This window comes from Aquimarina algicola (assembly GCF_006443095.1).
Lineage (GTDB): Bacteria > Bacteroidota > Bacteroidia > Flavobacteriales > Flavobacteriaceae > Aquimarina > Aquimarina algicola.
The window spans coordinates 57,672-288,357 of the sequence record NZ_VFWZ01000001.1; the positions used below are offsets into that span (position 1 = coordinate 57,672).

Here is a 230,686-nt window from a genome sequence, read left to right on the forward strand (position 1 = left end):
TATTGTACCAATTGGATGCGTTGTGATCACTTAATAGCTGCTATACAGTATGATAAAAATGATAGTAGCAATAATCAAGCTATCACAATTGTTGATATGAATACAGGAGGAGCAATAATTAAGAATATACCTTATGCTGGAAAGGCTTATCGCTCCCCTTTTGTTGATGAGGAGTTTAAATACATCTGTTTCCCCATAAACAACAGATATTACTATATCTATGACCTTAATATAGGCGATTTTATACAAGAAGACGCCATTGATTTAGATCCAGGGTCAAAATACAGTGAAGAAGTGTGTTACAAAGGAAATATTTACTTCGCCAGTTATGATAAAAATTGGCATATCTATGATATAGCTTCTGGTAGCAAAAGCACGCACAGCTTCGATACCAGTCATGATATCAAAAGAATTGTTAAACCAATTGTGTATGACAGTGTCATCTTTGCAGCTATGTACACTGAGCACAACGGAACCTACACAGAAATTATTGCTTCAACTATCAATGCAGATGGTTCGCTCAGTAATAAATGGCATAAAAAACCACACGAATCAAGTAACACTCAAATTTGGAGTAAGTACATTTCATACGATGGCTTGCATCTTTATTATTGGGATGCAAACATTGATCTTTTTGCAATTAATTTGTCTGATGGTAGTGAGGCATGGATAAACACAGACTATCACAGTACGTGCAATGAAAAAGGGTATTATTTTGCTCCTACTACAAATCAGTTAGGAGCTTTGTACATTATAAAAGATAATGGAGAAATCATTTCTTTATCTCCAGATAACGGTAAAACCACAGGAACTTCAGACAAACCTTTCCATGGTAAAACCTATAACATCAATGAGTGTTGCCTAAGTGCATACATTGCAATATATCCCAATGATGATCACACACCTTACTCGTTGTATAGTATACCAAAAATTGTTAATGGTCACTACACTTGCCAAGGTAACGACAGTAAGACGTTGTATTCTGTTAACTTAGATACGAGTATCATTCAAAGCGCTGCACTTGATTCAAATTGTTACGTTTCTAATTTTTCTCCGAATATCGTAACAAGTTCTTATGACAGTCAGGGACTTAATTTAATTCAGGTGCAACAATATGATAAGAATTTTTATTTTGACTCTGCTCTGCTGGCAGAGGAGTATGAGCGTGATGCAAAATCTGATACCATTCGGCCAAAAACAACCGATAATTCTTTCTATGCGGTAACCGTTAGTCTTCAAAGTAATGATGGTGTGCCCATTAACAATGTAGTGTACATAAAAAATATGGGAGAGCAGGTCACCATTATTTCCTCTTTGTTTGAGGGAGGACAAGGCGAGGTTACACTTGCTCCAAAAGAACAGGTGGCAATAAAACCAGAATTTGATGGTAAGTTTACATTTAAAATTCCTGCCACGAGTTTGTATTGCCCGGCATTACACTTTTGGTCAGACTTTATGTTGCCCAATGTTCGTGTGGCCTTTTTTGCTAACCAAAGCAATGTGGATGTGTTGAGAAACCAAACAACAGAAGATGTCTTAAACGCAAAATCGTATGTTGGCTTAGACGGAGATGCAGAACAGTGCTACGTGTTCGAGGATGACTTCCGTAATCAGGATGATGCTGATCTCATTACCCAAATGATAGCGAATAGCGTGGGTGGCAGTATTCTGGATGACGATGCTCAGGTAAGCGCTTTAAACAAAAAAGAATTCTCAGTAAAATCAATAAGCGAAAAAGCGCAACAAAAAAACGTAAAGGAAGAAAGAATAAGAAGAAGGGCCGCTATCAAACAAGATGTGTTAAGCGCGGGTACTTACACACCCAACCTTACCATGGATTATTGTGCTTTTGCTGATGACAACACAGATAACTGTCTCTGTACAAACGATCCTGGTTCTCTGATAATTGATCAACCGTACCTATCTGATGAAAGTACGTATACCTCTGGGGAGTTTGTTATTGTAAATGATGATTTGAGGGGGCCATCTCAGAACATTCTCTATGATGCTGATCGTGATAAAATAAAATGGCGGAAGGCTAATCAGCTCTTTGAGGAACAGATCAATGACTACTTGGTTGAAACCCCAACGCTTACACGTGAAGATGTTGAAGAGGACATATATGGTTTTAGGGCCTTTGTAAATGACTGCATTAAATCAGACGAACAAGTTCAAAGCTTTCATTGGGAACCCCAAGATGAAGGAGTCCAAAAAGGAATTAAAAAAGTATTCCACGTAGTGATTACAGCAGGTGAAAAAATCTTTCGCTTTATTGTTAATACCATGGAGCAAGGGCTCATGGTACTTGAATCTTTCTTTAAACAAGTGGCAAAAAGTATTATCGATGTTGTGCAATGGCTGTCTTGGGTTTTGAACTGGCAAGATATTTTAAACTGTCAGAAAAACTTGAGCACTAGCATGAGCAATAATTTTAAAAAAGGACTTGACTACTTTTCTTTTAATCAAGAAGCATGGATTGGCAAAGTCAATAGCTTTATTGATAATGTTGAAGAAAGCGTTGACCAAGCATTCAATACAGCAGAAAGTGCTATAGGTGGTTACAATATGGACGACATTACACAAGAGTATAATAATCCAAGAACATTGACCGGAGAAGGTGGCGATAATGTAACCAACCAAATGAATTACTTTAATGATCAACTAGGCGTACCCACAGGTCAGGCTGAGTATGCCCAATATAAACGATCTTACTTAAAGTATAAAAGGCTAAAACGATTTGGGGGAAATGAAGTAGCGTATCTTGAAAATCTCCACCCCAAGATTTCCAGAATGATTCAATTACAAGAGGATAGTGCAGGAAATGATAGTTTACAGGATTTCTTCGAAGCAATTGCCAGTGAAATAGATAAATATATTCACATCTTCGAGAATTTGTTCACTCAACTAAAAGATCAAATTGATGATGAAATCTTTCAAGCGGCCAGTGAAAAAGCTTCTGCTATTATGTATGCCTTCAGAACTAAGGTGAATACCCCACAAGAATTCTTACAAACATGTATGGTGGTATTACTGGATTTGCTTAAGTCGTTTATTGACTTTGCCCTGGAAGCTTGCCGTTTACTGATTACCGACCTCATTCGATTGATTCCCCAATTTATTGATAGCATAATTACCATTATAGAGAAGCCTATCAATGCTCCCGGAATTACAGATCTTTGGAATTTTATTGTAGGAGACGATGAAGATTTAACGGTATTGAACTTTACTTCACTACTTATTGCTTTACCCATGACACTAAGTATGCAGACGCTCGGGTATGGAGATAATATCTTTTTCAGAGAAAATGGTATTGTTCCCTTGGTACAAGAAAAATTGACAGAAAGTGATGAAAGAGAAATAATAATTGGCGTCTCTTCTGGAGCTGCCGTTGCTGCACTTTTTTATGCAGGATTTGATTTTATTATTGATGAACTCATAATTTTACAAGAACCAGAAGAACTAATCACACCTACACCGCTTGTAGTTTCAATTCTATTCTTCGATATCTCAGTGGTAGGTTTAACGTTCCCAACGTATACGGATACTTCTTCAGTTTACCCCGCAGACTATACAGCGTGGAGCTTAGGTGCAGCTCATTGGATCATGGAGCTGGTATTTGCTGTTAAGCCAAATTACAGCTCTGACTGGGCAGAGACAGGATATGCTGTGGCTTTTGAAATTACTAGCCTTGTATCTATGATCGGTAAACTAACTTCTGATGATGATTACGGAAGTAATGGTGATATTATTTTCTTATTTTTTCATAATACGGCTTATATGCTACCAGAATTGTTTAAACCCCTAAGATTAATTTCTGCAAATCCTTACGCAAAGGGTATATTGTTGGGTACTGATTTTCTATGTGGTGGTGCAAACGCTTTCATGTTTATCTATTATATTGTAAATGCAGAGGAAACATTGGTAATAGAAGAGACCAAAGTTTAATAATAAGTCTCTGAAATATACTATTGGCAGTGTTTTATCATAATTTGTTTGAAAGTTGTGCATATATATTATAGTATGGTAACTGCTTTTAATTTATAAAAATCAAATCTAAAGGAACTCGATTCAGTATCGCATAAGAATTAAAAACATAATTAGTGAGATGCTGAATCGAGTTCAGCATGACGAAATGAAGTGTCAGTCTGAGCTTGTCGAAGACATTGTGAGTAGTTGAGTAGGTGAGAATATGAAGTGTGAGGATGTTAAAATATGATATGTACGTCACCCTGAACTCGATTCAGGGTCGCACAAGAAGCTAAAACATAACTAGTAAGATGCCGAATCAAGTTCAGCATGACGAAATGAAAAGCAAAGAAATAGGAAAAACAAAATACATCTTATTCTTACGCAAACGTTATAGTTATTTGTTGTGATTTATATTGAATACATTAATTTTTGTTGAACATTTGATAATTCTATTTGACTCTAGGCACTATTATGATTCTTTTGTAGAGATTCTTTTATATTTGAGTACTTTCAATACAAATAAAATCAGTCTCAACCATGAGAAAAAAATCTACGTCTTATTATATCCTCATTCTATTATTTTTTATTGTAACATGTATTTCTTGCAAAAAAGAATATGAAGGCCCATATCAAGGATATAAGGTAGAGGATAATTCTGTCGAAATTTTTAAAGATACAGGTAAATACCTGATTAGATACTATAGTGATAAGATTGTTGAAACTTCATTTATACCCAATGGAGAACAATTTAATCCAGAATCTCATGCAGTAGTAAAAGAACCTGTCAAAACTAAACTGTTTGTTTTAGAGAGTGATAGTACATTGACAATACAGACTAACGGTATTGATATATCTGTAACACAAAATCCTTTTCATATCTCTTATAGCTATAAAGGCAAAGAATTAATTTCTGAACATAAAGGATATATAAAAACAGATTCGACAGAGGTTTTAAATTTTAATCTTGATAAAGATGAGGTCATTTATGGAGCAGGTGCAAGGGTAGTTGGGATGAATAGAAGGGGAAAAAGGCTACAATTATACAATAAGGCGCATTATGGTTACGAGACGTATTCTGAGTTAATGAATTTTACGATGCCGCTGGTATTATCTTCAAAGGTATATGCAGTACATTTTGATAATGCGCCTATTGGGTATCTTGATATTGATAGTAAAGATGATAATACGTTAAGTTATGAAACCATAAATGGCCGTAAGACCTATCAAGTTTTAGCGGGTGATGATTGGCGAGACCTTATGGATCAATATACAGAGCTTACAGGAAAACAACCTTTACCACCAAGATGGGCTTTAGGGAATTTTGCCAGTCGGTTTGGGTATCATTCTGAAGAAGAAACACGCGAAACGATATCAAAATTTAAAAAAGACAGTATCCCACTTGATGCTGTAGTGTTGGATATTTATTGGTTTGGTAAAGATATAAAGGGACATATGGGAAATTTAGAGTTTTTAAAAGATTCTTTTCCTAATCCTAAGCAAATGATCAATGATTTTAAGAGTCAAGGAATAAAAACAGTTTTGATTACAGAGCCTTTTGTTTTGAAGACCTCAAAAAAATGGGAAGAGGCTGTACAAAAGGGAATTTTGGGCAAAACTGCTCAAGGCGAACCTTTTACGTATGAATTTTATTTTGGAAATACGGGTATAATAGATATTTACAATCCCAAAGGAGCAGAGTGGTTCTGGAATATTTATAGAGATTTTACAAAAGAGTATGGTGTTGCCGGTTGGTGGGGAGATCTAGGAGAGCCAGAAGTGCACCCTTCAGACCTGCACCATGCTACAGGTACAGCAGATCAGGTACATAATATTTATGGACATGATTGGGCAAAATTAATTAATGAAGGGTATAAAAAAGATTTTGCTGATCAGAGGCCTTTTATTTTGATGCGAGCAGGATATTCCGGTTCACAACGATTTGGTATGATTCCCTGGTCGGGAGATGTAAGTAGAAGTTGGAAAGGATTACAACCACAAACAGAGATTGCACTACAAATGGGGATGCAAGGGCTTGGATATATGCATTCTGACCTAGGAGGTTTTGCAGGAGGAGAAGAGTTTGATCCTGAGTTATATTCTCGTTGGTTACAATATGGGGTTTTTCAACCTGTATTCAGACCTCATGCACAAGAACATATAGCTCCGGAGCCTGTTTTCCATGATCAAAAAACGAAAGCGTTAGCCAAAAAGAGTATAGCATTGCGATATAGTCTTTTACCTTATAATTATACACTTGCTTTTGATAACCATACGCAAGGGATGCCCCTTATGCGACCTTTGTTTTTTGATAAAAAAGAAAATAAAGAGTTGTATGATATCAGTTTTACCTATATGTGGGGCGATGATTTGCTTGTAACTCCGGTAGTAAAACCAGGAGTGGTTTCTATGGATATTCCTTTTCCAGAAGGAAATAATTGGTATGACTTTTTTACAGATAAAAAAATAGAAGGAGGTAGTTATAAAACAGTAACAGTCACAGAAGAGCATATTCCTGTTTTTGTAAAAGCAGGGGGATTTATACCTACTATAAACCCTATTCAAAATACAGAAGAATATACTATCAAAACATTTAATTTACATTTCTATTATGATGAAACGACCAAAGAAAGTTCCGGTACATTGTATGATGATGATGGTAAAACACCCGATGCGTATCATAAAGGAGCATTCGAATTATTAAAATTTGATAGTAAGATTCTGGATAATAAGATTGTCATTACATTATCTGCTACAACAGGAAAATCTTACATAGCACAACAACGAAATGTAAATTTGATAATACATAATATTTCTGTTCAGCCTAAATCAATACAAATTGAAGAAAAACCTATATCCTTTGATTGGAATGAAGAAAATAATACTGTAGTCTTTGATATTGATTGGAATTCTTCAAAAACAAAACAAATTTATATTGAACTCTAATTGTCTACGATATTATTTAAAATCAGATAACTTTAAGAAGTTTTCAAATTAATTTCTATAGAACACTACTCAATTTTATTGATTTCTATTATGCGATGTGTGTTACTGGTATCCCCATAAGACTCTCCATTGGTGGCTATAAAAACACGTCCGTCGCGAGCAATGGCAATATCTCGTATACGTCCAAATTGCTGATCAAAGAATACTTCTTCGTTGGTAATTTGACTCCCGTCTGCATTAAGGGTAAGTGCAATAATTCTCTTATCTTTTAAGACTGTAAGAAGCAACTTATTTGACCATTCGGGGATTTTATCTTTATCATAATACGTAATATCAGAAGGAGCAATTGTGGGTGTCCAACTGAAGATAGGAGGGATGATTTCTGTTTTTTGCGCAAAAACTTCTTCATCGATATCATCTATAATGCCTTTTACATTAGGCCACCCATAGTTTTTGCCAGATGCGATGATATTGATCTCATCGTCTGTATCAGGACCGTGTTCAGAACTATAAATGTTGCCATTTGGATGTAACACAAGACCTTGTGGGTTTCTGTGTCCTAAGCTATAAATATAACTATTGGTAAAAGGATTATCAGAAGGGATAGTGCCATCGAGATTGATTCTTAAAATTTTACCGGCCAGAGAATTCATGTCTTGGGATAACGAGATATTTCCGGCATCACCGGTAGACATAAACAATTTTAAATCTTCAGAAATAAAAATACGAGACCCATTATGAATTCTATTTGCAGGAATATTATCAAGCAAAATAGTTTCGTCTGATAGCGAATCATTCGTATATGTAAATCGAACTAATCGTTCTAATAATTGATTTCCATTTTCGTAAGTGTATACAGCATATAAATAAGGGTTGGTTTCAAAATCAGGGTGTAAAACCATACCCAATAAACCACTTTCTTGAATACTAGTTACGGCATTGATAGTAAGTAACTCTTGTTGTGTTCCAGTATCTGGATTGATCCTGCTTATTTTTCCATTACGTTCTGTAACCCATAAAAAGTTGTCAGGCCCCCAAATAATTTCCCATGGTACACTTAGAGTTTCTATCACAGTTCTGGTAGCTTCTACAGGTGTTTCATTTCCATCTTCACCATTACTATTTGTATTAGAGTCATCATCTGAACAAAAGAACAATGTTGTTGATGCTAAAATAAAACTAACGATTATAATTGCTCGTTTCATAATTAATGGTTTAAAATAACAAAATACTACATTTTGATAACCAGCAGATTACTTATTTATTTTTCTTTAAGTATTAAAATATTAATAAAAAATATTTATTTATATAATAAAAGTTAATTTTGTCTAATCGATAATAGAAAATTATTGGACGTTTTGTACCTTTAAATTAAAAAATTATAGTTATGGAGTTAATAGAAAAAGCTTTAGAATTTGAAAGTCGTAAAATGACTAACATGAGTCTGAGTGATAGAGTAGAAGCTTCTAGAGAAGCTAAATCTCTCGTACTTGCTCTAAATGAGGTTTATAAAGAAACCAAAGATCCTAAGATTATGGATGTTATGAAATTAGTAACAGAAAAAAAACGTAAAATAGAAAAACGTTTAAAGGGAGCTCCTATAGATTAAGTAGGGTTTTGAAAATTGTTATATAAAGTAATAATTTGATATTCTATTTTCTTATGGTCTTAGAAACTACATATACAAATAAGGATAATAAGAAACTCATTGATGATACTGTTGGGAAGCCTTTTTCTTTCTTCCAAAGCCTAAAGATGAAAGGAATAGGATCAAAGCGAATGATCATTGATGAGGTGAGTCCCAATTTGGTTAAATACCTCAATCGAGTATCTGATGTGAGTTATAGTAACATCGAACTGCGCCCCAGAGGAATTCTTGTTGGAATAACTAAAGGATTACAAAGGTTCACCTGGGTGATCCCTTACTACCAGTTTTATATGTATAAAACAAACGGAGTAAGCATTCATGCGCAAGGAAGATTTATTCATTATAAGAATAATATAACTCACAAAGAAAATACCTCATTCTTCGCGAAGTTGACCAGACTCAAAGTTGAGTACGATCAACAATACCCACATGTAGATTCTATATAAATTATGGAAGAAACGCTGAACGTGTTAGGGAAACCTTTGCAACCGTGTTGCTATGACCCTCTAACAGGGTATTTTAGGGATGGATACTGTAAAACAAGAAAAGATGATGTTGGTACACATGTAATTTGTGCGATCATGACACAAGAGTTTTTGGAATATACAAAATCTATGGGAAATGATCTTTCTACACCAGTACCATATTGGAATTTTCCCGGGTTGCATGCTGGAGACAAATGGTGTCTCTGTGTTTCCAGATGGTTACAAGCTGAAAAAGAAGGAAAAGCTCCTCCTGTTATTCTTGAAAGTTGTCATCAAAAATCTATAGAGTTTGTTGATATAGAATTGCTGAAAAAATATCAATATGAGGTAATTTAATTAAATTCTGAAGTAAATTCTTCTACAACTAATCCATCTTCTAGCGTTTCTACTATTCCTAAAGCGGCACTCTCTCCAGAAAGCATCGCAGCATTCAGAGAACCATTAAGTAATACATCACCGGCTAGAAAAATTGTAGTGGTTATTTTTGTTTCTGATGGCATGATGTATCCTTGTATGTTTTCAAGTTTTGGCAGTGCTTTTGGAATGTTATAATGTTTTAAAAACTTTGAAACATTGATATCACAATATTCAGATAATTCTTGTTTTACTTTTTCTATCAGTTTTTCTTGTGTTAGTTGATGAGGTTTTACAATAGTTACCGATAGGAGTTGTTTTTTGTGAGTATTGGTATCAAAGCTAGTATGATAAAATATATTATTGATCAAAGCGTCAGAAGTTGCAATTAAACCAATTAATGGTTTTTGTATACTTCTATGATCACATTCAAAATATAAAGTATCACAGCTTTGCCATTCCTCTTTTTGATTTTTTAAGTTTTGTAATAGAGGACTGGCTTCTGTTGCTATGATAGTAAAATGAGCCTCTATTTGCTCTCCGTTGTCTAGAGTTATCTTTTTGTCTTCGACTTTTTGAACACGATTATTATATCTAAAATCTGTTTTTTTCAGATTACTAACAAGTTGATTAGTGATAGCATTAATTCCATCTTTTGGGAGAGCTGCATAGCCTTCTCCAAACATTTTATATACAAACTCAAACATTCTACTCGATGTATCTAGTTTGGATTCTAAAAAAATACCACTAAAAAATGGTTTAAAGAAATCTTCAATAATTTGTGTAGAAAATCCAAAATCTTCTAGATATGCTAGAGTGCTGGTCTCCTTTTCTTTAAAGATCGCATCTATCGATTTCTTTTTAAGTTTTTTATTAAGTTTTAAGATCTTGATTTTGTCAGAGAAAGAACCAATATTAGCAAATAAAGTAGGTAATAATAAAGACAAGTTACGAGTAGGGTCTCCTATGGTTTTTTGTTGCTTATTTTTGAATATAGTAGCACCGGGAAGAAATTTTTGTAATGAAAGTGTAGAGAAATCCAGATACTTTTGAGCAGCCGGATAAGCGGTTAATAATACTTGAAAACCATGATCTAGAGCGTAATTTTCAATATTATCTGTCTGAACTCTTCCGCCTGCACGATCAGAAGCTTCAAGAATAGTGGGTGAATATCCATAATTTTCGAGAACTTTTGCTGCAATAAGACCACTGATGCCTGCACCAATGATGTAGATTTTGTATTCTTCTTTTTTCATTATTCAATTTTCTTTTTTTGGTATGAAGATATGAATATTTTAGCTCAGTTTTTACGATTGAGAATTCTATTACATGGTGTGTGACCCGTTAATGTATCGATTTCCACTTTTGTACGGCGTGTAGCAAAGAACTAGTATCTGTATACCCTAGTAAATAGGATATATCTTTCATTTTGATTTTTTTTCCTTTTTTTAAATAAAAATAAAGTTCTCTTTTGATCTCATTCGTAATATCTCTAAATGTTTTTCCTTCGTTTTTTAATCTTCTTTGTAATGTTCTTTCTGTCATCAAAAATTGAGAAGCTACTCGATGAAGGTTGGGGATTTCAGGATTACACATGTTTAATACCATGTTTCTTACAGACAAGGCAAAAGGTTGATATTCTGTTTTGCCATTTGATAGCATTCTGAGAAATTTTGGAAGTACAATTTCTATTTCAGTTTTTCTGTTTGTATTGATCTCGATATCTTGAAACTTATTTTTGAAGATAAATGAGTGTTTTGATTTTTTGAGAATAGGTCTGTTGTACCATTGAGCAAACTCATCAGGTTGATGGTAAGGTAAAGCTATATCAACTTGTTCAATATCAATCATAAGCTTTAATTCTCTAACAGTAAAAGTAAAAAAGGTATCTAAAACCTGATCTTTGATCTCTTTGTACTCAGTCTTTAAATCAAACTCTAAAACATAACCGTCTTCAGTTTTTGAAGTCGTAAATAATAAAGAAGGAAAATTATTTTTAGCGTAGTCTTTCCAAAAATGTATTACTTGATCAATATTGATTGCGGCAAGAGATACTTCATATACAGAATCTAATACTCTAAGATTAAGAAAAGACCCAAAATGTAACCCAAAATAAGGATCACTGGATGCCAAGAATAATTGTCTGTAATATGCAAAGTAATCAGACATCTTGATATAACTATTTTCTTTGGGTCTTTCTATTTGTTGAGTTTTAATTTGTTTGCATTGTGCATACTCAATAAGATGAATAAGGTGATTAGAAAGTATTTCCATAAACTCAATATTTCATTTTGTCGTAAAATAACAACTTTTTAGAAATTACTCCTCCTACTTTTGAATTGATTTTTTTAATAGAATTATAAACTACTAAACTGTATAAAATGAAATTTAAAGAATTGCATTATCAGAATGACCCTCTCCTTATTTGTAATGTTTGGGATGTGCCTAGCGCTATTATGGCAGAAAAAATGGGCTTTAAAGCAATAGGAACTTCAAGTGCTGCAATTGCTGAAATTTTTGGGTACCAAGATGGAGAAGAGATTAGTTTCTCTGAATTGTTATATGTAGTAAAGAAGATTTCTGCAAATAGCCATTTACCGCTTACTGTTGATATTGAATCAGGATATAGCAGAGATCCAAAAGCTATAGCTCATCATATTAAAGAATTGGCAAAGTTAGGAGTAGTTGGTATAAATATTGAAGATACTGTTGTAACTGATCATCGTGATTTTATCACAGCAGAAGAATTTGCAAAAACACTTACTCTGGTAAAAAAAGAGCTCAAAGATGAAGGTATTTCTATGTTTATAAATATTAGAACAGATGCTTTTTTACTAGGTGTTCAAAACCCTGTAGAAGAAACATTACAGCGTATCAAGATATATGAAGATGTTGAGATCGAAGGTGTTTTTGTTCCTTGCATTCAGGATAAGGAAGATATACGTAAAATTGTAGAGAGTACCTCTTTACCAATTAATGTTATGTGGATGCCGGCTTTGCCAAATTTTAATGTATTACAAGAGTTAGGGGTTAAACGTATAAGTATGGGAGGCTTTCTATTTCAAAATGTTTACAGCAAAATGGGAGAGATGTTAGAACAAATATTACAACAACAGTCTTTTAAACTGAAATAAAAATGCCTTCAAAGCTCTTATTAAATGTAATCTTGAAACTCTGTTGAGAAGAAATCAGCACAGCTGTAAAAAGTAAGCTCTATATATTTATGAAATCTATGAATATAATATATTGAATGAGCTTACTTCTTTTTATTTGTACTTAGGCGTTTTAATTCTTTAGACTTTTTTGCTCCCATTAGAATCAATGCAAGTCCAATAACCCAGAAAAATCCACTAACGGTTAATTTGCCTCCAAGATCATATAACCCCCAGAGTAGGCTATTCATATATTTTTGCTCATTAGAATTCTCCCATGCTTTTAAGTCAAAGTATATAAAAATTCCAAAAGCTATCAACCCAAGACCAAGTAGTGCCATTTTATAAAAGGGTTTGTATGGATTTTTATCCGATTTATCACTATACATATTTTCCATATTACTTCTTTTTTATATTTGTTATTAGCCCTGTAAATTTTGCTTTCGAATAGTCATGACTAATCAAATTTTGTTTTTTAAATTCTTTTAATGATGCTCGTAAAACTTCTTCAGTAAAATTAGATGTATTAAGTTCAAAACTCATAGACTGTTTGTTTGCTATTTTGTTATGACGTTGCAACCAAATTGTATCACCATCAATTTTTTTTACTAAAAACCAGGTTGTAACTCCAAGAGGTAAATCCGGGATATCACTGTTACTATAAAAAACTTCAAATGTATTTCCAGTAGAAACATTCTGTACACCTTCCTCTAGTTTTTTAATTCTATTTGCCTCAATAACAAGAAAACTTACAATCGTTATAGATGTTATTGCCAGAAAAGCTAATAATCCATAAAACCATTTATTAAATGTTGTTTTTTTTGGTCGAAGTTTTAGATATTGTTTTTCAGTATTGAAAATACGTTCGATATCTTCACTCCATTGAACAGGTGGGATTTCAGTTTCAGTATTGTGACAATATAGTATTCCTGTTATATTTTTTGTGATTTTTGTAGAGAAAGGACTCTCAATTCTTTTCTGATAGAAATTTAATTCCAAAGATTCTGAATTACCACAATTTGGACATTTATTAGAGATGAATTTGCTTCCTACAGGATCAAAATATGTAGTAATTGTATAGATCATACTTTTTTTTCAAATGTAAAAAGATTAATATGTCAAGGATACCCCGTAAACAGGGATTTTGTATTTGATCGGTTTTGTATGTATTTCTAATATTATTTTGATAGTTATTCCTGTTTAATTTCTAACCCTCTACTCAATTCTTATGAATACTACTGCTTAAAGTTTATATTGCCTTATTAGTTTTCATTATTTGCATACAAATCATTTTAATATAAAGTATTACGATTTTCGATTTTTGAATTTAATGTAGAATGTAAAGGGCAGTATATTTTCTAATTGGTCTAGAAGTGAAGTAAAATCAACGTTTTTGGGACGTATATACAGTTTTGTATGTACTGGAGTAGCCCTAAATTAATATCATGATACCAATTTGGTGTTTTTATAAAAGCTTTTACTATTTATTCCTTTTTAGTTCATTTTCAATATAATTAGATGTTAATTGTCGACAGATAAGAGCTTTTATATATTCTTAATTAGCCAGTCTTTAAACTGATAAAAATTTTGAGGAGCTACACCATGCCCTACGGCGAATTCATTTAATGATGTTTTTATTCCTAATTTTGAAAGTGATTCAGGTATTTTTCTTGCCCATTCTATTGGTATTACTTGATCTACACTACCATGTGAAGAATATACATTTAGGTTCGAAAAATCATTTTTCTCGTATCCTTCTTTGAGGATATCTTGATTAAGATAACCACTAAGACCAATTACATTTTTTATTTTCTCGGGGTATGATAGCGCAACGGCATAACTAAGTATTGTACCTTGACTAAATCCTAGCAAAGTCACATTGTCCGAATCAAGATTGTAGGCTTGTACGGCTTCATCTATAAAGTTTGCTATTTTGTCTCTTGATAGTATTGCCTGTTTATCATCACTAAATTTTCCTTGCGCAGCATCAAAATAAATTGCATACCATGCATTACCATAAGGTTGCATAGGGTAAGGAGCTCTAACAGAAATGATAAATAACTCCTCAGGAAGCTCTCCTGCAAAAGAAAAAAGATCATTTTCATCACTTCCATAACCGTGAAACATAAATAATACAGGTTTTTTTTCACTTTTTATTTTGGATTCTTTTATAATATGATGAAGAGAAAGTGTTTTTGTAGACATTTAGATAAGATACTTAATATAATAGTAGTTTATAGCTCTTTTAAAAAACAAAAATAAGTGTTTTTAATCTTTTGAACAGGAGTTTCATGACTTATGTATTGATATTATTTAGAGTGAGAATAACAAAATTACATTAATTTTACTTTTTTTGACTAGTAAAAAACTCTTAAAATCTATACTTTTTTCTTAAAACTTATTGATTTTAAAAAAAATAACTCCATATTTTTTCTTTAAGAATACAAACTAGGTAATAGCGTCAAAGCCCTTGCTACCGCTGTTTTTTTTAACATTTTCAGGATGTTTTTCATAATATAATGTTAACTTCTTGGTATTAATATTGTGGTTAGTTTGCTTTAAAATTACGGTTTTAACGTAATTTTTAATATATTTGATTTGTAAAATATTAATAATCAGGGTTTAATGAAATATTTTTTTAAAATTGATTTTACAGGCTGATTGTTAATGAAAATAAAAAGCGTTTATCGGCATAAAAATGCATTTCATCGAATTAAACGGTTTTTATATCGACCTAAACCCAAATAAAAAGGGATGTACTTTTAATTTAGTCCCAAGTTTAACCACAAACCCCAAATACTATGAATAAAATTACCTACACGATTGTGTTTTTGTTTCTTGCAACTTTTGGTTTTGCACAAACCGATAGTGATTATGAGAATACTCTCAAAACAGTTGCCGATGGATATAACAACAAAGATTCGAATGCGATCTTTGGTTTGTTTTCGAGTGACTTACAATCCACAATTTCTCTAGATCAATTAAAAGCTCTTGTAGAAGATACTTATACCCAAAAAGGAAAAGTAGTAGGAGAGTCTACTTTCTTGGTCGAAGATGATTCCGGGCGAAGATACTTATCAGAATTTGAAAATGCATCCTCTGTAATAGTTATTCAACTATCACAGGATATGAAGATCTCAAAATTTGCAATAGAAGAGTATTAGTCCTCCTTTGTAAATCAACAAATAACTAATAATTAAAATCATATGAGATTAGCGTAACTAATAATTCCCAGTGCCCCTCAAGGAAAAATTACTATGCAATTTTATCTGAATACTAAATAATTTAAAATTTAAACAGATGAAAAAAAATATTTTTACAATCAAACTTACGGTAACTTTATTCCTTTTAGTGATAATGTTACCAGCGACAGAACTTATTGCCCAACAAAGCAATACATTTGGGATGTTAAATTTCAATAAAGCGGTAAATGTATCCGGAAAACAGCGTATGCTTAGTCAAAAAATAGCAAAAGCTTACCTATATATTGTTGAAAACCCAAGTGATGTAAAAGCAAAAAGAGATTTGCTGACTAGCAAGATTATTTTTGAAAAACAAAATAATATTCTATTACAAAATTCAGGATATAAATTAACTAAAGATAGAATAGCAAAAGTAGAATCACTTTGGAAAGAATATAAAAAGTTGATTGAAACGACTCCTAACTATGACAATGCTAAGAAGCTAATAGAAATTAATACAGATCTACTTAAATCGACTAATAATGTTGTATCTGCAATAATATTAGAATCTAAAGGAGCAAATTCATCTAATGCAGATGTAATGGATGATGATAGTTATGGAGAAGATGATACAGAACTTAAAAAGATAATAAATATATCAGGTAGACAGCGTATGTTATCACAACGATTAGCTTTATATTATTTTGCAAATCAACCTACACTCAAGGATAAAAACTCTGAGCAAATGCTTAAGAATGTTTATAATGAGTTAGATGGAGCGATTAGTATGCTATTGATTTCTAACTTTAATAATAACAGAATAGACGAAAAACTTGGTGTAGCGATGTCTAAATGGGATCAGATTAAATCGAGAAAAAGTGATTTATTCAACCAAAAGATCAAACAAGCAGATATGTATAGATTAAGTAATGAACTTACAAAAGCATTTAATGATGTAACAAATCTGTATGAAAAGGTAAAACTATAATCTCATAAGTTTTAATTAGGAAAAGGCATGTTCATATGATATGAACGTGCTTTTTTTCTTTTTATAAATTCATCAATGATTTGTTAATTTTTTGATGCGTTTTTACTGTTTTGAATTTTTATAGATGATTTGTAAGCCCTTTAAAACAGAGAAAACATAAGTGAATTATGGTAAAAATGTAATTTAAATTTTTTCTTTCTAAAAAGGTTATCAGTATCTAAAATATTGTTAAATTGTATTAGATTTTTTTAGTTTAATATTACATTTTTAACCCAAATATCATGAGGAAATTAACCTATGTATTACTGCTATTTGGCTTCCACTTCGGTTTTGCCCAAACCGATGCAGATTATGACAAGAGTATAACAACTGCTATAGAAGCTTTTAAAACCGGTGATGAAAAAAAAGTATTTGATTTATTTTCTACTGATCTACAAACAACCTTATCTGCAGAGAAGATAAAAGAATTATTAACAGGCACTGTTAAAGAATTTGGTGCTCCAAGTGGAGAATTTGATTTTATGATGGAAGAAGAAGGAGTAAAACGTTATTTAATACAAACTGATGTTGATTCTTTTATGCTGGAAATAAAATTATCCGGCGATTTAAAAATAACATCATTTTCAGTACATTAAATATAATTTTTTAGTAACGTAAAGCAATTGTACTGTGATGAGTACGATTGCTTTTTTATCATAGTTATTTGATAAAAGTAAACCACTTTTGAAAATATTCACCAATAATAGGAACTGGTTTTTGTTCTTCTTTGATCGCAGTAATGAGACCATAAACAATAAGTACTATAGAAAAAATATAAAACGAAAAATGAATCATCATATTACCAAAAATATTTGCTATTGCTACCAATAGGTAAAAAGAGATCCATAATCCTAATGCCTGCCTAATATGAAAACTCGCAAATTGATTTTTATGCTCTTGATTCATAAAAAAGGCTATTATAGTACCGATTAAAGTGATATAAGATACAATAGCTGGTGTCTTTCCTTGTTTTTCGTAATCAGATTCCATAAAGATGATTTTATAGTATTAGCTATTTTCTTGTAATATAATATCGTTGTCTACCAATATTCCATAAACGTTACCTTTTATAGCATGGTTAAAAAAGATACTGTTTTTTGAAGTTGATAATACATGATTATTTGTAAAAGTACTATCTCCATTTGGAGTAAAAAGAGAAAAGTTAGCTTTGTTATTTTTTGCAATTACGTTACTTTCAATTTTGAATATTGATTTTCCATTTGTGAGCATTTCAATGGTTTTTTCTATACCCAAAGTATGGTTTAGAACACCAAAAGCACTCTCTAAACCAATTGTACCATATGCAGCATTATCGAATTCAACATTTTTATGTTCTATATCAATAGGTTGATGATCACTGGTAATCATATCGATTGTTCCATCTTGAATACCTGCTATCAATGCTTTTTGATCATCTATAGTTCGTAATGGTGGTAATACTTTATAATTTGTATCAAAAGTTGTTAATTTTTCGTCTGTTAAGGCAATATGATGAACTGTTGTACTACAGCTTACTTGTAATCCTTTGGCTTTTGCTTCACGTATCAATGCCACCGATTTTGCGGTAGAAATATTAGGAATGTGTAGTTTTCCTCCTGTGTATTCTAGTAAAAAAAGATCTCTGGATATTTGCATTTCTTCAGCTAAAGAAGGGATACCTTTTAATCCTAAGAGAGTACTATGTTTACCTTCATTAACAATACCTTTTCCTGCAATTTGATTTTCTTGAGGAAATGATACTATTAGACCATCAAAGTTTTGAGCATATAATAATGCTAATTTCAGTAAATTTGGATTTCGTATTGATTTTTTATAATCACCAAAAGCGATAGCTCCAGCTTGTCGCATGTCGTATAATTCGGCAAGATCAATTCCTTTTGATTCAACAGTTAATGCTCCTATTGGATAAGCTTTTACAGGATGCTGGGCTGTTTTGGCTAGCAAAAAACCTATGGCCCCACTATGATCCGATATCGGCATTGTATTAGGATGAAGTGTAATTGTCGTAAAACCACTTTTTGCTGCTACATCAAGTCCGTTTGCAATAGTCTCTCTTTCTTCATATCCAGGTTCTCCAAAACTAACACTACTATCAAACCATCCTTGCGAGATATAGAGATTATCTAATTTTACTTCTTTTATATCACCAGTAGCTTTTATATTGGTATTTATATCTGTAATTATCCCGTTTTCTGTAAGAATATCAACCGTTTGCTGGTGAAAAGTAGATTTAGGATCAATTACAGTAGCTGCCTTTAATAAGAAGTTCATTTTAGGTATTTTAATAACAAAATTTCAATTAATAAAAAGATTAGCGCAAAAATAACAAACCATTTCCAAAGTTCATTTACAGTTGTCTCTTCTTTTATTTGTTCAAAAAGTTCGCTGACAGAAGGAAGTACTTGGTATGAAGCTGTTGTTTTTAAGTTATAATATTGTAAGTCACTTTCTGAATTATCATAATTGTAACTTACTGATTGTATACTATTTTCTTTGTTCTTAATAGTGTAAATACCTGCTTTAGTTGGGACTTCATCTGTTGTAATGCGAACTTTGGTAGAAAAACTCTGCTGTAGAGGAATAATGTTTTCCTTATCAGAAACTAATGATAGTACCCCATCTTGATCTAGTGAAATAGGAACATCGAAAGCATTAGTTTGCCCTATAGTATACGATATATCTGTATTTTGTAAGCTTTGTTTACCGATTTGATATAGTGTAGGAACAATTAAAGGAGAATTTTTGAAATTAGAATTTTGAATATTTATAGCTGCGGTAAATACATATAAATTATTGTATTTATATAAAAAAGTACTACTGTCTTCAAAAGAGAGTATGGTATTGGTAGCATTAGTTTGATAATAACTATTGACTTTTGGATATTGAAAATTAACAATTTGTTTATCAAATACACCTTTGTATAGAGGATGAGAAAAATTGATAGATGTTATTCGTTTTTCTTGAAGTTTTTCAAAGAATAATCCTTGGTTACCAAACAATGTAAAAAATTGTTTATAAGATGCCTGATCTGCACTACTAGCCGGTATGAAGCAAATAACTCCCCCTTGATCAGAAAAAGATTTTAATGCATTAATAAGAGAAATAGGAATTTGATTTAACTCATTTATAATGACCAGGCTTGCACCTGTAAGCTTATTGTAATCAAGTTGTTGTGCAGAAGTGCTCGTCAACAAAAATTCATTTGGAGTAAAAATATTTTTTATAAAATTATCATTAGCTTCATTTATAGCTACAACCTTTATTTTTTCTGGTTTATTAATGGTAAAATATCTAGAATTATCAAAAGTAATATTAGGATCTTCAATAATCACCTTACCATTGATTTTGGTGTTTTCTTCTAAGCGAAAATTTGCAGTGGATTTTCCGTTTTTAGGAATTGAAATTGCTGTTTTTGCAATCAATTCATCATCATTATATAATGCAATGGAAGTATTTTCAAGATTCGTTTCAGTATTACTTACAACAGCATTGATAGTGAGTTCATTATTACTATCGCGCTTTAAATAAAGACTATCTATAGCTATGTTTTGTTTGTTTACGGGCTGTAATTGAACTAAAGTTGATTTTATATCAGTATCTTCAGGAAGAATGAAGCTTTTGTCTTTTTGTTGAAAATCTGAGACCAAAACAACTCTCTTTAAGGTTTCCGGCGACGAACTTAGCAGTTGCTTTGCTTTTAAATATGCTGCACTATAACTTATTTGATTAGAGGAGTAGTCTAATTGTAGTAAATCATTTTGGATATCTTTTTTAGAAACGTTTTTGAATGTTTCGGCATTGGTAAAAAGAGAGATGTTTTCTTCTTCGGGAAGCTCACTTAATATTTCTTGAATGGCTCTTTTTAGCAAGGGGCCATTAGCTCCTTTTGCTTGCATACTAAAAGAATTATCAAGATAAATTACGGTTTCATTTTTTTTACCAACTACTTCTTCTAATGCAAAAAAAGGTTGTGCAAAAGCTAAAATAATAGATGCAATTAAAAGTAATCTGGTGAGTAGGGTGAGCCATTTTTTTATTTGAGAACTTTTTCTTGTTTGTAGGGCGACAGCTTTTAAAAACTCAACATTAGTAAATTCAATCTTTTGAAAACGTCTTAATTGAAATAGATGAACTATAATAGGAATAATAAGAGCGAATAAAGCGTAGAGAAATTCTGGGTGTTTAAATTGCATTCCAATTTATAGTTTTTCAAATATAATCAAGATTTAGGATTTATGATTTTTGAATAAACATTTTATTTAAAATAATTTTTCATAGAATTTCTTTCTTCTACTTTGTCGATATGTTCTGTTTTCTTTTTGATCATGCCTCCTCGTGTATCGTTTATACTATGCATAATTACAAATGCATTAGGGTCTATTTTTTCAATTTCGGTATTTAACTTGCTGATTTCTAAACGTGTTACAACAGTATACAAAATATCAATATCAGTAAGATTTTTGTAATCCATATATCCTTGGCGTCCTTTATAAATTGTAATACCTCTACGCATTTTGTGTGCTACCATGTTCATGATTTTCTGATTGTGTTCAGAAATAATTGTAACCCCTGTATATTCTTCGATTCCTTCGATTACAAAATCTAGTGTTTTTGATGCTGCCAAATAAGTAAGCATAGAGTACAATGCAGTTTCAATAGATAAAAAATAGGCTGCTGCAGAAAAAATAATAATGTTAATTATAGTAATAGCATCACCTACAGTAGTACTTAGTTTTTTACTCATAAAAATAGCTAGTACTTCTGTTCCGTCAAGAACACTACCACCTCTTACCGAAAGCCCGATTCCGGCACCAAGAAAAAATCCTCCAAATACAGAAACCAATAATTTATCTTGTGTAACTTCGGGGAAATTGAAAAAAGCCAGAACAAAAGCAAGTCCAGAAATAGCAATAATAGCACGTATGGCAAAGCGTTTTCCGATGACTCTAAAACCCAAGAAGATAAAGGGAATATTAATAGCTAAAATTAGAATGTAGAGCGGTATTGTAGTAAGTTCCGAAATTAATAAAGAAATTCCTGTTACTCCACCATCAATAAAGTTATTTGGAAGAAGAAAACTTTCAAGGCCAAAAGCAGCAGCAATAACCCCAAGAGCTATAAGCAAAACATCTTTGACCCATGAAATAAAATCTATTTTTAAGTTTTCTGAAAATCGTTTAGAATTTCCTTTAGGAATATTTTTGGCTTTTCTTTGTTTATAAGCAAAGAATGCCTGAATAACTCTACGTTTCCAGATTGAATTCATATTAACCATGTAATGCTAAGGATCAACTAATTAGGTGAGAGTGAAAATGTTTGTTGATTACATAAAGTTACGTATCCTTTTTCTTATAAAAGCAATTTTAACAAAGGTTTGGACAATAAAAAAAGCAGAAACTTTAGTTTCTGCCTCTCACTTTATATTGAATATATTATTGACTAAAAGATATAGTATCCAACAGATACCTGAAATGCAGTATTTCTTCCATCAAAACCGTCTACAACATCTGTAAGACCAAAGTTATAACGTAATTGTCCGAAGAAAGGACCAAATTCTACACCTGCACCTATAGCACCACTTAGATCGAAGCTTTCTGCCTCAGCACTATCTACAATTTCATCAAAAGCTTTATCAATATCGTCATTAACAACAAAACCAAATTGAGGACCAGCTTCAATACTTAAAAACTTGGCAAATTTGAACTTAGCAAGCACAGGAATATTAAGATAATCAACATCTAGATCATCAGTTCCTTGTGCTGAGTATAGTACTTCTGGTTGGATAGCGAATGATTCTGTTAAACCAAGTTGTAATACAGCACCAATATGATATCCTGTTCGAGAATCTGTGTCAATGTCTAAATCACTATTTTTGAGTTCATTGAAATTTGCAAAATTAAGCCCACCTTTAATACCAAATTTAATTCCTTGAGCATTAGTAGTAGTAACTGCAAAACCAATACAAGCAATCACTAGGAAAAAAAGTTTTTTCATAATTGTAAATTTTTGATTTGTTGAAATCAAAGATAGGAACTAAAACCTTAAGAAAAGGTTAAACTTGTATAATTAAATAGACTTAAAAGATTTATTAACCAAGGTTAATAGCATTAAAATAGGAGAGGAGTTAAGCTGATTTTGAAGTATTCGTTTGCTTCTTGCATTTTTTTATAGAAAACTCAAATGTTGTGCTTATTTTTTCTTTAGAAGAAACCTTTATACATCCTCCTAAGCTTGTAACTAATTTTTTTACAGTAGATAGACCGATACCGTTTCCTTTATTACCATCTTTGTCTGTGGTATTAGCAGTTGTAAAGAGTTCAAAAATGGTTTCAATTTTATCATTAGGAATTCCCATACCATTATCAGCAATGCTAAAATAATAGAACATATCATCTTTATTAAAATCAATAGAGATGATCAATTTTTCTTTATCATTATATTTAATACTGTTACTAATTAGATTTACAAAAACTTGTTTTAAAGCTGATTTGTTACACTCAATAGTTGTATCTCCTTTTGGAAAACTAATATCACAATCAGATTTGATGCTCAAAAATTCGATTACTTCTTTGAGTAGATCATTTAAATCAAAATTTTCCGGTTGAGAGTTGATTAGATTTTCACTTTCATAATGCTGCAATACATCACTTATATAACTACTCATAGAAAAAGAAGAAGCTTTGATATATTCAAAATATTGTTTACTGTCTTCATCTAATTTATCATTTAGTAAAAGCTTTAATAAATCTGTAGAAGTGATAATATTTGCTAATGGCATTTTTAGATCGTGAGATATCACTTTTGCGAACTCTCGTAATGATTCATTTCTTTTCTTAAGTTTTTTTTGAATCTTCTCTAAGTCATTATTTTTTTTATTGAGTTCGAAAAGAATAACAACCTGTTTTGCAAATGCCTTTAAAGATTCTAGTTGCTTTTCTGTTAGAGATCTAGGTTTATCATCAACAATGAATAAAGTGCCTAAAGCAAATCCATTTTTGTCAACGAGAGGCACGCCTGCATAAAATAAGACATGAGTATCTTCAAGAAATATAGGAGCTTTATTAAATCGCTTATCTTTACTAACATCTTCTACTATCAAAGTATGATCAGGATCTAAAATAGCATGAGAAAATAGAGAATTTTCCCTTGGGATTTGACAGGTCTTGTTGATACCATGTTTCGCTTTGAACCATTGTCTGTCGCTATCTACTAATGAGATGACAGCAATATTTGTATCACATAAGTATGCCGCTAAAGCTGTAATTTCATCAAATTCAGATTGAGATTCGGTATCAAGAACTTCAAGTGACTTTAAAGCCTCTAGTCGGAAATTTTCATTAATAGGTACTGCAGATGTGGTCATCTTTATTTTTTAGAAAAACATTTAAAAGTAATCTTAATAAAATTAACAAAAATTACTTAGAAAAAGTTGATATTATAAGGAGAAGTAAAAACTTTACGTGATTACCTCAATAGTAATTATGAGTGATTTCTAAATGTTAATGTCATTAAGCTTTGAAATGATACCATATTATTACAATAAATAAAAATATAGCTAGTACAAGCTTAAACAAATTGTAAACGATAATTTTAATAAAATCTTATGATTAATGGTATGTAAAACGTTTTGTTTATAAATTAAATTGGATTACAATTTGATATGATTCTATAGATTGGTTTCCTTTGTATTATATTCAGGAATGTTATCTTCTAAAGATGTAATAAATGAAATAATATCTTTTATTTCCTGTTTAGTCAACTTTAAATGATCAGTAGGTAATGTTTGATTTTCTAATTCAATGCCAATACCAGCACCACCACCACGATTATAGAAATCAATGACTTCATCAAGAGTATTATAGACTCCATTATGCATATATGGCATAGTTTTACTAGCATTTCTTACTGTAGGTGTTTTGAAAGCAAATTTTTTGAGAGGAGCTCCAAAAACATAGTGTACACCTAAATCAGGATCGATTTTAGCATTGATAGTGTCTTTTTTTGTAGGAACTCCAATCACTTCTGATTCTGTTTCTTGATACAGAGGTGGAACACTTCCGTTAAAAATTGGGTAAAAATGACATATTGCACATTTAGCTTTACCCATGAATAAATTAAATCCATTTATTTCATTGGCGGTAAGTGTTGATTCGTTTCTTAACGAAGCATCAAATTTTGATGAAAAAGAAGGGAGACTTCTTATATAACTTGCTAATGAATAAATGAGGTTCTTTTCAGTATCCTGGTTTTCAAAATTAGTAGTAAATAGAGTTTTGTACTTTTGATTTTCTTCTAATCGTTTTACGGCTTCATCAAAACTACCATGCATCTCATCTTTATTGTTTATAACTTTTTTGGATTGATCTTCTAGAAAAGGTATTCTTGAATCCAAGAAATAGGCATTTTGGTATGCAGCCGTTAATAGAGTAGGAGTATTGCGATTAACAGTAAGTTTTTCTTGATTAAAAACTGTTTTTTTATGATCAGCATATCCTTCTGATGGAATATGGCATGTTGCACATGATACCAGACCATTACCAGAAAGAATTTTATCAAAAAACAATTTTTCTCCCAATGCTATTTGTTCTTTCGAAGGAGCTTTGGTTCTTGGAGGCGAAAAGTGAAGAGGGTTAAAAAGGTTTGTTTCGTTAAAGTTTGCTTTTTCAAAATCTATTGCCCTTCTCAAGTTACTATTTTTGATATTGTTGGATTTTTGAATATCATATAATAATTCTGATATACTTTTACAATGTACTTTGATAAAAGTGTATCTGTCAAATGAATTAAAATCCTTAGTATTATCTATAAAATTTAAAGCATCGTTAAATACATTAGATAATGGTTCTTTATGTTTTGGTAGCGCATAAATATCAACAAATTCTCTTATACCTTTTAATGCGTTTTTGGCTTCTTGAAGAGAATAAAATGCTATTGGAGAATCAAATCCCGATACCCCTAAAGAAATAATACGAAGTATTTGTAGTCTTATAGCTTCAAAAAAATTAGTTTCTGTAAATGTGAAATAATTAAACTTATTGTCAAGAGCTTTTGACAAAGTGTGTAATGATTTGATATTTCTTTTTATTTCTAGAGTATCAATTTCTTCTGTAAATAAAAGTTCTTCAATAACTTGGAAACCTGTAGGTTCGATAACTAAAAATGTATTATCATGTACATTATTTACTGGTATGGCTGCACCATTAAGTTGTTTATTATTTTCAGGATAAAAATAAGCTATTATAGATTCATTTTTTTTAAAGGCTAACCTCGATGCTAAGAATGCTTTTTTAAGTTCGGTTATATTGAAATGGTTTTGAGCAATGCTATCAAATTGAAATGTTTTTATAACAATATCTCCCTGGTTTTTTTTGATGAGATCTAAAACCTTATCAATTTCTTTTTTTTGATACTCTGTTTTTTGTTTTTTATTGCAAGAGATAAAAAGTATAGTACATAATACTAAAATGATATATATATGTTTAGCCATTGCATTTATCTTATTAAAATGAATCAAGAATATTATATATAGTAATGAAAATCTGCCTCTTGATCGATTAAATCAATCATGAGGCAGAAAAAAGTTTTAATTATTAAAGCTATTATCGAGGTAATCCCTTAATAAGTACTACTTGACTACCTTGATTATCAGTGCTAAGAGAACCTCCATCAACCCCGATAAATCTATCTTCTCTCCAAGTATGAGTTTGTATACAAACCATAAATGTATCTGGAACTCCAATCACATCAGAAACGTCTATCATTGCACCATATTCCCAAGACCTAAAAGAAGCATCGGTTCTACCATAAGGATCATTAGGTACACCTATACCACTTTCTACATCTAATTCTACAACAGGTTTTAATTCTTTTGTAGCAATATTATACTGCCAAATGTAAGAGTAGTGGGATAAATTTATTCCTCCATTTGGATCCTCTTTGATATATAAATAATTTTCTGTTGCAGTAATATTATCAGGGCTTTGTAAGTCTCTTCCCGCAATTACACCATTAGGATTATCACCATCTATAACACAAGTTAGCTTACCAACAAATTTGTTTTCAGAATTTAATTCTAGTTTATAAGTTCTTCCTTGTTTTGTTCCATTTGGATTTGTACTTGATGCAGAACCAGTAACATTAAAGAAGATAGTACGCTCGTTACCTCTTCCTTTTTGGTAATCAAGATCTTCTACTCTTTTAAATGGCATTGCAAATAGATTATCTGCAATTAACTCCGTATCTGCACCTGTAATATTTTTAGCGTTTTCAATTTCTTTGAATTCAATGTCAAATTCTTGACCTTCTGGCAGTTTATTTTCTTCAGTTATTGGATTACCATTTTCATCCTTTACAACAAGTGCATATACTTTACCATTTTGTAAATCACCTAATCGAGCATCATACATAGTAATTCTTCCAGAGCTAGTATCATCTTCTCCCATAATGATTACTGTTCTTTTTCTAAATGCTTTTGCAGGAAGAGGCATTGCATTTTCGAATGAGGCTCTACCCAATGCAGGCAAAAATCTAGGTGTATTGTTTGCAGAAGCATCTGCAAAAGGAGAAATTCCAGAGATTAATGATTCTTCACCACTTTCTCCAGCAGTCAAGAATAAAGGTCCAAAACCATGAATTCTTGGTACAGCTAATGAAGCAGAGCATAGTCTTGTACCATCTGACCCATCAGAATTATAGATATAATCTCCTGCAACAGGTTTGAATGTTCGATCAAATTTTATTCTTGCTACTGCAAAATGATTTTCATTGTTCACTACATAAGTAAACCCCCCTTCTTTATTTCTTAGTAATCCAGCACCGTCTGCTGTACCACCGAAAATAAAATCAGGAGTGTCAGGTAAAACATCTGCAGAACCAAATAAAGAGTAAGCTTTAAGTTTTTGACTAGAAGTCAAATCTTTTATAAAACTTGGAGTAACAGAATGGTTTTTGAGTTCAATACCCTTACCAGGCGGGGTTGGATTTCCAGTGTAATCATCTATATCACATGATGATAGCATAACTACCGAAGACATGGCGGCAGCCAAAAAATAGTTTTTCATAATTGTGTGAAGTTTTTGTTTTCAGATAATTCTTAAAAATACTTCGGTTTTTAGTTTTAAAGCTTAACTTAATATTTTGTTAATGAGAATTAAAATCAAATTTATTGTTAAATATGTTAATTAATTGTAAATATGAATGATGTGGTTTATATACATATATAATGTCTTAAAATTTTAAGTCTCGAATTACCTTTAAAAATGTAAGGTGAGGTTAAAAAAAATCTCATAACTATTTTACCAGCTATGAGATTAAAAATTATGTTCTTGATTTTAAGTGAAAAATATCGATATCAATATGTTAAGTCGTCCTCAAGGCTATTCATGAATGCAATAATATCATTGATCTCTTGATCAGTTAATTCTAGAGCATCGGGGGGTAATGTTTGATGATCAATTTTCATTCCAATACCTGCACCACCACCACGATTATAAAAATCTAATACTTCTTGTAGTGTATTATAGACTCCGTTGTGCATATAAGGAGCCGTTCTATTTACATTTCGTATTGTAGGAGTCTTAAAAAAATGCTTTTTTTGTGGAGTATTGTATACATAATATCGACCCAAATCATTACTGATTTTAGCATTAATAGTATCATTTTTTTCGGGTGTGCCGATGGCTTCCATTTCGCTTTCTACAAAAGTTGGCGGTACAGTGCCATTAAAAACTGGAGCAAAGTGACAAGTAGCACAAGCAGCTTTACCCATAAAAAGATTAAAACCTGATATTTCTTGATTTGTTAACGAATTTTCTTCTCCTGAGATATTTTTATCGAATTTAGAATTAAAAGGCACTAAGCTTCTTATATAAATAGCTATTGCATTTCTAATTGTTTTTGAATTTATACCTTTCTCAAAATTTCTATTGAAAATAGAATCATATTCTTTTGAGTTTTTTACATTTTCGGTAATATTATCCATATGATTGTGAAATTCTTTATCATTTTTTACAACATCTGATATCTGTTCTTCCAAAGTAGAGATTCTTGAATCATAAAATTGTGCTGCTTGCAGTCCAGAGTATAAGAGTGTAGGTGCGTTTCTTAATACAGGATTACCTTTATTATCTATGGATTTTTTTAATCCATCTGTAAATGCAAGATCAGATTTATGGCAAGTTGCGCAACTCATCACTTTGTCTTTAGATAAGCTATTGTCATTAAAAAGTTTTTTTCCTAATGCAATGATTTCTGGTGTTGCCTTGACACTATTTTTTGGAGCGTACCTATCAACATTAAATGTATTACTACTAAAAAAAGAATTTGCTTCATAATTGATTTTATTTTTAAAAGGAAAAGTAATGCCCCAATCTAAAATAGTTTCTTTCCAAAGTTTTAACATAGGATTTAGATGATCTTTTATAAAGACGTATCTATTAAAGCTATCAAAATTGTTATGATTAGATAATGAAATTTCGGCATTATGTAAAACTTCGATCCAAGAGTTGTATAGTTTTTCTGAACGAAAACGATTTTCATATATATTTAAATATACAATAAGACTTTTTATAGCTGAAGCATTTTCTTGCATAGAAAAACCAATAACTGGAGAATCAAATCCAGTAATTCCTAAAGACATTACTCTTACTAACTCTTGTCTGAAAAGCCATAAAAATTGATAATCTTTATATCCGGGTAAATTATTATTTACCTTTTCAAATTTTAAAGTGTTGACAATATTATTAGCTTGTTTTTTAACTTCTAAAGTGTCTGGTTTTTCTTGAAAAAGAGCTTCTTCCATTACCTGAAAACCTGTTGGTTTTATCACTTTATCAGCATTATCGTTTTCTTCTATTATAGGGAGATTGGGTCTATTTATACTTTTATACCCAGCATCATTAAAAAAAGCCATTATAGGCTCTAATCTTTTGAATGCAAGTCTTGCAGACTTAAAATGTAACTTTATACTGTCAATATTATTTTCACTAACTATTTTATGAAGAGGTATTAGTGTTTGATCAATATCATTATTGTATTGTGATTTTATTTTTCCTTGAAAATCAGTAATATAAGTCCCTGTATTTTCCTTTTTCTCTTTACAAGACCAACCAATAATGATTACAAAAAGGCTCAATAGAGCCTTTTTGATAAAAATATAATTTATTTGAATTTTCATGTTATCTAGGTAATCCTTTTACAACGGTGATAATACTACCTTCATTACTACTATTATCAGCAGTTCCAGCTCCATCAGGGTTTAAAAAAGCATCATTCTTCCAAGTATGTGCTTGTTGAATTAAAATGAATGTATTATCTACACCAATTATATCAGAAATGTCAATCATTCCTGTTAGCTCCCATGCACCTAAACGATCATCAGCAGACGCATACCCACCATCGAAAGCTTCTTGTGTTCTATGAGCAGATTCAAGTACTGTTTTAAGGCTATTTGTTCTTAAATCATATTGATATAAATATGCATCGTGAGCACGGTCGGCAGTATGACTATTAGGATCTTCTTGTATATAGGCATAATTTTCAGTGACAGTAATATTATCCGGACTTCTAAAAGTTTTAGCAATACCAGTTTCATCGTCTCCATTTAATATTACGCTTATTTTACCTTTTAAAGGATCATTTTCATCTAATATGAGTTTGTATACTCTACCATAAGATGTTCTTCCCTCTACGTTATCTCTACCTGTTGCATTAAAATAAATTTCTCTGTTATTAGCACCAGATCCTTTTCTATAATCGATATCCTCTACACGATTAAATGCCATGATTTTCTTATCAACACACTCCGTTTGTAAAGGTTCATACGTTCTTTGTTCTAATTCAATAAATTCTACATCCAAGGGCTCATTAGAGGCAGCTAAATCATTATCTGTAACAGTTCCATCACCAATTTTTAATCCGTATAATTTCCCATTATTCAGATCTCCAACATTGTCTGATACATACATAGCTAATTGACCGCCAGACACATCTGATCCTTCATTATCATCACCAATTAAAACAACAGTTTTTCCTGGATAAGCATCTTTACCAAGTGCAACTGCATTTTCTACTTGCCATTGTCCTAAAGCAGTAAGAGCAGTTTGTACTCCCGCAGCAGAAGCATCTCTAAAAGGATTTGTACCATAAACAAATTTTGCAGAACCACCCCATTCTCCTGCACTCAAATATAGTGGGCCAAAACCATGTTCTTCTGGAGTAATAAGACTACCTGAACATTGTGCAGTATTGGCTGTAGCACCAGAATTTAGAATATATTCACCTTTTGTAGGTTTAAATGTTTCATCCAAAGTTATTCTAGCTACAGAAAAATCAGCTTCAGTGTTATTAATTAAAGTAAAAGTTCCATCATCATTTCTTAACAAACCTGCTCCATCTCCCATGCTTCCATAAACAAATTCTGGAGAATCTGTTAATTGATCTTCAGAACTTAATAGAGAATAAATTTCTAAATCTTCAAAACCTGGTTTTGTTTTAAGAAAGGCTGGTGTTTTAGAATGGTTTTTTAGTTCTATTGATTCTCCTGAAGGAGGATTGGTTGTTGTTGTATCGTCATCATCATTACAAGAAATAAAAAGAGACGAAATACATAAAAATGCTAAACCTAAATTGTTTTTCATGACTTTGTGTTTTGACGCAAATTTAAGATATGAGTAAGCTGAAGTATTTTATCTATTTGTTTTATATTTTTTAACTACAGATTAAAATAAATCCAAAAATGTAAACTTATTGTTACTATTTAGAAAGATTATAATTACTGGTAAAAAAGATTAAAAATTTGAATATTCACAGAAATACCCTTTGTGATATTCGAATATCACAAAGGGTATTTCTGTAAACAACTACAAAACTTACTTAAGATTAATCAATCTCTACAGAAAAATATACTTCATCATAATCACCATTTGCAGTGGATAGTATTACCAAATAATTACCGCTTATATTTTCAATATAAGAATATATTCCTGAGTTTGATATATTTTTATCTAAAACAAAATCGCTGAATGGGTTGAGCAAATTTGAACCATATTGTTCTCTAAAAATTCGGATTCTTACTGTAGAAGTTGTTAAAAAGTTCTTATTCCATAATATTTGAATATTTTCTTCTTGACCATGAATAAATTCGCTATCATCAATAGGAGAAGTAATAAACTCTTCATTTTTCCCATATAATAATTGAATATCATTAATATCTGTAGCATTCAAAAATCTATGAGATCCAATATATCTTTCATACATCAAAGCGTTAGGATCTGGAGAATGACACAATCCTAAAGCATGTCCTATTTCATGAGCAGCAACAGTAAAAAGATCAAGAGGGTCTAAACTATTCCCTCTCATATTCAGTGTCCATGTTCTCGCATCATTAAAATGAACATCTCCTGCTAGTTTACCTCTATTAGGTGGAGGAACAAATGCATGTGCTAAAATTGCATTGCTTGTAAATTCATCGTCTACACCATGAACTCCTGTATAAAAACCTATTTCTATGTCAGCTTGATTTTTATTATATACTTCCTTAAAGCGTAAAGGTGTTACTTCAGACCAGTATGTAAAGGCTTCTCTAATCGCGTTTCTTTCTAAATTACTTTGTATATCTGATGTTCCATTCGAGAAGTGATATGTCAAATAATTTTTTAACCATTTACGCCCAGAGCCTTTTGAATGAAAATGATATGATTCATCTTCATATAAAATACCTCTTGATTGAGTTTTATCATTTATTTCATTAGAAATAATATTATCTTGAGATGTAGAATCTTCTATCGATTCTTCCTTTGAGCATGAAAAAATGAGAATAGTTCCAAAAATTAAAGCTGTTTTTTTAAAGAATTTTTCTTTCATAAGTACTAGTATAAAATTTTGTTTGTGATTTATCTAATACTTAATGTCATTATGTAAATATTTGTTACCTATTTTTTATTAAAAAAATGATACGGTAGGGAAATGAACGACAAAAACGTTTTACTAATAACAAATCATTTATAAAATTAAAAACATGAAAAATAGCATTTCGTTAAAATTATTCCTACTTACTCTTTTTAGTATTTCCATTTTTTCTTGTAGTAGTGATGATGATGAAAATAGCATGGTAGAAGAAGGAGAAAATTTTACTTTAAAGATTAATGTTGATAATGTAGAAGGAGAAATTGGTTTAAATCCAGATAAGGATTCATATAATAAAGGAGAAAAAGTCACACTAAAAGCAAATCCAAAAGAAGGATACGTTTTTGCAGGATGGCAAGGAATAGAGGAAACAATAGCTACCGATACAGAAATTACTGTTCAAATGGATAAAAATTTAGAAGTCACTGCAACTTTTGATAAAATAGAAGATATAGATATTGAAGAAGTGACCGGCAGTGGTCCCGTTACATTAGTAATGTCTATAGAACATGATGTTTTTGACCCAATTACAGTGGTCTATTATGATGGTAATGGCGTGAAACGAACAGAAAGTGTATCGTCTGTAAATAAATGGTCTAGAACATTAAAAATATCAAGAGATTTTGATTTTTTACTAGAGGTATCAGGTACAGCGACTATTGAAAGTTTCTTTTCAATTAAAATTGATGCAGAAGAAGATGGTAACAACATTTATAGTTTTGATAAAAGATATCCTACCGGAACCAATTCTAGTTTTAAAGCCTCTATTAAAAATTTAGATTTTGCCAATTGATCACCCATTCAAATAAAACAAAGGACTCTTACACTATTTTAGGATAAGAGTCTTTTTTATTTTTAAAGATTCTAAAGTTGGACTTAGAATTTTAGAACCGTATTAAAGTATGATTTATAAAAGTGTCTTGAGAGAAAGAAACCCAATTTATGGTTTAAAATTTTTCAAATACACCTAGCCCAAATAAAGCGTAATCGTATTTTACAGGATCGTTGGGGTCAAGTTTTCGTAAAGCAGTGTCTAATTCCAATAGTGCCACACTATCATTTTGTTTTCGATTTAATATTTTGAGTTTGCGAGCGACATTTCCAGAATGAACATCGAGAGGACAAGAGAGTTGAGAAGGGGATAAGGTTTTCCAAATTCCTAAATCTACGCCTGCTTTCGGATTTCGAACCATCCAACGTAAAAACATATTGATTCGTTTGGCAGCAGATTTTTTTTGAGGATCACTAATATGTTTTTCAGTTCTGCTTAGATGTGGTAACACAAAAAACTCTCTTTTGAAATGATGAATAGCATTTTGTAAGCTATTTTCACTTTTGAATTGCGTAAAGAAAGATTCCATATCTCCATACTTTGTATACAAACGATGCAATCCTGTTATAAAATATGCCAGGTCGTGTGTATTAAATGTACGATGTACAAAATCATTAAGATCTTCTGGTTCTATTTTTGGGTGTGTCATTATAAAATCATAAGGACTGTCTCCAAGTATACTCATTAACTTATGGGCATTAGTAAGGATGCTTTTTCGGTTACCCCAGGAAATTGTAGCAGTAAGAAACCCCGCAATTTCTATATCTTCTTTTTGAGTGAATAAGTGAGGGATTTGTACCGGATCGGTTTCGATAAATTTTGGGTTTTCATAAAAAGCCGCTTTTTCATCCAAAAAGTCTTTTAACTCTGATTTTTTTAGTCTTTTCAAGTGGAGTATTTGTTACTTTGTAGAAGTGTCAACAATTTTATTAGGAAACAATTTTACCATCAACCATTATAAGTTTACGATCAGCCATGTCTGCCAAATCACGATTATGGGTTACAATTACAAAGGTTTGTCCAAACTCATCCCGAAGTTGAAAAAACAATTTATGTAAATTTTCTGCAGCTTCACTATCTAAATTACCAGAAGGCTCGTCTGCGAAAACTACTTTTGGATCATTAATCAAAGATCTTGCAACCGCTACACGTTGTTGCTCACCACCAGATAGTTCACTAGGTTTGTGATGATAACGCTCTGACAAACCCAAAAAATCAAGAAGTTCTTTGGCTCTCTTTTCCGCTTTTGCTTTAGGTGTCTTTTTGATAAAAGCAGGAATACATACGTTTTCTAAAGCTGTAAATTCTGGCAATAATTGATGAAACTGAAAAATGAACCCAAGTTGTTCATTTCTAAATTTAGAAAGTTGCTTTTGAGATAAAGAGTTTATATTTTCATTATTAATAGATAATATGCTGTTTTTTGATTTATTGACACGATCCAATGTGCCTAAAATCTGTAGTAAAGTAGTTTTTCCTGCACCTGATGCACCTACAATAGAAACAATCTCACCTTGCTTGATATGAAGGTCTACACCCTTTAATACATGCAGGTTGCCATAGTTTTTATGAATATTAGTAGCTCTAATCATATTAGTTTATACACTTAAAGTGGTGAAAATAATGATTATCATAACAATCCCCAAGATTATCCCTTAGAAGAACGTTTTAAATTATTAATGTCCAAAAAGTAAACGACCCTTAAGGATAAAGTGTGCTGTATAGGTTGATCAAAAAGTTTCTCAAGACTTTCGGTATAATTAAGTGTTGATAATTCATCTTCATTGAAGATTTGATTACGGTATAATAATGTCGCTTCACTCCCTGGAGCAAATCTCCACCTAAAACTTAAATCAATATTCCAAATATTAAAATTTGTATTGGGATTATCTTCTGAAGTGTCATAGTCAATTCTTGACCTGCTACCATCATTATTTAAAATAAAAAATACATTATCAGAATAATTAGCAGTACTCCAAAAATTTCTAAACCTTAAGTCTATAGCTTTATAAGAATTAAAGTTATAGCTGGCACTTAAAGAGTTTTCTAATGATACGATATCTCTTTGCCCTAAAAACACATCAACATCATTATCATCGATATATCCAAAATTTTTGGGTCGATTAAAATATTCTGATCTCCAAATAAGTAATAATTTATCAGAAAAACGATATCGAGGCGAAACCTCTATACGATATATTTTTTGTGAATCATCAAACCATTGTCTGGTACCGGCACTAATATCATAAGCAAACTTTTTCCTATAATCAGAAGAGACAAATGCTCTACCTCCAACACTAGAGTTAAAAGTAAGAAAACGACCTTCTATTCTTGGTTCAAAGTAATCTTGTGTTTTAGAATTAAAAGAACCTCTTATTCCAAAACCAAAACGTTCTTTGGTTACAAAAAAGATATCAGTTCCGATCGAATTTTGAGTTTGTACACTAGGATCAAGAAGTCTTCTATGTCTTGCAAAAAATTGAAAACGATAGGTGTTAAAAATTCCTTTTGGCTCAAAAATCTGATAAGATATGTTTGCTCTAAAATTATTATAGTTATTTCTGAAATTTACTCCAAGATCATTAATATCGAATGTTTTGTTAGCAAGACTATGTCCAATACCGTATCGGATATTACCTTTTATATTTTCAAAATCAATATCTGATGCAAATCCTCCTTCATTGTCATCGAGTTCATTGATATGACTCGCAATAGCTCTCCCCAAAATCCGATGAGAGTTTACCTTATTTGAGAGATTCCATGCGAGAGCTGATACATTTGCATCTCTAAATTGACTTCCTTCTCTAATGACACTTGTATTGATTAGGGAAACAGAAGAGTTTTGATTAAACTGTTGGTCAAAAACCAGAATATTATAATTGGCTAGTGGTTCTACTACTTGGGTACGGGAGCGATTAGTAATAGTATCTCTGATAGTAACCTTTGTTTCTTCTGTAATTGCATTAAAAATACCTATGCCTAAATTATCTTTGGTTCTCCCCGATACTTTTAAAGCATTTAATAAATTTACTTTAGAAGGTTCATCTTCTGCTTCTTCGTTATCATTAAGATCGTCATCATCTACAGAGGTTGAAGGTGCACCGCCAACTCTTCTAGAAAAAAAGATATCTCCTTTATTAAATAGTTCTGTTCCTTCGGTAAAAAACTGCCTGTTTTCTCCAAAAGTTTGTTCAAATGGTCCTAGATTAAGGCGTACTTCATCAAAAGCAGCCTGACCAAAATCTGGAATTAGAGTAGCATCTAATGTAAAACTATCACTTAAGCCATACTTGACATCCATTCCCGCACTAAAATCTGTTTCGGTCATCTCATCAGGATTTGAAACCAATCCTTGTACAAAAGGAAAAAATGTAAGTCTTACAGGAGGATCAATATCCTGTACACCTCTTACCAAACCATTGTATTGAGTTTGTTGACCGATACTGTTATTTATAAAATTCCATGTATGAGTTTGATTTCTACCTTGTAAACGTCTATAAAAATTGATGCTCCAGTCTTGAACTTTTACCTCTGGAAAACGTAAAGCATTATAAGGTATTTTGAATTCGGCATACCATCCTTTTTCATCGATAGAACTTCGGGCATCAAATACTACATTATAACTAAAATCTTCATTAAATAAATCTGCTCTGGCGTCTCCAATTGTTCCGGCACTAGTAATAAAAAAACGGGTCTCGTTGACCCCATCATTATATGTATTTATAGCAATGCTAAAAAAATCAGCTTGTACAAATATATCATCTCGTTGACTGAATTGCCTTAGGATATCATCAGGTTTATTGTCATAGAGATAAGCAGCAAAATAAATAGCCTTGTCATCATAAGCCATTTTTACTTCAGATTGGATTTCATTAGGAACCTCCCCATCATTACCAGGTCTCCACATCGTAAAATCACCACTGGGCTTGATTTGACTCCAAATCTCATCATCTAAAATACCATCAATTTTTGGAGCAGTATAAATTCTATGTGCTGTTAATTCTTTTTTTTCTTGTCCATTACATATCAAATAGATAAAAAATAGGATAACAAAGTAAATTTTGGAGTGTAATTGTTGATTCATAGACCGTATAAAAACCTTACTTTTTTGAATGATATACAAAACTAGCCTTGTAAAGGGAAAACCCTTACTAATGAAAAGTTAAAAAGAATAAAATCGTTTAATATATCAGTAATTTAGTTGAACAAAATATAGATAAATATTGTTATGAAAGAAAATAATCAAGAAATAGCAGTTTTGGCTGGAGGATGCTTTTGGTGTACAGAAGCTGTTTTTCAAAGAATTGAAGGTGTAGAAAAAGTAACTTCCGGATACACAGGAGGAACAATAAGAAATCCGGCATATAGAGAAATAACCACCGGGCGAACAGGACATGCAGAAGCAATTAAAATAGAATATAACCCTTCTAAGATCACATATAGAGAACTACTAGAGGTTTTTTTTGCTACTCATGATCCAACTACCCTAAATCGACAAGGAGCAGATAGAGGAACGCAATATAGAAGTGCTATTTTTTACATCAATGAGCAACAAGAATTAATCGCCGAAGATATAATAGCTGAGTTAAATGCCGAAGGAATTTTTGACGATCCGATAGTAACTGAGATTAAACCCCTTGTAGAATTTTATAACGCCGAAGACTATCATCAGGATTATTATAATCAAAACTCTTCACAAGGATACTGCCAATTTGTGATTCATCCAAAACTTGAAAAGTTGAATACTGTCTTTAAAGAAAAATTGAAAAAAGAGATTCATAATTGATTATAATATTATGATTTTTTAGACGATTGATGGCTGAAAAATCACTAATTTTTATTGATAAAGTTGAAAATCAGAACTCTGTTACTACTACTGTTAAACTAATGAGATAATTTGTAAAAAAGAGTCAAAAACAGAATTATTAAGACATATTTACCGATGATCTGGTATAATTATTTTTTGGAATACTCTTTGATTTAAGGTTTTATAGTATTAACTTAACCTTATAATGATGGCAAATAATAATAATAATAAAGATAAATACAAAAAGCTTGGTCTTAGTTTACTTTTTGATGGTTTAGGAATGGTTACCTTTATGATTCCTGGAGTAGGAGAATTTGGTGATATTATCTGGGCACCTTTAGCAGGTTGGCTGATGACAAGAATGTATAAAGGTAATGTAGGAAAAGCAGCAGGTGCAATAACTTTTGTAGAAGAAGCATTACCAGGAGTAGATGTAGTACCAACCTTTACGATTATGTGGTTATATACATACGTAATCAAAAAAGAAAAAGTGAAACAAATAATAGATATTGATTTTTCTTAATTCTTAAGAAATCTTGCAAATCCCATTCGACTTAACATCTTTTTTTCAAAACTCCAGAAAAATTTGAATTGACCAAAAGTCCACCCAACGATAAGCAACAGCACTTGATAAATAGGAAATATTAAAAATATTCTTACAGGCCAATATATCCAACCTGAAGACGTTTCTCGTGCTATTCCTAAAAATGAAAGAATAGGATCAGAAATTCTTGCTGCTGTAGAACCAGTAATTGCAAATACAATGAAAATAGCAATTAGCTCCCATCTGTAAGTAACTTTCCATTTGGACTCTAAAACTTTAAAAAGTTTGAGTGTTACTGTGAGAAAAATAAATGTAAAAATAACAGTAAGTAAAAGCAATGATCCAATATATAGCAAACCATTTTTTGAAATGGTTATAGAAGATAAAATGTATTGACTAATAAGGTATGAAGAGAATAGTAAACTTAATACTCCCAACAAAGGAAAAATAAGTTGCCAACTTTCACTAATCTCCCAGCGATTTTTGAATTTTTGCATGCACAAAAATACAACTAAATTCATATTAAATCAAAATTGCCTTCCTCTAGAAAAAACAAATCTTTGCCTGTATCTTTGCTCAAAAAAGAGAAAGTAATTATAAAGTAAATAATTTACCTCATAACCATAATGAATAGAGGATTCGTAATTGATTTGTTGTACATATAAATTTGGATCAAAGCGTTGTGGTTGTATAACACGTTGATTATATTCTATTACATATTGTCGGTTTCTATTCTCGAGAAACTGCTCAGAGTAAAAACCTCTTGGTCTTTGTGTTACTAACCAAGCATTAAATCCGGGTTCTATAATGATAATTTCATATTCAAGACTATCATTTGCTATTCTAATTGTATCTTCTGGTTTATCTTCATACGAAATATAAACATTTTTGTTTCTAGTACTAGAGCAGCTAACTATTATTATTCCAATAATTAATGAATAAAAGATATTTTTCATTTCCCCAATTAATCTTTTCTTTAAAATACAAAAAAGCTAAAGAATACTCTTTAGCTTTAACATATAATTCATTGAAAACCTGTTTACTTACCAAATAAACCTCCTAGCATACCACCGATTCCTCCTTGCTTGTTACTACTGTTGAGTAACATTCCTGCAACATCATCAATTACGCTACCATCTCCATCAGCATCCAGAAAAGATTCTAGTAGAGATTGTTCTTTAGAACCTTTTGCTGCGCCAGAAATATTACCTAGCATATCAGTAAGTCCGTTGGCATCTGATACGTTATTTTGAGAAGCTTGTTTACCTAAAACTCCCATTAGAATTGGAGCAGCAACTTTAAGAATTTGAGCAACAGAGCCTGCGTCTATTCCTGATTTTTGACTTAACGCACTCTCTACGGCAGGTTGTTTATTGCCAAGAACATGTCCCAAAATACCAGCTCCATCAGTGGTCACTTCTTCATCTACACCACCTTCAAATAAGCCTCCTAAATTATCCAGGATCCCACCAGAGTGGTTATTGTTCAGTGCATTTAATAATCCGGATGCTCCTTCAGGTGTAGAAGCATTACGCTGCATAGCTCCCATAAGTACAGGCATTGCCATACTTAATAAATTTCCGGTTTTATCTTGTGATTGCCCAGTTTGTGAGCTAACTCCATCTATAATTTGTTTGCCCATTGGGCTGTTTAAGAGATCTAAAATTCCAGACATGGTTTATGTTTTTTAATAATGTACAATTTACAATTTTTTATGCCTGAAAACGATAGAGAGTTTAATTTTATTTCACCAAAAATAGATGAAAGAACATTATATAAGATAAAAAGCACTATTCTTTACAGTTAAAAGAATAGTGCTTCTATTTTTAAGATAAATTACTTAACTATTTTAGTATTTTGATGATTTGATCTGCTAACTCTTGACCAATTCGATCTTGTGCTTCACCTGTAGCAGCTCCGATATGTGGAGTTAACGATACTTTGTTATTCATCAATACCTTGATAGATGGACTTGGCTCGTTTTCAAAAACATCAAGGCCTGCAAAACCAAGTTTTCCTTTTTCTAAAGCTTCAATTAACGCTACTTCGTCAATAACGCCACCTCGCGCAGCATTTACAATTCCAGCTCCTTCTTTCATCAATGCTATTTCTGTTTTACCAATAACATATTCTTTTTGTGCAGGAACGTGTAGTGTTATAAAATCAGCGGTTTTTAAAACCTCTTCTTTGCTTACTGTTTTCAGATTAAAATCTAGAGATTGACCATCAAAAAACTCTAAAGGAATATTTGCTTCTTCTATAAATGGATCATATGCAATAACTTTCATACCAACACCGATCGCTATTTTTGCAGTAGCTTGCCCTATACGTCCAATACCTATAATACCAAGAGTTTTTCCTCTTAACTCAATTCCTCCTGCATAAGCCTTTTTCAGGTTTTTGAATTTACTATCTCCTTCTAACGGCATATTTCTATTGGCATCATGTAGAAAACGAACGCTACCATAAAGGTGTGCAAATACTAACTCGGCTACTGATCCGGAAGAAGCAGCAGGAGTATTAATCACATGTAATCCTTTTTCTCTTGCGTATGCAACATCTATATTGTCCATTCCGACACCACCACGACCTATAACTTTCAAACTAGAACAATTATCTATAATATCTGTTCTAACTTTGGTAGCGCTTCTTACTAAAAGTACCGAAATTTCATTTTCATTGATGTAGTTTACGAGTTGATCTTGTGCAACGGTTGTAGTTAAAACTTCGAACCCTTCTTTTTCAAGGGCATCTATACCGCTTTTTGAAACTCCGTCGTTTGCTAATACTCTCATTTTTAAGTTTTAAATTGTAAGTGTTAAGTAGCAAATAGGCTATCCTTAACTATTATGGTTAAAATATTTTAAATGCTTCTAATCGAACGAATCTTTGATTATGCTTTTCTTTCTAGATCACTCATAACGTCTACAAGTGCAGCTACACTTTCTATAGTCATAGCATTATACATACTAGCTCTATAACCGCCAACACTTCTATGTCCGTTAATTCCATTGAGACCAGCTTCGGCACACATGGCATCAAAGGTTTCTTTTAAATCTTCATTTACCAAGGTAAATGTAGCATTCATATTAGATCGATCTTCTTTTGCTGCAAATCCTTTTACCAGAGGGTTAACATCAATTTCTGAATAAATAAGTTTTGCTTTCTTTTCATTTAATTCTTCTATAGCAGGTATTCCTCCCAGTTTTTTTAGCCATCTCAATGTAAGCATTGAAGTATATACTGCAAATACAGGAGGGGTATTAAACATGCTTGCTTTGCTAATATGTACTTGATAATCTAACATTGACGGGATTTGACGCTCTATTTTACCAAGAATATCTTCTTTGATTACTACCAATGTTGTTCCTGCAGGGCCCATATTTTTTTGTGCTCCTGCATAAATAAGATCAAACTTAGAAAAATCCAGTTGCCTAGAAAAGATATCACTACTCATATCACACACCAAAGGAGCATCAGAAACAGGAAAATCTTTAATTTGAGTTCCAAAAATTGTATTGTTACTCGTACAATGAATATAATCCAAACCTTTAGGAATGTCGAATCCCTTTGGTATATAGTTAAAATTAGAATCTTTAGAAGACGCTAACTCAACAACTTCTCCAAAAAGGTTTGCTTCTTTTATTGCTTTTTCACTCCAGCTTCCGGTATTCAAATATCCTGCTTTTGTTTGAAGTAAATTATAAGCAGTCATCAAAAATTGAGTACTTGCACCACCTTGTAGAAAAAGTGCTTTATATCCTTTTCCTTCTAAGCCTAATAATTCTAAAGCTAAACTTCTGGCTTCTTCCATAATATCTACAAAGTCCTTACTTCTGTGTGATATTTCAATTACAGAAAGCCCCGAATTATTATAATCTAAAATAGCTTGTGAAGCTTCTTTGAATACTTCTTGAGGTAAAATACAAGGTCCGGCGCTAAAATTATGCTTTTTCATGCGTAATATTTATTGTTTTTAGTACCCACATAAAACTGTAAACAACTAAAACTAATTTCTTGTAAAGTGTATTAAAAAATGTTTTAATTGTTTCAATTTCATTAGTAGTTTGATTATTAAAATTATTATGTTTTGTTTTTCCTTTATGTACTTGATAAGTACATCACAAAGGTGCTAATAATCTAAAACATTTGTGTTGTGAAAATGATAAAATATTTATTTAATTTTTGATAAAAATTGAATAATATCAATGCCATCTGCATAATCTGTTAGCTTAGGCTTTTGAGTTGTTCCAAAATCAATATTTGTAGGTGTGATATTGTTACCAACAATACATTGAATTTTTTCCTCATCTTTTTCTAATGTAGTTAATAATGTTTCTTTTGAGGTATATGTTTCGTAAAATAATGTTGCAATAGGAGAGGAGTAACTTTTATCTTCTTTTAGCATTAAAAAACCATTTTCTAGTAACTTGTAATTACTCATTAAATATACAGCTTTGTTATAATCATAATTGTTGGCATATTTATTACCATTTATAATAATGTTAAATGGGTATATGGCTTCAAAAAACGAGTCAAAATTATATTGTTGGGGAACCATTAATTTTGATACATTACGACAACCTAAGCCATAGTATCTAAAAATATCTTCGCCTAAAGCTTCAAGTTCTTCCCTAGTCTCAGTGCCTGTTAGTATTGCGACAGAATTTCGATTTTTTCTAATGATATTTGGAACATTACCAAAATAATATTCGAAGTATCTGGCAGTATTATTACTTCCTGTAGCAATTATAGCATCAAAATCTTTGAAGTTTTCTTTTGTAAAAGTTATGCTCTCATTTAGCTCAGGTGCTATACTTACAAGGTATGAAGTAAGAAAAGGTAGTAATTGATCATCATTAGAAGATTGTTTGACCAGTACTTTACATCCTGATATCAATACACAAAGAAAATCATGAAAACCTACCAGCGGAATATTACCTGCCATCACGATTCCGATAGTTTTACATGGTATTGTATCTAATTGATAAGAAGAGAGCCACTCTTTTAGATTTTTTTCCGATAATGCGTCTGCCCATTGTTCTATAGCAAAAACTACATTTTCTTTTGTAAACCAACCATTATGATGTTCTGCTGTATTGATTTTCAGGATCATTTCATCAAAAAAATCATCATTATATAAAACAGTATTAACTTTCTCATAACCAGTAGATTTAAACTGTTTTAAGAACTTTCCTAACTCTACAAAAGCTTTAATTCGATTATTTAATAGCATTTCTTATTTGTTTATCACTAGTTTAGGCGTTATTTTTGTGTTGCAAATTTAGAATAAAAAAAGCTATGGCAATTATAATAACAGATGAATGCATAAATTGTGGTGCATGTGAGCCTGAGTGCCCAAACACTGCAATCTATGAAGGAGCGGATGATTGGAGATATTCTGATGGTACAGACCTTGAAGGTGATGTCATCCTTCCTGGAGGGAAAGGCGTAAATGCAGACGAAGCTCAAGAGCCTATAAGTGATGAAATCTATTATATTGTACCGGATAAATGTACAGAATGTCAAGGTTTTCATGAAGAACCTCAATGCGCAGCGGTTTGTCCTGTAGACTGTTGTGTTCCTGATGAAGATATTGTAGAAACTGAAGAATTTCTTTTACAAAAACAAGCATTTATGCATAAATAAAGAATACTCTTTAATTTTCTATTATAAAATAAAACCTGTCGATCGACAGGTTTTTTTATGGTCATTTTTTAAATTTTAGTATTTTCGCTCCATAATATAACCTCAAATCTTAACATAAATTATGAAAAAGCTTTTTATATTAATTTTTTGTATTGCTTTATCTTCAGTTTCTTATAGTCAATATCGATGGGAAGTTTCTGCTGGAGCGACTTATTCTACACTTAATCTTGATAATGTTGATACTAGCGGAAAAGCCGGTTTTTTTATCAATGCCGGATATGGTTATGTTTTAGGATATAGAGCCAAAACGAGTATTGTTTTTTCATTAGATCTTTTGCAAAGAAAAAGTGAAATTTCTGAAACAAATGCTTTTTTTAATAATGGAGATGAAATTAGTACACTTCAAGTAGGACTTACTCCAAAGTTTAGATACTTATTTGGTAGTGGAAAAGATAGATTTAGAGCCTTTATAAATGTAGGGCCTTCTTTTAGAGTGAATACAAACTTTGAAGTAGGAGGTGTAGAGTTAGAAGATGAAGCCTATGAGAAGTTAGTTATTGGCGGAGTGTATGGTGCAGGATTTTCTCAGATGATTGGAGAGATGTTTGATATTATGGCAGAAGTTGGGGTTATGAACGATTTTGTAGATAATTTTAGTGATGATGTTATCACCGGTGGAAGTAAATTTTTTGATATTTATGCCAGAGTTGGTATTCGATTCAGAATTTATGATGCCAGAAGATAACTTTTAAAATACTTTTCTTAAAATAAAAAAAATCTGGTGAAAGCCAGATTTTTTATTCTTAATATTTCCTTTGTATCATTTGCTTTAGTAAGCCATTAGAGCATCTCTGTATTCTCTTAAGTCAGAAATATTAGTTCTGTTTTTAAGACTCTTTGTTAACGAAACCAAATATTTAAGACTTTCTATTGGGTCAACTTTAGATTCACTATCAGAAACATCTTCTTCATCTATAGGTTCATCATCAGGAATTGGAATAAGAAAAGAGTCATTTTCTTCTATATGCTCATATGTGAATCTAAGTACTTTTACAACCAAAGGAATTTCTTCTTCTAAGGCAAATGATCTCAACTTTTTAAGATCATCTATCAATGTATCTGTATTAATGCCTGTTGCGTCTAGGTCTTGTACTATTTTGTCTACTAATTCGATTGCTTTTTTATTTTCCAAAAGAGTAAAATTATATGGATGATTAATTTCTTATGACTACAAATTTAATTTTTTCAGAATTTATGAGGAATCAATTATGCTTTTTATTTATCATTTTGAAAATATTTTTTCTTTTAGCGTTATTTAACAAATATTAACAAAAACGATTAATTTATTGTTTTTCAATAGTTTAAAGGGGTTTATCTAAAGAAATACTACTAATCCAGCTAAAGTTTGAGGTAAAACCGTAACCACATATGCATCAATCCTCTTTATCTTTGAAATGTATTCCAATTACAATTTTTCCCTTACTTTTTTTGTTTTCCCCAACACTTACCTCCTTAGTTCTAAGGAGGTAAGTTCTTCTTAGGGGGTTCCTTAATTAAAAATCTATAATCTATTGTATAGTTTTTTCCTCAAGAAGTACAATATCATATTCTGTATCAAATTCTATTGTACCATTAATTACTTTTGATTCTGTATCCGAGTATTTATCAGCAAGAATTGTTCCATTTGCAAATATACTACCCACATTTAGCGACTTTTTGCCTTTAGGCAGTTCTAAGCCAACAATTACTTTATCAGAGTATCCTTTTTTAGTATATGATCTCGAAAATGTATATGGGGTTTTAGTGATCATTTTGTGTTTTCCGGCACCAATTGATGGGTGGTATTTTCTAAACATTCCAAGTTTTTGCCAATGTCTTAAAAGCGTTTTTGTAGTATCATTTTCTTTGATATCTTGCCAGTTCATAGGAGATCTTAATGTTGCATCTCCTTGCGTTCCTTCTATTACAAGAGATCTTGCTGATTCGTCTCCGTAATAAATCTGGGATATCCCCGGAGTTAACAATAACTTGGTAGCTGATTCATATGTTTTTTCTCTTTTCTTATCAAAAGGAGAACCATCATCATGAGAACTTACATAATTCATTACACCTTTTCCGATCAAACTTGTATGTAATATTTGACTGTATTTACTAAAAAGAGTTTCAAAATCATTTTCTTTGGCATCGCTTTTGAATTGAAAATTAATCATATTGTCAAATCCTTTTGCAAAATAATCAACCTTACGATCTCCAAAATCATAAAATCGTTTGCCATTAATATAATATCCATATAATTCACCGATGATATAAAAATCATTATCATCTAGTATTTTATTTGGATTTTTGGATTTCCATTGAGCAAACGCTAATTTGGCTTGTTCTGCTAAAACATTCCAGGCATCTTCTTCTACATGTTTTACAGTATCGACACGATACCCATCAATCCCTAATTCTCTAACATAATCGGTTAACCATTTGATAATATAATTTCGTGGTGTTCTCTTTAGGCCTGTTTTTGTGAAAAAAACATCTATTTCTGCTAATTCTATTTCAAGTCGTCCTTCTTTTTTCCATTTTGTGATTAGATGTTTGGGGAGTTCTACTTCTTCTTCGCTTTCGGTTTTTATATCAGGTAAATTTTCTACTAGAGTACAACTTACAGCAGTTTCATAGTCTTTGTATGTGCATTTGGGTTTCGTTCGAACCCAATTATTAGGCCATACGGGATCCTGTTCTGTAACAGGACCAGTGTGATTAAGTACAACATCCATAAGAATTCTAATTCCGTTTTTGTGGGCAACCTCTACAAGTTGTTGCAACTCTTTATAAGTTCCAAAATTTGGATCTATTTTTGTCCAGTCTTTTGCCCAATATCCATGAAAAGCATAAGTGTTTCCAGTACCTTCATCGACACTACCATGTATTTGTTCTACAACAGGATTAAACCAAATTGCATTAATCCCTAGATTGTTAAAATACCCACTTTCTATTTTTTGAATGATTCCTTTCAAATCTCCCCCTTCAAATCCACGAAGTATTCCAGTTTCCTGATTTCTACTAAGAAGATTGTCATTTGTTTGATCACCATTATAGAATCTATCTGTGAGTAAAAAGTACACATTTGCTCCTTCCCATACAAAAGGAGTTTTTTCTGAAGATTCAGGAGTTGTAATCTCGGTTTTTTGATCTTTGTCAGATGGTTTTTTGGTAGCATCAGACTCTTTTTTGCATGAAATAATTGTGCAGAAAAATAAGAGAATAATTAATCTTGTAGTTGTTCCCATAATTGTTTAGTGATTTAAAAGTGCTAATCTATAAAAAGTCTTTAAAGAAGAAAAAGGAGACAAACTACATTACTCAGAAATTATGAATTCGTTATAATTTATATCTAAATAGATTTATTTTTTTAATAAAATACCGTTCCTTTGGGTCAAAAAGTAAAATAATGAGTAAAGTAAAAGCTTGGATCTCTGCGGCCCGTTTGCGTACGTTACCACTATCGGTGTCTGGAATTATAGTTGGATCTGTGCTCGGAAGTGAAAATTTTTTGAAAACTTCAATCTTTTGGCTAGCGATCCTCACCACTCTTGGATTACAAATATTATCAAACTTTGCAAATGATTACGGCGATGGAGTAAAAGGAACAGATAACGAAGATAGAGTTGGCCCCGAAAGAGCATTACAAAGTGGTATCATTTCTAAAAAAGAAATGTTTCTGGGGATTAGTGTTACTGCTGTATTAACTATGATTATAGCAATATCACTCATTTATGTATCGTTTGGAAAAGAACAGTTTTTATACTCATTATTCTTCTTTATCCTTGGTTTGGCAGCAATCATTTCTGCCATAAAATATACAATGGGTACATCTGCATATGGATACAGAGGATTGGGAGATATATTTGTATTTATTTTTTTTGGTTTAGTAAGTGTTGTTGGGTGTTACTTTTTGTTTGTAAAACAACTTAGATTTGAGGTTTTTTTACCTGCTATTACGATTGGCTTATTAAGCACAGCAGTACTTAACCTTAATAATATGAGAGATCATAAAGGAGATAAAAAGTCTGGAAAAAATACGCTTGTGGTAAAATTAGGGCTTCAAAAAGCTAGGATATACCATTTTTGTATATTATTTATGGCAATGTTTTCGATATTAATATACACTTATTTAACCTATTCTCGAATTACAAATTATGTATATATAGTAGCATTTATACCTATTGTGATGCATATTGTTAAAGTAAAAAAAACAAAAGAAGCAAAAGCGCTAGATCCGGAACTCAAAAAAATAGCATTGACAACATTTTTGATAGCAATTTTATTCAGTCTAGGACAGATTTTATAATTTAGTAACTAAGACTATATTATATTAATTTCAAGTCAGGAATCATTCATTCATAACAAAATATCTTAACATAAACCAAAAGAACTCAGAAATATGAAAATCACATTTTATGGTCAGAATACACTCTTAATTCAAATTGATAATACAATTGTTCTGGTAGATCCATTTATTTCTGGCAATCCTCTTTCAAAGGATAGTATTGATATTAGTACTATCAAAGCCGATTATATTTTACTTACTCATGCGCATCAAGATCATGTTTTGGATGCAGAAGCTATTGCAAAAAATAATAACGCAATTATTGTATCAAATTATGAAATCGCTATGTATTATCAAAAACGCGGTATAGAAGTTCATCCTATGAATCATGGAGGAACATGGGGGTTTGATTTTGGAAAAGTAAAATACGTTAATGCAATACATACAAGTAGCTTTGAAGATGGAACTTATGGAGGGCAACCAGGAGGATTTATTATCGAAGGAGAACATAAAACGATTTATATTGCAGGAGATACAGCTTTAACAATGGATATGAAGCTGATCCCTCTATCTCACACTTTGGATTTGGCAATTCTGCCCATTGGAGATAATTTTACAATGGGAATAGATGATGCAATTATAGCAAGTGATTTTGTAGAGTGCGATAAAATTCTAGGCGTTCATTATGATACTTTTGGGTATATAGAAATTGATCATGATGAAGCCAAAAAGAAGTTTTTTGAAAAAAACAAAGATCTGATGCTTCTTAATATTGGAGAAAGTATAGAACTATAATGGTAGCGACATATCATAAATATGTATTGGAGTTTAAAAAACCAAGTGGAACTTCAAGAGGGATTCTAAGACAAAAAGAAACTTGGTTTATTGTGCTTTCGCATGATGGAAAAAAAGGTATAGGAGAATGCGGAATCTTAAGAGGCCTTAGTGTTGATGATAGACCTGATTACGAGGCTAAACTTCATTGGGTCTGTAATCATATAGATTTGGGCTTAGACCGGCTTTTGCAAGAACTTATTGAGTTTCCTAGTATTCAATTTGGGTTAGAAATAGCCTTTCGATCTTTAGCATCAGAAAATCCTTTTCTTTTATATAAATCGTCTTTTACTGATAGCAAAGATCCCATATCAATTAATGGATTAATTTGGATGGGAGATAAAAAAAGCATGAAAGATCAAATTGAAGATAAATTACAAAATGGTTTTGATTGTATTAAAATGAAGATAGGTGCAATTGATTTTGATACAGAACTAGACTTATTGTCTTATATAAGGTCACAATTTCCAAAGAATGAAATAGAGATAAGGGTAGATGCCAATGGCGCTTTTACTCCAGAAGATGCTCTACATAAGCTAAAAAGATTGTCACAGTTTGAAATTCATAGTATAGAACAACCGATCAAGCAAAAGCAATATCAAAAAATGGCTGAATTGTGTGATAAAACACCTTTGCCTATTGCACTAGATGAAGAATTGATTGGAGTGTTTGATATTGCAGAAAAAGAAAAATTACTTACACTGATAAAGCCTCAATATATTATATTAAAACCAAGTTTAGTAGGAGGGATTAAAGGTACACAAGAATGGATTGCATTGGCAAAAAAGTTTGGTATAGGATGGTGGATCACTAGTGCTTTAGAAAGTAATATAGGACTTAATGCAATTGCTCAGTTTACATATACCTTACAAAGTGATATGCCACAAGGTTTAGGAACCGGAAGCTTATATACGAATAATTTTGAATCACCATTAACTGTCACTAACGGTACTTTGCTATATGATAAAAGCAAAGCTTGGAAGGTTGAATATATTAATTAAGACAAATAAATATGTATATCATACAAGGGAAACAAGGAGAAATAGGGATGTGGAAGTATTTACCAATCCCAATACTGTTTTTTGGATTAATGGGGTTTAACTATTTAATGACAATTGTGATGAATTTGGATGTTGCTGAATTTATGGAACAACAAATTAGTCAAAAAGGAAAAACCAGATTTTTTGCAGAAAATATGGCCTTTTTTGTGCTTTTACTTGCAGGACTATTTTTTTGGGTACGCTTTATACATAAACAAAGTTTACGCTCGTTAACGACTAGTAGGCCAAAAATCGATTGGGGGCGAGTTTTTTTTACATTTTTTATGCTAAGTACCTTTATTATAGTTTCGACTTTAATTTCTTTTTATAGTTCCCCAGAAGATTACATATTTAATTTTCAACCGATTCCTTTTTTGATTTTAGCAGGTATAGCAATTCTTTTGGTTCCAATACAAACTAGTTTTGAAGAGTATTTCTTCAGAGGATATCTAATGCAGGGGTTAGGATTAGCTTGCAAAAATAGATGGGTTCCTTTATTTACAACTTCAATATTGTTTGGAGTGATGCACATTGCAAATCCTGAAGTAGAAAAGATAGGAATGATATTATTACTGTATTATATTGGTACAGGATTATTTTTAGGTATTATCACTTTAATGGATGAAGGACTCGAGTTGGCATTGGGTTTTCATGCCGCCAACAATTTGATTACTGTGTTATTAGTAACAGCCGATTGGACAGCTCTTCAAACCGATTCGATATTTATAGATACTTCAGAACCAAGTGCAGGTTTTGAAATTTTATTACCTTTACTTATCATTTTTCCGGTTTTTTTGTTGATTTTATCTAAAAAATATAAATGGACAAATTGGAGCAAAAAACTATTTGGGAAATTATAAATATTTACAAAAAGAGATAACTAAAAATTAATATACTCTTTACGTATCCATAACCCAAGGATGTTTTATAAAAATGAAATTTGGATATGCAAACAAGGGATACATTTTCTTTACCAGAAATTCATAGCAGTTTTATGATTAACAAATACGCTCCGGATAGAGATGAGTTAAAGCGTATTGCCTATGGATTTATGAAAGATGGGGAAGTGTATGAGCAAGAAGCTGGCAGTTTTTTATTAGATTGGCTAAATGATAAAGATTATATAGTTGTTCAAACTTCAGGTTCTACAGGCAAACCCAAAAAAATAAAGGTTTACAAACAACATATGGTTAATAGTGCCAAAGCTACTGGTAAATTTTTTAAATCAGAAGAAGGTACAACGGCTTTACTATGTCTCCCTGCAAACTATATTGCCGGTAAAATGATGCTAATTCGTGCAATGGTATTAGGTTGGAAAATAGATTTGGTTCCTCCAAAGACAAATCCTTTGGACACTGTATATAAACAGTATGATTTTTGTGCTATGGTGCCGCTTCAGCTTGATAATTCAATCAACAGACTACACCTGATTAAAAAGTTGATTGTAGGTGGTGGACCGGTTTCAGAAAATCTCAAAGAATTAATACAAGGGATTAAGACTAAAATTTTTGAAACATACGGAATGACAGAAACTGTCTCTCATATTGCCGCAAGAAGAATTAATCCAAAAAAGAAAGATAAAAAAGATGCTCACTATTTTAAAGCATTGCCAAATATTACATTGAGCATAGACAATAGAAATTGCTTGGTTATCAAAGCTCCGTTACTCAATACAAATACTATTGTTACAAACGACGTTGTAGAGCTCAAAACATACAAAAAGTTTTTGTGGAAAGGTCGTTTTGATAATGTAATAAATAGTGGAGGGGTTAAATTATATCCCGAAGAGATAGAAACCAAATTACAATTACTAATTGGGCATCGTTTTTTTGTTACAAGTCTTCCTGATGATGCTTTAGGAGATAAAGTTGTTCTAATTATCGAAAGAGATTACAACAAAATTGCATATTTAACCATTGAAGACGCAATTAAAAACTTAAAAACTCTCAATAAATATGAGATTCCTAAAGAAATTTATTTTCTTCCAAAATTTGTAGAAACCAATAATGGCAAAGTGCAAAGAAATCAGACCTTATCTTTAGTGTCTAATACAAGTGTATAGTTTTTCAAATTTCAAAACACTCAATATTGATTTTACTATCAAAAAACCAAAAGTATATATTAAATATAAATAAGTTCAATAATTAATATTTCTATTTTATCGTTCTTACCGGTTAACTAAATCAAAATGTGTATTCACTCATTCTAGCTAGTTATTCTATTACTATCGATATAGTTTTATAGTATAATCTAAAAACTATCAACTATGAGATTTTTAAACTACATGATATTCCTTTTTTGTATTTCAGGAATTGTAAATGCGCAGCAAATTCAAGTTAGCGGAAGAGTAACTGATGAAGCATATTCACCTTTACCGGGAGTAAATATTGTAATCAAAGGTACAACATCAGGGACACAAACAGATTTTGATGGAAAGTATACATTGCAAGCCAATGTGGGAGATGTATTGACTTTTTCTTATGTGGGATTTGAAACAACAGAAGAAGAAATAAAAGGTACGTCTAGCATCCTTGATGTAACAATGAAAATTTCTGACGCTCAATTGGATGAAGTAGTTGTTACTGGTTATAGCGCCCCAAAGAGAAAGAAAACTTTGGCGTACAGTGTATCCACAGTTTCTAGTGAGAAAATTAGTAGTAGAAGAAGGAAAGCAAGAATTAGAAGAAAATTAAGCGGTAAAGTATCTGGTGTTCAGATTTCTAATGCTAACAAAGCGAATCGAAATCAAGTGATTAAAATCAGAGGAGTAGGGTCGGTATCTGACTCAAAACCTCCTCTGTATATAGTAGATGGTGTAGTTATCGATAAAAAAGACATTGCTAAAATAAACGCTATAGATCCAAAAAAGATTTCTGATGTTCAGGTTCTTAAAGATACAAATGCAACTATGCTTTATGGCTCAAAAGCAAGTAACGGTTGTATCCTGATCACCACAAAACAAGGTAATTATACTGTAGAGAATAACGAATCTTATAAAGAAATTACCGAAAATCAATTTAAGAGTGTTACTGTAGCACCACTTTCCACATTTTCTATTGATGTGGACAAAGCTTCATATAGTAACATAAGGAGAATGATTAATAACGGAGATACTTCGATACCACAGGATGCTGTAAAAATAGAAGAGATGATTAATTATTTTGATTATAACTATGATCAACCAAAAGAAAAACATCCTTTTGCGATTCATACCGAATACGATGAAACTCCATGGAACAACGATACCCAATTGGTAAAAATAGGCTTAAAAGGAAAAGAAATACCAAAAGATAAAATTCCACCATCTAATTTGGTTTTTTTGATAGATGTATCTGGATCTATGGGTAGCTCAAATAAGTTACCTCTATTAAAAAGTGCTTTTAAGCTATTGGTTAATCAACTAAGAGAAAAAGATAAAGTATCGATTGTTGTCTATGCCGGAGCAGCCGGTGTAGTCTTGTCACCTACTTCAGGAGCTCATAAGAAAGAAATAATTGCAGCATTGCAAAATTTAGAAGCTGGAGGATCTACCGCAGGAGGAGCCGGAATACAATTAGCATATGATATAGCAAAAGAAAATTTTATTAAAGAAGGGAACAATAGAGTCATCTTAGCTACAGATGGTGATTTTAATGTTGGTATGAGCAGTGATAAGGATATGAAACAATTAATTGAAGAAAAACGAAAATCGGGAGTATTTCTAACATGTTTGGGATTTGGAATGGGAAATTACAAAGATAGTAAGCTAGAAACTTTAGCAGACAAAGGAAATGGAAATCATGCTTATATAGACACTATGCAAGAAGCCCAAAGAGTATTGGTAAAAGAGTTTGGAGGAACATTATTTACGATTGCAAAAGACGTTAAGATTCAAGTAGAATTTAACCCAAATAAAGTGCAAGCATATCGTTTAATTGGTTATGAAAATAGACTTTTAAATGATGAAGATTTTGTAGACGATACCAAAGATGCTGGAGAACTTGGTAGTGGGCATACTGTTACGGCGTTGTACGAAGTGATCCCCGTAGGGGTAACAAGTAAGTATTTTAAGAAATTACCCGATCTTAAATACACCAAACAAAAGACTGATTCAAAATATGGAGATGAGTTATTAACTGTAAAATTCAGATATAAAAATCCTAAAGAAAAGGAAAGCATAGAAATGATGCATGTGCTTAATACTAGCAAAGAACATAAAGTTACATCAGATTTCAAGTTTGCAGCATCTGTAGCTTGGTTTGGTATGAAACTTAGAAACTCGAAGTTGCTAAAAAATGATAAAATTGAAGATATAATTACGCTAGCTAGTTCTAATAAATCAATTGATGATCAGGGATATCGATCTGAATTCGTACGATTAATGAATACCTATCAAGGACTATAATTGATAATAAAAATTAAAATGTAGTTTATGAAGAGATACCTATTTATTGTAGGTGTCTCTTTTTTGTAATACTTTTAATTCAAAGTAAAATCTTTATAGGTATCTTTAGTCTCTTTTAAGCACAAAAACTAAGACCATCCCTCTATGAAAAACTTTTCTATTATCGTTTTACTATTTCTTAGCACTCACATTCAATCTCAAATATTACCTGTAAAAGAAAGAGCAGCAGTAATTGATATGGTATTAGAAGAAAGACTAAATAATCTTTTACCAAAATTAATGGATAGAACAGGTTTTGATATGTGGATTCTTATTTCTAGAGAATATAATGAAGATCCTGTTTTAAAAACAATGTTACCCTCTACATGGCTTAATGCAAGAAGAAGAACAATATTGGTATTCTATAGAAATAAGGAAAAAAATAGTATTGAAAAATTAGCTGTAGCACGATATAATGTAGGAAAACAGATTGACTCTGCATGGGATAAAGAAAAAAATCCAGATCAATGGAAAGCGCTTCTTGAGATCATAAAGAAACGAAACCCTAAGACAATAGGGATTAATTTTTCTAAAGATTTTGGAATAGTAGATGGTATTGTAAAAACAGATTATGAAGCTTTTATGAGCGTGTTACCACAAGAATATCAATCCAGAGTTACCTCAGCAGAAAAACTAGCAATAGCCTGGGTAGAGACACGTACTGCACAAGAAATGGAAATCTATTCACAACTAGTTCAAGTGACACATGATATTATTGCCGAAGCTTTTAGTACCAAAGTGATCAAACCTGGAACCACTACAACAGATGATGTGGTTTGGTGGCTTAGACAAAAAGTAATCGATATGGGTGTAAAAACATGGTTTCATCCTACTGTAGACATACAACGTTCTGGCGAAGCACTACAAAGCCATATTGTATCTTTTTCAGATCGGCCAAAAGACAAAATCATACGGCCTGGTGATTTGATTCACTGTGATTTTGGAATTACCTATTTGAGATTGAATACTGATTGTCAGCAACATGCTTACATATTAAAAAACAATGAAACCGCACCTCCAGAATTTTTAACGAAGGCATTTGCAGATGGCAATCGAGTACAAGATATATTCACATCAAATTTTGAAACAGGTAAAACAGGAAATGAGATTTTATTAAAATCCTTGCAACAAGGTAAAGAAGAAGGATTAAAACCATCTATTTATACACATCCGCTAGGCTTGTATGGACATTCTGCAGGGCCGACTATTGGTATGTGGGATGCTCAAAACGGAGTAGAAGGAGCAGGGGATTATCCTTTATATCAGAACACAGTCTATGCCATTGAGTTGAATACTACTGTTTCTATTCCAGAATGGAAAAAGGATATTAGAATAATGCTTGAAGAAGCAGGTTTCTGGGGAGAAGGCACTTTTAGATATGTTAATGAAAGACAAACAAAGTTAATCACAATTCCGAAACGAGATTAATTATTCTTCGTTTTTATAGAAATCAACAGAAAATAGATCATTTTTTGGGGTAACAATTTTCTTGATCAAGACATTAACAAAGCAGAGTAAGTTATTTTTTATGTATTCATAATATATTAGCTTCGCGAAACTTTTTTAATGATAAATGATTAAACAAATCAATTGATGAGAAAAATTTTTACGTTACTGTTTTTTACAACTTTATTTTTTAATTGTAGTTCTGATGATTCAAATGATGTTTTAACTGATGGTGATGGAATTACAGATGAAAACAATGCTTTATTGACGATTTCGAGAGGATCGGGTTTTATACCTTTTTTTGGAGCTGTCGATATCAGAGATTTTACTGTAGAGGCTATTGTTACGGGAGATGATGGTACTATTTTAGCAAGAAGTTTTTTAGAGTTTGATAGTGAGATAAAACTAGAAGCAGAATATGATAAAAATAAGACTTACGATCTCCATTTTGTAGAGCGTTTTTTTGATTCAAATAAGACAACTCCAGAATTTAGTTATGAAAATGTTCTTACATATAATGTGATCACTATTTTAGGCGCAACAAATCGTTTATATGCTTATGACGGGATTAGTTATGATGATAGTGTTACTATTACACGACCTCCAGAAAAAACCGGTTATGTGAAATTACAATTCAACAACATACCATATAACTTGGGTTTATTTGGATATAGTACAAATGGTAGTTCTTTTAGAGGTGATGGTTCATTAAGTTCTACAAAAGATTTTGATATAAATGTAGAACCTAAAAGCACAAATACGGTATATTCTTTTATAGGTTCAGAGGATGAAAATGGTGGTGATGTACGATTTATAAAAGAAGATTTAACTGATGGAGAATCATTGGTTTTTGATTTTGATGAGATGTCTATAACTACGCCTATTGATATTGATTTTTCTGTCATGAATACTCAAAATATGTTCGTCTCAAGCAAAAACTTCTATGAAATTTTTGCTTTTGATACGCCCTCAGATAAAAAGACTTTATTATCATCGAGTTTGTTCAAAAGAAGCAATCTTTTTTCAACAGAGCGTACTTTTTTTCCTAATGATGCATTTCAAAAATATAGCATTTATTCTTCTATTTTTTATGACGAATTTACTGTGTTAACAAAAAGAGTATATGACAATATAAATGAAATTCCCAAAAAATATACTCATACTGGTTTGAATGCGAAAATTATAAATAATTCTTTTCCAGATATTAAAGCTGAGGCAGTTGGAGAATATGATTATTTTATAGTAAAAAGTTCGTATAATGATGGAGAGAATTTTTCTTCTGATACCAAGCGTTTTGCATGGACAATTTATGGAGATGCAAATTCAGAGATCTCAATTGATCAAAAAAACTTGTTTTCTAATTTATTTCAAGAAAAAGATAATTTTGAAGTTCCTATGTCTGATTTGAAAAATAATTTGGAGTTATCTTTAATAAGTAGTGATGTAATCGATAACTATAATGATTATATCAGTGATATCATCAATAGAAATATATCTATAGATAATGGGTATCAAAATTTTGAAAGATGGTCGTCAAGAAGTATCAATAGTATAAACATTGATGCAATAAATAATAGTCAATAAAGTAAAAAAGTGATCATTTGATAAAGAAAGATAAAAAAAGATCATTTTTTGGGGTAACAATTTTCTTGATCAAGACATTAACAAAGCATAATAAGTTATTTTTTATGTATTCATAATATACTAGCTTCGCGAAACTTTTTTGATAGTAAATTATTAAACAAATCAATTGATGAGAAAAATTTTTACGTTACTGTTTTTAACAACTTTATTTTTTAATTGTAGTTCTGATGATTCAAATGATGTTTTAACTGACGATGATGGAATTACAGATGAAGACAATACTTTATTGACGATTTCAAGAGGGGCAGGTACTATCCCAGGTTTTTCAGATGAGGTAAAAGATTTTACTGTAGAAGCTATAATTACAGATGAAGAAGGTATAATCTTAACAAGAAGTTTTTTAGAGTTTGATAGTGAGATAAAACTAGAAGCAGAATATGATAAAAGTAAGACTTACGACCTCCATTTTGTAGAACGATACCTTGAATCAAATACATCTAATCCAGAATTTAGTTATGAAGATGTACTGACATATAATGTTATAACGCTTTTGGATGTGAAGAATCGTTTATACACTTATGATGCTTACAGTCAGGATACTATAAATTCTTTAACAAAAACAGGTAATGTAGAATTAGAGTTTAATAATATACCATCATATAGTTCAGGTATTTTGGGTTATAGTTATGGGGGAGCTTTTAGTACTATAGAAGGGGTATTAGATAATACAGAAACCCTTGATGTATCGATAGGTATTAATAGTACAAATACGGTATATTGTTTTGTAGGTTCAGAGGAAGAAAGTGATATAAGGTTTATAAAAGAGGAGTTAACAGATGGGCAATCTTTAGTCTTTAATTTTGAAGAAATGTCAAAAACGACACCTATTGATATTGAATTTCCTCCTTTAAATAACCAAACTAAACTTCCTTTCTTTTATGCGTATTCTATAAATGGTTTTGACGAATCTTCTAATACAAGAGCAGTACTAGCTGATAAAAGTATTTTTGATAATTATTTTTCTTCAGCTGAGCGAGTTTTCATCCCTAATAATGCTTTCGAAAAGTATACTATATCTTCAATTATTGATTATAGTAACTTCATTGTAGAAACTAGAAGGGTCTATGATAACATTGATGAGATTTCAAAAAAGCATATTCCTTCTAGCTTAAATGCAGAAATTACAAATAACTCTTTTCCAAATGTTCAGGCTAAAGTATCGGGTGAGTATGATTATTTTGTAGTAGGCAGTTACTATAATGATGGAGCAGACTTCTATTCTGATACCAAACGCTTAAAATGGACTATTTATGGAGAAGCAAGTTCAGAAATTTCGATTCGTCAGAAAAATCTGGTTTCTAATTTAATTCTAGAAAAAGATAATTTTGAAATCCCTTCTTCTGATTTAATTGATAGTATGTGGCTAACGGTTTTGAATAGTGGTGCTATCATAAATTATGACAATTATATTAATTATGTAATTAATAGAAATATGTTTACAGACATAGGCGGTCAAAATATTGATAGATGGACATCAAAAAATTTTGATAATAAAGCAACTAAGAAAGGGACAGAAAACATGGAAAGACCTGATCTTTGGGAGTATACTGGCTTAGACTTAGAAAATGAATATTTTAAATAAAATATTTTGCAAAATTTAATTCTCAGATTTTCTAATAGATTACATTTTAATCTTTATAAACGAAAAATTATCCCCTTTATATGTTTGTATATAAAGGGGATTGCTTTTTAAAAGGCGCAGAGGTCAGGAATGAAAAAACCTCCTACATCAACGCCACATACTCCACAGGGACAATCACTGTCACTTGTACATGATCTAAATTCTGCTACACATCCGTTTTTGACCGATCCAGCATTAATTGATTTTTGTTGTTCTCTTTTTAAAACTTGAATGTTGTCTAGGTTTAAAATGTTTTTAATCATTGTGAATAATATTTATATGGTTAATTTTATAGTAAGATATGATTTTTACATATCTATATTTAAAATCTTATCATAAAAAATTAATTCCCTTACTTTTTTGCAATGCTATTTTTGTTAAAAATCGATTAACACAAGATCTTTTTTCTGTTTCGGCTATTGTACTTTTGTTATTTCATGATATCCAATAAGTTTCCCTCTTTTGTTATATGATTCTGACTTTACTACCATAGCATTATTATAATACCATTCTACTCCCGATCCTTTTACGTTTATAATTCCAAACTTAGAGTCAAAATCAAAGGTCACTTTTTGACACATAAACGTTCCTGCTGGGGTGGTAATTTGTTCTTCACCTACAATTTTTCGGTTAAAAACATTAAAAGCCATTGTGACCAAAGTAAAACCATTACTGTTTAATTTTATAGTGATATTTCCGTCATCAAGATGATCTCCGGTTTTCATACCATTCGGAAATTCTAGAACATCCCCATCTATTTTAAATTTTAGATTTTCTTTTTCATTGTACTCAGATAGTTTGTTGAAATCAAAAAATCGAATCATATCCACACTGAACAATCCATTGTTGCAACCTACATTGTATTGAGTATCAAATGTTTTTTTGTCTTTTGTGTTTACAACGGTTGCTTTAATAATAGCGTTAACCAAACTACCATCTTCAGAGACTTCTATAGTTTCATGAACTGTAGTGCTTTCTGGTTTTCCTCTTTTATTATAATCAGTATATTCTAGTATTGCACCTTTTTTCATAAAAGAAACATCAGTACAATCTTGCGCAATAGACAAACTAACTGTAAACAGAGTAAAGACAATTATTATCCTAAAAGCTTTTGTTATTTTGAAGTTACTTTTCATGCGATTTACATTTTAGACGTTATAAATTTCCCTCCGTTTTCTTGGGCAAGAGTCCTCATAAAATTATGATCTGCATCTTCTCCAAAAGCAATAGTGTGAATGATTACATTATTAGTGTTTATTTTCCTAATTTCTTCAAGAACGGCTTGTGGTCCACCATTAGGTAATCCATCACTCATTAAGATTACTTCTTGTACTCCTGGAGTTGATATTGCCTCTGTTAATCCCAATAATGTATTTGTACCACCACCTGCTCTAAGGTTTTCTACAAATATATTTGCCGAAGTTCTAGCAGTATTTGTTGCAGTTCTCAATTCTAAAGATTGTTTTTTGACATTGTCTTCGTAAGCAAAAACGGCAAACTTTTTACCATCAGGAAGTCCCTTGATAGCTGGGATTAATTTTCGTTTTACAGCTCCTAATTTTGTAGCTTGTTTTGTAACCTGTTTCCCCAGAATGTTTCCTATTTTTCCACCTATAGTATTACTAACTGTATTACCTGCTTTATTTCCAACTTGTCGCATTACTTGGTCTTTAATAGAGCCTTCATCGATACCTTCCATACTTCCGGAGATATCAATAAGATATAATGTGTTTTGTGTTGATGTTTCTATTCCATAGAAATCGTCTGATTTTTTCATAACATAGCATGATTGCAGTAGCATGCAGATCAGACATAGTGTTATAAATGATTTTCCCCTTTTCATTTTAATGTAATAAGTGTTTTATTTTGTATTTTTTATTTTGCTTTTTGTTGTAGACCTGTTAGATCGATCTCATCTACAGCTTTTCTTAATTGTTTTAATGGAATCCCCTCTCCATCAAAAGAAACTATAAATCTATTTGCAACAAGAAGTTCTATTTTAGAATTTTCACCATCAGTGTAACTATCTTTTTCGACTTCTTCTATAGCTTTAAAACCGTTAATAGTATTTGATTTTTTAAATCCGGTTTCTGTTTGCTCTTCAAAGTCTCTGGCAAAACTCAAACGAGCAAATGTAACCATAGCACTTCCTGTTTCTCCGGCTCCATCTAGGATAGAGAAAAGTATAATGTTTTGATTTTCATTTTCATACTCTGCTTCTGCAGCAGCCATATCAGGAACGAACTGATTTCCGATAGAAAATTTTGTTCTAGCAAAACCAAGTAAGTTTTCAGGTAGGAATGTTTTAAGTTCTTCGTTTGATATAGGAGTCGTTTTAGCCAGCTTATCACTTTCTTCTTCTATTTTTTCTGCCTCATCTGTAATATCTTTAAGATCAGAAACTCCTTCTATTACATCAAATATTCCTGGATCTTCATTATCTTTGTTGTTCTTTCCACATGAGAAAATAAAAAACAAAGTCATTACAGTAATGATTATTTTTTTCATTGATTTATTTTTATGATTTTTAATTTAACCCTTATGCTAAGTTAATGGCATCCAAAGGATTTTTGGATAGAAATGAGGATTCTAGATAGAATATTTAGGAATTAAAGCTAAATAGAGAGGATTTTAAGAAATGGTATTGATATATTCAATAAGAATTTTCTTTTTGCTTTGCGAAACTGGTATTGCATGAGATTGGGCTAAAATAACTTTATCTTCTCTCTTGTTAAATGAAGATATATAATATAAATTGATTAAGAAGCTTTGATGAATTCTAAGAAATTTATGATTTGTAAGCTTTTCATCAAAAGATTTAAGAGGTTTTGATACTAAAATTTCTTTTGAATTATTGAGCACAAAAATGGTATAGTTATTATCAGATTTAGCATACAAAATATCTTTGATATTTACGATATGAACAGTATCGGCGGTTTTTAAAACAATTTTTTTGGGTTCTTCCTGATTTGCAAAATTGTGCAGAAGTGTTTGTAATTGATGTTGATAGTTTTCTTTATGGATATCCTCTTTAACCTTTTCTAGCGCGACAATCAGCTCATTTTGTTCATATGGTTTTAAAATGTAGTCTAAAGCGCTGAATTTGAAGGCTTCTATTGCATATTTGGCATAAGAAGTAGTAAAAATGATTTTAAAATTTATCTCATCAAATAGTGATAGAAATTCAAAAGCATTACCATCAGTAAGAAATACATCAAGTATTATAAAATCCGGTTCTAATCGTTTTATTTGTTCGGCAGCTTCATGTATCGAATCAGAATTGCCAATAATATGAATATCTATAGCAGTATATTTTGTTATAATTGCTGAGGCATATGATAATGCTTGTGGGTCGTCTTCTACAATAAAACAAGATATTTTGCTCATATATTAGATTATAATGTTGTGAATGATAGTATAACTTTTGTTCCTGTTTCAGAGGATTCTACTGCTATATTGCCATCAAAGTTTTTTAAAGTTCTGTTCAGATTTTTTAATTGCTCGTTGATGATATTCATACTCATCGATTTATGCAAACGTTTTTCGTCTTCTTTTTTGTTTTGATATCCTTTTCCATTATCAACTATAGATACAAATAAAGTTGTATTTTCTTTGTAATACTCTATATTTATTTTTCCATCAGTATTATTTTTTAAACCATGCAATACGGCATTCTCTACAAATGGTTGAGTAATGAGTGATGGTAATGTATCAAAATCTTCTTCTATATCTTCTGTACTATCAATTGTATATGAAAAAGCATTGTTCAAATTAAGTTGTTGCAGATCAAGATAAGATTGTAAAGCAAGTTTATCGTCGGCTACTGTAATAAAATCATCATCTGATTTTTCTAAGATTAAACGAATTAACTTAGAATAACTTGCTAAGTATGAACCTGATTTTTCTTTATCATTTTGATATATAAAGTTTTGAATACTTTGTAAAGCGTTGAATAAAAAGTGAGGATTTAATTGAATTTTTCTAAGTCTTTGTTCTAACAATAACGTGTCTAATTGTTGCTTGGTTTTGTAATTATTAAAGCCAAAATATCCTAATATTGCGAAAAGAACTATAAAAACCGAAATAGCAATTAAAACATATTTTTGTTGAGAGATTGTCAATGCCTGAATTTCATTTTTGGCATCTAAAATATCGATTCGTTGTTGTTTCTTTTCAGACTCGTACTTTTCTGTCAGCTCGGCAACTTTTTCTTTTTGTTTGGTTTCTGTGATAGAATCTTTTAATTTGTCTTTCAGATCCGCATAATAAATTGCTTTTTTATAATCATTTAGACCAACGTATGAATCTTTGAGGTTATTATAGATGTAAGATCGAAGCACCCCTTTGGATCCGGGCATTGCACTATCCAGATATTGTATTGCCTTTTTATATTCTTTGTTTTTGAGATAAGCATTGCCTATGTTATTATAGGTAATATTAAGGGATTTAACGGAGTTTAATTCTTTTTTTAGTTGCAAAGCTTTTTTACCATATGATATAGATGCTTGATAATCGATATCATATGTAGAGTAGTAGTTTGATAAGTTTGAGTAAATAACAGACAAACTACTTTTGGATTTATATTTTTTGGCTAAATTCTCTGCTTCTTTAACAGAAGATAAATATTTTTTAAAAAGCTTTTGTTCGTAATAAATCGTGCATAGATTCACTAGAATTTGAAGTCTAATATTTTCATTAAAATCACTTAGAGGGAGAGCTCTTTCAAGGTATTTCTGTGCATTTTCAAAATTTCTTAAAGAAGCATTTATAGAACCGATATTAGTATATGTACCGACAAGTTGTTTAGAATTTTTTGTTTCTTCCAGAATCTTTGCAGCTTTGAGATAAATACTCAGCGCTTTTTTAAAATCTTGTTTGTAGTATTGTATTGTACCAAGGTTATGCCAGGTTTGACCTTCCAGGTGTTTTGGTAATGCTTTTGAAAGGTTTTTTTGTAAAATTGAATCAGCTTTCAAAAAACCTCCTTTTGTAATCAGAACACTACTTTTTTGCAGATTAGATTTGGCAATTAATGTGTCATTTTGAATAGATTGAGAAAGAGATAGTGCTTTTTCTATGTAAAATAAAGAACTATCGACATTCTTATACATAAATTCTTTAGACTTAACGATATTGTACTCTATTTCCTTTAACTTATCAAAAGATGTCTGTGCTTGTATTGAAAAAGTAATGAGAAAAACTCCTGTAAAAAGGATATAAACAAGTATTTTCATTCAATAAATTAGTTTTACATTTCAAATAGCAATAATACATTTTTAAGAATAAATCAATTTTATTGTTTGCTAACCAATTCGTGAGATCTTTCTAGCATTCCAATATTATTATAGAATTCTGATTTGATTAAAATTAGCTCATCAGAGTACCATTCTATACTATTTGATTTAGTTTTTATTGCTCCTTTAAAATAAGACTCCTCAATATCATAAGATATTTTTTTACACAAAAATGTTCCTGCAGGAGTTTTAATTTTTTCTTTTCCTAAGTTTTTCCTGTTGAAAATAGTATAATTTATGGTAGCAAATACAATTGTATTATCAATAATCTTGACCTCTATTTGACCATCATTTAATTTGGATTTTTTGTTTCTAGGAAAATTAATAGTATTCCCATTGATTTCAACATTCATATTTCCTCCGTCATATGATGTCAAAAAGAAACGTTCTGGGCCTATTCTAGTTTCATTTTGAATATAAACTATTGTATAATTTATAGGACTATTGGTCTTATATTTTTTTTCTTTAGAAACCTGAGTAGCTTGCATTTTAGTAACAATACTATCTTTATGTTTGGTAACAGAAACTGTTTTGTGTATTCCAAAACTTAGTTGATCACCTTTTTCGTTATAACTAATGTATTTTAGAGATGTTCCTTCTTCAATAAATGAAAAATCATATTGTTGACTATAATTTAATTGATAAAACAATACATAAACACATATAAAAATGACAAAGGTTTTCATTCTTGATTTACAACCTAATAAATGATCATAAAAGGAAACGAGAAGTATCGATTTATGAAAAATCATGCTATAAAATTATAAGAGATCAATCAAGCTTGAATTACTCCCAGATTAAATTTCTTTTCAATAGGGGCATGATTTGCGGCTTCAATTCCCATAGAAATTACATTCCTGGTTTCTAAAGGGTCGATAATACCATCTGTCCAGATACGGGCAGCAGCATAATAGGGTGAGATTTGTCTATCATATCGAGCTTTAATTTTATCGTACAATGCTTTTTCGTCTTCTTCAGACAATTTCTCTCCTTTATTTTTTAAAGATGCCGTTTCTATTTGTAGTAATACTTTGGCAGCCTGTGCACCACCCATTACGGCTAATTCTGCACTAGGCCATGCATATATCAATCTGGGGTCGTATGCTTTACCACACATGGCATAGTTTCCTGCACCATAAGAGTTTCCTATTACGATTGTAAATTTTGGTACAACACTATTACTCACTGCATTTACCATTTTGGCACCATCTTTTATAATACCTCCATGTTCACTTTTGCTACCAACCATAAAACCGGTCACGTCTTGTAAAAAGACCAAAGGTATTTTCTTTTGGTTACAATTGGCGATAAATCTAGTGGCTTTGTCTGCAGAATCAGAATAAATAACACCTCCAAACTGCATTTCTCCTTTTTTCGTTTTTACAATTTTACGTTGATTTGCAACAATTCCTACAGCCCAACCATCAATGCGAGCATAGCCAGTAAGGATAGTTTGACCATAGCCGGCTTTATATTCTTCAAAATCAGAATCGTCAACTAGCCTTTTTATAATTTCGAGCATGTCGTATTGCTCATTTCTAGCTTTGGGCAAGATGCCATATATATCTTTAGGATTTTCTTTTGGTTTAGTCGATTTAATACGATTAAATCCAGCTTTTTCAAAGTCACCTATTTTAGACATTATGTTTTTGATGGTATCCAAAGCATCTTTATCATCTTTTGCTTTATAATCGGTTACTCCTGAAATTTCACAGTGAGTAGTAGCACCACCCAAGGTTTCATTATCAATAGTTTCTCCTATTGCCGCTTTTACCAAATAGCTTCCAGCTAAAAATATACTTCCGGTTTTATCTACAATTAGCGCTTCATCACTCATAATAGGTAAATACGCGCCTCCGGCAACACAACTTCCCATCACAGCAGAAATTTGTGTAATTCCCATACTACTCATTACAGCATTATTACGAAATATCCTTCCAAAATGTTCTTTATCAGGAAAAATTTCATCTTGCATGGGTAAATATACTCCGGCGCTATCTACAAGGTAAATAATTGGTAATTTGTTTTCTATAGACAATTCTTGTGCTCTCAGATTTTTTTTCCCAGTGATCGGAAACCAAGCTCCTGCTTTTACTGTAGCATCATTTGCTACAACAATGCATTGTTTTCCTGATACATACCCGATTTTTACAACAACACCTCCGCTTGGACATCCACCATGTTCCTGATACATATCCTCACCAGCAAAAGCACCAACTTCTATCGATTTAGAATCTCGATCTAATAAATATTCAATACGCTCGCGAGCAGTCATTTTTCCCTTTGAGTGAAGCTTTTCTATTCGTTTTTCACCCCCTCCTAAATGTACTTTTGCAAGTTTTTGTTTTAATTCTGATACTAAAAGTTTATTGTGATCTTCGTTTTTATTGAAGTTTAAATCCATTTGTGTGTATTGTTTGCACGAAAATACAAAAAACAAGTAGTTTATAAAGGCTTACGGTATATTTTCGGTAGCAGTTATAAAAATGTATTAAGGATGTAATGATTGTATTTATAAATAATTGTTGGTTAATATTTTAATAATGTTTTCTTGGTCGGGATTTAACAATTAGATCATGTTTTTGAGATTATTTTAACACTGTAACTAATTTAAATATTCACACAAAACAATTCAATTATGAAATTTTTTAATCTCAACTTGGCTTATTGTCTAACTACATTGCTATTACTCATCACTAGTTGTGAAAGTAATGAAGAATTTGATGATGAGTCAGTAGAAGAATTTATTCCTCTAATTATTAATTCTGAAATTAGAGTTCAAACAAATTATTATGATAATCAGGGTCCGTATGAGCATAGTTTTTTAGGTAAAAGAGCTTCAGGTTTTATCGAAGGTTATGAATCGGCGACAAAGTTCACGTATTTTACTACCAATGTTGATTTGTCTTCGTCTGGTGTCTGGAGGTTTAGTGATGCCAAAATAGGGACAAACTCCAGAGATCGTAAATTTGGAAGTAAAGCCGCTCGCTTAAGAGGAGAAGGGTATATCGTTATGAATTTTGATATGGACAATGGTGTGAAAACCATTCGAGTTAGACATGCAAAATATGGTAGCGACGGAAATTCCTCGTGGCGTTTGGTAGCTTCATATGACAGCGGTGCGACTTGGTCTTTTGTAGGAGAACCTGTAAACACAACTTCTACCACACTCAATACGGTATCTTTTGAAGTAAATGAAACTCGTAGTGTGCGCTATGGCGTTTCTAAAACATCTGGAGGAAGTAATCGTATTAACTTTGATAATTTTGAAATTGTAACTGATACAACGGGAGGAGGAGATGGAGGAAATAGCGGTCGAGATAGCAATCTTACTTTTGGAAACCCATCAAATGCAAATACATCTCCTGATAATTATTTTGTAATGAGACCAGAATATACATTATCATATAATAGTAGCAATGGAACTCCAAATTGGGTAAGTTGGCATTTAAATGCAACTTGGATAGGTGAAGAAAGTCGTTGTAATTGCTTTATGCAAGATACATCTTTACCGGATTCTTTTTTTAGTCCAACAGAAAACGATTACAGCGGATCCGGATTTCAAAGAGGGCATATTTGTCCTTCAGCAGATAGAGATGCTACGGCACAAGAAAATGCAAATACATACTTTATGACTAACATTGCGCCTCAAGCGATAGGTAATAATTTAGGGCCTTGGGCAGCTTTTGAAAGATATCTTAGATCATTGGTTGATGATGGAAATGAAGTCCATATCATTGCTGGTGTAGCAGGAACTGGTGGAGTAGGAACCAGAGGGTATAGAGATAGAATTAATAATGGTAGCATTAATGTGCCGGACTCTTTTTGGAAAGTAGCATTAATATTGCCGAATGGATCAAATGATATTAGTAGAGTAACTACTGCTACAAGAATGATTGCTGTAAATATGCCAAATGATCAAGGGATATCGTTTAACTGGAGAAATTTTAGAACAACGGTAGACGATATCGAAAATCTTACTGGTTATGATTTTTTTGAGAATATACCTGATGATATCGAAGCAGTACTCGAATCAAGAGTAGAAAACAGACTTGTTAATTAATTATAACTATGGTTATTTTATAGAAATAATGGTTAGTTGCCCAATTCAAAATAGATATGATTTTTAAGTTCTATTGTTGATATCCTATAAATAAGTCATTCAAAAATCACTTTTTTTGATGATAAAATACCGATATTTGCACTTGCTTCATGTTTTTATAGACGTGATGTATTAATACTAAACTTAAATATTATTTTATGGGAATGAATAAAAATACCGTTTTGGCTTGGGCAACTTTTATCATGATCATTGTTGGACTTTCTCTAATCGCATTAGGCGCTTTTAGATATAGAGATGTATCAGGATATGGTTTTGCAGCAGTAGGCGTCGGTTTTTTTGCCATTGCATGGGTTTTTAACGCCCTAAAAGGAAGAGTTTAAATATCTCCTACAATTCAGTATATATTACACAAATTAATTATTATTTCTAAAACAAAGACTTATGTCAGACGATAAAAAGGTTATCTTTTCGATGTCAGGAGTAAGCAAGACTTTTAAAAGTGCAAATACTCCGGTACTTAAAAACATATATTTAAGCTTTTTCTATGGGGCCAAGATAGGAATCTTAGGACTTAATGGATCAGGAAAATCTACGTTGTTAAAAATTATTGCCGGCTTAGACAAAAACTATCAGGGAGATGTTGTTTTCTCTCCGGGGTATACTGTTGGGCTATTAGAGCAAGAACCACAATTAGATCCTGACAAAACTGTTTTAGAAGTAGTAAAAGAAGGAGTATCAGAAACAGTAGCCGTTTTAGATGAGTACAACAAAATTAATGATATGTTTGCTCTACCAGAAGTATATGAGAATGCAGATAAGATGCAAGAGCTCATGGATAAGCAAGCAAAACTTCAAGATCAGATAGATGCTAGTAATGCCTGGGATTTAGACACCAAACTAGAAATAGCAATGGATGCGCTAAGAACCCCTGATGCAGATAAGAAAATTAGTGTTCTTTCTGGTGGAGAACGTAGAAGAGTTGCTTTATGCCGTCTATTACTTCAGGAACCAGATGTACTATTGTTAGATGAACCAACAAACCATTTGGATGCAGAATCTGTACATTGGTTAGAGCATCACTTACAACAATATAAGGGGACCGTGATCGCAGTGACACACGACCGTTATTTCTTGGATAATGTAGCTGGATGGATATTAGAACTAGATAGAGGAGAAGGTATCCCATGGAAAGGAAACTATTCTTCTTGGCTAGATCAAAAATCAAAACGATTAGCCCAAGAACAAAAACAGGCTTCAAAAAGACAAAAAACTCTTGAACGAGAATTAGAATGGGTGCGTATGGCTCCAAAAGGTCGTCAGGCAAAGCAAAAAGCTCGTTTGAGTAATTATGATAAATTGCTCAATCAAGATCAAAAACAAGTAGACGAAAAGCTTGAAATATATATACCCAATGGGCCAAGACTGGGGACTAATGTTATAGAGGCTAGTGGAGTGAGCAAAGCGTTTGATGATAAATTATTATATGAAGATCTTAATTTTAATTTACCACAAGCAGGTATTGTAGGGATAATAGGTCCTAATGGAGCAGGTAAGACGACCATATTCAAAATGATTATGGGCGAAGAACAACCGGATAAAGGTAGTTTTAGTGTTGGCGATACTGCAAAGATTGCTTATGTAGATCAAAGTCACAGTAATATTGATCCAGAGAAAACAATTTGGCAAAATTTTAGTGATGAGCAAGAACTTGTTATGATGGGAGGAAAACAAGTAAACTCAAGAGCATATTTAAGTCGATTTAATTTTAGCGGTAGCGAACAAAATAAAAAAGTATCCGCACTTTCGGGAGGAGAGCGTAACCGCCTACACCTTGCCATGACATTAAAAGAAGAAGGAAACGTATTACTGTTGGATGAGCCTACCAATGATTTGGATGTAAATACACTGAGAGCTCTAGAAGAGGGACTTGAAAACTTTGCCGGATGTGCGGTGGTCATCTCTCACGATCGCTGGTTTTTAGATAGAATATGTACGCATATTTTAGCTTTTGAAGGCGATTCTCAAGTATATTTCTTTGAAGGTAGTTTCTCTGATTATGAAGAAAATAAAAAGAAACGTTTGGGAGGTGATCTTATGCCAAAACGTATTAAATATAAAAAGTTGGTGAGATAGTTTTGACTTTTAATGCATTAATATTCTTAAAACATTAAAAAGAAATGTCTTTAAAAAATATAAAGGTTATTGCATTCGATGCAGATGATACGTTGTGGGTAAATGAAACGCTATTCAGAAAAGCAGAAGAAGAGCTTTGTGAGCTTTTAGAGGCGTATTTGCCCAAAGAAGAGGCTGGAAAGCTACTTTTTGATGTAGAGATGAAAAATCTGCCTCTGTATGGATATGGTATAAAGCCATTCACTCTTTCGCTGATCGAAGCTGCTATTACTATTACAAATGGTGATATGTCTATAGATCTGGTGCAGAAGCTTATTGAGAAAGGAAAAGAAATGCTTAACGAACCTATAGAATTGATAGATGGAATCGATGACACACTCAAAGAACTTTCTAAACGATATCGATTAGTAATGGCGACCAAGGGGGATCTTTTGGATCAGGAACGTAAATTAATCAAATCAGGATTAGAATGTTACTTTCATCATATCGAAATTGTATCAGATAAAACTGAAAAGCAATACAAAAAGCTGGTAAAACAGTTGGATGTTACAGAAAATGAGTTTTTGATGGTTGGTAACTCCTTAAAATCAGATGTATTACCGGTTCTAAATATTGGAGCACATGCATTTCATATCCCATTTCATACTACTTGGGCTCATGAAATGGTAAATGGAGAAATTAATCATCCAAATTTTAAAAGCTTTACCAAAGCAACAGAATTATTAGAAGTTTTGTAGAAAATGAAAACTCAAGTAGACCTAGATAACTGGAATAGAAAAGAACATTTTGAGTTTTTCAGTGCATTTGATGAACCTTTTTTTGGAATAACTACTACTATTAATTTTACTAAGGGGTATCAAAAAATAAACGATCTGGGGTATCCTTATTTTTTATTTTATTTACATAAATCATTACTTGCAATAAATGAAGTTGAAGCATTAAAGTATCGTATAGAAGATAATGAAGTTTTTCTTTACGATACGATTCATGCTTCTCCAACTATTGGAAGAGAAGACCATACTTTTGGTTTTTCGTTTCTTGAATTCGATAAGGATTTTGAAGCATTCGTTTCAAAATCAAAGAAAAAAATAGAGATTATTAGAAATAGTAAGGGATTATGCCATACAGAAGATACAAAACGTATAGATACAATACATTATTCCTCAATACCATGGTATAGTTTTACAGGTCTTACTCATGCCAGACATTTTCAATTTGTTGATAGCATCCCAAAAATCTCTTTCGGAAGATATAGTAAAGAAAATGATCAATTAAATTTACCGATTTCTATTCATGTACATCACGCTTTGGCAGATGGCTATCATGTAGGGCAGTATCTAGAAGTATTTCAAAAATTACTGAATGAATAAACGGATGCGTTTTTTTAATAGTTCATTTAACCTAACTTAATCAAGAAAGTTTTTTATAACATTACAAATCAAAACTTTCTACATTTTCGGTATGACCGGGTAACATTTTGTCTAAAAAGATATTACCAATCCGTACACGAACTAATCTAAGAGTAGGAAACCCTACGGCCGATGTCATTTTACGTACTTGCCTATATTTACCTTCTTTTAGAGTAATGGATACCCAGCTAGTAGGGCCATGTCTGTCATCCCTTATTTTTCTAGATCTTTGTGGAAATTCTGGTTCTTCTTTGAGTTTATAAGCTTTACAAGGTTGAGTCGTATATTTTTTTCCATTAAAACCGATCTCTACTCCTTGTTCAAGCTTTTTTATTTCTTCAATCGTAATGTCTCCGTCAACTTGGGCATAATACTCTTTTTCAATACCACTACTACAAATATGATTACTTATTTTGCCATCTGTAGTGAGTAATAGAAGTCCCTCAGATTTTTCATCTAACCTTCCAATCGCCATCGTTCCCTCGGGAAAATCATTAAGTTCACCTAGAAGTCTTTTGGAGTTTTGTTTTTGACCGTTGTTTACAAACTGACTTAGATACCCGTAGGGTTTATATATTTTATAGTGATAATGTTGCTCTTTTGTTTTAGTATTGTTTTTTACGGGATGTTTTTCTCTTTTCATGAGATGTTACGATAATATTGTTTATAAAGTAAAAGCTGTCTAAAAATAATTTTTAGACAGCTTTTACTTGTTTTGTTTATTTTTTATTGCTTCAAACTTTCTTTTTCTATTATTTCTGTTACTTGTTGTTGTACCTTTTTCTTGTCTCCTACTATAACCAATGTCATTTTATTAGGGTCAATATATTTTTTAGTTGTTTCTTTAACCTTTTCTGGAGTTATATTTTGAATGTTTTTTACACGATCTTTGAGATATGATTCATCTAGATTATGTCTGTCAATGAAAGATAATTGATTAATGATGCCACCAGGAGTAGAGTTTCGTAAAACAAAAATACCTGATTCATAATTTTTAATACCTTGTAACTCTTCTTCAGTAGGGAGTTCATTTTGAAGTTTTACAATTTCGTTCTTAATTTCCTTTATAGAAGCACCTGTATGTTTTGTTGTGACATCAGCAGATTCGATCCATACACCACTTTTGTAATTAGAAATCACAGAACTTCTTGGTGAATACGTATATCCTTTATCTTCTCTGATATTACTAGTAATTCTAGAACCAAAAGATCCTCCTAATAAGGAATTGGTTACTTGTAATGCGATAAAATCTGGATGCGAAGGATCAATAACAGGCAACCCATAGTAAATTGTTGATTGAGGAGCATCTGGTCTATCAATAATTTGAGTTAAAGTAGTACTAGTAGCTTTGGCTACAGGATAATATGGTTCAGGGCCTTTTTGCCAATCTGTAAAAATATTTTGAACGACTTCCTTTACTGCATTAGTATTGAATTTGCCGGCAATGTACACAATAGTACGCTGTGCTCCATAGTTTGAATTATAAAAATTCTTTATGTTGTCTAAAGTAAAAGCATCTATCATTTCATCAGAAGAGTGAGTTCTGCCATAAGGATGATCGGGATATAGTTTTCCGAAAAAATCTTTTCTTGCTTGTGTTTGAGGTCTTGATAAAGAAACAGCTAAATTACGTTTCATGTCGTTTTTAAGTCTTTCTAAATCTGTTTCAGGCCATCTAGGATTTTTTAAGATATCACCAATTAATTTCAATGCATCTGGCGCAAATTCATATAAAACAGATGCACTAACAGTTGTATTGTGTTGTCGTACAGAGATACTTAGATTACCACCCATTTCTGCCATTTGATTAGCAATTTGTTTCGAATCTTTAGTGGTGGAACCTTCTTTTAGTAAATCTCCCATAAGGTTAGATAACCCTACTTGATCTTTTGTCTCATGAATATTTCCCGATTTAATATCTACTGTTATGGTGGCTTTAGGAATATTCCCGTAAGGAATCATTACCAGCGATAGACCATTTTCTAAATTAAGAACTTCTTTTTTTGGAAGTATGAAATCTTTAGGGGTCTCACCAATAGGAGGTTTTTCTTTTTCTTGGGCTGTCAGTATTGCTGTTGCTAAAAGTATAACTGATAGTGAAAATATTTTTTTCATGATTTTGTGTTTTCTTTGTTCGCTAAAAGAGGATTTACAGTAATGATGGTTCTGTTAGTATTTCTTAAATATTCTTTTATCGTTTTACTCATTATTTCTGGAGTAATCTTTTTAAACTCTTCTTCTATGTTATTAATTTTTTCAGGTTGATCATCAAATAAAGCAAAACTACATAGTAAATCTGCTCTACCTAATCCAAAAGTACCTCCTAAATCATCGTATAGTTTTGATCTCATTTTTATAATTGCAAGATCAATCTTTTCTTGAGATATTTCGGTATTTAGATTTTGCATAACTTCTTCAATAGAAGATAAAATGTCCTCTCTGGAAGTTTCATTATCATATGTGAAATTATACATCCATAACATAGGTCCTTTATAGTTAAACATATTGCCTAAATAATTAATTCCACCATTTACGTTTGAAGTAACCCCCTTTTCATTTTGCAATTTTTGAACTAAAAGCGCATTATCTCCTTGAACTAAGATTTGATCTAATAATCCCATTGCATAATATTCAGGAGTGTTACGTTCAGGCATGTGATATGCGATAGCTATTGCCGGTTTATTAGCTAGAGGATCATCTTTGGTAAACTCTTTTTGTTCCTCTTGTTTTGGTTCTGAAATATCTGGAGTTTCAGGGAGTTTAGAAGAAGGAATACCTCCAAAATATTTTTGTATCCATTTTTTTGTTTTACCCATATCAAAGTCTCCAACTACTGATATAGCAGCATTATTAGGGGCATAAAACGTTTTGAAGAATAGATCAACATCTTCTAGTTTTGCAGCGTCCAAGTCTTTAAGGTCTCCATAAAAGTTATGGGCATTGTACCAGTTTGTATTTGCATACTGTGGCATATCTAACCAAGGAAACCCTCCATAAGGTTGGTTTAATACATTTACTTTAACCTCATTCTTTACAACACCTTGTTGATTTGTTAAGTTGTCTTGCGTAATATCAAGGCCTTTCATTCGATCGGCTTCTGCCCATAGAATAGTTTCTAATTTATGTGAAGGAATAATTTCAAAGTAATTTGTAAAATCAAAGCGCGTAGAACCATTTAAAATCCCTCCGTTTTTCTGAATAAGTTGTATGAATTCCATTTTGCCTAAATTTTTTGACCCTTGAAACATCATATGTTCAAAAAGGTGAGCAAATCCAGTCCTGTCTCTAGGTTCATTTCTAAAACCAATGTTATAATAAACTGCCACTATTGCAGTAGGAGAAGTTTTATCCTGTGATAAGATTACTTTTAAGCCGTTATCCAATTTATAATATTCAATTGGAACTTTAAAACCAGATTCTTGTTTAATATTTTCTTCAGGTTTTAGGTTTTCTTTCTCTTTTTTGCATGAAATAATTAGTATACATATTAAAAGAAGAAAAGTTTTATATAGTACAGACTTCATTTTTGATAGATTATAATGAGTTAACTTATTATGTTTGCCTTTAATTTTTAGGATACCAATCTAATTGCACAACTTCTATATTAGGATCTTTTGATACCAATTCTTTAAATCTTGAAATATCACTTAGCCCTTCGGTACCACGATAATGATAAGGATATACTTGTTTGGGTTTAAATTCTAATACTGCATCTGCTGCACTTTCTACTGTCATTGTATAGGGCAGATTCATACATACAAAAGCCATATCTATTCTTTTTAGAGCTCTCATTTCTGGGATGTCTTCTGTATCGCCCGAAAAATAGATACGTTTATTTCCCAGAGTAATTATATATCCATTACCACGACCTTTGTTATGGTATTTTAAAGCTTCTTCTCTAATGTTATACATAGGTATCGCTTTTATAGGAACACCTTGTATTTCCTTTACTTCATCGTTATTAAGAATTACAATTTGCTCTGTATATTTTGCAGGTAATTTTTCTGCAACGGCCTGTGGTACTACTAATGAAGCTTTAGACAAATCAAGGCTGTCTAAAGTATCTATATTCATATGATCACCATGTATGTCTGTTATGAGTACTAAATCAGGTTTCTTTTTATTACCAAAGGCTTTTGAGCCTCCTGTTGGATCAACATAAATGGTTTTGTCCTCCCATTCGATAATGGCCGAAGCGTGCGTGATCGGGTCAACTTTAATTTCGTTTTCTAGCTTCTGAATATTGGGTGTAGAAGCTTGAATCGGTTTTTCTGTATCGATTTCATTTTCTTTGTCTTTGGACTTGCAACTAAAAAATAAAAAACAAATAAGTAAAAACCATGTAGCGTAGAGTTTTAACATTTGATGGGGATTTATTAAATTTTTTTGAAAAGATACATATAAAGCTAGAAATATGATAACTATATTTTATTAAGGTATCATAAAAAACTTTTTTATTAAAATTTAATCATCTAACCACAGCTTGATAGCCATTGCAACAACCATGATCACTAAAAATATTTTTACCAAACCATCTCCTTTTTTTACAGACCATCTGCTGGCGATCCACCCACCTGATGCATTTCCGATGGCAAGAACAAAACCATACAGGTAATCAATTTGATTATTGAAAGCAAAAATTGCGATAGCGCCAAAAGTATAAATAAATACAACAAGTACTTTAATAGCATTAGAGTTAACCAAACTTAAGTAGTTTATAGAAGAGAGGGCTAGCAAAATAAAAATCCCAACTCCTGCCTGAATAAAACCTCCATAAATCCCAATAAAAAAAAATGCAATAATAGATAGCCAGAGGTATTTTCCTTGTGTCCTTTCTGAGAGATCTGTAATGTTTACTTTTGGTTTGAATACCATAAATAAAACCACAAAAACCATTACTATTGCCAGAATCTTGTTAAACGTTTCTCCTTTGATATCTATTGCGATTTGCGCTCCGATTAGAGACCCTATAGATGCTGCAATTCCTAAATAAAGACCAAACCTTGTGGGTTTTATACCCTTACTTCTAAAACCAGCTACAGAGGTAATACATTGGATAAATACCCCTATTCTATTTGTGCCATTAGCTACAGAAGGGGGTAACCCCATAAAAATCAGCATAGGTAATGTTAATAAAGAGCCACCGCCAGCTATTGTATTGATGACTCCGGCAACAAATCCTATAACTACCAGGATTATGAGAAGTGAAGTTTCGTTCATTATGAATATAATTGCTTAAAAATAAGACTAAATTATGAATTTAATAAATCTGATTTCTTTTAGTGTAATTAGGCAAAGTATTGTAGATTTACACTATGAATTTATATCACAAATACAATTAAAACGTTACACAAAATAATTCCTGTTTTAAAGCTTTTTGATAAGAATCAATATAGCTTTTCTTTTTTTAGATTAGATGCTATTGCTGGGATTACTGTTGGGGTGGTTTTAATTCCTCAGGCCATTGCTTATGCGATACTTATGGGAATGCCACCGATATATGGTTTGTATGCTTGTTTGATGCCTTTGGTGCTATATGCTTTTTTGGGCACATCGAGGCAATTGAGTATTGGCCCTGCAGCAATTACGGCTATTGTTGTTATGAGTGGGGTAGGTGCTCTGGCAAAACCATTTACAGACCAATTTGTATCATTAGTGTTGTTTTTGGGCTTTTTGGTAGGTGCAGTACAGGTTTTGTTAAGTTTCTTACAGATGGGGTTTTTGGTTAATTTGATTTCAAGACCCGTTATATCAGGATTTATTTCTGCTGCTGCAATTGCTATTATTATATCACAATTAGAAGGTGGATTGGGAATTCATATTCCTGATGGGGAGAATAGTTATCAAAAGATTATATACATCTTTTCAAATCTTACTCAAGTACATTTGATTACATTATGTATCTGTATAGGTGCTATTCTCGGAATTATAGGGTTAAAAAAATGGAAGAAGTCTTTTCCTGGAGCATTGGTAATACTAATTATAGCAACACTAATTACTTATGCTTTTAATCTCGAAGAAAAAGGAGTTGCTATTATACAAGATGTTCCGGCAGGTCTGCCAACCTTTGTAATGCCCACGATGAGCTATGATCGTATGATACAATTGATACCTAGTGTGCTAACCGTTACATTTATAGGATATGTGGGTAGTATAGGAGTAGCCAAATCAATGGAAATGAAACATAGGGATCATATCGTTAGACCGAATCAAGAATTGTTTGCACTGGGGGTTTCTAAAATTATAGGGGCTTTCTTTCAAGCGATACCTTCTTCGGGGAGTTACAGTAGGTCAGCAATAAATGATGAAGCAGGGGGTAAGACCACGATCTCGACTTTAATCTCAGTAAGTATCGTTTTGATTTCGTTGTTGTTTCTTACTTCTTTTTTCTTTTATATTCCTAAAGCGGCTTTGTCAGCAATTATTTTGGTTTCTGTAGTCAAGCTAATTAACTTTAGTGAAGCCAAATATCTTTTTGGAGCCAAAAGACGAGATTTTATCGTAATGATTATCACATTTGTAGGAACACTGGTTTTTGGGGTAGAAAATGGAATTTTTATTGGGGTAATATTATCTTTTATTTTTTTGCAATATTATAGTGCAAGACCACATATTGCAGAGTTGGTCAATATACCGGATTCAAAATATTACAGAAATGTAAAGCGTTTTCCGAATGCGGTACAATCAAAAGAGTATTTAATTATCAGGTTTGATAATCAACTATATTTTGCGAATTCAGGTTATTTTAAAGATACGGTTATCAACTATGTTTCTCGTCGAGAAGTACTGCCCAAATACCTGATTTTGGATAATTCTAATATGCACGATTTGGATAGTACAGGGTTGTATGTTTTAGAGGATATTTATCTTTATCTAAAAAATCAAAATATAGAACTATTGTTGGTAGGTACTATAGGGCCGATTAGAGATTTTTTGAAACGGTCAGGTTTTACGGATAATTTAGGAAAAGATCATTATTACCTCACGATTTCTGATGCCGTAGATTTTATTGAGAATCGTAAAACACATGATAAAGTTCATGAGGTAGCAAATCAGTTCAACAAAAAACGAAGAACATTTCTGGATTAAATTTACTTTTTTTCTTCAAATAGGTGTAGTTTTAATCCCATACCATAGTTTGTATTATTCGTTTTAATTAGATTGTTATTATTACTGTATTTTTTATCAAACCTTTGCCAGGTTCTATTTTTAAAAAATACTCTTCTTGTAAAGGTTTTATAGTCGGGTATTTTATTAGTGAAAGGTAATAATGGTCTAAAGGTAGTAGATACTTTAACTATACCTTTTGGAGTTTCTATCTCGCTATATTTTTTAGTTTGTTGTAATTTTCCGGACTTATCTGCATATCCTAATACTTGTACAGAAACAAAAATTCCATTTTTGGGGATGTATACTTTATGTGATGAAATATCTAACTCAAAATTATCTTTGTCATTGCTGCTCACTACAAATATAATATCATCATATGATAATCTTTTTCCTGGGTACCCGTCACTGTTTTGATAAAATTGCATTTTGAATACAGTAGAAAAAGATTGAGGTTTTCTAGAATTTTGATTAGAAGACTCTGTTTTGATTGGTAAAAAAACAGAAGCTATTTTTGATGATTTTTCAAAGTCTCTTGCAAAAAATACAGCAATCTCAGACTCTACGGTTGGTAACCAACATCTAAAATAATCGTTGTGTACTATAGATGGTAATTTTTTGATTTTATACTTTCTTTTTTTCTCTGCAGTGATAACAACTTCTTTTAATTCTGCGATATCTTGTTTTAATACTATTTGTTGAGGAATTGATGATGTAGATAATGCTAATTCTTTATAACCTATTGCAGAGATGTATAAAGAATCTATGTCTTTGTATAGTTTTTTAGAAAATTGGAAGTTACCGTTTCCGTCTGCAAAAGTCCCATTGCCATTGCCAAAAGAAATTGTAGCATATGACACAGGTGTTTTTTGCAAAGAATCAATAATGCTATATAATTGAGAAAAACTAGTTTGTGCTATAAAAAATAACAATAGAAAAAAGAGACGTGTCATTAATGATTCGGGGATTAAAAAAACTAAAATACTAAATATTATTTGAATTTTTCAAATGAAAAACTATTTAAAGAGAGTACTTTATTTTAAAATTAATATTTAAATGACTTCATTATCTTTGCGCCTTTATTTTAATACTACTATAAGAGTCATTTCAATATAAATGATTTTACTGTTCATTTAATTCATAATATGTAATCTTTAATGAAAAAAGCTATTTATTTTATGCTTATTAGCACATTATCTTTTACGGTAATGAATCTTATTGTAAAATATTTAGCTCATTTTGGGAGCGGTCAATTGGTCTTATTTAGAGCTTTTGGATCATTATTTTTTACAATGAGTTATCTAATATCTAATAAAATATCAATAGCAGGAAATCAAAAAAAATTATTGATATTAAGAGGGATTGTCGGAGTTACATCTATGGGATTATTTTTTATGTCTGTTGACTACTTACCTATAGGTTCTGCCGTATCATTACGATATTTATCTCCTATTTTTGCAACTATTTTTGCTGTTATTTTTTTGAGAGAACATGTAAAACCTATACAATGGCTATTTTTTTTGATGGCTTTTGGAGGAGTTTTGATGATTAAAGGGTTTGATCCTAATATTAATACTTTAGGTTTGACATTAGTTTTGGGATCTGCTATTTTTAGTGGTGGCGTGTATGTTATTATTAATAAAATTGGACAAAAAGATCATCCGGTAGTTATAGTCAATTATTTTATGTGGATTTCTTTTATCGTAGGAGGAATACTGTCATTTTTTGATTGGACAATGCCATCAGGAATTGAATGGGTTTTGTTATTAAGTCTTGGAGTTTTTGGATACTTCGGACAATTGTTTATGACCAAAGCTTTTCAATCTCAGGCTACAAATAAGATAGTTTCTCTAAAGTATGCAGAGGTTATTTTTACTATGATAGCCGGAGCGTTTTGGTTTATTGATGTTTATCCTCCTTTAAGTATCGTGGGTACTTTATTGGTCATAACGGGGCTAATACTTAATATTTGGTATAGACGTAAAACATAAAAAAGGATTGCTACCATAATAACAATCCCTTTTTGGTAAAAATGTAAGAAAAACAATTTTACGGATTACAACTACCTTTATTTATCCATGTTGTAAAATCTCTTTCGAACAAGAAACCTCTAAAAGTAACTTGGTCACCAACAGAATAAGATTGTCCTGCAACCCACTCATCAATCCCATCGCAAGGTCCACTGCCACCTGGATTACCATTATCTCCGGGATATGCACTGTTGGTTCCTTCTATATCAAGTGTAGAAAGCGCGGCTCTTCTTCTTGGCAATACATTTCCATTAAGATCTGTAATTGTTGGTTGACCGTTTTTACTAAATGTATAACTACCATACATCATCGTAGAATTGGTATCAAATTCGCGAGTTATTAATTGTGCGTTGTTACTAATAAAGAATTGGTCTTCTGCACCGGGCTCAATGTTGTCGAAATTAATAATTACACTACTATCTCTATCAGACCTGTTTTGCTCATGAATATACCCTAATGTATGTCCTATCTCATGTATGATCACTACAGCAGTAGTATTGGTTCCAAGCCTTATAAAACCTCTAGATCCATTCATACCAAGAGTAGCAACCCCACAATTACAATTTTGACCATTACTACTTATAGTTACATAATTAGACTCATTTGTACGTTCTTTAAAACGAATATTTGTTTTACTACTCCATTCATCCATAGATTTTTGCAATTCGCTGCGTACAGATTGACTTAACCCATTGATGGTATATACAATAGTGTTGTCAGTCCACTTACGCACAAAACCTCCTAATGCTAATTTTCCCTCCGTTTTTTCTGTAGAAGGTTCTTCTGTAGCAGAAATTTCTATGGGAGAATCCGTTAGTTGTTCTTCAAATAATCTTATATCGGTTCCTTGAAGACTATAAGTACCGTCATTTTCTTTACTTACAAGTACCCGATCACCGAGAAAATACTTTTCAATTTTTTGTGTTTCTTGTTGCTCTGTTAATTCAGAATTTTCTTCAATACTTTCATTGTCACTACAAGCGACTAAAGATAGTGCAATAGCTAAAGCACTAAATTTTAATTGATTAAAAACAATTTTAGTTTTCATTAATTTTGAGTTTATGATTAAAAATACAAGTAATAAACTCTTTGTTTTTTGAAATTAGTGTTTAAGATCATGTTAAAAAATGAGTTAAATTCTGTTAAGTACCTTCGGCCTGGTTAATAAGATGTTTTGTGATGTAATCTGTTATTAAAAATATTTTACAAAAAAGATTAATAAATTATTAACAACACTTCTTTTTAAGATGCTATATCTTGTCTAGTAATTACTAGTAAATACTTTTTTTACATAAATAGTTGTATTTTAGAACGTTGTGTTGATTTTGATTGAATGAATTAGATCATTTTTACCAGTGTTTCTCTAAAAACCTGATACATATGTTAAAACCCCTAACCAAAAATCATTGTATTAAAAAATATGATCTAGATATATGTAAACTCTTTTTTTATACTAATTATTTAATTATAGAAGTTAAAGAAGGAGTTTGTTTTGATCATGAAAAAGCAAAAAAGATTTCAGAGTTGACCAAATTACATTTTGGAGACAGTCCGTTTGGATATATTTCTCATCGAATTAACTCATATTCGATTAATCCAACAGATTATCTAAAGATAAGAGAAGTTTTTCCTTATTTGAAAGCTTTTGCAGTTGTGACATATACTCCAATACAAGAAAGTAATGTAAAATTCGAAAATTTATTCTATTATGGCAAAATGATGATCTTTAATGATCTGAATCTTGCTGAATATTGGGTTGAAGAACAATTTTAGAATTAGAATTTAATATAGTCGGTCATTTTTTAGAAGATATATAATTACAGATTTTTATTATTGCTTCACAAAGATCTATATCGTGACTTAATCATTTTTTTTAAATATCCACTAACATTTTTGTTTTAAAGTAAAGTTTTTAACAGAAAAAGTATTGTTTTTTCATAAAAATGAAATAATTTGTGATTATGGAAAGTTTGATTAATTATTTTGAAACAATTCCTTCGTCACATCGTAGTCTTATTCTCGTGGGAGGAATCACTTTTTTCTGGTTGATAGAATATGCAGCACCACTTTTTAAGTTTAAGTATAAAAAATTTAAGCATGCATGGCCAAATATCTTTTTTACGCTAACGACAATTGTTGTCAATTTTGTGTTAGCATTCATTCTATTAAAAACAAGTGATTGGACTGTAGCTAATCAATTTGGAGTTTTGCAATGGTTAGATTTGCCATTGTGGGCTACTATCTTATTAGGTGTAGCTTTGTTAGATTTGATAGGAGCGTGGTTAGCACACTATGTACAACATGTCATAAAACCACTTTGGATGTTTCATCTCATACATCATACAGATAATCACGTAGATACTACAACAGCAAATAGACACCATCCTGGTGAGAGTATTATACGTTTTGTTTTTACTACCCTGGGAGTTTTTTTAATAGGTGCTCCGGTTGGTATTATCATGTTGTATCAATCACTTTCTGTTGTTTTATCTCAGTTTAATCATGCAAATATATCTCTACCGACAAAACTTGATAATTTAATTAGCTGGATAATTGTGTCGCCTAACATGCATAAAGTGCATCATCATTATGTATTACCATATACAGATACCAATTATGGAAATATTTTTTCTATTTGGGATCGACTTTTTGGTACATTTTCTAAAATAGAAAAGAAAGATTTGGTTTATGGAGTAGATACTTATCCCGATGTGGATTCTAATGCTAAAATCAGTACATTATTAAAACTCCCATTTGATGGTTATAGACCACCAACGGGAGCAAAATTTGATAATAAAGAATCTCTTAATCAGTCATCATAAATGACCTCACCTTTGTGAATAGGAGATAATTGTGTCATTTCATCCTCGGTATATATACGAGATTTGATAATGAACCGAAGGCCCAAAGGTATTTCTAAAGAAAAACTAGAACCTCTGCCTTTGGTTATATCTATAGTAATTTGAGTATGTTTCCAGTATTCAAATTGATCACTAGACATATAAAAATCACAATCATGAATTTTTCCTAACCAAATATCTGTTTCATTAATCATTAACTCTCCCTTAGGAAAACACATAGGGGAGGAACCATCACAACATCCTCCGCTTTGATGGAACATCAACTCCCCATTTTCTGCTCTAAGGGTATCAATAACATTTTTGGCTTCTTGCGTTATATTTACTCTTGATATCATGGAGTTGAATTTTAAAAGAAGCCCATTGCTTTTTTATCATAAGAGATCAACATATTTTTGGTCTGGCGATAGTGATTTAGCATCATTTTATGAGTCTCTCTACCGATTCCAGACTTTTTATACCCTCCGAAGGGTGCATGAGCAGGATATGTATGATAACAGTTTACCCAAACGCGTCCTGATTTTACGGCTCTTGATACTTGGTATGCCTGATGTGTATCTCTGGTCCATACTCCTGCACCCAGACCATATAAGGTATCATTTGCGATTTCTATTGCTTCGGCTTCATCTTTAAAAGTTGTTACACAAGCAACAGGGCCAAAAATTTCTTCTTGAAAAACGCGCATTTTGTTATTTCCTTTGAGAAGGGTTGGTTTGATGTAGTATCCATTTTCCAGACCTTCTATATAGGCAGATTCGCCTCCTGTAAGTACTTCACAGCCTTCATCTTTTCCTATATTAATATAATTGAGGATTTTTTCATACTGATCATTAGATGCCTGAGCTCCCATCATTGTTGTTTGATCAAGAGGGTGACCAAGTTTGATGGCCTCTGTACGCTCTATCACACGTGCTATAAATTCATCATAGATATTTTCTTGTACTAGTATTCTTGAAGGACAAGTACAAACTTCACCTTGATTCAGCGCAAACATAACTGCTCCTTCTAATGACTTATCAAAGAAATCATCATCGGCTTTCATGACACTATCAAAGAATATATTTGGAGATTTTCCTCCTAATTCTAGTGTAACAGGAGTTATGTTTTTTGATGCATATTGCATGATAAGTTGCCCTGTTGTAGTTTCTCCCGTAAATGCTACTTTATTAATTCTAGGATTTGATGCCAAAGGTTTACCAGCTTCAACTCCAAAACCATTTACCACATTTAATACACCAGGCGGCAGAACTCCTTCAATAAGTTCCATAAGTATCATAATACCTACCGGGGTTTGCTCAGCAGGTTTTAAAACCACACAATTACCAGCCGCTAATGCCGGAGCAACTTTCCAGGCAGCCATCAATAAAGGAAAATTCCAAGGGATGATTTGCCCAACCACTCCTAACGGTTCCAGAATGTTCATAGATACCGTATTGTTATCTAATTCACTTGCCGTACCTTCTTCGGCTCTAATTACACCGGCAAAGTATCTAAAATGATCAATAGCTAATGGCAAATCAGCTGCTAGTGTTTCTCTTATTGCTTTGCCATTGTCCCAGGTTTCTGCTCTAGCTAGATTTTCTAAATTATCTTCCATAATGCTAGCGATCTTTAAAAGACAATTACTTCTATACGCTGCAGATGAGTTATTCCATTCCGGAGCGGCTTTCCATGCAGCATCGATTGCTAATTCGATATCTTCTGCTGTCGATCTTGCTATTTTTGTAAAACTGTTTCCATCTACAGGAGAGATGTTGTCAAAATATTGTCCTTTTACCGGTACTGCCCATTTTCCTCCAATATAATTTTCATATTGGTTTTTGAAACTAGGTTTTTCCATCTTGCTTTTTGGGGAGGCTTGTGAAATGCTCATAATTTTAGAATTAAGATTTTAAAAATGATTATGTGGTTTTTTGCCGAAAAGGATGTTGTGTTGACAAAAAAGGAATTATCATTAAATATACTGAATTTTCATCATTTTTTTAACTAAAACTTGTTAAGATTCGTATTGTAAAACATAATAGTTTTGTTAAATATTTTGATGATTCTAAGATGTAATTTTGATTATCGCATTAAAAAATAGCAGTATTTTTATGATGTTTAATGACTTTTAGAAATAGAAATATGATAAATATTGACCTTAGAGATAAAACCATATTACTTACAGGAGCTTCTAATGGAATTGGCAAAGTTGTGGCTGAGTTTTTATTGCAGATGGGAGCGAGGTTGGCAGTACATTACAATACAAATAAAATATCAGCAAATGCCTTGGTAAATCAGTATCCCGATACTAAGTCAATGACATTTAAAGCTGATTTATCTATAGAAAATGAAGTATATCAACTTTTTGAAGATGTGATCAATCACTTTGGCAAAATTGATGTGATGATACTTAATGCAGGTATTTTTTTACAACATTCTACGCAACAAGATACTAGAAGCTGGTTTTCTATATGGAAAGATACTATGAACGTTAATTTAAATGCGGTAGGCTTACTAACCAAGCTAGGAATAGATCATTTCATTCCGAATAAAGGAGGTCGATTTATTTATGTGGCTAGTCGAGCAGTTTTTAGAGGAGAAACTGAAGAATATCTATCGTATGCAGCATCAAAAGGCGGTATCGTATCGTTAGCACGAAGTGTAGCAAGATCATTTGGAAAACAAAATATCAAATCTTTTATTATCGCTCCGGGATTTATACATACACAAATGGCAGAAAACTTTATTGCTGCTCATGGAGAAGATAAAGTAATGAATGAACTTGCGTTGAATGAGTTAACAAAACCAAAAGATTTAGCACCTTTAATTGGTTTGATGTGTAGTGGGCTTATGGATCATGCTACCGGAGCTACAATAGATGTTAATGCAGGAAGTCATATTAGATAATTTCTGGTCAGTATATTGTTGAAAATTTAATGTATTTATACGTTTAAAATTACAAACTTTTGAAAGTTAGTTTGTTGATTTGATTTTTAATTGAAACCTTAGGGAATTTGTAGTATATTTAAAATGACCAATGTATTACTCAATAAATTAAATAACAATTAAATCAACTCAAATTACTCTTAAGACCAATGAAAAAAAATCTTACACTTTTATTAGTGATGCTATGCATTGCTTTTAATCCAATTCTTGCACAACAAAATAATGTGAACCTTGCTAATGATTATCTAGACCTAAAAGGCGAAGTCATTTTTAGCTTTAAACTGAATGATAAAGCTCAATTACCATTAATCACAAAAGAATTTGCTATTGTTGACTTCGATACAAATCAAAATATGGTTAAAGTAATGGCTACAAAAAGTCAATTTACTTCGTTTTTACAAAAAAAGATTCCATTTACGATCGCTTCAGAAGATAATATTATAGGATATCGAACCATGACTTCTGACCTTCATACAAAAGCAGTTACATTTCCTCTTACCGCATATCCGACATATGATGATTATGAAAATATGATGAATGATTTTGCTGCAACTCACCCTACGCTTTGTAAAGTTGAAAATATAGGAACCACAACAGAAGGTGATAAATCATTATTGTTTGTAAAACTATCTAATAATGTTGCTCTTGATGAGCAAGAGCCAAGGGTCATGTATACTTCTTCTATGCATGGAGATGAAATAGCAGGGTATCCTATGATGCTTAATCTTATTGATCTTTTGTTGAATGCTTATAAGGATAGTAGCCATCCTAGACATATTGAAATCAAAGAACTTCTTGATAATAATGAAGTTTGGATAAACCCACTAGCGAATCCTGATGGTACTTTTAGAAATAGTCCTAATAACACTTCGGTAGCAAATGCTACGAGAGGAAATGCGAATAATGTAGATTTAAACAGAAACTATCCCGATCCTGATGATGGTCCCAATCCTGATGGAAATGCCTATCAAAAAGAAACATTAGCTTTTATGGATTTTGCCGCGACAAAACATTTTGTATTATCTGCTAATTTTCATGGAGGGATAGAATTAGTCAATTACCCATGGGATACTTTTGCAGGAGCTCATCCTGATGAAGATTATTTTGTTCATGTCTCAGAAGAATACAGAGATTTGTGTCAGTCTAATAGTCCAACGGGGTATTTTGATGATTTGAATAATGGGATTACGAATGGTTATGCTTGGTATGAAGTACAAGGGGGTAGACAAGACTATCAAATACATGCCCATAAAGGAAGAGAAATTACCGTAGAACTTAGTAATGCAAAAACACCACCTGCAAATCAGTTGGTAAACTATTGGAATTATAATGAAGATGCGCTCATTGCTTTTTTGAAGCAGGTAAACTATGGAATTAGAGGAGTAGTAACTGATGCAATCACAAATGAGGGGATAGAAGCCAAAATAACCATTGTTGGAAAAGAAAATTATGAGTCCTGGGTACCTACAGAACTTCCAGAAGGGGATTATTACAGACCTATAAAAGCTGGAACATATGATATTTTATTTGAAGCGGATTGTTATGAACCAGTTACTATAACCGGAGTAAATATTTCTGATTATGATACAGTGATCAAAAATGTACAACTTACACCATTATCAGGAAGCGCTCCAACAGGTTTAATAGCTTCGGATATACAAGCTACCACTGCTACATTGAATTGGGATAATATCATGAATGTATCTTTTGAAATTCGATATAAAGTAAAAGGAGCCTCCAATTGGTCGGTAATTACATCTGATACCAATACGGTTGATGTGTCTGGATTAATAGCTCTGAGTACTTATGAAGTACAGGTAAAAAGTAATTGTGGTTCTGGAGTAAACTCTCCTTATAGCGCTATTGTAGAATTTACTACCGTTGCTACGCAAGCTTGTACAGGTATTAATAGTTTTCCTTACAAAGAAAGTTTTGAGACAGGTTTTGGAGAATGGTCCAATGCAGATAGTAATGTTCTAGATTGGTCAATCAATTCAGGGAGTACTCCATCTTCTTCAACGGGACCTTCTGCTGCGCAAGATGGCAACTCTTACATCTATACAGAAGCGTCATCTTCGGGGAACCCAAATAAAACAGCATTATTAAATAGTCCGTGCATAGATTTAAGTGGGATTGTTAATCCTATTTTAGAATACAACTATCATATGTATGGAACAAATATGGGTAGTCTTGAAGTTTTGATTAGTACTAATGATGGAGTAAGTTATACTTCAGTTTGGAGTAAAACCGGAAACCAAGGAGATGAGTGGAAAACGGCGACTATTAATCTGTCTTCTTTTATAGGAGAAGTAATCAAACTTCAGGTTAAAGGCACTACAGGTTCTGGTTTTCGAAGTGATATAGCGATAGATAATATCGAACTAAAATCATCTATTCCAGATACAGAAGCTCCCTCAATACCTACAAATCTTACTGTTAATTCAATTAGTGCTTCAGGAGCTAATCTGTCATGGTCAGCTGCGACAGACAATGTAGGAGTCGCAGGATATGAGGTTTTGAATGGAGCAAATAGAGTGGCAGAAGTAAATGCAAATAGTTACATCATTACAAGTCTAAATGCTAATTCAACATATTCATTTTCAGTAAAAGCTAAAGATGCAGCTGGGAATACTTCTTCTGCAAGTCAAGAAGTTACATTTACTACATTAGAGAATACAGTGGCATATTGCGATTCAAAAGGAAATAATTCAAGTTTTGAATATATAGATTATGTCAATTTGGGAGGAATATCTAATATTTCAGGTACAAATTCTGGATATGGTAATTTTGTTAATCTGGTTGGAGCAGTTAATTATGGAACAAATACTATTGTAATAAGAGCCGGGTTTGCAAATACAGCATATAGAGAATATTGGAGTTCCTGGATAGATTATAATCAAGATGGTACTTTTGATAATTCAGAACAACTGTTTACAACTATTTCTAATGCTAATACTGATCAATCTTTTGATTTTGATGTGCCTAATACAGCAATATCGGGTGTTACAAGAATGAGAATTTCTATGAAATATGCTTCAGAGCCTTCTGCATGTGAAACTTTTTCTTTTGGGGAGGTAGAAGATTACTCGGTAGATATAGGAAATAGTTTTCTTGCTCAAAAATATGATGGTTATCAAACCACAAAGCCAAAGAGTATCTTCTTGTATCCTAATCCCGTAATTGGAGGAGAATTATTTTTGGATGCAAAAGGATATAAAATTACTTCATATACTATTATAAATTACCTAGGTCAGGTCGTTGCTAAAAATCAATTAAAAGAGAATACTAGCAGTATCGATGTATCTGATTTATCAAAAGGAATCTATATGATAGAAATAGATGCTGATTTGGTCAAAAAAATAAAACGATTTAGTATTAGATAGGTAGGATTAATTTTGTTTAAAAATAGCATTTTAGAATAAGGTTAGAGAGCAGGAGCTTTTTGACCTTATTTTTTTAGAATAATATTCAAAATAGAATATGAGATAAGAGTTACTTTTCTTCCTTGAAATCAATAATATCTTTGATGTCTACTTCCATATAATCTGCAATTTTCTTTAATCTGGAAAAATCTTTTGCCAGATCTTTTCTTTTTACAACATAGTCCCCGGCTTGTGGACTCACACCCAAAGCCTTTGAGATACCGTAAACCGTTTTAGCTCCTTTACTACGTTTTAGGAGCTTTTTTAATTTCTTATTTGTCATAAAAACAAACATACAAATTTTATTTGAATATTAAAATAAATTTTTAATAAAAAAATATTTGATTATTAAAAAAATATATGTATATTCGTGAACACACAAATAAAATCATCTAACTATGAAAAAACTCCTCACAACACTGTTTCTGTGCGCCTTGGTTTTTAATACTTTTGGTGCAGAACTAACCCCTGAATCTGGTTGGAATAATGATAAAAAAGACAAGAAAAAAGAGAAAGCAAATAAGGCTTCTGAGAGTCGAAATATTCACTCTATCAAAAAATGGAAAATAACTGTCGAATACCTAAATGGTAATGTAATTTCAAAAACTATTGTAGTTCGCAAAAATTCTGGAGTAAGTGCAATAGATGCAGCTTTTGAAGAGGCAGAAAAATATCTCGGAAATATTAAAAATGTAAAAGAATATAGTGTATCACCTGTTCCTTCTTCTTATGTGGTTTTGGCTGGTGATTAGATAATTTATACCCTGAACTTACCTATATGTAATGTTAAAAGAGAGGTGGCTATGCTTTAACCTCTCTTTTTTTATAGACTATTTGGCATGTTTTTAAAACTTAATATTTAGATTAACCGTAGTAATTTCTATTTCGGCATATCTAGAATTTGGATCATATCCATTACGATAAGTAGCGCCAATGCTTACATTTTGTTGTTTCCCTGGATAGTAATTTAATGAAAGGCTAAGTATGGGTAAGTCTTTTTTGAGATTAGTACTGTCACCAAGAACTCTTTTATAGGTTCCATCGAATAAAAATTGAATTGATTGTGGCATTGCCCAATATTCTACAAATAGTCTTGCGAATAAAGCAGAAAAAGTTTCAGTCTCTCCACTTGTGATTAGATCAGGAACCTCATTATATTCGTAACCAAAATAAGGGTAGTAAACACCTTTGTAGTCTGCATTTTCGTTTTTGAATCTCCATGATACTCCTGGTAAAAAAGAATATTCAGGATCACCTACAAATGATAATTGACCAACATATCTAGGCTCATTCTCTCCATTTAACAGATTTCTTTTGAAAGAAAAATTCGACAATAAATATGGTTTTAGCATATAGCTTTGTCCAAAATAATATTCTCCATGAACAGCAAGACTTATGATGTCTTTTTCATCAGCCTCGTTAGACGATTTGTGCCATTCTGCAACCGGATATAATAAAAGAACAGATTTTGTATGTGTTAGTAACTCTATTTCTGAAATTTTTGCTGCTATATCAATATTAAAAAAATCACTACTTGATTTATGATCTTCATATAGACTAAAAGCAGCCGGTCTATTTTCATTCATAGATCCATCAAATGATTTTCTGATACTTATATTATTTTTTTCAAACCAGTTAGCTACTTTGTTTTGAGATGATGAGGTTAAAGAAACTAAAAAGAAGGCTATTGTATATAAAAAGGATGAATATTTAAGCTTTGATATTGTCATTACGCGTTTATTTTTTCATTTATCAATGTGCATAAATACGCTACTGATACATTATTTTTTTTTATCTCAGAGGCTAAAACTGTTTTTTCTGGCTGAAAGTTTTTTACATATCCTCTTAATGCTAAGGTCATACTAATAAGTTGTGGAGTATTCATTTTTAAAGGATTGCCTTTTAAAAGAAAAGCATTGTCAAGTTTATCAACAGGAAATCTGGAAAATTTTGAAATAAAGTCTTTAACGTCTTCAAAAACCTCAGACTTGCTTGGTTTTTTCATAAAAAAATGTTTTGATTTTATAGCAGTTAAAATTAAGGATTTACCCAAGATTTTGTGACATTTTATTTCGTTAATTACTGTATTTTACAAGTGTAATTTTTAATTTGATTATATTGCTCTTTAGTTCTAATTTTTATTGTAATATTAAAGAATAAGAACTTTTTATTGAATATCAGCATGAAATTGAATCAAGTTACTGTACCTTCCTTGGATGTAAAAAAGTCTATTTCTTTTTACAAAAAACTAGGTTTACGATTAATTGTTGAGGCGCTGCCTCATTATGCTCGTTTTGAATGCGTTGAAGGAGATTCAACATTTTCAATTCATGAGGTAGAAACGTTACCTGTTGGTGATGGAGTATATGTATATTTTGAGACTGAAAATCTAGATGAAGAAGTTAGTCGTTTGGTTGCAGAGGGTATTCAATTTGAACACTTACCCAAAGATCAGACATGGTTATGGAGAGAAGCACGTCTTAAAGATCCCGACCATAATCAAATTATACTTTTCTTTGCAGGAGATAACAGAAAAGATCCACCTTGGCGAATTGATGAATAATTCTTCTCTATGAATCCTATACTATTTGATAAATCATTTGAAGATCAAGATTTTTCTAATCAAAAGTTACTAGCAAAAGAGTATGATAACTGCACGTTTGTTAATTGTAACTTTACAAAAACGAATATGTCAGGAGTGACATTTCTAGAATGTACATTTGACACTTGTAAATTTGAATCAGTTTTGATTAAACATACTTCTTTACAAGAGATTGTATTCAAAGATTGCAAATTACTTGGAATCGACTTTAGTCTTTGTAATGATTTTATGTTTTCAGTAGAATTTGATCATTGTAATTTAGACCTTACATCTTTTTTTAATTTAAAAATGAAAAATACTATATTTTCTAATTGTAGTATTAAACAGGCTGATTTTACTAAAAGTGATCTTACAAATTCGGTGTTTAATGATTGTGATTTATATCGTTCTACTTTTCAAAATACAATATTGAATGCCGTGGATTTTAGAACGGCAAAAAATTATACCATTGATCCAGAGATAAATATGCTTAAGAAAGCAAAATTTACTTCATCTGGATTATACGGGTTGTTATCAAAATATGATATTGTTATAGAGTAGAAGTGGTGTTAGTATTGTTTACTTTTTTACTTTGATTTTTGATTCATAAAGTTTCTTCATTAAGGGAATCGAACACCTTTGCCATTCGATCGACAAACTCACGTGCTTCTTCTTTGTTTAGTGATGCAAACCCTATTCTGATCCCATTGTGGCGAGAATTATCATTATCATATCGTTTCCATTCATGGTTTAAAACGAGATTATGTTGTTCTGCTATTTTTACAACATCATCCCAATGATACTTTTGATGTAGCCTAACCCATATTGCCATCCCTCCATTTGGAATATCAAAGTCAAAATAATCTCCCAATTTTTCTTTGAATAAAGAACAAAACAAGTCACGTCTTTCTTTATAGATTTTCAAAACTTTATTACAATGTCTTTGTACATCACCATTTATGATCATTTTGGCAAGAGTTTGCTCTAAAAGTGTATCTCCCTGACGATCAATAATCCTTCTTAACCGTGCAGCTTCATCCACAAAATCTTTTGGTGCAATTAAGTACCCAATTCGCATTGCAGGAGCTATGATTTTTGTAAATCCTCCTATGTAAATCACATTTCCGCTATAATCATTGCTAGCTAAAGGTAGAATAGGGGCGTGACTGTAATGAAAATCATAATCATAATCATCCTCTATAATGGCAAAACGATATTGTTTTGCTAATTCTAATAAGTGCATTCGTCTTTCTGCAGAAAGTGTAACTGTTGTAGGATGATGGTGGTGAGAGGTGGTGTATACAACATCTATAGTTTTATTCTTACAGACATTTTCTATAGCTACAGTATCCAAGCCGTTCTTATCTACAGGAACTTGATGCAAAATACCACCAGCTTCTTGAAAAGTATTATCAGCAGTCATATAATTTGTTGTACCAATAATAATATTCTTCTTTTTGTGAAGTAAAAGTTGACTAGCCAGATAAATTCCCATTTGACTTCCTCTGGTAATCAAAATATTATCTTTATCAATATGCAAACCTCTCGTTTGATTTAGATAAGAAACCAAAGCATTTCTAAGTTCATCATTTCCATATATAGAGCGATATCCTAATAAACTTTTGTGATATGTTTTTTGCGTAATGTTGCGATATGTTTTAGCAATTTCATCTATAGGCGCTAATCTATTGTCAGGAACACCATCATCTATTCTAAGAATTTCTTTTTTATAAACAGTATTAGGCTTGCGATATAAATAAGGTCTTTTATGAAATGAAAAATTACTCTTATCATTTTTATACACCTCGTTAATAGTCTTAGAAAAGTTTTGCGTTTTGATGATAGGCAATGTATTACTTACAAAAGTACCTTTGGCTGGCACTGTTTTGATCCATCCTTGTGCAATCAATTCATCATACGCGGCAATAACGGTTTTTCTATGAATATTCAGATCTTCTGCAAGTTTTCGAGTACCAGGTAATCTTGTAGACGGAGGTAATTTTCCTGATTTGATGAACCCAATGATTTGATCACATATCTGCAAATACAGATTACGATTACTATCACGATCTAAAATGATATTTTTTTTAAAAGGAAACATAACCGGACTATTTGGTATTTGAAAACTGGGTTGCTATAACACACCATAAAACTATTAGTTTTACACTATAAAATCAAATAATAATGTCAGAGTATTCAGTTTCAAAATTAAATAAAGTAGTAAGAGGTCCAAAAAGAGCAAGTTATGATGTGGCTACTATTAATACTATTTTAGACGATGCTTTTTTATGTCATATCGGTTATGTTTACAATGGAGAGGCAATTGTGATCCCAACAGCATATGGTAGAAAAGGCAATAAAATTTATATCCATGGATCATTAAAGAATAGGATGATGCTAAGTTTATTAGCTTCGGGGAAAGCTAGTATTTCTGTAACTCACCTTGATGGTTTGGTACTGGCAAGATCGGCGTTTCATCATTCTGCAAATTATCGTTCTGTAACTATTTTTGGTCATGTTGAAAAAATAGAAGATCCAACAGAAAAAATGGAAGCTCTTGCCTGTATTTTAAATCATATGGTTCCAGAACATTGGGATAATGTAAGACCTCCAAATCAAAAAGAGTTTAAAGCGACTTTGGTTATGGCAATTACTATAGATACAGCTTCTGCAAAGACTAGGGCAGAAGGAGTAAATGATGAAGCAGAAGATTATGAAACATCATATTGGGCAGGTGTAGTACCTATCAAACAAGTTGCTTTTGATGCTATTGCTGACGAAACTTTATCAGAGACCATTAAAATGCCAAAATCTGTAGAGAATTATATTCAAAAAAATAAATAATCAATGTTAGCAATACGACCTACCTGCGAGAATTGTAATAAAAGCTTACCAAGTGATAGCGATGAAGCAATGATTTGTACTTTTGAATGTACATTTTGTAAAGATTGTGTAGAACATATTTTACACAATGTATGTCCTAATTGCGGAGGTGGTTTTGAAAAAAGACCAATTCGACCCAAAAATGCTATTAAAAAATATCCAGTGAGTACAACCATAGTGTATAAGCCCATTGATGAAAATAGTTTTAATACATTACTTTTAAAATATAAAGATGTCCATCCAGAAAAACGATAACACTATAGTAATTCACAAAGCAAGTATAGACGATCAAAAAATCATCGCTGATTTAGGTAAAAAGACGTTTGACCAATCATATGGAACTTTTTTCAAGAATAAGAAAAACCTTTCTGAATATCTTGAATCCTCATTTTCTTTAGATAAAATAGCAAACAGTCTAGAGAAATCGGATAATTTATACTGGTTGGTGAGAGATAAACAAGATGATGCTCCTATTGGGTATGCGAAGGTAAAGTTAAACTCTCCTTCAGAATTTATAGATAGTAATCATGTATCCAAATTACAACGAATTTATCTGTTAAAAGGGTATGAAGGTAAGGGAATTGGGAGTGAACTTCATCATTTTATTTTAGAAGAAGTAACCAAAACTGATAGCACTCACATTTGGTTATCAAATCTGAAAATCAAATCGCAAGCAGTCGCTTTTTATAAGGGTAAATCGTATCAAATTGCAGGAGAACATCGATTCACAATAGGTGATGAAACATTTGATTTTTGGGCAATGTATAAATGCTTAAAATAATACTTTTTTAAAATGAACTATTTCATTTTATTAATCTGAAAATCAGTAGTGTAAATTAAATCTAGAAAACTAAAACAACTTTGAGACAAGATATTAACAATTGGTTTATATCTCCGAATGGAGAGAACACAGAATATGTTACAGATTTTTTTTCAGAAATCATTGCCCAGCTGATTGATAATAGTAGTAATAGATCTCAGGAAGAATTAGTGCCTTTGTTAAGAGAGGATTTTTCATTTATAAACGAATTAGAAGAACCTCATGATTTAGCACAGATTTTACAAAAGTTATCTACTATTTATGATAATAGTATGAATGCTTCTTCGGTAGGGTATATTGGGCAAATGGACTCTATCCCAAACATTGGTGCGATAGTAGGAGATTTGATTACAGCAAGTATTAATAATAATATGCTAGCTAATGAAATGAGTCCCTTTTTGACATGGCTAGAACAAGAGTTGATTCAGGTCTTTTGCAGGTGGTTTGGATTTGATAAGAGAGCAGGAGGTGTGATGACTAGTGGAGGTACTTTGGCAAATATTCAAGCGCTATTAGTAGCACGAAATATAAAATTAAACAGTAAAGATGGTAATGTTTACAATAGTAGTAAGCAACCGGTTTTTTTTGCTTCAGAACACTGTCATTCATCAATCCTGAAGGCGGGAATGTTTTTGGGGATAGGAACAGAGAATGTAATTAAAGTAAAAACCGATAACCGGGGAAAAATATCTATTGATTGTTTACGATCTGATATTGACCGCTCTTTACAAGAAGGAAAAATGCCTTTTGCCATAGTTTCTACTTTTGGTACTACAAACTCCGGATCCTTAGATGAAGTAGATGAGATACAATCAATATGTAATCAATATCATCTTTGGCATCATATAGATGCTGTCTATGGGGGTGCAATGACCTTATCAGAAAATCAAAAACATATATGCCCATCTTTTGAACATGCAGATTCAGTTAGTTTTAATCCACAAAAATGGATGTTTGTATCTAAAACCTGTTCGATATTGATATTTAAAAATAACAAACAATTTCAAAATAGTTTTAGGATTGCTGCTCCATATACAAGTGAGACTAATGCAATAAATTTAGGCGAATTCGGAATTCAGGGAAGTAGGCATACTTCAGTTTTAAAATTATGGTTATCTGTTTACTTGATAGGGAAAAAATCTTTTGGTAAGATTATAGATCTTAATATGAAGATTACAAAATCCTTTACAGCATTTGTTTTACAAAATGAGCATTTAGAATTATATACAAAACCAGAATTAAATATTTTACTTTTCAGGCCTAAGAAAAGGGTAGGGCAATCAGAAAAAGAATATAAAAAGTCGTTATCAGACTTTCAAAATTATCTTTATCACAAATATATATATATAAGTTTAATCCCATGGAAAAATGAAATGTGGCTCAAATGTATTTTCTTGAATCCCTATTTTGATGATAACGAATTGAAAAAATTAAAGGAAATTATAGAGGCGTATTTTGAGTGATATATACAATCTCTTATGAATATAATTTTCTTACTTGGTTTTATAGAATAGAGTTTAGACTAGTCTTAAAATAAGAAAGTAAAGCGATAGTATATTACGGTTATGATTATTTTACTTTATGAAAAAATTGTTTTGGCAACATCTATAGTTTAAGACAAATATTCAACCAAAATTAAAACTTTATTATTTTACAAGTAAAGTTTTTAATAAGACAATATTGTCTTATTTTTTCTATTAATTGTTACTTTTATATTTGGGAAATAAAGGATATATATCTTATATAACATTGTTAGCAACAATTAAAATGACACATCCTCTAAGACAACATATAGAAGAAATAGTTAGCCTTACAGATGAAGAATTTGATTTTGTATTGAATCATTTTGAGCAAATCAAAAAACGTAAACATCAATACATTATTCAGGAAGGGGAAATAGTAAATAAAGAATACTGGGTAATAAAAGGTTGTTTAAAAAGCTACTTTGTTGACAATACGGGAAAGGAACATATTCTCCAATTTGGAATGGAAAATTGGTGGATTACGGATTATGAATCTTTTGTAAAACAAACCAGATCTAAGACTTCTATCGATTGTATAGAAGATAGTGAATTACTATATATATCATTCGAAAACAGAGAGAAGTTAACTGCTCAAATGCACAAAATGGAACACTTTTGGGCTAAAAAAAGTAAATTCGGCCGTATTGCTCTTCAGAATAGGATTCTGTCATTATTACAAAATTCAACCAAGGAAAGATACGACTTACTTCTAGAACAATATCCACAACTTTTCCAACGTGTTCCTAAAAAAATGATTGCTGCTTATTTAGGTGTTTCTAGAGAAACACTTAGTAGATTAGACTCATAACTCTACTTCTTGTCTATTATCACTCAATGTGACCTACGTCACTTCAAAGAAGTGACAAACCTCCTTTCTAAAATTTTAGATTCACATCACCTTTGTATGACAATTAATTTAACAAAAAAGTTATGCCATACATTAACATCAGAGTTACTGACGAACAAGTAACACAAGAACAAAAACGTCAATTAATAGAAGGTGCTACACAACTAGTAGTTGACATACTCAACAAAAATCCTCGAACAACCCATATAGTTATTGATGAAGTACCTATTGCAAATTGGGGAGTAAATGGAAAACAATATTTAGGAACTAAAAAATAAAGAAAATGAAAAACAAAACCGTAATCATTACAGGAGCTTCCACAGGAATTGGTAAAGAAATTGCAAAATATTTTATAGAGCGAGATAGTAATGTTGTAATGAATTCTTCAAATGAAGAAAATTTAAGAAGGACTTACAAAGAATTTGACTCTCCCTCTAATGCTGTTTACTTAGCTGGAGATATCAGTAAACAAGAAACTAGTCAAAAACTTGCTACTCTGGCATTGGAAACATTTAATTCTATAGATGTCTTAATTAACAATTCAGGAGTATTTGCTCCAAAACCTTTCTTAGACGTTGAAGAAAAAGATTTAGAACGTTATTGGAGTGTAAACCTAAAAGGAACATATTTTACTTCTCAAGCGGTTATCCCACAAATGTTGAAACAACAAAATGGTTCTATAATTAACATAGGAACTGTATTGGTAGAACACGCTATAGCTGGGTTTTCAGCAACAGCACCACTAACAAGCAAAGGTGCTATTCATTCTTTAACGAGACAATTAGCATCTGAATTTGGCAAAAACAATATTAAGGTTAATACAATAGCTCCTGGTATTATTAGAAGTCCGTTGCAGGGAAAAATAGGAATAGAGGATGCAGATAGTTTAGCAGGCTTACACTTACTAAATAGAATTGGAGAAGCTATCGAGGTTGCCGAAGCAGCATATTACTTGGCTACCTCAAATTTTGTAACAGGAGAAACAATTAACATAGCTGGTGGTCATACAGTTGGTCACGCTATCTAAAAAAACAGATTATGTATAAAGAAAGTATAAAAGAAATCGAAAGTATAATTACCAATTATTTCGAAGGGATTTTTCACGGAGATTGGGCTAAACTTAAAGCTTGTTTTCATAAAAATGTAGCTATCTATGGAGACATTAAAGGTGTTGAGTACTTAAAAAGTATAAACGAATATCTTGAAGGAGTGAAAAACAGACAAAGTCCAAAAGATTTAAATGAGACATTTAAAATGAAAATCATAGGGATAGATATAATGGGTAAAATCGCAATTGCCAAATTACATGTTCCTATGTTAGGGTATAATTATTATGATTACTTGTCATTAGCTAAAGTCAATGATGGATGGAAAATTGTAAATAAACTATTCACACATGAAGAATAAATAGACAGTTGTTATTGTATAAAAGTAATAGCGGTTCAGGTCGAAACTTGAACCGTTTTTGCGTTAAATTCAGTACCTTGTTATCCGAAAGGCAGATGCGTTTTAATCCGCTAATGCTTTTATACTAACCCGGCAGTCTGTCTCAAAACCTACCATTTTGGTTTTGATATTCGGATAGATACCTTTGGAAAATTTCAAATACGAGATTTTCAAAGAGGTAAAATTAGTTTTGAGACAGACTGCCGTTGTAACCAATTAAATTCACTACGCAAAAATAATGCGTACTAACCTTATAAACTAGCATAAGATTTCAAATCTTATCAAATGAAAACAATAGAAAATCTACATAAAACTCTAATTCAAAGGAAACGTCCAGAGGATGTGGCTCAAATCATCCTTGAAGTTTTAGAATATAACCTGTCTTCTAATGAAAAAGACATTTTAAAAAAAGCCTCTAAAGGTTCACTCAAAAACACTTTTTTTGAATACACATCAATGATGCAAGAATTTGCAACAGCTATAGGTGCAGAAAAGCAGATTAAAAAGACAATTGAAATCTTTAAGTTAAGTAACAAAGACTCTGTTGACTACTACAATGTAGATGATATTAAAAAGTTTATTGAAGAAGTTTCTCCATTAATTAACAAAGTAGTAGGTGCAAATAACTTTCTTTCTGATAGATTAAATAAGGAACAGCGAAAAGAAAAAGGTCTTAATTTAAGTAAAAGAAGCTACAATAAGAAATGGAGACTTTTGAAGCGATTAGAAAATAAGCTTCTTAAGTATAAACGAGAAATTAAAAAAATTGAATTTCAAAAAATTGGAAAGCACGGACTTGCGCATACCATAAAATTTCAGGAATTTCAAAAAGACCTAAATTCTGCTTGTTTCATAGCTTATTATAATTCAAGATGTAATCTTAGAAGTGTTTTCACAAATACAAGACAGGAAAGAGCCTTTGATGAAATCTCTCAAATGTTATTAAATCGCTGCAAAGGAATTTCTACAAATACTGTTCTAGGAATTTTAAAAACAAAAAATAAGCTAAAACAAACTAATAAAACTAATTGGTGGGCAATTTCACATATCTATACTAGTCAAGAAGTCCTAGGTAATCTTTCTGATAAACATAAAGGAGAGCTTTTGGGGAAATGGACAGGTATTTTACAAGAAATAGCAGACTTACTCGCTGAAATATGGTTGAAAAGCGATATTGATAGACAGACAATGGTTGTAAAAAGAGGTAACGACTCTACTACGTGGAACAATACAGCTGGAGCTTGGAATAAAGCAAGAGATAATTGGATGAATATAATTTATGCTCTAGGAATGGACTATATTTTAGATGAAATATGTTTTGGTAAGGTTCTTAGGTTAATGGCTGCTGATGTTGTTGCTTGGCACCATTCTACGGGTGGAAAACTTGACCCAAATACTGATATTTGGAATAAAATACCATTGCCTTGGGAAGTGTTCCAAGGAAAAGAGAATTGTAATAAAGAATTGGTTGTAAAATATTGTAATCAAGCAGGGGTCAATCCTGAAAAATCAGGTTGGATTGCACCAAGAGTTCACGGAGTAGCGGAATTTAAACCTACACCAGAACTTGTTCACGGAGTAACTGTTTCTAATCCATATTTAGCAACAGTTCTTAAAAAACATAAATATTTTTCAGGTAAAAATGTGAAACCATTATTTCCTGAAAGAAATTAGATAGGTTAGTTCAGCGGTAGAACGTTCGGCTCTTTACCCGAATGGACGCAGGTTCGAGCCCTGCACCTATCTAAGTCTGATATAGCTCAGTGGTAGAGCGTCCGGCTCTTGGACCGGATGGACGTAGGTTCGAGCCCTACTATCAGACCAAATAAATAAAAAACTGGCTACAACAAGGTATATGAAATCATAGCACTCTGCGAGATGTAACGATTCATATACTAAACGTTGGCAGTAATTTAAATCACACATCCTGAAAGAACATTTATATCATATAGAAACTAAAGACAACGAAAAAATTGCACTTTGGAAGTTAAGTCCTAAAACAAGTTCCGAAAGACATATTTTTTTAACTCACGGAACTTTCTCGAACAGAAAAATATGTTCAGGAATTGCTTCTTATTTGACCGAACAAGGATTTACTTGCTGGATAATGGAATGGCGGAATCACGGAGAGAGTTCTAAAGCTCAAAAAGATTTTAACTTTGAGACAATTGCAAAATATGACCTCAAATCGACATTTGAATTTGTTTTCAATGACCAAAATATTCAAAACATAGATTGTTTAGCTCATAGCGGTGGCGGAATTGCTCTTACAATGTTATTGATTAATAACAAAAGCTATCATTCGAAAATTAACAGTATTACATTATTTGGAGTGCAAGCTTTCGGAGCAGGAATGGAACTTAATAATCGAATGAAAATTTTAGCGGGTAAATATCTGACAGCATTGCTAGGATTTGTTCCGGCTAAAACTGCAGGTTCAACCGAACATAGAGAAAGTTATTACACTATGAAACAATGGTTCGATTGGAATTTAAAACACAATTTCGTTGGAGAAAACGGATTTGACTACATGAGCAAAATGAACGAAATAAAGATTCCGATTTTATCAATCTGTGCGAGCGGAGATAATTTTATTGCACCTAAAGTTGGTTGCGAGAAATATTTAAATGCTTTTGAAAACAAAGAAAATCAATTGGTTTATCTCTCGAAAGAAAGTGGAAATCTTGAAAATTACAATCATAGCAGAATTTTAAAATCACAGAATTCAAAAAAAGAAATATGGCCAATTGTAACTCAATGGATAAATAATAAAAACTATTACCAACATCGTGTATAGCTCATTGCGGCTGAATTCCTTTATCGGAATTCATTGCAACTTATTATCCTTCGGTTACGGCGGAAAATCAGCAATGATTTTCCACAACGAACCATACACAAAACCGATGGCAGTAATTAAAGCGTAACTGATTAAAACTATGAAAAAAATATTGAACTTAACGTTGCTAATAATTATCTGGAACAATGTGTCTTATGCTCAAAATAAAAAATGCAACTCATTTGAAGTTTGGATTGATGATGATAAAGGAGAGTTTACAAATATAAGAGCTGAACCAAATGGAACCATAATCTTCAAAATCAATCACAAAAATTATAATAATTGGGGATATCTCGTAAATGTAATTGATTCAAAAAATGGTTGGCTAAAAATAAACAACATTACAGGAATGGACGAATGTGAAATTTCAAACTTTGAAGGTTGGATTCACACTTCTGTTGTAGGAATTACAACAACACACGACATTTATTTATTGGATGAACCAAATGGAAAAAGATTATTAAAAATTATAGGAGAAACATTAGAACACTTTAAAGTACTAGATGAAGCTGATGGCGAAAAATTAATTGAAATAAAAGGAGAAAAAATAAACCATTTTAAAATTATTGATATAGATTGTAATTGGATGAAGATTAAAACAAAAAAAGGAAGTGGGTGGGTTCAGTCAGAAAAATTATGTGGAAACCCTGTCACAACTTGTCCTTAAGCATATATACTCCCAATACCGTATATAATTTATTGTCGGTTTTTTGCCTACTTGCAGAAGTCCTCGCGGACTTTTTCTTTCAGTAATTATATATTAAATTCGGTTCTTTAAACATGCAACAAACCATATACAAAACAACGTTAGCAATAATACATTATGGCCATTCATCCTTTAATTAATTATCTAACTGACTCTATTGTTCTTTCCAATCAAGAAGAATCGTTATTATTATCGAAGATAAGTATTAGAAAATATCTAAAAGGGCAGTATATTCTGCAACAAGGAGATTCATGTAAATTTTTAAATTTCATTATTTCTGGAACAACCAAAACGTTCCATATTGATAATGATGGAAATGAACATATTTTTAGATTTGCAATAGAAAATTGGTGGGCTACAGATTTACCAAGCTTTCTTAATCAAGAAATTTCAAATACTAATATTCAATGTTTAGAGGATACTGAAATTGTTCAAATTTCTCTTAAAGATTTGGAAGAATTATTCCTTAATATTTCTGAGCTGGAGCATTTTTTCCGTATTCTTTTTCAAAAAGTATCAATTACTTTAGAAAAACGTATTATTACAAATTTGAGTTTTTCTGCTAAAGAAAAATACCTTCTATTCAAAGAAGAATATCCAGAGTTTGAACAAAGAATACCGCAATATATGGTTGCTTCTTATTTAGGTATTTCAAAACAATATTTAAGTGAAATACGCAATCAACTTGTTTCTAAATAAAAAATGTTCAGCTATCTGAACCAAATTTCTTCAAATAGCTGAATTCATAAAAACTACTTAGTTCCAATCTTTGTGCTATCAATAAAACATAAAGAATGGATACAAATTCAAAAATTAAATTCGAAGTTCCTGTAAGAGAACAAATGTCTGCAGACAATTTGCCTGTATACGATGCTATTGTAAAATCTGTAGGTTTTATGCCCAATCTTTTTGCAACCTTAGGTTTATCAAATAATGGTTTAAATAGGTATATATCATTTCAAAATGATAAACCTTCTTTAACCAATAAAGAAAAAGAAGCTATTAATTTAATAGTAAGCGAAGTAAATGATTGTAATTATTGTAAAGCTGCACATACTGCCATTGGCAAAATGAATGGCTATACAGATGAGCAAGCGATTGAAATTAGAAGCGGAAAAGTTTCTTTTGATAAAAAGTTAAATGCCTTGGTTAAACTCGCCAAAGATATTGCAGAAGCAAGAGGTAAAATAAATCAGAAGTTTTTAGAATGCTTTTTTAATGAAGGTTATGGCAAAGGACATTTAGTTGATGTAATTATACAAGTTGGTGAAAAAACCATCACTAACTATCTGCATAATGTTACTCAAGTTGATATTGATTTTCCAGAAGTTCAAGAACTATAAACCTCATTTAATAATTAAATTCATTATGACAAAAGTATTAAATATTATAGCTTCTCCTCGAGGGGAAAAATCAAAATCAAGCACTTTAGCTAAAGCTTATCTTCAAAATTTAAACTCAAATGCTACCATTGACACTTTAGAACTTTGGAAAGAAAATCTACCTGAGTTTGAAGCAAATAAAGCGGCTGCAAAAATGACCTTTTTTGGTGATGGTGAAATGGATGAAAATAAAAGAAATGCTTGGCGTAATATTACTGATATCACATTACGATTTACTGAGGCAGATCACTATGTTTTTTCAATACCAATGTGGAATGGAGGAATCCCTTATAAGCTAAAACAATACATAGACATTATTACTCAACCAGGATTATTATTTGGCTTCGATCCAGAAAATGGATATTCCGGTTTATTAGAAGAGAAAAAAGCGACCGTAATTTATACGAGTGGAGTTTTTTCGCCTGGTGCAGATCCAAAGTATGGTACTGATTACCATTCTAATTATTTCAACTGGTGGCTAAATATGATTGGGATCAAAGATATAGAAGAAATAAGATTTCAGCCTTCTTTATTAACAGCAAATCCAGAGAAAGACTTCCAAGAAGTGTTGTATAAAATTAATAAGTAAAAAAATGACAAATTCATCAATATTTAATTTTACAAAATCGTCTAGTCCGATTAAAACAATACTTTGGTCAGGATTAGTAGCAGGTGTATTAGATGCTGTAGCAGGAGTAATCGTTTATTTTATCTTTTTCAAATTTAATCCTTTTCAAGTGTTGCAATTTATTGCTACAGGAGTTCATGGAGCTGAAGCTATGAACGGTGGAATAACCATGATTATAGCAGGAACTATCTATCATTTTATCATAGCTTATGCTTGTGCTATTGTCTATTTTTTCCTTTATCCAAGGCTTGCCTTTTTAAGGACAAACATAACTTTAATGGGTTTAATATTTGGTTTGGGGATATGGCTAGTTATGAATTTAATAGTAATACCACTGTCAAATGTTCCTGAAAGCCCTTTTGATATTAACCTGACTATTATTGGTATGGTTTGGCATATGACTTTGGTTGGGCTACCTATTGCGCTGATTACTGCCAAGTATTTTTCAAAAGAAGAACGTCAAAATTAAAGTATACAACAATGCATAAGAAAACATAGGGTTTTTGTTCTTAATCAAAAATGCTATATCTATTTGCAAAGTCGCCAAATATAAAATTCGGCATTCACAAAAAATAATAAAAGCAAAATATTTATATTTGGCTTAGTACCAAACTGAAACGTATCGCTTATCACTAGCTATACGTTTCTTATACGAGACGTTGTATGTAGTTCCCTACATAAAGAAACTCTATTACTTTAATGAGATAACATCAAATTTTTAGGTTTTTTTGAAAAAATTGATGTTGAAAAAACTGGGAAGTATTATAAATAAAGAGATTTGAATGAGATTAATAAAATTTAACGTTAATCAGAATTTAAAAAACTATGTGTGAGTTTAACGATGGATTTATCTTATGCTCTTGTGAATTCAATAATGAGGAAATTAATACTCAAGATGATTCAAAGATAGAATATATCTGGGAGTTACGTATTTTAAAAAGTAAGGAATTGGCTATAGGGAGAACCGTTCCACCTATGGAAGATATTGGTAGTGGATTAAATTCTGAATGGGTATTATTATACTTAAATTCTGAACAATGTTTTGATTTCAATTATCAACCTGAAGAAGGAGATAATTTAGTTATATATCCTAACACTAAAGGATATTACAATCAAAATATAAGGTATCTTTCATTCATCTTTAAAGAAGGAAGTTGGCAAGAGGATTTTTATGATGAATTGGGAGAATTAACCAAACTGAAAAGCAGGAAATACAAGGGGAAAATTAAAACTACATATAACAAATCTAAATGATTTAGGGAAATACTTAACTGAATTGATCAAAGGTTATTCAGGAAACGGTGGTGGAAACCCTGAAGTTTCGTCTTTAACATTATGAAAATAATAGAAGTGTAATCGCTAAAACGAAAGTATAAACGTAAAACAAAGATCTGTGTAAAACCGAAGGGCCTGTAATTAGAAATCTGTTATTACTCATACACGAAACGTTAATCTAAAGTAGCAAATTCTCAAATAAAACAACTTTTTTAAAAAAAATATCAAAATTAGTTTCTTGTCAATCATTTGTAGGCTCGCACAGTGATATTTCACTCGACATGAAAAGTCTTAATTTTTGCAATAGAGTCGCAATTTTCAATAAGCATATTTACTTTTTTATCTTTGGTGCTACCTTCAATAAAGTAGGTTCTACAAGAGTCTAATTTGGTATTGCTCTTAGAAAAATTAACGTCTCCTTCGGTTAGTATGTTTTTTAAATCCATGGAATCCAGTTCGGATTGATCAAAAACAAGAGCTGCTTTTTCAGAAAAAACTTTTTCTTTAATTCTAATATTTTTTAATACTCTTGATGATGGGCCATAATCACAAGAAGTTTTTTTGCCTCCTAGAAAAAAAAACAAGATAATGAGACCAACTGCGAAGCCTCCCAGGTAATAAAAAAGACGTTGTCCTAATTTCATGAAAAATTATCTAAATATAGGTGCCAAAAATAGATAAAGTTCATCAATAATAAAGGACTAAAAGCCGTAATTATGAGGTTTTTTACAAAATTAGAAGATTAATATCTCTGTAAGATAAATCAAACCAGTCAGCAATTGATTTGTTTGTAAGAATCCCATGATAAAAATATAGACCATTTTTTAACCCTCTATCAAAACGTACTGCATTCTCTATACCTCCTTCATCTCCAATCTGTAATAAATAAGGTGTAAATATATTACTAATGGATAATGATGATGTTCTTGCATATCTAGATGGGATATTGGGTACGCAATAGTGAATTACACCATGTTTTTCAAAAACAGGATGGTCGTGAGAAGTAACTTCACTGGTTTCAAAACAACCACCCATATCTATACTCACGTCGATTACCACTGCTCCGGTTTTCATACGTTCTACCATAGTTTCTGTAACAATCACAGGAGCGCGATTTTTTCCTCGCACTGCACCGATCACAATATCACACCTTCTTAGTGCTTTGAGTAAGTTTTTGGGTTGTATTGTAGATGTAAATAAGGTTCGCCCTATATTGGTTTGAATACATCGCAATTTGGTGATAGAATTGTCAAATACTTTTACATTTGCACCAAGACCTATAGCAGATCGTGCAGCAAATTCACCAACCGTACCTGCGCCAATAATCACAACTTCTACAGGCGGAACACCACTTATATTACCCATCATTAGCCCAGATCCAGAATCTGTAGCACTGCTCATTAATTCTGAAGCAATAAGAACAGAAGCAGTTCCTGCAATCTCACTAAGTGCTCTTACAGCAGGGTATGCACCATCTACATCTCTAATAAATTCAAAACCTAAAGCCGTAATTCTTTTTTTGGCTAATTCTTGAAAATATTCTTTGGATTGAGTTTTAAGTTGTAAAGCTGATATTAGTACAGTTTGAGGATTGATGTGCTTTAATTCTTCAATAGAAGGTGGTTCTACCTTAAGTATAATCGGGCAACCAAAAACTTTACTAGAGTCATTTGTGATTTCTGCACCTGCTTCGCTATAGTCTCTATCAGTAAAACTAGCACCAATTCCTGCATTACTTTCTAATAATACTCTATGTCCATGATTTGTTAATGCAGCAACGGCATCTGGTGTAAGACATACTCTTTTTTCCTGATAATGGGTTTCTTTTGGGATCCCTATAAAAAGTTTACCTTTTTTACGAGCTACCTCTATCATTTCTTCTTGTGGTAACAACTGCTCTTTGGTAAAAGGAGATTTTGATGTACTCATTTGTGTGTAATTCAATAACTCAAATTACGACTAAAAAAGCCAAGAAAACAAATAGGATATATTTTTTGATATCCTTATTTTTCTTTTTTAATCATTTAAGAGTAAGTATTCTTTTTTCGTCTTCAGATAACTCTATTGCAATAGTGGTAACATTTTCAGGCAATAAATTGAGAACTTTATCAGGCCATTCTATAAATATCCATGCGTCAGAAGTAAGGTATTCTTCAAAACCAATATCATAGGCTTCAATCTCGTCTTTAATTCTATAAAAATCAAAATGATAAACCAAAAGATCATTATTCTTGTATTCGTTTACCAAAGAGTAGGTAGGGCTTGATATAATATCTTCAATGCCTAGTTGTTTACAAATCTCTTTGATCAATGTTGTTTTTCCTACTCCCATAGGAGCATTGAATAATACAATCCTATGTTCAATATTTGAAATGATTTGTTTTGCAATATCAGATAGATCAGATAAAGAGTATTGTATTGTCATATTTACAAAACTTTATTTTAAAAATTTCTCCGTACAATTATATTATATTTTGTACGGAGAATTTTATAATGTAAATTATCTTGGATTAAGTACGATAAAAGGAATAATCATCTCTTCTAGTGATACACCACCATGCTGATAGGTATTGCGATAATAGCTTACATAATGATTATAATTATTAGGATAAGCAAAGAAATAATCGCCTTTAGCAAAAATAAATGAGCTACTCATATTTATTGATGGTAGATAAATCTCTTTGGGATTTACAGCTTCTAATACCTCTTTACGCTCATAAGTAAGGCTTTTTCCTGTTTTATATCGTAAATTGAGACTCGTATTTTTATCTCCAATCACTTTTGAAGGGTTTTTTACATTTATGGTTCCATGGTCGGTAGTAATTAGCAATTTAAAACCTAAATGTTGCGCCTGTTGAATCATTTCTAGAAGTGGTGAATTTTTGAACCAACTTTGTGTTAATGATCTGTATGATTTATCATTTGAAGCTAATTCTTTGATGACTTCCATTTCTGTTTTACTGTGTGAAAGCATGTCTACAAAGTTGTATACAACAACAGTCAAATCATTATCCTTTAATCCTTTAAAATTAGAGGCTAACGTTTTTCCGGATCTTTCGTTTGTAATCTTGTAATATTCATGTTTAATATCGAGTCCTAATCTTTGTAGTTGAGCGGTTAAGAACTCATTTTCATTCATGTTTTTACCTCCTTCATCAATATCATCTAACCAAAGATCGGGATGTTTCTTTTTCATTTCTGAAGGCATAAGTCCGGAAAAAATTGCATTTCGGGCATATTGTGTAGCTGTTGGCAATATACTGAAGTACGAAACCTCTTGCTCTTTTTTGTAGTAATTTTTTACAGTAGGCTCAAAAGCTTTCCATTGATCGTAGCGTAAGTTATCTATTACAACAAGAAGTGTTGGTTGTTCTTTACTGATTTCGGGAACAACTTTTTCTTTAAATAAGGTATGAGACATTACAGGTGCATCTTCTGAGCCATCAAACCAATCGGGATAATTCTTATCTACAAATTTAAAAAACTGTGAGTTTGCTTCTACTTTTTGAGATTCCAGAATTTCAAACATTCCCGTGTCTTCTATATCTTCGAGTTGAAGCTCCCAATATAATAACCTTTGATATAATTCTGCCCAGCCTTCAAAAGAGTTAACCATTGCCATATCCATAGCAATTTTTCTAAATTCTTGCTGATAATTCGCTGTAGTTTTTTCGGATACTAGCCTAGAATTGTCTAGGTTTTTCTTCAGACTAAGTAAGATTTGATTGGGGTTAACTGGTTTGATCAGGTAATCGGCTATTTTACTACCAATTGCTTCTTCCATGATATATTCTTCTTCACTTTTTGTAATCATTACTACAGGAACACTGTCCTTTTTTTCTTTAATTTCAGAAAGTGTTTCTATACCAGATAAACCGGGCATGTTTTCATCCAAAAAGATAATGTCAAAATTATGATCATCTAATAAATCAAGGGCCTCTGTACCACTTTGGCACTTGGTTACTTCATAGTTCTTCTTTTCGAGAAATAATATATGTGGTTTAAGCAAATCAATCTCATCATCAACCCATAGAATCTTTATTGTATTCATTTAATTTTAACTTTTGTGAATTTATCAATTATCATATGCTTATTCTGCTTTTAAAAATTATAAAACTTACCAATCCAAATTGTACTGAAATATAGCATATGATGTATATTTGTTTTGTAAAAGTAATGTGAATTTGAAAAAACGAAATAAACTTAAAATATTAAACGACCCAATTTACGGTTTTATTACGATACCTAATGAACTAATTTTTGATCTTTTAGAACATAAATACTTTCAACGGTTACGACGCATTTCACAAATGGGACTCTCATATCTTGTTTATCCCGGGGCGCATCATACTCGATTTCATCATGCTTTAGGGTGTATGTATTTAATGCAAAAATCAGTAAGAGTACTTCGTTTTAAGGGGATTGATATCTCAAAAGAGGAAGAAGAAGCGCTTTATGTAGCTATTCTATTACATGATATTGGTCATGGTCCTTTCTCACATGCAATGGAACATAGTATTGTAAATGAAGTAAACCATGAAGACATCTCTTTGATGTTTATGGAAAAAATTAATGAAGAATTTAACGGTAAATTAACGTTAGCAATACAAATCTTCAAAGGAGAATATAGCCGTAACTTTTTGCATCAATTAATATCCAGTCAATTAGATATGGATAGATTAGATTATTTAAAGAGAGATAGTTTTTATACAGGGGTTGCAGAAGGAAATATCAATAGTGAACGGCTTATTACAATGCTCACTGTGATCAATGATGAACTTGTTGTAGAAGAGAAAGGGATTTACTCAGTAGAAAAATTTTTACTTGCCAGACGCTTGATGTATTGGCAAGTCTATCTTCATAAAACAAGTCTTGTTGCAGAAAATCTTTTGATACGTGTATTACAAAGGGCAAAAGAATTAGTAGAGCAAGGAGTAAAACTAAAAGCGAGTAAAGCACTGAATTTTTTCTTAGAGACTAAGATTACTTCGGATAATTTTACAGAAGAAGTACTTGACGTATTCTCGCAATTAGACGATTATGATATTGTTGCAGCTATGAAAGAATGGTCTGATTCGGATGATTTTGTATTAAGTAAATTATCGTCTATGATTATTCATAGAGATCTTCTAAAAGTAAAAATAAAGAAAAACCCTTTTAGAAAAGATAAAAAAGGTAATCATATCCAAAAATTTAGGGAACATTATAAAATTTCTGAAGAACAAGCTCGTTATTTCATCTTTGAAGGCACGATTTCTAATCAAGCCTATTATCAAAACAAACAAAATATCAATATTTTATATAAATCAAAAAAGATAGTGGATATCGTAAAGGCTACAGATCAATTTAACCTAGAAGCACTATCAAAACCAGTCACCAAATATTTTATGTGCTATCCAAAGTACAAACATTAACACATTTTTTATACTTTTGCTAGAATGATTTTTACAGCCACACAAATTGCCGGTATCTTAAATGGAGAAATCGAAGGAGATGAAACTGTTGAGGTATCTAAACTAGCCAAAATAGAGGAGGGTACAAAAGGTTCCTTAACCTTTTTGTCTAATCCTAAATACACCCAATACATTTATTCTACAGATGCTTCTATAACAATTGTAGATAAAACCTTTGAAGCAGAGTCGGAAATAAAGACAACTTTAATACGAGTAGATGATGCTTATAAAGCTTTCTCTAAGTTGTTAGAACATTATAATATGGTAAAAATGAATAAAACGGGTATAGAAAAGCCCAGTTTTATATCAGAAACTGCTGTATTTGGAGAATCTATTTATTTAGGTGCATTTTCATACTTAGGAGAAAATGTCAAAATAGGAAAAAATGCCAAAATTTATCCTAACGTTTATATTGGAGATAATGTAACCATAGGGGATAATGCCACCGTTTTTGCAGGAGCAAAAATTTATTCAGAGACAATTATAGGAAATAATTGTGTGATACATAGTGGTGTTATTGTTGGAGCAGATGGTTTTGGTTTTACTCCTAATGAAAAAGGAGAATATAGTAAAGTACCTCAGACAGGAAATGTTGTAATAGAAGATTATGTAGATGTGGGAGCAGGTACAACTATAGATAGAGCAACATTAGGTTCAACGATTATCCGTAAAGGAGTTAAACTTGACAATCAAATACAAATAGCTCATAATGTCGAGATAGGAGAACATACAGCCATAGCCGCACAAACAGGAATTGCAGGATCAACCAAGATTGGTAAACACTGTCTTATAGGAGGACAGGTAGGAATCGCAGGACACCTCGTTATAGGAGATAAAGTAAGAATACAAGCACAATCAGGTATAGGAAGAAACATAAAAGACGGAGAATCAATTCAGGGATCTCCTGCTTTAGGGTATTCAGACTATAACAAATCATATGTGCATTTCAAAAATCTTCAGAAAATAGTAGATAGAATATACAAACTAGAGAAAAAGATAAGTAACAATGAGTGATGTTGTTGTAAGGAAACAAAGAACTATCGAGAAAGAAGTAAACCTCAAGGGAGTAGGTTTACATACAGGAAAAGAAGTAACACTTACTTTTAAACCCGCACCAGAAAATCATGGGTATGCTTTTTGTAGAATTGATCTAGAAGGAAATCCTATTATAGAAGCAGATGCGAACTACGTAGTAAATACGCAAAGGGGAACAAACCTTGAGAAAAACGGAGTAAGCATTCAAACTTCTGAACATGTTCTTGCAGCATGTGTGGGACTAGAAATAGACAATCTTTTGATAGAATTAAATGCTTCAGAACCACCTATCATGGATGGTTCTAGTAAATATTTTGTAAAAGCATTAGAAGAAGCGGGTATTGTTGAGCAAGAAGCAGAAAGAGAAGAATATATAGTAAAAGATGTAATTTCTTATACAGATGAAGAATCGGGAAGCGAAATTATTGTAATGCCATCTGATGAATATCAGGTGACAACAATGGTCGATTTTGGAACCAAAGTACTAGGAACACAAAATGCTTCATTAAAACATTTATCAGAATTTAAGAAAGAAATCGCAGATGCCAGAACCTTTAGCTTTTTGCATGAGTTAGAAATGTTACTAGAACATGGTTTGATAAAGGGTGGAGACCTTAATAACGCTATTGTATATGTGGATAAAGAATTAAGTCCCAGTACAATGGAGAAACTTAAAGTAGCATTTGGTAAAGAGTCTATAGCTATAAAACCTAATGGTATTTTAGATAACCTTACTTTGCACTATCCTAATGAAGCGGCTAGACATAAATTATTGGATGTTGTAGGGGATTTAGCACTTATCGGTACCAGAATAAGAGGAAAAATCATTGCTAATAAGCCAGGACATTTTGTAAATACTCAGTTTGCAAAAAAAATGTCGAAGATTATAAAAATCGAAAAACGTAATAAAGTTCCAAAATTTGATCTTTCCAAAGAACCTTTTATGGATATTAATAGAATTATGGAAATGCTACCGCATAGACCACCATTCTTATTAATAGACAGGATTCTTGAGATGTCAGATAACCACGTGGTTGGGCTTAAGAATGTTACTATGAATGAACCTTTTTTTGTAGGTCATTTTCCAGGAGCACCTGTTATGCCGGGAGTATTACAAGTAGAAGCAATGGCACAAACAGGAGGTATTTTAGCACTTAGTACGGTTCCTGATCCAGAGAATTACTTAACTTACTTTATGAAAATAGATAAAGTAAAGTTCAAACAACAAGTTCTTCCCGGAGATACATTGATTTTCAAATTAGAATTAATTACTCCAATTCGAAGAGGTATTTGTCACATGCAAGCTTTTGCTTATGCTAATGGTAAATTGGTTACAGAAGCAGAATTGATGGCTCAAATTGTTAAATCAAAGAATAATTAATATTTAAAAGATAGATGAATCAACCGTTAGCTTACGTTCATCCAGGTGCAAAAATTGCAAAAAACGTTGTAATAGAACCTTTTACAACAATACATAATAATGTAGTAATTGGAGAAGGAACATGGATAGGGTCTAATGTTACCATTATGGAAGGTGCTCGTATAGGAAAAAACTGTAGTATTTTTCCCGGAGCTGTTATTTCTGCAATTCCTCAGGACAAAAAATTTAATGATGAAGATACTGTCACAGAAATTGGGGATAATACTACAATACGAGAATGTGTAACGATCAATCGCGGAACTACAGATAAAATGAAAACCAAAATAGGCAATAATTGCTGGATTATGGCTTATTGCCATATTGCACATGATTGTATAGTTGGTGATAATTGTATTTTTTCTAATAACAGTACACTTGCCGGGCACATAAATGTTGGAGATCATGTTGTATTAGCAGGTATGGCTGCAGTACAACAATTTTGTAGTATAGGAAACCATGCTTTTGTAACTGGTGGGTCTTTAGTAAGAAAAGATGTTCCTCCTTATGTAAAAGCAGCACGTGAACCACTTTCTTACGTAGGGATCAATTCTATAGGTTTGAGAAGAAGAGGTTATACAACCGAAAAAATTAGAGAAATACAGAATATTTATAGGATATTATATCAAAAAAATTATAATAATTCTCAAGCTGTTGCAATAATAGAAGCAGAAATGGAAGCAACTTCTGAAAGAGATGAAATCTTAGAATTTGTCAAAAATTCTCAAAGAGGAATTATGAAAGGGTATTTTTCAAGTTAGAAATCTATCCAAGATTATGTTTAAATTAAATACAACTAAAGAAATATAAAATAATGGCAACTACCAGTGATATTAGAAATGGATTATGTATTAAGTATAACCATGATATATATAAAATTATTGAGTTCTTGCATGTGAAACCAGGAAAAGGCCCTGCTTTTGTACGTACAAAATTAAAAAGTGTGACCACAGGAAAAGTGATCGATAATACATTTTCTGCAGGTCATAAAATTGAAGATGTAAGAGTCGAAACACATAAATTTCAGTATTTATATGCAGAAGGGGATACATACCACTTTATGAATACCGAAGATTATAACCAGATAACTTTAGAAAAGTCAACACTGGATGCACCGGGATTACTAAAAGAAGGAGTAGTAGTTACAGTAATTATTAATTCTGAAGATCAAATGCCTTTGTCTGTAGAGATGCCGACAAGTGTAATTTTAGAAGTAACAGCTACAGAACCGGGGGTTAAAGGTAATACGGCTACTAATGCTACAAAACCTGCAACGGTAGAAACAGGAGCAGAAATTATGGTTCCTCTTTTTATTAATGAAGGAGACAAGATTAAAATAGAAACAGAAAAAGGTACTTATAAAGAAAGAATTAAAGAATAGTTTTTTACGCTTTCTCTTAAGCCATAAAATAGACCAAAATTGTAGTAGAATAGTTACAAATCTTTGGTTTTAAGAAATAACATAATTATATATTAAAACCAAGTATAATTTCTTGGTTTTTTTATTTTATAAATATATGTTTGTGAAAAATAAAAGAATAGAAGAATAAACTATTTTTTTCTGACTGTTATTGTAATAAATTAATGAAATTTCCTCAAGCACACACTTTACAACAAATTGCAACAATCATATCTTCAGAATTTGTAGGAGACCCTAATTTTCCTGTACTGGGAATGAATGAAATTCACGTGGTTACACCCGGTGATATCGTTTTTGTTGATCATCCAAAATATTATGATAAAGCATTGCAAAGTGCTGCTACAATAATTTTAATCAATAAAAATGTAGAGTGCCCGGAGAATAAGGCATTGTTGATCTCAGATGATCCATTTAGAGATTTTAATATTCTAACAAAATATTTTGAACCATTTCAAAAAGCAAATAATCTTGTTGCCGAAACAAGTACAATTGGTGAGAATACAATAATACAGCCGGGAGCTTTTATAGGTAATAATGTTTCAATAGGTAAAAATTGCTTAATTCATGCCAATGTTACTATTTACGACAATAGTATAATAGGAGATAATGTTACAATCCACTCAGGAACAGTGTTGGGAGCAGATGCTTTTTATTATAAAAAAAGACCAGAAGGTTTTGATAAGTTAATTTCCGGAGGCCGAGTAGTTATAGAAAATGATGTAGATCTGGGAGCGCTTTGCACTATTGATAGAGGAGTAACAGGTGATACAACTATAGGAGAAGGCACAAAAATAGACAATCAAGTTCATGTTGGGCATGATACCATTATTGGGAAAAAATGCTTGATTGCCTCTCAAGTAGGAATTGCCGGTTGTGTGGTTATAGAAGATGAAGTTACTATTTGGGGACAAGTAGGGATTACAAGCGATGTTACTATTGGAACAAAAGCAGTCATTTCTGCACAGTCCGGAGTGAGCAAGTCACTCGAAGGGAATAAAAGTTATTTTGGAACTCCTGCAGATGATTTTAGAAAAAAATACAAGGAAATTGCAGCCATTAGACAAGTTCCGAATTTAATAGAAAATTTGAAGAAGAATGAGTAAAACAGCGAAGGATATCATAAAATCCTTTTATGAGAATGATATAATACATAACATCGATAGCTTATCAGAATATTTACATCCCGAGATCGAATTATTTTGGAACAGTAGTTTCGGTTTTCACAAAAAAGATTTCAAAGGTATTAAAGCGATGTTTGAAGACATGGCAGCATCTTTTGAGGGATTGAGGTGTGAGATTAGCCATCTGATTGCAGATGGGAATAAAGTAAGTGTTCGATATACATATTTTGCAAGAACAATAGAAGCACCTGATAAAGAAGAAACATTAGCACATTTTATTACTATTTGGGAGCTTCAAGATGATAAACTTTATAAAGGATATCAGATCAGTCAACAGGGAGATAATACTCCTGAAAGCATGATGTCTTTTATTTCAAAATAATTAAAATTTCACTTTAACCATAATTTTCAAAAGCTTACTTTTGGAATTCTTTTAAAAATTAAAAAATCATAACGCAATGAGTGTTTTAGTTAATAAAAATTCAAAGATTATTGTACAAGGGTTTACAGGTAGTGAAGGTACTTTTCATGCAGAACAGATGATAGAGTATGGCACTAATGTAGTAGGAGGAGTTACTCCAGGAAAAGGAGGGCAAACTCATCTTGATAAACCTGTTTTTAATACTGCTGAAGAAGCAGTAAAAGAAGTAGGTGCTGATACTACAATTATCTTTGTACCACCAGCTTTTGCGGCAGACGCAATAATGGAAGCAGCAGATGCAGGTATAAAAGTTATCATAACCATTACAGAAGGAATCCCTGTAGCAGATATGATTAAAGCCTCAAATTATATAAAAGAAAAAGATTGTAGATTAATAGGACCTAACTGTCCGGGAGTTATCACTCCAGAAGAAGCAAAAGTTGGTATTATGCCTGGTTTTGTGTTTAAAAAAGGTAGCGTAGGTATCGTTTCAAAATCAGGAACACTAACTTATGAAGCTGCAGATCAAGTGGTAAAACAAGGATTAGGGATTACTACGGCTATAGGAATTGGGGGAGATCCAATTATAGGTACAACTACCAAAGAAGCTGTAGAACTTTTAGTGAATGATCCAGAAACAAAATGTGTGGTGATGATAGGAGAGATAGGAGGTCAGCTAGAAGCTGATGCAGCAAAATGGATCAAAGAAAGTGGTACATCTAAGCCTATAGTTGGTTTTATTGCAGGAGAAACAGCACCAGCAGGTCGTACAATGGGACATGCAGGAGCAATCGTAGGAGGTAGTGAAGATACTGCTGCAGCTAAAAAAGCCATTATGAGAGAATGTGGGATTCATGTAGTAGATTCTCCTGCCGAAATAGGTAAAAAAGTAGCCGAAGTATTAGGCTAAACTGATAAAAATTAAATTTTTTAAACTCCTTGAAAACATAATTTCAAGGAGTTTTGTTTTTTATTAAGAAATTATTTAGGAATAATACAAAGGAATTATCTATTTTGGATTCTGTAAACTCAGGCATAAAATCAAAATCTACGTATGAGAATATTAAATACTATTTTATTTGCATTACTTACCATATCATTGAGTAACTGTAAAAAATCTTCAGCAAATACAACAAATGATGAGAATGAGATTAAAGTTGTGAAACAGACAGATGCAGCCGGCTTTAACTACGAAACCATCACAAATGATCCAACAGGTTTAAGGCTCTATACTTTAGAAAATGGTCTCAAAGTATATTTAGCAAAAAATGAAGAAGAACCCAAAATTCAAACACTAGTAGCTGTTAGAGCTGGTTCAACATATGATCCTGCAGATAATACAGGTTTAGCTCATTATCTCGAACATATGGTGTTTAAAGGAACAGACGAAATAGGAACTTTAGATTTTGAAAAAGAGAATACATTTATCAAACAAATTTCTGATTTATACGAGCAACATAAAGCAGAATCCAATCCTGATATTAAAAAAGAGATTTATAAGAAAATAGACGAAGTTTCTCAGGAAGCTTCACAATATTCAATCGCAAATGAATATGATAAACTTGTCAATTCACTAGGAGCAGAAGGAACAAATGCGTTTACTTCTAGTGAACAAACCGTATATGTCAATAAAATTCCTTCAAACGAATTGGATAAGTGGTTAAGCATAGAAAGTGAACGCTTTAGCCAATTGGTACTACGATTATTTCATACCGAATTAGAAGCTGTATACGAAGAATTTAATAGGGGACAGGATAGTGATAGGCGTAAACAATACTATGCTGTTTTAGAAGGGCTGTACCCTAATCACCCTTATGGGACACAAACAACAATTGGTAAATCAGAACACTTAAAAAATCCTTCTATGGAAGCGATTCATGCCTATTTTGATAAGTACTATGTGCCGAATAATATGGCAATAATCTTGGTTGGTGATCTTGATTTTGAAAATACAATTAAAAAAGTTGATGATGCTTTTGGAGGTTATAAATCAAAAGAAGTAACACATCCTACTTTTCCAAAAGAACCGGCAATTACTGCACCAATCAAAAAAGAAGTATACGGGCCTACTGCCGAATCTATTTATATCGCCTTTAGAACAGATGGTTTTGGTTCTGAAGAAGAAAAAATGGTAACGCTTATTGATAATATACTTGCAAACTCGCAAGCAGGTTTAATCGACCTGAATTTGAATCAAAAGCAATTGGTTCAAAGCGCTTCTTCTTTCACAAACTTTGATAAAGATTATGGGTTTCATCTGTTATACGGTACACCAAAAACAGGACAAACCTTAGATGAAGTAAGAGATTTATTACTTAATGAGATTGAAAAAATAAAAAAAGGAGAGTTTGATGACTGGTTGATAGATGCTATCATAAATGATTTTAAGTTATCAAGAGTACGACAATTTGAAAATGCCAGCGCAACAGCTTATGAGTATCTAGATGCATTTGTTCATTTTGCAGACTGGCAAGATCGTCTAGCCTTATTGGATGATATGAAGAAGATAACAAAACAAGAAGTTATTGATTTTGCCAACAAGCATTACAAAAATAATTATGTAGAAGTACATAAAATTAAAGGAGAGGATTCTAAAATAGTTAAAGTAGAAAATCCTGGCATTACTCCTGTTCAATTAAATAGGGATAAAGAATCTAATTTTCTTCAGAAAATCAAAAAAATAGAATCACCATCATTACAGCCCAAATATGTTGATTATAAAACAGCAATTCGTTCTACAGATACCAAAAGTGGTATTCCGTTTTCATATATAGAGAATGTAAATAATGATTTATTTGAACTCAATATTATTTTTGATTTAGGATTTGATCATGATAAGCAATTGGGTATTGCGTCGGGATACTTTGATTATCTAGGTACGGATCAACTATCACCAGAAGATCTTAAAAAAGAATTTTACAAACTAGGAATTTCTTATGGGATCAACTCCTCTGCAGACAAAACTATAGTTAACATTTCAGGTTTAAAAGAAAACCTTGATAAAGGATTAGAATTGTTAGAGAATTTTTGGAAGAATGCAGTTCCTGATCAAGAAGCTTACATCAAATATGTAGAGCAGATTGCCAAAGGTCGTGAAGATGGAAAAACTCAAAAAGGCAATATATTATGGAATGGTCTTCTGAATTACGGTAAATATGGAGAAAATTCTAGTCTTCGTAATATTTATACTATAGACGAACTTAAAAATATTAACCCGCAAGAGTTGGTAGATAAGATTAAAAACCTGAATAATTTTAAGCAACGTACTTTTTATTATGGTAAGGATATTGAAGCTGCCGTAGGTTCTTTTGATACACATCATATAGTTAACTCTGATTTACAAGACTATCCAGAAAAAATTGATTACGTAGAAAAAGAGACTGGAGGAAATGTATATTTTGTTGATTATGATATGGTTCAAAGTGAAATGCTATTCTTAGCAAAAGGTTCATTATTCGATCCAAATAAAATGGCAGCTTCCAGTTTGTTTAATACTTATTTTGGTAGTGGACTTTCTTCAATAGTATTTCAAGAGATAAGAGAATCAAAATCATTAGCATATTCTGCATTTTCACAATATAGTACCTCGAGAGATAAAGAAAAATCAAATTACCTGTATGCATATATAGGAACACAAGCAAACAAAATGCCTCAGGCAGTAGACGCTATGATGGATTTGATGACCAATATGCCAGAGGCAGAAGAACAGTTTAATCAAGCAAAAGAAGCAACGTTAAAAAAGATTGCGGCAGATCGTATCACAAAGTCAAACATTTTCTGGTCTTACGAAAACCTCAAGAAAAGAGGGATTGATCAGGACAATAGAAAAGAAATGTATGAAACGATCAAAAACATGACTCTAGAAGATTTAAAAACATTTTTTAATGAAAATATCAAAGGAGAAAACTATAATGTTTTGGTAATTGGGAATAAAAAAGATGTAGACTTAAAAGCACTATCAAAACTTGGAGTGATCCAAGAAATGGATATTGATTACTTATTTAACTACGAAAAGAAAAAAGAAGATATCAAATTATAAGTCCAAACAATTTATTTAATTTAAGCCCTGTGTGAAATCGCAGGGTTTTTAGTATTGATGAGCTATTTGTAATGCTTATATTTGAAACTTGTATACTAATCAATATAAAATTAAATCAATCTTAAAAATAGAAAATATAATCTATGAGTCTTTTACAAGGTAAAACAGCAATTATCACTGGGGCTACTCGTGGTATAGGAAAAGGAATAGCAACAATATTTGCTCAACAAGGAGCTAATGTAGCTTTTACATATAGTTCTTCTGTAGAAGCTGCAGCCACTCTAGAAAAAGAATTAAATGCATTAGGAATTCAAGCAAAAGGATATCAAAGCAATGCTGCAAATTTTGAGCAAGCTCAAGAATTAGTAGCTTCAGTTTTAGAAACTTTTGGGACGATAGATATTTTGGTAAATAATGCCGGGATTACAAAAGATAATCTTTTAATGCGTATGAGCGAAGATGATTTTGATAAGGTTATAGAAGTAAACCTCAAAAGTGTCTTTAATATGACCAAAGCAGTACAAAGAACCATGCTCAAACAAAGAAAAGGAAGCATAATCAATATGAGTTCTGTGGTAGGGATAAAAGGAAATGCGGGTCAGGCTAATTATGCAGCTTCAAAATCCGGTATAATAGGATTTTCAAAATCAGTCGCTCTAGAATTAGGATCAAGAAATATACGCAGTAATGTTGTAGCTCCTGGTTTTATAGAAACAGAAATGACAGATAAACTAGACGAAAAAGTAGTTGAAGGCTGGAGAAATGCTATTCCTTTAAAAAGAGGAGGAACACCAGATGATGTTGCAAATACTTGTTTGTTTTTAGCAAGTGATCTAAGTGCCTATATTACAGGTCAGGTTATCAATGTAGATGGAGGAATGTTAACTTAAAATAAAAATAGTTCGTTTTGATTTATGATGTTTTGTATTAAAATATGCCGAACAGTCATAAATCGTAATTTTTTATGATGCAAACACAAACAATTTTATTGATTATAGTCGCTTTTGTGATTTCACTATTAGTTGCACTATTTCAATACATATATAAATCAGAGCAAAGAAAGAAGAATTCTTTTTTCTTTGCTTCTTTACGGTTTTTGAGTGTTTTTGCATTGTTACTTTTATTAATCAATCCAACCTTCAAACAAAATACCTACTTTGTAGAAAAACCCACGCTAGTAGTAGCTGTAGATAACTCTTCTTCAATACAGCATCTTGACCAAGAAAAATTTGTAGGTCAATTTGTACAAGAACTAGATGATAATGAGACTTTAAAAGAAAGGTTTGATCTCAAATATTATTCATTTTCAGATAAATTAAATGATTCACTACACTTATCTTTTGATCAAAAACAAACCAATATTGCTCAAGCTCTAGAAGAATTAGATCAAATTTATAAGAATACAACTGCACCTATTGTATTGCTTACAGATGGGAATCAAACATATGGGCGAGATTATCAATATAGTACAAATGGACATAAGCAAAACTTATATCCGGTAGTTTCGGGCGATACTACTTTTGTTGTAGACACCAAGATTCAACAACTTAATGTAAATCGTTATGCATATTTAAAAAATAGGTTTCCTGTAGAAGTAATGCTAACCTATTCGGGTAAAGATAATGTAAATACCAAGTTTGAAATTCGATCAGGTAATAGTATCGTGTATACAGAACCAATTTCTTTTTCTGAAGAAGAAAACTCTAAAGTTTTAAACTTGACATTGCCAGCAAATCGAGTAGGAGTTAATCAATATGAAGCAACATTGATTCCTTTAGAGAAAGAAAAAAATATAATCAATAATAAAAAAACATTTGCTGTAGAAGTTATTGATCAGAAGACTCAAATATTACTTGTAAGTGATTGGATACATCCTGATATTGGTGCAATCAAAAAAAGTATAGAAAGTAATGAAAGACGTAGCATCGTTATAGCAAAACCTAACGAGGTCAAAGACATAAATGATTATCAATTGATTGTTTTGTATCAGCCAACAGGCAGATATAGAAACGTTTATGAACAAATAAAGGAAAACAAAAAAAATTATTTTACCATAGCAGGAACTCGAACAGATTGGAATTTTATCAATACAATCCAGGATCATTATATTCATGAAATAATAAGACAAACTGAATACTATATTCCGAGATTTAATACTAATTATGGTTCTTTCTTAATCGAAGATATAGGTTTTGATAGTTATCCACCACTACAAGGAATTTTTGGCGAAATACGCTTAAAAACAGATCATGATCCTATACTATTCAAAACTATTAATAATATAGAAACGCAAGAAATATTATTTACCACAGTTGAGAAAGATGGTATTCGAGAAGCAGTATTGCTAGGAGAAGGGATCTGGCGATGGAGGGCTCAAAACTTTTTAGATACCAAAAAATTTGAGGATTTTGATGAGTTTTTTGGTAAAATAGTTCAGTTTTTAGCTTCAAATAAAAGAAAAAGTAGACTTAACACTATTTCAGAGTCTTTCTATTATGGCAATTCTAATATTATAATCAAAGCCGAATACTTTACTAAGAATTATGAGTTTGATAGTAGAGGAAATCTTCAAATTACCGTTAGAAACAAAAAGACAGAAAGCACACAGACAATTCCTATGCTATTGAAGAATAACTCATATGAAGTAGATATTAGTAGTTTTGAACCAGGGGATTATGAATATACAGTTTCTGTGTCTGGAGAAAATATTACACGTTCTAGCAGTTTTGCTATTCTAGAATATGATGTAGAGCAACAATTTCTAAATGCGGATATCAAGAGATTAACAGAAATCGCAAAAAATACAGATGGGAAGACTTATTTTTTGAATCAGAAGGATTCGTTAATTAACAATCTATTGGCTGATCAAAGATATCAACCGGTACAAAAAAGCAAAGAAAATATAGTATCTTTAATAGATTGGAAATATTTATTAATGATTATTATAATTGCTTTGGCTATAGAATGGTTTGCCAGAAAATATAATGGTCTTATATAAAATCAAAATTCAAAATTATTATGGAAAAATTACCCAAGATAGGATTGCCAATCCTTATAATTATTGTTTTAACAATTGTCTTTGTTTCAAAATCGACCAAAACTATAGGTTCTGGAGAAGCTGGGGTCTTATATAAGACTTTTGGAGGTGGTGTGGTCACAGATTCTCCTCCTTTGGGAGAAGGGTTTCATTTAGTAGCTCCTTGGAATAAAGTTTATGTTTATGAAGTAAGACAACAAGAAGTATTTGAAAAAATGCAGGTACTTTCTTCAAACGGGTTAGAAATAAAATTAGACGCTTCTGCTTGGTTTCAGCCTAATTATGATCAGTTAGGTTTGCTACATCAACAAAAAGGAGAAAATTATGTAGCAAGGGTTTTGCTTCCTACAATTAGATCTGCTGCTCGAAGTGTAGTTGGTCGATATACTCCAGAGCAATTATATTCAAGTAAAAGAGATGCTATACAAGAAGAGATTTTTGAAGAAACAAAAAAAATAGTAGGAAACCAGTTTATTCAACTTAATGAGATACTCGTTCGGGATGTAACACTTCCTCCAACAATAAAAGAAGCGATCGAACGTAAATTAAGACAAGAACAAGAAGCGTTAGAATATGAATTCAGGCTTGAAAAAGCTAGAAAAGAAGCAGAAAGACAAAAAATTGATGCGGAAGGTAAAGCTACAGCCAATAAGATTTTGAACGAATCTCTTACTGAGAAAGTCTTAAAAGAAAAAGGAATTCAGGCGACTTTAGAACTGGCAAAATCCCCAAATGCAAAAGTAGTCGTTGTAGGTTCTGGTAGTGATGGGATGCCTCTTATACTAGGAAATCAATAGATTAATCTTTTTTATACAAATCAAAAGCCTTCAGCATTGTCTGGAGGTTTTTTTGTAGATACTATAACCATAAATGCTTTATTTTAATAGAAACTCCAAAAACTTCAAACAATACTTGTATGGCTATGTATACTTAAAATAAACCTATCAGTATAACTATGTAACCTTTTTGTGATCCTAAGATTGATATCTGCTATGTCTTCTAATATGTAATTTTGGTTTTTGATTATTCTTAGTATTTATCAAATCTATTTCAAATTTTGATTTATAAATATAAGTTGTTGATAACGATAATATAAGAGTGAATTGTAACAACCATAAAATGATTTAAAATGCACAAAAGATTCTTAAAACAAAAAGGCCTGAAAATATTAAAAATTTCTTTGATATTATTTATTTCATCAATGATGATTAAATGCCATAATGATGATGCTACAGGTAATGCAGAAGACGAAAACCAAAATCAAATCAGTGAAGAAGTATTAGTTGAACTCGAGAGAATGGGATTCAATACAAAAAAACATCCTATTCAGGTTTATAAAAATGGTTACATAGTAGAGGGGGACATTATCATTTCACAAGATCTTTTTAAACAATTTGGACTTCATAGTGCTAAGCAAAGATATACTAGTGAAGATGGCTTGGTAGCGTGTCGATTAGCAAAAAAAATCAAAATTAAGAATAGTCTTCCTAATGGAACTCCAAAAAAAGCTGTCGCTGGTGCTATAAAAAATTGGAATAATGTAAGTGGTAGCTTTTTAAAATTTGTTTTGGTCGATAACAATGAGGATATTATTATAAAGGGAGACAAAGGAGTATTATTCAAAGATTTTGCTGGTGCTGCGGATATTCCATTTGATAGCAAAGCAGGAAAAGAAATGATCATAAATCTGGATTTCAAATCAAGAGGAAGGTCTATGAATTTGGAAGAATGGAGAACAACAATTGAACATGAGCTAGGGCATTCTATTGGCTTTGAACATACAGATGATAAACGTTTTGGCAGGCTTGTTCCCGGAACTCCTGTAAAAGATAACAATTCATTGATGCTAACCAGTCAGTTTGTACCATGGAACTTATCCGAAGGGGATAAAAAAGCCTTAAGAAAAATGTATGGACCTGGTAATAACCTTTGTAGTAAATCATAATGCATTCTATTATTTTGCAAACAAACCCTCTACAAAGCTGAACTTGTAGAGGGTTTGTTTGATTATAAAAAAGCAATATTTTTTATTGATCTTTGAGCTTCTTTGCCTGTTCTGTCCATTTATCTCGCTCGATTCTACCGGGAAAAAACTGTATTAATTCTGTTACAGTATCAATATCTTCTTTGCTAAATTTGCTTATTTGATCAAAAGTATAAATACCAATACTATTTAATTTTTCCTCTATAAACGGACCAACACCACTAATTAATTTTAAATCATCTTTTTGAGAAGCATCTGCTTTACCGAATCGTTCAAAATTAAGTTTGGGTTTATCAGAACTTTCAATTTCAGGAATATTTGTAACAGGTATACCACCCTGATCCATTGTTTTAATGGCTCTTATTTGTGAAGAAGCATCATTGTCATTTGATGATGAATTAGAAAATGTAGAGTTAGCTTTTTGATAATTTGAATTAGAAAGTAATGCATTTTTTCGTTCACATTCTTCTAATGCAGTTTTATATTTCTTTTTCAAAGACCATCTGCATAATAGCCAACCTAATATGAATGCAAGGAACAATAACAATAGTAGGCACCACCAATTTGCTTCGTTTAAAAAGTCTAACATAATTTAAATTTTTAGTTTACGGTTATCTCTATCCTCCTGTTTTTTGCTCTATTTTCTTCGGTATCATTAGGAGCTACAGGGCTTGATTCTCCTTTTGATAAAGCTTTGATTTTTTCTGCTTCGATACCTTGATTAATCAAATATTGTCTAACATTATTAGCTCTTTGCTGACCATACCATTGATTTGCTTCTTCATCGCCTACATTATCTGTATGCCCCGTTATACTCACAAGCTTATCAGGGTATTTACTAAGGTAATTTTTTAGCTCTAGGGCATAATTGATTAAAGTAGCATCGGCGCGGAATGTTTTTTCTCCAAAATTTGAGTACAATGTTCTATTGGCAATACTCTTTTCAACTTCGACCATTCTAGATTGATCAAGAGTATGAAATTGTAATTCGATCCCTCCCGAATAATTTTTTTGACTATCATATTGATAATCTTTGATTTGATTATCAACAACAATTCTATCAGCATTTACTCCTGCATTTACAATAATATCTTTAATAAATTCAGCTCTTTTTATTCCTAGGTTTGTAGAATCTTTGTTTTCTATTAAGGTTTCATACCCAGATATAATAAGTTCCTGATCTTGATGAACTCCTAAATAATCAGCAATTTTTGTTTCGAACCCTTTTAAGGAAGAAGGAATAAAAACATTACCATTATCAGCATTGATTTTTAAATTCTCTGAATACTCAAAAATGTTTTTATTCTCAGGAGTATTTGCTGATAATCCGGATACAGATGTATTAATAGCGGCAATACTATCTTCGTAAGCTTTCTTTTTTGCAGCTTCAATTTCTTTATCATCATTTGTAACAATATTCTGAGAATTTGTATTTCTTGCGCACCAGTCACATGAGTAGTACCACCACATAGCAAATAATGCAAATAACAAAAATATGAAGAAGGAGATTAGGCTTTTCATGAGTTGTTGATTAGTATAGTTTCTTAAATTTATGAAATAGTTTACGAAAGACCTACTTAAAATGTTAAAATCTAGCATTTTATAATTTTCATTTTATGAATGTCAAAAAAATCGAAGAAAATACCTTTTTGAAAAAAATAATTTTTATAAATTCGCACAGTATTTAAAAAAATCATGAAAAATTTATTTATACATCATCACCATTCTTATATCTCCGCTCAGGCGTGGTAAGTTTGGTATGTGTATAATCCAAAATAGAAAAACCCGTTTGAGCAATTCAAGCGGGTTTTTTCGTTTTAAAAAATTCGTTAAGAATTGACCAAACTCAACAACAGAAACAACATGTCAAAAATTAAAATTGCAATTCAAAAAAGTGGCCGTCTCAATGAAGATTCTGTCAAAATCCTTAAAGACTGCGGAATCTCTATTGATAATGGAAAAGACCAACTAAAAGCGCAAACCAGAAATTTTCCTATGGAAGTTATGTTTTTGCGTAATGGTGATATACCACAATACCTAAGAGATGGAGTAGTAGATATCGCAATAATAGGAGAGAATGTATTGATCGAGAAAGGAAAAGATATTTCTATAGCAGAGCGACTTAATTTTTCAAAATGTAAAGTGTCTCTGGCAGTTCCCAAAGATTTTGAATACAATACCATAGAAGACCTTAACGGAAAAAGAATTGCGACCTCATACCCCAATACAGTTAATGAATATTTAGATAAAAAAGGAGTCAAAGCAGAGTTACACCAAATCTCAGGTTCTGTTGAGATTGCACCCAATATCGGACTGGCAGATGCTATTTGTGATATTGTTTCTAGTGGTAGTACCCTATTCAAAAACAATCTCAAAGAAGTAGAAGTAATGCTAACCTCAGAAGCGGTCTTGGCAGTATCTCCAAAAATATCTGAAGAGAATAGAATTCTATTAGAAAAATTGAGATTTAGAATACAAGCAGTTTTAAAGGCTAGAAATTCTAAGTATGTATTACTAAATGCTCCCAATGAGAAGATTGAAGATATCGTAAAGATACTCCCTGGAATGCGTAGTCCAACGGTTTTGCCTCTTGCAGAAAAAGGATGGAGTTCAATACATACCGTTGTTGAAAAAAATAAGTTTTGGGAGATTTTAGATGAATTAAAAGCTGAAGGTGCAGAGGGGATTTTAGTATGTCCAATAGAAAAAATGGTATTGTAATACGATGAAAAAGATATATAATCCAAGCAAAGAAGAGTGGTCAACAATATTACAACGGCCAACTCAGACTGTAGCAGATATCGAAAGTACGGTATTGACCGTTTTTAAAAAGATACAATCAGAAGGAGACATAGCAGTCTCAACATATACAGAAAAGTTTGATCAGGTAAAACTAGATGAGATATTAGTTTCTACAGAAGAAATAGAAGCTGCAAAACAAGCCGTTTCAACTGAACTTAAAGAAGCTATTCAACTCGCTAAAGCTAATATAGAAACATTTCACAACGCTCAGAAAACGGACAAAGTATTTATAGAAACTTCAAATGGAGTAGCATGCTGGCAAGAAAAACGCCCAATTCAAAAAGTGGGGCTATACATTCCGGGAGGAACAGCACCACTGTTTTCGACGATTTTGATGCTGGCAGTTCCTGCAAATTTAGCGGGGTGTAATGAGATTGTATTGTGTTCTCCACCAGATCGTAATGGTAATATCAATCCTGCCATTTTATATACTGCTCATCTATGTGGAGTGACCAAAATTTGTAAAGTAGGAGGAATTCAAGCCATAGGTGCTATGACTTTTGGTACAGAGACAATTCCGCAAGTATATAAAATTTTTGGACCGGGAAATCAATATGTAACCGTTGCAAAACAACTAGCAACCAAATTTGGAGTTGCAATCGATATGCCGGCAGGTCCGAGTGAACTATTAGTAGTAGCCGACGATTCGGCAAATGCTGCCTTCGTAGCTTCAGATTTATTAAGTCAAGCAGAACATGGTAAAGACAGCCAAGTAATTCTAGTATCAACCTCAAAAGATTTGATAGATAAGGTAGAAACAGAAATCGATATACAATTAGCAGAACTACCCCGAAAAGATATCGCTACAATTGCTATTTCAAATTCAAAACTGATTTACGTCGAAAATGACCAGACAGCGTTAGAAATGATTAATGAATATGGTCCGGAGCATTTTATCATTTGTATGAAAAATGAAGATTTTTATGTTGATCGTATTGCTAACGCCGGATCAGTATTTATAGGTAATTATACCCCAGAAAGCGCAGGAGACTATGCTTCGGGTACTAATCATACATTACCAACTAACGGATATGCAAAACAATATAGTGGTGTAAACCTCGATAGCTTCATGAAATCTATGACATTTCAAAAAATATCAGATATAGGTATCCAGAATATTGGTAATGCTATCGAATTGATGGCAGAAGCAGAAGGGTTGCAAGCGCATAAAAATGCTGTGACATTACGATTAGAGAGTTTAAAGTAAAATGATTCAGCATAATGAAAATATGAAAACAACACAATTCAATATCAATCAAATAGTTCGTAGCAATGTATTGGGTTTAAAACCCTATTCTTCTGCAAGAGATGAATATGTGAGTGATGGATCAGAAATGATTTTTCTAGATGCAAATGAGAATCCATTTGAAAATGGAGTGAATCGATATCCTGACCCTTTGCAAAGAAACCTAAAACAAGTACTGGCAGAACAAAAAGGGACTACAGTAAAAAATATGTTGTTGGGTAATGGTAGTGATGAAGTACTGGACCTGATTTTTAGAGCATTTTGCGAACCTAAAGTAGATACTATTATTACTCTACCACCAACATACGGAATGTATAAGGTACTTGCTAACATCAATAATATAAAGGAAAAAGAGGTTTTGCTAACCAATGATTTTGAACCTGATGTTGACAAAATCCTAAGTGCGGTTACTTCTACTACTAAGATTATCTTTCTATGTTCACCTAATAATCCAACAGGAAATTCTTTTTCAGAAGAAAAAATGATTAGGATTTTAGAAAATTTTGGAGGTCTTGTTGTTATAGATGAAGCATATATTGATTTTTCTGATCAAAAAAGCTGGATTCAACAAATCAATACCTATCCAAACCTTGTCGTTACCCAAACCTTATCAAAAGCCTATGGACTGGCAGGAATACGATTAGGCATTTGCTATGCTTCAGAAGAAATCATTACTATTCTAAATAAAATAAAGCCTCCATATAATGTAAATGAACTTACTCAGCAAAAAGCTTTGGAAAGAGTGACGAATCAAGCTCAGGTTCAAAAAGAAGTTTCCAAAATATTAGAGGAGAGAACTATTTTATTTAACGAATTAACTCAAATTTCTTTTGTTGAAGAAGTATATCACAGTGATACCAATTTTATTTTGGCAAAAGTAGATGATGCTAATACAAGATATGATCAATTACTCAAAGAAGGTATTGTAATCCGTAATCGTAGTACACAACCCTTGTGCGAAAATACTCTTAGATTTACAGTAGGTACCGCAGAAGAGAACAAGAAATTGATAAAAATTTTAAAAACATTATAAACATAAAAGCTAGAAATAAGAAATATACATTCGTACTTCTGGCTTCGTAATTCAAGCAATGAAAAAAGTATTATTTATCGATAGAGATGGCACAATCATCAAAGAAACTGCAGATGAACAAATAGATGCGTTCGAAAAAATGATTTTCTATCCCAAAGCATTCACATATTTGGGTAAAATTGCCCAAGAGCTAGACTATGAGCTCGTAATGATTACCAATCAAGACGGGTTGGGAACAGATGTTTTTCCGGAAGACACCTTTTGGCCTGTACATAATTTTATCATGAAATCTTTTGAAAATGAAGGGGTTGTTTTTGATAAAGTGTTTTTAGACAGGACATTTCCTCATGAAAATGCCAATACCAGAAAACCGGGAACGGGACTGCTCACTGAATATTTTTCAGAAGAATACGACCTGGCAAACTCTTTTGTGATAGGAGACCGTTTAACAGATATGGAACTTGCAAAAAACCTAGGTGCAAAGGGTATTTTTATTAATGACAATACCAATCTAGGAACAGGAGAAATTACCGTAAAAAGAGATGAATTAGATCAGTATATTGATCTTGAAAGCAATGATTGGCAGAAGATTTACGAGTTTTTGAAATTAAAAGACCGTACTGCTGAAATTTCTAGAAAAACGAATGAAACAGATATCTACATAAGACTAAATCTTGATGGAACAGGCAAAAGTAACATCAGTACAGGGCTAGAATTTTTTGATCATATGCTGGATCAAATTTCGAGACATGGACAGATGGATTTGGATATTAAAGTAAAAGGAGATCTCGAAGTAGATGAACATCACACAATAGAAGACACAGCAATTGCTTTGGGTGAAGTCTTTTCAAAAGCATTGGGTAATAAATTAGGAATAGAGCGATATGGTTTTTGCTTGCCGATGGATGATTGCCTTGCACAAGTGGCTATCGATTTTGGAGGACGCAACTGGTTGGTATGGGAAGCAGATTTTAAACGTGAAATGATCGGTAAAATGCCAACAGAAATGTTCTTTCACTTTTTCAAATCTTTTACCGATGGAGCAAAGGCAAACCTTAATATCAAAGCAGAAGGTACTAATGAGCATCATAAGATAGAAGCTATTTTCAAAGCTTTTGCCAAAGCCATTAAAGTAGCTGTAAAACAAGATCCTGAAAAAATGATTTTACCCAGTACAAAAGGAATGTTGTAAATATGAAGATAGTCATAATAAATTATGGAGCCGGAAATATTCAATCCATAAAATTTGCAATACAACGATTAGGATATGAAGCAGTTTTAAGCAGTGATCCTGAAGAAATAAAAGCTGCAGACAAAGTTATTTTTCCTGGAGTAGGAGAAGCAAGTAGTGCGATGCAAAAACTCAAAGACTCTGGATTAGATACCCTTGTACCCAAACTAAAGCAGCCCGTTCTTGGGATTTGTTTGGGAATGCAATTAATGTGTAAGTATACAGAAGAAGGAGATACTCAAGGTTTAGGAATATTTGATGTAGATGTAGTTCGTTTTGATAATCAGGTAAAAGTACCTCAGATCGGTTGGAATCAGATAGAATCCTTACAATCAAATTTGTTTTTGGGAGTTGAAGAGAAAGAATACATATACTTAGTTCATAGTTATTATGCACCAGTAATCAATGAAACCATTGCAGTGTCAAATTACGGACTACCGTATAGTACAGCGTTACACAAAGATAATTTTTACGGAACCCAGTTTCATCCAGAAAAAAGCAGTGTCGTAGGGGAAAAAATTCTAAAGAATTTCTTAATTATTAAGTAATAAGTACAATGTACCCAGTAGCTTTTGTAATCACGGTTTTTAAATTTTAGAATGAATAAGTATCAAGAACTTAATATTTGGAAAAAATCAATGGATTTGGTAGAACAAGTCTATTCTTTGTCAAAATCATTACCAGATGAAGAAAAATTTGGGTTAATATCTCAAATTAAAAGGAGTAGTGTTTCTATACCATCAAATATTGCAGAAGGTGCAGGAAGAAACTCTAATAAAGAATTTATTCATTTTTTAAGTATTGCCAACGGATCAACTACTGAATTAGAAACACAATTAATTTTGATTCAAAGATTAAAGCTTGTTACAAAAGATAAAATAAATATAGTATTACAATTATGTGTTGAAATAAAAAAGATGAACTATGCTCTTCAAAAAAGCATTAAAAGAAGATAAGACTATTTACTGATTACTTAATACTTTATACTCGTTACTTAATACACAAAACTATTAAAAACTAACCATGAGAATCATACCCGCAATAGACATCATAGAAGGAAAATGTGTACGTCTTTCTAAAGGAGATTACAACACTAAAAAAATATACAACGAAAATCCGCTAGAAGTCGCCAAAGAATTTGAAGATCACGGGATTGAATATTTACATTTGGTAGATCTGGATGGAGCAAAATCAAAACATATTGTCAATTATAAAGTTTTGGAACAAATTGCTACAAAAACAAATTTGAAAATTGACTTCGGAGGAGGTTTGAAAACCGATGAAGACCTAAGGATTGCCTTCGATAATGGAGCCAATCAAATCACAGGAGGGAGTATCGCTGTAAAAGATCCCCAGACTTTCGAATCCTGGATCAAAGTCTATGGTTCAGAAAAAATTATACTAGGAGCAGATGCCAACAACGAAAAAATAGCAATAAGCGGTTGGCAAGAAAAAAGTGATAAAGAACTGATCCCATTTATTCAAGAGTATCAAAACCAGGGGGTTTCGTATGTGATCTGTACAGATATTAGTAAAGATGGGATGCTGCAAGGCCCTTCATTTGATTTGTATTCCAAAATCCTAAAAAATACTGACGGATTAAAATTAATCGCATCCGGAGGGATTTCTACTTTTGACGAACTCCCCAAACTAGCAGAATTGGGATGCGAAGGAACAATTATTGGTAAAGCGATTTATGAACATAAAATTAGCTTAAAGCAATTAGAAAACTATATACTTTCAAAAGCATAATTATGAATGATGAAATCGCCCAAGAATTTGTAGATCAAATTATATATCGCTTAGATGAAAGTACTCGTATGATTTCATTGAGTTTTGATCAACTTTCAGAAGAAAATATTTGGGAAAGACCTAATGAAAATGCTAATAGTATTGGAAATTTAATATTGCACTTATGTGGTAATATTACCCAGTATGGTATTTCTTCCCTCGGAAAAAAAGAAGATAATAGAGATAGAGATAAAGAGTTTTCTGTAAAAACCGGAATCGGAAAAGAAGCGCTTTTAGATAAGATTAAGGATGTAGTTAACGAAACTAAAAAAATACTTCAAAATATTTCAACAGAAGAATTATTGAGAAAAAGAGAAGTTCAAGGGTTCACTTTTTCAGGAATCGGAATTGCTATTCATATCACAGAACATTATTCTTATCATACGGGGCAAATAGCATTTTGGACAAAGCAATTAAAAAATAAGAGAAGTTTAGGGTTCTACGATGGAATCGATTTAAACATAAAAAATAACGATTGATGTTAACAAAAAGAATTGTACCCTGCTTGGATATCAAAAACGGAAGAACTGTAAAAGGTGTAAACTTTGTAGACTTACGTGATGCTGGAGATCCTGTAGAGCTTGCTGATGTATATTCTAAAGCAGGAGCCGACGAACTCGTGTTTCTAGATATATCTGCTACCGAAGAAAGAAGAAAAACATTAGCAAATCTTGTATTACGAGTAGCAGAAAAAGTAAATATCCCATTTACAGTAGGAGGAGGGATATCCTCTATAGAGGATGTTGATATGCTCTTGCAAAATGGAGCAGACAAAGTTTCTGTAAACTCTTCGGCAGTAAAGAACCCGCAATTAATCAATGATTTGGCTGGTAAATTTGGTAGCCAATGTATTACGGTAGCTATCGATGCCAAACAAATTGATGGCAAATGGAAAGTGCATTTGGTAGGAGGTAAAGTACCTACAGAATTGGATTTGTTCGAGTGGGCAAAAGAAGTAGAAGACCGTGGAGCTGGCGAGATTTTATTCACTTCGATGGATCATGACGGGACCAAAGATGGATTTGCAAATGAAGCATTAGCAAGGTTATCACAAGAATTAAATATCCCAATAATAGCTTCAGGAGGAGCAGGAAACATACAGCATTTTGCAGATACTTTTATAGAGGGTAAAGCAGATGCAGCTTTGGCAGCTAGCGTATTTCACTTTAAAGAAATAGAAATTAAAAATTTAAAAACAGAATTACAAAAACAAAATATTCCTGTACGATTATAAAAAACAAACTCATGGAAATAGATTTTAACAAAAATAATGATGGGCTTGTTCCCGCTATCATACAAGATGCTAAGACAAAAAATGTGCTGATGCTGGGGTATATGAATCAAGAAGCCTATCAAAAAACCATAGAAACACAGAAAGTAACATTTTTTAGCCGTTCAAAGCAACGATTATGGACCAAAGGAGAAGAAAGTGGTAATTTTTTGAACCTTGTCGAGATCAAAAATGACTGTGATAAAGACACATTACTCGTTTTTGTTCATCCTGTTGGGCCAACTTGCCATACTGGATCAGATACCTGTTGGAACGAAGAAAATAAACAAGAGTTTGGGTTTTTATCAGAATTAGAAAATACAATAAGTAACCGTAAGCAAAACAGTGATGATGAAAAATCGTATGTCGCTTCATTGTTTAGAAAAGGAATCAATAAAGTAGCTCAAAAAGTGGGAGAAGAAGCCGTAGAAGTCGTAATCGAGGCCAAAGACGACAACGAGGAGTTATTTTTGAATGAAAGTGCAGATTTATTATTTCATTATTTGATTTTATTACAGGCAAAAGGGTATACGCTTAAGGATGTAGTACAAGTATTGGAAAAACGGGCTTAGAAAAAACAAAATATTTTTTTGAATCTAAATATAAAATACTATTGGTATGATAAAGATCGTTGTCTTATTCGACACTTTTATGATTAATTTTGAGATCGAATAATTTTTTGTAGGGTATACAATAGATAAAACGTTCTATTGTATAAAGTAAGAATATTTTACTATTCATCCTTATCAAAAAAATGGAGAAATATCATACCAAATACATCTTAGGAGAAAGGGGTAATGAGAATAAATTACCCCATTTACTAACCGATAAAAAAAATAGAGTTACTACTATCTTTAGACCAGGAGATAGAACAAATCCTCACTCTAATAAGTATACTCACCGTAATTTAGATGGGTTTTCATTTCTTGGAATTATTGAAATTAAAGGCGATGATTCTTTAAACACACTACCAAAATACTCTCACTTGTTTAATGTGAAAATTGTTGAGAGAACCTGCAAGAGTTATAAGGATTTGGAAATTAAAGATTTCTTTGGAGCGTATCCTCATATTTACAACGTTACATCATTAAAAAAAGAATTATTTTCTATATACGGTAAAATAGAATCTGAGAAAATAACAATCTATAAACTTTCTTATGATTTTACAGAAAGTTAAGATATTGAAAAAGATAAAAATTTTGATTTTTATTTATTAAGTATATTTTGATTTTTTTTATTGAATATCAGGGTGTTAAGAGGTTTTTTTAATCAGCTTTTTTATGATTAAAACAAAATAATATTGAAAAAAATTAAGAAGAAATAGTAACGTTTTGATATCTGACGACATAAAGAGTTATCATGATCACAAATTATCAAGCGAAATATGTAGACGAAATAGTAGAGAGTGATACCTACTAACCACTATAAATAGCGGTTTTTACAGGTGAATAACGTTAAAGTTATACGCTAAATCAATATTTTTTCTAATTTCGTACAAACTAACACTAACCAATTTTGAGACCTATTGAAAAACAGTTACTCTCTCTCGTAATTTTTATTTGTTCAATTTACACTTCATATTCACAATGTGATCAGACATTGCCGGATATTGTAAAGTGTAATATGGAGACTATTGATTTTGATACTGATGGAGATCCCGATGGGATTATCAATTTGTATACAGAGACGGGTACAACTCCTGCAGACGGGGTGTGGATGATCGAACCTAGATATGCCACCGCCCTTAATCCGACAAATGGTAATGTATCACTTTGGATTTTGCCAGCAGCAACAACTTCTGTCACCTTAGATGAATATTCATTTACATTAATGAATGCTACCTGTGGTGATACTCCATTTAGAACAGTAAGATTAATTCTTGGCCCTTATTCTGGTATTGCATTACCAAGAACAGGTGATCTTAATGTAAATGCACAAGGATGTGATGATGAATCATTTGATCTTTTTACAGCATTTGTTTTAGATGAAACTACTCCGGCTCCCCATCAAAATGGAATATGGACATACAATGGTAGTAGTCCAAATTTTGTAGGTTTTGATCCTATGAATCCTTCAAGGATTATTGTTGATATTCCTTATCAAGAAGGAGAGCCTATCCCAGACCAAGAAGCCTTTGAATTTACATATACGGTTTCAGGAACGTCACCATGTGTGCCTACTAGTGCTACCACAGTAAGAATCTCTATGGTACGACAAGTAAGTGCTGGTTCACCAAGCGAAATTGATATTTGTGAAAGCGAAATTCTTGCAGGAGTCTTTGATGCAGATATAGATTTACGAGATGATCGTTATTTAAGTGGAGAAGATATAGACAATGGTTTTTGGTTTTCTGATGAAGATCCTACAGGTCAAATCGCAAATGATCAAGATTCTTTTATCAATCTAAGAACAATTTATGAAGATTTTGTTACTGCCAATGGTAATAATTTACGATTTGGGTGTAGTGAATTTGAATTCAGTTATGGAGTAAGACAACGATCAGGAGTATGTTCTGATGATAAAGCGACTATATCCTTTACTTTTTATGAACAATTAAGACCTTTTAGACAACCTGATCCTGCTCCCGAATTTTGTGCTAATCAAGATAGGGGTTCTTTAAATTTATTTGACCTTTTAGAATTTACTACAGAGACTACTACATCTGGAGCTTCTGTAGATTTTGTATATGATTCTGATAGTTATACGAATTGGCGAAGGGTATCAGGTCCAGGAACATCGGATAATAATTTAGGACTTATGTCTTTAATTGATGCTACAGGAAATCTTAATACAGAATACACGCACCTGGGAACAATCAATACATTAAATGCAACACCGGGAACTTATGTTTTTGAATATTTGGTGAGTCCAAAAATAAATTGTCAAGACTCAGCAGACGAAACCTGTAACCCATTGGCTAGCCCTCTGGATGATTTTTATTGTGAGCACCCTTGCGCTGTCGAAAGCGCACTAGTCACTATAGAAATTCTTGCTTTTGATTACCCCGGTGAAGATACAGTAGATGTAAATCTTTGTATATCAGACATGCAAGTGGATTTAAGAAGTTTGTTAGAAACTAATGGAAGTGATGTTGTTGCTACTACAGGAGTATGGACAGATAGTAGCGGAGGAGCAATTAACAATACATTTGTATTTCCTGATAGTACAACAAGTCAAACCTATACATTTACTTATACTACAAATCGTAATGGTTGTAATGATAGTGCTGATTTGACCTTGACCATCCATACAGAACCAAATGCAGGAGAGGATGCTTCTATTTTAATTTGTTCAGATGATCGCACATTAACCTTATTTGATCTACTTGGTGGTACTCCTGATACTACTGGAGAATGGACAGGCCCTTTTGGATATAGTTCAGAAGGGGATAATAGAGGAATATTTATAGAAGGAGATGATGATTTATTTATTTTACAACCTGGAGAGTATGTGTATAATGTACCTGCAAATGACGGGTGTACAACTTCGGATCAAGCTACGGTAATGGTAAATTTTGTTGACCCTGTAGCGATAGGAGATGATATTAACGAAACTTTTTGTAAAACATCAGGTAGTATCAATCTTTTTACCTTATTAGAAAGAAGTACAATTAGAACAGGAACTTTTGTAGACCCAGAAGATACGGGAGCACTATCTCCAGATGGAACAGTAGATTTTCAAACTCTTGAAAGTAGAATTTATACATTTAGGTATGTGGTGAATGCTGAAGAACCTTGTGGTGAATCCGCACTAAACATCAATTTGCAAATTATAGACATACCTGTACCAGAAGTTCCTGCACAAGAGTTTTGTATTCTTGATGCGGTACGGTTGGATGATATTGTTGTTGATGTTTCTAATTATAGCTGGTATGCCAGTCTGGAAAGCGAGACTCCAATTTTAGACAATCCATTATTACTAGATAATCAGACATATTACATAGCTGCAAATGATGGAGGTAATGAACAATGTGAATCAGAGCGATTAGCAGTACCAATTACAATTTTAAATACAGGTGAGCGATCGCTAGATGGGGAGTTGTGTACGTTGGATTTTCAAGATGGGGTTTCTCCTAATGGCGATAACCAAAATGATACCTTTAGTCTCTTTATAGACGATGTGTATAATATTCCTGAAGCTTTTCCTGATTTTGATTTAAAAATCTATAATAGATATGGTAGCATTGTTTATGAAGGTAGAAAAGATACAGAAGAATTTAGAGGAGAAAGCAATACATCTGTAAGATTAGGAGATGATCTTCCATCAGGAACGTATTTCTACATTTTTACACCTAATTTTCAAAATAATCAACCCATACAAGGGAGTTTTTACCTAAGCAGATAAAATCTATGAGAATTCAATTTTTGTTATTAATATCAATAGTTTTCTGCTCAGTATCATATGCGCAGCAAGAACCGCAATATTCACAATACATGTATAATATGAGTACTGTAAACCCCGGATATGTTACAGCACAATCAGGTTTAATATCTACGGGACTTTTATTTAGAAGACAATGGACAGGAATAGAGGGAGCTCCCCAGACAGCCAATGTGTTTGCTAATATCCCAATGAGTGAGAAAATCGAATTGAGTGTTAATTATATCAACGATAGAGTAGGAGATGCAATTCCTGTAAACAATGATTATGCAAATGTCGATTTTGCCTACATCACAAGAATTTCTGATCAAGCTCGTATATCTTATGGATTAAAAGCCGGTATTAATAGTTTTAGAATCGATCCTTCTGCATCTGATGTTGCCTCTGATCCAGCTTTTGCAGATAATACTTCGACTACTCAATTAAATATTGGTGCAGGGATATATCTTTTCACTAATAATTTTTATGCAGGAGTATCTTCTCCTAATCTTTTGCCTAGTGACATTGATATTGATGGAATTGGTGTTGCAGAAACTAAAACTCATATTTATGGTATTTTTGGATATGTTTTTGATTTTGTTGATGAAGTAAAACTAAAACCCTCTATGGTAATCAAACAAGTTATTGATTCTCCTATGACCTTTGATCTATCCATGAATTCATTGATTTATGATCGGTTTGAATTAGGAATTTCTTATCGATATACAGATGCTTTTATTGCTTTGGCAGGCGTAAATGTGACCCCAAACTTGAAGATTGGTTATTCTTATGATTTTAGTGTAAGCGAATTAGGAGATTTTAATAACGGAAGTCATGAAATAGTCTTGCTATATAATTTTGACCTCTTACGATTTAGTAATACATATTCTTCTCCTAGATTTTTCTAAAAATGATGAACAGATATATAATAGTAGTTTTATTGTGTCTTACTCAACTTAGTTTTGCTCAAAATAAAAGTAAAAGCAGAGCTGATCGTTTTTTTGATAAAGGAGACTATATTAATGCAGCAAAACAATACGAAGAAGAACTGAACCAGGAAGGATATACCAAACATATACTGGAAAATATCTCTACATCTTATTATAATACATTTCAGTTTAGGCAGGCATATCGATATCTCAAAATTCTAACTTCGGGTAAATTCTATGGCAAAGATAAAACCTATGAAAAGAAATATGATTTTATGATGTATCATGTACTTTCTGCATTAGGTGAGTACGATACATCTATAAAATATCTGGCAGAATATAAAACTAATGAAGCGTCAGAATTTGATGCTTCAAATGCAATTTCAATTATCGAAGAGTTTAAATTAAAAGACGATGATTATAGTATTGAAGCTGCAAGTTTTAACTCTGAAGCTTCAGAATTTGGAGCTGTCAAAAAAGATACAATTATTTATTTTACAACTGATAGAAGCCCAAATGGTTTTCTTAATAAGAATTACAAATGGACACATCGACCATTTTTAGATATTTATAAAGTAAATGTCGATGAAAATAATAATCCATTAAGTGAACCTGAACCAATTGACAAAGAGATTAATTCAAAATTGCATGAAGGTAACTTTTGTTTTTCTAATGATGGAAATACATTGTATATATCAAAAAGTAATTCAGAAAAAGGAAAGAAAAAGTTCGATAGTATTCGTAACAATGCCGTACACTTGTATATATCAACAAAAGTTGATCAGAAGTGGACAAAACCTGAAAAACTAGAGTTTAATGATACAGGCTATTCAATCCAACACCCTTCTTTAAATCAAGAAGGAAATAAATTGTATTTTAGTTCTAACATGCCGGGTGGATATGGTGATTTTGATCTTTATTATGTCATTGTCAATCAAGATGGTACTTATGGAAAACCAGTTAATTTGGGAGCAACCATAAATACAGAACACAGAGAACAATTTCCGTTTATATCAAAAGACAATCATTTGTTTTTTTCATCAAATGGACATCTTGGATTAGGAATGATGGATATTTTTGTGATAGATCTCAATAATCCTGAAGTACCCATTAATCTTGGGGCTCCTATCAATTCAAGTTATGATGATTTTTCTATGATGTATTATGACGATAAGAATGGCTTTTTTGCTTCAAATAGAAAGAAAGTAGGGGATGATATTTTTCATTTTTCGCAAATAGGCGACATTTTTCCTAGAGAATATATTGCACGTTTTGAGGTTAGGGATTTCTCAACAGAGAATTATATAGAAAACGCTGAAGTTGTTTTATACAATAATAGAAATCAAATAGTATACGAAAGTCAGTTGGATAGTATTGCAGCATTTGATATACGTATTTTTTCAGGTAGATATAATTTTAAAGCATCTGCAGAAGGATATAAGACTAGAACAAAACCATTGGTAATTAAAGAAAAAGAAGAAGAAACATACGTTATTTATTTAGATAGAAACCTTAAGGAAAATAATGAGATTACCTCGAGTAAAGATGATTCTTCTACTAGAAAAGATGAAACTAATATAAATGAGCGTACTACGATAACCAATATTGTTACAACAAAAAATAAGGATAAAGACATCTCAAAGGATCGATTAAGAGAAATTCTTTTGGCAGATAAAGATGGGCCTCCGGTTATAGAAAGAGATGGAAAATTATATTTTGAAATGCCTCCAATTTATTTTGATTATGATAAATGGAATATACGATCAGATTCTAAAAAAGTACTCGATAAATTAGCTTTAAAACTTGAAAAATATAAGAGTGTATATATCAAAATAAGCTCTCATACTGATAGTAGAGGTACAGATTCGTATAATCAAGTATTATCATCAAAAAGAGCAGAGTCTACACGTAATTATTTGGCATTGGTTGGTTATGTTAATGCACGACGTATGACGTTTGTTGGTTTTGGAGAATCTCAACCATTGATTGACTGTGATACCAAAACGTGTACAGAAGAAGATCATCAAACAAACAGGCGTAGTGAGTTTGAGATTACAAAGTTTTAAAGGTTTTGTTTCTATATTATAAATTGATTATAGTAAGCCGTCTTGGATGATGTCCCTTTTAATTAAATAATCTTTTGTATTCTAATTAATTAAGTGTATTTTTGCACTCCTTTTTGTCGAGTAAGAGAGTAAAAAAGGACTTTATATCAAATAATTTTAACACTTCTGTAGAATTTTCGTCTTGATTCTCAAATAGATACAGAATACAAATTTTATCTTCAATGTCTGAAGAAACTAAAAACACAGACGTTCAGGAAGTGGAAACTCAAAATGCTGCACAGGCAGTTTCTCCACAACAACAAAATCCTGAGCAATTCTTAAAAGATTTTAACTGGCACAACTATGAAGAAGGAATCGATCCAATCGAGGATTCTAAATTAGAAGAATTTGAAAAGTTAGTGGCAGAAAACTTCGTTGATACACTTAATGATGAAGTAGTAATGGGGACAGTAATTAATATTACTGATCGTGATGCTATTATTGATATCAACGCGAAGAGTGAAGGGGTGATCTCATTAAACGAGTTTCGTTATAACCCAGCTCTTAAGGTAGGTGATAAAGTAGAAGTATTAATTGATGTACGTGAAGATGCTACAGGTCAATTAATCTTATCTCACCGTAAAGCACGTGTAATCAAAGCTTGGGATAGAGTAAATGCAGCTCATGATTCTGGTGAAATAGTAAATGGTTTTGTAAAATGCAGAACCAAAGGTGGTATGATCGTAGACGTATTTGGTATAGAAGCGTTCTTACCAGGTTCTCAAATCGATGTAAAACCAATCCGTGATTATGATGCATACGTAGGAAAAACTATGGAATTCAAAGTGGTTAAAATTAATCATGAGTTCAAAAACGTAGTAGTTTCTCACAAAGCACTTATCGAAGCTGATATCGAAGAGCAGAAGAAAGAAATTATCGGTCAATTAGAAAAAGGTCAAGTACTAGAAGGTACTGTTAAGAATGTCACTTCTTACGGTGTATTTGTTGATCTTGGTGGAGTTGATGGATTAATTCATATCACAGACCTTTCTTGGTCAAGAATCAATCACCCTAATGAGATTGTAGAGCTTGATCAGAAATTAAACGTTGTAATCTTAGACTTTGATGAGGCTAAAACACGTATTCAATTAGGTCTTAAACAACTTAAACCACACCCATGGGAAGCGCTTAACCAAGAGCTTAAGGTTGGTGATAAAGTAAAAGGTAAAGTTGTTGTAATCGCTGATTATGGTGCGTTTATCGAAGTTGAAGAAGGTGTAGAAGGTCTTATCCATGTATCAGAAATGTCTTGGTCAACACACTTAAGATCTGCTCAGGATTTTGTAAAAGTAGGAGATGATGTAGAAGCAGTTGTACTTACCCTAGATAGAGAAGAACGTAAAATGTCTCTTGGTATCAAACAATTGACTCCAGATCCTTGGACAGATATTACTACAAAATACCCTGTTGGTTCTAAGCATGTAGGTGTTGTTCGTAACTTTACTAACTTTGGAGTATTTGTAGAGTTAGAAGAAGGTATAGATGGATTAATTTATATCTCTGATCTTTCTTGGACAAAGAAAATCAAGCACCCATCAGACTTTACTAACGTAGGAGATAAACTTGATGTTATCGTTCTGGAACTTGATGTAGAAGGACGTAAATTAAGCCTTGGACACAAGCAAACAGAAGAGAATCCTTGGGATAAATATGTTACTGAATTTGCTGTAGGAACTAAGCATACTTCTAAAATCAGTGATATTGTAGACAAAGGTGCTACTATTGAATTTAATGAAGATATCGTAGCATTTGTTCCATCACGTCACTTAGAAAAAGAAGATGGTAGCAAATTGAAGAAAGGTGATGAAGCAGAATTCCAAATCATTGAATTCAATAAAGAATTCAAAAGAGTAGTTGCTTCTCATACTGCATTATTCAAAGAAGAAGAAGCTAAGATTGTTAAGCAAGCTGCTAAAAAAGCTGCTTCTAGTGCTTCAGAAAAAACCACTCTTGGTGATATCGATGCATTAGCTGATCTTAAAGCTAAAATGGAAAAAGGAGGAAACTAAGATTTTCTCAATATTTTCAAAATATTGCAAAAGAGCTACTCATGTGAGTAGCTCTTTTTTTATACTTTATCTATTATTTCAAAAAAACGAACAGTAGAGACAAGGTCACTCAATATATATCTGAATAGTACCCATTGTTACCTTAATTTCAATTTGTTCTTTCTAACTTTTTATGTTGTTGTAAAACGTTTTTCAATTCAATTTTCTTTTAAAAATGTAGCGTGTAATAAAGATACCATTACCGTCGTCTGCACCTGCATCACTTTCTACAGCACTCGTAACAAAAATTAAATCCCAACCTTCAGAAATCATTGTGGTTAATTTTGAGGAAATTACAGCATCATTTGCTGCTATATTTTGAAATCGTATACCTGCTATATTATAAAAGTTTAATAATTTTGTCTCTTCAAACCCCTTGACTCTAATATCCTTTCTTTTAGACTTATTTCTGGTATTATCATCTTTTGTTTGTGAGGACGTGAATTGTTTATAGTCTCTTTTATCATTTGCTGAAATTAATCGCGATCTACCCAATCCATCTGGTATAATAGATTCTACACTTGTAATTACTTTTACTTCAAATTCTTGTTTTACGTTGTCTTGTGCAAAAATAGTAGTTGCAAACAATGTAAATATGAATACCATTGTTGTTAATTTAAATTGTATCATTTTTATTTTTTTTATGTTATTATTTATTTTGGGAAGTGATTTAAAAAGGTAACATTGCTTATGGTGTGGCAGTGCTAAATATATGTAGTCACAAAATGTTATTTATGTTCATCCATAAATCGAAGTACCTCTTGGGCAAACAGGTCGGGCTCGCTAAACATTGGAGAGTGACCTGATCTGTCAAATATGAGTAATTTCTTAGATGATGAACCTATGTTTTCAAAAGCAATTTGAGCAGAAGCCACAGGCACTACCATATCGTATTGACCAGATATAAATAGGGTTGGTATCGTTATTTCTGGAAGTTGATTCGTAAAATCAAGGGTTTCAAAAAGACCTTGATCATCTATTATACCACCTATTTGAATATTATTCCAACCTCTAGTCCAAAAATTATATCTAAAGAATGTATTTACACCTTCTGATCCATCATCATCAAAATCTATAAAACCATCGTCATGTAATGCTTTCTCCGCTTTGAAAGCCTTTTTGTTAAGTTCTCGGTTATCATCAAAATTAATTACCGGATCTACTTGAGAAACAAGTTCTAAAACAGATTTCCAGAAATCGACGCTATTACCTAATTCTATCTGCGTGTTTGCAGTGCTCGTAAATGTTTCTTTGTACTGGTCATATAATCTTGCTAGACTATACGCTCCATCTACTCCTATCCAACCTTTAAAGTTGCTTTGATCTTTTAGTAAAGTAGCTGTTCCTAATGCTCCACCCCAACTATGCCCTAATAAAAAGAAACGTGAATCATTACCAAATTTGCGTTTCATCACTTTTACCAGTGCTAATACATCTTCTGCCATAAGGTCTATGCTTACATCTTTTTCAGAGTAATGCCCTTGTGAATTACCAGAACCACGTTGATCAAAATAAACAACACCATATTGATTTTCTATTTGGTTGAATGCCTCCCCAGAAAAACTCAATCCCATGTCACCCGGACCACCATGCAAAGTAATTAAGAAAACTTTTTCACTAGCATTTCCTTTTATGTATGCAGGCATGTCTGCGTCTTTATGACGAACGAAGATAGTTTCATCTAAGTCATTAAGTTCAAAATCATTAGAACATGCAGTTACTAGGCATATTGTAATTGCTGCGAATATTATTTTTAAAAATGATGCATTGAATTGTCTCATTGTTTTTTGTTTTTAAAATTAAAGCGGTAACCATATTGTAAAAAAAGTGTAGGGAACGTACCGGCATTGTAGTTAAAACGTGGACTAAAGGTGATATTAAAATAACTACCGGAACGTATTTTTCCTTTGCGTTGCCTGCCTACTCCAACAGAAAGGGTAGGATTATAATATCCTCGTCCAGGCAGAAACACTTTCTCCACATTATCTCCTTTGACTTTGTAGGTCTCCGGTAAGAATGAGCGATAATATCCTAATGGGTTTAACGCTACATGGAATTGCCATCTTTTCGGACTCGTTCTTCTCCATATCAATCCATAATAAGTATGTAAACCATTATCTGTTTTGTTAGCGAAGTTGGTCGAATACCCTATGCTTCCATTAAATAAAAATTGATGAGTAATAGTTTTTTGACCTCTCTTTTTTTCTTTACTATTTTTCTTTTCTTTCCAGAGATACTCAGCACCTAAATTAATGCCGTTATCCCAGAGTAAATTACCATAATATCCTACTTTAAATTCTGTTTTGTCTAGAAAAGTAGTGGTGGCATTGTCTTTTCCTATTTGAGCATTGCTATTTAGAGCATAAACTAGTAGAAAAATAACACTGTACTTTTTCATCTTTTTAAACTTTTAGAATTATGATTAAAATGATCGTTTTTGTATTCCAAATGCTTCGTTAAAGCCTTGTACAATATAGTCATCAAGAGTAGTGTCATGACCGCCATCTCCAGCTATGATGTTCGTATTTTTTGATTGTAAAAACGTAATTTCCTGGTCTGTAAGACCTCCTACAGCCTCATCTGTTGCTCCATAGATATAAGTCATGTTAGATAAGTCTTCAATACTGTTAAAGTCCTGTATATATCTATTCTTTATTATTCCGGCAAACAATCTAGCTTCATTTTTATTAAATGTATTTTCAAATGGTTCTGGTGCTATTATGGGCGTAACTCCATTTTCAAACTCTGCCAGTCTTCCTTCTGCCAGTGCCTGCCAAAAAACATCATTAATATTCAATCTCCCCGTCACAATTAAATATTTGTCAGCTACATCGAATCCTTTTTCTGCAATCAATTCTTGTGCTACAAAAGCACCATATGAATTTCCTAAGATATAAATTGTTCTACCTTCATCTTTAAAATACTTAACAACTTGATATAGCTTTTCTACACTTTCAGCATTAAAATTGACAGCTTGATCTAATGTGATTTCATTACCTTCTAATATGTCAGGATTTAATGTTTGTGCTTGATGTACAGTTACATTCAACACACCTGTAAGATTAAAAGTATTGGAAAGATAATCAACTATACCCGTGGCGAGTTCTGTACTAGGACCTCCAGGTACAGTTATCAGAACTGTAGAAGCTTTTTCATCTCCTCTGAAATAAATTAAATCTTTAATGTCTTGTGATATTTCATCAGCAATTACAGGCGGTTTTACATCATCATCTTTGGAACATGAGAATGTGGTTATAGAGAATATCACAATTAGAAGGATATTAGCAATAGCATATAAGCGTTTGGTATTTGTAATTTTTAAGAATACTTTTTTCATGGTTTATTTTATTTATAATTTTTGAGCAAAGAAATGCGGAAAAACGCTTTAGAATAGAGTAATTTGATAACCGTTGAATAGTTCTTGACGAACGCAATAATTGCTGTATTACAAATAAATAATATGTTTCTTTGCACAAAATATACCAATGAGCAACATCAAATCAATAAAGAAAATAGCACTACATCTGCTGATCTGGGTATTAAATTATTTGTTGTTTGCTTTTGTTGTCCATTCAGATTGGAACGGGTTTAATAATGTTTCTGAGGTTCATAATAGTTTAGCCTATGCCTATACCTATGGTATTTTTACCAATATCTTTTTGTTTTATATACAAGTGTTTTGGTTGGTCCCGAAAATGTATATGCTTAAAAGAAAATCAACATACTATGTGCTTTCTTTTTCTATATGCCTAGTAGTTTCTCTAATTGAAACCTATTTTGATTATATGCTGTATGATATATTTGAAATCTATGATACTGATGAATTTATGGATAACTTTAGCACTACTGTTTTTGTTAACCTATTTTATAGTGTTGCTGGTTTTTATTACATCTTTAGACAAGCGCACAAAACATCTGAAAAGGAAAAACAATTACTAATACAAGAATCGTTTAAGGCAGAATTAAAATATCTAAAAGCACAGTTAAATCCTCACTTTTTATTTAATGGAATTAATAGTGTTTACCATTTAATTGGAAAAGATGATGTTTTAGCCAAAGATACATTGCTTCAATTTTCAGAGCTACTACGCTATCAATTGTATGAAAGTGGTGCTCAAATTATATTAGAGAAAGAATTAGACTTTGTATTACAGTATATCAAGATGGAAAAAACCCGTAAGGGTTCAGATATTCAGCTAACCTACGATATAAAATTTGAGAGTGCTACAAAAAAAATAGTTCCATTATTATTAATTCCAATTATAGAAAATGCGTTTAAGCATTGTAGTAATCATACCAATAATTATGACAATAATATAGACATAAAAATTAAAGAAGTAGGAGGTAGGCTCTCATTGGATTGTGTAAATACTTTTGATGAAATAACCAATAAAAATACTGTTGGGGGAATCGGTTTAATAAATGTAAAAAGACGCTTATCGCTAGTATATCCAGATAAATATGAATTAACCATCCTTAAGAAAAATTCAAGGTTTATCGTTAACTTGGTAATAGAATTATAGAAAATAATAGAATGAAACAACTAAATTGTTTAATCATTGATGATGAACCTATAGCAAGAGAAGGTATTAGAGATTATTGTAAAGAGGTTTCTTTTTTAAATGTTGTTGCATTGTGCAAAAATGTACTACAAGCAAATCATTATTTAGGTAACAACCAAATTGATTTAATTTTCCTAGATATTAATATGCCTATATTATCAGGTATTGATTGGCTAAAAGATTTAAAAAAATCTCCTTCAGTTATTATGACCACTGCATACGAAGAATATGCTTTGCAAAGCTTTACATTTAACGTTTTAGACTATTTAGTAAAACCCATTTCGTTTAAACGGTTTTTGCAGGCAGTTAACAAGGTTAACAGTTATCACATACATAATGATGAAAAAAACATACTTTTTTTAAAAAGTGAAAGACAACTTAAAAAGATAGATGTAAAGGATATTCTATTTGTAGAAGCAATGCAAAATTATATCAAAGTTGTAACATCAAAAGAGACTATTATCACTAATACATCTTTAAAGAATTTTAAAGATCAATTGCCTGAAGATAATTTTATACAAACACATAAATCTTACATCGTGTCTAAGTATAAAGTAGATAAAATTGTTGGGAACGAAATAATAATTGAAAATCATAAAATTCCAATAAGTGTTCGTTTAAAAAGTAAAATCTTAGGTAGGTTCTAAGCTTAATTATGATATAGGAATTTATATAATTTTCAGAAAGTGTAAAATACTAGAATTTGAAAAGAAAAACCCGAAAATCTAATTGACTTTCGGGTTTTTTTGAATAATGCAAAGAATTATTTTTACAACCTATAATTTATAAAGTTTATTGTATTAAAAATTTTGAAGTATGGTCAGTACCCAGAGGACTTTCTACTTTTACTAAATACAGTCCAGCTTCTAATCCAGAAAGATCAATATTTAATTTTTTTGTATTCTCTTTTACTGTAAAAGATTTTATAGCTCTTCCGTTAAGATCTGAAATAATAACTCTATTATTTTTAAAATTTATTTGGCTTTCTAAAAATATATTATTGATTGCAGGATTTGGATACATGGTAAAGTCAACTTCTTTTGCAGGAGAATGTTTTTCTATACTTTTTGCGCTCGATTTTTCAGTATCACAATCAGGAGGTGTGCTAGAAGTACTGCAGTAAATAGTAAATCCTTCAGTTTGTGAAACCATTACAAAATTACCTGCATCAATCGTTACAGAATATGAACCATCAAGTCCTGCAAAGCCAGTATTAGTAAGTGTAATCTGAGGATTTGATTCATTAAATGTATGAGTAGTGTTTTCTAATAAATTTACCCACCAGCTAGGGAAACCATTATTTGTACTTACTGATAATTGATATAATCCATTATGAACTGAATCCCAGTTGATTGTTAAATTGGTAATAGTATTCAGATCAGGTCCGTCTCCCAGAACAAAAATATGATCATATGAGCTGTTAATAGATGGTAGTATTGATGATATCGGGGTATCAAATGGACATGGGATTTCTTTACAATCCGGATCAACTAATAAGCTAATGGTTTCTACGATACCGCTGCTAAATTCAGCATCACTTACAGTCAAAGTTACTGTAGCGTTCTCTAGACCGGAATAGGTATGAGAAACCTCTATACCTTCCGCTGTAGTGCCGTCTCCAAAATCCCAGATATACGTTAAATCATCCCCATCAGGATCAAATGAATCTGCGGCACTAAATGTTACATTAGAGCCACCGCATCGACCATTATCAAAAGAGAATTTAGCATCTGGGGGTCTATTAGGCACCGGATCTGAACCAAAATCGACATCACTGGTAGAATAGAAGGCTTCTGGGGTAAGTGAGCGTTGCCAAATACTATAGATTACATGCTTACCTTTTCTAGGAGGTAATATTACATCAATATTATCAGTAGCGGCGGCAGGTCTTGGTCCGGTTCGCTTTAGCAATTCTAGACTGTCCCAGGTAAGCGGTTGATCTGGTGTCCAGTCTGCTTTGGTAATATAAACATCATAGTACAAAGTTTGATGTGGTGTAGAATTTGTCCAGGTAACTGTATATGGTCCTGGAGTTACTTGTGTTGTCACCCAATCATCTCGTACTTGATCCAAACCCCCAAATTTATCTGGTCGCCCGGCACTTGCTAGATTTCCATCCTGTATAATTGTTGTATGCATACCACCAGCATCCATACGAGCGACTTCATTCCAGTCGTAGAATGCCTGTGTTCCCCAACCGATAATAGCAGCTTCGCAAGCAGGGGAGTCCGGGCTTTGAGGATCTTCTTGAAAACAAATCCATACGCGACTTGGCGGATTAGTTACCGTACCGTGTGTAAGAATAGATTGACAAGGTGCTAATAAAAAAATAAGACAGACCAAAGCCTGTATTAAGTTACTTTTAATTAGGATACCAATCCCAAAACAATGTTCTCGAGTTAGTTTACGTGTTTTCATAGTTTTAGTTTTAAGTTAAAATATATGGCGATTTAAAAAAGATGTATTAACCAATCATTACTTATTTAATTTGTTATCCATTACTATATTCTCTTTTTAATATTTCAATATGTCTTTGTATGCGTTCTATTTCTTCAGGCAAAGTACCTTTATAGACACCTCTGATATGTCCATTTTTATCAATTAGTATTAAATTTTCAGTATGGATAAAACCATTTTTATCATGAGTTTGTTTATAGGTTTCGTCTGCGAAATAAGCTTCTCTTGCCAAATTGTAAATCTCTTCTTCTTTTCCTGTAACCAAATACCATTTTTCTGGGTTTATATCGTTTCGTTCTCCATATTTTTGTAATATTTCTACCGTATCATGACTGGGAAAAACAGTATGAGAAATAAATTTAATCTCATCATCTTCAAAATATTCTTCTTGTAGTTTACTGATGTTATTGGTTAGTTTTACACAAATACTAGGGCAAGTGGTAAAAAAGAAATTAGCAACATAGATATATCCCCGTAAATCTTTATTTGTTATCTCTTTTCCTAACTGATTTTTAAATTTGAAGTTTGGGATTTTATGAAACATTTTTAGTTCATCATCAGTTGGTAACCAAGAGGGAGTAAAATCTGCAGTATTGTAATAGGGTAACTTATCGATTTTTTTTGTTCCTATTCTGATAGCTTTATCCTTATTTTCCAAACTCCTTTTACAGGCAGTTGTTATGCACGACAGAACTAGTAATATCAAACTTAATTTTTTAATCCACATAATTATCAGATTTACAATTTACAGAACCAATTAACCCGAAACGCTCACCATTTATTACTTGATAGTTCACTACTATTTTTCCCCGATAATCCCATATTTTTTGTGGACCGGATTCTTTACCATCGACATAGTTGAATTCTTTAGCCAGTTTACCATTGCTATACCATTCTTGTTGAATCCCTACGGGGTTCCCATCACTATCAAATTTTTTTATAAATTTTAATTGACCATTACTCCACCAGGCTTTATGGATTCCTGATTTTTTACCGTTTTGGTAGAATCGGATTGCAGCTAATTTTCCATTTGCAAATAGTTTTTGCTCTTCACCATGTTTTCTTCCTTCCAGATAATTCACTTTATTGATAGCAAGTGTATCTACCCTAGAAGAAAGTATACCAGAAAAGGGTTTATCTTTATAATATAAAAGGTCTCCTTTAGGTTTTAAATCTTTATTGCTAACATCAAGGTTATGAGTTTTTGGATTGCAACTAAAAAGAGAAAAGAGTAAGAATACAAAGATGATTTTTGTAGTGACATACATAGGGTTGGGGTTATAATTTTTTTTGTAATGTCTCGCCTGTAGAGTATAAAAAGAACCTTTATATACTATCACTTAAGATGATACGTATTTTACTTCTTTTTACCTTTTAATCAAACCAAATTAATCATGTAGCATTTACAATACATATAACGTTCACTTTTTACAGTGTACGGGATACATTTTGTAACATTACATTCCTGGATTGACTAACGATCTTAAATATTAAATAGCCTTACAAGTATGATGATAAATCATTTAAGGCTTTTATCTTCTAATTTTATTGAAGAATTATTGGATAAATATAGGTATCCAATAACGGATATAGTTTTTGGGATTGTGTTTTTTCATGTTGGTTTTAATTAAGTTAGTGTTTAAATATTGTACTATAATTTACCAAATATTATTTTGAAATAGACTGTTTAACAAAAATTTAAAACAAATAATTAAAAAATTTTAATGGGAATTTTTTTATGTTTTTTTGAAAAAATAGCGGGATGAAGTAGCAAGTTGTGAGAAAAATTATCATTGATTATGATTAATAAACATTTTCAATGACCTTAACAAGATTATATCGTTAAAAGTATTAGAATATAAATAGACGGTAATCAAAAATCGAATTAGTATAGTAATATTTATATTATACTGTTAGTGATTCATAGGGTTTCAAAGACTTTTCGAATTTTTTAAAAAGGTAATACGGTACTTAAATATTCAAAATAATATATGAGAAATATAAAGAAGAAGTATCTCTGAAATGATTTAAAACATAAATTAACCAAACATTAACAAACTTAATATTAGACCGTTCGTTTATTTTGATACATTTGTAATGTAAATCAGTGATAATGGCAAAGCATAATATAGATAACATTTTAGATAAAGGGATAGAATTATTTAGGTTAAATGGGTATCATAATACTGGAATAAGAGATATTCTTAAAGCTTGTAACATGCCAAAAGGGTCTTTTTATCATTCTTTTGAGAGTAAAGAAGATTTTGTTGTTAAAGCTATTGCGCGATTTGAAGAAGTAATAGGAAAGGAGTTTGAAAAAAACTTATCGAACGAATCACTATCATACTACAACAGAATTAGAAATCATTTTAAAATACATATTAAATGGTATACAGAAAAAGATTTTAAAGTTGGTTGTCTTTTAGGAAATTTGAGTACTGAGGTAGCGGGTACGATTGATCCAGTTTCAAATGCTATCTCAGGGGTTTATGACAGATGGAGTAGAGGATTAGCTTCCTTTATCAAAAAAGGGCAAGAAGAGGGTGAAATTACAAGTGATATTGAAGCTCTTCATTTGGCAAATTACTTATTCGATAGCTTTAATGGAGCGTTAGGAAGAATGAAAGTAGAACGAAGTAAAACACCTTTGGATCAATTTTTAAACATAAACCTGATGTTCATAAAAACAAAAGAAAAAGTTTGACTTTTTTTTAAGTTAAAAATAAACGAACGGTCTATTAATAAAAAATATCTAAAATGACCAATTAGATATTTTAAAAAGAATGGTCAAAAAAAGAAATAAAAATTTAAAAATTTATAAAAATGACAACATTTGGAAATTTAAATTATGATGTAAAGACAATCGAAAACGCACCCGAAAATTCGAAGTCAATTTTAGAAGCAGCAAAAAAAACATATGGTTTTGTTCCCAATCTATTAGGAACTATGGCACATCATCCTGCTTTACTCAAGAATTATTGGGATGGAGTAGCAAATCTAGAAACAAATAGTACACTGACTGCCAAAGAACAACAAATAGCTTATTTAGCAGCAAGCTATGAGAATAATTGTCATTATTGTATGGCAGCACATACTTCAATAGGTCAAATGCATAAAATTGATCAAAGTATTTTGGATGCCTTAAGAACTGGAACAGCAATTCCTGATGCAAAATTAGAAGCCCTAAGTCAATTTGTAAAATCAGTTACCGTAAGTAGAGGTAAAGTTTCTGAGACCGATGTTGAGAAATTCCTATCAGCTGGATTTACTCAAGAGAATGTGCTAGAAGTTATTACTATTGTAAGTCTTAAAGTTATGACCAATTATATCAACTTCATTGCAAAAACCAAAGTTGATACTGCTTTTGAGCCTAATGCTTGGGAAAAATTGATGATATAATTAAACAGTGTATAGAACCTGTTATTAATCATTACGAATATGACAGGTTCTCATTTAATCATTTTAAATAAAATAAATATGTCTCTCGTACAATCAAACATGATGGAATTGGGAACTAAAGCACCTGAATTTTCATTGCCAGATACAGTTTCCGGAAAAATAATATCACTATCTGAAATAAAGTCTGATGTAGCAACGGTAATTACCTTTATTTGTAATCATTGCCCATTTGTACATCATATAAATAGTAAACTTGTCGAGGTAGCCGATACCTTTCAGTCACATGGAGTTCAGTTTGTAGCGATCAGTAGTAACGACGTAAATTATTATCCTCAAGACGGACCAGATATGATGAAAAGAGTAGCCAAAAGTCAAGGTTATACTTTTCCTTATTTATATGATGAAACTCAAAGAGTAGCAAATGCTTATCAAGCAGAATGCACGCCTGATTTTTTTGTTTTTGATGAAAATCTTGAACTAGTATATAGAGGACGTTTTGATGAGACAAGACTAGGAATGGATAACGCGACAGGAAAAGAACTTTCTGAAGCATTAAAAGCTCTTGTACATAAATCAGAAGTGCCAACTGATCAAAAACCAAGTATAGGTTGTAGTATTAAATGGAAATAAACTAATTATAATTAATAATAAGAAAAGATGAAAAAATTAATTTATGTATTCGCATTATGTTCGCTGATAGCATGCCAATCGAATACCAAAACAGACAAAACAGCAACAGCAACAACAAATGAAGATGTTATTGTGCAATCACAGCCAAAAACAGCACGACAGTATATAGAACATGCAATAAATGCTATAGGAGGCTCAAAAGCACTTTATAACAAGGGTACTGTAACTTATGATTATGAGTATCGTGCACCAGAAGGACCAAATGCGATCACTCTAATTGGTAAAGAAACTTATATGTTCGAAGGCGAACGCTCTTATGCCTCATTTACTACACATAGTCTAACAGGAGCAAACGGTAAAGTAGTAGAAGGCTATGATGGTAAAAATGCATGGGTAACTTTTGACGGAAAAGTTTCTGATAATGAACAAGCCAATGGTGTCGCCAGGTTTTTAAGAAAAACAAATTATTATTGGTTTGCTATGTTCTATAAGCTACTTGATCCGGGAGTTAATCAAGAATTTCTAAGTGACCAAACTGTAAACGGTAAAGATTGCAAGCGAATTAAAATCACTTTTGGTGATGATGTAGGTGATGGCCAAGATACATATGTTATTTATGTAAACAAAGAGACAAAATTAATAGAGCAATTTCTTTTCACTATCGTAGGTTTCGGAGTAACAGATCCTTTTTTAATGACCTTTGATTATGAAACTATTGAAGATATAAAGATTCCTACCAAAAGAAGGTATATAGAATCAGATTGGGATGGAAATATTAAAGGTAAAAACTATTACATAACAAATTGGACAAACATTAAATTTGGTGTTGAACTAGATACATCTATGTTTGAAAAGCCTTTATTATGATGAATAACTATTTTCAATGCCCTCAGCAAAATAATATTGTTAAGGGCATTAGAATATAGATAGACTGTAATGAAAAACTGAACTAGTTAATGTATAATACTAGTCATATTGCTAATGCTCTGCGTTTGTCCGACAATTGAAGCGTAGGAGTATATAAAGACATGAAACTAGCCATTTTATGATTTAGACAAACTTTCTAATTTTTCAAAAACGGTCACTTTGTATGTCGTACTCACCGGCACTTTGGTATTTTCAATCAGCAAATGTGTTCTTGTAGCCTTTGTTACTCGATCCAAATTAGCAATGTATGATTTATGAGTACGTTGAAAATTTACAGATAATAATTTAGTAATATTAATTAGCGTTTCAGAGATCAGGTACATTCTAGTATCAGTAAAGATTTTTAAATAATTTCCAAAGCTTTGAATATATAAAATAGATTTGAATGAAATATTTACTGGTATACCATCATGTTTTATCTGCAATTCTTCACTTTCATGGTGTTGTTTTTTTAGTGCTATTATTGATGTAGAAACTTTATTGATGGCTTTCAAAAAACGTTCAATTTTTATAGGTTTCATTAAATAATCTACAACACCATAATTATAACTTTCTAAAGCATATTCAGAATAAGCTGTGGTCAAAATTACTTTAGGAGGATGTATCATAGCATTCAAAATTTCTATGCCATTGAGTTCTGGCATTTCTATATCTAGAAAAATAAGATCTACCTCATTGTGTTGTGCAAAATTGATAAATTCAAGTGGGTTTCCTGTACTGATTATGATTTCAAAGTTGTCAATTTTAGAACAATATTCTTCTATCACTTTACGTGCTAGTATTTCATCATCTATAATACCAATTTTCATCATGAACCAGTTTTTGCCAGAGAGGCTTTTAAATCAATAGCTAAATTTACACGATATATTTTTTCTAGATCCTCAATTTCTAATATGTGATTAGGATATAGTAACTGTAAACGCCTTTTTACATTTTCAAGCCCCATTCCTTTTCTTCTTGACTCAACAGCCATAGGAGGCTTTGAATTGATTACGCAAAAATGCAATGTAGTATCTTTTATGGTAGCAGAAATATCAATATAGCTTTGTTCATTCGTACTTTGGGCACCGTGTTTTACTGCGTTTTCGACAAAAGGGATGAGTAGCATAGGGGCTATGATAAAGCCTGATATCTCTCCATCGATTACAAACTCTACCTTACAACGTGTACTGAGCCTCTTTTCTTCTAGTAATAAGTAATTTTCTACAAACTCTAATTCTTCCTTTAGTAAGACGGTGTCTTTTTTTGCACTTTCTAGTTGATACCTCATTAATTCTGAGAGTTGCATCACCACATCAGGGGTTTCTGGCGATTGCTGTCTGGAAAGTGAATAAATACTATTTAAGGAATTAAATAAAAAATGTGGATTTACCTGCTGTTTCAAATAGTTAAGTTCGATCTCTTTTTGTAATTTTTCTTTCTCGTTATTTTTCCTTTGGATGATCATATTTCTTCTTAAAAAGAAAGCAGCCATCCCAGTTCCAGTTGTATAAATCAGGAAAAAGAACATTTTATAAACGCCAATCCAGTTGCCTTTCATATATCCTTTTATATAGGCAGCAAGAAATACACTTCCAATAAGAAAAATACCATATAGTAAATATTTCCTTTTGTCATAAAACATTGGAATCAGAATAAAATGATTGAACCAAATGACAATCATAATAAAAATAGCGTAACTCAACTGCCATGTATAGAATTCATAATTAGTACCCCAGTTATCTTTGAATAACCATCCACCTAATATCTCAAGCAATAGCACCAAAAAAAAGGCTCCTATATTAAGAAGTATTGTATTCCGAAGTGATTTTTTAATCATAAATATTCTCCTTAAAATCTATTAAAAATACCATTTAAACATACGAATACCATAATTTCTTTACAAAAGCCTTATATCAATGACGAAATGAGGTTATCATTTAATAGTGGTGTTTGTCCTCTTAATAAATTTAGACTTAGAATAAACTATACATTTATTCAGATTCATATTATAAATAATAAAATTATGAAGACGATGAAATTGTTACTATATATAAGTCTCATGTCACTTAACACCATCTTTGCACAAGGAAATATTGAACACGATTCTGATTTTCCTAGTATAATAGAGCGTAATGAACCCGCAGTTACCTTAGGTAAGATTTCTTCATTTCAATCCAAAGTCTTACACAAAACTATTCCAATATCAATTCATTTACCCGCCAGCTATGATAGTTCTAAGAAAACTTACCCTGTGTTGTATATGATGGGATCAGAATATCGAGCTCGATTCGCCATGTTAGCTTCAACACTTGACTATATGGGTGAGACACAAATTCCTGAAATGATACTCATTGGCATAGATTTACCTGAGGGAAATAGAATTTTGCTTCCAACAAGAGAAAGTAAAGACACAAAAATTCCGGATAGTTATATTAACTTTTTCGAGACAGAGTTAATGCCACATGTTAATACTAAATATCGAACCGCTCAGTACAATGTTCTTTTTGGTGCTTCTAATAGTGGTTTTTTCAGTGTTTACACATTACTTAACAAGCCTCTTCTGTTTAATGGCTACTTTGCAAGCAGTCCTTCCCTTAGTCATATACCATCAGTAATTGAACAAAAAATAAAATCAGGACCGTTAAAAACGCTCACAAAAAACAGATTTTTACACATTATTTATAGTGATGATGATTCTGATAGGACAACAGAATCTATTTCTAAATTCTCTCACATTTTAAAAGAACATAAACCTAAAAGTTTTACCTATAAAGTAGATGAATTCGTGAATCAAGGTCATGTGCCTGCAATGGATTTCACAAAATTTCTTATCGGGTTATACCCTGACTTTAACCCCTACGAAAATTTGGACACCTTGGATAAATTGACACAGCATTTTGATCGATTATCAGATCGATACGGGCACAAAATAAATCCACCAATATCAACAATAATGAATCTAGGTGCAGATGCAATACGAAATAAGAATGTAGTTGTTGCAGAAAAAATCTTTCAATATTCTTTACAAGTGTATCCAGAAGGGAAGGAATCTTATCTCGGTATGGGTGTTGTACGCAGAGATCAAGGTCAGCTTGAAAAGGCTAAAACTATGTTCAAAAAGGCATTAACAATTGATCCAGATTATCTACTTGCTGAAAGGTTGTTACAAAGACTCGAGAATAAGAAATAAGAACCTATACCAATATTCAGTAAAAAACAATTATAAATATTAAACGATCATGACAAATAAAACAAGCATATTATTTTTACTATTTTTTATCGTAATACATAGCGGATTTTCACAAGAAAATCCTACTAAAGTCCCTGAAGCTACAACTCAAGAAAAACAAGCCTCATTTTGGGATATACCAACACTCAAAGAAGCCTATATAAACGCTACCCCGATGGATAGAAAAGACGGTATTCTTGTAGGAGAATTAGGTGTTGATGGAGGTAATAAAGAAATGATTCTTAAGTTGGCCCGGCATATCTCTCTAAATGCATATGGTATTTTTGATAGTTTTCTTATTGCTCATAAAGATAAATTATTGTTTGAATCCTATTTTACAAAAGGGCGTATCGATCTACCTCATGGGCAAGCGTCAGCCACCAAAACATATACTAGTTTAGCTCTTGGTCGTGCTATCCAACTGGGGTATTTGACCATGAATGATCTGGAAAAGCCCGTGGCTAGTTTTTTGAAAGATCTTGATCCTTCTACATTTGCAGAAGGAGTAGGTGAAACGACTTTGCATCAGGCACTAACGATGACTACGGGGATTCAAATCAGTGATGAAAATAAAGAGAAAATGCGAAAAAACCCAGAGCGATTAAAAGGACAGGGGGAAGTTCAAGCTATTTTTGAGTATACCCAACCGATTACCCCAAATGCAAAAGTATTTCGCTACGGTACTGGACCAAGATTGGTTATGCAAATAATTAATGCTGTAGTACCTGGAACAGCTGAAGATTTTATAAAGAATGAATTGCTTGACAAATTGGAAATTACCAATTATAATTGGCATAAGAATGAAGAAACAGGGCTACCCGAAGCGGGATGGCGTACCGAGATGACTTCTCGTGCTATGTTGAAGTTTGGAATTTTAGCCTTGAATAAAGGGAAATGGAATGGTCAACAATTGATTTCTGAAGCATTTATTACCAAGGCAATGAGTAAGGTGGTAGATACCGGTGATAATGCTATTTATTTTGGAGGTTGTAAAGGGGTTTCTAATGAAGGATATGGGTATTTCTGGTGGAATGCAAATCTTGAATATGAAGACAAACGTTATTATTGCCCAAATGCGCAAGGCGGAGGAGGACAATTTATTATTCTAATAGAAGAATTGGACCTGATCGTGGTGGCTACAGGGCATAATAATTTTTATCCCAATACCTTGCGTATGACCGCAGATCGTATCCTACCGGCTTTTATAAAGAAATAGTAATTCATTGTATTTTGTTTACCCAAAACAATGGCAGAATAGATGAGGTATCAACCTACCATTCTTCAATTAATTACTGAATCTTATGAATGCTTTTTTGGTACAAAATATATTTAATGACATAAAATATCTAGTTTTGTCCTTTTTTGATTATTAATTGAAAGAGAAAGAATTAATAGTATCAAAAACAATTAAAAAGATAATTTTATATAATATCTTCTGTATCAAATATGAAGAAAATCATTTTAGCAATCATATTATCGTTATTTATTTTTTCATGCTCATTATTTTCAAAAAAAGAAAATCCCTATAAAGAGAATATTAAAAGTGAAAAAATGGTGTCTGACTCCACTACGAATAGAGATATTAAAACAGTATATTTTGTAGAAAACTTTGTAGAAAATGAAAATTTTACAATCCAGGAATTTGCTCAAGGTATACATAGTAGTTATTTTGATATCGGATCTTATTATGTGTTTATTGGTGTAGATGAAAAAGAATATCCTTCTCTTTTATTTTATGATAAAGAATTTAATTTAGAAATAACGGTTAATATTGGGAATAAATATGAAGCACAATCTTTTTTGTGGGATACTAATTTTAATTTATACGTAATAAATAATGAAAAAAAATATGCTTTAGTATATCGTGCAACAAACGATTATTTAAAACCAGATAAAATTATTAAAACAAGTCAAAATTTATTTCCTATAGTCCACTCTGATAAAAACAATCTTAAATCTAATAGAATTTCTAAAAAAATGAAATCTCTCAATTATCCTATTAAAGAAATTTTAAATAGAAAAAAGCAATATTACGATAGTTGTTATGCTCAAATATTTAAGGAGACTATTGAAACTGATAAGTTAAAAAAATATATAAAAACATTAAGCACAAAACATTCTTATTTCTTTATTTATGAGAATGATAAAATTGTATTTACAGAGCTAAATTTAGATTTTAAAGAACTTTTAGAACAAAATGATTATAAAAATATCAATAATAGTACTAAAATTAACCGAATTTATATAGGTAATAATCATAAAGAAGAAAATAGTTTTATAAATAAATATCACCTAGAAGTAATGGGTTACAATAGTGTAGGTGCAAATCATTTTTCTTTTGGTTCAAAAGTTCCTTATGGTCATGAATTTTATGATCTAATAGATCAAAAAGACACATTAAAACTGTTTACTTGTAAAAGTCAAATATCTGTTATATCCGAAAAGCATAAAATATTTCATAATAATGGAACTTTATATAAACTAATTCATAAATAAGTAGTTTTATAAAATTTCGTCTAAAAAAACTTTATACATTGGTATAATAGTGTTCTACTTTTCCTTCTATAATATTTCATTAAAAATGAAAACGTAGTACTAGAAACAATGGTAGGAGAGTAGTAGAATGTATTTCTAATAGGTGATCTTATCTACCAAGGATTACATTCTATCTACTATTAAGTACCTATGGGCTATTAATTTTTACCATTAGTTATTTATATCATTTCTTTATTGAAAATCTAAATTCAAATGGGGATGAATACGGTTAATATCATTATTTTCTGCGGACTTTTAAGCATTTCTTGTAGCGCTCAAAAAGTCGATAAACAACTTACTTATGCCAAAAAAAATTCAAAGAGTAAAGTGATGAAGCTTGTGAATGGTCGTTGGTTTAATGGTGAGATATTTGAAAAGAAAACAGTATGGGTTAGTGAAGAAGGCTTAATTAGCTTTAAAGCCACTGATAAAAGAACTGATACTATTATAGATGTATCTGGTAAATATATAATTCCTCCATTTGCAGAAGCCCATAATCACAATCTTGAAAGTGCTTATGGACTAGACAAAAGAATTGCATCCTATCTAAAGAATGGAGTATTTTATGTTAAACATCTTTCTTCCATAAAAAAAAGAATAGATCCGTTGATGCATAATTACAATAAACCTAGTGGTATAGATGTAAGTTTGGCTCATGCGCCATTGACTGCTACAGGTGGGCATCCTATTTCGCTAAGAAAAAGATATCTGGAATTTGGTTATTTTGCTGGGCTTTTTAATTCTATTGAAGAAATTGAATTTCATGGTTATGTTCGAATTGATAACAAAAACGATTTAGTACATAAATGGGATAGTATTATGTCATTTTCACCTGATTTTATTAAGATAAATCTGTTACATTCTGAAGAATATGAACAGCGAAAAGATGACACATTATATTTTGGTAAAAAGGGACTGAACCCTAAATTAGTCCCTCATATTGTAGAGAAAGCTCACGCTGAAGGATTAAGAGTAAGTGTACATGTTGAAACTGCTCATGATTTTCATGTTGCAGTTAATGCCGGAGTAGATGAGATAGCTCACCTTCCAGAAATAAAGAATGGGAAACATATTCATAAAAAAGATGTGATTTTAGCCAAAGAAAAAGGCATTATAGTTGTGACTACTGTATCACTAGTTACCAAAAAACAAAAAAGTCCTAATTATCAGGATTTGTTAAGTAATATTAAATTCAATCTAAAACTTCTGAAAGACGAAGGAGTTATCTTGGCATTAGGTTCTGATATGTATAATGATAATTCGTCTGGAGAGCTACAGTTATTATATCAATTAGGTGTATTTAGTAATCTGGAATTATTAAAAATGTGGACAGAAAATGCCACAAAAACAACATTTCCGAAACGAAAAATAGGGAAGTTAAAAGAAGGGTATGAAGCCAGTTTTTTGGTGTTAGATAAGAACCCTTTGGATGATATCTCAAAAGTTACAGAACACATTGTATTTATGATAAAACAAGGTGTAATTCTTAAATAACAGCAAGCAAGTCTATTTTAAATTCGTTATTTTTAACCTAAATAGATCTTTATGAAGTTTCGTAAAATTCTAAATCATTTGGTCTTTTGGGTTTTATTTCTGCTGTTGTGGAGTGTGCATGACCTGAATTACCATAGTAGTGTTGTCGAAAATATAAAGAATAATATTTTTACCTTTATACCTTATGCGCTATTGGTGTACATAAATTTATATGTTTTAGTGCCCAAGTTCTTATTAAAAAAACAGATTATTTCCTACATTTTACTTCTTGTATTAGGTATTATTGCAATAACATTTTGTTGTTCATACTATCTCTCATACGTCTTTACATATATTAGCTTAAGTATATCTACGTCAGAATTTTTCTTAAGTATTTCAGGAAAAATAGCCATTGTAACAGAAATTATTTTGGCATTATGCTTATCGATGACTTTATTTTTAATTGATGAATGGTATAAAAAGGAAGGATCTATTAAAGAAATAGAACAGAAGCAAATAGAAACAGAACTCAATTTATTAACCAATCAGGTAAGTCCTGAAGTGCTTTATAATTCATTAAATACGATTTTTAATGCTTTAGGAAGGAACGTAAATAATGGTAAAAAGATTTTGCTTCAATTTTCGGAGATGTTAAGTCAACAATTGCATGAAGAACAAAAAGAAACAAAAGACCATATCTTTATTAAGTGTGATGGTATGATTGTTAAAATAAAGATTGATGAGGTTCTTTTCATTACCACAGCCAAAGACTATGTACAAATTCATACGAATAGTGATAAATATCTGACTTTAGTTTCGTTAAAACATCTTGAAGAAGAATTACCTAAAGAAAAATTTGTTCGAATTCATCGATATTATCTGGTAGGTCTAAATCATGTCAAAAAAATTGAAGGTAATTTAATATATGTTGGTGATCATAAAATTAAGATCAGTAGAACTTTTAGAAATGAAGTCTATAAATCTGTAGTTGGTAATAGACTTGTAGAACGTATGTAATAGAATACTATTTTAGTAAATAATTCAGAGGAGTTTAAGCAAAATGCGTATCAGATGTGACTTCTCTAACGTTCTGTTTTAATTTTATTAATTTTTTGCCCTCTCACAGGCTCTCCCTTTTCTCTTAATACATTATTCTCATAGTAGTTTTTGAACTGTGCAGGTAGTCCTAAACCATTGAGATAGTCGGGTGTGTTCTGCATATGATAATGCAAATGAGGTCCAGAAGAATTCCCACTATTGCCCGCTTTACCAACTTCTTGCCCTTTTGTAACCATATCTCCAACGGATACTATAATAGATCCTTGCTTAAAATGTGCTAAAAATGAATATTCACCATTTAGATGATCTATTGTTATATAATTTCCAGCGATATTACTACTGTTAATATCACTATTTACAATTCCCGGTTTACTATTGTCTTCAATATTATTTTCTACAGCAATTATCTTTCCACTACCAGGAGCATTTACTGTTGCTCCAAATGTAAAAGTGTCTTCATTTGTGCCCCCATCCCCAGAATAAGCACTATCATCTACTAATTTGAAAATATCATAAGCATATCGTTGACCCGTGCCATGAGTAATAAAATGATGCCTTCCTTCTATATGTGTTCTTCCTCCTGCAGTTACATACCATTCTCCATCTATTGGGAGCTCTAGATCTGTTTTTGTTTGATAGTTCAAATAAATATCTTCATCTAACTTTCCATCATCTCCAATCAAAGTATCTGTACAGGAGACTAATAGCATATTAAAACTGAAATAAATAAGCCTTTTCATGATCTAAAATTTAAAAATAATACAAAACCTAATTGTTGTTGTACTTCTCGAAAAGCACTTGTAATTTGTAATCTCTCGTAATTAAAATTATAATTAAAGGTAAAATCAAATTGCTCGAAGGGGGAGTATTTGTAGCCAAAACTCCAGGATAACCCTTGATAATCTTTTAGTGAATATATTCCCGAAGTTGCATGCGTACTCCTAAAAAAAATAAAAGGAACTGACAATTCAGAAAATAAACTGTGTTTTTCATTAATTCTATAATTAAATATACTTGCTAAACTGAAAGATTGGCTGAATAAATTTCTTTCTCCATTTCTCGTAGAATACGTTGAAATATTACTGTTGGACTTTAAACCTAAGTGAATAGAAAAATTATCGTCATTATATATATTCTTTACATAAGAAATCCCTAACCCTAATTTTGTATACCCCAAATTTAAAACAGGAATGACATCGGTTTCCAGTGTGGATTCTAAATAATCAAACTCTATATTAAATAAATTCTTCTTTTTAGTAATTCTCTCATAGCCAATTTTATAGATCAAACCTGTATAATCATAACGAGAAACAGGAGCTATTTCTAAATTTTTAAGGGCTCCAAAATTATAACTTGTAGTAAACTTCAATTTGTTCTTGGTCTTAGAATTACCTACAGTAGTTTGAGCAATTACAGAAAATATTGACATTAAAAATAGAAAGAGGAATAGTTGTATTCTCATTTTTTAAGGTTAAAATCAAAACAAATAAAGAGAAATAAAAACCTCAAATTGTAATTAGTTGACAAACGTTGAGTCTTTGGTTATAAGCGTTATAAAGTAGCTTTGTTTATAATAATTATATCTTTTTTTGTTTAAAATATTCAAAATGAATAGACCAACTACACTATTGGTTGTTGTAGGACACCTACTATTTTGGTTTTTCAATTATTGGTTTATTGCCTTTGGTTCAGAATTAAATTGGAATGGTTTTACAACCTCTTCAGGCAGTTTAGCTTATGCATACAGTTATGGGATTTTTTTCAATATTGCGGTATTTTATCTTCAAGCCTTTTGGTTATTTCCAAAGTTTTTTTTGCTTGATAAAAAATTGAGTTTTTATGTGCTTTTTGTTATTTCAATCTTGGTGTTTTCTATAATTGAAACCTATTTTGATTACTTACTTTATATGACTTATGATATAAATGAACCACTAATTGGAAGTTTTATAACAAATACCATATTTCATATTTTATATGGAGCAACTGGTTTTTTCTATATTTTAAATTTTGAGTACACAAAAAATAAGAAATTAAAACAAGAGCTCTTAGAAGAAAGCTTTAAAACGGAATTGAAGTATTTGAAAGCACAATTAAATCCACATTTTCTATTTAACGGGATTAATAATATTTATCATTTAATAGATAGGGATAATGTTTTGGCTAAAGAAACATTACTTCAATTTTCAGGTCTTTTACGTTACCAATTATATGAGAGTGGAAATCATATTTTACTGGAAAAAGAACTGGACTATATATTGAAGTATATAAAAATCGAAGAGGTCCGTAGGAAATCTGATATTGAATTAGATTATGATATCAAATTAGAAAATCCAAAATTGCAAATCGCACCTTTATTATTGATTCCTTTTATTGAAAATGCCTTTAAACATTGTAGCTATCACATAGATAACACTATAAATCTAATTAAAATAAAAATTGAAGAAGCAGGAGGGAGGCTTACCTTAAATGTTGAGAATAGCTTTGATGATGTTTCAGCTAAAAAAGATTCGGTAGGCGGGATTGGGTTACAAAATGTAAAAAAACGATTGTTCTTATTGTATCCAGATAAACATAAATTGAATATCGAAAAAAGCAAAGACAAGTATAAAATAAACTTATCAATTAACTTGTAACACTTAAAATGAAAAAACTCAATTGCTTAATAATTGACGACGAGCTTTATGCTAGAGAGGGGATTGCAAATTACTGCAAGGAAGTATCTTTTTTAAATATTATCGCACTTTGTAAAAATGTATTACAAGCAAATCATCACTTAGAAAAAAATCAAATTGATTTGATCTTTTTGGATATCAACATGCCAATGATACAAGGGATTGATTGGTTAAAGGAGTTAAAAAATGCTCCTTCAATTATCATCACGACTGCTTACGAAAAATACGCTTTAGAAAGCTTTGAGTACAATGTTTTGGACTATTTAGTAAAACCCATTTCTTTGAAACGATTTTTACAGGCGGTTAATAAAGTTGCTAATTATCATAGCAATTTGACTAAAGAGAAGTTTCTTTTTTTTAAAATAGAAAAGCATCTAAAGAAAATAAATCTAAAAGATGTGCTATTTGTAGAAGCTATGCAAAACTATGTTAAAATTGTTACTACAGATGAAGATATCATTATCAAAATGCCTTTAAAGAAACTCAAAAATCAGTTACCAATTGAGGACTTTATACAAACACATAAATCATATATAATTTCTAAAAATAAAGTGGATAAGATAATAGAGAATACAATTGTTATTGGCACATATCATGTTCCTGTTAGTGTTCGGTTAAAAAGTAGCGTTTTTAGTAGTTTTAAGCTAGAAGTGTAGAGACAAAATATGTATAGAATGAGAATTAATTATTATTTAATAAAATTCGTTAGATTGTGTTTATAGACATTTCCAATTGGAATGTTTACATCATTAATTTTTAATCTATTTCCTTGAATAATGTCGATTTTTCTTATAGAAACAATATAGGATTTATGGATGCGTAAAAATTGTTTTTCAGGTAACCGCTTCTCAAAATTTGCCAAACGGTCTAATGAAGTAATGATTTCATTGGCTAAATGAATTTTGACATAGCTCCCCAGGCTTTCTAGGTATAGAATTTCATCCAATGATACTTGGTGTATCTTTTTATCACCTTTTATAAAAATACTTTCAACAGAAATTGTCGGATTTTCGTTTTGAATTGATTGTGGTTTTGAGTTTTGTTTTCCTGATCCATCTAATAATTCTTTTTGATTCTTAACTTTTTGTATGGCTTTTAAAAAACGTTCAAAACTAAAAGGCTTTAATAAGTAATCCATTACATTCAATTCATAACCTTCCATAGCGTATTCCTGGTAAGCTGTAGTTACAATGACCAAAGGCGGATTAGTTAGTGTGCGTAAAAAATCTAACCCTTTTAATTCGGGCATATTAATGTCTAAAAAGATTAAATCAACTTCATTTTCATGTAAATAATTGAGAGCTTCCAAAGCAGAATGACATTCTTTCTGAATGGTTAAAAACGAAAGGTTGTCACAGTATTTTTTGATCACTCTATGAGCCAAAGGCTCATCATCTATGCTAATACACTTCATCATATATTCAACTCTAAATTTACACAAAACACATTGTTTTTAATGGTAATGTCTAGTGTATGTGTTGTAGGATAAATTAAAGATAATCTTCTTTTTACATTTTCAAGCCCTATACCTGCACCTTTGTTCTCATCTGTAGCTTTAAAATTGTTTTCAATATAAAATCCAACAGTATTTTCTTTTACGTGTAATTTAATTTTCAGGAAAGCATCTTTTTCAAGCAAATCAAACCCATGCTTAAATGCATTTTCTAAAAATACAATCAAAATCATAGGCGCAATACGTAATTGATCATTTGTAATTTCTTTTTCAAAATTAATATATCCACGTTGATGATGACGCATCTCTTGTAATTTGATATAGTTTTCCAGATACGCTACTTCACTACTAATAGAAACAGTAGCTTCTTTACAATCGTAGATAGTATAGCGCATCATTTCAGAAAGTTTTAAAATTACTTCTGAGGTCTCGTCAGATTTTTCTAAAGAAAGTGCATACAGATTATTCAAGGTGTTAAAAAAGAAATGAGGACTTATTTGATTTCGTAATGAAGACAGTTCCATTTGAAGTCTGTCATTTTCAATTTGCTTTATTTTGGAAAGCTGTATAAACCATCGATAGGAGAGATTCACTAAAGTAGTGACTAACATAATAAATGCTATAGCCATTACTCCCGAAAATGGTGTAGTTTTAGGTTCTTCGATTTGATTAAACCAATGTTCATCAATCCATGGTTCTGCAATGCCAATAACTGACCCCCAAATAATAATTAGTAATATTAGATAGATAGCGTATTGGATATATTTTTTTGGAACAAGGTATTTGGGAATCAACCAATATACTTTTAAAAACACTGGAGGCGCTAATAACAAAAAAATACTACTGGCTGCCTGGAAAAAATAAAAAAGAAATGCGTTAAAAGTTAATGTACTCAACTCAGATATTGACATTAGCATTGCAATAATTATCGAAATACTAAACAGTGTCAACGTATTGACAATAATTATTCTTTTGTGATTTATTAATTCCATAATCCGTAATAACTACAAAAGTATCAAAAGTATCAATGAAGTTCTATTCTTATTAATGAACTCACCATAGCATCACACAAACTACCCTTTTTTATCAATAAACTTCATTCATTAATGAAACTGATCTTTTTGTTTTTGTGATCAGCTATTTGATTAAATAAAATTGAAAAGTGACGCATTTAAAAGTTCTTTTGAAGCAAGATTAATAAACGTACTGATATGAAACTCAAAATAGAACACTTAAACAAAACATATGCTAATGGTGTAAAAGCTTTGAATGACCTTTCATTAGAAATAGAAACAGGAATGTTCGGGCTATTGGGCCCAAACGGAGCAGGAAAATCATCTTTAATGAGAACTCTGGCTACATTACAAGAAGCTGATAGCGGAACAGCACACCTGGGAGAAATCGATATGTTAAAAAACCCAGTAGCTGTGAGAAAAGTATTGGGCTACTTGCCGCAAGAATTTGGGGTATATCCAAAAATTACTGCAAAACAATTGTTGGATCATTTAGCCATCTTAAAAGGGGTTGTTCATTATAAAGAACGAAAAGAGTTAGTGAACTATTTATTGCAAAAAGTAAATCTATATGAAAAGCGAAATAAAGCAGTAAAAAGTTTTTCTGGAGGGATGAAACAACGTATAGGGATAGCACAGGCATTAATTGGTAATCCAGAGTTAATTATTGTCGATGAGCCTACAGCTGGTTTGGATCCGGGTGAAAGAAATAGGTTTCATAATCTTCTTGCTGATGTTGCTGAAAATATCATTGTGATTCTTTCTACTCATATTGTAGAAGATGTCAGAGAATTGTGCCAACATATGGCTATCATGAACAACGGGCAGTTAATTTGTAAAGGAAAACCTCAAACAGTCATTGAAGAAATAAAAGGTCAGGTATGGCAAAAAATGATTTCTAGAAATGAATTAGAACATTATTTACAAGAGTATAAAGTGATTTCTAATAAAATGATAGGAGGGAAGCCATTAATTCATGTTTTAGATACCCAACAACCCGGTGATGGATTTACACAAGTATTACCTACTCTAGAAGATGTTTTTTTCTCAAAAATAAATACTGTTTCATCTACCAATTAATTATAAACTCAAAACTATGTTTAGAACATTTTTTTTTAAAGAAATACTAACGGGCCTCAAAAGCCCAATGTTATATATTTTTCTGTTTTTATTTACACTCATTACGACAGTTGGAATAACTAATGAAAATATTACACTAGGCGGTGCTGTTGGAAATACATTAAAAAATGCACCGCATATCATGACTTTTTATGTTGGAAGGTTATCTCTTTTCGGGCTTTTAATTGCCACTGCATATTTTAATAATGCTGCTTTAAGGGATTATCATCACAATTTCAACAACATCATATTCAGTACTCCTATCCGTAAAATTAACTATTTTTTCGGGCGTTTTTTTGGAGCATTAGTATTAGCTATAATCCCTTTGTTAGGCGTTTTTTTAGGGTTTATAATAGGAACAAATTTAGGTGTAGAAAGTGGCATGATTCCCTCAGACAGAATGGGAGTTTTATATGCAGAAGCCTTTATTAACAATTTCCTGTTATTTATTCTGCCAAATATGTTTATCGCAGGAGCAATTATTTTTGCAGTGGCTAATACTTGGAAAAGCACCATTTTCTCTTTTATTGCTACGATAGTCATCATCGTCGGGTATTTAATTTCAGGAGCATTTTTGCAGGATATAAGTACAGAGAATTTAGCAGCATTGACCGATGTATTAGGGATTAATGCTTATACTGTAGATAGCAAATATTACACAAGTATAGAAAAGAATACCACTATTATCTCTTTTAACGGTTTATTATTTTGGAATAGAATTGTCTGGATAAGTGTCGGGGTTATCATGCTGTTGATTTCATATCTATCACTGTCTTTCACTAAGAAAAATCAAAAAGTAACTAAGATTAAGAAAGAAAGTAACCATTCAAAAGCTACTGAAACATTTCATTTCCCAGTAGTTAAAACGATGTTTAAACTCAAAACAGTAAGGGCACAATTCATAAGTCTTTTTAAAGTCAATTTTTATGTGCTTTTTACAAGTAACACTTTTAAGATTATGCTGTTATTAGGTGCCTTAACGTTATTGAATAAACTTATAAACGGATTTGAATATTATGGTTTACAATCATACCCCGTAACCCACAAAATATTGGATTTTAGCCGCCCAATAAGCATGGTAGTCGGTATGATTATGCTTGTTTTCTTTAGTGGAGAATTAGTTTGGAGAGAACGTAATAATCATATTAATGGAGTGATCGATGGAACACCGCATCATTCTTTTACAATTTTATTTGCTAAACTATTCGCTTTAATAAGCATAAATGTAGTATTTGACCTCTTTTTAATACTAATTTCCATATTCTATCAACTGGTTAATGGATATACAAACCCAGAAATTGAAGTATATGTTTTAGATTTTTTATATTCCGGTTTGCCTTTTTATATCACATGGGCTTTTATTTTTATGGCACTTCAAATCTTTATTAACCATAAATACTTAGCTTATTTTGTTTCTGTATTGTTGTTATTTTTATTTGAATTTATCATCATAGATACATTAGGGATTCGCTCATACATGTTAAATCTTGGTTTCACACCTGATTATACGTATTCAGATATGAACGGATTCGGGGCAGTGCTCATTGCAAAAAATTGGTTTAGTCTATATTGGATACTTTTTGGAATTATTTTGACAACCTTTGCCAGTACTTTTTGGGTAAGAGGAGTTTCAAAAGGAATCCGAAACCGATGGACATCTGCCCGAAAACAATTTACAAAAACATATGTGAGATATACTGTCATTGTGACTGTAGTATTTATAACAGTTTCTAGTTTTACGTATTACAATACACAAATTCTAAATTCATATCATACAGAAGATGAACTGAAAGCAATGCAAGTATCCTATGAAAAGAAGTATAAAAAATATGAAGGGATTTTACAGCCAAAAATAACAGCTATTGATTACAACGTTGCTATGTATCCGAATGAAAGAAATGTTAAGGTTAATGCAAAACTGACAATACAAAATAAAGGAACAACACCTATAGATTCATTACACTATTCGCTGATAGATTTTATGGGATTTGGAACCGATGGTATGACGTTAAAGAAATCTAACTGGAAGAAAAAAGTAACTATTCCAAATGCAGCACTACTACATGATGATACAGCATTAGGATATCAGATTTTTAAATTACATAAAGCTTTACTACCAAACGAAACTATAGATATTGAATTAAAGGCAAATTATAGCAGTCAAGGTTTCGAAAATACAGTATCTAATATTCGAGTTGCTCAAAATGGAACTTTTTTTGATAGTTCAGACATCTTACCTGTTTTTGGATATGAAGTAGTTAATGAGATTACTGATATTAATGATCGTAATTCCAATGGTTTACCTCCTCAAAGAGGAATGAATGTGCTAGAAGATCAAAATGCAAGAGGCGAAAATTATGTTTCAAGAGGCTTATCAGACTGGGTAGATATTTCAACAATAATTTCTACAACAAGCGATCAAATTGCTGTTGCTCCAGGGGCTTTAGAAAAACAATGGAAAGAAAAAAATCGTTCCTATTTCAAATACAAAAATGATCATAGTTCTTTAAACTTTACCAATTTTATGTCGGCCAGATATGAGGTAGCTCGTAAAAAATGGAACGGAACAGCAATTGAAGTGTACTATGATAAAGCACATGCCTATAATATTGATATTATGCTCAATGCTGTAGAAAAAGCATTGCAATACTATACTCAAAACTTTGGACCTTATTTTCATAAACAAGCTAGAGTAGTTGAGATTCCCAGATATTATAATTTTGCGCAAGCATTTCCTGGAACGATGCCCTATACAGAAGGAGGAGGTTTTATTACAAATCTTTCAAATACCGAAGATTATAATATTATTCATTCGACAATTGCCCACGAGATTGCACATCAATATTGGGCACACCAAGTTGTTGGGGCTAATGTTCAAGGGTCAACCATGTTATCAGAAAGTTTTGCAGAATATTCTTCTCTAATGGTAATGAAAAATGAACTGAAAGATCCGATTAAAATGAAGCGTTTCCTGACTTATGATTTTGAACGTTATCTAAAAGGAAGGGGTACAGAAAATGAAGAAGAAAAACCATTGTATAAAGTAGAGAATCAAGCGTACATCCATTATGGAAAAGGAAGTTTGATATTATATGCTCTGCAAGAATATATAGGAGAAGATAAAGTGAATGAAGCATTACAGAATTTTCTAAAAGCATATGCCTATAAAGATGCTCCTTACCCTACAACATCTGATTTTATAGACAACTACTTAGAACCACAAGTCCCCGAACACTTGAAATATTTACTTACGGATTGGTTTAAAAAGATTACGTTATATGATTACAGTTTGGAAGAAGCTACTTATACTCTTAAAGAAAATGGCAAATACGAAGTAACAATGTCCATTAATGCTACCAAATTTAACGTTGATTCTACTGGGAAAGAACATGAAGTTCCACAACATGATTGGGTTGAAATTGGTTTTTATAAAGACGCTGAAGAAAAAGAATTGCTTTTCACAAAAAAGGTACTGTTTACAGAGAATCAAATGAATTTTACTTTTGAAGTAGATATTCTTCCTGTAAAGGTAGCCATTGACCCCAAGCGCTTGTTAATAGAACGTGTTATCGATGATAATGTAAAAGATGTTTCAAAGATGTAGTAAATTTTTAGGTAACCAAAACTTCGAAAAGCTTAACATAAGCACTACTTATCGGATATCTTAATCATCATAGTAGGGGTATTGAATTTAGCAGAAAGTTCTATTAAATTCAATACTCCTTACTATTTCTATACTATAGAATAGTATATGAGAGGCATAGAAAGTATTTCTCCTGTATCTATGTCTATTCTTGTAGTTTCTGTGAACCATTTTTTACCCTATTTTGTACTATAATGTACTTGCATTATGTGACTTTGCTTTAGTAAAAAGCCTTTTACGACTCAAATTTTCTTGGATTTTTTTCTTTCTAAAAATTTCTTTAAAAATGTAATGGAATACTCTTTTTGCAGAAAGGGCAGAGGAGTGGAGGCAAAATGTGTATGGAATGGGAATGATTACAAGAACATTAATTAGGGTTTCTTAATTTTGGAATGTTTAATGAATATTGTATATTGCACCAATAGTATGATTATTTAAACATTTAATTATGTCAACAATTAGAAAAACGATCACATTTACAGAGAAACAGGATAAGTGGATAAAATCTCAGATTAAGTCAGGAGAGTTTACAAATGATAGTGAATATCTTCGTGATTTAGTAAGACGTGACCAAGCTAAAAAAGCAAAGTTTTCTGCACTTAAAGCTGCTATAACTGAAGGCATGGATAGTGGTATTAGTGATAAATCTGTGCCAGATATTATGAAAGAAGTCGAAGAACGTATGAGAGCAGATGGGCGTTTATAAAGTATCAAGAAAGGCAGAGATCGATCTTGCCAAAATGTATGAATATGGTATTGAAACATTTGGGTTAAAACAAGCCAAGGATTACTTATTAGGAATGCACATGCTGTTTCAAGTATTAGCAGATAATACTAGTCTTGGACGTGACGCATCTGAATTTATTCTATCATTAAAACGATTTTCTTATAAATCTCATACTATTTTCTATATAACTACAGATATTGATATTTTGATTATTCGTGTATTAAACCAAAGTATGGATTATGAAAAGAATTTATAGATTTTAATTCGCATCTACATAATATGGAATTATAGCTTACAAATGGCATAACAACAAGATATAATCTAAATATGATATTTGTACTATAATGTACTTGCGTTATGTCACTTTGCTTTGGTAAAAGCAAAGTTTTCTTGCACTACATATTCTTTAAAAGTTTTATAACGAAAAGCTTCTTTAAAAAAGGTAATGAAACACTTATTACCCGTTCGACGATAGGAGAGTAGGGGAATGTGTGTGGAATGGGCTCAAAAATAGTAGTATTAAATTACTTCTAAACTAAATTTTATCCTATCTAAACTGTTTATTCTCCCTGTTTAATTTTTTATACTTCTATTATTTTTTGAATTAGGTCACCTTGCAAGCATAATATCAAAAAACGAACAGTTATGTCATTTACTCGTAAATTATTTCTAATTACTTTATTAATTATTATGTCCATCTTCCAAAATCAAGTATATGGGCAAGAAAAAGGCACTAAAAACACCTTAAAAAATCTTATTGGTAATGAAGTTTCCACCGATTCAATTGAAGCATTTATTGAATCACAGATGAAAACATTTGATGTACCAGGCTTGTCTTTGGCACTTATTAATGACGGTAAGGTTGCCTATCACTTAACAAAAGGATATGCAGATATAGGTGAAGAGAAACAAGTTTCAAAGAGCACCCTATTTGAAGGAGCTTCGCTTTCAAAGCCATTATTTGCATATTTTATTATGGGTTTTGTAGAAGAAGGAATAATAGATTTAGATAAACCTCTTTACGAATATTTACCTTATGAAGCTATTGCTCACGATGAGCGCTACAAAAAAATAACAGCCAGAATGGTACTTACTCATACAACAGGATTTCCTAACTGGAGATCAGATTATAAAGAAAACAAATTATTCATCTCCTTTGAACCAGGAACAGCCTTTCAATATTCTGGAGAAGGGTATCAGTACTTGGCTAAAGTTTTAGCACATATTTTAAAAACAGACGATGCTGGTTTAGAAGAAATATACCAAGAAAGAGTTGCTTCTAAGTTAAACCTGAAGTACACAAAATTTATTCAAGATTCTTATAATATGAAGAATAAAGCAGAGGGATACAAAGATGAAAAAGTTGTTGGCGAAGATGATGACCCAAAAATATTTGGTTCGGCATTTTCCATACATTCAGAAGCTTTAGATTTTTCTAAATGGTTAATTGCTTTAATTAATAAAGAAGGCTTATCCAAAGAAAGCTATGACGAGCTTTTTAAAATTCAATTTACTTTACCCGATGGACATCCTCAAAAACAATTAGGTGTTACAGACTGGACACTTGGGTTTGCAAAAGTTACTTTGCCCTTTGGGTCAGCTTATGGACATGGTGGTAACAATGCTGGTTATACTAGTATTTTTGTTATCGAACCTGAATCAAAATGAGGTTATGTAATGTTTACAAACGCAGACCAATCACAACTTCCAATGGTATTTCTTCAATATTTGATGACTCCGTAATCATCATTTTATTTTTTATAAATTTACTGATATTGAAATATGAATACTATTAAACTAAATAAATCGGACTATAAAATTATTGGCGGTTATCTTTTAATTGCTACAATATTTCTAATTTTTAAATTCTATGTTGATAAGTACACTCTGGTAGAATATTTTATAGATATTCCTGTTTTTTGGCTTAAAGTATTTTTATTAATGTTTATAATTAAAGAATTGCTTTATTATTTTCTAATAAAAAATAAAAATTTTGTTGCTCTAGCTGTTTTAAGTTTATTAAGTTTTTGGTTAGTTGGTTTTATTACTTTTTTATCTGGTGAAATATCGCGTGATGGTTTTGTTAATTGGAAAATACTTAAGCCTTTTGGTGAATTTTTTTTAATGAATGTTTATAGCTCTTTAGGTGATTTAGCCATTCCACTGGCATTAATTTCGGCTAAAAAATATTATGAATATCAATTAAGAGCTACTACGTTTTCAAATACTCAAAAAGAACTAGAATTAAGGTTATTAAGGTCTCAATTCAATCCTCACTTTTTATACAATAGTTTGAACACTATTGATGCACTTGTTGATTATTCACCTAAAGAAAAGGTAAAGGAGTATATTTCAAACCTAGCTTCTTTATATCGTTATTTAATAAAAACGAATGAAGAAGACATTGTGAGTTTAGAAGATGAAATAGTATTGGCTAAAAACTATATTTATTTTATTGAAACACGATTTGAAAATGACTATCAATTTAATATAACAGAAGAAAACCTTGTTACAGATAAATACTTACCGAGTGGCGTATTATTAACGGCGTTGGAAAATATTGTTAAACACAACCAACCCGAAAATAATAGGGTAATTGTTACAACAATTAAAATTGAAAATAAAGATGTAAAGGTTATCAATACTATTTCTAAACCAAAAGAAACAAATGAGTCTTTTGGTACAGGATTAAAAAGTTTAAAAAAACGTTATGAATTACTTTCAGACAAGATGATTGAGATTGAGGAATCTGAAAATGAGTTTATGATAACATTACCATTGTTAAAAATTGTAGACTAAAAAGTATTAAGAACCTATGAATATTCTAATTATAGAAGATGAAACTCCAGCATTTAAAAAGTTATTTGCTTATGTAACTGAATCTTTAAAATCAGATTTTGAATATACTCATACACGCTCTGTTAACGAATCCATATCATATCTTGAAAAAATGAGTTATGATTTGATATTATCTGATATTAAAATAATAGGAGGGATGTCATTCGATATTTTCAATGCTATAGAAGTTTCAACACCAATAATTTTTTGTACTGCCTTTGATGAACATTTGTTACAAGCATTTAAAACTAACGGAATTGCTTATATTTTAAAACCTTATGCTCAAAAAGATATTGATGAAGCACTAAATAAGTATCAAAGTTTATTTCATAAAAAGTTCAACGAAAAAGATTTTTTTCAACAATTTAAAGTTGTTATTGAACAAAAAAATAGTTACAAAAAACGATTTGCTATAAAAAAACCTGAAGGTATAAAACTCGTAAATACTGAAGATGTTTGTTATATAGAAGCCTGTGGGGATTTTTGTAAATTCAAAGATACTAATGCCGAGTTACACAGTATCTCAAAATCTATAGGTTTATTATGTAGTGAGTTGAATCCAGAACATTTTTTTAGAATAAACAGAAGCTATATAGTGAACATTACTTTTATAGAAAAAATAGTATCCTACAGTAAAAATAGGTTATCAATAAAGGTAAAAGGTTTGTCTAATTCTTTAATTACGAGTACTGCAACAACCAAGGATTTTAGACAATGGATTGATAGATGAAAGTATTTAAACTATTATGTAAAATAGAGCTATAGAGCTTACGTTTTTACACAGATGAAGCGTTGGCAAAAGCGATTGAGTCGTACATTGTTTCCAAAGTTTTATGCAGCCTTGATTTTTTTGTTTAGCTCACAAGATTATTATTGTTTAAGTGTTCGTGAATCTCCTAAAGTCGATTTCTTTTTGTATCAAGACAAAAAGATATGCAAACCCTTAAAATGTTTAATCTGTGTTCTACAGTTAGCATGTGTATAGAAATTATCTCGTTAGAGTAATTTTATACTTATGCGGGAACCTTCACGAGAATGGCGTAAAAACTTTTATCACGTATATATTTTATCAAATACGCGATTTATAAGCTACCTAAAAGTGTTTGCTTTTTTTGGTGTGGCCAAGCGTTGGCAAATTGTGTGTAGAGAAAAATGCATTAAGCATTTTTATTTACAAAACAATAAAGCGGTTGGGCGCGGCAATTTTACATAACGGCAACTGCGAAGCAATCATGAACTCCAAAATTTAAAATATTAACCTTGTGAGTAAATTATAGCTACAAATGTGAGCGGGATGATTAAACAATAGCTTTTTTGGAATTATTAATGACCCAAGTAGCTACGATTACTATGAAATAGAATTATCCTGGGATATTTTTATAATATTACATTATAGCTACGAATGTGTAAGGCATGTCGCAAAACGGCTTTGACATAATATCTGTCGATATAATACGCTACCGCGTAGTTATATCTGATATTATATCAAATACGTGGTATTCGCCTTTTTGCTACAATAAATACATTTGTACTATAATTTATAGTATGCGAAACTGATTTTTCGGTTTTTTTATATATATTTGCCATGTTGAAAAAATGTTAGCCCGTTAAGTGAGTTGTGTCCTTTTCGGGCATTTTTTTTATATTATACTTATTTTGAGCGTTGTAGGGGTTAAGCTACGCTGCGAAACAGGTTTTAAGTGTAATACTTTTTACTCTTCTCCAAAATTATTTCTAGTGACCCAGCCAATTTTTCTACCTATAACTTTAGATTTTTTGTTGTATTCGTAAAGCTTCATGTAATGGAATTGCGGGTGCTGCTGAATTCGATAAGCTGCTTTTTGCAAAGACGTATTGGTGATCTTAAACCACTTATAATTACCGTCAAGCCAAACAACTTTAGCGATTGAACTTTTTATATACATAAGAACATAAAAAAAGCATTAACGTACTTACGCAATGCGATTATGTGGATTATGGGTACAAAAAAAGCCTTTTAATGTGTATTGTTGTGTCATAATGTAGTGTTTTGAAGTGTTGAAATTCAATGTTAGCACAAATGTATTATTTTAAATCAAAAACACAAGCAAAAGACATATTTTTTCGATGAAAGGCTTTTTTTGTATATAAATTTATGGTTTTACCGCAATTTAATTACTGTAAAGTATTAATTTGTCTACCGTTCGGATGATCTCCTTTAGTTACCGTAAAGATATTATCACCACTAGCAAACATATCCTGTCTGCCATCTATAAGAATTCTGTATGATTCTCCTAGTTCAAGGTTATCGGTTGAATAAAGAACTTGGTCATTATTATTGTCAATTCTATCCATACGTATAGTAGGAGGGAAGTCTCTTGTAGCATGACTAGCTGTCACATTGTTTCCTTGATCTGTATGAGAACCACCACCAAATTGAGAAGCAAAATACACAGGGTCATTCGAATCTGAAACAGGAGCTTCGTCCACTTGTTCTGAAGGAAATTCGTAAACGTTATCATTCTGTATATCAAGAAATTGCCCGTTTGTAAAATCTAAAAAACGTCCTTCGTCAATATAATCTTGTAGGTGTATCAATACAGGACTAGGAGCTAAAACATTGTACGATTCGATATCTTCTAGCGGGTAATTTTCTGGATTGTCCGATTTGAAGTAAAAACGTTGTCCGTTGCTCACAAAAGCAATAACAGTTCCTGCCTGTCTTGTGGTCACTTGCTTGGACGCTGGAATGGGTAAAGTTTCCATTTTTCCAAGATCATTTATATATATCAAATGCATTACTTAAACTTTAATTGTGAATAATATTTTGAATCTAATTTGCTAACTAAATCAGTCTCTAGAGAACGACCTACAGCGACTGTTTTGTTATAGACTTCTTTAACTCTATCCCACTGAAAGGAAGTTGATAAGCCGTTTATGGTATCAAATACCTCTTTATCATTTTCACTCCACGAGCGAGGATCCCACGCAGGATAAATTGTTCCTAAGTCATGCCCTAAACGAATAGCAGCGTTTCTAATTATATCTTTTTCAAGAGCATCAGAAACACCACTATTACTTAGAACTTTATTTGCGTCTTCTTCGACGTTTTGGTTTACTTTTTTTTTTTGAATACAAGTACTAAAGCTAATATTGCTATAACACCGTAATACCAGTACTTTTTTGCGTAATCTAATACTATTACCATTTTGTTTGTTTTATGAGTTATTAATTATCTTTTTTTACGTTTGTTTTTTCCTGAATACTTAATAATTAAGTACTGTGCAAATGCTAGCAGAGCGAAGAGAACAAAAAAAAACCTAGGAGTGTTTTTGTACCTAATGGAGTTTTTACAGTATCGGAAAGGTTAAACCACTTTTGCTTGTAATTGGAATCCTCTGCGTAATTGCTCTTTACAGTAGCGTCAATATATGTGCTAGTTGTTCCGTCAGGAATGTTAAAATATTTTTGGCGCTCGAAATAATCCCTGATACTATCAAGATGATTCTTATAAGTAGCATGACTGCGATTCGTACCAGTGGCAAAATTTTTTCTAACCTTTGCTTGACGCATTCCAAACAAGTTGTGATTTTCTTTAAAAATAGCACTGGTGAAACCGCCTGTTTCCAACCATGCTTGCGCGTAAATTGTTTTTGTGGGTACACGATTGTAGGAATATAGTTGTTTAATTACCCATATATATAAGAACAACTTAAACTTTAGAAGTGATGCTTTCATTATTTGGGGTTTTTAGTTTTTCAAATTTATCTGCTGCGAAGTTTAAAACTTCTACTAGTGTTACGATCATTGCGCCATATTTAGCAGCAATCTTTATAACCGTAATAATTGTATTTAATGCTTTCATAAAGTGTATTTTATCTTGTGAATTTTCCGAAATATCCAGTTACTTTTTTTCCACTGCTTGTATGACCTGAACCGTTAGGACTGATAACCATACCGATTTCTTGCAAAACAACAACACGAGTACTCATATTCATGAGACAAGGTATTTTTTTCTCCTGGCCGCTTGATTGATAAGTGACAACAGCCATCATTTTAACATATCTATGACCTGATTCAGATTCAACAGGCTTTTTGTAATCAGTGTTATAATATGGAGCAACAGTAGCGGTTATCATACCTCTCGACCTACTTTTATTCCATGCGTTTATGATGTCTTTTCCCTGAAAGTCACCCTTACTGATCTTCTTATATACAGCACCTGACTTCTTAGCGTTTTGCTGCTGGTTTTGATTTTGGTAACCGTTATTGTAATTACCTCTATTGTTATTATATGCCATTATATTGATTTTAATAGTTATTTTTAGCGTCTTCTAGGTTTATTTGATGAAAATAGCTTAACAGATAATAAAGTGACTAAAACAACGCTTAAAACACCTAATGCAAGTTTCCACCAGTTTTTTTCTAACCAGCTTTCTGTTGCTTGCCTGTTTATTTCGCGTCCTTGATCTGTTCTACCTGCTTCATCTACAATAACACCGCCTATTCCCCTTAGAATTTCATCACGTCTGCCCCATGTTTGAGCAGCTATATTCTTAAATTGCTCGAATATATTAGAGCTTGTTTGAGTAGGAATGTTATTAGCTGTTGTTCCGGTTTGTTTTATGATATCATTCACGATTGAAGGATTTTTGATAATTTCTTCTAAAATCGAGTCATTAGGCTGTTGAACGATGCCAGGTGTTTGACTTCTTGAATTAGGTTTAGATACAGCACCAGTAGAACCAGTACCAGCAGCAACAGTTTGCAAAAGCTTTTCTTTTAACTTGTTTGTATCATTAATAGTGATATAACCAAGTCTAAGAGCATTACCGCGTCTATATGAATGTGAAATACCATGAGCTTTCAAAAAGGCTTCTGATTGCTCTAATATTGATCTTGAAGAATGCTTCACACGTCCTAAGTCAACACCTTGAGCAAGAATGTTTAAAACGTCTCTATTCGCCATGTTAAGTATGTTGTTAAAGTTGTTTGTTAAATTTGTTTTGTAATCTTTTACAGAATCGTAAGTGTTAAACCCTCGTCTTATAGTGTCAACAACTCCGTTATTTAGTTCGTAACCTTGTTGTAATGGGTCTGCCGCATTTTGAAACTCATTAAACGCATGCTTAAAATTCCCATCATCAATAGCGTCTGCAATATTTCTTATTCGGTTAACTTGATCTGTTAATAGGTTTGTTGGGAGTCCTAGAGAATTGGTTACTTTTCTTGTAAGCCTAGACAAAGCGTCATCACCTTCTAATTGTTTGATAGCTCCTAGACTTGCATTGTTTAGAAAAGTATCTGCAAAAGATCCAGCGGTAAAACTATCGGGAAGTTTGAAACGTCCTGTAACGCCAAATGTGGCTTTGTCAATACTTCTACCTACATTATCAATCCCACCATTTATACTTCTACCTATTCTTTTTATTCCTTCTGCTGGGTTTCTAGCTACAGCTCTAGCAGTTCTACCAACCTCTCTAAAAGGTTTACTTATTGCTTTACCTAAATCTTTGAAAAATCCCATAGAAGTTTTTTGAAGAATCCCCTAATCTCTGCCTTACGGGGCATGCGAGTAGGGGAAGAATGAAACACAATTAATGAAGAATGATTATATTTTATTGAACTGAATTGTAAAAGGTTTTAAGATAGAATGTAATAGGGTCACCGCCATCAGAGTAAACATCTAATTCAACAGCACCTATAAGAGACAAAGAAACTAGACCTTCAACCTCGGGTTGCACACTACCATCGCTTCGATCTATAATTTTTTCAGAGTCTAAGAATCTTGAAAGCGCAATGATTTCAGGTTTTTCCAACTTGATAGTACGACCGTTTTCATACTTGACGTTCATTTCGTCAATTTTATCAACGCCTTCAATAACACATACATGGCTGTTTTCAACGTTAATCAATCTGCTACGTTCGTCAGCGTTCATAACATTTCTTTCTACTCTTACAGTGTTACGAGCTATAGAAGGATAATCAATAGTGTTGATTTTATACTCTACAGCAGCTTTAAGACCTTTAAGGCTGAACTTTAAAGATTCATCACCATTTAAAGGGATTGAGTGACCAATATTTAAATCAATGATAGCTTCGAAACTTGCATCATTTTGCTGAACTGTAACATCACCGTTCAGAGTAAGTGCAATCAATGCTTTTAAGGGAATATCAGTGAATATTTTGTGGTTATTACCATTTGATCTTTCTATGTAAGCGGTAATGCTTTCATTGGTTAAAGATGCAAAAGGTTGAGAGCAGGTAAGCATTAATGCACCTACTGGGCGCGTAATGCGTTCCTCGTTTAGTTTTGTTTGTCCTGTTATTTTTACAATTTCCATATTTATTGCTTGTTTTGAACTACAAATAAAATCACAAAAAAACGCGACAATCTAAAATTATCGCGTTTTATCTAACAATATCGTATTTTGTCTAGTTTTTAAGCAAAAAATTTTTATTTAAGTTGGCACACAAAAGTAAGCGTCTACGTGAGATTTTGTGACTCTTTTAACGTTATATTCTTTGCGTATTTCGGTTAAGAGCTTTGCTGCATAAGAAACGCTATAACCTGTTTCACTTGATAATTGTTTGGCTGTGTAATTTTTAAGCATGCTTTATTATGATTATTGCAGTTATTACTGTTATTGCCCAGAAAATGAAAAATTTTAGTTCTAAGCTCATTTTGTTTTCGTTTGGTTTTATGCGTTTCATTAGAAATCTAATTTTAATTCTTGGTAATATACTTTTGGCATTTCTTGAAAAGGGGAGGGGTTATAGTCTTCGAAAGGGGTTTCGAATTGTTCCCAACGATTACAAGTATCGTATTTCTTTTGCACTTCAGTCCACTTTCTACAGAAACCTACGTGATCGTGCCTTTTGTGATCAAAAAAGAATTCACAGGAACTACACGTATTTGGCTTTGTTTTAGTGCGTTTGAATGAAAATGCATAACCTCTATAGTGATCAACGTTTTTACTCATAATTTAGTGTTTTTTATAATAAGTTGTTTGAATTGTTTGTAATTGTTTTTTGCGTTTGAGCTCGTGCATTGTCATACATAGTTCAAAAGCTTGATCTGAAGTAAGGTTGAATACTTGAAAACAAGAGTAAAATTCAACTTGAAATATTTGTTCATATTCACAACCTAACTTAATTAGAGCCTGAATCATAAAAGGTTCGTTTTCGAATGATATATATTGTCTCATGAGCAGTGTTTTTTAAGGTTAATTGAGTTTTGAAAGTGACCACCTAGTCTAAAAGCGGTATGAGCGTCTTTGACTTTAAATTTGATAGTCCAGAAATTTTGTTTAAGACAATATTTTGCAGAAACTATAGTGCAGCCATAAACGGTGCGAACAGATGCTCTAAAAGTTTCGAAATCGTCATTGTGTAATGTGATCTTAATTTTTATCATATTTTTTTAGTAGTTTTTGAAAATCTTGTAGTTCTTTTTCTGTCTGTGCTATTGCTTTATCGCATAAATCAAAAAATTCTAGACATCCTTTTGAAATTTGCTCAATGTTGAAATTGTGTTGTTGTATACGTTTTTGAGTTTCTTTAATTAGTTGTTCAAGTTCCTTAGATGTCATATCTCTAAAATTTGATTTATCGATTTTACCCATTGTTTACTTATTTGAAGGCGGTTATTTTGTTTTGTTGTCAATTGTTTTCCTCTGTGAATTCTGTTTTCAAACTTCGTTAAGCGTAGAACATGGTACGCTAACATAATTCGTAAAGGGAATAGGAATGTTTTTGTTAGTTTCATAGTTCATCTAATTTGGTTAGCAATTCATTGTAGGTTACAAACTTCATTGTAAAATAATCTTCGTCTTTTTGGCCTCTTGAATCTTTAATTTTTGAATCATAATAGACTAGTTTTTCAATCAAAAATTGTCTGAATTCCAGTAGCTTTTTTTTGTGTTCCATTTGAGTGTTTTTTTAGGGTTAATTATTAACATATTTGTTAAGGTAATCCCGACTATCATTAGTCGGGATTTTGTCATTTTTGAGAATGACAAAAAAAGAGGTCTTTTTAATCATATTTTAAAGCCTAATTTTGACAGAAAATGACCTGCGTTATCGTTACGTTGTAAAAGTCTATTTGAGTTCTCAGAAACGCTCGTAAATGAGTTTATAATTTTCTTTACTTTGGTTTTAGTTCTTGATCTAGCAACAGGGCAATCTATATCATGAATAAAGCCCACTAAACGCTCTGTGTCAAAACCTAATTCAATAAGTTTTTCTATATAATATCTGATTGCGATATCCATAGGTTTTAATCCTTCTGTAGAGTGTGAAACTTCACGTTTTCTCGTATATAACGGAATACCTGTTTTAGCGATACTATAGAGCTCTTTAGAAGGAATTGAAAGCAAGTCATTAAGAGTCTTTAGATCATGCGTTAAAACGCCTTTTTTGCGCAAATAAGCGAAATGTTTTGAACTCTTAATAGTAAACTCAAAGCGAAAAAGATTATTTAGTATACCTGCTGGCATAGGTTCTAAGTATGCTTTATAGAAAGTAAGGGATTTTTTTTCGTCAAGTAATTCAGCACCTTTATAATAAGCGATCATGTGAGGAATACTAGGAGTTGCCTTATCACGCTTGTTAAACTCGATACCAATATTATTTTCTCTATTTGGAAACCAAACCAAAGGTTCTTTTGCAGGTAAAAGAGTGGTTTTAATCATCTTTTGGGCAACCTGAAATTCTTTAGGGGTGATATTTTGGTTTATGCAAATGTCTATATCAGTGACTAATCCATCCAAAAAATGGTTAAAATCAACCCAAAATATACCAAAATCCATGATGTCATTATAAATAGCACGTATATTTGAGGCTTGAATACCATCGAAATAGTTTTTCTTAAGCATTTTAGCAGACAATTGTATAACTAGGTATTCGATTGATTTTTTATGTACGTTGATGTATGCTTTTGGATAAAAACGATAAGTTATACCGTTAGTAACTCGAACAACTGGTTGGGCTTTCTTTAAATCATCGTCAAGAAGTTCAGAACTAGGATAATAAGCGACATATTCCTCAATTAAACGTTTGTCTAAAACGTTGATCTTTGACATCTTGATTCTGATTCGTAACGAATCTATTAATGCAGTATCGTAGGTAACCATAACTAGAAACTTAAAAAACTGATTAACAGAAAAGTATGAGGATATTTTGTACTATAATTTATATTATGTAAAATAGAATATTTGTAAAGTTTACCTTCCTTCTTATGATTTCAAGTTATAGTGACTGTATACCACTTTCTTTATTTTTTATCAGACAATGCAATTATCGCTCCTTTATAATTAATTGCTGTTCGAAATGTACTATTTATTGCAATCGTACCTGTTAGATTTGGAGCCAATGTTATAAACACATCGTGATTGTCATTATTTGTTTTGGCAGAAAATCGTATTTCATAAACTTGTTTGCTATCATTTTTTTGAATCTTCAAATCACTTGGTTGCCCATTAAACTGTATCGCCACGTCTTGACTATTATAAGTCGTACTGAGCCTTCGTTCTCCAAAAAATGGTAAATACATAGAAATACTATCTTGATCTATTTTAAAATAATTAGCATTACCAATTAAATTAATCGCATTTGCCGAACTACCAGGCTGAAGAAGCCCACTATTTGCAATTTGTGAAATACTATTAGTTACCATCGGATATGCCCAATCAGACTGTATCTCAAATTTTTTAGAATGGATTAATTGATCTAAATTTTCAATTTGAGAAATTGTATATGCTGTCTTTTTAGATGAAGAACAACTGATACATAGGCAACTAAAAGCAACCAGAAAAATAAGTTTAATTTTCATTTGTCTATACCTTACTTTATATTATTCTTTATCAGAATTGTCATCATTTGCTAATAATTCACCATTACCGGCTATAGCAAATTGATCTCTCTTTGAACCATATCCAAAGTTTGAAGATCTTCTATACTTATTCTGAAAATCAGCAAAACGTCTTGTTCTTTTTGGCTTTTCTTTATTTTTCATAATACTAAAATTTTAAAATAAAACATCCTTTAGTACTCTCTAATTTATTACTTTTTTTATATTCAATTCGTTCATTTCTATTACTTTATATTTATTTTATGAATTTTTTCTGATTTTAATTATCAATTATTCTTAGTACGATAATCAGTAATTCATTACATTGGGATTATAAAATTGTAGTTCAATGAAGATCATTTTCGGAATCAAAATACTTATTTATATTATTAATATACAAGGGTTTAGCCAGATTACACCTCCTAATAACTCTAGACAAAATACATCTGATAAGTATGCACTAATCGATGATGTCAAAAATTTAGAATTCGATACCGAAAAATCTAAGATTTCGTTTGATTTTGTAGAAGAAAACACAAAAGGAACTATCTCTATTGTTGACTTAAAAATTAATTTTAATCCCAATGATGTTGATAATGCGAGCTTTAGTGGTAAAGCCTCTGTAAAAACTATCGATACCAATAACTTTTTGCGTGATGGTCATTTGATGTGGGAAAAGTTTTTTTATAAACGAAAATACCCTACAATTTCTTTCAAAAGTAATCAAGTGGTTTCTTTTGGTAAAAACACCTATAAAGTAATCGGTAATCTTACCATCAAAGGTGTTGAAAAAGAAATCATCATTACATTCTCTTTGAATGATTCCACATTATTAGGAAAAACAACTATTTACACCAGTGATTTTAACGTGAATATTCATGACGAACGTCTAAAGAATAAGTTAGACATAGAGTTTCATTTTCCTATTGTAAAATAGCAAATGCTGAAAACTTGCCATGATGAGTTAAAGAAAAAGGAATATCAATTTTGGTATGATTGTTTTTAAGTATTGGGATTCCGTTAGTATCTTTATCCATATGTATTTGTAACGCTTTTACCGACTTATGATTCAAAAGTTCTTTTACTCTTTTTTTTGCCTCATATTTTCCAGTAAATACTTCAGAAGTATAATTTATATTTGATAAGAATGCAACACTATAGATATATTCGTTTGTTATAGAGGTATTTATCTCATATTCAAAATCATCAATGATTACTCTTTTTTGGATAGTATCACATTCAAAACTTTTGGGATTGTATTTTGGTTGTAACCCAAATCGTCTCTGATGAGCCTTATAAGTCGCTTCTTTCATTGTCCATAATATCCAAACTTCTCTCTCAGGATTTGTAGACTTGAGTATAAGATTTTGTTCTTTAGGAGTATATATTTTTTGCATCCAACCCCTCCTCTGCCAATTACTTTGTATGTGAGCTAATTGTATGTCTACAATATCATTTCCGATCACTTTTCAGCTAGTTTTTGTTCAATAATTGATACAGACGCACCAACAGTAAGCATTTTTTCCATCGCCTCATTATCAATTTCTATATCAAACTCGTCTTCTACATCTAAAGCTACATCTACGAGGTTTGCAGAATTGATTTCTAAATCTTTGATAAAATCAGTTTCTTCATTTAACTCACCTAGTGCCTTCTCATTCTGAACATATGGAGTAATAATAGTCTTTAATTTTGAAAGTAATTCTTCTTGTGTCATCAGTTTTTATAATTCTAATATTTTGTTTAGTATTTTTTAAAGATAATACATGCATTCACATCTCCAAACCCAAAACTAGCTTTTGCTATAATATTTGGAGAAAAATCAATTGTTTTTTCAGGAATTTTTTCTCGATCAACCATTGCCACGATATCAGGATGTAAATCTTCAGAATTGATATTACCAAAAATAAAACCTTCTTTGATTTGTAATACTGTTGCAACGCTTTCTATACTTCCCGAAGCTGCCAAACAATGCCCTGTAAGGCTTTTTAAAGAGTTTATATAAGGAAAATCTTTCTTTTTACGGTTTAGTGCAGTACACCAATTCTTGATCTCTAGACTATCTTTACTCGTAGCTGTTAAATGACCATTTATTGCATCGATGTCATTTGGTTGAATTTTTGCATCTTGTATCGCTTTTATTATACAGCGTTGTACTGCCTCACTATTGGGAGCAGTCATACTCCCTTCATTACGTTGGCCTCCGCTATTGATGTGACCTCCTAAAATCTCTGCATAAATTGTAGCTCCTCTTTTTTGTGCACTACTTAAGCTTTCTATTACCAATGCTCCTGCTCCACTTCCTGGAACGAACCCACTAGCCGAGGCACTCATTGGTCTTGAAGCTGATACTGGATCATTATTGTATTTATATGGTAAAATGCGCATAGCATCAAAACCTCCCCAAACATATGGCCCGCTATCGCTTGTACTTCCTGCTAGTATAATTTCTGCTTGCTCATTTTTAATACGTTCGTAAGCCAACAATACAGCTTCTGTACCTGTACTACATGCCGAAGAGTTTGTTGTAACGATATTTCCGCAACCCAATATACCTCCTAAAAAAGCACTTATGCCGCTTGCCATGGTTTGGATTACAGTGGTGCTTCCTAATCGTCTAACTTGACCCTCATCTACTTTATAAATTGCTTCTCTAAATTTATCTACCCCCAATATTCCTGTGCCAAAAATAATACCAGCATCCCAAAGTGGAGTTTCATTTTTGTTGATCTCTAAACCAGCATCTTTCCAAGCATCTATACCTGCAATAACGCCATATTCCATGCCAGAAGCATTCAATCCTCTTAATTGTAATTTATTGAAGTAATTATTTAAATAACTACTTTCATATATCGGTTTTCCAGCTATTTGACATGAAAAATTTAAATTGTTCAACTCTTCAATATAACGAATCCCACTACTCCCCTTTTGTATTGCATTTCTAAAATCTGAAATGTTCGTTCCATTTGGAGAAACTACACCTAATCCGGTAATTACTACTCTTCTATTCTTCATCACTTTCTGTGATTGTATTAAATTTTTTAAAGTAAAGTTTTCGCTTTCTTTTTAATTCTCTGGTGCTATTTTTTTTGTTGAAAAGCCATACCGGCAATAGTTCCTTTGGCAACAAGTGTATCATTTGCATTGTACATTGCCACTTTACATTTTAATTTATTAAACCTGAAATATTCTTTGTCAGCAATGACTGAAACCTTCTCTCCCGGTAGTACTGGTTTATAAAAATCAATTTCACTACTTGTGATTGCGATACTGAGTTGATTTTGGTTCAAGGAGTTTTTAATTAAAAAAATACCAAAAGATGCCAGCCCTATTTGAGCCATACATTCTGTAAGGATTACTCCTGGAGTAATTGGATTATTTTTAAAATGCCCTTGATAAAAGTATTCGTCTTCACGAAAGGTATAGGTTCCTTTAATTTGATGCTCATTTACTGCTATAATCTCATCTACAAACAAAAAAGGTTTGCTATACGGAAGTTCCTGTATGATATTGTCCTTTGTCACGGCTATTATATGTTAAAAAGCACAATTTTGAGGCAAAGGAGAAACGTTTTCTAAATTGCTTGCAAAAGAACTTTCTAAAGTACTTTTTTCAAAACCGGTTTCTACGCTCCCTTTAAAAACAACATTTCCATAGCCGGAATTGTTCATATGAGCTCTTACATAAACAATCTGGTTTTTAGAAATAGCTACAGGGCTTCCTGATCTAGAAAATGGTTGTTCGTTTACATGGCTATGTCCCAAAATACGACGAAAAATCAATTCTCCATCTTCAGAAATAACTTCCCACCAGTTTGCATACTGATCGCAACCGGTGTCAGGACTTTTAATCTCAACACTGAAAGAGTAATTATTTTCATTTCCCGAAACAAAAACTTTTGTAACCTCTGCAAGGGTATTGTTTTGTTCACCAGAATCAGGGTTTTCTGTATTTGAATTTTCTTCTCCAGAAGAATTGTCTGTGTTTGGAGAATTATCACTGCTACAAGATAAAATGTATAAAAGTGGTAATATGAAGATGAATTTGTATCTCATGATTTTAGTAATATTTTAGAGTATTATAATCCTGTTATGATTTATATTTAATTTAGATGTTCTCCCCCATTTACTGGGATCACACAGCCATTAATCCATGATGCCTCGTCCTTACATAGTAAATATACCACATTAGCTACATCTTCGGGTTGTGTTATTCTATTAAATGGGTTTCGTTGAACGCTATGGTCAATAATTTGTTGATGTTCCGGGATCATTCGTAATGATTGTGTATCAACAGCGCCGGGTTGTAGGCAATTTGCCGTGATCCCATGAGGAGCAAATTCTAATGCAATACTTCTTGTTATTGTTTCTAAAGCTGCTTTTGCTGCTGACACTGCCGCATAATGTTTCCATGCTTTTTGACTTCCTTCACTAGTAAAAGATAATACTGTTGATTTTTTGGCAAACAGATTATGATCAAAAATGGTTTTGACCCAATCATATAGGCTTATCGCCATTGCATCAATTGTAAGGTGAAAATCATCATTTTTTAAGACAAATTCTTCGTCTACCATAGGTTTTAAATTGCCTTTGGCGACACTATGAATCAATGCCTTGATTTTTCCTTGTCCAATAGTTTTTAAAAGGTTCTCGGCTACTTCATTTCTTTTTTGTAAACGCAATAGATCGATATTATATGAAAGAAGTTGTACCCCGATGTCTCTAATATTTGCGAAATTGGATTCGATCTCATGCATTTCGCTTTTACGATTGCGATGAATGATGATAATATTCATGCCATGAAAGGCTAATTTTTTGGCCGTAGCAATTCCCAAACCCGTACTTCCACCCAAAATGATAGCCCATTCATTTTTACCTTCAAAATCCATAGCTTATTTACTATTTTTTAATCTTTGTTCAAAACTTGTTTTACCATTCTAATAATACTCGTTGTGCAGAAAAGCCCGGACCAAAGCTAAGCATTAAACCCGTGTCTCCTTCTTTTGGATTTTTATCCATAAAACGCTCTAAAACATACAAAACCGTTGCACTACTCATGTTACCATATTCTCTCAAAATAGTCTTTGTTTCATCTATATTTTTTCCTAAATGACCAAAGAGTTCTTCTACAGTTTGAACGATTTTCTTTCCTCCCGGATGAAAAATTAAATGATCTACTTCTTCTATTGTTTTGCCATATTTTTTAAGAAACGGATGGATCACTCTCGGAAAATGCTCTGATATGGTTTCTGGCACTTTGGGATTGAGTATCATTTGCAATCCATTATTGGTCAAATCAAAGCCCATCATAGTAGTTGCATTATAAAAATGATACATTTCGTCTCCAATAATTTTTGGACCAACAGCATTTTCTTCTGACGATAGCAAGGTACAGGCAGCTCCGTCACCAAATATCGCAGCACTTACCATATTGGTCATACTATAATCATCTAATTGAAAAGTAGCTGTAGGGGCTTCTATAGCAATAACAGCCGCTCTTTTTCCCGGATTTGCATTCAAAAAATTTCTGGCATAAATCATACCGGATATCCCTGCTGCACAACCCATTTCTGTGACCGGAAGCCTAACGATATCTTGTCTTAGATTAAGGTCATTGATTAAATATGCATCCAGAGAAGGAATCATAATCCCCGTACAACTTACTGTTATGATATAATCCAAAGATTCAGAATCCCAATTTGATTGTCGAAGTGCTTTTTGTAAAACAGATGCCCCTAACTTTTTAACCTCTCTTATGTAAATATCATTTTTTTCTTGAAACGATGTCGCTGTAAACACTTCTTCAATATTCATGATTCCGTAACGTTTGTCAACAGCAGCATTTTCAAAAATTTTAATTACTTTTCTTCTGAAACGATCGTTCTGGTTTGATAGCCAATCAGAGACAAACGGTAGGATCTCCTTTGTTTCTCTTACATATTGAGGGAGTTGTTTGACGACAGTATTAATTCTTACATTCAAATTTTATTTTTTTATTTGATTTATGAGTTATTTATGATCCATCTATATCGAAATGCCCATTTCCATGTAATCTTATAGTTTGTAAGATTAAGATCTTTGGCATATTGTATAAGATCTTGTTTTTTAAATGCTCTTTTGATAGACACCAATCCATCATTTTTGGCTACATAGCCTTTTATAAAAAAGAAGCTGAAAATTTTGAATAAATAGTATGCTAAAGCACTACGGTGTAAATCATTAATAATTATACCTTTTTTTGCTAACTGTAATGATTTATACATTATCTTTTTTATGTCTTCATTAGTCAGATGATGTAATGTCAATGTACTGATAATAATGTCGCAAGAGAATTCTGAAACTTTCATTTCAAGAAGATCTTGATGCATATATTGGATTTCAGGATAGTTTTCACTTAATTTCTGTGCATACAATAGGCTCTTTTTACTTAAATCTATGCCTAATAATTTTACAGCTCTTTCTTTTTTTCTAAATATACGAGCAATTGCCCTTAACATTTCTCCATCTCCACATCCTAGGTCGATTATAATGATCTCTTTGGATGTATCAATATCTTTTATCATCGAATTCACTGCTCGAATTGTGATTGCATTACCACCTAATAATTTATTAACTTTTGATATATCAGCAAGTGCGATTTGTAATGCTTTATCCTCAATATTTGGATTATCCATTAACTCTACTTCATTACTTCTATGTTTTAAATTGATTAGCATGCTATAGTTATAGGTTTTCCATGAGTTTGTTTGATGATCGTTGGTACTACCTTTGGCAGTTTGCTTGCTATTTTAAAAGAGTATTGTTGTAGATTTTCTTTAAGTAAAATTCTTTGTAAAATTCTTCCTGCATACAACCTTCTGGAAAATGTGGAATTCCACTTTTTTTGGTATAGTCTTTCTATATATTTTCTTTCTTCAAGTGTACGTTCTTTGGTTTTTGTAAGTAATAATTCGCAAAGTATTTGTGAGCTTTGTATTGCCATAGCCATACCATTACCACAGAGCGGATGAATAAGCCCTGCTGCATCACCGATCATAAAAATATGATTCTCTACAGGTTTTTTTCTACTAAAATTGATTTGACTTATTGTAATAGGTTTGTCAAACAGTAAGTTAGCGTTCTTAAAAAATGAATCAAGGTGAGGGTTTTGCGATATTTCTGATTCTTGAAAAGAAGTAATGTCTTTATAATTTTTGAAACTATTGTAGTTTACTAAGTAACAAGCATTAATTTTTTGATCTTCTACCATAGAAAGCCCACAATATCCACCTCTGAAGTTATGTAATGCAACTAATTCTGGATCAAAATCACTTTCGTAATGTGCTTTTACAGCAAGCCAAGGAGATTTTTTAAAACTAAAGCTTCTTTGTAGTGTTTTATCTAGAATAGAACGCTTTCCATAGGCTCCTAGAACATAATCTGCTTCAAAATCACCTTTATTTGTGTGAACGTAAAAGGTGTTTTCATGATATTTAATGTCTAGAACCTGTTCATGAAAAAACGTTACGCCTTGTTCTAATGCTTTTTTATATAAAAAATGATCTAAAGTATATCTGCTTATCCCAAAGCCTCCTAAAGGTAGTTTATGAGTGATTTGATCCCTCTTTTGTGTACTTATCGATAGTTTTGAAATCCATACAGGTTGTATTGTATTAATATCGATATCAAGATACTCCAGATATGGTAAAACTTCATTAGATATATATTCTCCACAAACTTTATGTTTTGGATATGTGTTTTTTTCAAATACAGAAACTTTACTTCCATGCTTGCTTAAATGAATTGCACTTGTTAAGCCAGCTAGTCCCCCACCAACAATTATTGTATGTAACGTTTTCATTCTGATAATGAAGATACACAAAATAATACATTGCCATTCGCTTATAATCATAAAAAAATCCTGACATTACAGTCAGGATTTTTATCTTGAAAAGCTTTATGCTTACTGTTTTACTTGATTTTGAGCATCTTGCTTCATTTTCTCATTCGCTACAATACCTAATTCTACTCTTCTATTTTTTGCTCTTCCTTCTGGAGTAGAGTTGTCGTATTTTGGTAATGTTTCACCATGAGCATATGTAGTAAGACGTCCTTTACTAATTCCTTTTGAAACTAAATAGTTTGTTACTGCATTTGCTCTGTTTTTTGACAAGGTCATATTATAACTATCATTACCAGTACTATCTGTATGTCCTTCTACTACGATATTAGTATCAGGATATTCTTTAAAAATACCCGCCAACTTATCTAAATTCGCTTTTGATTTTGCGTTCAGGTCATATTTATTTGTTGCAAAATAAACACCACTGTTTTCATCAAAAACAACATCGATACCTTCTCCTACTCTTGTTACTTCTGCTCCCGGTATTTCAGATTCAATTTTTTGAGCCTGCTTATCCATTTGTTTACCGATAACTCCTCCGGCAACTCCTCCTACTACACCACCAATTACGGCTCCTAGTGCAGAGTTTTTCTTTTTTACATTATTACCAATAATACCTCCTAATACAGCCCCGGCAGCAGTACCGATTACAGCTCCTCGTTGCGTATTGTTAGAGTTTTTTACTGCCTCGCAACTAGTTAACATAGCGAAAACCATTATTGTTGCTCCTATTTTTTTAAGAGTTTTATTCATCACTTAAAGTTTTGATTTTATTATATTTTATTAAAATTCATTGTAATAACAAAAGGTTTCCCTTCTAAGCTAACAGTCATAGCCCATGTCATTGTAGTACTATCAAGGTGTTGCAAAGCCATTCTATATCCTGCATTATTATTAGTACTCTTTTTCTTTGCATTAATTGGTTTAAACATAAAATAATATGTACCATCACCTTCTGGCTTAGGAATTGTAAATCTAAAGTTTCTAGCACCTGTAGAAACACAACTACTTTGATTTACATCATATGTACCGGTATTGTTATTTGGGATAAACTTCCAGATACTTCCTGTAAAACATTCTGCAGAAGCATCATTGTATAAATTTACTTCAAAAATACCCGATTGATCATAAGAAATATTATCTAGAGACCATTCTCCTTTCAAAGTTTTTTTTGCGGCTATTACTGTTTGTTGACTTGAACCACATGATGCCAGTACAATTACTACTAGCAATAACAAAAGTTTTTTCATAGTTGTATATTTTATATGATAAAAATAGCTAATAAGAATAACGTATCCAATACTATTATATTACGATTAGAGTTGATTTGCTTCGATTTTATTGGGGAAATTTGCCACACTTTAACATATCAATGATACTAGATTTATGGTAGTAAAGCAGTTACCCAATTGTCTAATTTTTATTTAACATATCTAAAAAATATGTTTTTGATCAAAATTATTCTTTTTGTCTGGGTACTCTGAACAATAAGATAAGCCCAACCGCAAAAAATAAGATCAAAAATAAAATTGAGTATCGTACACTACCCATAATTTGTGCAACAATCCCATAAGAAAACATACCAATAACTATACCTATTTTTTCAGCTACGTCATAAAAGCTAAAATATGAAGCGGTATCTATAGTTTCTTTTGGTAAAAACTTAGAGTATGTAGATCTGGATAAAGCTTGTATACCTCCCATGACCATTCCTACAATAGCAGCAGCGATATAAAACTGAAAAGGAGTTGTAATTGTATACGCATAAATACAAATTCCTATCCAGATAATATTAACAGTAATTAGTGTCTTGATATTACCAAATTTTGATGATGCTTTTGAGGTTAATATAGCTCCCAAAACCGCTACAAGTTGAATCAATAAAATACTGATGATTAAGCCTGTTGTTGCATTTTGTTCGCCCCAGTCTAACTCTTCTATGCCAAAGTATGTTGCAATAAGCATGATGGTTTGTACAGCCATGCTATACACAAAGAAAGCTCCCAAATATCTTCTTAACTTAAGATTGTCTTTTAGCGCATTCCACACTTTTTTTAGTTCTTTAAAACCATTAAAAACTACAGATGAAGTTAACGCATCTTTCTTGTTTCCTTTTGGAAGGTAATAATATGTATATTGGCTAAACCCTATCCACCAAATACCTACCATAACAAAAGAAAGTCGCGTGGGTGTTCCTTCGTTTTCAAAACCAAACCATTCGTATTTTAAGATCATTACCAAATTGATGATCAGTAATAAAACACTACCAATATATCCAAGAGAGTATCCTTTTGCACTTATGGCATCTTGTTGTTCTGGAAAAGCAATATCAGGAAGATATGAGTTGTAAAAAACCAAACTTGCCCAGAAACCGATGAGCGCCAAGAAATAACATAAAAGACCAAACCATAGATAATCAAGGCTGAACCAATATAGACCTATACAAGAGACGGCTCCCAGATAGCAAAAGAATTTTAAGAAGTTTTTTTTGTTTCCAACATAATCTGCAATACCGGATAACAAAGGGCTAATAAAAGACACCACCAAAAACGCTAAAGCTGTGACATAACTAATTAATGAATCGTTATTAAAATCATATCCTAAAAAACGAACAGTATCACTAATAATGTCTCCTTGATCATTTCTTATGATAGTTAACGCCCCCCAAAAGATAGGAAAAACAGCAGAAGAAATGGTTAAATTATAAACAGAGTTAGCCCAATCATAGAAGGCCCAGGCATTTAAAAGTTTTTTATGCCCCTTAGGTAATGTTTTTTGCATTGAGTAGATATTAAAAAACCGTTCTAAATATTTAGAACGGCTTCTAATTTAAGTATAATCTTTTTAAGTATTGAGAGTTTACGATTATTTAAAAGTTGTTATCCCAAATTTTTTGGCTTCAGCTCGAGCTCTAGGAGCCCATGCAGTAAGATTTGCAATACGGGTATCACTAGATGGGTGTGTACTCATAAATTCTGGTGGAGCTTGCCCGCCACTATTAGCTTTCATACGTCTCCAAAGGTCAGCAGCTTCATCAGGATTATATCCGGCAATTGCCATTAATTGTATCCCTATCTCATCTGCTTCGGTTTCGTGTTTTCTACTGAAGGGTAGCATAACACCATATTGGCTACCTAACCCAAAGGCTTGACCTACAATTCTTTGTGTTGCTTCACTTTGGCCTCCTACTGCTACAGATGTGGCCGCACCTGCAACTTGTTGAATTTGACCTGCACTCATACGTTGTTGACCATGATTAGCCAAAGCATGTGCAACTTCGTGCCCCATTATGGCTGCAATACCTGTTTCATCTTTTGCAATTGGTAAAATACCTGTATAAAATACAATTTTACCTCCTGGCATACACCAGGCATTAACGGTTTTATCATCTACAAGATTGTATTCCCACTTATAATCTTTGAGATATCCTTGATGCCCATTTGCATTTAACCATCTTTCTGCTGCTCTAGAGATTTTTTGACCTACTCTTTTAACCATTTCTGCATCAGAAGTACCTTTTACAACTTTATTTTCTCCCAAAAACTTATCATATTGTTGAAAAGCCATTGGTAATATTTTTGAGTTTGGTACAAGTGCCAATGTTTGTTTACCTGTAAACGGATTGGTTGCACAGGACAAAAACATTACAAATGTTCCTATTAAAATTATTGTATTTCGAGTCTTCATTTAAATCTAAAATATTTTTTATTTAAAGCTACAAAAATAAAGCTCTTTCATCAAAAAACACATAAAAATATCATCAATAAAAACGTCAAAAAGTATAAAACAAAGATAAACGACGTTTCAATACTAATAAAATAGCATGAATTTATTTTGAACTAATATGAAGTTCTGTAAAATCCTTAGGGACTACAATCGTATTATTTTGATCATCAAAATGCAGACTCTCTAGTGTCACTGAAACATTGTCTAATTCGATTTGACTAATTTTAAATGGAAGTCCTATAATCTCGATCTTCATTGTATCGTACTCGGTAATATAGCTTCCGTTTTTATGTTGTTGAATAATGACCTGATTTTCTTTACCTGTTAGAGAAAAACTACGTAAACTAAACCTTCCTTTGGTATACCCATAACCATCCTGATCATCTTCAAACACACTTGAAACTTCTTTACTACCTAATTTATAATATACTTCTAATTTTAATTGTTCTATTTTCTTTTCTCCTACATATTGTTGAATAGGGTATTTTGGTATGATTGCTCCTTCTTTGATAAAAAGTGGTATGATATCAAGATCTGCATCTACCCACTGCTCCATTCCACCTTTTGTATATTCTCGTGTCCAGTAATTATACCAATTACCTCTAGGAATATACATTCTTCTTCCTTTGGCATTGGGTTCTTGTACGGGACAGACTAAAATCTGGTTACCAAATATAAACTCGTCTGTTCTATAATGTGTTTGAGGGTCATTTTGATCAAATAATACTAATGGTTTTAGCATTGGTATTCCATCTTTTGCATATTCCCAGAACATTGTGTACAAATATGGGAGTAGCTGATATCGTAATTCTACAAATTTTCGGGTTACATCTACGACTTCTTCTCCAAATGTCCATGGTTCTTGGTTACCATGATCTCCTGAAGAGTGAGTACGGCAAAAAGGATGAAATACTCCTAATTGAATCCAACGTGCATATAATTCTCCTGTTGGATGCTCAGCAAATCCACCGATATCACTTCCTGTAAAAGACATACCACTCATACTCATTCTTTGTGCTTGTATATTGGCAATCCATAGATGTTCCCAGGTAGCAACATTATCACCTGTCCAGGATGATGTATATCTTTGTGCGCCAGAATATGCTGATCTTGTAATTATAAATGGCCTTTTGGGATATGCAAAACGTTTTACTCCCTCATAAGTAGCTCTTGCCATTTGAGTACCATAAATATTATGCGCTTTTCTATGGCTACAAGGGTTGCCATCGTAGTTATGTCGAACATCTCCCGGAAATGTTTTTCCCGGAACTTCCATAACTGCAGGCTCGTTCATATCATTCCAAACCCCTTTTACTCCTATTTCGTCAATAATTTCTTTAAATAACCCAGACCACCATTCTCTAACTTCCGGATTTGTAAAATCCGGGAAATAACATTCGCCAGGCCAAACTTTTCCTCTCATGTATGGTCCATCTGCCCTCTTACAGAAGTAGTCTTTTTCCATAGCTTCTTGATAGACAAAATACTCATCGTCTATCTTTATCCCAGGGTCTATAATCACAATGGTCTTAAATCCATCTTCTGATAACTCCTGAACCATCCGTTTTGGATCCGGGAAATATTCTTTATTCCAAGTGAAACATCTAAATCCTTCCATATAGTCAATATCAAGATAAATAGCATCGCAAGGAATCTGAAGTTCTCTGAATCTGCCTGTAATTTCTTTTACCTTACTTTCAGGATAATAACTCCATTTGCATTGATGATATCCTAAAGCCCATAATGGAGGTAACTCCGGCTTACCAGTGAGATCAGTATATCTTGTAATAACATCTTGCATATTTGGACCATAAAAGAAATAGTAATTCATTTCTCCTCCTTGCGCCCAAAAGCTGGTTACGTTGCGACGCTCATTACAAAAGTCAAAATAACTTCTAAAGGTATTATCAAAAAATATCCCATACGCTCTTTCTTCATACATTCCTATATAGAAAGGAACACTTTTATATAGCGGATCTTGATCTTTTCCAAAAGCATATTGATCAGTTGCCCAATTTTCTATACGTTTTCCTTTTAAGTTTAAGTGCATAGGTTTGTCTCCTAAACCATAGTAGCATTCTCCCAAAGGAGCAGACTTACTCATCTTTACAATATTACCACCATATTCATAGCTTTGCTCCCAATGAAAACCCCAATCATCTTTGCATACAACATTTCCTTCGAGATCATAGATAATTGTTTTGATATCTGATTTGCCAATAGTGATTTGTACTCGTGATGTGATAATTGTATAATGAGCATCGTGCTCTTCTACTTCTAATTTACTATATCCTCTGGCACCACTTTCGCTAATAGCGTAAGAAAAATCTTTTTCAAAATTTTTGTCTGTTGCATATCGAAAACGTATTACACTACCACGTAAGATCGTAATCTGTAAAATAACTCCATTTTCTGTAATAAAATTTAATTTGTCTACATCTTGAGAAAAGGAGATTATTTTTCCTGGAAATAAATTTCCTTTATGCTCTAACTCTGTATTGACAATCATAGGATTTTCTTTTTCAAATTAAACTTGGGTTTCTTGTATTGTAAAAGAACAATATCTTAAACGATTTCAAAATCATTTTCTTTATTATTTATTAAAAAAAAACTACGAAAACGTTTGAATTAACAATTCTTTAAATATTGCTTATACTCTAATTAAAATAAAACAATAGTTGATTCATTATCAAAATATTAGAATTCAATTATTGTATCTCAAAACTACTGTAGCCAATGGTGGTATTTTTATTTTTGCAGAGTGTTCTCGATAATGCCATTTCTTGTTTTCGATCTGTATTTGGTTTGTATTTGATACTCCACTACCACCATATTTTTTATGATCACTATTAAATACTTCTTCTAAAACTCCTTCTTGAGGTAAACCAATGCGATACTCTACACGAGGTACAGGTGTAAAATTGCACACTACAATCAAAGGTTTTTCATTTTTGAGATCTTTTCGGATGTAAGCTATAATAGAATTCTCATGGTCGTCATAGGTAATCCATTCAAAACCAGATATATTAAACTGTTGTTCGAATAATGCTTCATTATTTCTATAAAGAATATTAAGGTCTTTTATTGTATTTTTTATACCATTATGATATTGGTATTGCAAAAGGTGCCAGTCTAAACTTTCAATAAAATTCCATTCATCTCTTTGCGCAAATTCAGCTCCCATAAATAAAAGATTTGTTCCGGGATGTGTGAACATATAGCTATACAGAAGCCTCAAATTAGCAAACTGCTGCCACTCGTCACCGGGCATTCTGCCAATAATACTCCTTTTACCATACACAACTTCATCATGCGATAGCGGAAGCATAAAATTTTCGGTAAAAGCATATGTCATACTAAAAGTAAGATCATTTTGGTGAAACTTGCGGTGAACAGACTCTTTTGCAAAATATAGTAATGTATCGTGCATCCACCCCATCATCCATTTCATACCAAAACCTAAACCTCCAAGATATGTTGGTTTTGAAACCATCGGAAAAGAAGTTGATTCTTCTGCAATAGTTTGTACATCAGGAAAACTGCTATAGATTTCTGTATTTAATTCTTTCATAAAATCTATTGCTGCCAGATTTTCTCTTCCTCCATATATATTTGCATCCCATTCGCCATCTTCTCTAGAATAATCGAGAAATAGCATTGATGCTACTGCATCTACTCGTAAACCGTCTATATGATATTCATCCAACCAAAAAAGTGCATTGCTTATCAAAAAGCTTTTTACTTCATTACGTTCGTAATTAAAAATTAAGCTTTTCCAATCGGGATGATATCCTTTTTTTCGATCTGGATGTTCATAAAGACATGTTCCATCAAAAAAACCTAACCCATGAGCATCTTCGGGAAAATGTGATGGAACCCAGTCCAAGATAATACCAATATCATTTTGATGTAATTTGTCTACCAGTGTTTTGAACTCTTCAGGATATCCAAATCGACTCGTTGGCGCAAAATACCCTGTAATTTGATATCCCCAAGAAGGATCATAGGGATGTTCCATGACTGGCATTAACTCTACATGAGTAAATTGCATTTCTTTTACATAATTTACCAGTTCTTCAGATAATTCAGTATATGATAAAGACCTATCTTCTTCTATCTTTTTTTTCCAAGATCCTAAATGAACTTCATACACAGAAAATGGAGCATCAATTGCATTATTTTGATGTCTTTTTTGCATCCAAGAACGATCGTTCCAATCATATTGACTATCCCAAACTACTGACGCCGTTTTAGGTGGATGTTCACATCGCCTGGCATAAGGATCTGCTTTTTCTGTTTTTATATCATTATGATTAGAATGTATCTTGTATTTATACAATGCTCCCATTGTGACTCCCGGGATAAAACCTTCCCAAATACCCGATGAATCCCAACGTACATTAAGTTGATGTTTTCCTTCTGTCCAATAATTAAAATCTCCAATTACAGATACAGATTTTGCCGCAGGTGCCCAAACCGCAAAATATGTTCCTTTTACACCATTGACCGAGGTGATATGCGATCCTAGTTTTTCATATAAACGATAGTGTTTGCCTGCCTTAAAAAGATTAATATCAAAATCAGAAAAAAAACTATGTACTATTACATTATTCATGTATGCTTTTTATTTTCAAGAAAATTAAATTAGAATCAGTTAGCTAATTCTAAAACCGTCAGGGATCACAGATCGACTTTTTATCACAACTACTCCTTCTCGTATGATATAGGAGTCGTGTTCTACATCTTCGAGATGTTCTCCTCCTTCTATATGTACATTATCGCCAATACAGGCATCTTTGTCTATAATAGTATTATTGATGTAGCAATTTTCTCCTACTCCCAAAGAAGGTACTCCTTCCTTTTTATTATGTTCTAATTCTTCAACTTCTTGATAAGAGTTACTCCCAATCATATATGTATTTTTGATCACAGTATCTTTGCCAATCCTTGATCGTATACCAATTACAGATCGTTTAATTTCTTTAGCATTGATAATACAACCTTCTGCAATCATTGATTTGTGTATTGTTGTTCCCGACATTTTTGTAGGAGGAAGAATTCTAGGCCGAGTTAAAACAGAGCTATTTTTACTAAAAAGATCAAATTGTGGAATATCATCAGTGAGACTAATATTGGCTTCAAAAAATGCAGGCACATTTCCGATATCTGTCCAGTATCCTTCATATTGATATGCTAAAACATTATGCTTACCTATAGACTGAGGTATAATTTCTTTTCCAAAATCTATGGTATCAGGATCAGATAAAATATCTATTAGCAATTGTTTATTAAAGATATAAATCCCCATAGAGGCCAGGTATTGTCTATCTTCATTTTTCATTTCTTCACTAACTTCAGATTCCCAGCCAGGTAATTTATCTAACGAAGGTTTTTCTATAAAAGAAGAAATAAAACTTTCTTCATTGGTTTTTAAAATCCCAAATTGCGTAGCTTCTTTGGGCTTAACAGGTAATGTTGCTATAGAAATATCAGCTCCTTTTTCTATATGTTCATCCAACATTTCGTTAAAATCCATTTTATATAACTGATCTCCTGAAAGAATCAATGCGTATTCAAATTCATGATTTAGCAGGTGATACATAGATTGTCGTACTGCATCTGCTGTACCTTGATACCATGTTTTGTTATCAGGTGTTTGTTCTGCAGCAAGAATATCAACAAAAGCGTCACTAAAAGAACTGAAGACATATGTATTTTTGATGTGTCGATTTAATGAAGCCGAATTAAATTGAGTCAATACAAACATTCTTTTTATATCACAGTGTATACAATTAGATATAGGAATATCTACTAGTCTATATTTTCCTGCTATAGATACTGCCGGTTTTGAACGTTTTTCTGTGAGTGGAAATAGCCGAGTGCCTTGCCCCCCTCCTAATATTATTGCCAGGACTTTTTTGTTGATCATTGTTGTTGTGTTAAAGATTTGTATATGTTTATGTATTGGTTAGCAGATTGATCCCATGAGTTATCAATTTGCATGTTTTGTTTTTGTATTTTTTGATATTGTGGTTGTTCTTTATATAATTTTACTCCTCTTTGTATAGAATAGCAAACATCCCAGACAGAGGTTTGATCATGACAAATACCAAATCCATTATCACCGATATCGATTACGGTATCTTTTAATCCTCCTGTTCTTCTTACAATAGGTATGGTTCCATATCGTAATGCATACATTTGATTTAATCCACAAGGTTCAACTCGTGATGGCATGATCAAGAAATCTGCTCCTGCATAAATACGATGAGAAAGTTTCTCATCATATCCGATAAATACATTATACAAACCTTTGAACTCCTCCTGTAATTCCAATAATTGCTCTTCTATTTCTTGATGGCCAGAACCTAGAAATAGGAAGTTTAATTGTGAATCTTGTAGAGTATCTTTTACAATTTCTGGTAGTAGATCAGCTCCTTTTTCTCCTACTAATCGACCTATAAATCCAAATAATGGAAGATCATAATTAAGGTTAAATTGATCACATAACCATCTTTTATTTTCTTGTTTCCCGCTGATTACACTAGATACAGAATAGTTTTTTACCAACATAGAATCTGTTTCGGGATTCCAGGTATTAATATCAATCCCATTAAGCACTCCGGTACATTTTTGTTTCTCTTGTTGTAATAACCCTTCTAATCCGTTAGCTTCTTTTTGCAGTTCTTGCATATAGTTGGGAGAAACTGTAGTCACTTTCCATGCACATTTTATTCCTGCAGCCAAAGGATTTAGAGAACCATACCAATCTAAAAGACCTATTCTTTCTTGGTCAAATGATGGGAGATAGTGCAGCTTATCATATGACATGTGACCTTGATACTGCGCATTATGAATGGTAAGTATGGTAGGTATATTTTGTAATGAACTGAATTGATCAGTATTGGTCATTAAAAAAGGAATCAATCCAGTATGGTGATCATGGCAATGTATGACATCAACTTTTTCTTTTGTTGTTGTTAACCAATCTAAAATTGCTAATTGAAAAGCGATACTTCTTTCGATATCGTCTGTATGTCCATAAACTTCTCTCCTGTCTAATATACCTTTGATATAAACAAAATATGCTGAGAACCCTAAATCTGGAGAAACAAGTTTTTTTAATGTGTACTCATGATCATGATCGCCCAATATAATTTTTGAAGAATGTATATCACTTACATCTGCATTTGCTACAAACGAATTATTATAAAAGGGTGTGATAACCGTTACATTATACCCTAAATTATTTTGATATTTTGGTAATGCTCCTACTACATCTGCGAGTCCACCCACTTTTGCTATGGGATAACACTCCATACTGGTGTGAATAATATTCATTAAGAAGGTAATCTATTTTTTAGAACTTAAATTGGTCTTTAAAGTTCATTAAAGCTATAAAAAACCTAATAGAAACACACCAAAAATATCCTAAAAAGAAGATGTTTTAATAGTTTTTTAATAAAAAAATAATCTAAAAAAAATATTATTCACAATACATGTGGAGTTCTTATTATTCGGTGGGATATTTATCTTACTTATTAATAGATCTTAATCCTCTTTTAATGATATATTGAGTTTCTTTAGTTGGAGAATTTCTCTCCCATTTTTTACAGATTTGGATTACCCAATCTGGTTTACTTTTGCTTACATCATTGAGCCAATTTCCTGTAGCATCTCTTACATATTTTGAAGCATCTGCCATCAATGGTTCTAATATAGGCAAACCTTTATTGGGATTTTCTTTAAGAGTATCTATTTTTTTTGTCCATACTCCTATTGGTCTTGTAGCTTCTATTGCATAACGACGTATATTTTCGTCACTATTTGAAGTCCATGAAGATAAAATTTGAATTGCTGTATCCAAATCATCAATGATTGCTTCTTTTGTAGCAAAAATAGCTACTTCTCGTACACCAAAATGTGAATCTGCCGCAAATGGCTCTATTGCTTCTAACTTTTGAGTAATATTAGGTTTTGAGATTCCTGCCCAATACGCCGCCCAACATCTAGGCACATCAGAAGTATGATTGGTAAGATGATCTAAAACCTTTTTATCTTCTGTCAATTCTAAAAAAGTAGTTCCGATGACTTTTGTTGTTGAATTAGCAGAAGGTTTTTTTTGAGCAACTACTGCTTCGTGAAAAATATCATACCAATCAGACTTATTAATGTCCTCGAGCACTTTTTTTAGTAATTGTAATTGATTTACTGCCAACCATTCAATGAGGTTAGCTGTTTCTATCTCGCCTTTATTAAGATATTCTAATACTTCCGGTTGTAAATCTTTTGTGCTTCTTGGGCCTTTTCTGGAAACAATATGTTCAGGAATCATATATATTTTTTAAATACTTTTTTAAAAATAGTAATTTGATTTTAGAAGACTACGTTAGTCGTCACATTATTCAAATTGGTTAAAAGATGTAAAATGATTCATTTCTATAGTTTCTGGCCTGATAATTTTAAAAATTTCGCTAGCAGCTTCGTTTTTATTTAATTCGGCAGCAGCTGCTTTGGCAGATTCCATATCTTTCCAGTATATGATATCAATATATTTACCCTCATTGTTATTGGCAGTAATTCTTTCTATAAAGCCATAATAAAATTTGATAATATCGTTTAAGGCGGTTAATGCTTCTTTTGCTTCTTCTTTAGAATACCCTGGATATACTTCAAATGATACTACTTCAATTACTTTTGGTTCTATTTGCATAGATACTGTATTTTGATCTGATGTTGATACAGAATTAAACAATAAACTAATCATGATATTTGTGTTCTAGATGTTAACTGATATCAAAATTAAATAAGGTTGATGACAACCTTATGTCAGTAGTATTTTTTTGAAATATTTTAGATCGAATACCCTTGATACCTCTCTTTATAGTAATTTTCTAAAGTAAAATTTCTTGGGGCATAAAATGCTTGTTTTTGGATTAAATTAGAGATTCTATCGGTTCTAAATTCTCGATAATCTTTTCTTAATCTACAATAGGCAATCATGATCCAAGTATTATTAGCAAAATAAACCCCTAGAGGTTCTATTTCTCTATTTGAAAATTGTCTTTGCGCATCAGAGTATTGTATTTCTAAAACTCTTAGGTCTGTAATCGCTTGCTGAATGATAGAAAGACTATTACTAGTTATTGCTGTTTCTTGTCCAAATGTATACATGCGTTGTTCAAGAATCTCTAATTTTTTCTTTTGAGTGGACTTAAGTACAGCTTTTACCTTATCGATAGCTTCTTGGTATTCGGTGATCAATGATTGATCATTGTTGGTTTCGATAATTTTAGAAGCTGTGAGTAATGCATTTGCTTCTGTCTCTGTAAACATTATAGGAGGTAACGAATATCCGTCAACCAAATAATATCCTGTACCTGCTTCTGCTCCTATAGGAACACCGGCATCCATAAGTGCTTGCATATCTCTATAGATCGTACGGGTACTCACTTCAAATTTGTCTGCTAAATCTGCTGCAAGAACTACTTTTTTTGATTGTAATTTTACTAAAATAGCAGTTAATCTATGTAATCGTTTCATTAGATATTCTTTAAAAAAATCAGAATCATATTGTAATCCACGTCATGTAGTTTAATTCTAGGCTGATCCGGATATTTGATTTAATGATCAGATACAGGAGGGGTATCGTCAATGTCGCTTAAGTCTGTTGTATTTTTAATAAAATACTCAGTTTCTTCTAATACCTCTTCTTCCTCCAACACTGTTTCTGAAGGTTTTGGGTTGATTTTTTTGTCTCTTATCATTCCCCAGGTCATAATCAAACTTGTTCCTATAATCACAAATAGTAATATCCCCGGTTCAAAACCTTCTATGATTGCTTCTTCAGGGATAGCATAAAATAATAATACCGTTATTAATCCTCTTGGTGCAATAAATAGTTGCGGAGAAAGATCTTTTCCTAAAAAGACTCTAAGTAATACAAATCGAATGGCATAAATCGAAACCAAAATCAATATACTTATTAAGGCTACTTTGAGACTTAATAAAGAAGAAAGAACGATAGTAATCCCAAAAATCACAAAAAACAAAGTACGCACAACAAAAGCAGTTTCTGCGGTAATCACATGTAATTCGTGATATATCAGTTTTGCTTTAGTAACATCAAGATACTCTTTTAATTTTCCTTGAAAGAATAGTTTCATATTTGCGATGACCAGTCCAAAAATTAATATAATAATTAATGACGACAGATGCATTTTTTTTCCTAATGCATACAGTAATAATAGCACTGCAATCAATAAAAATAATTTCACCTGACTTTTTATCTTCTGGAAGATCAAAATGATTGCATAACTGGCAATAAGTGAAATTACAATCGTAAGGATAAGGTTAAGGAAAAAGCCTCCTACTCCTGCATCTTCGGCAGGATTTAGTCTACCAGTAAGAAAGTAGAATAGCATAATCCCAAGAATATCAGAAAAAGTACTCTCATAGATATGAAATTCTTTTTTGTGATCTGGTAAAGATGATACACTAGGGATGATAATCGCACTAGAAAGAATTGATAAAGGCGTTGCATATAACCATGCGGATTGCATGGTCATTCCTTTGATTAATGCTTTTAAAATTACTGCAGCCAAAAAAGTGGAGACTACCAAACCAATTAAGGCGACAGCAAGCGATTTCAAAATTGGAACTAACTTATCCCTTTCGAGCTCTAACTCTAATGCTGCCTCTAGAACAATCATAATCAGACCGACGATTCCCAGAATCTCAAGCAAAGGAAAAAAGTTAAAAGCGCCCTCACCAAAAGCTTTTATAACATATTGAATAATAATCCCCAATATGATAAGCATCAAAACTGCCGGGACATTGGTCTTTTTGGCAATACCATTAAAAATGAAAGATAGAATTAAAACTAAGGAAACCTCAATAATCAAATTATAGGATGAAAATATTTCCATTCAGGATAGGTTTTGGTTGTTATTATTTGGTTGGTACTAAAACGAATCAAAAGATAGTAAATTATTTTATCATAAATTTTTCGAGATATACTTAAATAAGTTAGCGTATCAATCTTCTTTTAATAGCGTTTATTTAATTTGGGAAAGGTTTTAAATATTAATAATTTATAAATATTAGTTTTTGTTTAAAAAAATACATCAATATGCAACCAAGTAGCGAAAGGAGCATCTAAAGAAAAAAACATAGTCAGATGCAAAAAATAATTTTTACAGTTTTAGTTTCATTTTTCATGCTACTTTCTTGTAGTAGTGATGATGATGGTAGTGAGGGCAACAATAACATAAGTAATTGTGATGATACAATTTTAATTAGCAAAATATTATTTGACACTGCTCCTAGTGATCAGCTATTTATAAACAATTTAGAAATCATTGGTAATTGTCTTACGATCAACTTTAGTTCGGGAGGCTGCGATGGAAATAGCTGGGAGGTAAAACTTATAGATTCTGAAGCTATCTTAGAATCAAATCCTCCTCAACGAAACCTTAGATTATCTTTAAAAAATGAAGAACTATGTTTAGCTTTTATAACTAAAGAGTTAAGTTTTGATATTTCAAGTTTGCGAATGATCGGTAGTCCAGTACAATTAAATATCACAAATTCTGATGATACGATTCTTTACTAGCTTGTTGTGCATTTAGAAAATTAAAAATCTAAAGATTTTAAAAGCAAAGTTATTCTGAGTCTGAGTTTATTGAAGACAAGACGACTATTAAGATTCATAAGACCTAAAAAATCATCTATAATTAACTATTTTTTCTGACCCTTTTACAAGTATCAATTGTATTTTTATGGTAGTATTCTTTTAAAAAGAATAGACAAAATATTCTTGTCATAATACATTCATAAACACAGTTAGCATGTCGAATCTAGGGTTGATTATAGAAGAACGTAGTCGAGATATCGGTGATTTTTTAGTTGGACGTTTGATTCCGTTTAGGAAAAAAAGAATGGTAGGACCTTTTATATTTATAGATCATATGGGGCCTACTGTACTAAAAAAAGGTCATTATATGGATGTAGATCAACATCCACATATTGGTTTGTCTACACTTACGTACATGCTAGAAGGTGATCTTATGCATCGAGATAGTATAGGAACTCAACAACGTATTTCTCCAGGTTCTGTTAATTGGATGGTTGCAGGTAAAGGTGTAACCCATACAGAACGAACACCAGAAGACTTAAGAGATAAAACAGATTTTACTGTACATGGTTATCAAATTTGGGTCGCTCTACCAAAAGAACTAGAGGAGATTGAACCAGAGTTTCATCATATTGATGAAAAAGAATTACCTAGTTGGCATGATAACGGTACAACATTCAAACTAATAGCAGGACAAGGATATGGAAAAACCTCTCCTCTACCCGTTCATTCTGAATTATTCATGATCGACGTAAAAAGCGAGGAACGCTATACATTACAGATTAAAGGCGAGCTAAAAGGAGAAATCGGTATTTGTATTGTAAAAGGAAGTATCAACGCCTGTGATACCACTATTGAACAAGATAATATGTTGGTTTCTAAAGTAGATGATAGTTGTACTATTACTATGGAGCCTAATACCCACGTAATTTTGTTTGGAGGACAACCATTTGAAGAAGAACGACATGTTTACTGGAATTTTGTATCACACGACAAAGCAAAAATTGAAGATGCAAAACGAAGGTGGGCGCAAAAACAATTTCCTACCGTTGATGAAGACCAAACTTATGTTCCTTTACCATCATGATGGTTATTTTTTAAACCAATTCTCGCCTCAGCTCATTCAAAGTAATATTACTATTGATCAAACGACTTATCACTTCTTCACGAAATTCTTCCAGATCCTCATAATCATAGTATTTTGCCCATTTATGAGTTTCTAAAAGGTTCTTGATCTGTTTGATCAGTTTTCGTGTAGCATCTGCAGATCTCAAGACAGCTATTTCATCATAATCTGGATTATCCTTATGCATATAGCTCACTTTTTTGGACTCAAAATCGACAGCTATGTAATAAGCATCAACTTCGGGATCAAGATTTTCTCTAAAATCTATCCAATCGGCATATCCTAATCGTAGATCATCTATTTCTGCCGGAAAATCAGAAATCAATCTCCATTGGCATTTTGCAGCTCTCCCCCAATGGTTTGATAATCGATATACGCCATGTTTTGTATAATAATATGTGCTACCGGATTCGCTACGATAATTAGGTTTTCTTCTTGAGATCTCTCGCAGTGAAGCTCCTCTGAATACACAATATGTTTTATTAAAAAAATTGTACCTGGTGTACGTCTTTTTTTGTTCTTTTTCCTGATTTTCCAATACCTTACTTTTTTCCGGGAGCAAATAAATTACATTTTTTTCAGAAAGTAAAACCAAGTTTTTAACAACGCTTTAATACAAATTAATTTTATGGGTTCTGTACTCCTTAAAAAATCATATTTATCATTGTTGATAAAGTAGCCTAAACTAGATTTCAAAGGCTGAGAAATTATGTTTAAGTTACTCTTTGTTTATCTATTTTATCTTTGTGTAAATAATTCAAAAACAATAATAAAAGGTTCTTTTTTTAGATAATTTTAAGTCATTATTAACTAATATCTTAAAAATTACACAAATGAAAAATTCAATTTTCACTCTGGGGCTATTTGCTTGTTTATCAATTGTATTTGTTGGATGTCAAAACAATGAATCTGAAGTTCCCGAAACTCAAGAATTACAAAACTTTACGATCCAAGAGGCAAAAGAACAATTTGTAGAAGTTAAAGATGTATCCAATACTCCTGAAACGTCTGTATTACTAGAAGAACTTATTTCAAGTTCACAAAACCCTGTAAATGCAAAAAGGGTTGGTTGCGTACTTGATAGTGATATCGGTTGTGGTAGTGATGCTGCCGCAGAAATCGAAGAATATATCAATACGTCTAATTGTATTGCTTACAACAGAGGCACTCTTATTTTTCCTGTAGAGGCAGAACAATTTACATATAGTTATTCATATTATGTAGATAGTGATTCTGATATCAATATGGATTTGTATCAGTTTCAATTTGATGCTCATGTAGCGGATATACAAAATAGAATCTCTCCTAAGAAAATAGCATTTATAAGTGCTGTAGCCTCTAATCGATGTGGCGGAAGAGGTTTTAAAGTATCTAATGTAACCTATACAGTGATTTTAGGTAACTAATTAGTAATAAGTAGTATTTATAAAAGAGGCTGTTTAAAAATACTTTTGGATAGCCTTTTTTAGATATATAACACAAAATCATATCATTTTTACTCGATAATCGAGATTTAAATGCTTTACGGCTTGCCTCGAAATCAAAAGTAAATTCCATTCGAATGCCTCGTGAGCTTGCTCTGAGGTCCTTTACTCCCACAAATTATGTGATATAAGTATAGTAAACAGATCAAAACCAGCAGAGTATGATTGAGTTAGCAAAAAATACTGAAAATTGTGAATATTTATTTCATCTTACCGTTAATAAAGCTTAGTATAACCTATATATTTGCCCCCTTTAAAAAAGTAAAATATGAGCGCAATTTGGTATGAATGCAAAATAAAATATCGAAAAATAGACGAATCTGGTGCACAAAAAATGGTTACAGAACCTTACCTTGTTGATGCTGTGTCTTATACAGAAGCTGAATCCAGGATCAATGAAGAAATGTCTGCATATATCAGTGATGAATTTAAAATCACAAATATAAAGGTAGCCAATTTTGCAGAGATACATCCTTTTGAAAATTCTGATCGTTGGTTCAAATCCAAAGTTTCGTTAATTGCTTATGACGAAGAAAGTGGTAAAGAAAGAAAATCGAGCATGTATTTGCTTATACAAGCCAATGATGTAAAAGAGGCTTTTGATAATACAAATACGGCGATGCATGGTACGATGGGTGATTATACGATTCCTGCAATTTCAGAATCTCCTATTATGGATGTATTTCCATATTTTTCTGGTGAAGAAGACGATTTGAAAAAAATAGAGAAATTTAATGCTCTCAAAGATTCTATTCCTGCTCCTGCAGAAGAAGAGAGTGAAATAGAAAATACAATTATAGAGGATGAAGATACAATAACTTCTGAAGAAATATTAGAGGACAAAGATGATGGATTACAGTATTCTGAGGATGAAGAAGAGAACTATCGTATTGAAACTTTTGAGGAAGAGTAAATAACTCAAAATACGAGAGTATAATGCACTCTCATTAAAAAAATAAAGCCTTATTTTTTATGAATTCTGAGTCTAGATCAAAAAAATAAGGCTTTATATAAGATATTGATATCTCTAAACCACTTTACTCTCCTCCCCTAATATGCTCTTTATTTTTTCAACAACCTCTTGTTCCATTGCTTTTTGTTTTTCTTTTTTCATAAAAATGTATAGCCCTATTGGGGTAAAAAGGAGTAAAAAAATAATGGCCATATCATAATTGGTTTGGGTAGTAACTGTTCCTTTTTTGGCATTTACATTGATTTTGACATTGCCCGTTAAGGTAAAACCACTTGTTCTTACTTGTAATCCTCCAAATCCTGTTTGTATTTTATAATTAGGAAATTCTTCTTTTAGTTTTTCTATGAATTCTTCTTTATTAAAAGGTTCGAAATTTAATTTTATCATTTTTATTTTCTTAAATAATTCAGTTTTATGAATCTAGTTTATAGATAGTTTTTTCCTTTTTATACTTTTCCTGTATATACCAAAACAAGCTAACACAGGTATTGACTTATTTTTCAAAATAACTGAATTTCATATAAAACTTTGTACAAATTATGACGCTACAGGTACCAATTTATAAGTTGGGGCTAAAAAAAATTAAGTACTGGCATATAGGAAACCGAAAAGAACGTTTCAAGACCTTTCTTCGCATAAAAAACATCGATATAAAACTTTAAAATTGAGTTCCCGAATGCAGGAAACTGAAAAGAACGTTTCAAAACCTTTCTCCCGCACAAAAACATCGATAAAAAATTTTATTTCGTTTTTATCTCAGTAATCTTTTCTTCTACATCGGCTATTTTTTTACTCCAGTATATCTGAGCCTCGGTAGAATTATATTCAGGACTGTTTTTGGTTCCTATTTTTACCTTTTTAGGAACCTGATTAAAAAATGCTCTATTGTAATGTTGGTCACGAGCAATTTCACTTTGTGTCTTTGGATTTTCTTTTCTATTTATCCAAAAAAACTGATGTTTTTGATAAGCTTCTTTGATTTTTGATAAGTGATTTATCAGGGCTTCTTTATTGTTTGGTATATATCCTGGACCAGTACAACCACAGGAATGAAATGTAATCCCTACTGTATAAAGATTGGCTATATGTTTCCAAGCTTTTATATCTTGTTTTTTGGGCGCTTCAAAGTCTAAGCCCATATCTGCCATAGGAGCATTACATTCTGTGCATTTGGCAGTAGTTTCGATAAGATCTTTAGAATCCCCACCCTTTATATCCCTTAATAGCTTTCTTTTGAAAGTTTTTCTACAGGAGAAACAAGCATAATGAGATTTGTATGCAGTAGCATATCTACACATATCATTTATCTTTTATAATTTTACTTGATCATAGAGATGTAAATGCTCCGAAATTTACCACAAGGTATTTTACTTATCATTCTCTTCTTTTTTCTTAATAAATACTCTTGGGTCAAAGTTCTTGGTATGAATGATAATGGTATCTCCAGTAATTTTACCATTATAATCTCTGGTGTTATACCTAACTCCTATATCCCATCGTTGATTTTTCTTATTTTTATAAAGTGGACTTATCGGTTTTTTATAAAAGATTGAATCGTTGACATGTAGACTAAAAGAAATTGTATCCTCACCAATATCAATTTTATCTATCTGAGTCTTGAAAAACCCCGGATGATATCCTTCTCTTACTTCATCAAAATCATCACTCGTACCATAATAAAATGCATTTCCATTCTTAAACTCAAGATAATGGTTTTCAATCAAATACTTTGTGTTGTGTTCATAGACGTATTGGTAAATTCCTGATAATTTGATTGATTGATCAATTTTGGGTTCGTTAACAGCAATAAGCTTGTCTCTTTTTTCTTGAGTACAAGCGTTTAATAAGATGACCAGAAGTATGAATAATAATTTTTTCATAGGGTTTGGAAAGCACTAATAATTTCAAGTTTTTGTTTTTACTTTTAAAGTTATATCTAACTTTTGTTCAATTCTATATTAAAAACAAATAAAAGAATTTAAGGTTGATAAAAGACATTTTTCTTGTAGATTTTAACTTAATTGAATAGTCTTCAACAAGCTCAAACTGACGACTCAATTTATTTAATCAGAGTATTTATTTCTTGCTTCTTTACTCTTTATCTCTTCTTTGTATTTACTTCCATTTCCAGTTTAACTCTTTAGCATATTCAATTTTTAATTGTTCTGATAATGCTTCTAGTTTTGCTTTTATAACATCTGTATTTTCGAATGCAGATTTAGGAATAATCAGTGTGCCTTTTGATCTACTTTTTAACAAATAATGACTTGATAGTTCAATCACTTTTTCTAAAGAAGAATATTTGATTTTAGCTTCTCCTGTATCATCAATAATTTGAAAATCATCTTCATTAAACTGAACGTTGTACTCTTTACCAAATCGTTCTACATAATGTTCATCGACATATTCTGACAATCTTCTTTTTAATGCTCTTTTGCGAAAGAATGGGAACATTAAGATGATCAAAACAGAAAAAATAGCAGAAAAATAAACTAAAAATATTTCGTCGATTAAATAAAACACAGAAGTAAATGATGTAAAACCTACAATTAATGCTATTTGGCCATTTAATGCATTTCTCTTTATTGTTTTAGAATGATTAGCACTATATAATTGATGGAACAAAAAATCTTCTTTGGTTAATTTATACTTTAAATTCATTAAAGTTTGTTTAATTGATACATTACTTGTTTTTAATTTAAACTCTTATGATTCTTACCATCACAACAAAGTCAATTTTTGTGCGATCAAATTCTAATTGAACCTTTCCGTTCTCATCTTCTTTTTCTGCGTTTCCAAACATGGATATTTCTAATATATAATATGGATCTATGGCTATCAACTCTGGGGGGGTAATATTTCCTCTCTTACCACCAGAGGGCTCCCAACCACAGCAAACAAATTCGAGTTTCCCAATATTATATTTCTCAATTAAGAATTCTTCAACTTCTTCTGAGTATTTCCCTTCTACTTTATATTCAGCTACAAGTATAGTTTGTCCTTTTCCTTCTTTACATGATATAAAATCGAGGTGTTGTGGTTTTTCACCATATTTTTCTAATAAATCTCCACATTCTAGGTGTTGACTTTTACAAGAATTGAAAAAAAAGAAGCTAATTGTAATTAGGATATATTTGATCATGGTTTAAATTAAATCGAGCTCTTCAATATTTTCTTAGAAATCTAATATAATCGATTTTCGTAAATAAATTTTAGGTCAAATCCAAGGGTATTAGTAATCCTAAAACTACCATTTTCATCCTTTTTTTCTTTTAATTCAAAAGTGATTACTCCTTCTTCATTAAATGCTTCTATTATAATCTCGTTATTTTCTTGTTTTATAAGCATTTTGTTGCTTTTGGTGTATCCATATCGATTTTCGTTAATTAAAACAGATCCACTTTGTAATCTTCCGTTTTTGAACTTAGCAACATGTATAGGATTCCCTTTTTTGTCATATCGGGTTACTTCTCCATGTAAGTTTCCACTATTTAACTGATATGTATATTTTACCTGTTTACTATTTTTGAAATAAGAAGTTACCTTTTTTTGAACATCATCTATATAAATGGCTTCGTATAGATTACCGTTCTTAATTATTATTTCTTTTTGAACTTTTCCTTCTTTGTAGTATTTTTCTGTTTTATCAATTTTTGAACCATATTGTATCACTTCTTTGCCTTCGTATGGTAAATCGTTTTTGTATAACAAAGAGCTAGCTACTGTACCATCAGGATTGAAATATGTAGTTTTTCCTTCTCGTTTTCCTGCTTTGTGTTGTTCTACAGTTTTTTTGTTTCCGTTATAGTCGAATACTATAAATTCGCCTTCTTTCTGATCATTTTTATAAAAACCTGAGCTCAAAACTTTACCATTGTAATCAAGTTGTTGAAAGAGTCCTTCTCGTTTTCCTTCTTTGATCGTAAATAGTTCTCGTGTTTTGTTATTGAACACGCTGCCTTGCCATGGTTTACCATTTTTGAAAGTAGCTTCTGCTATCACTTGCCCATCTTTATTGTAAAAAATAGCTTTTTTATTAATATCAGAATCTTCTACTAATGTATATGTATCTTGTTTTTTTCTTGAATTATAGCTTTTTATATACTCTTTACGTTTGACCAATTTGCCATCTTTTCTTTCTTCATAAACTTTAATTTGATCAGAATCATAGAAATATTTAATTAAAATTCCTTCTTTGTTTGCATGATCATAACTACCTATCTCTTTACCATTGCGATCAAAGTAAATCTCTTTTTTTGGCGAATATCCTGAGTAGATAATTTCGTTTCGTTTGCGATCTACATCATGATAATATTCGATCTTTTTGGTGGTATTTCTAGAGATAATATCATAGAAGTTCTCTTCTTTACCAATCTTGGTACTATCATCATAAAAGTATCTAATGTTTATTTCATGTATCAATACACCTTCTTTATACTCTGAAATACGGGATAGTTTCCCTTTATAGTCTATTCTATATTCTTTTCCTTCTAGTGGAGAAAAATAATCTTGTTTTTTTGAAGTCACCTCTCCCATTTTTGCTCCACTGGGATCATAAAAAGTAGCTTTGTAATTTTCGTATATTTTAAAAGGTATTGTAGTTTCTGGATAATAATTAACTTCTTTTACTAGTTTACCTTCTTTAAAAACCTCTTTTCTATCCTTGTTGATAAGTGTTCCTTCATAAGGTCTGTATCCATCATAGGTAATTCTAGCAATTTCATCTCCTTTTTTGTTGTAGCTAATCTCTAGAGATTTTTGTCCATTTTTATATTCAATTTTAGATTTTAGCTGTTGATTTTCATGATAGTATTCGGCTGCAATTATTTTTCCATCTTTATCATAATCAGATGTAGAATATACCAACGATATTTCTTCTAATTTAAAGTTAGAGTAAAATCTAATTTTGGTTCCATCATAATATGTATAAGCACCGTCTTCTAGTGACACAAATACAGAACCTTTGGTATTACCATTTTCATCATAATAGACAATTTTTGGGGTATCCCCATTTATATATTCTTCTCGTAACTTGCCATTTGGGTGATATAGTGCCAATACGTTTCTATGTCGTGAGTTCAAATCAAGAATCTTTTTAACTCTCATTGGATTATAGTAGTATTGCACTTCTACCCCTTTATCTTTTGAATTAATGTTATCAAATACTTTTGTCCCGATAAGATTTCCTTTGCCATCATAAGACATCGTTTTGACAGGTCTTTGCTGCTGATCATAATAGCGTTCTATTCTAATCCCTTCTAAACTCTGATCATAAGCTACTTCTACCAAAAGGGTATCTTCCTTTTTCATTAACCAATTGTATCGTTGTGATATCATGTTTACCTGTCCCGAAGTTAACCTTCCTTTTGTATACAGGCCTTTTAATTTTTGATCTTTGTAGAAAGAGATGGCTTCTCCTTCTAACCTATTATCTACATATGTGAAGATTTGTAACAGTTTCCCATTTTCATCATACCATTTTGTTTTTCCTTGCCAAAAATCTTTGTCTTCATATTGAGATGTTCCTTCCATCTGCAAAGTACCATTACTGTAAAAGTCTCTGATAAGATATAAATCATCTTTTTTTACAATGGGTGGTCGATAATAAGCGGCTTGTTTTTTTGTAGAAACTTTCCAGGTTGCATCATACCAGATCGTATCTCTTTGAGCCATTAGATTATGTAAACTATTTACTAATAATAAAATAACAATGCTTAGTTGTTTGTGATTGATCATTGAAAATCTATTTTGTGAATTTATTTTCCCTTTTTTTATGCTAAAGTAATCATGAATAGAGATATAACGCCCCCTGTTTTCAGGGTTTTTGATGATACTGGAAATTAATATTGTAGCTTATTAATACAATTTTTTAGCTATGATTATGATAATGAGAACGTTTCAAGTTATATATAAAATAAAAAGATTACTCATTACAAGTAACTTAGACCTCTAAATTTAATATTTTCTTCAAAAATTATTTGAATATCTATAATCTGCGTACTTTAGTATACATAGAGAGTAACAATATTCTATTAGGGGATTATTTTATAAAACTCGTTGATTTTAAGCACTTTTATCGCCTTCTGTAGTTATATCAATGTCATGAGTCAATTTTTTTGCCCATATGATAGCATCTTCAAGATTATCAAAATTTTGAAAGCTATTACGCATAAATAATTTTTCAAGTAGAGAGGTCAATAATCCTTTTTGGGTATAACTCACGATGGCATAACCTCTTAATCTGAAGTTATTTCTAAAAAACTTAATCCAATCACTTGGTTTTACAGAATAGGAATGCACGCGATTTGAAATATAAACTACGTTTTCTCCATTGTGGTCATAGAGGTCAGTTAATTCTTCTACAATTGGTTTTGCATGCTCATCCCACGTGTATACGATATCCTCCTTAATCTCTGCTACGATAAAAGTATCAAACAGGTAATAGGTACCGCATGAATAATGTTTTTCGTGTATTGCATCCTTATAAAAAGGAGTGTCTTTAATAAATCCCATATTACTTTTGTATCCCTCCGAAACACTCCCAAAAAATTCTTGAACTATATTCGGACCCACTTAAGTATTTCAATATACTAATTAATTCATAATTATAAATTTTATATTTTGATTATGAAACAAAAAACTAAAGTATTTTATTTTGTTTTATTATTGTTGTGAAAATTAGGTGATCTAAAAGAGAACTATTCATTGTCAAATTAAGCTTATTGAAGTTTTTAATCACTTGAATTGTAATATGTCTTCGACAAGCTCAGGCTAACAAGATTTCTTTTTTTTCAGCTCTTTAGCTTTTTAATTTTCTAATACATAAAGAGCCAAATTATAGTAAAATTGTTATGTAGAATTTCTTAAAGTAGTTTACTGTAATTGAATTATTAAAAAATGGTTTATAGGAATTTTACTATTTTTAATGGATCATCAAAAAAGTAAAAACAACATATTTGTAAAATTGTTATATAATTAAAGAATACACACTAAACAAATGAAAAGAAAAATTACCCGAATGCGAATTGGTGAAGGAAGAATTAGCGGAGCTATCTCGATATTTCTTGGTTCATTATCTCTAGTTGGAATATTGTGTTTTAAGTTTCCGGAGCAATTAACAACACCCGAATTTCGTGAAGTATATACGGCAAGTATGGTCGAGAATCTGATGTTTGGAGCCATTATAGCTACTTTTCTCTTTGCTTTGGTTAGTATATTACTCAATAAAAACAAAACAAATGCTGTAATTGGAATTTGCCTGGGAGTATTGACAATAGTTTTTGGTGGCTTTACAGTAGAAGGTCGAGCAGTAGAAAAAGTAGAATGGAGCGTTGGATTAGATTGGCTAATTTTGGACTTATTTATAATGGCGTTATTGTTTGTCCCTATAGAACTTGCTTTTCCCAAAAATAAATTACAATCCAAATTTCATGAAGAATGGAGGACTGATCTTATTTATTTTGGGATAAGTCATCTTGCGATTCAGTTATTTGGAGTAATTACCAAAAAACCAGCTGTTGCCTTTTTTGGTTGGATGAATCTGGAACAAGTTCATATATGGGTATCAGAATTACCGTTTGTAATTGAGTTGTTCTTAGCATTATTTATAACAGATGTATTTCAGTATTGGGCACATAGATTTTTTCATTCACATCACTATCTATGGAGGTTTCATTCTATACATCACTCCACGCAAAACATGGATTGGCTTGCAGGTTCGAGGACTCATTTTATAGATATATTCTTTACCAGAAGTATTACCTATATACCGCTTTATGTATTAGGTTTTTCTACACTTACATTCAATGTTTATATATTATTTATTGCTATCCATGCTGTTTTAATTCACGCAAATACGAGAATTAATTTTGGATTTTTAAAATATATTATAACCACGCCTCAATATCATCATTGGCACCATTGCGAAGAACCCGAACATTATGGAAAAAACTTTGCTGTAGTATTTCCTTTTATAGATAAGATTTTTGGAACGTATTACTTACCAGGAAATAAATGGCCCAAAGGTACAGGTTTGGTCGATGCTTCTTTCCCAAAAGGATTTGTCAAACAACTTGTTTTTCCGTTTACCAAAAATCCTTTCAAAAATGATTTATTACCAGAAGAAAGAAGTAAACGTTGATTACGTTTTTACTTAATTAAAAGAATAATTATAGTCTATCTAAAACAGAGTAATGAGTTTTTTTAAAAAGATATTCTCTTCAAAAGAAAAAGAATTTCAAAAGGCTGATATTTTACTTGAACAAAAATCCCCCTGTTGCCCAATAACAGCAATAGTTGAACAAGACAATCGAGTAGCACACTTTTATTTATGGGGTCCTGAAAATTCAAATTTTGGTGTAAAATCTTGTTGGATACGTAATTTGAAAGATGCTCCCAAAGCATTAGAAATCGAATTAATGGATAAAGGCATCCCTCCTATGCTGCCAAAGGAGTTTTGTAAATTTCAAAAAGGACAAGAAAAGCTGAATAAAAATGATTTAGATATCGTTTGGACAGAAGAAGGAGATGCAGCTGCCCTTTTAGTAAAAGATGAAATAATTGCAATCATACCCATCTGGAGTGGTCAAAACGGGTTTCATGGATATGCAAAGGATTGTTTGGGACAAGGAGACTTTGCTTGGGAACTTACAGAATCTAATGTTTTTATCGAAAGAATCCATAAGTCTAAAGAGTATTGGAACTCTTGGAATGATGAATTAAATCCATTTCAAATTCTACAACCTTTCATTCTTGATACATACGATGAAATTTTTGGTAAGCATGATCAATATTTTGCAATTGATGGAAATGAATGGCCTCCTAAAGGACTTTACTTAAGGAAAGGAGAGTTTAAAACTATTTTTGCTACTGTAGGTGTTTCTTTATTACCGATGCCTGTAGTTGAAATGTATTCTGAAAATCGTCTTGAATCGAATCGAATTGAACTAGGAATGATTTGTGATTCGGTTTTTTCTGAAAACGATATACAGCAAATAGCAGAATGGATTAGTGGGCAAACTACAATTCCCTGGGGTAATATTACCTTTTTGGGAGAAGGACATACTATTGGTTTTATACCATTACATTCAACAAAATATAATTCTGTACTTCTTACCAATAGACTCGATATCCTACCAAAACCAGAGCTTGGAGATTATCGAGAATCCAAAATCAACTTTTTTTGGATGGTACCAATATCAGAAAATGAAAGAAATGAAATTATGAAGAATGGTAGCGAAGTAATTTTGGAACGACTCAACAAGATAGGAGAAAAATTATTCTCTCTGGATCGAGAAGAAGTATTGTAATAATATGTAATGTTTCTTATAGAGGTTATTGTTCAACCAGATATCTCATAGAACTTGGATAAGAAAAACCATAAAATAGAAAGAGAGTGTTTAAAATGCGGTACTATACAGAGTCTTACTGTTACAAAAAAAGAAGCTGCTTTTGATTTGATTGATTACGATAGAGTTTTAGGTGTAAAATGTCCAAAATGTTTTAATAAGCAATTCTCAATTACTTTCCAAAACGTAACTCTTGATTTGGATATACTCAAAGAATGGTCTCTAGATTCAGAATTATATTTACAAGAACAAGACGAAGAACTCTTATTAGCTGATGAGCTATATTTAGATATAGTTTTAAAAACTTTGGATACTCATAAAATATTAGATCATAAGAGAAATATACTACTAGAGGCTCTATGTATAATTGTCTATGACAATACAATTAAAGAGAACCCGAAAAGAGACGAAGATCTAAAAAATAGGGTAATTTTTGAACTGAATACAAGAATAGAACAATTACGATTAGCTGATGATTGGGTGATGGATTATATCAAAGAGGTTGTATATCCGCAATTGAACACAATGTAAAAACATTACCTTCCGATAAAATCTTCTTTATTTTATAAATTCAAATGGTTCGTAATATTAATTATTGATTCTAAATTAGATCATAAATATTCTTTGGATTTGAGAACCTAAACCCATTTTGAAGATTTAGACTCTCTTTAGACATCATCAATTTATTCTTTTATTGTCAATGTATTACCTGGAATCCAATGTTTATATTCATCTGCATAGTACTGGTATGTGCAACTTGCTGGAGCTTGATACACTCCTGATATATCTGCTTTTAGGTCTAATGAAATAGTTTTAGATTCATTAGGACCAAAACCTCTCCAATAAAAAACAATATAGTTATTGAATATTTCGTAATAGGCTACTTCTTTTCGTTCAAGTATTTCTTTTAACTGCCATGGTTGTGGTGTTGTTCCCGAAGGGATGCCGATGATAGCCATTGGCATGCTCAATCCGGTTTTGGATGTATTTTTTACCATTACTGTCATTCTCACATTATCTCCAACACGATAAGATGGTTTGGTAATTGTAGTTTCTAATTTAAGTTTACATTGTTTAGATGTATCTGGTAAAGGGCTATCCCATTCAACATGCATTTCATAAGGAAATGTAATTTTAGGATTTGTAAAACGTACAGATAACTTTTGTTTTCCTTCTTTGATATAATTTTCAAGATTTTGAATCACAATTTGCCCGTTATCATTTAACTGCAATTGTTGAGTCAGTTTTTTATTATTTAAGATAAGTTCTACTGCTTGGTTTTCTTCAATCCATTTACTTTTTTGAACTTTAGTATAATTAATAAGTGCTTTAAGCGCAGTGGCAGTAGCTTGAGTAGACCCAAAACTCCCATTTTTTCGTTGACTTAGCAAATAATCTATTCCTTTTGTAAGTAGCTCCTCATTTTGATCTTTAGCTTTTAGCAGTGCAAGAATGGTAAATGCTGCGGTCTCTACATTTTTGGAGTTTCCATAAGATCTGGTAATCGTATGTGCTACAGGTAATTCAGCATAACCATACTGTTTTATATTTTTGGTAATTTCCTTTATCAATGTTGCAGCCTTATTAGGTTGTTTAAAATTATAACTTGTTGCTGCTAATAATGCCATTCGGTATGTATCTTTATCTTCGAGGGCTTTGTTATAGGCTTGATTATATTCTTTTTCTATATCCACATTTATACCAGCCTGACTAATTGCATAAACAATATAGGCATTGGCAACATCTTTTGGTGTACTTGTAAAATGACTATATCCTTTAGTACTTTTTTCAAAGCCTCCTTTTCCATCTCTACGACTCATTAACCATTGTACTGTCCTATCGATCATTTTTTGGTCTACTTCAGGATATATTTCTTTCATTTCTGTAAATTCCAATACACCATATGCGGTTAAGGTTTCATGTGGAGGAGTCCCACCAAACCATTCAAATCCACCTTCTTTGGTTTCAAAACCAATCAAGCGTTTGTACCCTTCTTTTATAAACTGAAGAGCCTTTTGCTCGATCTCGGGATTACTTTTTCCTGTTTCTTTTAAATATTGCAATATCAAGATATTAGGATAGGTACTTGAAGAAGTTTGCTCAAAACAGCCATAAGGTCTTCTAATCAACGATTCTATACCATTCATCACATCACCAACAATATCGGTATAGATGGTGAAGTTTGCTGTTAGACTATTCTTTACAACAGCATTAACATCAAAGGTATACGATTGGTTTGTAGCACCTGAAATAGAAACCTCTGTTGGAAAATCAGGGCTAATTAAGGCCACTTCTTTTTTTACAATATCTTGATAAGATGCACCTTTTACAGATACTGTAATCATTTTTTCTTCTGAAATTACAGTTGGTAGCACTGATACTAGTATTTTTTTTGAGCTTTTGGGTGCCAAATCAACTCCTTTTTCTATAGGGTTAATCAATTCTATACCTTTTGGCAGAACAAGGTTTATAGAGGCTTGTATAGATTGGTTTGACTCATTTTTAATTGTTATTGGTAACAAAACAGTATCACGCAATGCCATATAATTTGGAGTTTTGACATCTATTGATAAAAGTTTTTTGGTACTATAATCCTTTTCAGTACGCCCTACTAGTCCATTAAAGCCGATTCCCTCTGCAATAACCTTAAACGATGTAATAGCATCAGAGTTATAAAACGATAAAGAAGCTTCTCCTTTATCATCTGTTTGAACAATAGGGTTCCAGTATATGGTTTGTCTAAAATCGGTACGCTCTTGAGATATATTGGTATTGTCATATACAGGAGCATAAAATTCCTTAGGTGTATAATTAACTAAAGATCGTTGCTTATAAATATTCTGATACGTATAATTATTAAATGTTGGGTTATTCAATGTTTTCTTCCCCCAGTTGTTAATAAAACCTTTGTTTTTGGAGTTGATCACAATGACCCCATTGGCTCCTCTGGTACCATAGAGTGCGGTAGCAGAAGCATCTTTTAATATAGTTATAGATTCTATTCTATCAGGATCCAATTGCTGTAATGATGTTTGATTTGCGACGATCCCATCAACAACATATAAGGGTTGATTGTTACCCGAAACACTACTGATACCTCGTATGCTGATTTGGGATGTATTTCCTACATTACCATTTGCTCTAGTAATCTCTACTCCTGTAACTCTGCCTTGTAGCATCTGAGATACTGAAGAAGCTGGTTGTATTTCTTCTGTTTTTAATATTACAATACTACTATTGGTAGCTATCTTTTGTTGTGTAGAATATGCCGCTACAATCACCTCTTCTAAGGCGGCTGCTTCACTTTCTGCCAAAGATAAAGGCGCTATTTTTCCTTTTTTAGCAATCTTCTTCTTGTTCAATGATGGTTTTATATTCTCTAAAGCTGCTATTTCTGCTTTTTTAGCAATCTTTTTCTTCAATGGTGGTTTTATATCTTCAAAACGCTCAATAACTATACTATTATCCTTATCATCATTGATATAAGTCGTTGACTTTTTTTCTACATCATATCCTTTTTGTAATACGGTTCGGTTGATATATACTTTTTTACCATTATCTGTATAGGCAACCAATATATATGAATTGGATTGCCCTAATTTATATGCATATTCTCCTTTATCATTAGTATCAAAAACCAATACCTTGTTTCCATTTTCATCAAATAAAAGCAAGTGAGCTTTTACAGGTTTGCCTTGTGCGTTTACAACAACCCCTTTATGCACTTCTTCACGTTCAGGAAGATAAGACGCATTTTCTTGAGTTATCATTTGTGTTGAGAGATAATTCCTCCATCCATGAGTAAGCATTACATAATCAAGTGCTTTTGATGCTTTAGGTTCTTTTGGATCAAAATAAAAAACCGGTTTGTGTATATTGCCTTTTAGTTCTGATGACATCAAGAAATAGGACAAGATATGGTCTTGTTTGTCGTCTGCGAGCGAAAGTAATTTATTATCCGCTACTGCTATCGATAAATTAGCAGGTATAGGTACTCCTACTGCATCAGTGGTTTTTATATTTATGTTTACTTTCTCTCTAGTTTGATAAATTTCTTTATCAGTATTTACTTCTACTTTAAGCTGTTTATGAGTATTTAAAAAAACTAACCGTTCTGCAACAGGGGCATCTTTTGAATCAAAAATTGTAAACTGTGTAATCCCAATAGGAAAATCATGTATTGGTATCTGTATCGTGTTTTGGTCTTTATTTATTGTACGAGACCACA

Annotated in this window: 220 protein-coding genes, 2 tRNA genes and 1 pseudogene (2 of these 223 only partly in view); 111 read left to right on the forward strand and 112 right to left on the reverse strand. The window is 31.8% G+C overall.

Annotated elements, in window-relative coordinates; translation table 11 throughout:
* Positions 1-3,945: the 3' portion of a hypothetical protein gene (locus FHK87_RS00220; RefSeq protein ID WP_140588383.1), read on the forward strand. It extends 924 nt beyond the left edge of the window; only the last 3,945 of its 4,869 coding nucleotides appear in the window; its start codon lies beyond the left edge, outside the window; it ends in the stop codon at positions 3,943-3,945.
* A 561-nt stretch (positions 3,946-4,506) separates the two neighbouring features.
* On the forward strand, positions 4,507-6,912 hold the full coding sequence (locus FHK87_RS00225; RefSeq protein WP_140588385.1) for a glycoside hydrolase family 31 protein: 2,406 nt from the start codon (positions 4,507-4,509) through the stop codon (positions 6,910-6,912).
* 65 nt (positions 6,913-6,977) lie between these two features.
* On the opposite strand, the gene FHK87_RS00230 is transcribed toward FHK87_RS00225, so the two are convergent.
* The gene (locus tag FHK87_RS00230) at positions 6,978-8,117 is read right to left on the reverse strand and encodes a PQQ-dependent sugar dehydrogenase (protein WP_140588387.1); all 1,140 of its coding nucleotides are present in this window, start codon (positions 8,115-8,117) and stop codon (positions 6,978-6,980) included.
* Between the two features lie 182 nt (positions 8,118-8,299).
* Between FHK87_RS00230 and FHK87_RS00235 the strand changes: the two genes are divergently transcribed.
* From FHK87_RS00235 to FHK87_RS00245, 3 genes are read left to right on the forward strand one after another with little or no spacing between them, the layout of a single operon-like run.
* The gene (locus FHK87_RS00235; protein ID WP_140588389.1) at positions 8,300-8,521 is read left to right on the forward strand and encodes a hypothetical protein; all 222 of its coding nucleotides are present in this window, start codon (positions 8,300-8,302) and stop codon (positions 8,519-8,521) included.
* Between the two features lie 53 nt (positions 8,522-8,574).
* Complete coding sequence (locus FHK87_RS00240; protein WP_140588391.1) at positions 8,575-9,006, forward strand: hypothetical protein; 432 nt, start codon at positions 8,575-8,577, stop codon at positions 9,004-9,006.
* A gap of 3 nt (positions 9,007-9,009) precedes the next feature.
* The gene (locus FHK87_RS00245) at positions 9,010-9,381 is read left to right on the forward strand and encodes a DUF2237 family protein (RefSeq protein WP_140588394.1); all 372 of its coding nucleotides are present in this window, start codon (positions 9,010-9,012) and stop codon (positions 9,379-9,381) included.
* Here the strand turns inward: FHK87_RS00245 and FHK87_RS00250 are convergent.
* Positions 9,378-10,655 (reverse strand): FAD-dependent oxidoreductase, encoded by a 1,278-nt coding sequence (locus FHK87_RS00250; RefSeq protein ID WP_140588396.1) that lies wholly within the window; start codon positions 10,653-10,655, stop codon positions 9,378-9,380. The two genes, FHK87_RS00245 and FHK87_RS00250, sit on opposite strands and share 4 nt — an antisense overlap.
* An 88-nt stretch (positions 10,656-10,743) precedes the next feature.
* Positions 10,744-11,673, reverse strand: coding sequence for a helix-turn-helix transcriptional regulator (locus tag FHK87_RS00255; protein WP_140588399.1), 930 nt, complete (start codon positions 11,671-11,673; stop codon positions 10,744-10,746).
* Between the two features lie 107 nt (positions 11,674-11,780).
* Between FHK87_RS00255 and FHK87_RS00260 the strand changes: the two genes are divergently transcribed.
* Positions 11,781-12,533 carry an isocitrate lyase/PEP mutase family protein gene (locus FHK87_RS00260; protein ID WP_140588401.1) on the forward strand — a complete coding sequence of 251 codons (753 nt, stop codon included), beginning with the start codon at positions 11,781-11,783 and terminating at the stop codon, positions 12,531-12,533.
* A 122-nt stretch (positions 12,534-12,655) separates the two neighbouring features.
* Here the strand turns inward: FHK87_RS00260 and FHK87_RS00265 are convergent, their stop codons facing one another.
* The 3 genes from FHK87_RS00265 to FHK87_RS00275 form a co-directional block, all read right to left on the reverse strand.
* Positions 12,656-12,949 carry a hypothetical protein gene (locus tag FHK87_RS00265; protein WP_140588403.1) on the reverse strand — a complete coding sequence of 98 codons (294 nt, stop codon included), beginning with the start codon at positions 12,947-12,949 and terminating at the stop codon, positions 12,656-12,658.
* Position 12,950: 1 nt separating this feature from the next.
* Positions 12,951-13,637: a hypothetical protein gene (locus FHK87_RS00270; RefSeq protein WP_140588405.1), complete on the reverse strand. Its 687-nt coding sequence runs from the start codon at positions 13,635-13,637 to the stop codon at positions 12,951-12,953.
* 459 nt (positions 13,638-14,096) lie between these two features.
* The gene (locus FHK87_RS00275; RefSeq protein WP_140588407.1) at positions 14,097-14,756 is read right to left on the reverse strand and encodes an alpha/beta hydrolase; all 660 of its coding nucleotides are present in this window, start codon (positions 14,754-14,756) and stop codon (positions 14,097-14,099) included.
* A gap of 596 nt (positions 14,757-15,352) precedes the next feature.
* Here FHK87_RS00275 and FHK87_RS00280 point away from each other — a divergent pair.
* From FHK87_RS00280 to FHK87_RS00290, 3 genes are all read left to right on the forward strand, one after another.
* On the forward strand, positions 15,353-15,715 hold the full coding sequence (locus tag FHK87_RS00280; protein WP_140588410.1) for a hypothetical protein: 363 nt from the start codon (positions 15,353-15,355) through the stop codon (positions 15,713-15,715).
* Between the two features lie 136 nt (positions 15,716-15,851).
* Positions 15,852-16,721: a type IV pili methyl-accepting chemotaxis transducer N-terminal domain-containing protein gene (locus FHK87_RS00285; protein ID WP_140588412.1), complete on the forward strand. Its 870-nt coding sequence runs from the start codon at positions 15,852-15,854 to the stop codon at positions 16,719-16,721.
* A gap of 281 nt (positions 16,722-17,002) precedes the next feature.
* Complete coding sequence (locus FHK87_RS00290; protein ID WP_140588414.1) at positions 17,003-17,356, forward strand: hypothetical protein; 354 nt, start codon at positions 17,003-17,005, stop codon at positions 17,354-17,356.
* Positions 17,357-17,420: 64 nt separating this feature from the next.
* Here the strand turns inward: FHK87_RS00290 and FHK87_RS00295 are convergent, their stop codons facing one another.
* The 11 genes from FHK87_RS00295 to FHK87_RS00345 all read right to left on the reverse strand — a co-directional run bounded on the left by FHK87_RS00295 (position 17,421) and on the right by FHK87_RS00345 (position 32,621).
* Entirely contained in the window at positions 17,421-17,750 is a 330-nt protein-coding gene (locus FHK87_RS00295) for a hypothetical protein (RefSeq protein WP_140588417.1), read from the reverse strand.
* An 18-nt stretch (positions 17,751-17,768) separates the two neighbouring features.
* On the reverse strand, positions 17,769-19,031 hold the full coding sequence (locus FHK87_RS00300; protein WP_140588419.1) for a dihydroorotase: 1,263 nt from the start codon (positions 19,029-19,031) through the stop codon (positions 17,769-17,771).
* Positions 19,028-20,953 carry a vWA domain-containing protein gene (locus tag FHK87_RS00305; RefSeq protein WP_140588422.1) on the reverse strand — a complete coding sequence of 642 codons (1,926 nt, stop codon included), beginning with the start codon at positions 20,951-20,953 and terminating at the stop codon, positions 19,028-19,030. Before FHK87_RS00305 ends, FHK87_RS00300 begins: the two co-directional genes overlap by 4 nt.
* Positions 20,954-21,015: 62 nt before the next feature.
* Complete coding sequence (locus FHK87_RS00310; protein WP_140588424.1) at positions 21,016-22,026, reverse strand: YitT family protein; 1,011 nt, start codon at positions 22,024-22,026, stop codon at positions 21,016-21,018.
* A gap of 173 nt (positions 22,027-22,199) precedes the next feature.
* Positions 22,200-22,754, reverse strand: coding sequence for a porin family protein (locus FHK87_RS00315; RefSeq protein WP_140588427.1), 555 nt, complete (start codon positions 22,752-22,754; stop codon positions 22,200-22,202).
* A gap of 130 nt (positions 22,755-22,884) precedes the next feature.
* Positions 22,885-24,123 carry a sensor histidine kinase gene (locus FHK87_RS00320; RefSeq protein WP_226293946.1) on the reverse strand — a complete coding sequence of 413 codons (1,239 nt, stop codon included), beginning with the start codon at positions 24,121-24,123 and terminating at the stop codon, positions 22,885-22,887.
* A gap of 303 nt (positions 24,124-24,426) precedes the next feature.
* Entirely contained in the window at positions 24,427-26,247 is a 1,821-nt protein-coding gene (locus tag FHK87_RS00325) for a cytochrome-c peroxidase (RefSeq protein WP_140588432.1), read from the reverse strand.
* Positions 26,248-26,359: 112 nt separating this feature from the next.
* Positions 26,360-27,820, reverse strand: coding sequence for a PhoX family protein (locus FHK87_RS00330; RefSeq protein ID WP_140588434.1), 1,461 nt, complete (start codon positions 27,818-27,820; stop codon positions 26,360-26,362).
* Positions 27,821-28,110: 290 nt separating this feature from the next.
* Positions 28,111-29,934 carry a cytochrome-c peroxidase gene (locus FHK87_RS00335; protein WP_140588436.1) on the reverse strand — a complete coding sequence of 608 codons (1,824 nt, stop codon included), beginning with the start codon at positions 29,932-29,934 and terminating at the stop codon, positions 28,111-28,113.
* A gap of 1 nt (position 29,935) precedes the next feature.
* Positions 29,936-31,396: a PhoX family protein gene (locus tag FHK87_RS00340; RefSeq protein WP_140588439.1), complete on the reverse strand. Its 1,461-nt coding sequence runs from the start codon at positions 31,394-31,396 to the stop codon at positions 29,936-29,938.
* A 241-nt stretch (positions 31,397-31,637) separates the two neighbouring features.
* Positions 31,638-32,621 (reverse strand): M10 family metallopeptidase domain-containing protein, encoded by a 984-nt coding sequence (locus FHK87_RS00345; RefSeq protein WP_140588441.1) that lies wholly within the window; start codon positions 32,619-32,621, stop codon positions 31,638-31,640.
* A 154-nt stretch (positions 32,622-32,775) separates the two neighbouring features.
* On the opposite strand from FHK87_RS00345, the gene FHK87_RS00350 reads away from it, so the two are divergent.
* Positions 32,776-33,456 (forward strand): InlB B-repeat-containing protein, encoded by a 681-nt coding sequence (locus tag FHK87_RS00350; protein ID WP_140588443.1) that lies wholly within the window; start codon positions 32,776-32,778, stop codon positions 33,454-33,456.
* 154 nt (positions 33,457-33,610) lie between these two features.
* On the opposite strand, the gene FHK87_RS00355 is transcribed toward FHK87_RS00350, so the two are convergent.
* From FHK87_RS00355 to FHK87_RS00365, 3 genes are read right to left on the reverse strand one after another with little or no spacing between them, the layout of a single operon-like run.
* The gene (locus FHK87_RS00355; RefSeq protein WP_140588445.1) at positions 33,611-34,384 is read right to left on the reverse strand and encodes a TIGR02757 family protein; all 774 of its coding nucleotides are present in this window, start codon (positions 34,382-34,384) and stop codon (positions 33,611-33,613) included.
* A gap of 40 nt (positions 34,385-34,424) precedes the next feature.
* On the reverse strand, positions 34,425-35,087 hold the full coding sequence (locus FHK87_RS00360) for an ABC transporter ATP-binding protein (protein WP_140588447.1): 663 nt from the start codon (positions 35,085-35,087) through the stop codon (positions 34,425-34,427).
* A gap of 56 nt (positions 35,088-35,143) precedes the next feature.
* Positions 35,144-37,579: a DUF5916 domain-containing protein gene (locus FHK87_RS00365; protein ID WP_140588449.1), complete on the reverse strand. Its 2,436-nt coding sequence runs from the start codon at positions 37,577-37,579 to the stop codon at positions 35,144-35,146.
* Positions 37,580-37,723: 144 nt separating this feature from the next.
* Here FHK87_RS00365 and msrA point away from each other — a divergent pair, with 144 nt between their 5' ends.
* A complete protein-coding gene (msrA, locus tag FHK87_RS00370; RefSeq protein ID WP_140588451.1) occupies positions 37,724-38,281 on the forward strand; it encodes a peptide-methionine (S)-S-oxide reductase MsrA in 558 nt (185 codons plus the stop codon).
* Positions 38,282-38,510: 229 nt separating this feature from the next.
* Positions 38,511-38,825, forward strand: coding sequence for a hypothetical protein (locus FHK87_RS00375; RefSeq protein ID WP_394344910.1), 315 nt, complete (start codon positions 38,511-38,513; stop codon positions 38,823-38,825).
* Here FHK87_RS00375 and FHK87_RS00380 read toward each other — a convergent pair.
* From FHK87_RS00380 to FHK87_RS00405, 6 genes are all read right to left on the reverse strand, one after another.
* Positions 38,822-39,343, reverse strand: coding sequence for a DUF6787 family protein (locus tag FHK87_RS00380; protein ID WP_140588455.1), 522 nt, complete (start codon positions 39,341-39,343; stop codon positions 38,822-38,824). The genes FHK87_RS00375 and FHK87_RS00380 overlap by 4 nt on opposite strands.
* Positions 39,344-39,373: 30 nt before the next feature.
* Positions 39,374-39,802: a DUF6146 family protein gene (locus FHK87_RS00385; protein ID WP_140588457.1), complete on the reverse strand. Its 429-nt coding sequence runs from the start codon at positions 39,800-39,802 to the stop codon at positions 39,374-39,376.
* An 83-nt stretch (positions 39,803-39,885) separates the two neighbouring features.
* Positions 39,886-40,521 (reverse strand): DUF937 domain-containing protein, encoded by a 636-nt coding sequence (locus tag FHK87_RS00390; protein WP_140588460.1) that lies wholly within the window; start codon positions 40,519-40,521, stop codon positions 39,886-39,888.
* A 169-nt stretch (positions 40,522-40,690) separates the two neighbouring features.
* Complete coding sequence (locus FHK87_RS00395; protein ID WP_140588462.1) at positions 40,691-41,641, reverse strand: D-2-hydroxyacid dehydrogenase; 951 nt, start codon at positions 41,639-41,641, stop codon at positions 40,691-40,693.
* A gap of 98 nt (positions 41,642-41,739) precedes the next feature.
* The gene (gene serC / locus FHK87_RS00400) at positions 41,740-42,804 is read right to left on the reverse strand and encodes a 3-phosphoserine/phosphohydroxythreonine transaminase (protein ID WP_140588464.1); all 1,065 of its coding nucleotides are present in this window, start codon (positions 42,802-42,804) and stop codon (positions 41,740-41,742) included.
* Between the two features lie 216 nt (positions 42,805-43,020).
* Positions 43,021-44,082: an acyl-CoA reductase gene (locus tag FHK87_RS00405; protein ID WP_140588466.1), complete on the reverse strand. Its 1,062-nt coding sequence runs from the start codon at positions 44,080-44,082 to the stop codon at positions 43,021-43,023.
* A gap of 65 nt (positions 44,083-44,147) precedes the next feature.
* On the opposite strand from FHK87_RS00405, the gene FHK87_RS00410 reads away from it, so the two are divergent.
* Together FHK87_RS00410 and FHK87_RS00415 are read left to right on the forward strand one after the other, a co-directional pair.
* A complete protein-coding gene (locus FHK87_RS00410; protein ID WP_140588468.1) occupies positions 44,148-44,495 on the forward strand; it encodes a 4Fe-4S dicluster domain-containing protein in 348 nt (115 codons plus the stop codon).
* Positions 44,496-44,616: 121 nt separating this feature from the next.
* Positions 44,617-45,240, forward strand: coding sequence for an outer membrane beta-barrel protein (locus tag FHK87_RS00415; protein WP_140588471.1), 624 nt, complete (start codon positions 44,617-44,619; stop codon positions 45,238-45,240).
* A gap of 84 nt (positions 45,241-45,324) precedes the next feature.
* Here FHK87_RS00415 and FHK87_RS00420 read toward each other — a convergent pair whose 3' ends face one another.
* Positions 45,325-45,687, reverse strand: coding sequence for a hypothetical protein (locus FHK87_RS00420; RefSeq protein ID WP_140588473.1), 363 nt, complete (start codon positions 45,685-45,687; stop codon positions 45,325-45,327).
* Between the two features lie 376 nt (positions 45,688-46,063).
* The gene (locus FHK87_RS00425) at positions 46,064-47,779 is read right to left on the reverse strand and encodes an alpha-amylase family glycosyl hydrolase (protein ID WP_140588475.1); all 1,716 of its coding nucleotides are present in this window, start codon (positions 47,777-47,779) and stop codon (positions 46,064-46,066) included.
* A gap of 161 nt (positions 47,780-47,940) precedes the next feature.
* Between FHK87_RS00425 and FHK87_RS00430 the strand changes: the two genes are divergently transcribed.
* The 9 genes from FHK87_RS00430 to FHK87_RS00470 all read left to right on the forward strand — a co-directional run bounded on the left by FHK87_RS00430 (position 47,941) and on the right by FHK87_RS00470 (position 59,788).
* Entirely contained in the window at positions 47,941-48,840 is a 900-nt protein-coding gene (locus FHK87_RS00430; protein WP_140588477.1) for a 1,4-dihydroxy-2-naphthoate polyprenyltransferase, read from the forward strand.
* Positions 48,841-48,933: 93 nt separating this feature from the next.
* Positions 48,934-49,614, forward strand: coding sequence for a metal-dependent hydrolase (locus FHK87_RS00435; RefSeq protein WP_140588479.1), 681 nt, complete (start codon positions 48,934-48,936; stop codon positions 49,612-49,614).
* Complete coding sequence (locus tag FHK87_RS00440) at positions 49,614-50,654, forward strand: o-succinylbenzoate synthase (RefSeq protein WP_140588482.1); 1,041 nt, start codon at positions 49,614-49,616, stop codon at positions 50,652-50,654. Before FHK87_RS00435 ends, FHK87_RS00440 begins: the two co-directional genes overlap by 1 nt.
* Before the next feature lie 11 nt (positions 50,655-50,665).
* Positions 50,666-51,553, forward strand: a complete 888-nt coding sequence (locus FHK87_RS00445; RefSeq protein ID WP_140588484.1) for a CPBP family intramembrane glutamic endopeptidase — start codon at positions 50,666-50,668, stop codon at positions 51,551-51,553.
* An 86-nt stretch (positions 51,554-51,639) separates the two neighbouring features.
* Positions 51,640-52,755 carry an AMP-binding protein gene (locus FHK87_RS00450; RefSeq protein WP_140588486.1) on the forward strand — a complete coding sequence of 372 codons (1,116 nt, stop codon included), beginning with the start codon at positions 51,640-51,642 and terminating at the stop codon, positions 52,753-52,755.
* 204 nt (positions 52,756-52,959) lie between these two features.
* The gene (locus tag FHK87_RS00455; protein WP_140588488.1) at positions 52,960-55,077 is read left to right on the forward strand and encodes a VWA domain-containing protein; all 2,118 of its coding nucleotides are present in this window, start codon (positions 52,960-52,962) and stop codon (positions 55,075-55,077) included.
* 144 nt (positions 55,078-55,221) lie between these two features.
* Complete coding sequence (locus FHK87_RS00460; protein ID WP_140588490.1) at positions 55,222-56,544, forward strand: M24 family metallopeptidase; 1,323 nt, start codon at positions 55,222-55,224, stop codon at positions 56,542-56,544.
* A 165-nt stretch (positions 56,545-56,709) separates the two neighbouring features.
* A complete protein-coding gene (locus FHK87_RS00465) occupies positions 56,710-58,146 on the forward strand; it encodes a hypothetical protein (protein WP_140588492.1) in 1,437 nt (478 codons plus the stop codon).
* 169 nt (positions 58,147-58,315) lie between these two features.
* Positions 58,316-59,788, forward strand: a complete 1,473-nt coding sequence (locus FHK87_RS00470; RefSeq protein ID WP_140588494.1) for a hypothetical protein — start codon at positions 58,316-58,318, stop codon at positions 59,786-59,788.
* A gap of 107 nt (positions 59,789-59,895) precedes the next feature.
* Here FHK87_RS00470 and FHK87_RS00475 read toward each other — a convergent pair whose 3' ends face one another.
* The 8 genes from FHK87_RS00475 to FHK87_RS00510 all read right to left on the reverse strand — a co-directional run bounded on the left by FHK87_RS00475 (position 59,896) and on the right by FHK87_RS00510 (position 67,525).
* Positions 59,896-60,090, reverse strand: a complete 195-nt coding sequence (locus FHK87_RS00475) for a hypothetical protein (protein ID WP_140588496.1) — start codon at positions 60,088-60,090, stop codon at positions 59,896-59,898.
* Positions 60,091-60,243: 153 nt separating this feature from the next.
* A complete protein-coding gene (locus FHK87_RS00480; protein ID WP_140588499.1) occupies positions 60,244-60,963 on the reverse strand; it encodes a TapB family protein in 720 nt (239 codons plus the stop codon).
* A gap of 5 nt (positions 60,964-60,968) precedes the next feature.
* Positions 60,969-61,604, reverse strand: a complete 636-nt coding sequence (locus FHK87_RS00485) for a VWA domain-containing protein (RefSeq protein WP_226293949.1) — start codon at positions 61,602-61,604, stop codon at positions 60,969-60,971.
* Positions 61,605-61,702: 98 nt separating this feature from the next.
* Complete coding sequence (locus tag FHK87_RS00490) at positions 61,703-62,335, reverse strand: hypothetical protein (RefSeq protein WP_140588503.1); 633 nt, start codon at positions 62,333-62,335, stop codon at positions 61,703-61,705.
* Between the two features lie 123 nt (positions 62,336-62,458).
* Entirely contained in the window at positions 62,459-63,214 is a 756-nt protein-coding gene (locus FHK87_RS00495; protein ID WP_140588505.1) for a LytR/AlgR family response regulator transcription factor, read from the reverse strand.
* An 8-nt stretch (positions 63,215-63,222) separates the two neighbouring features.
* On the reverse strand, positions 63,223-65,061 hold the full coding sequence (locus tag FHK87_RS00500) for a tetratricopeptide repeat-containing sensor histidine kinase (RefSeq protein WP_140588508.1): 1,839 nt from the start codon (positions 65,059-65,061) through the stop codon (positions 63,223-63,225).
* A gap of 59 nt (positions 65,062-65,120) precedes the next feature.
* A complete protein-coding gene (locus tag FHK87_RS00505) occupies positions 65,121-65,873 on the reverse strand; it encodes a DUF3108 domain-containing protein (RefSeq protein ID WP_140588509.1) in 753 nt (250 codons plus the stop codon).
* A 23-nt stretch (positions 65,874-65,896) separates the two neighbouring features.
* On the reverse strand, positions 65,897-67,525 hold the full coding sequence (locus tag FHK87_RS00510; RefSeq protein WP_140588512.1) for an acyl-CoA carboxylase subunit beta: 1,629 nt from the start codon (positions 67,523-67,525) through the stop codon (positions 65,897-65,899).
* Between the two features lie 234 nt (positions 67,526-67,759).
* On the opposite strand from FHK87_RS00510, the gene FHK87_RS00515 reads away from it, so the two are divergent.
* From FHK87_RS00515 to FHK87_RS00535, 5 genes are all read left to right on the forward strand, one after another.
* The gene (locus FHK87_RS00515) at positions 67,760-69,184 is read left to right on the forward strand and encodes a DNA/RNA non-specific endonuclease (RefSeq protein ID WP_140588514.1); all 1,425 of its coding nucleotides are present in this window, start codon (positions 67,760-67,762) and stop codon (positions 69,182-69,184) included.
* 197 nt (positions 69,185-69,381) lie between these two features.
* The gene (locus FHK87_RS00520) at positions 69,382-69,564 is read left to right on the forward strand and encodes a CAL67264 family membrane protein (protein ID WP_073314008.1); all 183 of its coding nucleotides are present in this window, start codon (positions 69,382-69,384) and stop codon (positions 69,562-69,564) included.
* 61 nt (positions 69,565-69,625) lie between these two features.
* Complete coding sequence (ettA, locus tag FHK87_RS00525; protein ID WP_140588517.1) at positions 69,626-71,317, forward strand: energy-dependent translational throttle protein EttA; 1,692 nt, start codon at positions 69,626-69,628, stop codon at positions 71,315-71,317.
* A 44-nt stretch (positions 71,318-71,361) separates the two neighbouring features.
* A complete protein-coding gene (locus tag FHK87_RS00530; protein ID WP_140588519.1) occupies positions 71,362-72,054 on the forward strand; it encodes an HAD family hydrolase in 693 nt (230 codons plus the stop codon).
* 3 nt (positions 72,055-72,057) lie between these two features.
* On the forward strand, positions 72,058-72,687 hold the full coding sequence (locus FHK87_RS00535; RefSeq protein WP_140588521.1) for a chloramphenicol acetyltransferase: 630 nt from the start codon (positions 72,058-72,060) through the stop codon (positions 72,685-72,687).
* A 61-nt stretch (positions 72,688-72,748) separates the two neighbouring features.
* Here FHK87_RS00535 and FHK87_RS00540 read toward each other — a convergent pair whose 3' ends face one another.
* The 5 genes from FHK87_RS00540 to FHK87_RS00560 all read right to left on the reverse strand — a co-directional run bounded on the left by FHK87_RS00540 (position 72,749) and on the right by FHK87_RS00560 (position 77,946).
* Entirely contained in the window at positions 72,749-73,369 is a 621-nt protein-coding gene (locus tag FHK87_RS00540; protein ID WP_140588524.1) for a pseudouridine synthase, read from the reverse strand.
* 83 nt (positions 73,370-73,452) lie between these two features.
* Positions 73,453-74,841, reverse strand: a complete 1,389-nt coding sequence (locus FHK87_RS00545) for a M16 family metallopeptidase (RefSeq protein WP_140588526.1) — start codon at positions 74,839-74,841, stop codon at positions 73,453-73,455.
* On the reverse strand, positions 74,838-76,250 hold the full coding sequence (locus tag FHK87_RS00550; protein ID WP_140588529.1) for a M16 family metallopeptidase: 1,413 nt from the start codon (positions 76,248-76,250) through the stop codon (positions 74,838-74,840). Before FHK87_RS00550 ends, FHK87_RS00545 begins: the two co-directional genes overlap by 4 nt.
* Positions 76,251-76,290: 40 nt before the next feature.
* The gene (locus FHK87_RS00555; RefSeq protein WP_140588532.1) at positions 76,291-77,088 is read right to left on the reverse strand and encodes an MBL fold metallo-hydrolase; all 798 of its coding nucleotides are present in this window, start codon (positions 77,086-77,088) and stop codon (positions 76,291-76,293) included.
* Positions 77,089-77,190: 102 nt separating this feature from the next.
* Positions 77,191-77,946, reverse strand: coding sequence for a sulfite exporter TauE/SafE family protein (locus FHK87_RS00560; protein ID WP_140588535.1), 756 nt, complete (start codon positions 77,944-77,946; stop codon positions 77,191-77,193).
* 138 nt (positions 77,947-78,084) lie between these two features.
* On the opposite strand from FHK87_RS00560, the gene FHK87_RS00565 reads away from it, so the two are divergent.
* Complete coding sequence (locus tag FHK87_RS00565; protein WP_140588537.1) at positions 78,085-79,815, forward strand: SulP family inorganic anion transporter; 1,731 nt, start codon at positions 78,085-78,087, stop codon at positions 79,813-79,815.
* Positions 79,816-79,817: 2 nt separating this feature from the next.
* On the opposite strand, the gene FHK87_RS00570 is transcribed toward FHK87_RS00565, so the two are convergent.
* Complete coding sequence (locus FHK87_RS00570; RefSeq protein ID WP_140588539.1) at positions 79,818-80,786, reverse strand: carboxypeptidase-like regulatory domain-containing protein; 969 nt, start codon at positions 80,784-80,786, stop codon at positions 79,818-79,820.
* A gap of 204 nt (positions 80,787-80,990) precedes the next feature.
* Here FHK87_RS00570 and FHK87_RS00575 point away from each other — a divergent pair, with 204 nt between their 5' ends.
* A complete protein-coding gene (locus tag FHK87_RS00575) occupies positions 80,991-81,824 on the forward strand; it encodes a DMT family transporter (RefSeq protein ID WP_226293951.1) in 834 nt (277 codons plus the stop codon).
* Between the two features lie 58 nt (positions 81,825-81,882).
* On the opposite strand, the gene FHK87_RS00580 is transcribed toward FHK87_RS00575, so the two are convergent.
* Positions 81,883-82,911 carry a M12 family metallopeptidase gene (locus FHK87_RS00580; protein WP_140588542.1) on the reverse strand — a complete coding sequence of 343 codons (1,029 nt, stop codon included), beginning with the start codon at positions 82,909-82,911 and terminating at the stop codon, positions 81,883-81,885.
* A 332-nt stretch (positions 82,912-83,243) separates the two neighbouring features.
* Between FHK87_RS00580 and FHK87_RS00585 the strand changes: the two genes are divergently transcribed.
* Together FHK87_RS00585 and FHK87_RS00590 are read left to right on the forward strand one after the other, a co-directional pair.
* Entirely contained in the window at positions 83,244-83,636 is a 393-nt protein-coding gene (locus tag FHK87_RS00585; RefSeq protein ID WP_140588544.1) for a hypothetical protein, read from the forward strand.
* A gap of 188 nt (positions 83,637-83,824) precedes the next feature.
* Positions 83,825-84,685, forward strand: coding sequence for a sterol desaturase family protein (locus tag FHK87_RS00590; protein ID WP_140588547.1), 861 nt, complete (start codon positions 83,825-83,827; stop codon positions 84,683-84,685).
* Here the strand turns inward: FHK87_RS00590 and FHK87_RS00595 are convergent.
* Positions 84,673-85,059 carry a DUF779 domain-containing protein gene (locus tag FHK87_RS00595; protein WP_140588550.1) on the reverse strand — a complete coding sequence of 129 codons (387 nt, stop codon included), beginning with the start codon at positions 85,057-85,059 and terminating at the stop codon, positions 84,673-84,675. The two genes, FHK87_RS00590 and FHK87_RS00595, sit on opposite strands and share 13 nt — an antisense overlap.
* A gap of 11 nt (positions 85,060-85,070) precedes the next feature.
* The gene (locus FHK87_RS00600) at positions 85,071-86,594 is read right to left on the reverse strand and encodes an aldehyde dehydrogenase family protein (protein WP_140588552.1); all 1,524 of its coding nucleotides are present in this window, start codon (positions 86,592-86,594) and stop codon (positions 85,071-85,073) included.
* Between the two features lie 251 nt (positions 86,595-86,845).
* On the opposite strand from FHK87_RS00600, the gene FHK87_RS00605 reads away from it, so the two are divergent.
* The gene (locus FHK87_RS00605) at positions 86,846-87,610 is read left to right on the forward strand and encodes an SDR family NAD(P)-dependent oxidoreductase (RefSeq protein ID WP_226293953.1); all 765 of its coding nucleotides are present in this window, start codon (positions 86,846-86,848) and stop codon (positions 87,608-87,610) included.
* 188 nt (positions 87,611-87,798) lie between these two features.
* Positions 87,799-91,032, forward strand: coding sequence for a M14 family zinc carboxypeptidase (locus FHK87_RS00610; protein ID WP_140588555.1), 3,234 nt, complete (start codon positions 87,799-87,801; stop codon positions 91,030-91,032).
* Between the two features lie 109 nt (positions 91,033-91,141).
* Here the strand turns inward: FHK87_RS00610 and FHK87_RS00615 are convergent, their stop codons facing one another.
* A complete protein-coding gene (locus FHK87_RS00615) occupies positions 91,142-91,366 on the reverse strand; it encodes a hypothetical protein (RefSeq protein WP_140588557.1) in 225 nt (74 codons plus the stop codon).
* A gap of 103 nt (positions 91,367-91,469) precedes the next feature.
* On the opposite strand from FHK87_RS00615, the gene FHK87_RS00620 reads away from it, so the two are divergent.
* Positions 91,470-91,823: a hypothetical protein gene (locus FHK87_RS00620; RefSeq protein ID WP_140588560.1), complete on the forward strand. Its 354-nt coding sequence runs from the start codon at positions 91,470-91,472 to the stop codon at positions 91,821-91,823.
* 93 nt (positions 91,824-91,916) lie between these two features.
* On the opposite strand, the gene FHK87_RS00625 is transcribed toward FHK87_RS00620, so the two are convergent.
* Both FHK87_RS00625 and FHK87_RS00630 read right to left on the reverse strand, forming a co-directional pair.
* On the reverse strand, positions 91,917-92,801 hold the full coding sequence (locus tag FHK87_RS00625) for a hypothetical protein (RefSeq protein WP_140588562.1): 885 nt from the start codon (positions 92,799-92,801) through the stop codon (positions 91,917-91,919).
* Positions 92,801-93,076, reverse strand: coding sequence for a hypothetical protein (locus FHK87_RS00630; RefSeq protein ID WP_140588564.1), 276 nt, complete (start codon positions 93,074-93,076; stop codon positions 92,801-92,803). Before FHK87_RS00630 ends, FHK87_RS00625 begins: the two co-directional genes overlap by 1 nt.
* A 177-nt stretch (positions 93,077-93,253) precedes the next feature.
* Here FHK87_RS00630 and FHK87_RS00635 point away from each other — a divergent pair, with 177 nt between their 5' ends.
* Positions 93,254-93,634, forward strand: a complete 381-nt coding sequence (locus FHK87_RS00635; RefSeq protein WP_140588567.1) for a VOC family protein — start codon at positions 93,254-93,256, stop codon at positions 93,632-93,634.
* Between the two features lie 9 nt (positions 93,635-93,643).
* Entirely contained in the window at positions 93,644-94,213 is a 570-nt protein-coding gene (locus tag FHK87_RS00640; RefSeq protein WP_140588570.1) for a pentapeptide repeat-containing protein, read from the forward strand.
* A 43-nt stretch (positions 94,214-94,256) separates the two neighbouring features.
* On the opposite strand, the gene pdxR is transcribed toward FHK87_RS00640, so the two are convergent.
* Positions 94,257-95,753 (reverse strand): MocR-like pyridoxine biosynthesis transcription factor PdxR, encoded by a 1,497-nt coding sequence (gene pdxR / locus FHK87_RS00645; RefSeq protein ID WP_140588572.1) that lies wholly within the window; start codon positions 95,751-95,753, stop codon positions 94,257-94,259.
* Positions 95,754-95,836: 83 nt separating this feature from the next.
* On the opposite strand from pdxR, the gene FHK87_RS00650 reads away from it, so the two are divergent.
* The 18 genes from FHK87_RS00650 to FHK87_RS00735 all read left to right on the forward strand — a co-directional run bounded on the left by FHK87_RS00650 (position 95,837) and on the right by FHK87_RS00735 (position 107,977).
* Positions 95,837-96,496: a pyridoxamine 5'-phosphate oxidase family protein gene (locus tag FHK87_RS00650; RefSeq protein WP_140588574.1), complete on the forward strand. Its 660-nt coding sequence runs from the start codon at positions 95,837-95,839 to the stop codon at positions 96,494-96,496.
* 3 nt (positions 96,497-96,499) lie between these two features.
* Positions 96,500-96,790, forward strand: coding sequence for a DUF1272 domain-containing protein (locus tag FHK87_RS00655; RefSeq protein WP_140588577.1), 291 nt, complete (start codon positions 96,500-96,502; stop codon positions 96,788-96,790).
* Positions 96,768-97,316: a GNAT family N-acetyltransferase gene (locus FHK87_RS00660; RefSeq protein WP_140588579.1), complete on the forward strand. Its 549-nt coding sequence runs from the start codon at positions 96,768-96,770 to the stop codon at positions 97,314-97,316. Before FHK87_RS00655 ends, FHK87_RS00660 begins: the two co-directional genes overlap by 23 nt.
* An 80-nt stretch (positions 97,317-97,396) precedes the next feature.
* On the forward strand, positions 97,397-98,818 hold the full coding sequence (locus FHK87_RS00665) for a pyridoxal phosphate-dependent decarboxylase family protein (RefSeq protein WP_140588582.1): 1,422 nt from the start codon (positions 97,397-97,399) through the stop codon (positions 98,816-98,818).
* A 304-nt stretch (positions 98,819-99,122) separates the two neighbouring features.
* Complete coding sequence (locus FHK87_RS00670) at positions 99,123-99,686, forward strand: Crp/Fnr family transcriptional regulator (protein WP_140588584.1); 564 nt, start codon at positions 99,123-99,125, stop codon at positions 99,684-99,686.
* A 122-nt stretch (positions 99,687-99,808) separates the two neighbouring features.
* Positions 99,809-100,003, forward strand: a complete 195-nt coding sequence (locus tag FHK87_RS00675) for a tautomerase family protein (protein WP_140588586.1) — start codon at positions 99,809-99,811, stop codon at positions 100,001-100,003.
* A gap of 5 nt (positions 100,004-100,008) precedes the next feature.
* Positions 100,009-100,752 (forward strand): SDR family NAD(P)-dependent oxidoreductase, encoded by a 744-nt coding sequence (locus FHK87_RS00680; protein ID WP_140588589.1) that lies wholly within the window; start codon positions 100,009-100,011, stop codon positions 100,750-100,752.
* A gap of 11 nt (positions 100,753-100,763) precedes the next feature.
* On the forward strand, positions 100,764-101,132 hold the full coding sequence (locus tag FHK87_RS00685; RefSeq protein WP_140588592.1) for a nuclear transport factor 2 family protein: 369 nt from the start codon (positions 100,764-100,766) through the stop codon (positions 101,130-101,132).
* A 324-nt stretch (positions 101,133-101,456) separates the two neighbouring features.
* The gene (locus FHK87_RS00690) at positions 101,457-102,845 is read left to right on the forward strand and encodes a hypothetical protein (protein ID WP_140588594.1); all 1,389 of its coding nucleotides are present in this window, start codon (positions 101,457-101,459) and stop codon (positions 102,843-102,845) included.
* Positions 102,845-102,917, forward strand: a tRNA-Lys gene (locus FHK87_RS00695). The genes FHK87_RS00690 and FHK87_RS00695 overlap by 1 nt, the downstream gene beginning before the upstream one ends.
* Positions 102,918-102,920: 3 nt before the next feature.
* A tRNA-Lys gene (locus tag FHK87_RS00700) sits at positions 102,921-102,993 on the forward strand.
* 126 nt (positions 102,994-103,119) lie between these two features.
* Positions 103,120-103,968 (forward strand): alpha/beta fold hydrolase, encoded by an 849-nt coding sequence (locus tag FHK87_RS00705; RefSeq protein ID WP_226294050.1) that lies wholly within the window; start codon positions 103,120-103,122, stop codon positions 103,966-103,968.
* A 139-nt stretch (positions 103,969-104,107) separates the two neighbouring features.
* Complete coding sequence (locus FHK87_RS00710) at positions 104,108-104,674, forward strand: SH3 domain-containing protein (protein ID WP_140588600.1); 567 nt, start codon at positions 104,108-104,110, stop codon at positions 104,672-104,674.
* A 156-nt stretch (positions 104,675-104,830) separates the two neighbouring features.
* The gene (locus FHK87_RS00715; RefSeq protein WP_140588602.1) at positions 104,831-105,412 is read left to right on the forward strand and encodes a Crp/Fnr family transcriptional regulator; all 582 of its coding nucleotides are present in this window, start codon (positions 104,831-104,833) and stop codon (positions 105,410-105,412) included.
* A gap of 95 nt (positions 105,413-105,507) precedes the next feature.
* Positions 105,508-106,056, forward strand: coding sequence for a carboxymuconolactone decarboxylase family protein (locus FHK87_RS00720; protein ID WP_140588605.1), 549 nt, complete (start codon positions 105,508-105,510; stop codon positions 106,054-106,056).
* 25 nt (positions 106,057-106,081) lie between these two features.
* Complete coding sequence (locus tag FHK87_RS00725) at positions 106,082-106,684, forward strand: FMN-dependent NADH-azoreductase (protein ID WP_140588607.1); 603 nt, start codon at positions 106,082-106,084, stop codon at positions 106,682-106,684.
* Between the two features lie 4 nt (positions 106,685-106,688).
* Positions 106,689-107,192, forward strand: a complete 504-nt coding sequence (locus tag FHK87_RS00730; protein WP_140588608.1) for a DUF1440 domain-containing protein — start codon at positions 106,689-106,691, stop codon at positions 107,190-107,192.
* A gap of 356 nt (positions 107,193-107,548) precedes the next feature.
* Positions 107,549-107,977 carry a hypothetical protein gene (locus FHK87_RS00735; protein ID WP_140588610.1) on the forward strand — a complete coding sequence of 143 codons (429 nt, stop codon included), beginning with the start codon at positions 107,549-107,551 and terminating at the stop codon, positions 107,975-107,977.
* A 293-nt stretch (positions 107,978-108,270) separates the two neighbouring features.
* Here the strand turns inward: FHK87_RS00735 and FHK87_RS00740 are convergent, their stop codons facing one another.
* The 4 genes from FHK87_RS00740 to porX all read right to left on the reverse strand — a co-directional run bounded on the left by FHK87_RS00740 (position 108,271) and on the right by porX (position 112,049).
* A complete protein-coding gene (locus FHK87_RS00740) occupies positions 108,271-108,642 on the reverse strand; it encodes a DUF4258 domain-containing protein (protein WP_140588612.1) in 372 nt (123 codons plus the stop codon).
* A gap of 82 nt (positions 108,643-108,724) precedes the next feature.
* On the reverse strand, positions 108,725-109,927 hold the full coding sequence (locus tag FHK87_RS00745; protein ID WP_140588614.1) for an alanine dehydrogenase: 1,203 nt from the start codon (positions 109,925-109,927) through the stop codon (positions 108,725-108,727).
* A 91-nt stretch (positions 109,928-110,018) separates the two neighbouring features.
* Complete coding sequence (gene tsaE / locus FHK87_RS00750; RefSeq protein ID WP_140588616.1) at positions 110,019-110,423, reverse strand: tRNA (adenosine(37)-N6)-threonylcarbamoyltransferase complex ATPase subunit type 1 TsaE; 405 nt, start codon at positions 110,421-110,423, stop codon at positions 110,019-110,021.
* A 75-nt stretch (positions 110,424-110,498) separates the two neighbouring features.
* Positions 110,499-112,049 carry a T9SS response regulator signal transducer PorX gene (porX, locus tag FHK87_RS00755; RefSeq protein ID WP_140588618.1) on the reverse strand — a complete coding sequence of 517 codons (1,551 nt, stop codon included), beginning with the start codon at positions 112,047-112,049 and terminating at the stop codon, positions 110,499-110,501.
* Between the two features lie 133 nt (positions 112,050-112,182).
* Between porX and FHK87_RS00760 the strand changes: the two genes are divergently transcribed.
* From FHK87_RS00760 to FHK87_RS00820, 13 genes are all read left to right on the forward strand, one after another.
* The gene (locus FHK87_RS00760) at positions 112,183-113,412 is read left to right on the forward strand and encodes an HD domain-containing protein (protein ID WP_140588620.1); all 1,230 of its coding nucleotides are present in this window, start codon (positions 112,183-112,185) and stop codon (positions 113,410-113,412) included.
* 24 nt (positions 113,413-113,436) lie between these two features.
* A complete protein-coding gene (gene lpxD, locus FHK87_RS00765; protein WP_140588622.1) occupies positions 113,437-114,465 on the forward strand; it encodes a UDP-3-O-(3-hydroxymyristoyl)glucosamine N-acyltransferase in 1,029 nt (342 codons plus the stop codon).
* Complete coding sequence (locus tag FHK87_RS00770) at positions 114,458-115,867, forward strand: bifunctional UDP-3-O-[3-hydroxymyristoyl] N-acetylglucosamine deacetylase/3-hydroxyacyl-ACP dehydratase (RefSeq protein ID WP_140588624.1); 1,410 nt, start codon at positions 114,458-114,460, stop codon at positions 115,865-115,867. Before lpxD ends, FHK87_RS00770 begins: the two co-directional genes overlap by 8 nt.
* Before the next feature lie 14 nt (positions 115,868-115,881).
* Complete coding sequence (gene lpxA / locus FHK87_RS00775; protein ID WP_140588625.1) at positions 115,882-116,664, forward strand: acyl-ACP--UDP-N-acetylglucosamine O-acyltransferase; 783 nt, start codon at positions 115,882-115,884, stop codon at positions 116,662-116,664.
* A 53-nt stretch (positions 116,665-116,717) separates the two neighbouring features.
* Positions 116,718-117,284, forward strand: coding sequence for an elongation factor P (efp, locus tag FHK87_RS00780; RefSeq protein WP_140588627.1), 567 nt, complete (start codon positions 116,718-116,720; stop codon positions 117,282-117,284).
* 203 nt (positions 117,285-117,487) lie between these two features.
* On the forward strand, positions 117,488-118,426 hold the full coding sequence (locus FHK87_RS00785; RefSeq protein WP_140588629.1) for a UDP-3-O-(3-hydroxymyristoyl)glucosamine N-acyltransferase: 939 nt from the start codon (positions 117,488-117,490) through the stop codon (positions 118,424-118,426).
* Positions 118,419-118,826, forward strand: a complete 408-nt coding sequence (locus tag FHK87_RS00790; protein WP_140588631.1) for a nuclear transport factor 2 family protein — start codon at positions 118,419-118,421, stop codon at positions 118,824-118,826. Before FHK87_RS00785 ends, FHK87_RS00790 begins: the two co-directional genes overlap by 8 nt.
* Before the next feature lie 76 nt (positions 118,827-118,902).
* Entirely contained in the window at positions 118,903-119,775 is an 873-nt protein-coding gene (gene sucD, locus FHK87_RS00795; RefSeq protein ID WP_140588633.1) for a succinate--CoA ligase subunit alpha, read from the forward strand.
* Between the two features lie 144 nt (positions 119,776-119,919).
* Entirely contained in the window at positions 119,920-122,904 is a 2,985-nt protein-coding gene (locus FHK87_RS00800; RefSeq protein ID WP_140588635.1) for a M16 family metallopeptidase, read from the forward strand.
* Between the two features lie 143 nt (positions 122,905-123,047).
* On the forward strand, positions 123,048-123,794 hold the full coding sequence (gene fabG, locus FHK87_RS00805; protein WP_140588637.1) for a 3-oxoacyl-[acyl-carrier-protein] reductase: 747 nt from the start codon (positions 123,048-123,050) through the stop codon (positions 123,792-123,794).
* 74 nt (positions 123,795-123,868) lie between these two features.
* The gene (locus FHK87_RS00810; protein ID WP_226293955.1) at positions 123,869-125,902 is read left to right on the forward strand and encodes a vWA domain-containing protein; all 2,034 of its coding nucleotides are present in this window, start codon (positions 123,869-123,871) and stop codon (positions 125,900-125,902) included.
* Between the two features lie 20 nt (positions 125,903-125,922).
* The gene (locus FHK87_RS00815; protein WP_140588639.1) at positions 125,923-126,738 is read left to right on the forward strand and encodes a prohibitin family protein; all 816 of its coding nucleotides are present in this window, start codon (positions 125,923-125,925) and stop codon (positions 126,736-126,738) included.
* A gap of 332 nt (positions 126,739-127,070) precedes the next feature.
* On the forward strand, positions 127,071-127,886 hold the full coding sequence (locus tag FHK87_RS00820) for a zinc metalloprotease (RefSeq protein WP_140588641.1): 816 nt from the start codon (positions 127,071-127,073) through the stop codon (positions 127,884-127,886).
* Positions 127,887-127,968: 82 nt separating this feature from the next.
* Here the strand turns inward: FHK87_RS00820 and FHK87_RS00825 are convergent, their stop codons facing one another.
* Together FHK87_RS00825 and FHK87_RS00830 are read right to left on the reverse strand one after the other, a co-directional pair.
* Positions 127,969-128,514 (reverse strand): hypothetical protein, encoded by a 546-nt coding sequence (locus FHK87_RS00825; protein WP_140588644.1) that lies wholly within the window; start codon positions 128,512-128,514, stop codon positions 127,969-127,971.
* 11 nt (positions 128,515-128,525) lie between these two features.
* Positions 128,526-129,446: an OmpA family protein gene (locus FHK87_RS00830; protein WP_226293957.1), complete on the reverse strand. Its 921-nt coding sequence runs from the start codon at positions 129,444-129,446 to the stop codon at positions 128,526-128,528.
* Positions 129,447-129,788: 342 nt separating this feature from the next.
* Here FHK87_RS00830 and hisG point away from each other — a divergent pair, with 342 nt between their 5' ends.
* From hisG to rpsA, 15 genes are all read left to right on the forward strand, one after another.
* On the forward strand, positions 129,789-130,646 hold the full coding sequence (hisG, locus tag FHK87_RS00835; RefSeq protein ID WP_140588649.1) for an ATP phosphoribosyltransferase: 858 nt from the start codon (positions 129,789-129,791) through the stop codon (positions 130,644-130,646).
* 4 nt (positions 130,647-130,650) lie between these two features.
* Complete coding sequence (gene hisD / locus FHK87_RS00840; protein ID WP_140588651.1) at positions 130,651-131,934, forward strand: histidinol dehydrogenase; 1,284 nt, start codon at positions 130,651-130,653, stop codon at positions 131,932-131,934.
* A gap of 22 nt (positions 131,935-131,956) precedes the next feature.
* Positions 131,957-133,006 carry a histidinol-phosphate transaminase gene (gene hisC, locus FHK87_RS00845; protein ID WP_140588654.1) on the forward strand — a complete coding sequence of 350 codons (1,050 nt, stop codon included), beginning with the start codon at positions 131,957-131,959 and terminating at the stop codon, positions 133,004-133,006.
* Between the two features lie 58 nt (positions 133,007-133,064).
* Positions 133,065-134,198: a bifunctional histidinol-phosphatase/imidazoleglycerol-phosphate dehydratase HisB gene (hisB, locus tag FHK87_RS00850; protein ID WP_140588656.1), complete on the forward strand. Its 1,134-nt coding sequence runs from the start codon at positions 133,065-133,067 to the stop codon at positions 134,196-134,198.
* A gap of 2 nt (positions 134,199-134,200) precedes the next feature.
* Positions 134,201-134,785, forward strand: a complete 585-nt coding sequence (gene hisH / locus FHK87_RS00855; RefSeq protein ID WP_140588658.1) for an imidazole glycerol phosphate synthase subunit HisH — start codon at positions 134,201-134,203, stop codon at positions 134,783-134,785.
* A gap of 51 nt (positions 134,786-134,836) precedes the next feature.
* Positions 134,837-135,193, forward strand: a complete 357-nt coding sequence (locus tag FHK87_RS00860; RefSeq protein ID WP_140588660.1) for a four helix bundle protein — start codon at positions 134,837-134,839, stop codon at positions 135,191-135,193.
* Positions 135,194-135,260: 67 nt separating this feature from the next.
* Positions 135,261-135,989, forward strand: a complete 729-nt coding sequence (gene hisA, locus FHK87_RS00865; RefSeq protein WP_140588663.1) for a 1-(5-phosphoribosyl)-5-[(5-phosphoribosylamino)methylideneamino]imidazole-4-carboxamide isomerase — start codon at positions 135,261-135,263, stop codon at positions 135,987-135,989.
* A gap of 2 nt (positions 135,990-135,991) precedes the next feature.
* Positions 135,992-136,507, forward strand: coding sequence for a DinB family protein (locus FHK87_RS00870; protein WP_140588665.1), 516 nt, complete (start codon positions 135,992-135,994; stop codon positions 136,505-136,507).
* Positions 136,507-137,262, forward strand: coding sequence for an imidazole glycerol phosphate synthase subunit HisF (hisF, locus tag FHK87_RS00875; protein ID WP_140588667.1), 756 nt, complete (start codon positions 136,507-136,509; stop codon positions 137,260-137,262). Before FHK87_RS00870 ends, hisF begins: the two co-directional genes overlap by 1 nt.
* A gap of 11 nt (positions 137,263-137,273) precedes the next feature.
* Positions 137,274-137,870 (forward strand): bifunctional phosphoribosyl-AMP cyclohydrolase/phosphoribosyl-ATP diphosphatase HisIE, encoded by a 597-nt coding sequence (hisIE, locus tag FHK87_RS00880; protein ID WP_140588670.1) that lies wholly within the window; start codon positions 137,274-137,276, stop codon positions 137,868-137,870.
* Positions 137,871-138,052: 182 nt separating this feature from the next.
* Complete coding sequence (locus FHK87_RS00885; protein WP_140588672.1) at positions 138,053-138,475, forward strand: hypothetical protein; 423 nt, start codon at positions 138,053-138,055, stop codon at positions 138,473-138,475.
* 338 nt (positions 138,476-138,813) lie between these two features.
* Positions 138,814-141,642: a gliding motility-associated C-terminal domain-containing protein gene (locus FHK87_RS00890; protein ID WP_140588675.1), complete on the forward strand. Its 2,829-nt coding sequence runs from the start codon at positions 138,814-138,816 to the stop codon at positions 141,640-141,642.
* Positions 141,643-141,647: 5 nt separating this feature from the next.
* On the forward strand, positions 141,648-142,565 hold the full coding sequence (locus FHK87_RS00895) for a PorP/SprF family type IX secretion system membrane protein (RefSeq protein WP_140588677.1): 918 nt from the start codon (positions 141,648-141,650) through the stop codon (positions 142,563-142,565).
* 2 nt (positions 142,566-142,567) lie between these two features.
* Positions 142,568-144,652, forward strand: coding sequence for an OmpA family protein (locus FHK87_RS00900; RefSeq protein ID WP_140588680.1), 2,085 nt, complete (start codon positions 142,568-142,570; stop codon positions 144,650-144,652).
* A gap of 221 nt (positions 144,653-144,873) precedes the next feature.
* Positions 144,874-146,700 (forward strand): 30S ribosomal protein S1, encoded by a 1,827-nt coding sequence (rpsA, locus tag FHK87_RS00905; RefSeq protein ID WP_140588682.1) that lies wholly within the window; start codon positions 144,874-144,876, stop codon positions 146,698-146,700.
* A 192-nt stretch (positions 146,701-146,892) separates the two neighbouring features.
* On the opposite strand, the gene FHK87_RS00910 is transcribed toward rpsA, so the two are convergent.
* From FHK87_RS00910 to FHK87_RS00925, 4 genes are all read right to left on the reverse strand, one after another.
* Positions 146,893-147,369: a hypothetical protein gene (locus FHK87_RS00910; protein ID WP_394344911.1), complete on the reverse strand. Its 477-nt coding sequence runs from the start codon at positions 147,367-147,369 to the stop codon at positions 146,893-146,895.
* A gap of 98 nt (positions 147,370-147,467) precedes the next feature.
* Entirely contained in the window at positions 147,468-148,520 is a 1,053-nt protein-coding gene (locus tag FHK87_RS00915; protein ID WP_140588685.1) for an alpha/beta fold hydrolase, read from the reverse strand.
* Entirely contained in the window at positions 148,517-149,137 is a 621-nt protein-coding gene (locus FHK87_RS00920; RefSeq protein WP_140588688.1) for a hypothetical protein, read from the reverse strand. Before FHK87_RS00920 ends, FHK87_RS00915 begins: the two co-directional genes overlap by 4 nt.
* A 24-nt stretch (positions 149,138-149,161) precedes the next feature.
* Positions 149,162-150,076 carry a hypothetical protein gene (locus tag FHK87_RS00925; RefSeq protein ID WP_140588690.1) on the reverse strand — a complete coding sequence of 305 codons (915 nt, stop codon included), beginning with the start codon at positions 150,074-150,076 and terminating at the stop codon, positions 149,162-149,164.
* 148 nt (positions 150,077-150,224) lie between these two features.
* On the opposite strand from FHK87_RS00925, the gene FHK87_RS00930 reads away from it, so the two are divergent.
* Both FHK87_RS00930 and FHK87_RS00935 read left to right on the forward strand, forming a co-directional pair.
* Positions 150,225-151,262: a sensor histidine kinase gene (locus tag FHK87_RS00930; protein ID WP_140588693.1), complete on the forward strand. Its 1,038-nt coding sequence runs from the start codon at positions 150,225-150,227 to the stop codon at positions 151,260-151,262.
* Between the two features lie 11 nt (positions 151,263-151,273).
* Entirely contained in the window at positions 151,274-151,948 is a 675-nt protein-coding gene (locus FHK87_RS00935) for a LytR/AlgR family response regulator transcription factor (protein ID WP_140588696.1), read from the forward strand.
* 145 nt (positions 151,949-152,093) lie between these two features.
* On the opposite strand, the gene FHK87_RS00940 is transcribed toward FHK87_RS00935, so the two are convergent.
* The 3 genes from FHK87_RS00940 to FHK87_RS00950 form a co-directional block, all read right to left on the reverse strand.
* A complete protein-coding gene (locus FHK87_RS00940) occupies positions 152,094-153,719 on the reverse strand; it encodes a lytic polysaccharide monooxygenase (protein WP_140588698.1) in 1,626 nt (541 codons plus the stop codon).
* 73 nt (positions 153,720-153,792) lie between these two features.
* Positions 153,793-154,485: an SCO family protein gene (locus tag FHK87_RS00945; RefSeq protein WP_140588701.1), complete on the reverse strand. Its 693-nt coding sequence runs from the start codon at positions 154,483-154,485 to the stop codon at positions 153,793-153,795.
* Positions 154,475-155,026 carry a toxin-antitoxin system YwqK family antitoxin gene (locus tag FHK87_RS00950; RefSeq protein ID WP_140588704.1) on the reverse strand — a complete coding sequence of 184 codons (552 nt, stop codon included), beginning with the start codon at positions 155,024-155,026 and terminating at the stop codon, positions 154,475-154,477. Before FHK87_RS00950 ends, FHK87_RS00945 begins: the two co-directional genes overlap by 11 nt.
* A gap of 845 nt (positions 155,027-155,871) precedes the next feature.
* Here FHK87_RS00950 and FHK87_RS00955 point away from each other — a divergent pair.
* The 4 genes from FHK87_RS00955 to FHK87_RS00970 all read left to right on the forward strand — a co-directional run bounded on the left by FHK87_RS00955 (position 155,872) and on the right by FHK87_RS00970 (position 158,654).
* Positions 155,872-156,462 (forward strand): TetR/AcrR family transcriptional regulator, encoded by a 591-nt coding sequence (locus FHK87_RS00955; RefSeq protein WP_140588706.1) that lies wholly within the window; start codon positions 155,872-155,874, stop codon positions 156,460-156,462.
* Between the two features lie 119 nt (positions 156,463-156,581).
* Positions 156,582-157,157: a carboxymuconolactone decarboxylase family protein gene (locus FHK87_RS00960; protein WP_140588708.1), complete on the forward strand. Its 576-nt coding sequence runs from the start codon at positions 156,582-156,584 to the stop codon at positions 157,155-157,157.
* A 78-nt stretch (positions 157,158-157,235) separates the two neighbouring features.
* Positions 157,236-157,787: a thioredoxin family protein gene (locus FHK87_RS00965; protein ID WP_140588710.1), complete on the forward strand. Its 552-nt coding sequence runs from the start codon at positions 157,236-157,238 to the stop codon at positions 157,785-157,787.
* A gap of 27 nt (positions 157,788-157,814) precedes the next feature.
* Positions 157,815-158,654, forward strand: a complete 840-nt coding sequence (locus FHK87_RS00970; protein ID WP_140588713.1) for a DUF6503 family protein — start codon at positions 157,815-157,817, stop codon at positions 158,652-158,654.
* A gap of 176 nt (positions 158,655-158,830) precedes the next feature.
* Here the strand turns inward: FHK87_RS00970 and FHK87_RS00975 are convergent, their stop codons facing one another.
* Positions 158,831-159,526 (reverse strand): LytR/AlgR family response regulator transcription factor, encoded by a 696-nt coding sequence (locus FHK87_RS00975; protein WP_140588715.1) that lies wholly within the window; start codon positions 159,524-159,526, stop codon positions 158,831-158,833.
* Positions 159,523-160,533 (reverse strand): sensor histidine kinase, encoded by a 1,011-nt coding sequence (locus FHK87_RS00980; protein WP_140588717.1) that lies wholly within the window; start codon positions 160,531-160,533, stop codon positions 159,523-159,525. The genes FHK87_RS00975 and FHK87_RS00980 overlap by 4 nt, the downstream gene beginning before the upstream one ends.
* Before the next feature lie 222 nt (positions 160,534-160,755).
* Between FHK87_RS00980 and FHK87_RS00985 the strand changes: the two genes are divergently transcribed.
* The 5 genes from FHK87_RS00985 (at position 160,756) to FHK87_RS01005 (ending at position 166,950) form a co-directional block, all read left to right on the forward strand.
* Complete coding sequence (locus FHK87_RS00985; protein ID WP_226293959.1) at positions 160,756-161,886, forward strand: alpha/beta hydrolase-fold protein; 1,131 nt, start codon at positions 160,756-160,758, stop codon at positions 161,884-161,886.
* Between the two features lie 49 nt (positions 161,887-161,935).
* Entirely contained in the window at positions 161,936-163,141 is a 1,206-nt protein-coding gene (locus FHK87_RS00990; protein WP_140588723.1) for a serine hydrolase domain-containing protein, read from the forward strand.
* Between the two features lie 230 nt (positions 163,142-163,371).
* The gene (locus FHK87_RS00995) at positions 163,372-164,421 is read left to right on the forward strand and encodes a hypothetical protein (RefSeq protein WP_140588725.1); all 1,050 of its coding nucleotides are present in this window, start codon (positions 163,372-163,374) and stop codon (positions 164,419-164,421) included.
* A 258-nt stretch (positions 164,422-164,679) separates the two neighbouring features.
* A complete protein-coding gene (locus tag FHK87_RS01000) occupies positions 164,680-165,954 on the forward strand; it encodes an amidohydrolase family protein (protein WP_226293961.1) in 1,275 nt (424 codons plus the stop codon).
* Positions 165,955-166,005: 51 nt separating this feature from the next.
* Complete coding sequence (locus FHK87_RS01005; protein ID WP_140588730.1) at positions 166,006-166,950, forward strand: LytTR family transcriptional regulator DNA-binding domain-containing protein; 945 nt, start codon at positions 166,006-166,008, stop codon at positions 166,948-166,950.
* 65 nt (positions 166,951-167,015) lie between these two features.
* On the opposite strand, the gene FHK87_RS01010 is transcribed toward FHK87_RS01005, so the two are convergent.
* Both FHK87_RS01010 and FHK87_RS01015 read right to left on the reverse strand, forming a co-directional pair.
* Positions 167,016-167,732: a M23 family metallopeptidase gene (locus tag FHK87_RS01010; RefSeq protein WP_140588732.1), complete on the reverse strand. Its 717-nt coding sequence runs from the start codon at positions 167,730-167,732 to the stop codon at positions 167,016-167,018.
* Positions 167,729-168,454: a hypothetical protein gene (locus tag FHK87_RS01015; protein WP_140588734.1), complete on the reverse strand. Its 726-nt coding sequence runs from the start codon at positions 168,452-168,454 to the stop codon at positions 167,729-167,731. The genes FHK87_RS01010 and FHK87_RS01015 overlap by 4 nt, the downstream gene beginning before the upstream one ends.
* A gap of 145 nt (positions 168,455-168,599) precedes the next feature.
* Here FHK87_RS01015 and FHK87_RS01020 point away from each other — a divergent pair, with 145 nt between their 5' ends.
* Both FHK87_RS01020 and FHK87_RS01025 read left to right on the forward strand, forming a co-directional pair.
* On the forward strand, positions 168,600-169,625 hold the full coding sequence (locus FHK87_RS01020) for a sensor histidine kinase (protein ID WP_140588737.1): 1,026 nt from the start codon (positions 168,600-168,602) through the stop codon (positions 169,623-169,625).
* A gap of 8 nt (positions 169,626-169,633) precedes the next feature.
* Positions 169,634-170,320: a LytR/AlgR family response regulator transcription factor gene (locus FHK87_RS01025; RefSeq protein WP_140588739.1), complete on the forward strand. Its 687-nt coding sequence runs from the start codon at positions 169,634-169,636 to the stop codon at positions 170,318-170,320.
* Between the two features lie 32 nt (positions 170,321-170,352).
* On the opposite strand, the gene FHK87_RS01030 is transcribed toward FHK87_RS01025, so the two are convergent.
* Positions 170,353-171,081: a LytR/AlgR family response regulator transcription factor gene (locus FHK87_RS01030; protein WP_226293963.1), complete on the reverse strand. Its 729-nt coding sequence runs from the start codon at positions 171,079-171,081 to the stop codon at positions 170,353-170,355.
* The gene (locus FHK87_RS01035; RefSeq protein ID WP_140588742.1) at positions 171,078-172,109 is read right to left on the reverse strand and encodes a sensor histidine kinase; all 1,032 of its coding nucleotides are present in this window, start codon (positions 172,107-172,109) and stop codon (positions 171,078-171,080) included. Before FHK87_RS01035 ends, FHK87_RS01030 begins: the two co-directional genes overlap by 4 nt.
* Before the next feature lie 219 nt (positions 172,110-172,328).
* On the opposite strand from FHK87_RS01035, the gene FHK87_RS01040 reads away from it, so the two are divergent.
* The 7 genes from FHK87_RS01040 (at position 172,329) to FHK87_RS01070 (ending at position 181,187) form a co-directional block, all read left to right on the forward strand.
* Positions 172,329-173,210, forward strand: coding sequence for an ABC transporter ATP-binding protein (locus tag FHK87_RS01040; protein ID WP_140588744.1), 882 nt, complete (start codon positions 172,329-172,331; stop codon positions 173,208-173,210).
* A 16-nt stretch (positions 173,211-173,226) separates the two neighbouring features.
* Positions 173,227-176,853 (forward strand): M1 family aminopeptidase, encoded by a 3,627-nt coding sequence (locus FHK87_RS01045; protein ID WP_140588746.1) that lies wholly within the window; start codon positions 173,227-173,229, stop codon positions 176,851-176,853.
* A gap of 487 nt (positions 176,854-177,340) precedes the next feature.
* Complete coding sequence (locus FHK87_RS01050; protein WP_140588748.1) at positions 177,341-177,598, forward strand: type II toxin-antitoxin system ParD family antitoxin; 258 nt, start codon at positions 177,341-177,343, stop codon at positions 177,596-177,598.
* Entirely contained in the window at positions 177,585-177,875 is a 291-nt protein-coding gene (locus FHK87_RS01055; protein WP_140588750.1) for a type II toxin-antitoxin system RelE/ParE family toxin, read from the forward strand. The genes FHK87_RS01050 and FHK87_RS01055 overlap by 14 nt, the downstream gene beginning before the upstream one ends.
* 389 nt (positions 177,876-178,264) lie before the next feature.
* On the forward strand, positions 178,265-179,287 hold the full coding sequence (locus FHK87_RS01060) for a serine hydrolase domain-containing protein (RefSeq protein ID WP_140588752.1): 1,023 nt from the start codon (positions 178,265-178,267) through the stop codon (positions 179,285-179,287).
* 114 nt (positions 179,288-179,401) lie between these two features.
* A complete protein-coding gene (locus tag FHK87_RS01065) occupies positions 179,402-180,418 on the forward strand; it encodes a sensor histidine kinase (protein ID WP_140588754.1) in 1,017 nt (338 codons plus the stop codon).
* 16 nt (positions 180,419-180,434) lie between these two features.
* Positions 180,435-181,187, forward strand: a complete 753-nt coding sequence (locus tag FHK87_RS01070; RefSeq protein ID WP_140588757.1) for a LytR/AlgR family response regulator transcription factor — start codon at positions 180,435-180,437, stop codon at positions 181,185-181,187.
* Between the two features lie 1,424 nt (positions 181,188-182,611).
* Here FHK87_RS01070 and FHK87_RS01080 read toward each other — a convergent pair.
* From FHK87_RS01080 to FHK87_RS25995, 14 genes are all read right to left on the reverse strand, one after another.
* Complete coding sequence (locus FHK87_RS01080) at positions 182,612-183,235, reverse strand: hypothetical protein (RefSeq protein WP_140588759.1); 624 nt, start codon at positions 183,233-183,235, stop codon at positions 182,612-182,614.
* A gap of 492 nt (positions 183,236-183,727) precedes the next feature.
* Positions 183,728-184,174, reverse strand: a complete 447-nt coding sequence (locus tag FHK87_RS01085; protein WP_140588761.1) for a glucosaminidase domain-containing protein — start codon at positions 184,172-184,174, stop codon at positions 183,728-183,730.
* Positions 184,149-184,301, reverse strand: a complete 153-nt coding sequence (locus FHK87_RS25985; RefSeq protein ID WP_226293965.1) for a hypothetical protein — start codon at positions 184,299-184,301, stop codon at positions 184,149-184,151. The genes FHK87_RS01085 and FHK87_RS25985 overlap by 26 nt, the downstream gene beginning before the upstream one ends.
* 10 nt (positions 184,302-184,311) lie before the next feature.
* Positions 184,312-184,737: a hypothetical protein gene (locus tag FHK87_RS01090; protein WP_140588764.1), complete on the reverse strand. Its 426-nt coding sequence runs from the start codon at positions 184,735-184,737 to the stop codon at positions 184,312-184,314.
* A gap of 23 nt (positions 184,738-184,760) precedes the next feature.
* Complete coding sequence (locus FHK87_RS01095; protein WP_140588766.1) at positions 184,761-185,963, reverse strand: hypothetical protein; 1,203 nt, start codon at positions 185,961-185,963, stop codon at positions 184,761-184,763.
* Positions 185,964-186,054: 91 nt separating this feature from the next.
* Positions 186,055-186,780, reverse strand: coding sequence for a hypothetical protein (locus FHK87_RS01100; RefSeq protein WP_140588769.1), 726 nt, complete (start codon positions 186,778-186,780; stop codon positions 186,055-186,057).
* A gap of 369 nt (positions 186,781-187,149) precedes the next feature.
* A complete protein-coding gene (locus FHK87_RS01105) occupies positions 187,150-187,419 on the reverse strand; it encodes a hypothetical protein (RefSeq protein ID WP_140588771.1) in 270 nt (89 codons plus the stop codon).
* Positions 187,420-187,422: 3 nt separating this feature from the next.
* Positions 187,423-187,644, reverse strand: a complete 222-nt coding sequence (locus FHK87_RS01110) for a hypothetical protein (RefSeq protein WP_140588774.1) — start codon at positions 187,642-187,644, stop codon at positions 187,423-187,425.
* A complete protein-coding gene (locus FHK87_RS01115; protein WP_140588778.1) occupies positions 187,641-187,853 on the reverse strand; it encodes a hypothetical protein in 213 nt (70 codons plus the stop codon). Before FHK87_RS01115 ends, FHK87_RS01110 begins: the two co-directional genes overlap by 4 nt.
* Entirely contained in the window at positions 187,840-188,061 is a 222-nt protein-coding gene (locus tag FHK87_RS01120) for a hypothetical protein (RefSeq protein WP_140588780.1), read from the reverse strand. The genes FHK87_RS01115 and FHK87_RS01120 overlap by 14 nt, the downstream gene beginning before the upstream one ends.
* A 139-nt stretch (positions 188,062-188,200) precedes the next feature.
* A complete protein-coding gene (locus FHK87_RS25990; RefSeq protein WP_226293967.1) occupies positions 188,201-188,365 on the reverse strand; it encodes a hypothetical protein in 165 nt (54 codons plus the stop codon).
* A gap of 110 nt (positions 188,366-188,475) precedes the next feature.
* Positions 188,476-189,519: a hypothetical protein gene (locus FHK87_RS01125; protein WP_140588782.1), complete on the reverse strand. Its 1,044-nt coding sequence runs from the start codon at positions 189,517-189,519 to the stop codon at positions 188,476-188,478.
* Positions 189,520-189,710: 191 nt separating this feature from the next.
* Positions 189,711-190,268: a DUF4251 domain-containing protein gene (locus FHK87_RS01130; protein ID WP_140588784.1), complete on the reverse strand. Its 558-nt coding sequence runs from the start codon at positions 190,266-190,268 to the stop codon at positions 189,711-189,713.
* Between the two features lie 21 nt (positions 190,269-190,289).
* The gene (locus FHK87_RS25995) at positions 190,290-190,451 is read right to left on the reverse strand and encodes a hypothetical protein (RefSeq protein ID WP_226293968.1); all 162 of its coding nucleotides are present in this window, start codon (positions 190,449-190,451) and stop codon (positions 190,290-190,292) included.
* A 184-nt stretch (positions 190,452-190,635) separates the two neighbouring features.
* Between FHK87_RS25995 and FHK87_RS01135 the strand changes: the two genes are divergently transcribed.
* A complete protein-coding gene (locus FHK87_RS01135) occupies positions 190,636-191,223 on the forward strand; it encodes a YceI family protein (protein WP_140588786.1) in 588 nt (195 codons plus the stop codon).
* Here FHK87_RS01135 and FHK87_RS01140 read toward each other — a convergent pair.
* The 21 genes from FHK87_RS01140 to FHK87_RS01240 form a co-directional block, all read right to left on the reverse strand.
* Positions 191,210-191,752 carry a 4'-phosphopantetheinyl transferase family protein gene (locus FHK87_RS01140; RefSeq protein ID WP_140588788.1) on the reverse strand — a complete coding sequence of 181 codons (543 nt, stop codon included), beginning with the start codon at positions 191,750-191,752 and terminating at the stop codon, positions 191,210-191,212. The two genes, FHK87_RS01135 and FHK87_RS01140, sit on opposite strands and share 14 nt — an antisense overlap.
* The gene (locus FHK87_RS01145) at positions 191,749-192,003 is read right to left on the reverse strand and encodes an acyl carrier protein (protein ID WP_140588790.1); all 255 of its coding nucleotides are present in this window, start codon (positions 192,001-192,003) and stop codon (positions 191,749-191,751) included. The genes FHK87_RS01140 and FHK87_RS01145 overlap by 4 nt, the downstream gene beginning before the upstream one ends.
* A gap of 26 nt (positions 192,004-192,029) precedes the next feature.
* Positions 192,030-193,301, reverse strand: coding sequence for a beta-ketoacyl-[acyl-carrier-protein] synthase family protein (locus tag FHK87_RS01150; protein WP_140588792.1), 1,272 nt, complete (start codon positions 193,299-193,301; stop codon positions 192,030-192,032).
* A 65-nt stretch (positions 193,302-193,366) separates the two neighbouring features.
* Positions 193,367-193,810, reverse strand: a complete 444-nt coding sequence (locus FHK87_RS01155; RefSeq protein ID WP_140588794.1) for a 3-hydroxyacyl-ACP dehydratase FabZ family protein — start codon at positions 193,808-193,810, stop codon at positions 193,367-193,369.
* A 12-nt stretch (positions 193,811-193,822) separates the two neighbouring features.
* The gene (locus FHK87_RS01160) at positions 193,823-194,341 is read right to left on the reverse strand and encodes a hypothetical protein (RefSeq protein WP_140588796.1); all 519 of its coding nucleotides are present in this window, start codon (positions 194,339-194,341) and stop codon (positions 193,823-193,825) included.
* A gap of 47 nt (positions 194,342-194,388) precedes the next feature.
* Complete coding sequence (locus FHK87_RS01165) at positions 194,389-195,174, reverse strand: SDR family oxidoreductase (RefSeq protein WP_140588799.1); 786 nt, start codon at positions 195,172-195,174, stop codon at positions 194,389-194,391.
* A gap of 40 nt (positions 195,175-195,214) precedes the next feature.
* Positions 195,215-196,267 (reverse strand): type III polyketide synthase, encoded by a 1,053-nt coding sequence (locus tag FHK87_RS01170; RefSeq protein WP_140588801.1) that lies wholly within the window; start codon positions 196,265-196,267, stop codon positions 195,215-195,217.
* Positions 196,268-196,287: 20 nt separating this feature from the next.
* Entirely contained in the window at positions 196,288-197,001 is a 714-nt protein-coding gene (locus FHK87_RS01175) for a methyltransferase domain-containing protein (RefSeq protein ID WP_140588803.1), read from the reverse strand.
* On the reverse strand, positions 196,995-198,125 hold the full coding sequence (locus FHK87_RS01180) for an NAD(P)/FAD-dependent oxidoreductase (protein ID WP_140588806.1): 1,131 nt from the start codon (positions 198,123-198,125) through the stop codon (positions 196,995-196,997). Before FHK87_RS01180 ends, FHK87_RS01175 begins: the two co-directional genes overlap by 7 nt.
* Positions 198,126-198,227: 102 nt before the next feature.
* Positions 198,228-198,920, reverse strand: a complete 693-nt coding sequence (locus FHK87_RS01185) for an OmpA family protein (RefSeq protein ID WP_140588808.1) — start codon at positions 198,918-198,920, stop codon at positions 198,228-198,230.
* Between the two features lie 20 nt (positions 198,921-198,940).
* A complete protein-coding gene (locus tag FHK87_RS01190; RefSeq protein WP_140588810.1) occupies positions 198,941-199,417 on the reverse strand; it encodes a lipocalin family protein in 477 nt (158 codons plus the stop codon).
* Positions 199,418-199,625: 208 nt separating this feature from the next.
* Positions 199,626-200,948, reverse strand: a complete 1,323-nt coding sequence (locus tag FHK87_RS01195; RefSeq protein ID WP_140588812.1) for an MFS transporter — start codon at positions 200,946-200,948, stop codon at positions 199,626-199,628.
* A gap of 84 nt (positions 200,949-201,032) precedes the next feature.
* Positions 201,033-201,854: a M48 family metallopeptidase gene (locus tag FHK87_RS01200; RefSeq protein ID WP_140588815.1), complete on the reverse strand. Its 822-nt coding sequence runs from the start codon at positions 201,852-201,854 to the stop codon at positions 201,033-201,035.
* Positions 201,855-201,996: 142 nt separating this feature from the next.
* A complete protein-coding gene (locus tag FHK87_RS01205; RefSeq protein WP_140588817.1) occupies positions 201,997-204,402 on the reverse strand; it encodes a glycoside hydrolase family 31 protein in 2,406 nt (801 codons plus the stop codon).
* Positions 204,403-204,597: 195 nt separating this feature from the next.
* Positions 204,598-206,508, reverse strand: coding sequence for a 1,4-alpha-glucan branching protein GlgB (gene glgB / locus FHK87_RS01210; RefSeq protein WP_140588818.1), 1,911 nt, complete (start codon positions 206,506-206,508; stop codon positions 204,598-204,600).
* 39 nt (positions 206,509-206,547) lie between these two features.
* Entirely contained in the window at positions 206,548-207,822 is a 1,275-nt protein-coding gene (locus FHK87_RS01215) for a glucose-1-phosphate adenylyltransferase (RefSeq protein WP_140588820.1), read from the reverse strand.
* Positions 207,819-209,234: a glycogen synthase gene (locus FHK87_RS01220; RefSeq protein ID WP_140588822.1), complete on the reverse strand. Its 1,416-nt coding sequence runs from the start codon at positions 209,232-209,234 to the stop codon at positions 207,819-207,821. The genes FHK87_RS01215 and FHK87_RS01220 overlap by 4 nt, the downstream gene beginning before the upstream one ends.
* A 193-nt stretch (positions 209,235-209,427) precedes the next feature.
* A complete protein-coding gene (locus FHK87_RS01225; RefSeq protein ID WP_140588824.1) occupies positions 209,428-210,228 on the reverse strand; it encodes a DNA alkylation repair protein in 801 nt (266 codons plus the stop codon).
* A 66-nt stretch (positions 210,229-210,294) separates the two neighbouring features.
* Positions 210,295-210,660 (reverse strand): hypothetical protein, encoded by a 366-nt coding sequence (locus FHK87_RS01230; RefSeq protein ID WP_140588826.1) that lies wholly within the window; start codon positions 210,658-210,660, stop codon positions 210,295-210,297.
* An 86-nt stretch (positions 210,661-210,746) separates the two neighbouring features.
* Complete coding sequence (locus tag FHK87_RS01235) at positions 210,747-211,436, reverse strand: helix-turn-helix transcriptional regulator (protein ID WP_140588828.1); 690 nt, start codon at positions 211,434-211,436, stop codon at positions 210,747-210,749.
* Between the two features lie 80 nt (positions 211,437-211,516).
* The gene (locus FHK87_RS01240; RefSeq protein ID WP_140588830.1) at positions 211,517-212,821 is read right to left on the reverse strand and encodes a cation:proton antiporter domain-containing protein; all 1,305 of its coding nucleotides are present in this window, start codon (positions 212,819-212,821) and stop codon (positions 211,517-211,519) included.
* Positions 212,822-213,072: 251 nt separating this feature from the next.
* On the opposite strand from FHK87_RS01240, the gene FHK87_RS01245 reads away from it, so the two are divergent.
* Both FHK87_RS01245 and FHK87_RS01250 read left to right on the forward strand, forming a co-directional pair.
* A complete protein-coding gene (locus FHK87_RS01245) occupies positions 213,073-213,507 on the forward strand; it encodes a hypothetical protein (RefSeq protein WP_140588832.1) in 435 nt (144 codons plus the stop codon).
* Between the two features lie 235 nt (positions 213,508-213,742).
* Positions 213,743-214,615, forward strand: coding sequence for a pirin family protein (locus FHK87_RS01250; protein ID WP_140588834.1), 873 nt, complete (start codon positions 213,743-213,745; stop codon positions 214,613-214,615).
* A 10-nt stretch (positions 214,616-214,625) separates the two neighbouring features.
* Here FHK87_RS01250 and FHK87_RS01255 read toward each other — a convergent pair whose 3' ends face one another.
* Entirely contained in the window at positions 214,626-215,216 is a 591-nt protein-coding gene (locus FHK87_RS01255; protein ID WP_226293969.1) for a hypothetical protein, read from the reverse strand.
* Positions 215,217-215,487: 271 nt separating this feature from the next.
* Here FHK87_RS01255 and FHK87_RS01260 point away from each other — a divergent pair, with 271 nt between their 5' ends.
* Together FHK87_RS01260 and FHK87_RS01265 are read left to right on the forward strand one after the other, a co-directional pair.
* Positions 215,488-216,060 (forward strand): hypothetical protein, encoded by a 573-nt coding sequence (locus FHK87_RS01260; protein WP_140588836.1) that lies wholly within the window; start codon positions 215,488-215,490, stop codon positions 216,058-216,060.
* 346 nt (positions 216,061-216,406) lie between these two features.
* Positions 216,407-216,946 (forward strand): annotated as a pseudogene (locus FHK87_RS01265) (DUF4494 domain-containing protein); the annotation flags it as partial.
* A 219-nt stretch (positions 216,947-217,165) separates the two neighbouring features.
* On the opposite strand, the gene FHK87_RS01270 reads toward FHK87_RS01265, so the two are convergent.
* From FHK87_RS01270 to FHK87_RS01300, 7 genes are all read right to left on the reverse strand, one after another.
* Positions 217,166-217,498 (reverse strand): hypothetical protein, encoded by a 333-nt coding sequence (locus FHK87_RS01270; protein WP_140588841.1) that lies wholly within the window; start codon positions 217,496-217,498, stop codon positions 217,166-217,168.
* Positions 217,499-217,851: 353 nt separating this feature from the next.
* The gene (locus FHK87_RS01275; protein ID WP_140588843.1) at positions 217,852-218,409 is read right to left on the reverse strand and encodes a hypothetical protein; all 558 of its coding nucleotides are present in this window, start codon (positions 218,407-218,409) and stop codon (positions 217,852-217,854) included.
* A 69-nt stretch (positions 218,410-218,478) separates the two neighbouring features.
* Entirely contained in the window at positions 218,479-218,991 is a 513-nt protein-coding gene (locus tag FHK87_RS01280) for a hypothetical protein (RefSeq protein WP_140588846.1), read from the reverse strand.
* Positions 218,992-219,226: 235 nt separating this feature from the next.
* Positions 219,227-219,772: a YcxB family protein gene (locus FHK87_RS01285; protein ID WP_140588848.1), complete on the reverse strand. Its 546-nt coding sequence runs from the start codon at positions 219,770-219,772 to the stop codon at positions 219,227-219,229.
* 37 nt (positions 219,773-219,809) lie between these two features.
* A complete protein-coding gene (locus FHK87_RS01290; protein WP_140588850.1) occupies positions 219,810-220,253 on the reverse strand; it encodes a DUF4952 domain-containing protein in 444 nt (147 codons plus the stop codon).
* Positions 220,254-220,294: 41 nt separating this feature from the next.
* Entirely contained in the window at positions 220,295-222,847 is a 2,553-nt protein-coding gene (locus FHK87_RS01295; RefSeq protein ID WP_140588853.1) for a toxin-antitoxin system YwqK family antitoxin, read from the reverse strand.
* Between the two features lie 327 nt (positions 222,848-223,174).
* A complete protein-coding gene (locus FHK87_RS01300; protein WP_226293971.1) occupies positions 223,175-223,684 on the reverse strand; it encodes a hypothetical protein in 510 nt (169 codons plus the stop codon).
* A 424-nt stretch (positions 223,685-224,108) separates the two neighbouring features.
* Here FHK87_RS01300 and FHK87_RS01305 point away from each other — a divergent pair, with 424 nt between their 5' ends.
* From FHK87_RS01305 to FHK87_RS01315, 3 genes are read left to right on the forward strand one after another with little or no spacing between them, the layout of a single operon-like run.
* The gene (locus tag FHK87_RS01305) at positions 224,109-225,251 is read left to right on the forward strand and encodes a sterol desaturase family protein (RefSeq protein WP_140588857.1); all 1,143 of its coding nucleotides are present in this window, start codon (positions 224,109-224,111) and stop codon (positions 225,249-225,251) included.
* Between the two features lie 52 nt (positions 225,252-225,303).
* The gene (locus FHK87_RS01310) at positions 225,304-226,419 is read left to right on the forward strand and encodes a suppressor of fused domain protein (protein ID WP_140588859.1); all 1,116 of its coding nucleotides are present in this window, start codon (positions 225,304-225,306) and stop codon (positions 226,417-226,419) included.
* A 54-nt stretch (positions 226,420-226,473) separates the two neighbouring features.
* The gene (locus FHK87_RS01315; protein ID WP_140588862.1) at positions 226,474-226,989 is read left to right on the forward strand and encodes a hypothetical protein; all 516 of its coding nucleotides are present in this window, start codon (positions 226,474-226,476) and stop codon (positions 226,987-226,989) included.
* Between the two features lie 152 nt (positions 226,990-227,141).
* Here the strand turns inward: FHK87_RS01315 and FHK87_RS01320 are convergent, their stop codons facing one another.
* A protein-coding gene (locus FHK87_RS01320) for a TonB-dependent receptor plug domain-containing protein (RefSeq protein WP_140588864.1) crosses the window boundary here: on the reverse strand, positions 227,142-230,686 show its 3' portion. The gene runs 1,108 nt beyond the window's last position; 3,545 of the gene's 4,653 nt are visible here — the last part of the coding sequence; the start codon falls outside the window, past its right edge — the gene reads right to left on this strand; the stop codon is at positions 227,142-227,144.

Coding starts and splice junctions, on each gene's coding strand:
- FHK87_RS00225 (WP_140588385.1), top strand. CDS start 4,507: ATGAGAAAAAAATCTACGTCTTATTATATCCTCATTCTATTATTTTTT.
- FHK87_RS00230 (WP_140588387.1), bottom strand. CDS start 8,117: ATGAAACGAGCAATTATAATCGTTAGTTTTATTTTAGCATCAACAACA.
- FHK87_RS00235 (WP_140588389.1), top strand. CDS start 8,300: ATGGAGTTAATAGAAAAAGCTTTAGAATTTGAAAGTCGTAAAATGACT.
- FHK87_RS00240 (WP_140588391.1), top strand. CDS start 8,575: ATGGTCTTAGAAACTACATATACAAATAAGGATAATAAGAAACTCATT.
- FHK87_RS00245 (WP_140588394.1), top strand. CDS start 9,010: ATGGAAGAAACGCTGAACGTGTTAGGGAAACCTTTGCAACCGTGTTGC.
- FHK87_RS00250 (WP_140588396.1), bottom strand. CDS start 10,655: ATGAAAAAAGAAGAATACAAAATCTACATCATTGGTGCAGGCATCAGT.
- FHK87_RS00255 (WP_140588399.1), bottom strand. CDS start 11,673: ATGGAAATACTTTCTAATCACCTTATTCATCTTATTGAGTATGCACAA.
- FHK87_RS00260 (WP_140588401.1), top strand. CDS start 11,781: ATGAAATTTAAAGAATTGCATTATCAGAATGACCCTCTCCTTATTTGT.
- FHK87_RS00265 (WP_140588403.1), bottom strand. CDS start 12,949: ATGGAAAATATGTATAGTGATAAATCGGATAAAAATCCATACAAACCC.
- FHK87_RS00270 (WP_140588405.1), bottom strand. CDS start 13,637: ATGATCTATACAATTACTACATATTTTGATCCTGTAGGAAGCAAATTC.
- FHK87_RS00275 (WP_140588407.1), bottom strand. CDS start 14,756: ATGTCTACAAAAACACTTTCTCTTCATCATATTATAAAAGAATCCAAA.
- FHK87_RS00280 (WP_140588410.1), top strand. CDS start 15,353: ATGAATAAAATTACCTACACGATTGTGTTTTTGTTTCTTGCAACTTTT.
- FHK87_RS00285 (WP_140588412.1), top strand. CDS start 15,852: ATGAAAAAAAATATTTTTACAATCAAACTTACGGTAACTTTATTCCTT.
- FHK87_RS00290 (WP_140588414.1), top strand. CDS start 17,003: ATGAGGAAATTAACCTATGTATTACTGCTATTTGGCTTCCACTTCGGT.
- FHK87_RS00295 (WP_140588417.1), bottom strand. CDS start 17,750: ATGGAATCTGATTACGAAAAACAAGGAAAGACACCAGCTATTGTATCT.
- FHK87_RS00300 (WP_140588419.1), bottom strand. CDS start 19,031: ATGAACTTCTTATTAAAGGCAGCTACTGTAATTGATCCTAAATCTACT.
- FHK87_RS00305 (WP_140588422.1), bottom strand. CDS start 20,953: ATGCAATTTAAACACCCAGAATTTCTCTACGCTTTATTCGCTCTTATT.
- FHK87_RS00310 (WP_140588424.1), bottom strand. CDS start 22,026: ATGAATTCAATCTGGAAACGTAGAGTTATTCAGGCATTCTTTGCTTAT.
- FHK87_RS00315 (WP_140588427.1), bottom strand. CDS start 22,754: ATGAAAAAACTTTTTTTCCTAGTGATTGCTTGTATTGGTTTTGCAGTT.
- FHK87_RS00320 (WP_226293946.1), bottom strand. CDS start 24,123: ATGACCACATCTGCAGTACCTATTAATGAAAATTTCCGACTAGAGGCT.
- FHK87_RS00325 (WP_140588432.1), bottom strand. CDS start 26,247: ATGGCTAAACATATATATATCATTTTAGTATTATGTACTATACTTTTT.
- FHK87_RS00330 (WP_140588434.1), bottom strand. CDS start 27,820: ATGAAAAACTATTTTTTGGCTGCCGCCATGTCTTCGGTAGTTATGCTA.
- FHK87_RS00335 (WP_140588436.1), bottom strand. CDS start 29,934: ATGAAAATTCAAATAAATTATATTTTTATCAAAAAGGCTCTATTGAGC.
- FHK87_RS00340 (WP_140588439.1), bottom strand. CDS start 31,396: ATGAAAAACAATTTAGGTTTAGCATTTTTATGTATTTCGTCTCTTTTT.
- FHK87_RS00345 (WP_140588441.1), bottom strand. CDS start 32,621: ATGAAAGAAAAATTCTTTAAAAAAACAGCTTTAATTTTTGGAACTATT.
- FHK87_RS00350 (WP_140588443.1), top strand. CDS start 32,776: ATGAAAAATAGCATTTCGTTAAAATTATTCCTACTTACTCTTTTTAGT.
- FHK87_RS00360 (WP_140588447.1), bottom strand. CDS start 35,087: ATGATTAGAGCTACTAATATTCATAAAAACTATGGCAACCTGCATGTA.
- FHK87_RS00365 (WP_140588449.1), bottom strand. CDS start 37,579: ATGAATCAACAATTACACTCCAAAATTTACTTTGTTATCCTATTTTTT.
- msrA (WP_140588451.1), top strand. CDS start 37,724: ATGAAAGAAAATAATCAAGAAATAGCAGTTTTGGCTGGAGGATGCTTT.
- FHK87_RS00375 (WP_394344910.1), top strand. CDS start 38,511: ATGGCAAATAATAATAATAATAAAGATAAATACAAAAAGCTTGGTCTT.
- FHK87_RS00380 (WP_140588455.1), bottom strand. CDS start 39,343: ATGCAAAAATTCAAAAATCGCTGGGAGATTAGTGAAAGTTGGCAACTT.
- FHK87_RS00385 (WP_140588457.1), bottom strand. CDS start 39,802: ATGAAAAATATCTTTTATTCATTAATTATTGGAATAATAATAGTTAGC.
- FHK87_RS00390 (WP_140588460.1), bottom strand. CDS start 40,521: ATGTCTGGAATTTTAGATCTCTTAAACAGCCCAATGGGCAAACAAATT.
- FHK87_RS00395 (WP_140588462.1), bottom strand. CDS start 41,641: ATGAGAGTATTAGCAAACGACGGAGTTTCAAAAAGCGGTATAGATGCC.
- serC (WP_140588464.1), bottom strand. CDS start 42,804: ATGAAAAAGCATAATTTTAGCGCCGGACCTTGTATTTTACCTCAAGAA.
- FHK87_RS00405 (WP_140588466.1), bottom strand. CDS start 44,082: ATGCTATTAAATAATCGAATTAAAGCTTTTGTAGAGTTAGGAAAGTTC.
- FHK87_RS00410 (WP_140588468.1), top strand. CDS start 44,148: ATGGCAATTATAATAACAGATGAATGCATAAATTGTGGTGCATGTGAG.
- FHK87_RS00415 (WP_140588471.1), top strand. CDS start 44,617: ATGAAAAAGCTTTTTATATTAATTTTTTGTATTGCTTTATCTTCAGTT.
- FHK87_RS00425 (WP_140588475.1), bottom strand. CDS start 47,779: ATGGGAACAACTACAAGATTAATTATTCTCTTATTTTTCTGCACAATT.
- FHK87_RS00430 (WP_140588477.1), top strand. CDS start 47,941: ATGAGTAAAGTAAAAGCTTGGATCTCTGCGGCCCGTTTGCGTACGTTA.
- FHK87_RS00435 (WP_140588479.1), top strand. CDS start 48,934: ATGAAAATCACATTTTATGGTCAGAATACACTCTTAATTCAAATTGAT.
- FHK87_RS00440 (WP_140588482.1), top strand. CDS start 49,614: ATGGTAGCGACATATCATAAATATGTATTGGAGTTTAAAAAACCAAGT.
- FHK87_RS00445 (WP_140588484.1), top strand. CDS start 50,666: ATGTATATCATACAAGGGAAACAAGGAGAAATAGGGATGTGGAAGTAT.
- FHK87_RS00450 (WP_140588486.1), top strand. CDS start 51,640: ATGCAAACAAGGGATACATTTTCTTTACCAGAAATTCATAGCAGTTTT.
- FHK87_RS00455 (WP_140588488.1), top strand. CDS start 52,960: ATGAGATTTTTAAACTACATGATATTCCTTTTTTGTATTTCAGGAATT.
- FHK87_RS00460 (WP_140588490.1), top strand. CDS start 55,222: ATGAAAAACTTTTCTATTATCGTTTTACTATTTCTTAGCACTCACATT.
- FHK87_RS00465 (WP_140588492.1), top strand. CDS start 56,710: ATGAGAAAAATTTTTACGTTACTGTTTTTTACAACTTTATTTTTTAAT.
- FHK87_RS00470 (WP_140588494.1), top strand. CDS start 58,316: ATGAGAAAAATTTTTACGTTACTGTTTTTAACAACTTTATTTTTTAAT.
- FHK87_RS00475 (WP_140588496.1), bottom strand. CDS start 60,090: ATGATTAAAAACATTTTAAACCTAGACAACATTCAAGTTTTAAAAAGA.
- FHK87_RS00480 (WP_140588499.1), bottom strand. CDS start 60,963: ATGAAAAGTAACTTCAAAATAACAAAAGCTTTTAGGATAATAATTGTC.
- FHK87_RS00485 (WP_226293949.1), bottom strand. CDS start 61,604: ATGAAAAAATCAGACGATTTCTATGGAATAGAAACATCAACACAAAAC.
- FHK87_RS00490 (WP_140588503.1), bottom strand. CDS start 62,335: ATGAAAAAAATAATCATTACTGTAATGACTTTGTTTTTTATTTTCTCA.
- FHK87_RS00495 (WP_140588505.1), bottom strand. CDS start 63,214: ATGAGCAAAATATCTTGTTTTATTGTAGAAGACGACCCACAAGCATTA.
- FHK87_RS00500 (WP_140588508.1), bottom strand. CDS start 65,061: ATGAAAATACTTGTTTATATCCTTTTTACAGGAGTTTTTCTCATTACT.
- FHK87_RS00505 (WP_140588509.1), bottom strand. CDS start 65,873: ATGATTTTTCATAAATCGATACTTCTCGTTTCCTTTTATGATCATTTA.
- FHK87_RS00510 (WP_140588512.1), bottom strand. CDS start 67,525: ATGGATTTAAACTTCAATAAAAACGAAGATCACAATAAACTTTTAGTA.
- FHK87_RS00515 (WP_140588514.1), top strand. CDS start 67,760: ATGAAATTTTTTAATCTCAACTTGGCTTATTGTCTAACTACATTGCTA.
- FHK87_RS00520 (WP_073314008.1), top strand. CDS start 69,382: ATGGGAATGAATAAAAATACCGTTTTGGCTTGGGCAACTTTTATCATG.
- ettA (WP_140588517.1), top strand. CDS start 69,626: ATGTCAGACGATAAAAAGGTTATCTTTTCGATGTCAGGAGTAAGCAAG.
- FHK87_RS00530 (WP_140588519.1), top strand. CDS start 71,362: ATGTCTTTAAAAAATATAAAGGTTATTGCATTCGATGCAGATGATACG.
- FHK87_RS00535 (WP_140588521.1), top strand. CDS start 72,058: ATGAAAACTCAAGTAGACCTAGATAACTGGAATAGAAAAGAACATTTT.
- FHK87_RS00540 (WP_140588524.1), bottom strand. CDS start 73,369: ATGAAAAGAGAAAAACATCCCGTAAAAAACAATACTAAAACAAAAGAG.
- FHK87_RS00545 (WP_140588526.1), bottom strand. CDS start 74,841: ATGAAAAAAATATTTTCACTATCAGTTATACTTTTAGCAACAGCAATA.
- FHK87_RS00550 (WP_140588529.1), bottom strand. CDS start 76,250: ATGAAGTCTGTACTATATAAAACTTTTCTTCTTTTAATATGTATACTA.
- FHK87_RS00555 (WP_140588532.1), bottom strand. CDS start 77,088: ATGTTAAAACTCTACGCTACATGGTTTTTACTTATTTGTTTTTTATTT.
- FHK87_RS00560 (WP_140588535.1), bottom strand. CDS start 77,946: ATGAACGAAACTTCACTTCTCATAATCCTGGTAGTTATAGGATTTGTT.
- FHK87_RS00570 (WP_140588539.1), bottom strand. CDS start 80,786: ATGACACGTCTCTTTTTTCTATTGTTATTTTTTATAGCACAAACTAGT.
- FHK87_RS00575 (WP_226293951.1), top strand. CDS start 80,991: ATGAAAAAAGCTATTTATTTTATGCTTATTAGCACATTATCTTTTACG.
- FHK87_RS00580 (WP_140588542.1), bottom strand. CDS start 82,911: ATGAAAACTAAAATTGTTTTTAATCAATTAAAATTTAGTGCTTTAGCT.
- FHK87_RS00585 (WP_140588544.1), top strand. CDS start 83,244: ATGTTAAAACCCCTAACCAAAAATCATTGTATTAAAAAATATGATCTA.
- FHK87_RS00590 (WP_140588547.1), top strand. CDS start 83,825: ATGGAAAGTTTGATTAATTATTTTGAAACAATTCCTTCGTCACATCGT.
- FHK87_RS00595 (WP_140588550.1), bottom strand. CDS start 85,059: ATGATATCAAGAGTAAATATAACGCAAGAAGCCAAAAATGTTATTGAT.
- FHK87_RS00600 (WP_140588552.1), bottom strand. CDS start 86,594: ATGAGCATTTCACAAGCCTCCCCAAAAAGCAAGATGGAAAAACCTAGT.
- FHK87_RS00605 (WP_226293953.1), top strand. CDS start 86,846: ATGATAAATATTGACCTTAGAGATAAAACCATATTACTTACAGGAGCT.
- FHK87_RS00610 (WP_140588555.1), top strand. CDS start 87,799: ATGAAAAAAAATCTTACACTTTTATTAGTGATGCTATGCATTGCTTTT.
- FHK87_RS00615 (WP_140588557.1), bottom strand. CDS start 91,366: ATGTTTGTTTTTATGACAAATAAGAAATTAAAAAAGCTCCTAAAACGT.
- FHK87_RS00620 (WP_140588560.1), top strand. CDS start 91,470: ATGAAAAAACTCCTCACAACACTGTTTCTGTGCGCCTTGGTTTTTAAT.
- FHK87_RS00625 (WP_140588562.1), bottom strand. CDS start 92,801: ATGACAATATCAAAGCTTAAATATTCATCCTTTTTATATACAATAGCC.
- FHK87_RS00630 (WP_140588564.1), bottom strand. CDS start 93,076: ATGAAAAAACCAAGCAAGTCTGAGGTTTTTGAAGACGTTAAAGACTTT.
- FHK87_RS00635 (WP_140588567.1), top strand. CDS start 93,254: ATGAAATTGAATCAAGTTACTGTACCTTCCTTGGATGTAAAAAAGTCT.
- FHK87_RS00640 (WP_140588570.1), top strand. CDS start 93,644: ATGAATCCTATACTATTTGATAAATCATTTGAAGATCAAGATTTTTCT.
- pdxR (WP_140588572.1), bottom strand. CDS start 95,753: ATGTTTCCTTTTAAAAAAAATATCATTTTAGATCGTGATAGTAATCGT.
- FHK87_RS00650 (WP_140588574.1), top strand. CDS start 95,837: ATGTCAGAGTATTCAGTTTCAAAATTAAATAAAGTAGTAAGAGGTCCA.
- FHK87_RS00655 (WP_140588577.1), top strand. CDS start 96,500: ATGTTAGCAATACGACCTACCTGCGAGAATTGTAATAAAAGCTTACCA.
- FHK87_RS00660 (WP_140588579.1), top strand. CDS start 96,768: ATGTCCATCCAGAAAAACGATAACACTATAGTAATTCACAAAGCAAGT.
- FHK87_RS00670 (WP_140588584.1), top strand. CDS start 99,123: ATGACACATCCTCTAAGACAACATATAGAAGAAATAGTTAGCCTTACA.
- FHK87_RS00675 (WP_140588586.1), top strand. CDS start 99,809: ATGCCATACATTAACATCAGAGTTACTGACGAACAAGTAACACAAGAA.
- FHK87_RS00680 (WP_140588589.1), top strand. CDS start 100,009: ATGAAAAACAAAACCGTAATCATTACAGGAGCTTCCACAGGAATTGGT.
- FHK87_RS00685 (WP_140588592.1), top strand. CDS start 100,764: ATGTATAAAGAAAGTATAAAAGAAATCGAAAGTATAATTACCAATTAT.
- FHK87_RS00690 (WP_140588594.1), top strand. CDS start 101,457: ATGAAAACAATAGAAAATCTACATAAAACTCTAATTCAAAGGAAACGT.
- FHK87_RS00710 (WP_140588600.1), top strand. CDS start 104,108: ATGAAAAAAATATTGAACTTAACGTTGCTAATAATTATCTGGAACAAT.
- FHK87_RS00715 (WP_140588602.1), top strand. CDS start 104,831: ATGGCCATTCATCCTTTAATTAATTATCTAACTGACTCTATTGTTCTT.
- FHK87_RS00720 (WP_140588605.1), top strand. CDS start 105,508: ATGGATACAAATTCAAAAATTAAATTCGAAGTTCCTGTAAGAGAACAA.
- FHK87_RS00725 (WP_140588607.1), top strand. CDS start 106,082: ATGACAAAAGTATTAAATATTATAGCTTCTCCTCGAGGGGAAAAATCA.
- FHK87_RS00730 (WP_140588608.1), top strand. CDS start 106,689: ATGACAAATTCATCAATATTTAATTTTACAAAATCGTCTAGTCCGATT.
- FHK87_RS00735 (WP_140588610.1), top strand. CDS start 107,549: ATGTGTGAGTTTAACGATGGATTTATCTTATGCTCTTGTGAATTCAAT.
- FHK87_RS00740 (WP_140588612.1), bottom strand. CDS start 108,642: ATGAAATTAGGACAACGTCTTTTTTATTACCTGGGAGGCTTCGCAGTT.
- FHK87_RS00745 (WP_140588614.1), bottom strand. CDS start 109,927: ATGAGTACATCAAAATCTCCTTTTACCAAAGAGCAGTTGTTACCACAA.
- tsaE (WP_140588616.1), bottom strand. CDS start 110,423: ATGACAATACAATACTCTTTATCTGATCTATCTGATATTGCAAAACAA.
- porX (WP_140588618.1), bottom strand. CDS start 112,049: ATGAATACAATAAAGATTCTATGGGTTGATGATGAGATTGATTTGCTT.
- lpxD (WP_140588622.1), top strand. CDS start 113,437: ATGATTTTTACAGCCACACAAATTGCCGGTATCTTAAATGGAGAAATC.
- FHK87_RS00770 (WP_140588624.1), top strand. CDS start 114,458: ATGAGTGATGTTGTTGTAAGGAAACAAAGAACTATCGAGAAAGAAGTA.
- lpxA (WP_140588625.1), top strand. CDS start 115,882: ATGAATCAACCGTTAGCTTACGTTCATCCAGGTGCAAAAATTGCAAAA.
- efp (WP_140588627.1), top strand. CDS start 116,718: ATGGCAACTACCAGTGATATTAGAAATGGATTATGTATTAAGTATAAC.
- FHK87_RS00785 (WP_140588629.1), top strand. CDS start 117,488: ATGAAATTTCCTCAAGCACACACTTTACAACAAATTGCAACAATCATA.
- FHK87_RS00790 (WP_140588631.1), top strand. CDS start 118,419: ATGAGTAAAACAGCGAAGGATATCATAAAATCCTTTTATGAGAATGAT.
- sucD (WP_140588633.1), top strand. CDS start 118,903: ATGAGTGTTTTAGTTAATAAAAATTCAAAGATTATTGTACAAGGGTTT.
- FHK87_RS00800 (WP_140588635.1), top strand. CDS start 119,920: ATGAGAATATTAAATACTATTTTATTTGCATTACTTACCATATCATTG.
- fabG (WP_140588637.1), top strand. CDS start 123,048: ATGAGTCTTTTACAAGGTAAAACAGCAATTATCACTGGGGCTACTCGT.
- FHK87_RS00810 (WP_226293955.1), top strand. CDS start 123,869: ATGATGCAAACACAAACAATTTTATTGATTATAGTCGCTTTTGTGATT.
- FHK87_RS00815 (WP_140588639.1), top strand. CDS start 125,923: ATGGAAAAATTACCCAAGATAGGATTGCCAATCCTTATAATTATTGTT.
- FHK87_RS00820 (WP_140588641.1), top strand. CDS start 127,071: ATGCACAAAAGATTCTTAAAACAAAAAGGCCTGAAAATATTAAAAATT.
- FHK87_RS00825 (WP_140588644.1), bottom strand. CDS start 128,514: ATGTTAGACTTTTTAAACGAAGCAAATTGGTGGTGCCTACTATTGTTA.
- FHK87_RS00830 (WP_226293957.1), bottom strand. CDS start 129,446: ATGAAAAGCCTAATCTCCTTCTTCATATTTTTGTTATTTGCATTATTT.
- hisG (WP_140588649.1), top strand. CDS start 129,789: ATGTCAAAAATTAAAATTGCAATTCAAAAAAGTGGCCGTCTCAATGAA.
- hisD (WP_140588651.1), top strand. CDS start 130,651: ATGAAAAAGATATATAATCCAAGCAAAGAAGAGTGGTCAACAATATTA.
- hisC (WP_140588654.1), top strand. CDS start 131,957: ATGAAAACAACACAATTCAATATCAATCAAATAGTTCGTAGCAATGTA.
- hisB (WP_140588656.1), top strand. CDS start 133,065: ATGAAAAAAGTATTATTTATCGATAGAGATGGCACAATCATCAAAGAA.
- hisH (WP_140588658.1), top strand. CDS start 134,201: ATGAAGATAGTCATAATAAATTATGGAGCCGGAAATATTCAATCCATA.
- FHK87_RS00860 (WP_140588660.1), top strand. CDS start 134,837: ATGAATAAGTATCAAGAACTTAATATTTGGAAAAAATCAATGGATTTG.
- hisA (WP_140588663.1), top strand. CDS start 135,261: ATGAGAATCATACCCGCAATAGACATCATAGAAGGAAAATGTGTACGT.
- FHK87_RS00870 (WP_140588665.1), top strand. CDS start 135,992: ATGAATGATGAAATCGCCCAAGAATTTGTAGATCAAATTATATATCGC.
- hisF (WP_140588667.1), top strand. CDS start 136,507: ATGTTAACAAAAAGAATTGTACCCTGCTTGGATATCAAAAACGGAAGA.
- hisIE (WP_140588670.1), top strand. CDS start 137,274: ATGGAAATAGATTTTAACAAAAATAATGATGGGCTTGTTCCCGCTATC.
- FHK87_RS00885 (WP_140588672.1), top strand. CDS start 138,053: ATGGAGAAATATCATACCAAATACATCTTAGGAGAAAGGGGTAATGAG.
- FHK87_RS00895 (WP_140588677.1), top strand. CDS start 141,648: ATGAGAATTCAATTTTTGTTATTAATATCAATAGTTTTCTGCTCAGTA.
- FHK87_RS00900 (WP_140588680.1), top strand. CDS start 142,568: ATGATGAACAGATATATAATAGTAGTTTTATTGTGTCTTACTCAACTT.
- rpsA (WP_140588682.1), top strand. CDS start 144,874: ATGTCTGAAGAAACTAAAAACACAGACGTTCAGGAAGTGGAAACTCAA.
- FHK87_RS00910 (WP_394344911.1), bottom strand. CDS start 147,369: ATGATACAATTTAAATTAACAACAATGGTATTCATATTTACATTGTTT.
- FHK87_RS00915 (WP_140588685.1), bottom strand. CDS start 148,520: ATGAGACAATTCAATGCATCATTTTTAAAAATAATATTCGCAGCAATT.
- FHK87_RS00920 (WP_140588688.1), bottom strand. CDS start 149,137: ATGAAAAAGTACAGTGTTATTTTTCTACTAGTTTATGCTCTAAATAGC.
- FHK87_RS00925 (WP_140588690.1), bottom strand. CDS start 150,076: ATGAAAAAAGTATTCTTAAAAATTACAAATACCAAACGCTTATATGCT.
- FHK87_RS00930 (WP_140588693.1), top strand. CDS start 150,225: ATGAGCAACATCAAATCAATAAAGAAAATAGCACTACATCTGCTGATC.
- FHK87_RS00935 (WP_140588696.1), top strand. CDS start 151,274: ATGAAACAACTAAATTGTTTAATCATTGATGATGAACCTATAGCAAGA.
- FHK87_RS00940 (WP_140588698.1), bottom strand. CDS start 153,719: ATGAAAACACGTAAACTAACTCGAGAACATTGTTTTGGGATTGGTATC.
- FHK87_RS00945 (WP_140588701.1), bottom strand. CDS start 154,485: ATGTGGATTAAAAAATTAAGTTTGATATTACTAGTTCTGTCGTGCATA.
- FHK87_RS00950 (WP_140588704.1), bottom strand. CDS start 155,026: ATGTATGTCACTACAAAAATCATCTTTGTATTCTTACTCTTTTCTCTT.
- FHK87_RS00955 (WP_140588706.1), top strand. CDS start 155,872: ATGGCAAAGCATAATATAGATAACATTTTAGATAAAGGGATAGAATTA.
- FHK87_RS00960 (WP_140588708.1), top strand. CDS start 156,582: ATGACAACATTTGGAAATTTAAATTATGATGTAAAGACAATCGAAAAC.
- FHK87_RS00965 (WP_140588710.1), top strand. CDS start 157,236: ATGTCTCTCGTACAATCAAACATGATGGAATTGGGAACTAAAGCACCT.
- FHK87_RS00970 (WP_140588713.1), top strand. CDS start 157,815: ATGAAAAAATTAATTTATGTATTCGCATTATGTTCGCTGATAGCATGC.
- FHK87_RS00975 (WP_140588715.1), bottom strand. CDS start 159,526: ATGATGAAAATTGGTATTATAGATGATGAAATACTAGCACGTAAAGTG.
- FHK87_RS00980 (WP_140588717.1), bottom strand. CDS start 160,533: ATGATTAAAAAATCACTTCGGAATACAATACTTCTTAATATAGGAGCC.
- FHK87_RS00985 (WP_226293959.1), top strand. CDS start 160,756: ATGTCACTTAACACCATCTTTGCACAAGGAAATATTGAACACGATTCT.
- FHK87_RS00990 (WP_140588723.1), top strand. CDS start 161,936: ATGACAAATAAAACAAGCATATTATTTTTACTATTTTTTATCGTAATA.
- FHK87_RS00995 (WP_140588725.1), top strand. CDS start 163,372: ATGAAGAAAATCATTTTAGCAATCATATTATCGTTATTTATTTTTTCA.
- FHK87_RS01000 (WP_226293961.1), top strand. CDS start 164,680: ATGAATACGGTTAATATCATTATTTTCTGCGGACTTTTAAGCATTTCT.
- FHK87_RS01005 (WP_140588730.1), top strand. CDS start 166,006: ATGAAGTTTCGTAAAATTCTAAATCATTTGGTCTTTTGGGTTTTATTT.
- FHK87_RS01010 (WP_140588732.1), bottom strand. CDS start 167,732: ATGAAAAGGCTTATTTATTTCAGTTTTAATATGCTATTAGTCTCCTGT.
- FHK87_RS01015 (WP_140588734.1), bottom strand. CDS start 168,454: ATGAGAATACAACTATTCCTCTTTCTATTTTTAATGTCAATATTTTCT.
- FHK87_RS01020 (WP_140588737.1), top strand. CDS start 168,600: ATGAATAGACCAACTACACTATTGGTTGTTGTAGGACACCTACTATTT.
- FHK87_RS01025 (WP_140588739.1), top strand. CDS start 169,634: ATGAAAAAACTCAATTGCTTAATAATTGACGACGAGCTTTATGCTAGA.
- FHK87_RS01030 (WP_226293963.1), bottom strand. CDS start 171,081: ATGATGAAGTGTATTAGCATAGATGATGAGCCTTTGGCTCATAGAGTG.
- FHK87_RS01035 (WP_140588742.1), bottom strand. CDS start 172,109: ATGGAATTAATAAATCACAAAAGAATAATTATTGTCAATACGTTGACA.
- FHK87_RS01040 (WP_140588744.1), top strand. CDS start 172,329: ATGAAACTCAAAATAGAACACTTAAACAAAACATATGCTAATGGTGTA.
- FHK87_RS01045 (WP_140588746.1), top strand. CDS start 173,227: ATGTTTAGAACATTTTTTTTTAAAGAAATACTAACGGGCCTCAAAAGC.
- FHK87_RS01050 (WP_140588748.1), top strand. CDS start 177,341: ATGTCAACAATTAGAAAAACGATCACATTTACAGAGAAACAGGATAAG.
- FHK87_RS01055 (WP_140588750.1), top strand. CDS start 177,585: ATGGGCGTTTATAAAGTATCAAGAAAGGCAGAGATCGATCTTGCCAAA.
- FHK87_RS01060 (WP_140588752.1), top strand. CDS start 178,265: ATGTCATTTACTCGTAAATTATTTCTAATTACTTTATTAATTATTATG.
- FHK87_RS01065 (WP_140588754.1), top strand. CDS start 179,402: ATGAATACTATTAAACTAAATAAATCGGACTATAAAATTATTGGCGGT.
- FHK87_RS01070 (WP_140588757.1), top strand. CDS start 180,435: ATGAATATTCTAATTATAGAAGATGAAACTCCAGCATTTAAAAAGTTA.
- FHK87_RS01080 (WP_140588759.1), bottom strand. CDS start 183,235: ATGCATTTGATATATATAAATGATCTTGGAAAAATGGAAACTTTACCC.
- FHK87_RS01085 (WP_140588761.1), bottom strand. CDS start 184,174: ATGAAAGCATCACTTCTAAAGTTTAAGTTGTTCTTATATATATGGGTA.
- FHK87_RS25985 (WP_226293965.1), bottom strand. CDS start 184,301: ATGAAAGCATTAAATACAATTATTACGGTTATAAAGATTGCTGCTAAA.
- FHK87_RS01090 (WP_140588764.1), bottom strand. CDS start 184,737: ATGGCATATAATAACAATAGAGGTAATTACAATAACGGTTACCAAAAT.
- FHK87_RS01095 (WP_140588766.1), bottom strand. CDS start 185,963: ATGGGATTTTTCAAAGATTTAGGTAAAGCAATAAGTAAACCTTTTAGA.
- FHK87_RS01100 (WP_140588769.1), bottom strand. CDS start 186,780: ATGGAAATTGTAAAAATAACAGGACAAACAAAACTAAACGAGGAACGC.
- FHK87_RS01105 (WP_140588771.1), bottom strand. CDS start 187,419: ATGAGTAAAAACGTTGATCACTATAGAGGTTATGCATTTTCATTCAAA.
- FHK87_RS01110 (WP_140588774.1), bottom strand. CDS start 187,644: ATGAGACAATATATATCATTCGAAAACGAACCTTTTATGATTCAGGCT.
- FHK87_RS01115 (WP_140588778.1), bottom strand. CDS start 187,853: ATGATAAAAATTAAGATCACATTACACAATGACGATTTCGAAACTTTT.
- FHK87_RS01120 (WP_140588780.1), bottom strand. CDS start 188,061: ATGGGTAAAATCGATAAATCAAATTTTAGAGATATGACATCTAAGGAA.
- FHK87_RS25990 (WP_226293967.1), bottom strand. CDS start 188,365: ATGGAACACAAAAAAAAGCTACTGGAATTCAGACAATTTTTGATTGAA.
- FHK87_RS01125 (WP_140588782.1), bottom strand. CDS start 189,519: ATGTCAAAGATCAACGTTTTAGACAAACGTTTAATTGAGGAATATGTC.
- FHK87_RS01130 (WP_140588784.1), bottom strand. CDS start 190,268: ATGAAAATTAAACTTATTTTTCTGGTTGCTTTTAGTTGCCTATGTATC.
- FHK87_RS25995 (WP_226293968.1), bottom strand. CDS start 190,451: ATGAAAAATAAAGAAAAGCCAAAAAGAACAAGACGTTTTGCTGATTTT.
- FHK87_RS01135 (WP_140588786.1), top strand. CDS start 190,636: ATGAAGATCATTTTCGGAATCAAAATACTTATTTATATTATTAATATA.
- FHK87_RS01145 (WP_140588790.1), bottom strand. CDS start 192,003: ATGACACAAGAAGAATTACTTTCAAAATTAAAGACTATTATTACTCCA.
- FHK87_RS01150 (WP_140588792.1), bottom strand. CDS start 193,301: ATGAAGAATAGAAGAGTAGTAATTACCGGATTAGGTGTAGTTTCTCCA.
- FHK87_RS01160 (WP_140588796.1), bottom strand. CDS start 194,341: ATGAGATACAAATTCATCTTCATATTACCACTTTTATACATTTTATCT.
- FHK87_RS01165 (WP_140588799.1), bottom strand. CDS start 195,174: ATGGATTTTGAAGGTAAAAATGAATGGGCTATCATTTTGGGTGGAAGT.
- FHK87_RS01175 (WP_140588803.1), bottom strand. CDS start 197,001: ATGCTAATCAATTTAAAACATAGAAGTAATGAAGTAGAGTTAATGGAT.
- FHK87_RS01180 (WP_140588806.1), bottom strand. CDS start 198,125: ATGAAAACGTTACATACAATAATTGTTGGTGGGGGACTAGCTGGCTTA.
- FHK87_RS01185 (WP_140588808.1), bottom strand. CDS start 198,920: ATGAATAAAACTCTTAAAAAAATAGGAGCAACAATAATGGTTTTCGCT.
- FHK87_RS01190 (WP_140588810.1), bottom strand. CDS start 199,417: ATGAAAAAACTTTTGTTATTGCTAGTAGTAATTGTACTGGCATCATGT.
- FHK87_RS01195 (WP_140588812.1), bottom strand. CDS start 200,948: ATGCAAAAAACATTACCTAAGGGGCATAAAAAACTTTTAAATGCCTGG.
- FHK87_RS01200 (WP_140588815.1), bottom strand. CDS start 201,854: ATGAAGACTCGAAATACAATAATTTTAATAGGAACATTTGTAATGTTT.
- FHK87_RS01205 (WP_140588817.1), bottom strand. CDS start 204,402: ATGATTGTCAATACAGAGTTAGAGCATAAAGGAAATTTATTTCCAGGA.
- glgB (WP_140588818.1), bottom strand. CDS start 206,508: ATGAATAATGTAATAGTACATAGTTTTTTTTCTGATTTTGATATTAAT.
- FHK87_RS01215 (WP_140588820.1), bottom strand. CDS start 207,822: ATGATCAACAAAAAAGTCCTGGCAATAATATTAGGAGGGGGGCAAGGC.
- FHK87_RS01220 (WP_140588822.1), bottom strand. CDS start 209,234: ATGAATATTATTCACACCAGTATGGAGTGTTATCCCATAGCAAAAGTG.
- FHK87_RS01225 (WP_140588824.1), bottom strand. CDS start 210,228: ATGATTCCTGAACATATTGTTTCCAGAAAAGGCCCAAGAAGCACAAAA.
- FHK87_RS01230 (WP_140588826.1), bottom strand. CDS start 210,660: ATGATTAGTTTATTGTTTAATTCTGTATCAACATCAGATCAAAATACA.
- FHK87_RS01235 (WP_140588828.1), bottom strand. CDS start 211,436: ATGAAACGATTACATAGATTAACTGCTATTTTAGTAAAATTACAATCA.
- FHK87_RS01240 (WP_140588830.1), bottom strand. CDS start 212,821: ATGGAAATATTTTCATCCTATAATTTGATTATTGAGGTTTCCTTAGTT.
- FHK87_RS01245 (WP_140588832.1), top strand. CDS start 213,073: ATGCAAAAAATAATTTTTACAGTTTTAGTTTCATTTTTCATGCTACTT.
- FHK87_RS01250 (WP_140588834.1), top strand. CDS start 213,743: ATGTCGAATCTAGGGTTGATTATAGAAGAACGTAGTCGAGATATCGGT.
- FHK87_RS01260 (WP_140588836.1), top strand. CDS start 215,488: ATGAAAAATTCAATTTTCACTCTGGGGCTATTTGCTTGTTTATCAATT.
- FHK87_RS01270 (WP_140588841.1), bottom strand. CDS start 217,498: ATGATAAAATTAAATTTCGAACCTTTTAATAAAGAAGAATTCATAGAA.
- FHK87_RS01275 (WP_140588843.1), bottom strand. CDS start 218,409: ATGTGTAGATATGCTACTGCATACAAATCTCATTATGCTTGTTTCTCC.
- FHK87_RS01280 (WP_140588846.1), bottom strand. CDS start 218,991: ATGAAAAAATTATTATTCATACTTCTGGTCATCTTATTAAACGCTTGT.
- FHK87_RS01285 (WP_140588848.1), bottom strand. CDS start 219,772: ATGAATTTAAAGTATAAATTAACCAAAGAAGATTTTTTGTTCCATCAA.
- FHK87_RS01290 (WP_140588850.1), bottom strand. CDS start 220,253: ATGATCAAATATATCCTAATTACAATTAGCTTCTTTTTTTTCAATTCT.
- FHK87_RS01295 (WP_140588853.1), bottom strand. CDS start 222,847: ATGATCAATCACAAACAACTAAGCATTGTTATTTTATTATTAGTAAAT.
- FHK87_RS01305 (WP_140588857.1), top strand. CDS start 224,109: ATGAAAAGAAAAATTACCCGAATGCGAATTGGTGAAGGAAGAATTAGC.
- FHK87_RS01310 (WP_140588859.1), top strand. CDS start 225,304: ATGAGTTTTTTTAAAAAGATATTCTCTTCAAAAGAAAAAGAATTTCAA.